Raw genomic sequence first — 230,686 nt, 5'->3', positions numbered from 1 at the left:
AGATAGAAAACAAATGAATAGAGAATAATCGCCCGCCATAATAAAAACGTCCCATATTTACGATACTCTCGAATCACCAAAACAAATGAAATGGCAAAAGCTAAAAAAGGAAAAACGATCATCGCGGTTTTGATCGGTACTGTATAAGCTGACATATTGGTTCACTTCCTCCTATTTAGTGTAGTAAAAAACGGTCCCGTTGTCATTCATAACAAGTTAATTTAATAAAAAATATATTTTGCAAATCAAAAAATTTGCAGTATGATTGAAATAAATAGTCAGCTACACTTACTTAGCTAATTCCATAAACTTTTATTTTAGGAGGTTATTGTATGTTAAATGCTTATTTTGCTTTTGGCGTTCCTATGTTTTTAGTCTTTTTATATATCATTTTTGCTATTATTCGGAAAAAAAGCAAGATCCATTATATTGGTTTTGTCCTTTTATTGATAGCGTCTTTCATGATGGTGTTTAGTTTTCAAGTGCTTCAAGTGCTTTGGAATTTGCAAGATACTCAGACATCAGAGCAACTTGCTAGACTAGAATACCCTTTCGAGCTCTTATGGCTGCCTCTTATCTTAGGTTGTGCCCTAGTAATTATCAATCTTTGGAGGGGTGTAAAAAGAATCCAATCTTTCCATGAACAATCCGATCATAAAAATTAAACATCTGAAGATTGGCTGATCAACTTATACCTTATAAGAAGTTCGCTTACTAATCTTCAGATGTTTTCTCTTTATAAAAATTGGCTATTTAATCATTTAAATTTTTAATGTAAAAAATAAATATTTGGATATTCATTTTCTAACGATGAGCTATATCCTGGGCGTAAATACACTCCTCTAGAATCTGCAAATAAATCCAATACTTGCTCTTCCTCAAGAATACAATATCCATAATTGAAATATTTCAGATTCTTCATAAGACGAAGCGTATCAATATCATTGAAGCCTGTAAATTCAAGATTCAATCTTTCTAATTCCGTTAAACTCCGCAAAAAGCTACTATCCTGGGGTCTTTCTTCATCATAGAAGTAAATACCATGTAAATCTAGTTCCTTAAGCTGTTTAAGTTTACCTAATGCAGATAAATCTGATTTATATTCAGAACTGTCTATTTTTAAAGAAAGTTGTTTTAATTTTTTTAACTCTCCCACTTCTGAATAATTATCTACATCATCTACACGATCAATCACTAATTTTTCTAAATTTCCCATAGTTTGTAAAAAAGTAAGACTATTAATGTTAGAACCACTATTTTCAATTGTCAGTTTCGTAAGACCAGGTAATTTTGAAAGTGTTTCCCATTGTGCATCTGCAGCAGCAATACTTAGTTCTTTAAGGTTGTCTAATTCAGATAATACCGAAAAATCAATTTTCATATTTGATGAATCAAATGACAGCGCATATAGATTTTTCATGTTTTTGAAACTGTCTAAAGAATCAGTTTTATCCAAAGAAATCTCTTTGACCGATAATTTTTCTATTTTAGACAATTGTTGCAAATAATTTAGATTTTCTTCATTGAATTCCACTCCTGAAACGACAAGTTCTTTTAAGTTAGGAATTGTTTGCACTAGTTGAAGTGCTTTAGTTTCAGAAAAATAGAAACTATCGATTTTTTCTAAATTTTTATTTTTTGCTAACGCAGTAACAACTGGAGTATCAATCCAACCATACCCGCTATGATCACGACCGTCTGAAGCATAGTAATTAATTGACTTCAGGTTTGTCATTTTTTCAAGATAAGATATATCACTCTCACCAAGTGATTCAACATACAAGGTTGTTATTTTAGCTAAATCGAAATTCACTTTTGATAAAGCACTTGACACTTCATTGACTCCTATGGTGTTTATCTTGTGTAATTGTTCAATCAAATTGATGTTTTCAATCGCTTCATATGAGAAATAATAGGGTATAATAAGCTCTTCCAAATCATTAAATACTTCAAATCCCTTTAAATTCTGTATATCTTTCCCATACCCCATTGGAAAATAAAGAAGATTATCGTATCTTGAAGCTGAGTCGCTAATAGCAGAAATAGCTCGCTCAGAACGCAGATCCAATTTTTTCACTTGTGATAAACGTTTTTCAGTAACTTTATCTGTAAGTATCAAATCTAAGTTGTATCCAATCATAGTAGCTAGATTCTGATCTTCAAACCATTCTGAAAGCTTCTTTTCAATAGTAACGTCTATCGTACAATCGGCTTTTTTTGAGCCATCTTCTGTTTCAACATTAATGGTAACAGAACCTTTGGCTTTAGCTGTAACAATCCCATTTTCATCAACTACTGCTATCTTTTCATCAGAAGAACGCCACATTACCTTCTTATTCGTTGCGTTAGCAGGTACAACCTGAGCTTTTAACGGCTGTGATTCTCCCACGACTAGAACTTTATCAACAGGATCAATCGTTACACCTGTTACAGAAACTGGATCATCTACAAAAGAAACACGCATATTTAAACTTGATTTGGATTCAACAATCATATTATATTTTGCATAATCTCCACTCGTTGTTTTTGTCGACGGAACCGTTGTTTTGTATAGTGTGTTTTGTTGTGGTTTATCGTGCCCTCCTTGCCCTATATAGTAAAAGCCATCATAGTTATTCGTTGCATAATATCTAGGTTCCTTTAATTTTGAATAGCCTAAAATTCCTTCATCAGCCTCTTTCATAGTCACTAGTTGAGAGGTAGGTGATGTGTTGGTCGAGAATGCTTCGTTTATATGGTAAACTCCGATTCCACCAGAAGCAACGATTGGCTTGGTTCCATGTTCTTCAGAATAAATAGTACTTTTCAACGATGCATCAAAGCCTACTAATTGCCGATTTTCAATTAAAAAATATTCTTGAGGATTCGCTGTATTTATTCGATAAACATTAAAGTCCGGACTGCTTATATGATTGACGCTAACGGTTTGCTCTTTGTTGACAACTTGAGGTTCAACCACTCCAAGCATCACTTTAGAATATGCATCCAGATGCGTCGGTGTCGCTCCAGCTTCTTCACCTTCAAGGTAAGTCCAAGAGCCACCTGCCATCAAACTATATTTCCCTAAACCGTCTCCATTGGATACCTCTACATATTTCCCTTCATGTTCAATGATCATTCTCTCAGAATTGTATAAATCTGGTAATTTTAGATCGTGACCAAATTCGTGTGCGACTAACCCTAATTCTGACTGATACTCATATTGCTTAGTAGGATCACTATTTTTTTTGACCATAGTTTCACCAAATAATGTATAGTTGTTTAACTTGATACCATCAACGACTGGATAACCGATCGGTCTTCCTTGAAAACTTCCTTTGTGTCCCCAAACACTATCAGTCATTTTAATACTTGACGCTTCATACCCAGCGAAGATTGCCATTATATGCATTTCATTTTGTTCAATGATCCCATTTTTATTTTGATCATATTCTGTTATATCTACATAATCTTGTAGCTTTTCTAGCGCCTCTTTTAAAGCTGGTCGTGCTAAATCAAATTGATTTCCAGCTTTTGGATGTTCTCTTTCTAATTGTATTCGAACTATACCATCTTGTTTCCCGTCTTTCTTTTTCACGGGTTTTAGATCAATCATTTCTTTTGTTGCTTCCTTGTAGTAACTAGATAAGCTTTTTTCTGTTTGTGAAAATACTCGTTTCTCCCAGTCAGCATCTGAATAGTTAAGTTTTACGTCACTAAATTCAACCAAAACAACTAAAAGAGACTGTTCTTTATTCCACTTTGGGACTGATTTTAAACTTCTTACTGCCACTTCTTCTGATCTTTTTGGCTTTAATTTCCCGATATCTTTACTAGATAAAGCAGAAGAAGGTCGATCGTCAATCAAGTATTTATTTTTTGAGGCTATTGTTTGCTTTGTTTCATCATCAAAGAGACTATAATACCAGTATCCATCTTTTGATAATTCAATCAAATCTCCTGTCTCATTCGCTAGAGTATAGCTGAGATACTCATCACCAATAATCTGCGCTTCAAATTGTTGTCCAGTAGGTTGCTGATAACTTCCAATTTCAGTATCAGCTGGAGCTGCATTTGAATGAATACTGCATGCTAAAAAGCTCCCTATCATACCTACCCCCAATAAAAACCTGCTTCCCCATTTCATGTTGTCCCACTCCTTTATCATTTTTCAAAGCTAAAAACTTTGTCTTTATAACTTGAACAAGTAGCAAATTTGAAAGAGTAATTTATCACTTGATCCACTTAATTTTAACTTAGAAAAACAGATAAATCTACAAAAAATATGTTATTTATTTTATTTAGAATATAATTCATATATATTTATTAACATTTTCCAAATATATTGTTCCATTTATTTTCCTAATACCTAATTCGATTGTATGGAGAATTAAAAAAATATGCCCTTCTTAAGAGTTAGTTCTTTCAGTACTATCAAACATATTGCTTGATAGTAAACGTCAATCATAAATTTTGAAATTTGTTTTGTTAGATCAACGATTATTGCAATACTATTCACTATATGAAGTATCCACATTTGTGGCAAATAATCGGAAAGCTCATCAAAACACATAAAAATAATATTATTGAACTTTTAATAGGGTATCTTGCAGATATATATTCTGTTGGCAATGATACTGTTAACTCTATTTAAAGATTTTTTTTATTAGCGGAAATCCGCAAACGTACTTCTATCTGCGCTATTCTTGATAAGCTTTCTCCTATTTTTTTACTGATTACATCTACTTACTAATTAAAACCAGTAAATTCTGTATTTTGGCAAGTTTATAATTGCTTTGATCAACAAAATGTAGAATGAGTTAAAAAAAATAACCAGAAGCTTATTCAAGCAACGGTTATTCTTCAATAAAGGTTTATTCTGGTTATTGTCTCATAAAAGTAGCGTCAAACTTTGTTCCAAATAAATGTTGATATTACCTACAAATAAATAGGACAACCTAATTCTTCTTCACAAATTCCGATTTCAACTTCATCGGACCAAAGCCTTCCACTTTACAATCAATATTATGTCCGTCGGCTGCATCCGCAACTAAACGAATTCCTTTGACCTTCGTTCCCTGTTTGATTGCACCACTGGCACCTTTGACTTTCAGATCTTTGATGACTGTGACATTATCACCATCTGCTAGTACATTCCCATTAGCATCTTTGATTACGGCTGCGGTATCTTCAGCCGTCTCTTCTGTCGACCATTCATGCCCACATTCTGGACAAATCATCATGCCGCGATCCTCGTAAGTATAAGTAGAGCCGCATTCAGGGCAACTTGGTAAATTTTCCATTTCATTTCTCCTTTAACTAATCAGTCAGAAAGCAATCTGTTAGCATCACCGATTGCTTTCAATCTACTTCATTCTATCGCACTTTCTAGTGAAAAGAAAGCCCTGCTAGAAGGAGGATGGACATACACCTTATTTTGTTTCTTGGCCTTTTTCTACATATGAAAGATCATTCACGCTGTCGACTGTATATTTGCCATCTTTATAGGTGACTTTTGATACACTTGCATTTTTCAAACCGCCATCCGGCAAGTCAGCATTCGAATCCAGTTCACCCAATAATGTGATGATACTCATCCCGTGAGAAACGACTAAAACATTATTCGCTCCTTCTTTTTGAGCATCTTTGACTAGATCATCCAACGCATCGGTCAGGCGAGTAATGATCGTTTGGCTATCTTCTGCCGGCCAGTTGACACCTTCTTCAACATTTTTCTTATCTAACTCAGATAATACATCTGCAAAGTCAAGAATTCCTTTATAAAAACCAACTTCCTTCATCCATTCATTGTATTCTTCAAAAGTTTTTCCTTGCTCTTTTGCAACAGCTGTCAGCATTTCCTCATTCATTAACCCTTCATAGGTACCAAAATTATATTCTCTCAAACGTTTGTCTTTCGTCATCTCTTTGATCATATCTTCTTGTCCATTATTCTGCAGAACTAACTCAGCCGTTTCGATCGCACGCCCACTATCACTGGTTACGACTTTATCAAAGCTTACATCCGATAATCCTTTACCTAAATGCTCTGCTACTTCAACTCCTGCTGGCGTCAATGGGGCATCGATCCAGCCTTGGGAACGGTCGACCGTATTCAACATCGTTTTTCCATGACGAGCAAGATAGATCACGACCTCAGAATTTTCATCTTTTTTTGTATCCGCTTTCTTCTCTTCTGTTGCTGTTCCATTACTACAACCTGCTAAAACCATCGCTACTAATGCTGCTCCAACAAACAATTTTCTCAATTTCATTTTCCTGTCTCCTTTATCCTAAGCATTATTTTTTGTTGAATAGAAATAATAGTAATCCTCCCTTTAAAAAAAGAAAAAACCTAACTATGCCAAATAAAAACACTTGGTATAATCAGGTTTAGCTTGTCTACGACAATCACTATCCACTCTTCAACTAGCTTTAGTATAATGGAATAGCATCAAATTGTAAATGCTTTCATACGTTATTTTTTGAATTCTTTGCACAATTGTTGGATTTCTTCATAAATAACTGTCACTTCTGCTTTATCTTTAGCATTAGCACCGCTAGCTAAAGGATGCCCACCACCATGATGTTTTTTCGCTAACTCATTGATCACAGGTCCTTTTGATCTTAAACGTACACGATAATAGCCTTCCGGCTGTTGTACAAAAATCCCCCAGGCTAGCACTTCATCGATCATCCCTGGTAAAGAGACGATAGCGGCTGTTTCTGAATCAACGATGCCATATTCATCCAGCAAACTTTGCGGTAGAATGATCTTTCCAGCACCATTTTCGTCAACCTCAATATTTTGATATACATAACCTGCTAATTTCGCCACTTTCATTGGCATCTGCTCCAGTTCACGATTTAAATCAACTGGTTCAAAATCATAGGTCATTAATTCCGCTGCTACCTCTAAGGTATGAGAGGTAGTCGCAGGATATAAAAAACGGCCAGTATCGCCAATGATTCCTGCATATAGTAGTCTTGCTGCTTCGTCATTCATCGTTAGCTCTGATTGATTATGATGATAGAAATCAACAATGATTTCACTACAGCTGCTCGCATTAGTATTGACCCAAACCAAATCACCATAAGGCTCGTCATTAGGATGATGGTCGATTTTGATCAATTGTTTTCCCAGCTTATAACGATCATCACTGATTCTAGGAGAATTGGCTGTATCCGTGACGATCACAAGTGCATCTTCATAATATTCGTCAGGAACTTCGTCCATTGTCGCTAAAAAATCTAGCCCTTCAACAGGTCCGCCGACTTGATAGATCTTTTTTTCCGGAAAACTGGTACGTAAAAGTTCAGCCAACCCAACTTGTGAACCAATTGCATCTGGATCAGGTCGCTGGTGGCGATGTATAATAATTGTTTCATATGCTTTGATTGTTGTTAAAATGTCTTTTAAAACATCCATCATCATTCCTCCTATGTCCGTTCCATGACTTGGCAAACCACGATTGCTTTGGCCACTAATGCGTTTTCTAAATACACCTCGATATCAAGTTTTGCTGAACGTCGTCCAATTTCCAGTACACGTGGTCTTATATCAAGTTCACTTTCCAGTTGGATCAGACGTAGATAGTGCAGACTCATTTGTTCAATCAAAACATTTCTTCTTTGATTGGTGATCATGGTTCGCTGTGTCACATTCGAAATGATCTCGCTTAGAACACCAAAGGAAATCGTTCCTACGCTATTAACCATTTGCGGTGTCACTGTAAATCTAAATTGGCCCTCTTCATTCCTGTCAGTATCATCGACCGGCATCACTTCTCCTGAAATTTGATCTGAGATCGTGTCTGCGATTTGAGGCTGTCTTTGAACAAGCTGCATGGCTTTCATCACGTCTTGTCTGGAAACGAATCCAACCAGTGATAGGTCATCTTCAACAACCGGCATCACCTCTAGTCCATCCCAAATCATTTGATGACTAACACTTGCAACACTCATCATTTTTTTGACGATGATTGGATCTTTAGTCATCACCTTGTCCATTGTCAAAGTCTCCGCTTTTCCAAGAACATCTTTAGCTGTGACTATTCCCACTAAGCGCAGGCTCTTATTCACGACAGGAAAGCGTGAATGATGTGTTTTTTCAGATAGTTTTTGATAATCTGCGATCGTATTTGTTGAAAACAAATAATTCGTTTTTTCCAGACTTGTATAGATATCACTGACCAGCATGATATCTTTTTTGATGAGTTGATCACTCAACGCTCGATTGATCATGGTAGCCACCGTAAATGTATCATACGTCGTTCTGAGTACAGGCATTTCCAGTTCATCTGCCAGTTCAGCAATTTCTTTTTCTGTATCAAAGCCACCCGTGATCAACACTGCTGCGCCATTTTCCAACGCCAGTTTTTGCACTCCCTGGCGGTTCCCCACGATCATCAGTGAACCAGGCGTGATATAACGAGTCATCGCCTTTTCTGTCATCGCACCGATGACAAATTTATTCAGAACTTTGTCTAAGCCGGAAGATCCGCCCAGCACATCTCCTTCAATGATTCGAACTACTTCACCAAAGGTCAATTTTTCAATATGCTTTTTTAATTTCCGTTCGATCCGAATCGTTCCAACACGCTGAATGGTCGAAACTAATCCAATGTTTTCAGCATCTTTGATAGCACGATACGCGGTTCCTTCACTAACACCAAGATTTTTTGCGATACTTCGGACTGAGATTCGATCGCCGATCGGCAATCCTTCAATATATTTTAATATTTGATCGTGTTTTGTCGCCATAATATCCTCCTAAAAATCTATGTTCTTAAGCATCTATCTACTTTTCTATTTCTTCAACTCCACTTGATTGGTTCTGATAAAAAGATCCTGTTTTATTTCTTCCAAGCTCTATACTAAAACAGTCCCGACTCCTTATTTATCGACTTCTTAAAAAAAGTATAACAAAAAATGAGACTTTTTAGTACAGTTTTTCCTCATTTATTATAACAGATAACATAAATAGATAGACAAAGTGCGATCGAGCAAGTGATTTTCTTCGTTCTAATTTAAGATAGATGTTTTTTTGTTTCTCATACTTATTTATTTTTTCATTTTTACTGACATTTTTCTGAAAAAAGGAGTACTATAGTAACGGACTGTTTACAGTGTTGTTTAAGGAGATGAAGAAATGGAATCAGTGAATAGTTTTCAAGAAAATCCGATCGTTCAAAAAAATCGGTGGTGGATTTTGGTTTCGGTTGCCATGTTTACTTTCATGTCGACTTTAGACGCCAGTATTGTGAATATTGCTTTGCCTACAATATCCAAGGACATGGGCGTACCGATGAACCAGTCCGAATGGATCGTTTCGATCTATTTAATCATCGTCTGTGCTTGCTTACTGCTATTTGGCAAGATAGGCGACAGTTTCGGTAAAATCAAAGTCTACCGCATTGGAACGATCGTCTTTACAATCGGTTCTTTGTTGTGTGGATTTAATCATTCACTAGGCTTTCTTTTATTTGCTCGAATGGTTCAGGGGATCGGATCAAGTATGACGATGGCGACAAATTCAGGGATCATCACAGAAGTGTTCCCTTTGAAAGAGCGCGGCCGAGCGCTGGGTTCGATCGGTGCATTCGTTTCATTAGGTTCAATTGCAGGGCCGGGAATCGGCGGTCTGATTTTATCACAGTTTTCTTGGCCGTATATTTTTTGGATCAATGTTCCAGTAGGAATCATCACTATTTTGATTTGTGAAAAATTCTTACCAAAAGATATTACAAAAAGCGGAAAGAAAGTGGATATGCCAGGTTTTGGTTTATTCGCTGCATTTATCATGACTTTTTTTGGCGCAATCTTTATTGGGCAAGAACTTGGGTTCACCGCTATCTTGCCGATCGTCTTATTTATATTAGCATTAGTTGCTTTCATAGCTTTTTTGCGTATTGAAAAAAGAATCGAACAGCCGCTTATTTCATTTACGATTTTTCAAAATAAAGTGTTTACTATGAGTTTGATCACAGCTGTTTTGATTTTTTCTTCAAACTTCTTTGTGAATGTCGTCATTCCTTTTTATCTACAGAATGCACGAGGATTACCCGCCAGTAAAGCAGGACTTTTGATGATGGTCTTTCCTTTATTGATGGTCGTCGGCTCTCCGATCAGCGGTTATTTGACCGATAAAATCGGAACGAAATTATTGACCTTCGCCGGATTGGTCTTATTGTCCATTACTTCTTTGATGTACATGTTCCTAAATCAAGGGACACCGCTCTGGTACTATATTTTAGCAACAGGAATCATGGGTCTAGGGAACGCCTTATTTCAATCACCAAACAATACTACTGTGATGAGCAGCGTTGCTAAAGAAGATCTTGGGGTAGCCGGAAGTATGAATTCATTTGCTCGAAATCTAGGAATGGTGTTGGGGATCGCTTTAGCAACAACTATTTTGTATCATTCGATGAGCGTTGCCTACGGCTCTCGAGTCACAACTTATATCAATGAACGACCTGATATTTTTATTTTCGGTATGCGGATAACCTTTTTAGGTTCATTTATCCTCTGCTTATCAGCACTTGGATTAACATTCTATCGATCATTAAAACTAGAAAAAGGAAACTGATTGCAGAAGTTCTGCTTCAGTTTCCTTTTTTTAGTTTGTTCTCGATCATTTTTCATCTTTATCATCTTTGAAATTTTTAAGAAACTCTTCAAATAGTTCTGTACCAATCCCCATTTTTTTGTAGTTTTCCAAAATGGACTTCAATTCCATCAACAGATAGCCGATATATAACACATAGATCAAGCCTACACCTGTTCCACCTGGAATCAAGGGTGCCAACGGAACAAAAAACATGAGTAGTACCATACTCGCAATTTTCCTTAAAATTCCATTGATCCCCACTTTGCTTAAAAAATGAATATCTGGATTGATTTTTGCTGCTAAACTACCGCTTAAAAAATCAATGATCATTGCAACACAAATCAAAGCCAATACGTAAATTGCTTTGTGATCAGCATCTACTAGAAAACGATCTAAATACTCAAACATTTTCATAATTACCACCTTTTCTTTATTTTATAGGAGTACCCAATAGTCTAACGAATGTCTTATTTTTAGTCTCTTTGTCTTCATTTACTAATGAGTATCATTAGTTTACCTGTTTTTCATTTACTTCAGCTGCCGTTTTTCTCCCAAAATCATGTCACTTTTCTATCAATAATTCACCACTTTCATAAGACTCTGCAAAACGAATCATTGCTTTATCCAATTCACGATAAAACTTACTTTCGCTCATATGGTAGTTCATATATAATGCAATATTAGTGGTAAAATGGCGGTCCATATATTTGTCATAAAGTAATTGCCGATCATATCGATCTAATTGATTCATCGCATTGATGATTTTGGTCAACTCATTTGCTGCCAATTTCTTACGATCAATGATCGTTTCCGTTCGTTGTCCTGTTTTGTTCGTGCTTGGATGCACTTCAAAAACGTATGCTGCGGTGATTTTAGGAACATGCTTATCTCCAGCAATTCTCAATAAAGAGCGATAGGTGCTCAATAGCTCATGAACCTTTTTTTTCGTTTTCTTTCGATCGATTTCGGGAAACAATATCATTATTTATCCTCTCCTTTATAATTAGTCTTCAATTGCTTGTTGACTCGCTAAACTTTTCTCTGTCAGTTTTACTTCCTGCTCTTCTTTAAAAATTTCTTTTGCCAATTCTTTTGCCTGAGCTTCTGCCTGTCTATCACCTGATTCTGCCAAATTTAAAAAATGAACAAGCAACTTGCTTTTTGCTTTACGTCTTTTCATATCGTTCCTCCTCCTCTTAAAGCTTCTTAATACTTCCCTTCTTAGTAAATTTGCTAATATAAAGTAATAAATTGACAAATAATAGCTTTTACGCTATTATATAGATATAGTTAAACAAGCTTCTCTCTACTTTGATCACTGCTTTCATTATGTTGATCGCGTAAAGAAATTGCTTGAGTAGCTGTTTACTTATAAATTAGCTTATAAGAATAGTATAATAGCTTAAAAGCTAATTGTCAATTAAAAATAGCTTAAAAGCTAATTTATTTTTCATTTAAGCTTATGAAAGGTTGAAAAACATGAGTTTAACTTACAGAATCAAAGAGCTGGCTGATCAAAAGAAAGTTACTTTTGCTGAGATTGAACGAAATACAGGAATTTCTAATGGCCAAATCCGCCGTTGGGACACTTCTTCTCCTAAAATAGAAAACATTCAAAAAGTCGCTGATTATTTTGATGTTTCTACAGACTATCTGTTGGGGAGAACAAATACTCCGGCACGGGAAGAAAATCTTCCTGAAGAAGCTCTTTCTTCACAAATCATGTTTCGAATGAATACTGAAGGGCTCTCAGAAGCTGAAGTAGATGAATTGAAAGATGAAGTGGACCGTTTTCTTCGATTCAGAAGATCTGAAATCGAGCGTGAACGCGAACTAAAACAAGACGACAAGGCGTGATTGGATGACAGAGCAAATTGATGAATACCTTAGTTTTTCAGATCAAATCAACGATTATATCTCCGCTGTAATGGTTGCTAATAATATCGGCTATGAACACTATAACTGTTCCTATCTTTGGGATTATGTTAAATCAAAAGGGGTCTTCATGCGAGGATTTCCTTTCGATGGTGTAGCAAAAGACCGCATTTCCGGCATGATCGTCCAAGATGCTTTAGAGACAACTATTGGGTATAATCAAAATATGAGTGAGAAGAGAAAGAATTTTACGATCAGTCATGAAATCACTCATTATTTATTTCATATGAGTGATGGTAAAACGATTTTTACAGATACTGAACGTAGTTTACACTATTCTTATAACGAAGAGCTTCATGAATTTCAAGCAAATATAGGTGCTTCAGCCATTCTTATTCCTGATGTGGTCTTATTTCGCTTTTTAAAAGAAGGCTGGAATTTAGTTCAGTTGTCACAGCATTTCGGCATTTCTGAGAGTGCTTTATATGTCCGCTTGATCCAAACCATGCAAGCAAATTTCGGGGTCTCTTTTGTAGCGGCAAAAATGAACGCTGATACGATCCGTTATAAATTTAGTGGAAAAGGGCAACGGGCAGCAATAGAACTTGGCACCAATCTGGAAACAAGACTATTCAAAACAAATCGGTTTATTGAGGCTTTATAACTAAAAACAAGGAAACCTTTAAAATGGCTTCCTTGTTTTTTAATTCAACTAAAAATTTTTCATCCAGAATATGAACTTTAACTCCTTTATCTTGATAAAAATATCTTCCACTGTATCCTCTTTTATCTATTATCCAAGTGTAAGTCAATTTCTTTTCTCTTTTCATTCAAAACAAAAAAACCACCACGACCGTCGTCTGTGGTGGAAATGAAGGTTGTTATTTACTCTTGGTAGGAGTAAGTATGAAAAACCAATTCGGGATAATTGGCATGAAGGTATATTAACATCTTCACCTAAAAAAATTATGAATAGCTATTTTGTATTTCATAAAAAAACTATTAGTAAATACTCATATAAAGCATTTCTTAACTTTTGCTTTCATTTATGTTTGACAAACCATATTAGTTCCAACATTTTTAAGGCTGTGCTACACTTTTAATAGAAGTAGTTACGGGTTTCAATGTCACCAGCTCCATGAACCAGTTTTGCTGAAAATGTAAATGATTACGCGGAGATCCGCTTTTTATTTTACTTTTAAGCCAGCTTAAACTGAACTAGCTCATTCAGCTTTTAAATTTTAGGAGGAATGTATTATGGTAGATCAAGAAAAAGACACACTTTCTGTTTTATTCTCTGATGATGTTCACGGTCCCTTTGTAACGTTTATTTTAAACACACACGTTGCACATCAAGATGTTGAAAAAGATTCTTTAGCGTTCAAAAACTTTGGAAAAGCTGCAAAAGTCCGCTTTGAAAAAAAATACAAGACACTTTCATGGGCACCGTTCCAAGATAAGATCGATGCTTTACTTGCGGATGCCTCATTTTGGCGTAACGCAACGAAAAGTGTCTCAATCATTTTCACTGAAAATGATGTTTTTATCCATCGTTTAGATGTTCCTGTTAACGACCAATATTATGTTGACGATCGCCCTTATCTTTTAGGGATCATCAAAAACAATCAATTCAATTATCGTTATTATTTAATGGCGCTAAATCGTGATTCGATGCAGCTTTACCTAGTTGAAAATAGTCGTGTGACAAAAGTTGATTTGCCTGACGATGCTCCGACAGACTTGGTTGGCACATTAGGTGATGAATTGACAGGTGGAAATTTAAATTATTCAACAAAAGCAGGCTCAGGTTATAATGGCTCTTCTAAAGAAGGAGTTGCTTATCACGGTGTCAACACAAAAGATCAAGAGGTGCAGATCGACTGGACAAACTATTATCAAGCAATCGATAATTACTTAAAAGATACCTTTGTTAACCCTGATCAGCTGCCGATTCGTTTATATGCGTTGCCTGAAAATCAAACATTATTCAAAAAAATTGCAAAAAATACTTATTTAAAAACAGATACAGCTGTCTCTTCTTCTCCAGCCCAAGTTTCAATCAATGACATTGAAAAAGCAGCGGAAAAAATCAATCAAGAATTGGAGAAAAATGAAACAGCGACCTATAATCTTTTATTGGATAAAAAATACGTAGATCAGCTTGCTGACATCGCTCCTGCTGCAGAAGAGGGAAAAATCTCACACTTCTTTATCTCAACAGCAAATCTCGTTGATGAAACGACAGAAATGTCCAATGAAGAATTTGACCGTAGAAAAGTCTTGAATCAAGTGACAAATAAAATTCTAAACACCGGCGGTAAAGTGTTCATCCTAGATCAACAAGCTTCACCCGATGAAAAATCCTTAGTCGCCATTTTACGCTATTAACGGATAAATGGACAAGAGCCGCTCAACTAATCAGTTGAGCGGCTCTTTAATTAAGTTGATTAAATACTTTGTTAGCTATAAACCAAGTGAAACTATCTATTAGTAAGGATAACCTTATTCTCATCTAAACAATTTGAACCCTTCCTACTTTCAAATCTATGCAGTTCCAAGACTGCGCCTTCGGAATAGATTTCTGCGATATAACTCTATCATTACTTTCATATTTAACGCTTAATACCTCTATACTATAACAGAACTAAGTTTTTTTTGACAATTAATCTTTATTTCTTAACAAATTTTTACAATTTAAAAGAGATATCACTAGTCAAGAACAAGGAAATATGCTATGATAAGAGTGTAGTTTTTGGTCGGTAATATATGTGTAGCTGTTTCAAATAAACATCTTCCACATTTTCACCTTTCAAGTAATTGCAAAATACGTGTATACACACATAGGAGGATTTTTTATTATGGAAACAGGTACAGTAAAATGGTTTAACTCAGACAAAGGTTTTGGATTTATCACTGCAGAAAACGGTAACGATGTATTCGTACATTTCTCAGCTATCCAAGGCGACGGATTCAAAACTTTAGAAGAAGGTCAAGCAGTGACTTTCGACGTTGAAGAAGGCCAACGTGGACCTCAAGCTACTAACGTTAACAAAGCATAATTAACCTTAGTAAACTCAAAAGCTGACGATTACTCGTCAGCTTTTTTTATGTTGTCTGAATGATCCGAACCAATTCTTCGCCAAATGCGGAGCAGCTCAACAGCGTTGCTTGATCCATTTGATCAGCGAAATCTTTTGTTACAGTTTTGTTCACTAGTGCCTGTTCAATGCTTTCAGTGATCAATCGACTGACCTCATCCCAGCCAAGATATTCAAACATCAACGCACCTGATAATAGTAACGAAGAAGGATTTAACTGATTCAAACCAGCAAATTCAGGTGCTGTCCCATGGGTTGCTTCGAAAATGCCATGACCCGTCTGCAAGTTTAAGTTTGCACCAGGTGCGATCCCAATTCCGCCAACCTGAGCAGCCAAAGCATCTGAGATGTAATCTCCGTTTAAATTCAAGGTAGCGATCACGTCATATTTATCTGGATGCAATAAAATATCTTGTAAGAAAATATCTGCGATCCGATCTTTAATAATCAATTTCCCTGCCTTTTCAGCTTCTAACAATTGATGGTCAGCTTCTGTCTTTCCCAGTTCTTTTTTGACTTTTTCATATGTCTGCCAAGTAAAAACTTGATTGCCGAACTCCTCTTCAGCTAACGTATAACCCCATTTTTTAAATCCACCCTCAGTAAATTTCATGATGTTGCCTTTATGCACAAGTGTTACTGATTTGCGTTGATGTTTCAACGCGTGCTCAATGGCTCCCCGAACCAAACGTTCTGTTCCTTCTTTAGAAACAGGTTTGATTCCAATCGCTGATGTTTTAGGGAAACGAATCTTTTCGACTCCAAATTCTGTTCTTAAATAGCTAATCAATTTTTCCGCATCTGAACTTTCAGCAGGAAATTCAATTCCTGCATAAATATCCTCCGTATTTTCTCTAAAAATCATCATATCTGTAAGTTCTGGATGCTTTAGCGGAGAAGGCACACCAGTAAAGTAACGTACAGGCCTGTAGCATATATACAGATCCAATTCTTGTCTTAGTGTGACATTCAAAGAACGAAAACCACCGCCAATCGGTGTTGTAAGTGGACCTTTGATCGCAACTAAATGTGTTTTGATCGTCTCTAACGTTTCTTCCGGCAGCCAATCTCCCGTCTGATCAAACGCTTTTTCTCCAGCCAATACCTCTTGCCAAACAACTTTCCTTTTCCCTTGATATGCCTTTTCTACTGCGGCGTCAAAGACAGTTTTAGCCGCCTGCCAGATTTCAGGTCCAATGCCGTCCCCTTCTATAAATGGAATGATTGGATAATCTGAAACGACAAGTTGGCCGTTACTGAAAACAAGTTTTTCTCCTTTGGTCATGCTTCAATTCCTCCTGAACGTAATTCTTCATCAAATGCCCGATAAGTCAAATGCTTTGGTCCTACATAGTGAGAGCGCGGACGGATTAAACAATCCTCTTGCTTTTGCTCGTAAATATGACCTAACCAACCAGATACTCGGCTCATCGCAAAAATCAATGTGAACAGATCACTTTCAATATCTAAACAATGATAAACGGTTGCTGAGTAAAAATCGACATTAGGGATCAACCCCTTTGTTTCTTTTAAATAGCGCTCAACCTGACAAGATAAAAAGTACCACTGTTCTTTTTGCGTCAATGCCGTTAGTTCTTTTGCGAGTTTTTTTAAATGTTTTTTTCTTGGATCTTCTGTTTTGTAGACACGGTGCCCAAAGCCCATCACTTTTTCTTTACGATCTAATTTTTGATTCAAATACTCTTTAACACTCAAACTACCAGAATCAATTTCCATCAACATATCAAATACTCGTTCATTTGCTCCGCCATGAAGCGGTCCTTTTAAAGAACCGATCGCAGCCGTAATACAGGAGTATACGTCGGATAATGTCGATGCACAGACTCGCGCGGTAAAAGTGCTAGCATTCAAATCATGATCTGCATGCAACACCAATGCTTGATTCATTGCGGTTACCTGTACAGCATTCGCTTCTTCGCCAGTGAGCATATAAAGAAAATTCGCTGCGATCGATAAGTCACTTCTAGGCGCGATTGGATCCAAGCCTTTTCTTAACCGGGCATACGCCGCAATGATCGTTGGCATTTTAGCCTGCAAAGCGATACTTTGTTGATAAGATGAAGATTCATCTGTTTCTTCTGCATTTGGGTCAAACACCCCTAAAAGTGAAATAGTCGATCTAAGAACACTCATCGGATGAAGATTTTGCCGTGTCTGGATTTTCAAACATGTCACTATTGTGTCTGAGATCGGCATGGCAGCAGCTAAATCCTGTTTAAACTTGAACAGTTCTTGAGCATTTGGCATCTTAAGATACCATAAAAGATAAATCACTTCTTCAAACTGAACATTTTCAGCAACCAGATCATCGATATTAAAACCAGCAAACAACAACTGATTTTCGACGATCGAACTAATCTTTGTTTCAGAAACCACGACACCATCTAAACCTCTATGGATCTCCATCCAAATCCCTCCTTATTTTAAAGCGGAATAAATCGCTTAATCCTGTAGAAAATTAGGAAATTGACTTTGAGGCGCTTTTCGTCTCACTGACAATTTATCTATTTTCCTAAGGATTGATTTATGTAGCTGGATAACAGTAAAAGCGAAACAAATCGTCTAATCCTGTAGAAAATTAGGAAATTGACTTTGAGGCGTTTTTTGCCTCACTGACAATTTGTCTATTTTCCTAAGGATTGATTTGTGCAGCTGGATAACGATAAAAGCGGAATAGGCTCGTCAAGCTCTGACAGAAAAATAGGAAAAATCGATTGAGACGCTTTTTGTCTCACTCTATTTTTATCTTTTTTCCGAAGAGCTAGCCTATGCAGCTGGATACAATAAATGATCAACACTTTCTTACAAAAATCTTGTACTGTTCATCATCAAATCAAATTCATTCTTTTACCACAGAACTAGCTATATATTTTTCAAGCCATTTGTTCCAACTTTTTACGAATGACCATCGGTAATATACCACCATGCTGATAGTACGTGATATCAACTGCAGAATCGAAACGCAATAACGTCTCAAATTCAATCGTTTCACCCGAATTTTTTTTCGCTGTGACCTTTACTGTATCTAAAATCCCTTTGGTTTCATCGATCTCGATATCGAATTGTTCAGTTCCTGTTAAACCTAAACTCTCCGCATCTTGACCTTTTAAAAATTGTAGCGGCAACACACCCATCATCACTAAATTCGAACGATGGATTCGCTCATAGCTTTTGGCGATCACAGCCTCTACACCCAATAACTGCACACCTTTTGCTGCCCAGTCTCTAGAAGAGCCCATTCCGTAATCATCTCCAGCTAAGATCACGAGCTTGGTTCCTTCCTGCTGATATTTCATCGCTGCATCATAAATCGGCATTGTCTCTCTTGTGGGATGGAATATGGTGTATCCGCCTTCTATCTCTGGTACTAACTGATTACGAATTCGAATATTGGCTAACGTTCCCCGCATCATTACTTCGTGATGACCTCTTCTTGCGCCATAAGAATTAAATGCGCGGATGTCAACACCTTGTTCAGTCAAATACTGTCCTGCCGGGCTATTTTTTTGAATACTTCCAGCTGGTGAAATGTGATCAGTTGTCACCGAGTCTCCAAATTTAGCTAAAACTGCTAGATTCTTTAATGGTTCTCGTACGGTTCTTTCCTGAGACATTCCTTCAAAATAAGGAGGATTCGCTATATATGTTGACGCTTGATCCCAAGCATACAAGGGCTCTGCAGTCGTTTGAATTTTATTCCATTCTTCATTGTCATTGAATACTCCTGCATATTCTTGTTTATATAATTCAGGAGTGACACACTGATCGATCAAATGCTGAACTTCTTCTCTAGAAGGCCATAAATCATTGAAATAGATTGGTATGCCATTTTTATCGATCCCTATTGGTTCATTAAACACATCAATAGCTACAGTTCCTGCTAATGCATATAGTACAACAAGCGGTGGTGATGCAAGATAGTTTGCTTTGACTAAAGGATGGATCCGTCCTTCAAAGTTACGATTCCCGCTTAATACTCCAGCAGTCAATAAGTCATTTTCTTTGATTACTTCTTCCACTTCTGGTTTTAATGCTCCTGAATTCCCTATACAGGTAGTACAGCCATAGCCGACAAGATGAAATCCTAATGTCTCTAAATAAGGGAGCAGCCCAGCTTTTTCAAGGTAAGCAGTCACAACTTTAGACCCTGGCGCCAATGACGTTTTTACATAATTAGGCACTGTCAATCCCAGTTCAGCAGCCTTTTTAGCAACCAAACCAGCGCTTAACATCACAAAAGGGTTAGATGTATTCGTACAGGAAGTAATCGCTGCAATCGCCAGCGCACCTGGTTTTAATTCGTGGTGTTCTCCTTCTAGATCTAAAGGAATAGATTGTTCTTGCTGCTCCTTGGACAGACCAAATCCTTGAAGTCCACTTGGTGCATTGATTGCTTCTTCAAAACTGTTTTTCATTTCTGTTAAGGGAATCAGATCTTGTGGTCGTTTTGGACCAGCTAAATTTGCTACTATCTTACTTAAGTCGATTTCGATCACTTTAGTGTAACTGGGCTCTTGATCAGTTGATGGCTCGTAAAATAGCTGATTTTCTTTTAAATAATGTTCTGCGACTTTTACGGCATGCTCTTCTCTTCCTGTCAAACGTAAATAACGAATCGTCTCGTCATCTACAGGAAAAAAGCCACAAGTAGCACCATATTCAGGTGCCATATTCGCAACAGTTGCTCGGTCTGCTAAACTCAAATTTACCAATCCGGGACCAAAGAATTCTACAAATTTACCAACGACTTTTTGTTCACGTAACACCTGTGTTACTTTTAAAGCTAAATCTGTCGCAGTCGCTCCTTGAGAAAGCTCATTGACAAACCGTACGCCGATAACCTCTGGAATCGGAAAATAAGAAGGTTCGCCTAACATACTCGCTTCGGCTTCGATACCGCCAACTCCCCAGCCTAAAACACCTAAAGCATTGACCATCGTCGTATGTGAATCTGTCCCAACAAGTGTATCAGGATATAAAAGAGTGGATCGATCCTCCATTTTCTTTTGAATCACGACAGAAGCAAGATACTCCACATTGACTTGATGAACGATCCCTGTTGCTGGTGGTACGACACGGTAGTTATCAAAAACTTTTTGCGCCCAGCTCAAAAAGCGATAACGCTCCTGATTGCGTTGAAATTCCATGCTCATATTAAGCTGCAAAGCTTGTTTTACACCTGCCACATCTACCTGGACAGAATGATCGATCACTAGATCAACAGGTACTTCTGGATTGATCGTAGTCGGATCACCGCCAAAATCTGCAATTGTTTTTCTTAATGAAGCAAGATCGACAACTGCTGGAACGCCAGTGAAATCTTGAAGAATCACACGTGCAGGTTTAAAAGGAACCTCTCCTACATTTTTTTCTTTTGCAGACCAATTTGCCAATTGATCGATATGTTGCTGAGTGATGCCTGTCCCATTTTTCTGCCGCAGTAAAGATTCTAATAATACCCGAATACTAAAAGGTAACTTTGAAACAAAAAGATTTTGTTCTGTTTCAAGTGACGCTAACTCATAGTAATGATATTTTTGGTTGTCATAGTAAAAAAATGTTTCTGCCGATCGTTGTTTAGAAATCAAAACCATCCCTCCTAAATTTGAGCGTTGCACAATACCTCTACTTTTAAACAAAGTAAAAACTCACACTTTTTATTAATCTTTGATTAGAAGTATTTATGCATTATCTAATTTTAGCTATTATAACGGCATTATAACGGAATGTAAACCCTTAAACAAATGAGAAAAGTTAGGTTAATTAACTTTATCATGTCAGATTTACGTAATATAAAAAGATGTGTAAAACCGCTAAAAATAGATGATCTCCTTTTATTACCCCTTTTAAAAATTAGCTATTTTACATGTTTTTCACATTTAATTTTAACCTTATATACATTTTATGTATCTCAGACATTTGTTTGGTTTAGTTTACATCATTTGGAATGTATTTCAGTAAGTCTTATGTATTTTTATCAATTTCATGTAAGATGAATTTTTTTTATTTTTGCAGTAAAAATAAGAGTGCATGACAAAACTAATGATCAGTTTTGTTTCGCACTCTAAAGCTTAATAAACGGCAGAAACAGAAGCAACTCCGAGAAATAACCAGGAGTTGCTTCTGTTTCAACTTCTAAATACAAGTATCCGTTCCATATATCAAAACCAAGCACTTCTGAGTCTTGCTGGATTTTTTAAATATCCAATGTCACAGTGACTTCTTGAATCGGAATATCATAAAAACGATCTTCTCTTCTACCTAAAAAGTCTTTTCCTTGTTGCGGGAATAAAGCATACATCAAGACATCTTCTGTTGATTTTGCATACTCCTTGATTTCTGCTTCATACGTCGACATCTCAGGTGTTAGTAAATCCGCAGGACGAACAGTAATAACTTCCTCGTCTCCAATGATCAATTTAGTCATTTCTTCAGAGATAGCTACAGGTGGTTTCCCATATAATCCTTTGACATAGTCTTTGATTTCTTTTGGTACTATTTTATAGCGTTCCCCACTAATAACATTCATCACCGCTTGCGTTCCCACCATTTGTGACAATGGCGTTACCAGTGGCGGATATCCAAGATCAGCTCGGACTTTCGGTACTTCTTTCAATACTTCCTCATATTTATCAACAAGTCCTTGCTCCGTTAACTGGCTCAACAAATTAGACAACATACCACCAGGTACTTTATAAAGTAATGTTTTAGGTTCCGTATCTTTGACCTTCGGATTTAAAAGACCTTCTTCTCTAAAGCTATCACGAATCGGATTAAAGTAATCTGCGATTTCTGCAACTTTATTCATATTTAAGTGTGTATCATAGCCTAGATTTTCTAAAGCCAAAGCCATAGATTCTGTTGCAGGTTGGCTAGTCCCTCCTGAGAAAGAGGAAATTGCTGTATCGATAATGTCTGCACCCGCTTCAACTGCTTTCAAGTACGTCATTTCAGCGATCCCGCTTGTCGCGTGTGTATGGACTTCTAAAGGCACTTGAATGTTGCTTTTGATTTCCGTCACTAAACGGTACGCATCATTTGGTGTTAGGATTCCTGCCATGTCTTTGATGCAAATTGAGTCCGCACCCATTTTTTCAAGTTCCGTCGTTAAATTCACAAAATAATCGATTGTATGAAACTCACTTGTCGTATAAGAAATTGCAGGTTGACAATGACCACCGTATTTCTTTGTGGCTTCAATCGATGTTTGCAGATTTCTAGTATCATTCAACGCGTCAAAAACGCGAATGATATCAATACCGTTCTCGATCGATTTTTGTACGAAAGCTTCAACGACATCATCTGCATAGTTTTTATAACCTAATAAATTTTGTCCTCTTAACAACATTTGTAATTTGGTATGTTTTACGGCCTTTCTAATTGCTCGTAATCGTTCCCACGGATCTTCGTTCAAGAAGCGGATACACGCATCAAAAGTCGCGCCGCCCCACATCTCTAGTGCATGAAAACCAGCCTCATCCAAAGTTTGGATAATTGGCAACATATCACTTGTTGGCATACGTGTAGCGATTTGACTTTGTTGTCCGTCACGCAGAACGGTTTCTGTAAAAAGTACTTCTTTTGTCATTTCATCTTTCCTTTCTCAATGAGTTGACTAATTGCTTGCTGCATTTCTTCTATACTATGACGTCGTTGGCGCCCGCAAATCTTTGCTTCATCCTCACAGATAAAACAACGACGCACGGGATACCCCAACTCTGTCCGACTAATAGAAAGTAGTTGTTGCTCTTTTGGATAAAGAACATCTAAGTCCAGCAAGCGACCATAAGGATGGCTCTCTTCCAAATCGATCAGTTGTTTTTTTATTACTTCAGGTGTCTCTCTAATGACTAAATAATATTCAGGTCCTGTTTTTACGTCACGGTATTTACGTGCAACTCTTTTTTCAGGAGGAATCAGCCGATCGATTGCTTCAATGACAGTTAAAAAAGTGGCTTTGAGTTGCTCATTCGTTTTTACAGGACCAGGAATATTCATGGTTGCGCTCAACAATGTTTCATGCGGATGCTTCCCTAAAAGTTCACGCTGAATCGATACACGTTTTTCCCTTGCATTCATCATATCGATCAGTTCAACTTCTTCACCTTGAAAATAGGCTCTACACATTTCTGACCACATCGATGATCGAACCGTCACGGTATTCAATCAAAGCAACGACTTTTTCTCCATATTGAATAGCTTCTGGACGATCAACGATACTGTATGCTTTTTCCTGCAGTTCTTTTATTGTAAATTTAGGCACATCAAGTCCTTCAAAATGCTTCATTAAATCTTCCCGTTCCGGATTGATAGCAATACCGATCTCTGTTACAACAACATCAATACTGCTGCCTGGTGTAACAACCGTGTTGACTTCCTCAACAATTGTTGGGATTCTGCCGCGGATCAACGGAGCAATGACTAAGCTCATTTTACAAGCAGCACTTGTATCTGAGTGTCCGCCAGATGCCCCGCGAATCACACCGTCAGAGCCGGTGATGACATTGACATTAAAATTCGTATCGATTTCAAGCGCTGAAAGAATCGCTGTATCAAGTTGATTGATCACAGATCCTTTACTTAATGGTGATGCGTACATGTTCGCATCGATCTCATAATGATTGTCATTAGCACCCAATGAGACTGCTGATGGATGATCGAAATCTTGGACATCAATGATTTTTTCTACTAATCCGTCTTCTAACAACTCGACCATCGCATTCGTGATACCGCCTAAAGCAAAGCTTGCAGTGATCCCATCTTTGATCATCGCTTCTTTTAAAAATCTAGATACGGCCAAAGCCGCTCCACCTGTTCCTGTTTGGAATGAAAAACCATTTTTATAATAAGGTGAGTGAGTGATCACTTTAGCTGCATACTCTGCAATCAAAAGTTCTTTAGGATTCTTAGTAAAACGAGTAGCTCCTTTAGCGATCCCAGCTGGATCACCGATCGCATCAACTTCAACAACAAAATCGACATCTGTTTGCGGAATACTGATCGGTGTATTCGGATATGGCATCAAGCTATCTGTAATAATCACTACTTGATCAGCATACTTCGCATCGATCATTGCGTAGCCTAAAGAACCACAAGTTGCTTTTCCTTTTGTTCCATTGACATTGCCATAAGCATCCGAGCTTGGTGCTCCTAAAAAAGCAACATCGATGTGAATGTCTCCTGTAGCAATTGCGCGGGCTCTGCCACCATGAGAGCGAATAACAACTGGATTTTCCATAATACCTTCTGAAATCGCTGCTCCGACTTTATCACGTAGACCGCTTGAGGTGATATTTGTAACGACTCCATTTTTAATATGCTCGATCAATGGTTCATGAACATTGGCGATAGAGCTTGGGGCGATCGATAAGTTCTTGATTCCCATTGCTGCGATTTCCTCTAAAACCATATTCATGACAAAATCACCTTCGCGGAAATGGTGATGGAATGAGATCGTCATTCCGTCTTTTAGTCCTGTTTTTTCAATCGCTTCTCTTAAGCTCCCCAATAATTTTGTATCACGTGGTCTAACCGGCTGGATCGTTCGGCTTGATTCTTTATATTCATGGATATTCGTGAACTCACCGGAAAACACGCCATAATTTTCAGCATAATTATCTGGAATTTCTTTGCCTACATTATTTTTCATTCTAGACTTCCTCCTCAGAAATCAATTTTGCTGCGATCGCTAAAGCAATGACACGTTCTGCTCGTTCAACGATCGGTTTGTCGACCATTTTTCCGTTGACTGAGATAACGCCAGAACCTTTTGCTTCGGCTTCGCGGATTCCCCAGATCACTTCTTTTGCTTGTTGAATCTCTTTAGCAGTTGGCTCATAAACACTATTTACTAAAGGAATTTGACGAGGATTGATCACTGATTTTCCATCAAAGCCTAGTTGTTTGATCTGCTCAACCTCAGCTAAGAAGCCTTCTGTATTATCGACATCTGAGTAAACCGTATCGATTGCAGCGATTCCTGCAGCTCTAGCCGAATGTAAAATAAAGCTGCGGGCAAAAAAGAGCTCTTGTCCATTAGGATAGCGGTGTGTTTTCATATTCGTCACATAATCTTCTGCACCTAATGCGATACCGATCAGCCGTTCGCTAGCCTTAGCTATTTCACGCGCATTCAGCACACCTTCCGCTGATTCGATCGCTGCCATCATTTTCGTCGTACCCACTTCGATCGTATATTTCTTTTCCATTTCAGTGATAACGTTATCTACATCTACGATATCTTGAGCCGTTTCTGTTTTAGGTAAACGAATGACATCTACGCCAGCTAAAACCATCGCCTCGATATCCTGATGCCCAACTGTATCTAATCCATTGATTCGAACCACTGTTTCCACCATTGAATAATCAAATGTTCGTAAAGCATTGTAGACAAGCAGGCGTGCACTGTCTTTTTCTTTTAACGAAACAGCATCTTCCAAATCAAACATCACAGAGTCTGCGCCGTATAATGTTGCATCCCGCAACATCGATGCGTTCGCCCCAGGTACAAACATCATTGTTCTTCTTAAGCGTTCCATGAGTGAATCACCTGCCAATCAATCGTTTCTTCATTAGCAGCTCGGTATACGGCTGCGACTGTTCTTGCTTGAATCGTACAGTCCAATGCACCTTTATCAATTGCTTGAACCTTTGCGTCAGTGACGGATAAATTAGTCAAGGTTTCCTGTATTTTTTCACGAATTTGACGGCCAAATTGTTTTTCGACACTGCTGTCCAGTTCAATTAGAATTCCGTTTCCACTATTTTTTCCAATTGTAATCATGATATCGCTTGATTCAGTTGTTCCAGCAGATGCGTTTTGTTTGATTTCCAAAGTGTACACCTCATTACTTATTATTTTGTTTGGTTATTGCTTCAAAAGTTGTAGGCGGAACAAGTGCCTTGATCGCTGCATAATTTTTCTCATCCATTAAAGCACGAACTCTAGAGGCACTGATCACTTCTTCACCACTTTTTTTTCTTGGTAAAATAACTAGCTTTAGTGCAGATCCGAAGGTCTTTTTCATCGCCTGATTATAAATTTCTGTTACTTCAGAAAATGGCTCTTCTCCAACAAATCTAGTAGAAATCGACAGAGCAGAAGCAATTTTTTCTTTAAATAGCGTGGCATCCAAAACAGCCTGTACTTGTGCAATACTAGCTTTTGCCTGATCCTTCAAAAAATAAGATGGAAAGGTCGCACTGGATACCATGTACTCTCGCGTCGGTAAAACAACAACATTTTCTAAATGCTTCGTTCCTTTTTTTACAAGTTCAAAACGTGTTTTTGCATCAAACAGCGAACGTTCCTCAGACAAAACAAACAGATAAACCGTTTCTACACTTTTAGCAGCTTCTGTAACTAAATATAAATGACCATTTGTAAATGGATTGGCATTCATTACGATTGCTGCATTATTCTTTGTCTTTCGTTGCTGCTTTTTGAGCTCCGTCAAATAGTCATTAAAATCTGGAAAGCCTTGCTCCATAAAAACTAGATCTGACGTTGCCGCGATTTCAGTAAATCCTAAAGAATGAAACAATTGACTCGTTTTTGGCTTTGTATATAAAAAATAATGTTGATAGCCGATATCCCGCAGTCGCTCTCGTAACGCCTGAACAATCTGAGTAAGCAGGTTTTCATTTTGATAAGAAGCGTCAATCGCCACACATTTTAAAATATTCCTAAAAATCGATCCTGTTCCAATCAGTTTTTCCTGATCGTAGATACCAATCGTATAATCCAACTGCTCATCAGGAAATAGTCCGGCAGTTATCAAAAAATCTGACCACTGCTGTTTGCCTAATGGATCTCGATCAAGCCAAATTCTTCTGATAGTCATTATTCATCACTTCCTACTTTTTTGGCGGAAATAATTTATTCAACATCGAAGACGCAAAGTAAATCACAAAAATGACAACAAACACGCCGCCCCAACCAAAAATCAGTAGCTCTAATGATTTTAGTAAATCAGCTGACATAAACAAACTCCTCTCCCTTTTTTCTATAAACCACTACGCAAGCAATGCTAATAATAAGCCGCCAGCGATAACAGACGCAATTTGCCCAGATACATTTGCACCTGCTGCATGCATTAAAATAAAGTTCTGAGGATCTTCATCTGTTGCCATTTTTTGAATCACACGACTTGACATTGGAAATGCTGAAATACCAGCGGCACCGATCATTGGATTGATTTTTTCTTTTCTAAACAGATTCAATAATTTTGCAAATAAAACACCGCCAACTGAATCCATCACAAAGGCCACTAAGCCAAGACCAATAACCATCAAGGTATCAACTTGTAAGAATTCCTCGTACTGCATTTTCACTGAAATCGCCAGTCCCAATACAATACTGATGATATTTACCAGCTCATTTTGCGCTGTAACAGATAAACGATCTAAAACGCCACATTCACGTAGTAAATTACCGAACATCAAGAACCCAACTAGTGGTAGAGAAACTGGTGCTACTAAACCAGCGACGATCGTAATCACGATTGGGAATAAAATTTTCGCTGTCTGCGATACTTCACCAGCACGGTAAGTCATACGAATTTTACGTTCCTTTTTCGTTGTAACAGCTTTAATCGCTACAGGTTGAATGATTGGAACCAAGGCCATATATGAATAAGCAGCTACCATGATCGCGCCCATATATTTTGAATTCAATGTATTCGCAACAAAGATAGATGTTGGCCCATCTGCTGCTCCGATGATTCCAATAGAAGCGGCATCATTTAAATCAAACCCTAATAGTACTGCAGCAATGATTGTAAAGAAAATCCCAAATTGAGCGGCTGCACCGAACAATAATAAAAATGGATTTTGTAATAATGGTCCGAAATCGATCATAGCGCCTATTCCGATAAATAGTAACAATGGAAATAATTCCGTTGAAATCCCCATATCAAACAACACTTGAAATGGACCAGCTTCGCCACCAGCACTTAATACCCCTGTGTTGGGAAAGTTAACTAACATCGTTCCTAATCCCATTGGTACTAGCAAGGTAGGTTCGTACTCTTTTTTGATCCCTAAGTACATCAAGATGCCTCCGATCAGCATCATGACAATACGACCAGGTTCCTGTCCCATCCCTACTACACCTTCAATTAATGTTTCCACAAACGTCACTTCCTCTTTTAAAATTAAACTCTTTTTTCTCTATTTATTTGATTGTAATCAATGGCTCTCCTGGGTTGACCATATCGCCTTGTTGAACGTGGATACCTGTGACTGTACCAGCTTTTCCAGCAACGATTTCGTTTTCCATTTTCATTGCTTCAAGAATCATCAGCGGTTGATTTTCCTGTACAGTATCTCCAACATTCACCAAAATTTTTAAGATCGTTCCCGGCATAGGTGATGGCATTGCATCACTGCCAGCTGGTGAACTTGTTGTTGGTGCAGTTTGCTCAGCAGGTGCGGGTGCAGGTGTTGGTGTTGCTTCTGCTACAGGCGCAGCAGCCGGAGCTGTTGGTGCAGCAACTGGCGCTTGTGGCACTCCACCAATTTCTTCCATTTCAACTAAATACTCTTTTCCATCAATAGAAATTTTAAACTTACGTAACATGTAAACTCCTCCTAATTAAATAAATGATCAACACTTTCTAACGAAAGTCTTGTACTGTTCATCATCAGCTCAATTTCTTTCGCTGTGATTCCCAGCAAAAGTGGAACAGGCTCGTTCAGCCTTGAATATAAACCTATTTTTCAAACATCCACATCAGCACAACTATTTTTTCTCTTGAATCGATCGAACAACAAATTGACTCTCTGGTTGGTCTGCTGAGGCAATACTAGAAGCAATCACTGAAACAAGTTCTGCCTCCGGATTTCTTTTCATGATGCGTTTGATCGTAAAACTACTATCTGGCTGATCACCAGCTGCAATAGCAGTAGCGATGACTGAAATGCGTTCATATTCTTCACGTTCAACAGGAATATACCCCGCTATTTTTTTCCATTCAGAATCTTCTTCAATCGGTTGAATCTGATTATGCTCTGTTTTTATTTCCTCACTTTCTTTAGTAAAAAGACGGCTAAATAACCCCATGGATTCACATCCTTTCTGCTTATGATTTCATTATAGGTAAAATCTTCGACAAAAAAACAATATCAGTGTTTTCAAATTGTTCTTTTGTTGTTTCTTAGTAGACATTTCCGTACAAACTTACAGGAAACATTGATATATAAGCGTTTCCAAGCATTTAATATTTTATTAACATCTTATTAACATCTCTTTAAGAAACCGTTATCATTCCTGTTTTTTTGGTGTTCTTTTTCTCCTTGCCAACTATTTATCTCAACAGACTTGCTTTACACTAAGCTTGTTAAACGAAACAAGAAAGGGTTTTCATAATCAGTTATATTGTTATCTTATTTCAATTGCTATTCTAATTCTCTGATTGTTTCAGACAACAATTTTATTATCAAAGGAGAGAGAAAAAATGTTACTTACTGTTTTGTCTTACGTCATGATCATCGTCTTTATGTTTGTGATCATGAAAAAGAAAATGTCACCGTTTACAGCACTAGTTTTGATTCCACTGATCTTTGCACTGATCGCCATCTTCACTGGTGTTTCAAACAAGGGATCCATCGGAGACTTTGTAATGGAAGGAATCAAGACAACTTCTACTACAGGTATTATGCTCTTGTTCGCGATTCTTTATTTTTCAATCATGCTGGATGCCGGTCTATTTGATCCGATCACCAAAAAGATGATCCACATTGCCAAAGGTGATCCAATGAAAGTATTGATCGCAACCGCGGTTGTTGCTGCTGCTGTTTCTCTTAACGGAGACGGAACAACGACTACATTGATTTGCTGTTCAGCTTTTATTCCTATTTATAAAAAACTGGACATGAAATTGATGAATTTGGGTGTTTTGGTTATTTTACAAAATACGATCATGAATTTACTACCATGGGGCGGACCTACTGCTCGTGCAATGAGTGTTTTAAATGTTGGAGCAGAAATTTTAGCTTATCTGATTCCTGGTATGATCATTGCTCTTTTATATGTCATCTTCATCGTTGCTCCTTCAATGGGTCGAAAAGAACGTGCCCGCTTAGGTGTCAAACAGCTAACAGATGCTGAAATCGATGAAATGACAACTGTAACAGATGAAGAAACATTAGCGATTCGTCGTCCAAAAAATTGGCTATTCAATGCTATTATGACAATTGGCTTGATTGCTTTATTAGTAACAGATTCATTTGTTGGACTTGGTTTACCACCGTTATTCTTATTCTTGACCGGTACGGTTATTGCTTTGATGGTCAACTATCCTGTTTTAAAAGATCAGTCATCACGGATCGGTGCTAACGGCGGAGATGCTGTTCAAGTAGTTATATTAGTCTTTGCAGCTGGCGTCTTCATGGGCTTGTTCCAAGGAACTGGTATGGCAGATGCTTTAGCTCAAAGTTTCACAAAAATTATTCCGGATCAATTAGCTGGCTTCTGGGGCTTAGTGATCGCTTTGATTTCAGCACCAGGTACATTCTTTATTTCAAATGATGGTTTTTACTTCGGCGTACTGCCTGTGTTAGCAGAAGCTGGACGTGCGTACGGATTTACAGATATGCAAATGGCATTAGCATCATTGATGGGACAAGCGTTCCACTTATTGAGTCCATTGGTTGCCTTCATTTACTTGTTGCTTCGTTTAACTGGTTTAGATATGGGACAATGGCAAAAAGAAGCAGCGAAATGGGCATTGGGAATTTTCATTATCTTTGTTGTAACAATTGTTCTAACTGGACATATGCCGTTATACATTCCTCAGTAAGGACACTGCATGCACAAAACTTTCTTAGATTTCTTAGCACTTTTTAAGGAATCTAAAGGAAAAGAAGTGTATATTTTTCCTACTATATCAGCAAAAGGAGTACTGGAAAATGAGTACAATATCAGAGGCTGTCGGAAAAAATCTAGATTTAAGTCTTAATGAGCCGCTAAAAGAGTTGGTTTACAAAGCATTTCGCAAAACAATCATTTTAGGAGAAATTCAAGCTGGACAGCGGATCAACGAAAAAGAATTTTCAGAAGTCATGAATATCAGCCGCACACCGATCCGCTATGCTCTGCAAAAACTGGTTGAAGAAGATTTAGTCGATCATGTTCCCGGTGTTGGTATCATCGTTAAAGGAATATCTATCAATGATGCACATGAAATTTATGCCATCAGAAAATCATTAGATGTATTAGCTACCTTGACTGCGATGAACGAAATGAATGAAGCGGACTTTGAAGAGCTGAGAGAATTGTTAGAGGAAACTGAACGGTTGAATGAAGCAAATGAAATCGATCAAGTGCTGCAAAAATTTTCAGACTTCAATGAATTGATCTATGAAAAAAGCCAAATGCGCCGACTCAAATCGATCGTAATGAAACTTAGAGAATATTTGATCTATTTCCGCGACATCTCTATTCGCTCAAAAGAACGTCGGGATAAAGCTTTGAAAGAACATTGGCTGATTTACTATTGTATGCTGAATCAAGAAAAAGAGCAGTTGGAATTGCTGATCACGGAGCACCTAACCTATTCACAGTCCTTTATCATCAAAGAAATGGAAAAACATTTAAATGACTCAGATAACTAATCAGGAACTCCTCAAAAAAATTAGTAATTTCGCTTTACAGTCTTTGCTTTTTGAAGCTGCTTTATATCCTAAGCCTGGCCTAGTTGATCCTATCAGTTCTGGGGCTCATAAGGATATGGATTACGGAACTTTTCTTGACAGCAGCCGAGCTCTGGCACCCTTTTTCACTGATTATCTTGAACTAGGTCTAACACATCATGGAACACCTGAAGCTTTGTTTCAAAAGGTTCGTTCCACCGGTCAGTTGGCCGAAAAAGAGATGCTCAAAAAAACCGAAGGAGTCAATACTCATAAAGGAGCTAATTTTTCTTTCGCATTGATTTTAGCCAGTATTGGAAAGCTGCTTCAAAAGGAACAACTGTCGCTCCCTTTTTCCGAAGCTGATACCAAAGCTATTTTTGACTATACGAAACAAATGACAAATAAACTTGTTGCTCAAGATTTTTCAAACCTAACAAAGAAAAAGGAACTGACGAATGGTGAAAAATTATACCTCGATCATGGTTTTACCGGTATAAGAGGCGAAGCGGCTGCTGGCTATCCTTCACTTCAGGAAACTGCTTTGCCCTTCTTGAGACAAAGGCAGTCGCTAAATGATAGAAAAACATTTCTGCTTTTACTCTTGTCTTTAATGGCAAGTGTCGAGGATTCTAACTTGATCAACCGCGGAGGGATCGATGCCTGGCAGCAGGTCAAAAAAATGGCCGCACAACAGGCACGATCTCTTTCAGAAGACTCTTCTATTGGTGAATTGGAGCGTAAGCTGGTCGTCTTTGATCAAGCATTGATCCGTGATCATCTGAGTCCGGGAGGCTCTGCTGATTTACTTGCATTAAGCTACTTTTTTGGTCAGATGGAAGGACTTGTTTAAGCGTTAATTAGAGGCTAAGAAAAAAAGCAGACACTAAAAAAATAAAGCAGCATTCACAAAAATGAACGAATCACTTTTGTGAATGCTGCTTTATTCTCAAGAGTCAAAAGCTTTTGTCTCAGCCTCTTTTCCTTCTGGATTGAATAGATAACCGATACCCCACACAGTTTGGAGATACTTCGGCTTTTTAGGATCATCTTCAATTTTATTGCGTAAATAGTTAATATACACCGTGATCAAGTTCTTATCGATTTCACCATCATTCCATACATTAGCATAGATCTGCTCCTTACTGAACACTTGCTGGGGATTTTCCATAAAGAACAAAATCATCATGATCTCCTTAGAGGTCATATTGACTACTTCACCATTTTTACTAAACTGATATTGATGTTTATTGAAGGAAAAAATACCTTCCGTCAACGTTGCTTCTTCACTATGTTCTCTTAGCGTCAGTAATTGCTCCGTTCGATTCAATGTGCTAATAACTTGAGCTCTCAACACATTTGGTGCAAACGGCTTTGAAAGGTAGACATCGCCTCCAGATTCTAAGCCGCTGATAATATCTTGTTCGCTTTTCTTCCCGCTGACAAAAATGATCGGTGTCAACGGTTGATGCTCTCGAATCAATTGAGCTAAATGATAACCATCATTTTCGTGCTCCAAACTAACATCTAAAAGAAACAACTGGAAATCGACCCGCTTCATGATCTCGATAGTTTTTTCGATCGTATCACTTTGATAAACCAGTAATCCCGTCGACTGTAGTGATTTCCAGATCAAACGGCGAATTGCCGAATCATCATCGACCACTAAGATTTTTTCGTTTCGCACGATATACACCCCATTGTTCATTTTACATACCTATACAATAGCCGAATTGTCTTCAAATTTCAACTTGAACTTGTTATGATATGAACATACTATGAAAGGAGTTATCCAAATGAAACGTACAAATAAGATCGTGAACCTTATGATCATAGCAATGACGCTTTTTATCATCGTCTCCGTATTCTTTGCGATCCGCGGCTTCTCAGTCATTCGTAAAACAACGACTGCCAGCGGCCAAGATTTTCTTTTACAATCAACTGAGTATGTCGGCAAAGTGATCCAGCTCTCTATGAAAAACCGTCATCAAGCATTGAACTATTTGGCTATTGACGGAAATTTAAAAAATAGTGATGATCCTGCCGCCTATTTAAAAAGCAGCCAATCCACCCTCACGACGTTTTTTGATTCATTGAACGGAGAAGCCGATGCTCTTTTTTACATTGATCCTAACGGAACACCGATTTACGCCTTTCATTGGGACTCAGAAAAAAAGACTGTAACGATCGCAGATACTCAAACTATTCAACCTTATATCAATCATGATTTATCTCTGAGACAGTTGTTAGATAAGCCAACAGCGCAAAATAGTGCTTCTTATTTTATTGATAAAAAAGCGTATCTTAATTTTTATCAGGAAATTAAAACGGCAGATGACAAAATCGACGGTTATCTGATTTTACCGCTGCATTTACAAACATTCTATCAGAATTTTCTACAAGATTTTGAACTAGATTACAAAGGTTATCCGATGATCAAAGATCAGTCGATGACAGTCGTTATGCATCCTGTTGCCGAGCAGGTTGGTTTGGATATCGTCACAGACCGTGAAAAAATTTATCCTGATCTTGACTACTCTGACTTAAAAAAATTAGAAAAATACCAACTAAGTCATTCTTCTGGAAAATTGACCTATAAATCTTATTGGTGGGATGAAGACGTTCCTAAAGAAGTTTTGAAAATCAGCGCATTTGAGTGGATCGATGTCGGCTTAGCTCATTGGGTCGTCGCAATCAATGCTGATTATAATGAACGAAACGATGATATCATCAATTTTGTCATCATGCTCTCCTTGCTTTTAGTCGTCCTGCTTTTACTTGTGGGTATCTTTTCTCTATTTATTCATAATTTTAGAAAAAAAGAACGCATCGAAGAAGAAAACAAACAGCTGATCGAAAAGCAGCAGCAGCAAAAATTACAGCATCAATTAGAATTAGAGCTTTATCAGCGGAATAAGATGGAAACAGTCGGTTTACTGACGACTTCTATTGTTCATGACATGAATAATTTCTTGACACCGATCATTGGAAATACGCAACTACTTTTAGAAGAATATTCAGATGATCCGGTACTAGAAGAAGATTTAGAAGATATTCTCCATTCTGCACAAAAAGGCCAACAATTGTCGGCCAATGTCCTGCGCTTTTCTAAAACACAACAAAGCGTACAAGAGTGGCTGGATGTTTCTGCTGCGATCGGTGTTGCGACACATTTGATCAAAGAGATCATCCCTAAAAATGTTCAATTATCGATCTCGATCCAAGAAAATCTTGGTACAGCTAAATTTGAAGAAATCGATGTCCAAAATCTGATCTATAACTTGATCACAAATGCATACCAAGCGACCAAAGAGCAGTCAACGATCCCTAAAATCCAGGTCACTGTTGCTCCAACGCCTAAAAAAGTTGCAGAAGAAATCAAGAAAGACAATATACGAATTCAATCAGAAGAACATTTCGTCACTCTGGAAATTACTGATAATGGTCCAGGAATTCCTTCTGACATTAGAGAAAAAATCTTCGAACCGTTCTTCACGACAAAATCTGCTGATGAAGGAACAGGTCTTGGTTTATTCGCAGTAGCTTCTATCATCGCCAAATATGAATGGTACTTGGATGTTCAGTCAGAAACAAATCAAGGAACAACTTTTTTGATCATTCTTCCTGTCCGTCCACCACAATAAAAACTATTTTTATCGCTAAAACGTTGGATCAGTTTCTTTATGCAGCTGATTCAACGTTTTTTAGTATTGTTTTTACCTGATTTTCGTTATACTAAAGAAGATATCAGTTATTAAAGGAGTTTTTATTATGGGGACTTATTTTACGATCATACTTGGCCTGATTTATTTGATTGGCGTATTCATTATTCCAAAATGGCGCAAAAACAAAGTAGACAAAGACTGGAAGTTTTTTGAAGTCCTTTGGTTTTCAATTTGTTTCATTTGTTACGTCATCTTTTTAGAGGCCCAACTACATTCTTTTTATTTTTTGATTCCATCGCTCTTTCTTACGATCTTTCTATTTAGTTACTTCAAAGAAAAGCGACGTTTGGTCAATGGATTGTTGTTCAATTTATTTTTAGTCGTTGGGATGAGCTACTTAGGGTTCTTAGTTCTCCGAACAATTAATCCACTACTAGTTGTCATGGCGGTAGTTACCTGGGTCTTTCTATTTTTACTATTGTTGATCGGGCTGTACGCATTGCTTGTCTTTTTATATTGGAATGCGATCATAGTCATGAAAAAAGAGGGTCGGTCGCTGGCAAATCTGCTGACTTTACTACTAGCTATCGGCCTGACTGTTTTCTTGATCTTTAGTTACTTCTCTACAAGTATTTTACCGCAATGGGCAGTCACCTTATTTGGTATTTTACCAGCTATATTGCTCTATTTTTCAGTTGTTTTTTACAACTTTTTAACGATTTCGGTCATCTATCAATTTAATCAACCTAGGTATAATCAAGATTTTATCATCGTACTTGGTTCTGGCTTGATCGATGGGAAAACAGTGCCTCCTCTTTTAGGAAATCGGATCAATAAAGCGATTCAATTTTACCAAGCTCAAAAGGCAGCAACACAACGGGCACCTAAAATCATCATGTCTGGTGGAAAAGGAGATGATGAGCATTTGGCTGAAGGAGCTGCCATGAAGGCTTATGCTTTAGAAAAAGGAATACCAGAACAAGACATTCTCGTTGAAGCAAATTCTAAAAATACTTTGGAAAATATGAAATTTTCTAAAGAAATCATCGAGCAGTCTGTCGGTTCGGCCGCCTATCAAGCGATTTTTACAACGAATAATTTTCATTTATTCCGTGCAGGTATGTTTGCTAAAATGGCTAACCTAAAGGCGAATGGTGTCGGTGCTAAAACAGCCTTCTATTTTTTACCTAATGCCTTTTTACGAGAATTTATCGCAATCGTTGTCATGAGAAAACGTCGGCATATGATTATTTGCGGATTGATTGTATTGGCGATGATCGCATTGACTCTATTTGATTATTTTTATGTAGGCCCTGTTTCTTAAAACTAGACTAAAACAAGGCTAAAGAAAAAAGCAGCTCCGAGAATCCGAAGGAGCTGCTTTTTTCTTGTGTTTATTCGCTCGCGTTTTCAACTGATCTCTACATGTCTGATTTCATCGTATCCAACTTTTTGATCAGAAATGTAGATGCCCAGTTCATCATGTCCTTTTATCAACCCTTTAATGTCTTCACCATAGTTTCCTTCACTGTCTAATTCTTCTTTTTGAATAGCTACAAGAAGCTGCTCTTGAAAAGCTTTAGCTAATATAGCATCAATTTCGATCCAGCTCATTTGTACTTTTTGTTCGGGTGGTCGTTTGTTTTGTTCTTTAGCAATAATTGCTGTGTGCTCAGATAAATAAAAGCCTGCCCACTTCTTCATTTTTCGATCTTGGTATTGTTCAAAATAATAATCTCTTTCCTTGCTCATTCTAATCCCTCCAATCCTCCAGCGTGACCGCCAACCAATGACGCTCTAGAAATTGCTGTACCACCTTTTGTCATTGAACTTGCATGAACTAAAGAAACATAGCCAAAGCGTTGACGGATATCATCGATCACATGATCCAGCTCCAACTCTTTTAACTGCTCTGTTGGTTCGTGAAATAAATCCAGTTGAACATAAGTATTGTAGTTTAGTTTGGAATAAGTGATTCCAATATGTCGTATTTCCTCGCCTCTCCAATGCTGTCTGAAAAGCATCAAACAGTATTCAGTCAAAAGCTTACTACTATTGGTCAATGGTACTTTCATTTGTCTAGAGAATCCAGTATGAGGCTGCCTGGTTCCTCTAGAGGCACCGACAGATAGATGGACACATTCAGTTTGGCAATGTGCTTTTCTAAGCCTCGCTGCAACTTGATCGGCCATTTCACGAATCACCACCTCGATTTCTTCCTGTTTCAAGTAATCCCGCATCAAAATTTGAGAATTATTAAATGATCGTTCTTCTGGTATGTATTTTTCAGAGAGGCGGCTGCGGTCGATTCCATGCGCATGCGCGTAAAGCTGTTCACCAATGATCCCCAAATGCCTTTTTAGCTTATTGATATCTGTGTGAGCAAGCTCATAGACTGAACGAATACCCAAATTATTCAAGCGTTTTTCCAGCCGATGACCTATTCCCCACATTTCTGTCATTGGCTCGATCGTCCAAACTTTCTTACGAACATCTTCATAATGCCATTCAGCTAACCGCTCATTAGTATGTTTCGCTTCGATATCCATGGCCAATTTGGCCAACAACGGATTATCTCCAATTCCAATCGTGATGTAAAGCCCGGTTTCTTTTTTGACTCGTTTTTGAATGGCTCTTGCTAATTCGACCGGCGATTGGCCAAATAATTTCCAACTAGCAGTTACATCTAAAAAAGATTCGTCGATCGAGTAGATATGCAAATCTTCATCTGCTACATATTCAGAATAAATCTCATTGATTTTCATATTTTCCTTGATGTATTCATTCATTCTAGGAGGAACAATTTCAAGCGCAGGATGATTGGGAACATCGTATTTTCTCGTTACGTTTGTAATTCCTAAGACCTCTTTCGCTTTTGGAGAAGAAGCTAGTACTAAGCCCCCAGAATTTTCAGCATGACTCATCACTACGAGCATTTTTTCAAGAGGATCATACCCACGCGCAACACATTCCACAGAAGCATAAAATGACTTGACATCTATACAAAAAATCGTTCTTCGAGGTTCTTTTTCATACTCAAAAAACATTATGATCCACTCCTTGTTTCAGCTCATCCTCTTTAGTTGACAGATTCCTTTTAGTAAATAATCGGCTGCAATTTTGTCTTTCCTTTACCTTTTTTCTATAAGTCAGTGTCAGAATAGTCTTTAAAATAATTCAATTGCCATTTTTGTGTACTCTGAGCTGCTCGATTTAATCCTGAACACCAAGGCGGATAAAACCGCATAGCCATCTTTCCAACCTGATCTTTCGTTGATAAAATTTGCTTTTCAACTGCCGCATCTTTAGGGATGATAAATAGTCCTTTTTTATTAGAATCGCGTATGACGATCACTAATTTTTCTGGGCTATTTTTAGCTTGAAAAGGTCTGTTTTTTTGTGTTTCATCCTTTTCCCAAAAGGCAACAAAATACCCAGATTTCTTAGGTGTCTTTTTTCCTAATCTACTTCTGATCCTGATATTTGGCTCACTAATAGTAAATACTGCTCCTTCATATTCCTCATTCTGTTCTTCGTGATCACATCGTTCAAAATGGGCAAATTCTCTTTTTAAAATATCCATTGACTGCATGACGGCATCTTTCTCCTATTTAAATTGTACTACCAAACCAATTATACGAACGTACGTTCTTTTTGTAAAGGGGAACGATTCTTTAAATTTACTAACCTTATTATTTTTTTCAAATTATCGATAAAATTGCTATCTTAAAAAGAAAAAAAGCTTTATAGTTATCTTACAAAGTAGTTGCTTAAGGAGTGAAGTGTGTGTCTTTTTATGAAAAATTTGTTCAAAATATCCGTTTAAGACGTTTTTTTGTTTTAGCAGTCGTTATTTTTATTTTATTTTTAGCTAGAAGTATGATCACAATGATTTTGTTGACATTTATTTTTACTTTTTTAGCGCTTCACCTAGTGAAATGTATACAGCATTTTCTTAAAATACCATCGCTTATTCTGGTTTTGATCATCTATTCTTTGATTGTTTTTTTCGTTTATCTGATAATAACCAACTATGTGCCAATCTTAGCGAAACAAACGGTTCAAATGTACAATTCTGTTGTTCATTTTTATCAAAATCCTGATAATAATGATAATCAGTTGCTTATGATCATCGATGATTATCTGGAAAAGTCAAACCTTACTGCACAGATCCAAAATGGTGCTAGTATGCTCTTACGTTATGTTCAGGATATTGGTTCACTTGGACTGTCCGTCGTTCTTTCTTTTATCTTGAGTTTCTTTTTCATGATCGAAAAAAAACAGATGGCTGATTTTTCTAAATTATTTCTTAAAAGTGATTTTGATTGGTTCTTTCAGGACATTTACTATTTTGCAGATAAGTTCGTCAATACCTTTGGTGTGGTAATGGAAGCTCAATTCTTTATTGCCGTCGTCAATACTGTCATTACGACGATTTGTTTGGCACTGATCGGATTTTCTCAGCTTCCTAGTTTGGCGATCATGATCTTTATTTTAAGTCTGATTCCTGTAGCAGGTGTGATCGTTTCTTGTATTCCCTTGAGCTTTATCGCCTATTCTCAAGGCGGGATCAATGATGTGATTTATATTTTAGCAGTCATTCTTATCGTCCATCTATTTGAATCTTATGTCTTAAATCCAAAATTCATGTCCAGTAAAACTGATTTGCCGATTTTTTATACATTTGTCATCTTATTGATCAGTGAACGGCTTTTTGGTGTTTGGGGACTGATTGTTGGTATTCCGATTTTTACTTTCTTTTTAGATATCTTAAAGGTCAAATCGATCCATTCAGCGAACGAACAACTAGACGATTCTATATAAAAAGGGTCTGGGACAAAACTCTGTGAGTCAAATCCTAGACACCTGGAATCCGGATAAACGGTGAGATCAGAAGCAATCCCACTACGTTGCACTCCGATCTCATCAAATGCTAAGGGCTAAAGCCCTAAGCTTTGAAGGTCGGAAATAAGAAAGAATTCACAAAAATTTGGAAAATAATTTTCGTGAATTCTTTCTTATTTCTCGGGATTAGACACTTCTGTCTCAACCTCTTTTGTGGCTTTAGCAGGTTTTTGTACTTGGAAAATCAGTCAGGAAGCAAAGACTAATTGATTTCGGACTAAATAACTAGCTTGTTTCAGCTACCTGTCCAATATCCCAATACACTGCCATATATAAGGAAAATCGATCCCTTTGCTTCCTCTGAAGCGAAAACTAGACTGTTCCTTTTCAAGAACGCTAGCTGAACCACCCTTTTTATTGTAAAATAAACTCTTTAGACAACTTTTCTTTATTACTGAATAATTTCGTTGCCTCTACAGAAACAGGCGCACTTAAATCACTTAACTTATAAGGTACTTTTAAATTCAATGTTGCTCCCGGCTGAATTTCTGTCATGGAATCTACATATCCCTCTTCAGCCATGATTGCCAATTGCAATGCCGCGCCATTTTGGAAAGCTTTCGTCGTGATCGAGGTTAAAAACATTGCATTTGTATCGCTATTATTCGTAAATTCATACTCCACGACACCAACATCTGCGCCACTGTAATCTTTAGCAAAAGTAAATTCCTTGATTGCTACGTGATAATCACCTAAATCACCAGCATCCGTCACTGCAGGAGCTTCTGACTCTTTGTTTTTGACAACCGTACTTGTCGTTTCTTCTTTTTTTGCAGGCGTCTCTTTTTTTTCATCAGAGCCCATATTGACTAACACTCCACCCACAACTAATACACCAATACCTATCAAAACGATTTTCTTCATGCTCATGCTTTTTGTCTCCTTTGTTATTTAGTCCGTTGATACATCTTGTATCATACGGAATAACCAAAAGAAAATCTTATGCATCGAGCATAGTTAAAAAATAATTTATTGTGTTTTCAGCATATTTACAGCGACTACACACAAGAAAATCCATACAAACGAAAGCAAAACATAACCTAAAATTCTAGATGTGAGTTTCTCTGATTTGAGTAAAGGAAGTTTCGCATGGAAATTCATAAAATTAGTAAATAAAAAAATTGGCAGAATAAAAACTATAATGTCTTCAAGCGTTACTGCTAATTGAGCATTAAAGCTCTGCTTTTCACTAATATCCTGTGGTACAAAAATCACAATAAATAGATAATACACCACCGCAATCACTTTTTTCCATACAATATCCGTTCGAAATCCCGGCACATATTTTCTTACTATAGAAGAAGGATATGTTTTGGCAACTTTCTGTGGGATATTTTGTTGCTGCTCTTTGTTCGCCGCATTTTTTGCAAGGATTTCTCTTATGCGGTCTTCCTGACTCACTTTATTTTCTACTTTTTCATCCGATAACTGATTGAATTTCAGTTTTTTCCACTGTTCTTCAACTTCCCGCTTCATTTCTAAGGCTGATTGATAGCGATCGTTAGGATCTAGTTTAGTTGCTTTTAGAATCAATGGGCGTAAAAATTTATTCGTGCTTAGCTGCTCTTTCGGATATTTTTTCGTAGCGCAAACATTCATCACAACCCCTACAGAATATAGATCACTGCGCCTATCTGATTCGGCAAAACCGAACTGCTCTGGAGAGGCGAAGCCAACTGTTCCCAACTGGACAGTATCCGTTTCTTTTCCGCCGTCAAAAGTCCGAACCGCATCGAAGTCGATCAATTTCAGTACACCATCATTCGTCATCATGATATTTCCAGGCTTGACATCACGATGGATGATCCCTTTGCTATGTAAGGCAATTAGCGCATCCAGCAATTCCAATGTCATTTTTAAGAGTGCTTCTATTTCGATCATTTCAGACCGCTGGATGATTTGCGTCAACGTCTTGCCATGAATAAATTCTTCATATAAAAAAAGCTTCCCATCTTCAATCAATACTTCTTGGATTTTTGGTAAATGGGTATGATCAAGTGCCTGAAGGGTGAGCAAATTTTCTTTTAGAAACAGCGGATAGCATTTTTTGACAAAGAATTCTTTTGTTTCCCTATTTCTGACCAGAACAGGACCATTGGGCTTGTCTGTCAAAGGCTCGATTTCTTTATATAGACTAACTGGTTCTTCTGTTACATTTTCCATCATCATTCTCCATTATTTGTTTGCTTGTTTCATTATAGCAAAGAAATCTTCTAAATGCGTTCTCACTTTGCCGAAATCGAGGTATAATAAAGAAAAAGATTTTAAGAACTGGGAGACTCACATCATGCAGGAAATAGATACAGAAAAACTGCTTCATTCGTTAAAGCAAGCAGAAAATTTTCAAACGGCTCTTGCAAAAACATCACCGCACACGATCGATCAAACAGCTAAAAAATTCCTAAACCAATGGCTTGAGATCAAACAAACGACAAAAAGTGCCGTCTTAAAAAAAGCAGGGATCACTGAAGCTACAGGCTACCAGTACTTTGATGGCAAACGAAATCCTTCTAGAGAAAAAATGATTGCTTTAGCGATCGGTTTCTCCTTAACACTAGAAGAAACCAATGAATTATTGAAAAAAACTGGTCATGCTCAGCTCTACCCAAAACATCCTTGGGATGCTGTAGTCATCTACGGGCTCTCCCATCGACTGACGATTTTAGAAATCGATGATTATTTATATGAGGCCGGACTTAAAACATTTGGTGAATAACTGATAAAAAGCACTTAGGTTTAAGTAATGATCGACGTAAAAGAGACCAAAACAAAACTAAAAATCCGTTTTGTTTGGTCTCTTTATAATTACTTTTCCTGACTCTTACTGTTTAACGCAATAAAGCAGGATAAAATTGGAAGTAAATAACAGAAAACAGCATAAGGTAAATACTCGATCGTCGAAATGCCTAATGTTCCTGAAATAAAAACACCACTTACTCCCCATGGAATCAACGGATTTACTACAGAGCCAGCATCATTCAAACCTCTTGATAGCGATGTAAGAGGAACCTTCTTTTCTTTAAATTTATTGATAAACGACTTTCCTGGTAAAATGATCGATAGATACTGCTCACCGATCAATACATTGATGCCAATAGAACCCAACATTGTAATCAATATCAATTTTTGGCGAGAATCGATGGCTTTTTCAAACCGCTGCAGCAAACAATCGATGATTTCCATTTTCACTAATAATCCACCTAGTGATAATGCTAAAATGATCAGTGAAACCGACCACATCATGCTCTGGATCCCCCCTCGGGTCAACAATTCATCCACCTGAATATTTCCCGTCTCAGAAACAAAACCATTTTGCAGCATCATAGCTGTTTCAACTAAAGATACATGCGGCGTTGTAAAAAACATCAGCAATAATGATGTTCCGATACTTGCTAATAAGGTAGGAATCGCTGGAATTTTTTTCCAGGCACAAATAAAGAGCAAAGCTAATGGAATCAGTGAAACAAAAGAAATGTTGAAATGCTCATTCAATGTACTGACGATTTCATGAATACTATGACTATCCAGAGCACCATCGTAGCGTAAACCTGTCACAAAAAAATAAATGGCAGATATCACAGCCGCTGGTAGTGCTGTTTTGTATGTATTTTTTAAATGATCAAATAAATCTACTTCAGCGATAGCTGCCGCTAGATTCACCGTATCTGAAAGTGGTGAAATCGAATTCCCTAAAAAAGCACCCGAAACAATCGCCCCTGCTGTCAACGCTGGATCAACACCGATCAAACTGCCCATCCCTAAAAAAGCAATGCCGATCGTTGAAACCGTCGTGAACGAACTGCCCACAGCTCCACCTACGATACCGCAAACGAAAAAGACCGTCGGCACAAAATACTTCACAGACAGAAAAGAAAAACCTAAAACCATGATCGTTGGAATCGTTCCTCCTGCGATCCACACACTGATCAAAGCGCCGATCAAAATAAAAATCACGATTGGAATAATACCAGATGATACTCCTTCAACAAGCGCCTCATGAATAAAATCCCAAGAAAATTTCTTATAAACAGCAAACACCATCAAATAACCAATTGCAAGCAACAAAGCGACATGGGCAGGGATATTAAAACCAATAATACTAACTCCGATCATTACAACCAGTGTGATCAAAAGAAACGCTGCTTCATTAAAATTTACCCGATATTTTTTCATATACATTCCTCACATCTTATAAAGTCCTTCCAGCTGACAAAACAAGAAATGCCTGCGGCAAAAATTCGCCGCAGACTTTCTTTGATAAACGACTATTCTGCGTAGATCGCTTCTAATTTTTCTTGGATCGCTTGTTTGATTTTTACTGCATATTCATCAAACGTTTCTTTATCGTTCATATATGGTGACATTGCAGCGGCGCGTAAAATCGTTACTTTATCTGCGCGTTCCCATTCAGCACGAGAGAAGCCTAAGCCGTTCACAAATTCAAACGGGCTGTTGCCATATTCTTCGATCGCAAAATCAGTATGTGACGTAATAAATTCATTATTGTATAATCCGCCTTTAGCATAAGAAGCGTAATCATAGAAATCGTGGTTCAATTTATTCATTTTCACAAGATCTGTATTGCCTTTTTCATTGAAGACATAATCCACCATATTGAAGTCTGGTTTTGTTAGGGCATGGATCTCAATTGTTTTATCGCCAACTTGGAACTCTAAGCCATCGATAAAATGATAGAAATGATATGCACCTTCAATACTTGCACCCATCAATTTACCGTAACCCGTTACGTTTAACGGCAATACTTTATGTGCAGTCCAAACAGCAGCAGCAGTTGCACCAGCTTTTGATCCTTCTAAAATATAAGCACCAAGCAACGCTGGAATATCTGCTCCTTTTTCAAAGACATATGTGGCAAAGTAAGAAATCACGTCACGCATGCGGATATCTTTGATCACAACACCACCAGCTGAATAAGGAATATAGCCCATTTTATGCGGATCGATCGTTACAGACTCTGCTTGTTCGATCGCTTTGAAAGAATCATAGATATCTTGTGTCAACCAATCATTCTTTTCTTGGAAGATATTATGTTTGGCGTACACTTCATCAATTTTGTCCCATTCGATAAATTGATCATTTTCATCTAAGAAAATCGAACGACCATAACCGCCATAAGCTGCATCTACGTGGACATAGAAGTAGATTCCTTCTTGGGCTAACTTCTCACGTAACGCAATGATTTGATCGATACGGTCAACTTGTCCTTCTTCTGTGGAACCAACTACACCTACTACGCCTAATGTTGGGATTCCTTGCGCTGCTAGATCACGAATTTGCGCTTCTAGTTTTTCGATGTCCATACGATATTCACTGTTCACTTCTCCAGCAATTACTTGATCTAAACCAATACCGATGATGTCAGCTGCTTTCAACCAAGAATAGTGTTTCGTTTGAGGGACGATCCATTTTCCTAATTTGTCTAAATTTTTACCGCTACGAGCTGAATGAGCTTTGATGTCATCCATTTTGTCTTGGAGTTTATCTAAGATATCCAGTACTTCAGCCGTTGGCATATTCAATAATTCCCAATCTGTTTTTCCAGCGACCATTTCTGGTGCCACAGCTTGGATCGCAAATGGCAATGATTTCATATTGCGGGCATACCATAAACCCTCTAAGTTTGCGATCGAACCATCTGCTGCGATATGTCCCCAGCCGTTTTGATAGCTCATCAAGCTGGCAAATTCCATCCCAACTTCTTCTTCCATTTGTGAAGTTGCTGGTGAAGATTCATACGCTACATTATTTCCATTCCAAAGCATCGCTGCTGAATAAGCGATGATCGAAGGCATCAATGTTTCAGCGTTCATATGCCCCCAGAAACGACCTGCTGAATGCCATGGTAATGATTCTGTACGTAAACGTGAAGACAAGGTATTGAAGACAGTCCGCATATTGTCTGCTGTTTCTTGGAAGCTTTTAGAGCTTCTATCTTGGGGAGTGATGACAGGCATATCTTGCGGCATGTAGTTTTGTCTCCAGCCGATGTGCTCATCGATCATTTTATTCAATAATTCTTTGAATAGATCAACGTTTTCACCTTTGTCACCGATAAATAGTGCTTTTAAATTTGTATCATCTGTATTGAAATTTTTCATGAATATTTCCTCCAATAGTTTCAAAATAAGTCAGACTAATCAGCCTCTTGATAAACTGTTTGTGCTGTTTACTTCGTTTTTTTCCATTCTGGTTTTTTTCTTTTATAAATGAGTAAAGCGATGCCGATCATGATCAATGTGGCAGCAACTTGGAAAATCACGTATGCAACATGACCGCTTTGGGGAACAGAGGTTGGTGGTATCAAACTGACCAACATTGTAACGATCACACTTACGACTGCCAATGAAGCCACAGCCCACATCAAACCATTGCCTTTACTTCCTAATCTAAACGGACGCTCAACAGACGGCATGCTGTAACGCAGTTTAACTGCGGATAAAGAAATCAATAGATACACGACGCAATATAAAATCGTTGTGGTAATTGTAATAATCAAAAATGCTTCACTTATATCAGGTACGACAACATATAAGAATGAAACAAGAGAAATAACGATCGCTTGGATCATCACGAAAGTGATTGGAATTCCTTTTGCGTTACGTTTTTGGAAAAATGGCGGTAAGTTTCCTTCATCGGCTACTTTGATCATTGATTTACTTGGACCTAACACCCAGGCACTCAATTGAACTAACACACCGATCAAAATCATCAATGAAACAATATTATTAAAAATGGCAGGAATTCCCAGATCTTCTGTCATGATCACGAATGGTTGTGTAATATTGGCTAATTCCATTTGACCAGCTGGTACGCTGTCAGCAACACTTAAGCCAGCAACTAAATTAAACACCACAAGCAATAAAACAGATGCAATAACTGCGATAGGATAATTCCGTTTAGGGTTATCGATATTGTTAGCATGAACTGATGAAATCTCAACACCAGCAAAAATAAAAATGATCCCTGTCAATGTTGGCAGACTTCCTAAATCACTAAAATCCGGTAATAGTTTTGCAGCTTCGAAATGACCTAAATAGCTGTCTTGATTGATTCCATGTTTTGCCATGTACATCATTCCTAAAACAACTAAGGCTACGAATGGAATATAAACACCGATCACAGCACCCCAGTCACCAGCGATTTTGACCATATCAAATTTTAAATTCAATAATGTAATGCCCCAATAGGAAAGCAAAATCATAATGAAGATAAATAGATTGTTATGTCCTAAATCTGGACGATCGATGACATAGCCAAGCAATACACCGACGGTCGAAGCAACCATGACCATCCCAAAGAACATTTGAACCCATAATAGCCATGATGTAACAAAGCCCCATTTTTCACCGAATGCGTTGCGCACCCATACTTGAGGACCGCCTTCTTCCGGCCAGCCGGTTGACAATTCAGCTGAAATCAATGCGATCGGTAATGCAAAACAACAAGCCGCGATCAGCATATAAAAAATCTGTGCCCAGCCTGTTGAAGCTAATGTTGGAACACTACGAACCGTTCCAAAAAAGGCCATGGTAATTCCAATCAATCCAAATAATGACAATTTCTTATTCATGTTTGACCTCCTGATTAAATTTATTTGTTTGTTCCCACATGTGAAATCACATTCAAAGTATAGGTACCATAGAGACCCAAGTCAAAAAGAGCAGAATTAAAAAAAAAGCTCGTTATTTAACATTTTTATTTTCTGTTCGGCGCGTCAGCGCTTTACTACGTTAAAGTATTTCTGCTTAAAAAAAGCAATTAGTCACCTCGTTTATTAAATTTGTCACAAATGATTTTTGCTTTAGTTCTTTTAAAAAAATCTAAATTAAAGTAATTTATACCAATATGAGAATCCTTTCATTTAAAAATAATAAAAGGAAACAAGTTGGATTTGACAAGTCGACCGATTTGTCGTAGAATTACCACAAAATAACATATCAAACTTTGATAAAGCGAAGTAGCAAAGATGTCCCTATTTCAGAGAGTCAGCATTTAGTGAGAGTTGGCATATACATTTTTTGTGAATTACACTTTTAGTTTCCTACCGTAAGTGGGCGTCTATCTACGATACAGATTTGAGAGGTATATGTTTTTACATATACAATTTGGGTGGTAACACGGCGAAGTTCGTCCCATAGGCTAATAGCCTATGGGGCGTTTTTTATTTATATAGGAAAGGATGAAGAAACATGACAAACATTATTGATGAATTAGAATGGCGCGGCGCCATCAACCAACAAACAGATAGCGAAGGTTTACGTGAGTACGTTGAAACCAACAGCATTTCACTATATTGCGGTGTGGACCCTACAGGAGACAGTATGCATATCGGACATTTGATCCCATTTATGATGCTAAAAAGATTCCAAGCTTTTGGACATCACCCTTTTATTTTGATCGGTGGAGCTACTGGTACGATCGGAGATCCAAGCGGTCGAACAACAGAACGTCAATTACAAACAATGGAAACTGTTCAGCACAACGTCGATTCTTTGACACGCCAAATGGAAAAACTGTTTGCCGTTGATACAGACAACACATTGACTTTGGTAAACAACTACGACTGGACGCACAATTTAACACTTTTAGATTTCTTGAGAGATTTTGGTAAGTTTTTCAATATCAACACTATGCTTGCTAAAGATATCGTAGCAAGTCGTTTAGAAACTGGAATCTCATTTACAGAGTTCACATACCAAATCCTACAATCAATGGACTTTTTACACTTATTCCAAAATAATAATGTACGCATGCAAATCGGTGGTGCCGATCAATGGGGCAATATCACTGCTGGATTAGACTTGATTCGTAAAAAAGAAGGTGCAGATGCGAAAGCCTTTGGTTTAACGATTCCATTGATGCTAAAAGCAGACGGTACAAAATTCGGGAAAACGGCTGGCGGTGCGGTTTGGCTCGATCCAGAAAAGACAACGCCTTACGAATTCTACCAATTCTGGGTCAATCAAGATGACCGTGATGTCATCAAATACCTAAAATTCTTTACCTTCTTAACAAAAGAAGAGATCGATGCTTTAGAAGTAAAAGTAGAAACAGAACCGCATTTACGTGAAGCACAACGTGTATTAGCAGCGGAAATGACAAAATTTGTGCATAGTGAAGAAGATTTGAACGATGCATTAGCTATTTCAGAAGCCTTATTCTCTGGTAATGTTAAAAACTTAACATCAAAACAAATCGAAGAAGGATTCAAAAATATGCCGACAGTCGAAACCGATGCTATCAATCAAAATATTGTTGATTGGCTGATCGAATTGGGGATCGAACCTTCAAAACGCCAAGCACGTGAAGATGTAACAAATGGCGCTATTTCAATCAACGGCGACCGTATTCGCGAAGTAGACTTTGAAGTAACAGCTGATCAATCATTCGATGGTAAATTCATCATTGTTAGAAAAGGGAAAAAACAATACACATTAGTTAAATTAGGTGCAAAATAATCACTGCAACAACTCAAAAAAGCACGAAACAAGAGTTCTTTAGTCTTGTTTCGTGCTTTTTTCTCTTGGTACTGGACAAAAGAAAAAAAAGTTTTATAATAGGAAAATGGTTGCGATATTTATAACGCATGATTTATGAATATGAAGTTTAATAGTCAATTTGTTCCGCTTTTGCTGAGAATCACAGTGAATGAAATGAACTGATGTTGAACAGTACAAGACTTTCATTAGAAAGTGTTGATCATTTATGTTATCTAGCTACACGAGCCAGTCTCTCGAGAAAAAGATAAAACCTGAATGAGGCAAAAAACGCCTCAGTCATGTTTTCCTATTTTCTAGTCGAGACTAAATGGGCTCATTCCGCTTTTAGTGTTATCCAGCTGCACAAATCAATCCTTAGCAAAATAGATAAATTGTCAGTGAGACAAAAAACGTCTCAATGTCAATTTCCTAATTTTCTACAGGATTAAACGATTTGTTCCGCTTTTAAATTTAGGAGGGACTTATGAAAATCGATAAAATTCAAGACGGTCATGGTGATGAGTTTTTCCGTTCTCTACTTGCGTTAGAAACTTTAGAGGATTGTTATAATTATTTTGATGATTTGATGACATTGAAAGAACTTGATTCAATGATCCAGCGTTTTGAAGTGGCGAAGCTGCTTCTATTGAATAAAACGTATACCGATATCGCAGAAGCAACCGGCAGCAGTACCACGACGATTTCTAGAGTAAAACGGATTTTAGATGAAGGAAACGGTGGCTTGCTGGAGATGGTTCATAGAATCGATGAAGAGGACGATAGCGAGCTTCATCACTAGATCAGATAATCTTTCCCCTGAAACGTAATGATACGCTTAAATTACTTTTTAGGGTCTTTTATTTAAAAGCAAAACAAAAGACCGAGCCTGGCCAGCTCGGTCTTTCTTTGTGTGACAATCTATGCTAAATATGAATTGGCAAACCTAAAGCCAACTCAGAAGCATCCATAGTAATTTCCCCTAAAGATGGGTGTGGATGGATCGTTAATGCGATATCTTCTGCATTCATGCCAGATTCAACAGCTAATGATAATTCAGAAATCATATCACTTGCGCCAACTCCGCCAATTTGTGCTCCGATAATTACATTATCTTCATTTGTCGTAACTAAACGAACAAATCCTTCTGTTTTACCTAAAGAAATCGCACGTCCATTACCAGCAAATGGGAATTTGTAAGCAGTTGCTTCTAAGCCCGCTTCTTTTGCTTCAGCAATCGTCATACCAACGCTTGCTAATTCAGGATCAGTAAAGGCTACAGCAGGCATTGCTTTGTAGTCAACTTCTACTTTTTTACCAGAGATCGCTTCAGCAGCAATTTTCGCTTCATAGCTTGCTTTATGGGCAAGAGCAGCGCCTGGTACGATATCTCCGATCGCAAAAATGTTTGAGACATTTGTTCTGCCTTGTTTGTCTACAGGAACTAAACCGCGTTCGCCAACTTCAACGCCCGCTTGTTCAAGACCAAGATCATCTGTATTTGGACGACGTCCAACTGTTACCATTACATAATCAGCAGTTACAGATTCTTCTTTACCGTCTACTTCATATTTAACAGTCACGCTGTCGCCGTTGTCGATCGCTTCTTTAGCCATCGCTTTTGTGACAACTGTAACGTTTTTCTTCTTGAAGTCATCCGTCACAAGTTTAACCATATCTTTTTCATAGGTTGGTAAAATCGAAGGACTGCCTTCTAAGATCGTTACTTCAGAACCTAGGTTAGCATATGCTCCGCCAAGTTCTGCACCGATGACACCGCCGCCGATGATCACGAATTTTTTAGGAACTTCTTTCAAGTTCAATCCGCCAGTAGAATCTAAGACACGTCCGCCAAATTTAAATCCTGGGATTTCGATTGGACGAGAACCTGTTGCCACGATCGCATTGTTGAAAGAATAAGTTTGCGCTGAATCTGGATGGATCACACGTAAAGTGTTTTCATCAACGAAAAATGCTTCTCCTTCAATGATCTCTACTTTATGTTTTTTAAGCAGCATGCCTACGCCGCCAGTAAGTGTTTTAACGACTTTGTTGTCTTTCCACTCTTGTGTTTTTGTAAAGTCTAGTTCAACATCTTTCGTTGTTACACCAAACATTGTTGAATCTAATGATTCTTGATAGTGATGTCCTGCTGCGATCAATGCTTTAGAAGGAATACATCCAACGTTCAAACATACACCGCCGATAAACTCACGTTCAATGATCGCAACTTTTTGACCCATTTCAGCAGCACGAATCGCTGCAACATATCCTCCAGGGCCTGAACCAATTACGACTGTATCTAATTCAATGGCGAAATCTCCTACTACCATCTGATAATCATCCTTCCATTAATAGTAATTCTGGATCAGCTAATAAACGCTTGATGTTGTTCATTGCTTTTTGAGCAGTTGCTCCGTCAACAATACGGTGGTCAAAGCTTAATGAAAGTTTCATTACACGACCAACTACGATTTCTCCATCTGCATTTACAACTGGTTGTTGTGCGATCGTACCTACACCTAAAATAGCTACTTCAGGGTAGTTGATAACTGGTGTGAACCAGCCGCCGCCAACAGAACCAATATTACTGATTGTGATAGAACCATCACGCATATCTTGAGCTGTTAATTTACCGTCGATCGCTAATGCAGCTTTTTCATTGATTTCATCTGCGATTGCAAACATGCTCTTCGTATTCGCATTTTTAACGTTTGGTACATATAAACCATGATCAGTATCTGTTGCGATACCGATGTTATAGTAGTTTTTATAAACGATTTCTTGTGCTGCATCGTCAATAGATGCATTCAAGATCGGGAATTTTTGAACAGTCGCTGTCAATGCTTTTACAACGTATGGTAAGAATGTTAATTTCGTACCGTTAGCTGCTGCCACATCTTTGAATTTCTTACGGTGATCCCATAATTTAGACACTTCAACTTCATCATGTAAAGTAACGTGTGGTGCAGTGTGTTTGCTGTTTACCATCGCTTTTGCAATTGCTTTACGTGTTGGAGTCATTTTTTCGCGTGTTTCAGCTTCACCTAAATCAGAAACAAACGGTTTAGCCGGTGCTTTTGGAGCTGCTGTTTCAGTTGCTGCTGGTGCTGATACAGTTTGTTCAGCTTGTGCAGGTGCTGCTGCTTGTCCGCCGCCTGAAATGAAGGCTTCGATATCTGCTTTTGTTACACGACCGCCTTTTCCAGTTGGTGCAACTTGTGTGATATCAACATCTTTTTCACGAGCAAACTGACGTACAGATGGCATAGCCAAGACGCGTTTATTAGGATCAGCTGCTGCCACAACACCTGTTGATGCTGCTGGTGCAGGTGCTGCTTGTTCTGTTTGAGCAGGTGCACTTGCTACAGGAGCAGATGCACTTGGTGCTGAATTATGTCCTGGTGCATCGATTTCGATCAAGACATCTCCAACGTTTGCTACAGTTCCTTCTGGTACAACGATATTTTTAACTGTACCAGTCACAGGTGATGGGATTTCTTCTACTGATTTGTCATTTTGAACTTCCAATAAAGTATCATCTTCATTGATTGTATCACCTGATTTAACGAACCATTTTACGATTTCGCCTTCTGCGATACCTTCACCGATATCCGGTAATTTAAATTGGAATACGCCGCCGCCATTGTCAGCTGCAGATGCTTCTGGAGTCGCTGCTGGTTGTGCAGGAGTTTGTTCTTGAGCTGGAGCTGGAGCTGCTGCAGGTGCTGCATCATTTTCTGGATGTCCTGGTGCATCGATTTCGATCAAAACATCTCCAACATTTGCTACAGTTCCTTCTGGTACAACGATTGCTTTTACTGTTCCTGTTACTGGTGATGGAATTTCTTCTACTGATTTATCGTTTTGAACTTCTAATAGTGTATCGTCTTCATTGATGGTATCTCCTGCTTTAACGAACCATTTTACGATTTCGCCTTCTGCAATACCTTCACCAATATCTGGTAATTTAAATTGATAAGCCATTTTTTAAGCCTTCCCTTCCTTTGATCGTATAAATTGAGAAAAACAACGCTGAATTTTCACATAATGAAGCCATCACGTGAAAATTCAGGTTTGCCGCTTAGAGCAGCTTTATACAGTTTCTAATTAAAATTCTGCGATTTCTCTCGCTTTCGCTTCGATATCTTTAGCATTTGGCAACCAAATGTTTTCAGCTTGTCCAAATGGGAAGATTGTATCTGGTGCAGATACACGGCCAATTGGCGCTTCCAATGATAAGACTGCACGTTCAGAAATTTCAGAAACAACCATAGCGCCAACGCCAGCTTGTTTTTGTGCTTCTTGAACAACAACTACGCGACCAGTTTTTTCAACTGATTTGATGATTGTTTCAACATCTAAAGGAGCCACAGTACGCAAGTCAATGATTTCAGCAGAAATATTGTCTTTTGCTAAGTTGTCAGCTGCTTTGATCGCTTCACGAACCATTGCACCGTAAGTGATGATCGATACGTCTGTACCTTCACGAGTGACAGCCGCTTTATCTAAAGGAACTTCATATGCTTCATCCGGCACTTCCTCACGGAATGAACGGTAAAGTTTCATGTGTTCTAAATAAACAACTGGATCGTTACTTCTAATAGAAGAAATCAATAATCCTTTTGCATCGTATGGATTTGATGGAATAACGACACGGATACCTGGAGATTGAGCGATCAATCCTTCTAAGTTATCTGAGTGAAGTTCTGGTGTATGAACACCTCCACCAAATGGTGCACGGACAGTGATAGGCATGTTACGAGTACCACCCATACGGTAACGTGTACGAGCCATTTGACCAACGATTTCGTCAAATACTTCAAATACGAATCCAAAGAATTGGATTTCAGGAACTGGACGATAGCCTTCTAAAGCTAAACCAAATGCTAAACCGCCGATTCCAGATTCTGCTAAAGGAGTATCGAAAACACGGTCTTCGCCAAATTTTTCTTGTAATCCTTCAGTTGCACGGAAAACTCCGCCGTTTTTACCAACGTCTTCACCAAAGATCAGAACGTTTTCGTCTTTCTCTAATTCAAGAGCTAAGGCATCTGTAATTGCTTGGATCATTGTTTTTTGTGCCATGATTATTTCGACTCCTTCGCTTCGTAAAATGCAATTTGTTCTTTAATGTTTTGTGGTTGAACTTCAAACATATTTTTCAAGAAATCAGATACTTTTTGTTTTGGAACTTTATCTGCTTCTGCAATCGCTACTTTGATTTCTTCTTTTGTTTTTTCGATTACTTCGTTTTCTTTTTCTTCAGACCATAGACCTTTGTCTTCTAGATATTTACGGAAACGGATCAATGGATCTTTTTGTACCCATTCGTCATCCATGTCTTTTGAACGGTAACGTGTTGGATCGTCTCCTGATAATGTATGTGGACCATAACGGTAAGTTAATGTTTCGATCAGAACAGGACCATTACCTGCTGCAGACCATTCACGAGCCTCTTTAGCGATCGCATAAACTGCTAATGGATCCATTCCGTCTACTTGAATACCAGGAATTCCTGCTGCAACTGCTTTTTGCGCTAATGTTTTAGCTGCTGTTTGTTTTTCACGCGGTGTTGAAATCGCAAAACCATTGTTTTGGATGATGAAAACGCCGTTTGCGTGATAAGCACCTGCAAAGTTGATTGCTTCATAGAAGTCACCTTGAGAAGAACCGCCGTCACCAGTATAAGTGAAGACAACGTTTTTCTTGCCGCGTTTTTTCATACCTAAAGCCACACCAGCTGCTTGGATGTATTGTGCGCCGATGATGATTTGCGGTGGTAAAGCGTTCAATTCAGGAGCGTAGTGGTTACCTGCTACGTGTCCACGAGACCAAAGGAAAGCTTCTGCCAATGGTAATCCATGTTGAACCAATTGAGGTACATCACGGTAACCTGGTAATAGGTAATCTTCTTTTTCCATTGCAAATTGACTTGCCAACTGACTTGCTTCTTGTCCAGCAGTTGGAGCGAAGAATCCTAAACGTCCTTGACGGTTCAATGCAGTTGAACGTTGGTCTAATACACGTGACCAAACCATGCGAGTCATTAATTCTACTAGTTCGTCATCTGATAAATCCGGTACAGCATCTTTGTTTACGATTTTCCCATCTTTATCTAAAACTTGAAATGTTGGGAAATCTGCGTCGACTTTTTCCATTAGTGCGTTAAAGTCAATAGGTTTTTGTTTCTTTGCCTTTGCCATTTTGTCACACAATCCTCTCTGTTACGTTTCTTTTTTTCGATCAAAAATAAAACAGCATCTGAAACTGTATTACTTTTTATCGACTACACTTACAAATTATCACTAATCGATCAAAAGCGCAAGTAAAAAGTTAGTATTTGTCAAAATTTCACAAAAATACCGAAAACCTTTCATATCAAAGGTTAGTGAGAAAAATCACAAACAAGAAACCGTTTTACAAAAAGCTCTTAGAATCATATCTTTTGACAAAGTGCTGTTATAGTCAGCGGATAGATTGTTATGCTACAGATAAAATACACGTCAGAAATTATTCACAAAAATTTCCTTAAACGGAAAAAAAAGAAGCTTGGAGAAACAAAATCTGTTTCTCCGAGCTTCTTCAAAAAACGAATATTTTATATTTTTAACTCTTAATTCTGGAAATTTCACGAATATCTGGAATATCCTTCTTGAAATCCTTCGTTATTAGAGCACAAAATTTATTTATGAGCAACTTTCTACTTTGGGTGAGTCCTTGTGTAAAATGTTCCACTCAAAAATAGAAACAAGGGCATTTATTTTTTAGATCCACTCTTTTGTCAAATGAATATAGATACGTTTGGCAATTTCTACAGTGATCAAATATAGTACAATGATCAAAATAAACCAGCCCCAGTAATTAGCTGGAAGTTTCACAAAGTCAAAAACGTCCCGAATCGGTGTCAAAACGATCACAAAGCCCATAAGAACTGCGCCTAAGCTTGAAAGGATCACAGCAGGTGATGCCATACTTTGAATAAATGGTAACTTTCTTGTCCGGACCATTTGAACGACAAGTGTTTGACTGACTAATCCAACAACAAACCATCCTGTTTGGAACAAGTGCTGTGTGCCAATGCTATTAGCACTAAAGACAAACCACATAACTACATACGTCATTATATCGAAAATACTGCTGACAGGGCCTATGCATAAGGTGAATTTCATCAAACCGTTTGTTTCCCATTTAACAGGTTTCAATAAATCTTCTTCATCTACGTTGTCCCATGGGATCGCCAGTTGCGCAATGTCATAGATCAAATTTTGAATCAATAGTTGAATAGATACCATTGGTAAAAATGGTAAAAAGGCGCTAGCGATCAAAATAGAAAAGACATTCCCAAAATTGGAACTGATCGTAATTTTGATATACTTCATCATATTACTGAAAACTTTCCGGCCTTCAATGACTCCATTTTCTAATACATTTAAACTTTTTTCTAGTAAAATGATCGAACTTGCATCTTTGGTAATATCCGCAGCTGTATCAACAGAAATACCTACATCGGCTTTACGTAATGCTGGGGCATCATTGATGCCGTCTCCCATAAATCCTACCGTATGACCATTTCCTTGCAGAGTTTCGATGATTCTTGATTTTTGCATCGGATTTAATTTAGCAAACAAATTCGTTTTTTCTACTTCTTCTTTCATTTGCTCATCAGACATATTGTCGATTTCAGAGCCAAGCACAACGTGAGAGACTTCGATCCCAACGTCCCGACAGACCTTTTTTGCAACGATATCATTGTCACCAGTCAATACTTTTACATTGACACCATGCTCATGTAAAGACTTGATGGCTGTGATCGCAGATTCTTTGGCAGGATCTAAAAAGCCCATGAATCCAATCAAAGTCATTCCTTGCTCATCCTCTACACTATAAACTGCTTCACTGTGAACATCCATTTTCACAGCAACGGCTAATGCACGCATCCCCTGTTCATTCATGCGGATATTTACTTCACGCATTCTCTCTTGCAGTTCTGGTGTCAATGGAACGATTTCTCCGTTGATTTCAGCGTGTGTACAAACAGATTCCATTTCTTCCACAGCGCCTTTAGTGATCATAAATTGATGCCCATCTGCATTTACTACAACAGTCAAACGACGGCGAGAAAAATCAAACGGAATCTCATCTAACTTCGTCACTTTTTTATAAGGACTTTCTACTTTATTTTCTTCGTAAAAATTGATTACCGCAATATCCATTAAATTTTTCCAGCCAGTTTGATAGTGAGAATTCAAAAAAGCCATATCCAACACTTGATTATTGATCTCGCCCAGCGGATCTAAATGCTGAACCAACACGACACGATCTTCTGTGATCGTCCCTGTCTTATCTGTACATAAAACATCCATGCTGCCTAGGTTTTGAATAGACGGTAGTTCTTTTACGATGACTTTATGTTTTGATAAGCTTAATGCACCTTTGGCTAAATTACTGGTAACGATCATCGGCAGCATTTCAGGAGTTAACCCCACAGCAACTGCGATAGCAAAGAAGAACGCATCTCCCCATTCGCCTTTAGTTAAACCATTGATCAAAAATACTACTGGAAATAAGACCATGACCATTCGTAATAAAAACTTGCTGACTTTTGTCAATCCAATATCAAAAGATGTTTTACCACGTTGTGTGGTCGCATTCTTAGCAATATCCCCAAAAAAAGTATTTTGGCCTGTTTTTAAAATAATTGCTTTTCCTTGTCCGCTCAATACATCGGTTCCCATAAATATCAAGTCCTGCATATCCAGCGCGGAGACAGTATCAGAGTTTTTATCGATTCCTGCATCAACAAATTTTTCCACCGGCATCGACTCACCTGTCAATGAGGATTGATTGATAAATAGATCCTTTGTCCAAATCAACACAGCATCTGCCGGAATCATATCACCTGTTGCTAACGTCACGATATCTCCTGGTACTACTTCATCCATCGGAATTTCTTTCGTTTGTCCTTCACGTGTTACAGCGGTTGTATTCTCTATTAGTTCTTTTAAATTCAAGCTAGCTTTTTGAGAACGATATTCTTGAATAAATGCAATAATCACACTGGCTAAGATCATGATCCCCATAACGATTGCCGCTTCAAAATCCTTTGTTGCGGTTGAAACCACCATCAACAATGCCAATACATAAACAAATGGATCCTTAAACGCTTCTAAAAACATGATAATTGCCGGCGTTGGCTTTTGAGCAGAGACTTCATTTGGTCCGTATTCTTCTAATCGATTTTTAGCATCTTCTTCAGATAAACCATTTTGTGATGTACGAAGCTCCATCATCAATTCCCGCTCGGATAACATAGCTAATTTTCTTAGTTCTTGATCTTTGGTTACTTTTTTCATTTCTGCTAATTTTTTGTTCATCATTTCCTTTTTCCTCCTCTAACGTAAGGGGTACTCTTTCTATTATTCTAAAATAGAAAATTTTGCCCGCTTCACCTTTTTAGAAAGTGGAAGGAATAGTTCTGCTTGATTCCATCGTTTCTAAGATGAAGGCTACACTTATTTTATTGCTCGAATGACTGGGGTCTTCCATGTGACTCTTCCTCTCTTTTAAGTTTTTTTAGATAAAACGATGGAACTTTTTAAATAATTGTTGAGGTGATTGATCAGTTCTGATTTTCTATTAGCTCGATTGGTTCTTTTTTGATGGAACCTTTTTGCTTTTATTTTCATCATCTGCTCTGTGTGTTTGGCAGGCAATCGTAGGGATTCAATCGATTACTTGCTGGTTTCTCTTTGCGGAACTTCGCTCCCTTTGCACGCCAAGTATTTTTCATCATCTATTCTGTCTGCTCTGCAGCCAATCATAGTGATTCAAAACAAAACGCACACTCAACAATAGAGTGTGCGTAAAAATAACAACTTTAATAAAAGTATCTCTATCGTTGAGCTTTAGCACTATAGGGCGTAGATAATTTCTTATCAGCTACGTTATGAATGACCTTCACGATCATTCCTGTTCAACCAACTAAGAGTCTCTCGATTCTTTCGCGGCAGCAGCCTGTGTCCATATAGGAGCCTCACCTAACAATTATTCAGTTTTTTTATCCGTAACTATCATAGTTCATATTTACGATATTGTCAAAAGAAAACAAAAATAAATTTTCAGAAAAAAATTATAGATCTAAAGACTTCAACTTCAAGCCTAAAATAACCGAACAAGGAACCAAGGTCACAACATTTGTCAGTAATACTGCTAAATCCCATTTCAATGCTCCATACACAACCCATGAAGAAACACCTATGAAAAATAGAATGTACGTAATCAATGAAATTCCTTCGGTATTCTTTGTCTTTATCGTTTGAATTGCTTGCGGAATAAACGATATACTCGTGCAGATTCCTGCGATCATACCTAACAGCGTGATCATTTCTTCTCTAACTCTTCAACTTTTTGCTTCAATTCATAAAAGCTCTTATTCATTTCCAACAATTCATTTGCCAGATCTCTTAACACAACGGTCGTCATCAACTGATCCTCAGCATGGATAAAAAGTAACGTTAGTTCACTTGTTTTATACTTTGCTTCTTTTGTGATCACAGTGAAATGCTCCTTTTCTCCAGCCTGTAAAGCTTCATTTGCTTCATTGATCAATGTTTCAGCTTCGGCAAACTGACCGTTTCTAGAACAAGACATGCTTTCCATCAATTTTGACTTCGCTGTTCCAACTGTACTGATAATATTAAATGCGACTAATTCTAATCCATCCATTCCACTCACTTCTTTCTATTCATAATTCATCGTGATCACTTCATAGCCATCAATTTTTGGCACCGTGAAGATCACTTTGTCTTCTACTATTTCAAAAGATAAAGTCTGATCTGATTTTACTTGATTCACTTGTTTGATGATCAGATTATCTAGATTTGTTTTATTTCGAATTACACATAGATCCAATTCGATTTGTTGGTTATATAGCGGGATTTTATCTTCGATCGTATCTAAGGTCAGCGCCCGACGTTCTGGAATATAATGCAGCAAATTCAAAATCAATCTTTTTTGTGATTCTTGATGATTCAAAATCACATCAGCTGATGTTGGTAAATCACTAGTGATCATTTTTTTACTATTCAATAAATGATCGATCCCAGCTAAAATCAATTCTTTATACGCTTTTACTCCTTGAGTTTTATACATTTCAAATAACGGAAATGTGTAGTACATCGCTTGGTCATTCACTGTCACAACAGGATTCCCCGTTTTTTCTCCAACAGGGGCCTGAAAATGAGAATAGTAATGCTGATACTTTCGTTCTATTAAAGGTGCCACTTCTTCTCCTTTAATAGCAGCGTCGATCGACTGAACGATCGTTCCTTGACCGTGCATAACAAGTTCACCTTGAGGCAATTTAGAAAATAGATCTGAATCAAAATAGCCATACATCGGTGCTGTTTCATGTTCTCCTGTAAAAATAAGTCCCAAGCTTTGAGTAAATCGTTCTCCTTTGATCAATCCGCTATGATAGCTTGCTAAAATTTTTCCGCCTTGTTCAACATATCCCTCGATCATTTCAGCTAAATCCTGTGTTAAAACAAGCTTGTCCGGTAAGATCAACAGATCATATCCAGTCCAATCCATCCACTGATCCACAATGTCAAATTGATAATGGGCTTCATTCAGCATATTGACTGCTCCAGCCAAAGACAAGTCCACTTTCTCCTTGCTGGCAGCAACAATTCCAGGATGTAGGATAGCTATTTCAGTGATTGCCTGACTATTTAAAGAGTAGCTCTCCAATTCTTTGACTTGATTGTAAACAGTTCCGATCAACGTGTAGGTTGCTTCTTGTAATGTGCCATCTGGATACATCTGATCCCCAATAGAGCACTTTGCACCATGAGCAAGAGCCAAAAATGTTTCATATTCTAACGCGGCTTGATTCTTATAGCTGCCAAAGTCAGCCCAAACTTTATGAAACTTCCCGGTCATCCCTAAATATTCTTTCCCCAAATTTTTAGCATAGCGGACAACCGTTGGAAAATGCTGATAGCCCCACTCTCCACTAGGTAATGACTCAATCTCTAAATGACTGTACTGCTCAAGATTGGGACGAATACTCGGTAAAATATTTCCCTCATTAAAAAAGATCGGACAATCAGGAGCTGAATTTCTGATCGTGCGGTGAATTTCTTTCTTTAAATACTGTTCAGTTTCTTTCGCAAAAGCTAGACGATCGGATTCACTTTCCGGATCATAGCCTTGAGCCGACATTTTTTTGATACAGTCATTACAACAGCAATCATCCTGCCAAACAATATCAAAGAATAACCCATCTAATTTTTCACCAAAATGCTCTATCGTATCTCTGATTTGCTCTTTTAAATAGTCGAGGTATGGTGTATTAAAACATAGCGTTTTCCAACCTGGTTTTAACTGTCCATATTCTTCAAAACCATACATACGCCCATCAGGTTTTCTTTCCAGCCATTCAGGATGATGATCTGCAGCGTACGCATCCCATCCTACACTTAAATAAATAGGGGCATTGATCCCGATCTCATGACAAGCATCGACTTGTTCCATCAAAAAATCCTTTTTCATTTGAGGGTGTTGTGCTGGAAGCTTCGTTTGATAATAAATATGCCCATGATGACATCTCCCCGTCAACGTAACGGAATTTACTTCTGCTTTTAATAACGTCTGCTGAAATTGCTTTTTATCAAAATTCTTTCCTAGTTCAAAAGGCAAGACAGGTGTATGAAAATCTAAATGAATTTGCCGTGAAGCTAACTTACTCATTTTGACCTGCCTCCCTAAACTGAAATTTTGACCACGGCTTGATATAAGATAGTAAAAAGAGTTCTTCGGGAACGATTTTAGCCACAACGTTTTTCTCTCCACCATGATTTGGCATTGCCTGTTTTACAATATTTAGTTCTCCTTTATACTGTCCAAACGAATTATTACCGATCGTAATATCTCCTTTGATTACATTTTCCTTCAAATTATTTCTTGGAATATCTGCTGTTTGATACTCAAGCTTTACAAAAGTTGAACGGATACTGTAACTATTGATATCGCCACGATTAAAATGCTGATGATTTAAAACAACTTCTTTTTCTAATTCCGTTGTTCCTTCAGCGAAAATCACATCAAATTGTACTTGATTCGTTAACAGCTGACTCAAAGCTTTTAGTTCTGCTTCTGAAGCAAACGCATTCGCTACGATGACATCATCGATCAAGCCTGTTGCGATCAAATGTTTTGCCTGCAGCGTAATCGCCAGATCACGATGCGATTCAAGTGTGCATAAGCCATCCGTATACGGATGCGGTCCGTGTTTTGCCTCATGAGAATTAACAAAGGCCGCCGTTCTCAAGCCTAAAGCTTTATATTTTTCAGAACATTTGATGAAGTAATCATAATCTAACCCTGTAAAACGCTGCGGATAAAAATTGTGGCAGCCGATGATCCTTTTTTTATTTGGCTGATAAGAAAGAACATTTTCTAAATAGTAAGTATCATTACTGATATTGATTTCTAGATCCAAGTCCGTCTGATCGAACGTGATCAATGATTCTACCAAACCATCAAACGTTGAATCCAAGCGAATGCCGGTTGCTCCCATTTCCTTGAAGAAAGAAAGATCATGATAACTAATATTCAACTGATCGAATACCGCTGGATTTAAATCTAAAATCACTTCCATTTGCTGGCTTCGTGCATGCTGTATCGCTTTTTTCAATGATTGGAGGACCATTTCTTCCTGTCCTTTTTCAATCATCAAAAGGTTGGTAAATACACGACCAAAACCATATTTTGCTGCCAAGTCGATATAGGCAAGTGTCTCTTCCTGTTTTTCTTTATATGGATAAATTGAAATTCCTAACATGATCATTCCCGCTTTCTTTACTATGCTTGTACGGCTGCTGTTTCCTTACTTGCCGCTTCATCTTGAGCTTTTGCTTCGATTTCTTTTTCCATCATGCTTTTATCAAAGGCTTTAAAGAATGGCAAATAAATGAATCCTGCAACTACGATATTGACGATTGCTAAAACGGCTGCTCGCCAATCCAGGCCTGTCGCCATCATTGCGCCGATCGGTGCCGGCAACGTCCAAGGAGCAATCGCTATTGGATAATTCACTAGATGAAAAACGCCCATCGCTAAATAAGTGATGATTCCCATAACAACTGGTGCTGCAATAAAAGGAATGGCAAAGAAGGGATTCATCACGATCGGCACACCGAAGATCAATGGTTCATTGATGTTGAAAATTCCAGGAACTAACGTGAATTTACCCATTTTTTTACAAAACTCAGATTTCCCGAAAAAGGCCATCAAAAAGGCTAACGATAACGTTGCTCCTGCTCCGCCGATCCAGATAAACCACTGGAAGAACTGCTCTGTCATAAAATGCGGAACCGCGGTACCAGCTGCTGCTGCATTGATATTGGCATTCAAATTTTCATACCAGAAAGGATACAAGATCGGCGTCGCAATGATCATTCCATGGATCCCGAAGATCCAAACGATCGTGATCAACAAAATCGGTACGATCACAGAAAGAACATTGTCTCCTGCAAAGTAACGAATCGGTGAAAAGACCCACTGAAGCGCACTATTGATATCAAAATTCAAGCCGACTTTGATCACCCAAGCAGTGACGATCACGATCGCACCTGGAATCAATGCTGCAAAAGAGTTGATCACAGATGTGGGTACACCATGAGGCATTTTGATGACCATGTTTCTTTTCACACAAAAACGTACGACCTCTACGGTAAATATCGAAATAATAATTGCTGTAAATAATCCCCCTGCGCCAAAATTTCCCATCGGCAATACCGTTCCACTGATTGTCAAACCAGCTTTTTCAGCTACGTCAGCATCGATCGTGCCCGGTGTGATCGCCGCAATCAAAAAGGCTAGAACAGCTAAAACACTAGTAGAAACTTTATCCAGCTTGTAATCTTCACACAAACTAGATGCAATCCCGATACACACATAGACAGACATGAAATCCATCGTAAAGACCATTGGGATCTTTAGCTGCTCTGCAAATGGGGCAATAAACTCTTTCCAAGCATCGATCGGTAAATTCAGCATAATGATAAAAACTGATCCGATGATCGTAACAGGAATGATTACGCTCATCCCATTTCTGACTGCTGTTAAATACCGATTATTTGCAATATTCCCCATCACTTCAACAACTTTGTTAAAGTTGAACTTACTTGCTTTTGTATTCATTTTGTTCTCCCTTCTTTTTTGAACCGTTTCAATTTTAGTGTAGGAAAATAAAAGATCTTGCTTCTTTTATTTTCCTACAGATTCTTTTACTAAACGATATAAATCCGGAATCCCCATTGGTGTATATAGAACGCCTTCAATTGGGATCAATGGGATTCCTTTCGCGTCTGCTTCCTTTTGTAGGTGAGCTTTTCTGAAACTGACTTGAGGTGCTAAAAGCAGCGCATCCCAGTCTTCCTGCTGCATTTTAAGTCCAACTGCTTCTGTTCCTGTTGCCTCCATGTAAAAATCCTCATCACCATTTTTCTTGGCTTCTGCTACTAAATTTTCTGCTAAGATCGAAGAACTCATCCCGCCGCCGCATGCTAATAATACTTTCATAAAATTTCCTCCCTATTATTTTTGAACCGTTTCAATTTTACGATGTAATTATAATATGCAAACGCTTAATTTTCAAGTCCTTTTTTTATTTTTTTTGTTGAGTCACGCCAAAGAAGGCTTGTAGGAAGCTCTATAACTGCATTTTGAGTACGATCAGAATCTTTTATTTTTTGAATAAGTAAAGCGCCGATCGTTTCACCGATTTGTTGAACAGGTTGCTCAATTACTGTTAATTTTGGCTGTAAAATATCGCTCAGTTCAAAATGATCAAATCCCACAACAGAAACATCTTCTGGAATAATCAATTGCTGCTCATAAATTGCTTGTACAGCTCCAAGCGTCATATAGTAATTCGTGCTGTATAAAGCAGTGATCTCACCTTCAGCCAATAGCTCTCCAGCTTTTACATAACCAGATTCTTTTTTATAATCACCGATTTTGACAAGTGAAGAATCATATAATTCCAATTTTTTCATTGCATCTACATAGCCATTCAAACGTTCTCTACCAATAAAACGATCTTGGCTTCCTGCTATGATACCAATTTTCTTGTGACCTAACTTAGCCAATTTCTCAACTACAGTGTAAGAAGCGTGATAATTATCCACCAAAACTGTGTCTGTTTGAAAATCAGCGATCGGTGCATCTACTGCGATGATCGGCGTTCCTTCATTTTTAAATTTGTCCAATACAGCTAGCTTTTCTTCCAGATGAAAAATGACCACACCATCAACCGAACGGGAACGTAAAAATTCTAATTTTTTCTCTAACTTCTGTAGATCATTTTGGTAGTCACAAAGAATCAGACTATAATTATTTTCTTCTAAATAAGATTCCAGATAGGTAACGATCGACGTTGCAAATACGTCTGTCAGCGTATTGATGACCACACCAATAGAAAGGCTCTTATTATTTTTAAGTCCTTTGGCAATAATATTTTCTTCATAACCAAGCTTTTCGATTGCCACACGAATATTATCCATATTCGTCTTTTTTAGCTGGTGTCCATTTAAATACCTAGAAACTGTGCCTAAAGAAACACCCGCTTCTTTTGCGACTTCTCTGATCGTTGCCACGTTATCCCATTCCTCCTCTTTACAACTTACTATCTACATACTAACGAAGGTTCAAAATTATTTCAATCATAAATAGCGTATTGTTAGATATTTTTATTCATTTACAGCTTAGAGAGCGGCTCACTCAAAAAAACATTTACTGTGTTCAATAGATTCCATTTTCATCAGCAGGAAGCCTTAACATTTTTTATCATTGACAAAAATAGACCTAAGTCAAAATCAAACTTTTGACTCAGGTCCTCGTTGAAGCAACAGTAAAGCTGGATCAACAACTTATTTTACTTCCTCAACTTCTGCCATATCTTCAATATATTTGTATACTTGTTGCCCTGCGATTCCGCCTTCACCAACAGCAGTGGTGATTTGACGTAAAGTTTTCTCACGAACATCTCCGATTGCGTAAACCCCCGGCATACTTGTCTTCATATCTTGATCTGTTTCTATCCAGCCTTCCGCATTCGTAAGACCAGCTTTTTTGAATGGTTCAGTCAATGGGTCAAGTCCAACATAAATGAACACACCGTCCGCGTCGATCGATTTTACTTCATCAGTAACGACATTTCTCAATTGTCCGCCAGTTACGACCATATCATTGCCGGTAATTTCTTCTAAAACGGTATTCCACTCAAATGAAATTTTTTCGTTGGCAAATGCGCGGTCTTGAATGATTTTTTGAGCACGTAGTTCGTCACGACGATGAACAATAACCACTTCTGAAGCAAACTGTGTTAAATAAATTGCTTCTTCTACAGCTGAATCTCCGCCGCCGATCACCAATAATTTTTTATTGCGGAAAAAAGCACCATCACAGACAGCACAGTATGAAACACCGCGCCCAGCAAATTCTTCTTCGCCTTTCACACCTAATTTACGGTGCTCACAGCCCGTCGCAATAATGACTGTTTTTGCTTGATAGGTTTTATCATCACAGATCACTTCTTTATAAGTTCCCTGATCTTTGATATCCATCACGATTCCATAAGCATTTTCTGTACCGAATTTTTCTACATTCTCATACATTTTATAGGCTAGTTCAGGTCCCATAATAGAATCAAAGCCTGGATAGTTTTCTACCTCTGCCGTATTATTCATTTGTCCACCTGGTGCTCCACGTTCAATCATCAATACAGAAAGATTAGAACGAGACGCATATAAAGCAGCAGTCATCCCCGCAGGACCTGCGCCGATTACGATCACATCATACATAAGTCTTTCAACCTCCGAATTTTCAAGTACATTTACTTTACTACTTAGATAGACGATTGTCTATCTTTCTGCCCAGATCAAAATATAAGTAAAACTTCTTCTGATCAACATCTCCCATTATATCATTATTTTTCTAGAAAAACGCAGCTTTTTTATGCTCAGAAAATTTTTAGTTGCTAAAAAATAGAAAGAAAAGCAGCTGATTTTTAGCCTGCCTTTCTTTCTATACATCACGACATCTTTATTAAATGATGACCCAAACATTGGACGTTCCTGGTTGTTCTCCTTTTGTCCAGTGTTTCGCCTGATACGTTTTTCCTTTGAAGGTCACTTTCGCTCCGCCATCATATCCTTTTTTTGCGTTCCATTCTACAGCTTGGTCTGAAAGAAGCAGCCAAACATCAGACTCATCTGGTCGAGTTCCTCTTGTCCACCATTTCGCTTCATACTCCAATCCTTCATAGAATACACGATCTCCAGTGTCATAGGTTTTGTCTATTTCCCAAGTTGTCTCATTTTCTGAAGGTTCTCCTGGCTTATCTTCTAATGTTTTGACTGTTATAGGCTTCGATGCTACCGAGCGATTGCCAGCCGCATCCACTGCTACAATCGAAAAATCATAGGACGTATTTGCTGCTAAATTGGTGACAGTTTGACTGGTTGTTCTGCTTTCTGAAATTTTACTCCCATTGCGATAAATTTCATATCTATCAACACCAATATTATCTGTTGCAGTGTCCCAAGATAGTTTCACTGAATTTTTTGTCACTTCTGATGCTTTCACTCCTGTTACTTGAGAAGGAGCTTGTGTATCAGGATTTCCTTTGTCTAGATGTTTCTCAACAAGCTCGTAGTTGGATCCTGTCAGCTTCGTTGCACTATTACTTGTGCTGCTGCCTGTTGTATGAACACCAAGCAGGTCAAAATTCTCATTAAAAACAGGTCCTCCTGAATTTCCGCCAACAGTATCTGTATCATAATGAAAACGCAAGCTCGACTGTGAAAGGATCTTTCCTCTTCCTTCCCACAACTCGCCTTTCTTATCTCCACCGTACCCCGGCAAAACACTTGTACTCCCTATTGAAACAGTTGGAACATTGTTTACAGGAACAACTGGAACCACATCACCAATAGTTTGATTTTCACTATTTGGTTTTACAGTGATCACGGCGATATCGTTCTCTCTCTTACGACTTGCTGCATATATTGGGTGAATTTCAGCAGATTCAACATCAAAAGAACCATATGGTTTGATTTTTCCATTCCTTGCCGGTGTTACATAAGACTTACTGATAACTTCACTTGATGTCAAGTCCTCTGCTACATGCGCCGCTGTTAAAATCTTGTTTTTCCCGATAACAGTACCGCTCCCTGTAGAATTACCTACTCTAACGTATACAATACTTGAATAAGGCGTTTGTGTCGTATCGTTGATTTTTACCCTGTCATCCGTTCCAATTATTTTTCTTGAACTTGGCTGATTTTCTTCTGCATGACTAACTGTTGTTAAACTAGTTGTCGATAAAATCATTCCGCATAGCAATAACATAGATAGTTTTTTCAATTTCATGTGTATCTCCTCCTAAGGATTGTTATGCCCTTCAGTTTAAAGGAAATCATGAGCCCTAATGACTCAAAGTTCGCACAAAAAAAGAAAAAAATGAGCATAAGAAAGCTTTACACTGCGAAGTTTATATTTGATTTTAAAGCGACATCACCAATTATTCACTTTGAAATCCTCTTCATTTATAGCATTCTCCGTGAAAACTCAAAAAAAATAGGCTCATTTAAATTCAACTCACCTAGCTTATAATTTGTGTAGCCATACACAAAGTTCATTTTTTTCCAAAACTTAAACCTATTTTTCTTACTGCCAATTATTTTTTACGTTCCTTCAAAATCAAGCTCTCATCATGTAATCAAAAAATTCTAAATATATCCAAATATGCTTATTTAAATAATTAGCTCGCAGTAGACAAAAAAGTGGAACAAAACTATACTTTCGTTTTGTTCCACTTTAGTAAACAAGGAAATAAAATTACTTTTTTTCAAATACTTCCTTATCCTTCACCATTTTGCAGTTGATACATATCTGCATACAATCCATTCTTTTCTAGTAACTTAGTATGATTCCCACGTTCTACAATTCGACCTTTATCTAAAACCAAAATGAGATCAGCATCCCGAATCGTCGACAAACGGTGAGCAATCGCGATCGTCGTTCTTCCTTGTCTCATATTAGCCAATCCTTCTTGGATCAAACCTTCAGTTTCTGTATCGATATTCGCCGTTGCTTCATCCAGTACAAGAATTTTCGGATCTGTAACCATCGTTCGCGCAAATGAAATCAATTGACGTTGGCCACTAGAATAACTTGCACCACGTTCAATCACTTTCGCATGATATTTCCCAGGCAACGTCTCAATAAATTTATCAGCTTGAACAAACGTTGCGGCATCCTTTATTTGTTCATCTGTAATATCAGGATTCAGCATCCGAATATTCCCAGCGATATCTCCGTAAAACATAAACGCATCCTGTAAAACCAAGCCCAATTTTTTACGCAATTCAGGCAATGGATACTCACGAATATCCCGATCATCGATCAAGATTTCACCTTCGTAAAATTCATAAAAGCGCATCAACACATTGATGATCGAACTTTTTCCACTACCAGTATGTCCGATCAAAGCTACTGTCTCTCCTGGGTAGGCAATAAAACTGATATGATCCAATACATTATTTTTCCCATCATAAGAAAAACTAACGTTTCGAAACTCGATCTTGCCCTCTGTGATCGTGGCATCAGCACTTGGGTTTTGCTGCGGTGTAACTTCCTGATTATCAAAGATTTTAAGAATCCGACTTCCCGCCACCATACCATCTGTAAAAACACTCAAAAAATCCATCATTTGCGTCATCGGATTAAAGAATGCCTGAACATAAGTCACAAAAGCATAAATCATCCCAACTTCTACTGGTGAATGCAGCGCATCATACCCAAATAAGGTCAAAGACAAAGCAATTGCCAGCGTATACAGAAAATTGATGATCGGTCCTAGTAACAATGAATTCGTGCGAATCATCGAAAAACGAGTTCGTAAGTATTCATCATTTGTTTCTTCAAACTCTTTTTCCAAACGTGTTTCTTGTCTAAACTGCTGAATGATCTGCATTCCTGAAATATATTCGTTTAATTTTGTATTCAGTTGACTCAATTTTTCCCGCATGCTTCGGTAAATTCTAGAACTAAATTTTTGATAATACCAAATAACGATCAATAAAATCGGTAAAAAGATCAAATTATATAAAGCAATTTTCCCATTGATCTGAAACATTGCGATAAACGAAGAAACGACTGCAAAAATGCCCGTCAAAACCATCAAAAAGACATACCAAAATTCAAACAACGTTTCTGTGTCATTTGTCACACGGGAAACGATCGACCCCGCCGGTGTTTGGTCAAAGTAGCGCATCCCCAGGGTCTGAAGCTTTTCAAACAACTTCACTCGAATATATTGATAGGTTTTTAAGGACGCCATCGAATATAAAAACCATTGGAAAAACCAAATAATACTTTTCACGATGATCCCAAATAAATACAGTCCGGCAAAAAAGAAAATCACTTGATTCGTCGCTGTTTTGGGTGTTAAATAATCATCCATGAACAATTGAATGATTCTGGGCAAAATAATATTGATGACAGCAAGAACCAGTGCAAAGAAAATAGCTGATAAAAAGGTTCGGCGAAAAGGCTTAGCAAATTTAAGCAGCCGTTTTACGATCGTCACTTGTTCTTTTAGCGGTATCGATTTTGTCCATTCTGATTCATATTTTTCTTCCATTAGACGTCACTCCCTTCGATTTTAGCTTCCAGTTGCTGTTTGTCCCACATCCGTTTGTACCAGCCTGCTAAATGTAATAGCTCTTGATGCGTTCCCCGTTCAATGATCTTTCCTTCATCTAAGACGATGATTTCCTTCGCATGCATCACACTACTTAATCGGTGAGCTGCAATGATCGTTGTTTTTTCTTTACGTGCTTCTTTTAAATTAGACAAAATCGCTTCTTCCGTTTTCGCATCCACAGCAGATAAAGCATCATCAAGAATCAGTAATTCAGGATCGACAATCAATGCTCTAGCAATCGAGATCCGTTGTTTTTGTCCACCAGATAATGACACACCACGTTCCCCAACTAAGGTATCATATCCTTTTGGAAACGCTTTGATCTCATTATTGATAAACGCCATTTCTGCTGCTAGTTCTACTTGCTCTTCAGTAAAATCAGGGTTAGCAAAACGAATATTTTCCCGAATCGTCATTGAAAATAGAAAATGATCTTGCGGCACATAACCAATGGAATGCATCAAAGCATCCAATGAATAATCTTTGATGTTGCGTCCGCCAAAGGACACATGGCCTTGGTAATTATCATATTCTCGCATCAATAATTTTAAGATCGTTGTCTTACCTGCTCCTGTTTTCCCAACGATCCCTAAAGTTTCCCCTTCATTTAAGACAAACTTGATTTGCTCTAACGTTGTTTCTTTATCCTTTGGATACTTAAATTCCGCAACTTCGATCGACAATTCTCCTTTAGCCGGTGTCTGAATCGCATCTTTTTGCTCGACAAAATGGGATTTGGCATGAAGCAATTCATTGACACGATCATAACTTGCATTTCCACGCTCCAATACATTGAACAAACGTCCGATCGCAAACATTGGCCAAATCAGCATACCGATATAACTAATAAAAGAGATCAATTGACCGATCGTAATTGTACCATCCATGATAAAGCGTCCGCCAATGATGATCGTCAGCACATATGAAATGCCAATAATCAGTGTGATGAACGGATCGAATAATGCATCTAAAAAGTTTACCCGTTTATTTTTGATGATCGCATCATCGATTTTTTCAGTAAAATCAGCAATGTCTTCCTTTTCTTGACCAAACGTTTTGATAACTTTCATTCCGGTGATGCTTTCCTGTGTTTTATCGTTGATCGTTGAAAAAGCGGCTTGTGAATCACGGAATGCATCGTGCAGTTTAGATCCTAGAATTCTCGAAGTCACTGCTAATAATGGCAATGGAATCAAGGCAATCAGCGTCAACCGCCAATCAACAAACAAAATCATCGCAATGATCGTGGCTCCTCCTGTGATCAATGAATCCGCAAAAGTTAAAATACCAGCACCCGCAACATTTTGAATTGCATTCAAATCATTCGTTGCATGCGCCATCAAGTCCCCCGTACGATAATTTTGATAAAAAACAGCATCCATTTTTGTAAAATGATGAAATAATTGCCGTCTTAAATTTTTCTCAAGTCGGGCAGCGCTTCCCCAAATATGCAAACGCCAAATATAACGAAAAATATATTGTGCTAAAGCCGCTGCTAATAATACACCTACCCAAAACAAAATCGACTGAATCGCTATATTTTTAGCAGCGATTTCATCAACAACGATCCCAATGACCTTCGGCGGAACTAGCTGTACAAGGGCAACCATGATCAATGAAAAAACCCCAATAACATAACTTTTCTTTTCCTGCCTAAAAAACCAACCTAATTTTTTAAATATAGACATGTACATTCTCCTCTTCTAAACTTGCTACTTACCACTCACATCATTTCTCTGTTGTTTTCCCATTATCTATACAACTCCTTTCATTTACTAAAAATAAGTGCAAAAAAACGGGCTAAAAAATCAGCCCGTTGTGCTCTTGAAATCTGAATAGCTTCAAAAGAACCTATTTGTCTCCCTGGTTCTTCATTTGCTGCATCATTTGACGTATCTTCTTCTCAGAAGGTTTTTGTCCCATTGACATCATCATCATTCGTAACATATCCTCATTAACGGGAGGATTCTTTTTGAAATAATCTTGCATATATTTGCGCGCAAGGAAAAATCCGCCTGCTGCACCTGCTAATAAAGCGATAATCGCGATTAACACTACTAAACCTGTTGACATATAAATCTCTCCTTTCTCATAGAAAAGTCAAACAAAAGTTTCTGCACTTTAAACCATTTACGCAGTCAATGCTCTTGTTAGACTCATTATCTCTAATTTTATTGAGGACTTTATCCTCTCTTTAATGAAATTGCTCTCAAGAAATCATTTTACTAGAAAGCAGGTGAAAAGAAAAGCTATTTTACTATATTATTCACAAGAAATTTATGAATAGCCTTTTCTCATATTTGTTGCAGATAAAAAGCCTGCAGCATTTTTATTTTTGTGCTTCTATTTTCTCTAATAAATCTGGATCGAATGTTTGCGATTTTAACATAGCAATCTCATAACCATAAGGTGCTTTGCTTGTTTTTTTATCTGCACCAACATAAGGCGTTTCTAAAATTTTCGGTAGTTCTGTCAATGTTTCATGATGAACGACTTTGTTCAATGCATCAAACCCGATCGTTCCAAAACCAATATTTGCATGACGATCTTTATGGGAACCCATCGGATTTTTAGAATCATTCACATGAACGACTTTCAAGCGGTCTAATCCGATGATCTTGTCAAATTCTTCCAAGACACCATCAAAATCTTCTTTTACATTATAACCAGCATCATTGATATGGCATGTATCCATCGTTACCGATAATTTTTCATTTAATGTAACGCCTTCGATGATCGTCGCTAATTCTTCAAACGTCCGTCCTAGCTCAGTCCCTTTACCAGCCATTGTTTCTAATGCGATCTGCGGAATTTGCTCTTTCCAAAGCACTTCATCCAAACCTTTGATGATTTGCTTTAGACCAGCATCGACACCAGCTCCAACGTGAGCTCCCGGATGCAAAGTAATTTGTGTGGCACCTAAAGCTTGTGCTCGTTCAATTTCCTGACGTAAAAATTCCGTCGCAAAACCAAAATTCTCTACTTTGATCGTATTACCTAAATTAATGATATATGGTGCATGAACAACGATATTGCTCAAATGATGCTCAGCCATAAATTTTTGACCGGTCTCAATATTCATCTCTTCGATCGGTTTACGGCGCGTATTTTGAGGCGCACCTGTATAGATCATAAAGGTTGTAGCATCATAACTAGCCGCTTCCTCAGCAGCTCCTAATAACATTTTTTTACCACTCATACTCACATGCGAACCTAATAACATAAAAATCCTCCTTAAAATAAAAGCGGAATGAGCCTGTTTAGTCTCGACTAGAAAATAGGAAAACATGACTGAGGTGCTTTTTGCCTCATTCAGGCTTTATCTTTTTCTCGAGAGACTGGCTCATGCAGCTAGATAACGATAAAAGTGGAACAAATCGCTTAGTCCTGTAGAAAATTAGGAAATTGGCATTGAAACGCTTTTTGTTTCACTGACAATTTATCTATTTTCCTAAGGATTGATTTGTGCAGCTGGATAACAATAAAAGCGAAACAAATCGCCTAATCCTGTAGAAAATTAGGAAATTGGCATTGAAACGCTTTTTGTTTCACTGACAATTTATCTATTTTCCTAAGGATTGATTTGTGCAGCTGGATAATATAAATGATCAACACTTTCTTACGAAAGTCTTGTACTGTTCATCATCAACTCAATTTCTTTCGCTGTGATTCTCAGCAAATAATCAACACTTTATTACAAATGTCTTGTACTGCCCTACATCAGCTCATCTCTTTCACAGTAAGACCATCCTCTAAAAGAGTACGTGAATCACTTAGAAAAGACAATCTTTTTGCTTCTTAATCTCTATCCTTTTTTGCTTTGTATAGGTTATAACTGGCAATCCATTCATCCATTGAGATTTTACTCACCAATTCTCCAATCAACGCATAAGGAATCGTCTTCGTGTTTGTAAATCGAATACAACTTTTTCCCATATTCAGTTTAGTAGGAACAACTTTTTTATACTCTTCTTGAAACCATTGCAGCAATTCTTTATTCCCCATGATCCCCATATGATAAAGAGCGAGGTGCTTTTTCTGTGCTCCAAGACTGATGAAAGGTAATGGTTCATCTTTACGATTCAAATATCCTTCAGGAAAAATACTCAGCGGCACCACATAAGTCGGCATACCATACTGCATCTGTAAGACAAACCCCTCTGGTATATTTTCAGCAATAGTTTGAGCCAACGCTTTATATGCTGCCTGCCATTTCTCCTCTATCTCTACAATATATTCTTCTATTTGCTCCATAAACGCTCTCCACTTTTTATTTTGACAAAGATTGACGATATAACTCTTTTGATTTAAACCCTTTTTCTAAAATATCGATCATCTCTGCTTTTCTCTTATCCTGTGTCGTTTGCTGTTTTGCACTAAAAATATATCTTGCCCAATCTCTTTTGTATCCTGGCGTCAAATTATCAAATAGTACTTTTGCTTTTGAATGTTTTTCTAGAAGTTTTTCTACTTGAGGGATAAACTGAACATAATCTTCCACCCTCGCACTAGTAGCCTTTTTATTAGGTGCTTTTCTTTCAGTATTTTTCAAACCAGTTACTGTAAACACTTCATCCAAACTGACCATCCGATTAAATTTCAATGTGCTTTTCCCTACGTACCCGTCACTATCGTCTACATCTAAGGCTGGAAAAATTTCATCCCGATGAACAAATGTTGGATACATTTTATTTCCTTTTTTTGGATAGGCAACAAAAAGGACGCCATCTTTATTCAACAATTCTTTTTCTATCGTTACGTGTACAATTTTTTTAAAGTCATCCATCGTCTTCACAAAAACAAACAAAAGATCTACAGGCTTAGTAGGAAAACCTAATTGTGCATCCTTTAATTCAGTCAGATAACTTTCATTGGGTCGATCGACGATTGCTTTTGTTGGATATGCCATTAATTTCAATTTTTCAGCGACCGATTTTGCCATGCTCTCACCCTTTTATTTCATTTGATCGTTATTGCTAGTGTAACATAAATGTGTAAAGCTTTTACAACTAAAAACAAACGATAACTGATTATTACGTGATATACTAAAAGAAACAAATTAGAAAGTAGGAAATAACGATGACCATCATTGAAACCTATATCTCTGAATGTCCACCAGAACGTCAAGAAAAGCTACAACAATTATACGATCAAATCAAGGAGCTAGTTCCCCAAGCAACAGAAAAAATAGCTTACGGTATGCCTACCTTCTATTTAGATGGAAATTTAGTTCACTTCGCTAATGCTAAAAACCACATTGGTTTCTACCCTGCTCCTTCTGCAATTAAAGCATTTAAAGAAGAATTATCAGCGTATAAGACAAGTAAAGGAGCAATCCAGTTTCCTTTAGATTCCCCTTTACCAATGGACTTGATCAAAAAAATCGTTTTGTTCCGTGTCGGTGAGAATACACAATCTTGATGCCAAAATGGACGAATACTACTCGTCCATTTTATTCTTTTTTTGAACTATGTGTAAAAATTTTGCGATGTCTACTCTTAAGTTTTTATGTTTAAATCGATAGAAACATTTGAACAACTGTTCATTATAGAATTTTTTTGCTATAATATCACGGAATGTAACATTTTATTGAGGTGAAGCTTTTGGATAATCAGAATAATTCCAATCAAACGGAACGACATTCTTATACAATACCTGAAAAGAAAAAGATCATCATGGGCTTTAACGTGGTTATTCGAGTTTTACAGTCCTTATTTGTCTTTTTAGTTGTCATGTTGTTATTAGGCGGTGCATTAGGTTTAGGAATCGGTATGGGCTATTTTGCCTTTCTTGTAGAAGACACTGAACCACCAACCAAAGAAGAGCTTCAAACAGATATCAGTGATATCACTGAAGTCTCTAAGATGACCTATGCTGAAGGCACAAACATTGCCATGATCAAATCTGATTTGGTTCGAACAAGAGTTGACAGCGAGCATATTTCTCCTCTATTGAAAAAAGCGATCATCTCTACTGAGGATGAATATTTTGAAGAACACAAAGGAGTCGTACCGAAAGCTGTGATTCGTGCCCTTGTTTCTGATGCCACAGGTATCGGTGGTTCTTCCGGCGGTTCTACTTTGACACAGCAGTTAGTCAAACAGCAGATTTTAACTGACGAAACGACTTTCAAACGAAAAGCAAATGAAATCCTGTTGGCTTATCGTATTGAAAACTATTTTTCAAAAGATGAAATCGTCACAACTTATTTGAACGTTTCTCCTTTTGGGCGTAATAATAAAGGTGAAAACATCGCAGGTGTCGAAGAAGCAGCGAAGGGGCTTTTCGGAAAAAGTGCAAATGATCTCACGTTAGCCCAAGCAGCCTTTATTGCAGGTCTTCCGCAAAGCCCGATCATCTACACGCCTTACACAAACACAGGTGAGCTTAAAGATGATGAAAATCTTTCCTATGGTATGAAACGAAAAGATTTTGTATTGTTCAGCATGTATCGAGAAAAAGCGATCACTAAAGAAGAATACGAAGCAGCTAAAAGTTATGACCTGAAACAAGACTTCCAGCCACAACAAGCAGCGAATCAAAATACAGAAGGCTATCTGTATTATGCCGTTTTAGACAAAGCCGTTGAAGCGATCATGGACATCAATATCGAAAAAGCGGGTGTCAAAAAAGAAGACTTAGATGAAATAGGTCTCTCTCAATATGAAGAGCAAGCACGCAGAGAAATCCAAAATCGCGGCTACACGATTCAATCGACTATTGATCAAACGGTTTATGATACGATGCAAAATGCTGTTGCTGCCTATGGATATATGCTTGACGACGGTTACGGCGCTGGTCTTGTTGAGACAGGAAATGTACTGATGGATAACCAAACTGGTAAGATCATCGGCTTTGTTGCTGGTCGTGATTATAATGTCAGTCAAAGTAATCATGCGCTGGACACTGTTCGACAAGTTGGTTCGACGATCAAGCCGATTTCAGTTTACGGTCCGGCAATCGACCAGGGAATGATCGGTTCTGAGAGCCGTTTAGCTAACTATCCCACTTCTTACAGCGATGGTCGCGAATTGACGAATGCTACAAATTCCGGCACAAATACTTTTGATACTGTTCGATATTCACTAGAATGGTCATACAACATTCCAGTCTATCACCTAAATGAAGCGATGAAACAACAAATGGGTGATGATAATTTTTCTTATAATCATTATCTAAGCAAGATGAATTATCCTGCATCTGAAGCTTGGGCTTATGAGTCTGCACCATTAGGAGCTGTGGAAGCAACCGTACTTACTCAAACAAATGGATTCCAAACCTTAGCAAACAAAGGACAGTACCAAAAAGGCTATATGATCGAAAAAATCACTGACAATAACGGTAAAGTTATTTATGAACATAAGAATGAACCTGTTCAGGTCTATTCTCCAGCAACGGCATCCATCATGAATGACATGATGCGCTCTGTCCTTGATTCAAAAATCACTACACCATTTAAACCTGTTGTTTCCGGACTTAATCCTGATCTAGCAAATGTTGACTGGATCGGTAAAACAGGAACCACTGATCTTTACAAAGATTCTTGGCTAGTCGTTTCTACGCCAACGATCACACTAGGTTCTTGGACAGGCTATGATATTCCTACAGCAATGAGCCCAAATAGCGGGGATCAAAATAGTAATTATCTTGCTAACCTAATCAATGCTGTTTATTCTGTTAGGCCAGATTTATTCGGAGTAGGGCAAAAATTCACCCTTTCAGACGATGTCATTAAATCGACGGTCTCTAGTTTTACTGGTGAAAAACCTGGAACATTCACTTATAATGGTGGTACTTATACTGCTCCCGGACCAAATACAGTCTCTCTTTATGCCAAAGACGGCGCGCCAAAAAGCCAATATAAATTTGGTTATGGCGGCTCAGATGCTAATTATAGTGCTTACTGGGGACGTTATGCTACATCAGGTTCTAATAATTCTAGAACAACAACACCATCATCTTCAAACTCGAATAACACAACGCCTTCTTCTTCCGAGAAAAAAGAAGACGATAAAAAAGAGGATGACAAAAAGGATAATAATTAAAAAATACCGCCAACTGATTGCTCAGTTGGCGGTATTTTTATCAGATAAATTCTATTATTTAGTCGATCCTTTTTGATCCATACCGTAAGGTAAGATAACAGTTTTATCTTCGATTTCTTCTTTATTCATCAATTTTGTCAATAGACGCATAGAAACCGCACCGATATCATATAAAGGCTGTGTCACGCTTGAAAGACGCGGACGAGATACTTCTGTCAGTAGTGAATTATTGCTTGTGATGATTTCAAAATCTTCTGGTACTTTGATCCCAGCATCGATCATACCATCTAATAAACCGATCGCTAATTCATCATCTGTCACATAAGCAGCAGTTGCGCCGCTATTGCGAACGCGCTCAGCTAAGGCGATTCCATCTTTAAATTTATATTCAGATTCAAAAATAAGCCCTTCACTATACGTTAACCCATTATCTGCTAAAGCTTGTTTGTATCCTTTCATACGGTTTTGTCCGTTGATTGGATCGATCAGTGCACCACTGACAAATGCGATTTTTTTGTTGCCATTTTTTGCCAACATCGTTGTCGCATCTTTGGTCGCTTCTGTATAATCGATATTCACACTACCAACTTGCTCATCAGGATCGATCGAACCTGCCAAAACAACTGGTGTTTTAGAACGTGAAAATTCTCCACGGATCTCATCTGTGATATGATGTCCCATAAAAATGATTCCGTCGACTTGTTTCGCTAAAAGATTATTCAATACATTGACTTCTTTTTGATCGTTGCCGTCAGAATTTGCTAAAATAATGTTGTACTTGTACATCGTCGCTACGTCATCGATTCCTCGTGCTAACGAAGCAAAAAAGATATTACTCACATCTGGAATAATAACGCCAACAGTTGTCGTCTTTTTACTTGCTAAACCACGAGCAACTGCATTAGGACGATAGTCTAAACGGTCGATAACTTCCAAGACTTTTTTCCGAGTAGCTGGTTTCACATTCGGATTACCATTCACTACACGCGATACGGTTGCCATAGATACATTTGCTTCACGAGCAACATCATAAATCGTAATTGTTTGTTTTTCCATGATTATTCTCCTAAATAATTATAATTTTTCTATTTTCTGAAAACGCTGTTTACATTTCTCACTAAGAATAGCAGACTTTTTTTGTTTTTGCAACCGTTTTAATCTCATTTTCATGAAAATTTACTATATATTTCAAAAAGCGCTTTACGTGTTTTCGTGGTATGATAAAGATACAATTTTCTTATTATCAGTTTTGTAGAAAGAAGGAGAGTTATGAATCAAGAAAAAATCAATGACTTAAAAAAATGGATGGAAAAAGAACAGATCGATCTGACCTATATCAGTGATCCTGGCCACATTGCATATTTTTCCGGCTATCACAGTGACCCTCACGAAAGAGTTTTAGCTTTATTTATTTCATTGAATAGCGGATCATTCTTATTCACCCCAGCATTAGAAGTTGAGGATGCTGAAAATAGTTCTTGGAGTGAACCAGTCTATGGCTACCTAGATAGCGAGGATCCATGGGAAAAAATCACTCAGCTGATCAAGAAAAATGGCAATCCACTTAAAATAGCAACAGAAAAAGAAGCGTTGAGTGTTTCTCGTTTTGAACGTTTAAACCAAGCATTTCCTTCAAGTGATTTTTCAATCAGCGTCACTCCCGTCATCGAAAAACTACAGCTTTTAAAAACACCTGCTGAAGTGAACAAACTTATGGAAGCTGGAAATTGGGCCGATGTAGCATTAGAAATTGGATTCAAAGCAATTGCCGAAGGTGCTAAAGAACAGGAGATCCTTGCTGAAATTGAATATCAATTAAAACGTCAGGGTATCCGTTCTATGAGTTTTGATACGTTAGTCTTAACTGGAAAAAATGCTGCAAGCCCACATGGAAACCCTGGAAATACAGCTGTTGCAAAACAGGATCTTGTTTTGTTTGATTTAGGTGTTGTTTATAATGGCTATTGTAGTGATGTAACCAGAACGGTCGCTTATAGGGAACCAACAGATTTCCAAAAGGAAATTTATTCCATTGTTTTAGAAGCCCAGTTAAAAGCTATGGATGCTGTAAAACCTGGTGTGACAGCTGGTGAATTAGACGATGTCGCTCGGGGCGTGATCAGCGGTTACGGTTATGGAGAATATTTTAATCATCGACTAGGACATGGAATTGGAACAACCGTTCATGAATACCCTTCTCTAGTTACAGGGAATGATTTAGTAATTGAAGAAGGCATGTGTTTTTCTATTGAACCTGGTATTTACATCCCAGGCAAAGTCGGCGTACGGATCGAAGATTGTCTTCATGTGACTAAAACAGGCTGTGAAGCCTTCACAAAAACAACAAAAGAATTACAAATCATCGATTAGTAAAAAGAGTGCGAAACAAAACTAAAAATAGTCTTGTTTCGCACTCTAAAATTTAATAAACGATGGAAATAAAAGCCACTGTTACGCTTCGATCCCATTCTATTTTCTTATGATTTAATATTGTCAGCCGTTTCTTTGGCAATTTTTTTCGTATCTTGTTTTGCTTCCTCTACTTTTTCAGGAACATCTTTTGTGACTTCTTTCGCTTCAGATACACCTTCTGACACCGTTTCTTTTGCTTTTTTCGCTGATTCTTTCACATCGATAAAAATATCATCTGAAGCATCTTCAGCGATATCACCTAATTCATCCACTGAATCATTCACATCTTTTGCTGTCTTTTTAAAACGATCAGATAGCTCTCCAGTTTGTTTTTTGAATGATTCTAAAACGTTATCTGATACTCCTTGTGCTTTATCGAAAGAACCTTTTGTTTTATCTTTGACATTGCCAGCTAGATCACCTGCTTGTTCTCCTAAAGCACTTGCTTTTTCTTTCGCAATCGAAGAAAGCTCAGCCCCTTTTTGAGCAGCATAGTCTGTGTAATCTGTTGCTTTGTCTTTTAAATCATCTGCTTGATTTGCCAAGTCCTCACGTAATTCTTTACCAGATTTCGGTGCTAATAATAGTGCTGCCACTGCTGCTGCAGTTCCACCGATGATTGCTCCTAAGAAAAATCCACCTTTTTTTGCCATAGTTATTCCTCCATTATTTTTTTATTTTGTTGGTTCAATTTTTGTTTTCTTTTTCGGGCGAAATGCTTTGAATGCCGCTCCGCCTACTTTACTTACTACGCCAGCTTTCGCCGTTGTTTTGCCTACGGAGCCTACTTTCCCCAGTAAATTTCTACTAGAGTAATTCAAATCAGATACACTTTCACTCAATTCTGCCACTGCTGCAAATAATGGATCGATCGTTGCAACTTTCTTGTTGACATCTTCGATCAGCTCATTACTTTTTACTAAAAGTCCCTCTACTTGCCTAGATAAAATATCCACATCTTTCGTTACGATTTCGATTGTTTTATTTGCTTCATCAACTGTTGTTGAAACCTTTTCTACAGTTTTTCCGATTTTTATCAGTACTAAAATAATAAAGACCACTAATACAGCAAATGCTACTGCTGCGATAACTGCTGCTACCTCTCCACCTGTCATATTTCTGCTCCTCTCTGCAATTGTTATACACTTTTAGAATAACATCAACTAGCATTTTTCTCAAATTATTCAGTTGCTTTACTTCTTCAATTATAACAATTTAACCTAAAACTCTCTATCTTCCTTTGTGATTTTTCGTAAAATAATAAAAAAGACAGAACAATCGTCCTGTCTTTCATCATAATATTAATTTACTCTATTTCTCTTTTGATGCTTGTTCTTTCGAAAGCTCTTCACCTAGCTCAATAATATAATTACGAAGATTATCCTTCACTTCTGGGTGAACTAGACCATACTCGATACTGGTTTTCATAAAACCAAATTTATCTCCCACATCATAACGTTTGCCTGTGAATTCACGTGCGAATACACGCTGTGTTTTATTTAACGTATCGATTGCATCTGTTAGTTGAATTTCTCCACCTGCGCCAGGTTCTTGCGTTTCAAGAACATGGAAAATCTCTGGTGTTAGCAAGTAACGTCCAATAATCGCTAAATCACTCGGCGCTTCTTCTGGCGTTGGTTTTTCAACGAAGCTGTTAACGTTATATAAACCACTTGAAACTTCTGCTTCCGGATTGATAATACCATATTTTGATGTTTCTTCATGAGGTACTTTCATCACTGCTATCGTTGATGCATGAGTCGAATCATAATCGTTCATCAATTGCTTAGATAGAGGAATCTTATCTTCCATAATGTCATCGCCCAACATGACAACAAATGGTTCATTTCCAACAAAAGCCTTTGCTTGTAATACCGCATGACCTAATCCTTTTGGATGAGATTGGCGAATAAAATGAAGATTGACATCCGTCGTTTCTTCTACTAATTTTAATAATTCTGTTTTATTTTTCTCACGAAGATTGCTCTCTAATTCAAAGTTTGCATCAAAGTGGTCCTCGATTGGACGTTTTGCCTTGCCTGTAACGATCAAGATATCTTCGATACCAGAAGCCAATGCTTCTTCCACAATAAATTGAATCGTTGGCTTATCAACGATTGGCAACATCTCTTTTGCCATAGCTTTGGTCGCTGGTAAAAATCTTGTACCCAGCCCAGCTGCCGGGATAACCGCTTTTCTTACTTTCATTTTATCTTTCCTCCTATTTATACAAAAAACTCATTTTCTGTTTTACCATCACGCAACATGATCTCTTTTGCTGCTTGTTTCACGTCTTTACCTTCATAAAGTACACTATAAATGGCCGCTGTTATCGGCATTTCAACATTTAATTGTTGTGACAGTTCATAAGCCGCTTTCGTTGTCGAAACTCCTTCAACGATCATGCCCATGTTTTCAAGAACTTCATCTAAACTATGACCTTTTCCAAGCAGATTTCCTGCTCGCCAGTTACGAGAGTGAACACTTGTACATGTCACGATCAAATCACCCACACCGCTCAAGCCGATAAACGTCAACGGGTTCGCTCCCATCGCCACACCCAAACGGCTGATTTCTGCCAAACCACGAGTCATGATCGCAGCTTTTGCATTATCACCGAAGCCTAATCCATGGATCGCTCCCGCTCCTAAAGCAATGATATTCTTTAGTGCAGCACCTGTTTCGACACCGATCACATCATCATTTGTATAAATTCTAAAATAGTCGTTCATGAATAATTGCTGAACATAGCAAGCCTGTTCTAAATCTTCACATGCAGCAGTAATTGTCGTGATATCGTGTACAGCAACTTCTTCTGCATGACTTGGTCCAGATAAAACAACAACACCACGGCGCTTTTCAGCTGGTATCTCTTCCATCAATACCTCTGAAATTCGTTTATGGCTGCCTTGCTCCAATCCTTTACTAGCATGAATGATCAATGGTTGATTTTTACATTTCGCTGTAAATTCCTGTGCAACAGAGCGAATTGCTTTAGTTGGAACCACGAATAAAACAGCATCTACGTTGTCGATACATTCTTCCAATGATAGCGTTCCTTGAATAGATTCTGGAATCACTAGATCTGGAAGATAGTGTTGATTGGTATGATGCCTATTGATTTCATCAATTTGTGCTTTATTATTGCCCCAAATGCGAACCTCATGGCCATCCTCTGCTAAAACTTGTGCCAATGCTGTTCCCCATGAACCGGGACCTAAGACAGCAACTTTTTGTTTCATTGGTGAAAATCTCCTTTACAGAAAAGCCGAACTAAATTTCATCAGCTTTTATTTATAATAACTTACTAAATTTACTACTTTTATTACTTTCATACCCAATCTATATTTTACCATAGCACAGACATAATAGGCAGTTCTATTCTGCTTTTTTTATCGTTCCTTTTTCTCTGTCATAAAACTTGATCGCACCTTTTTTACGACGGAAAATCATTAAACCGATCGCACCGAAAAACAGCACAAGTGACACTAATTGGGAAACTCTGATACTGCCAAATGCATATAGACTATCTGTCCGCATACCTTCAATAAAGAAGCGACCGAATGAATACCAGATGATGTATCCTAAAAATACTTCTCCTTCTTTCAAGAAATTTTTCTTTCTTCTCAAAAGAACTAGAACAATAAAACCTAAAACATTCCAAACAGACTCATACAAGAATGTCGGCTGATGATAGGTACCGTCAATATTCATATTGTCGATGATAAATTTAGGCAAATGCAGTCCTTCCAAAAAGCTGCGTGTTGTTGCTGGGCCATATGCTTCATGATTCATGAAATTTCCCCAACGTCCGATAGCCTGAGCTAAAATCACACTAGGTGCTGCGATATCCAAAAATGTCCATGTTGAGATGAACCGATGTCTTGCAAAGAAGAATAACGCCAGACCTCCTCCGATCAAGCCACCGTAAATTGCTAAACCACCATTTCTAGTCAAAATGATTTCTATCGGATTATCTACATAATCCTGCCATTGAAAAATAACATAGTACAAACGAGCACCGACAATTGCACTCGGTAAGCCCCACAACATAAAATCGATCACATCATCTTCTTTTAAACCGACACGAACTGCTTCTCTACTACTTAGCCAAACAGCTAGTACTATTCCTGATACAATAATGATTGCATACCAGTAAACTGCTATTCCAAAAAGATTGAATGCAACTGGATTTACCTGACCTAACATTTGGCTGCCTCCTTAAATTAAAAGCTGAACAGGCTGGTCAGCTCTGACTGAAAAATAGGAAAATAAATTTGTGGCGCTCTTTGACACACATTTATTTTATCTTTTTTCCGAAGAGCTAGCCTGTGAAGCTAGATAGAATTAAAAGCTGAAAGAGCTCTTTATACCTCGAATGGAAAATAGGAAAAAATGATTGCGGCGTTCTTTGCCTCACTCACTTTTTTATCTTTTTCCCGAGAGGTTAGCTCTTGAAGCTAGATAGAATTAAAAGCTGAACAGGCTGGTCAGCTCTGACTGAAAAATAGGAAAATAAGCTTGTGACGCTCTTTGGCACACACTTATTTTATCTTTTTTCCGAAGAGCTAGCCTGTGAAGCTAGATAGAATTAAAAGCTGAAAGAGCTCTTTATACCTCGAATGGAAAATAGGAAAAAATGATTGCGGCGTTCTTTGTCTCACTCACTTTTTTATCTTTTTCCCGAGAGGTTAGCTCTTGAAGCTAGATAGAATTAAAAGCTGAACAGGCCCGTATAGCTCTGACTGAAAAATAGGAAAATAAGTTTGTAATGCTTTTTGACACACACTTATCTTATCTTTTTCCCGAAGAGCTGGCCTGTGAAGCTAATCTATTTCTAAAATCCGAATATTTTTATCCGTTAAACGTTTCCTGAATTTTCTTCAATCAAGCGTGTCAATCGTTCTTCAAATGCTTTTGTCGCATCATATCCCATTGTTTTCGCACGGAAATTCATCGCAGCTACTTCAATGATGATCGCAACATTTCGACCTGTTTTTACAGGGATACGAATCTGCGGTACATCTACATTAGCGATCTCGATCATTGCATCATCTGAACCTAAGCGATCATATTTTTTATCCTTCTCCCACGCTTCAAGATACACGACCAGTTGAACCTGCATAAAGCCACGAACAGCACTGGCACCGAATAAGTTCATTACATCAATGATCCCAATACCGCGGATCTCGATCAGATGCTGCAGTATTTTTGGCGGCTCACCGATCACTGTCAGCTCATCCTGCTGATAAACGTCGACCCGATCATCTGCGATCAAGCGATGACCTCGTTTAATCAATTCTAAGGCCGTTTCGCTCTTACCAATACCGCTATCGCCTTGGATCAATACACCTAAACCATACACATCGACTAATACACCATGGATGCTGCTTCTCACAGCCAAGCGCCCATCCAGATAGCTGGAAATCTCGCCTAATAATCGTGAAGTTGAAATCGGTGAACGTAATACAGCTAATCCTTTTTCTTTCGCTGCCTGCACCATTTCCTCCGGAGCTTCTAATCCTCTGGAAATAATGAATGCCGGCGTATCTTTCTCACATAAACGACGCATGACCATTAAGCGTTCTTCCGGTATCATCCGCTCAGCAAAGGTGATTTCTTTACTGCCGAATAACTGTAAGCGATTATGGGGATAATAATTAAAATAACCAGTCAATTCTAAACCAGGACGTGAAATATCTCCTGTTGTGATCTCTCTATTTAAACTTTCTTCATCGCCATAAACGACTTCTAAAGAAAGCTTTTCTACCAGTTGATGAATTTTTACAACTTCTTCCATATTCGTCATCCCTTCTTGTTCTCTACTCGTTTCATTTTATCATTTCAAGCAGGAAGTTACTAGCCATTAACAAGATTGTCCCTATTTGTTTTACACCATAAAGCAGCTTAGAACTGCTCATTGACTATCAACGATTAATTTGTATACTTAACTTGTATACCATCCATCAGCCAAAAAAATATGGGATGTGAGCCAGTATGAACGATACTTTGAAGAATCAGGCAAAGGAATTGCCACTTACACCTGGTGTCTATTTAATGCAAGATAAACATGGAGACATCATCTATGTTGGCAAAGCAAAAAAATTACGTGAACGAGTCAGCAGTTACTTTATCAAAAATAAACAGCATTCTAAAAAAACATTGCGGATGATCCAACAATTGACAAGCTTTTATACGATCGATGTTCCAACTGAACTTGATGCTCTCTTATTAGAATGCGAACTGATTCAAACCCATCGCCCCATTTATAACCGTCAAATGAACACATTCGAAAAATATAAATATTTTGAGATCAATATAGAAGATAAGGAGATCAAACTCAATATCTTACCTGCTCCAACAGAAAAAAATTGCTTTGGTCCTTTCTCTATCCACAGAAAGCTTGATCAGGTGAAACAAATTTTAGAAGAACTATACGGATTAAATAAAAATAATTACTGGCATCAAACTTTTTCAGATCAGTCAACGATTACTTTAGATAGAGACGTGATCATTAAAGAGCTATTTGAAGCCTTTACTTTGAGCGGCGAACAACCACAAAAGAGACTGGAAACAAACATGCTTTTAGCTTCTGAAAATTTCTCATTTGAACGCGCTGGAAAACTGCGTGAAGAATGGCAGTTTCTTACTCACTTTTTCAACCAAAACAAAAAGCTGATCCTTGCCAGCCAAACAGACTGGCAGCTGCTTTGGCTGCCTTATGATTCAAAAATAAAATATTATTTGATCTATCAAGGCTTGGTCATCAATAGTCGGATTTATACAAAACAAACTTTCCATAAATATACTGCGGCAGAACTAGCTCAAAAAATACTGCCTAAATCAAAACCGACACACTTCAAACGATTTTCAAAAGACCAAGTTGATTTTATCAATATTTTATATAGCTACATCAATCAGCACGAAGAGTGCCGATTCGTTGATTTGGATGATCCATTTATATAAAAAAGGATAAAACCAAACGAAAGTCGTCTGAGTTTTATCCTTTTCTACTATATTTATCTAAGTTGCGTTCACTAACGATTGCATTGACTAATGACATGATTACCGCCATTAAAATCGCTGCACCAAAACTTGAAAAACCAAAGTTCATTTCTCCTACAAAAGAAGAGGTCATTTTTAACATCGCTGCATTTACAACAAAACTGAATAACCCAAAGGTGAGCAGTGTAAACGGCAATGATAAAATCGTCAGAACTGGTTTTACGAGCATATTCAAAACAGAAAGTACGAATGCGGCTACGATTGCCATACCAATGCTTCTTACAAAAATCATATTAGGAAACATCACTGAGAGTGACACAAAGGTCAACGTGTTAACAACTAAACGTTGAAAATATGTCATTAGAAGTCACTCCAGTCATCATCATCCACTTTTTCAGCATTTTTTCTTGGTTTTTGTCCGTTTGCATATGGATTTGGATTACGAGTATTACGATTATAAGGGTTTTGATGCCCATATCCGCCTTGATTATTGCGTCTTCCAGAAGGAAGTAAGACAGCTAATGCAATATAAAGTAAAAAGCCAGGGAATCCTGCCGAGAATATCGCAAGAATCACATAAATCACACGAACGATCGTTGGATCTACACCGATCCATTCTGCAATCCCCGCCAAGCTTCCTGTTAATACTACGTTATTAGAAGATTTCGTCAATGGTCTTTTCATTATTTTCACCTCTCATCTTTATGATTTTACAATAGAATGGATGAAGAATCATCCTTTTTTTCTTTTTATTTGAATAATGGTCGAGAAGCAGCTAAGTTCTTTTGGCTTATCATCTCAACCATTACCCAAACCTATGGATTACTCACACTGGTCAATGATTCTACTATTTATTTATCTGTATCTTTTAAATAAATATTTCCTGTTGTTGTAGAAGCATTGATTTGTGCCATATTTTCATCGTTTAAGCGTCTGAATTGTAACAATTGATTGGTTCTTTCTTTTTTCTCACGAATAACGTCATATTCACTTAATCGGCTATTGATGCTGCCTAAGCTTGTTTTGACCGTTCCTTCGATACCAAGTTCTTTTGGTAAAGCAATTTTTACGTTTCCGTTGACAGAGCTTGCTTCAACTTTTCTTAATGTGTTTTCTTTTGCAGTAATGCGCACATCTCCGTTGATCAATGAAACACCCACCGTTTGCGGAGTTGCAGCAATTGTTACTGTTCCGTTAACTGTTTCGATGATATTGTCTAGGATTTCTCCATCTAAGACCTTGATATCTCCGTTTACCCCTTCGATTTCAAGCATTGTCGCATCAATTTTGTTGAATGTGATCGAGCCATTTGTTGATTTGGCATAAACATCTTTTGCTTTCAACGATTCAACAAGAACGTTCCCATTCAATAATTTGATCGATACGTGATCAAAGGTGCGTTCTGGTAAGTAGAAAACTAAGTCTGCACGAACACGTTTATTCGGGATTTGGAAGGAAATGACTTCATCATCTACATCGATTTGGCTTCTTTCTAGGAATGCTTCTAATGGTGTTTCTGCATCCATTTTGCCATATAATTTGATTTTTCCTTCTACTTTGACATCTGGTTGATCCCAAGTTTTGAAAACGATATTTCCATTAGCTACTTTGACATCGATCAAGCTTGCAAGTGGTGATGGATAATTGAATTCATGTTCAAATTTTGTCGTTGCGACACCTGGAACTTTGAAGCTCACGTCTTTCCATTCCACGTTGTCATTCATCGTTTCACTAAAAGAAGTGAATGTCTTTTTAAGAAATGATCCTAATTGGGAGCCTGCTTCACTCATTTTTTCGCCAACTTGATTGATCGTGTCTGTGGCTTGCTCTTTCCAATCATCCGGAATATCAAATTTAGAAGCAACACGGTCTTTTGTTTCTGACCATTGTTCTTTGCGAATATTCTTTAATTCTGCTTCTAATCTAATTTTTTCTTGGTTTCTTTCATCTAATGAATCTTCAAGTTCTTTGATCTCAGTTTCTAATGACGTTCTTAATTCTAAATCTTCATTTGTTAATTCGCTAAGCTCTTCCTTAGTATTCAATTCCATCAATTTTTCTTGCGCTTCTTTGATTTCCTCTTTCACACCAGCGATTTCAGCGTTGATTTCGTCTAATTCTACAGAAGCACGATTAGCTTCTGTTGCAAGATCATCAAGAATTTTTTCTAAACGTTCACGATCTTCCGCTTCTTTTGCTTCTACATCTTCATCTGAAACTTCAGGTTCGATGCTTTCTTCTGCATTTTGTTCCAACTTATCTACTAAATCTACGACTTTATCATTTTCTTTTGAATCGACAGTTGCACCAGTTACGTTTACTTGATCGGCAGCTTTTTTGATTTGTTTCTCATCTTTTTCAGTTGCCATATTTTCTAATAAGACTAAAGCTTCTTCAGAAGACAGGATGCCTTTTTTAACTAAGTCTAATACTCTTTCTCTTTCTTTCATGGAAATTGCCTCCTTAGCAAATTTTTCACCCAAGGGTGTTTTCCTTATGTACCTATTATGCCCTCTTTTTAATTATTTGTCATAGGACTTAAGAATGAATTTTCGATAGTCCTCAAGTGCAACCATTTCTTTCTATTATTTATACGTGCCTTACTTATAAGTATATTATAGGTAGAAATTGACCGATAGGCATAAAAGAAAGCCTGAATCAATGTTGTATTGATTCAGACTTTCTTTTTATAAACATGCGCGTTTTATTTGATCCCCTATAGACTAGGAATGGATCTCTCTATAAATCAATTTACTTTCTGGAATGTTATTACCGATGCGGATATTTTCTTTGATCATCATTTCAACATCCCTGACCTCTTTTTGATTGGCGAAAATAGTAACTAAAGATTCTCCTTTTTTAACTGGATCTCCTACTTTTTTACGTAAAACCAATCCAACAGCTAAATCAATATCATCCTCTTTTGTTTCTCTCCCGGCACCTAGCTTCATTGCTGCAACTCCAATATTGTCCGCCACGATTTCAGAAACAAAACCTTCTGTATCAGAGAGAACTTCTATTTCGTACTCCGCTTGCGGTAATAACTCTGGATTTTCGATCCAATTAGGATCTCCGCCTTGGTTTTTAATGAATTGTTTGAATTTAGTAAGTGCTGAGCCATCTTCGATGACTCCTTTCAGCATTTCTCTTGCTTCTGCTAAGGAATCTGTTTTGCCGGCAAGCACGACCATCTGACTACCTAAGGTCAATACTAGTTCTGTTAAATCCTCTGGGCCATGGCCTTCAAGTGTATCAATCGCTTCTTTAACTTCTAGTGAATTGCCGATCGCATTGCCTAAAGGTTGTGACATATCTGAAATGATCGCCATTGTATTTCGTCCAACGAGATTCCCGATACGAACCATTGCTGAGGCAAGTTCTGCCGCTTCTTCTTCTGTCTTCATGAAAGCACCTGCGCCAGTCTTTACATCCAAAACGATTGCATCTGCTCCTGCAGCGATTTTTTTACTCATGATTGAACTGGCGATCAAAGGGATTGAACTAACTGTTGCTGTAACATCTCTTAGAGCATATAGCTTTTTGTCTGCAGGTGTCAGATTTCCAGATTGTCCGATCACAGAAATCTTATCACGATTGACCATTTCAGTAAATTCTTCATCAGTCAATTCCACATGAAAACCAGTGAAGGCTTCTAATTTATCGATCGTACCACCTGTATGTCCCAGCCCGCGACCTGACATTTTAGCAAAAGGAATATCTAAAGCAGCGACTAATGGTGCTAAGACCAAAGTTGTTGTGTCGCCAACACCACCAGTGGAATGCTTATCTACTTTGATTCCATCAATATTCGATAAATCGATCACATCACCTGAAGCGACCATCGCCAAGGTCAAATTGGCCCGTTCTTCGTCTGACATGTCCTGGAAATAGATTGCCATCATAAAAGCACTTGCCTGATAATCAGGAATCGTACCATTCGTATAGCCATTAACAAAAAACTCGATTTCTTGCTTACTCAGTTCTTTGCCATTTCTTTTCTTTTCAATAATATCTACCATTCTCATAGTTGGCTGCCTCACTTTCATATTTATTTTCTTATCTTAATATCCGTCTGTTGTATTTTCGCTTGTTGCATCAACGATTGCAACACTGGAGCTAGCACCGATTCTTGACGCGCCAGCATGGATCATAGCTTTTGTATCTTCAGCTGTTCTAACTCCGCCGGAAGCTTTGACTCCAATATCAGGTCCTACAGTTTTACGCATTAAGGCAATATCTTTTACTGTTGCTCCGCCTGTTGAAAAACCAGTAGAAGTCTTGACAAAATCAGCGCCTGCCTGAACTGACAAGTTCGAAGCAGTAACGATTTCTCTATCAGTCAAAAGGCATGTTTCTAAGATAACTTTAACAAGTGCTCTTCCTTTAGCTGCTTCAACAACACCTTGAATATCTTTCAAAACTGTCTCTTCATCACCTGATTTCAATGCACCTACATTGATCACCATATCAACTTCTGTCGCACCGTTTTTGATTGCATCCTCTGTTTCAAAAACTTTGACACTAGTCGTATTCGCACCCAATGGAAATCCAATCACTGTACATACCTCAACTGATGTTTCAGCTAATTCTTTACTTGCTAACGCCACCCAATATGGATTAACACAGACAGAAGCAAATTCATATTTCTTTGCTTCTTCAATAATAGTACGTAAGGCTGCTTCATTTGCCTCAGGTTTCAATAATGTGTGGTCGATCATTTTGTTTACGTTCATCGTCTTCTCCTTCTTAGAAATTCCGTTCCTAAATAGCGAAATTTCGTTCATACATAAAATTTATAAAAGAGTAGAAAAAATACTTCTACTCACCTATCTCACTTAATAATTCAATAATTTCAGAGCCGTGAATTTATCGATCAAAAGAACATTTGCATATCCGCCAACTAATGCCCCATGGATCGCTTTGACTTTTCGATCGCCGCCAGCAATCAAAATCGATTTTTCCTTTTTCTTCAGCTCTTCAAGTTCGATACCGATCGTTCTGCTATCGATCTCTTCATCGCTAATCTTACCATTTTCATCAAAAAATCTAGAGCAAATATCCCCTACAGCATTTTCCTTCAACGCTTTTTCTTCAGATTCAGTAAAGTAACCTAAACGAAAATGGAGCGATTCACTTTGAACTGTTCCAACTGTAAATACAGCAATATTCGCCTGCTTTCCTAAGTTGATGACCTTACTGATGTGTCGATCTTCGACAACTAAATCTTTCGCTATCTTACTATCTAAAATAACTGGTAAAGGAAAGGTCTTTGCTTTGGTATTCAGCTTTTCTGCAAATAATGTCAATGTCTCAAATGCATAGTTATTGACATCAAAATAGGCGATACCACCTTTTAATTGGACAACCTCAACACCTTTGATATCTAAATGATTCATCTTAGATACTGTCTTGTGCATCGTTGTTCCCCAACTGATGCCAATAATATCTCCACTTTTGATGATCCCTTCTAAATACTCTGCAGCATAAGAAGTTAAATATTCAGAAATAGAGTTATATTCTGGATCTGGAGAGAATGCGACCTGAACATCAGTTAGATGATATTTCTCTTTTAGTTTTTGTTCAATCTCAAATAAATCTGAAAAAGGATCAAAAATCGTGATTTGAACATATCCTTTTTCCTTCGCGTAATTCAATAACCTTGAAATCGTGGGACGCGATACATTCAATTTTTCTGCAATCTCCTGCTGACTAAGCGAAGATTGATAGTAAAGCCTTGCAACTTCGATACTTAGCTGTTGTTTTTCTTTATCCATACCCATTGTCCGTTCTTTTTTATTTGTTTTATTATATCAAGAACAAACTGGGAAAACAAATACCTACTTAATCTGTCAAATACATCGCTCTTAATTCATTTAGTTTTTCTTGATCGATATTTAGACATTCTGCCGCATATTTTTCAGCTGTACCAAAGTTTTTCTCAATCAAATTGAATGCGTGATCCAGATATTCTTCTTTGACATACAGCGCTGTTGCTAGCGATGCCAACTGTTCTTCGTCAAAGCCTTGTTCTCTAAACTGTTGGATCAGCTGATCATTTGCTTGCTTTCTTTCTGTGTTGGTGATCAAAAAGTCTTTGTAGATTTCTTCTTTTTCTACATCTAAAAGTAATAATAATAATGCAGAGGCATATCCTGTCCGATCTTTACCAGCAAAACAATGGAAAATCGTTGCTCCTGTTTTATTCGCTAAAATATAGTCCATAAATTCGGTAAAGCCTTCCTGCGCTCCCGGGTTTAAAATCAGATCTTCATAAACCCCTAACATATGCTGATCAACAGCGTCGATCGATTTCAATTTAGCAAAATCTGCCAAACTCGAACTTTTAGCGTTCATTTTACCTAATAAATCTAAATTGATATACTCAACATCTTCGATCGGTGTATCTGGCGACTCACTGATTTCAAAATCTCGTCTGAAATCGATGATCCTTGTCAAATTGAACGTATCAACAAGTAAGTCTTGTGTTGCTTGATCTAAATTCACCAGATGACCCGAACGCAATAATTTTCTTCGTTTTACTTTTTTCCCGTTTTTATTTATGATACCGCCTAAATCTCTAAAATTTGTGATTTGTACATTCATTCATTTATTCCACCTTTATACGTTTACTTGTTTTCTTTTTCTTTCTTCTGCAAATGCAACGATCCCTAAAAGAACTGCGATGATCACGATTGAAATGTAAAATATGATAAACGTATCATTCCAGCCATGCAGAACATGTCCAAAGAAGTTTACTCCATTTTTGGATGGATCCGAGATCTTAGCCAATAAAATTTTTGCCATCGAATCACCAAACAAGTAGGCAAATGCGCCAAGCAATCCGCCAGATACAACTGTCGCCTTTTTAGGTACGAAGCCCAACATCGAAAGGTTGATCAACAACTGTGGGCCAAAGATCATCATACCTAGAATAAATAATGCACTATTGATCACTACTTCTGTCGTACCGATCTGATACGCAATGATTCCGATCGGTAACAAAATAGTACTGATCGTTGCAACTAAAGCAGGTCTACCTTTTAATAAATCTGAGATGTAGCCCCAGCCAAGACAGCCGATCAAAGCACCCATTTCAAAGTAGAAAATAGTTTGAGCTGCAGCTTCTTGAGAAAAATTCAGATGCTCTGTTACATATAGTGGTGCCCAGTTATCGATACCAATACGAACAATATAAACAAATACATTGGCCACACACAGCACCCAAATGTATGGATTCGTTAAAAGATATTTCTTGAAAATCTGCCATTTCGTTAAGTTCTCAGCATCTACATTCGCTTCTTCCACTGGTTCACCAAAGATTTCTTCGCTTGAATTCCAGCCAAGATCTTCTGGTCTGTTTTTACCGATAAAGAATGTTACGATCGCAATGACTGCTGCAACTAATGCTGGAATGATAAACATCCCTGCAACCTGACCCTTAAAAAAGGTTTGAGCACACCATACAGCAAAAATCCCTGCAAAACCGCCACCAATATTATGTGAAGCATTCCATAAGCCAATGTATCTGCCACGATTGCTTCTAGTTGTCCATTGCGTGATGACAGAAGCACAACTTGGTCCGCCTACACACTGGAAAAGTCCGTTCAACGACCACAAAACAACGATCCAGCCCATTGGGACATTATTCATTGTAAAAAGAATTCCCATACACAAAACGGTGATCGATGATAATAGCAGCAATATAGATAAGATTTTCTTTGTATTTTTTCCATCGACGATATAACCAACGATAAATTTACCAAAACCATAAACGATGGAAAAGACAAAACCAATATAACCTAGATCTGTTGTAGTCAGCCCTAACTGACTTTTTAACAACGGTTGTGCTGCTTTAAAATTATTTCGGATCATATACATCGTAATGTAAATGACAACAACGACCAAAAACGGTTTCATAAATTCTTTGAACCATTGTTTTCTTTGTTCAGTCAAGGTCAACTGATCTTGTTTACCAACAACTTTACTCGTTTCTTCCAAATTATCTCACCTCGAAAAAATTGATTATAATGGTTAGCGCTTTCCAATATAGTTGTATCATACACGACGAAAGAACAAATGTAAACACTTGTTGAAATTTTGTTCAAATTATTTTTTTAGAAAAAAGTATCTCAACTATGTCATTTTAGCTGAGATACTTTTGTTTTTATTCAAATAAATTTTTTTCTGTTGTTTGTCATAACTTATTCATCGTGATTACTATTTAGTTCAGTGATTTTCCCAGTCGCCAGATAAACGATCCATTCACAAATGTTTGTTACATAATCACCGATACGTTCTAAATAAGTCGCTACATGAAGATAGTCCGTTCCACTCACTACTGTTTCCGGATTAGACTGCATTGCTTCAATACAGTGGCTGTAGATACTATCAAAATATTCATTTACTCGAGTATCCATTTTAGCGATCATTCGAGCATCTTTTTGATCTGTTTTCACGTATGCGATCAACACATTATCGACCATTTTTTTAACATAATCGGACATGTCTGAGATTTCTTTTTCGATTTCAGGAATACGCGTTTCCCCTTTTAGACGAATCGTTGACTTAGCGATAGACACCGCATGATCTGCCATTCTTTCAAGGTCAGAGCTGGCTTTCATGACCGTGATGATCATTCTCAAGTCTGTAGTTACTGGTTGTTGTAACGCGATCATTTCAAAACTTTTCTTTTCAAGCTTTACTTCCATATCATTGATTTCAACATCATAATCGATGACTTCATTAGCGATTTTTTTATCATGGTTGATGTAAGAACGTACCGATTTATGTACAACATTACTCACCATCATTCCCATTTCATAAAACTGATTATGCAGATTTAATAATTCTTCTTCAAACTGACTACGCAACATGTGGTTTCCTCCTTTTTTATCCAAATTTCCCAGAAATATAGTCTTCTGTTTGTTGTTCCTTTGGATTTAAGAATATTTTCTTTGTGTCATTAAATTCTATCAATTCCCCTTGTAAAAAGAAAGCAGTTTTATCAGAAATTCGAGAAGCTTGTGACATATTGTGTGTCACCATGATCATCGTATATTTCTCTTTTAAGGTCAACAACATATTTTCGATCTTCCCGCTTGAGACAGGATCGAGCGCACTCGTCGGTTCATCCAATAAAATAATTTCCGGATCTACCGCTAAAACGCGAGCAATACAAACCCGTTGTTGCTGTCCACCAGATAAGGACAACGCACTTTTATGCAGTTTATCTTTCACATCGTCCCATACTGCAGCGGCTTTTAAACTGGTTTCAACCGCTTCATCCAATACCTGCTTATCCTTTTCACCTTTTAAACGCAGCCCGTAAATAACATTCTCATAAACCGAAAATGGAAAAGGATTCGGCTGTTGGAAGACCATCCCGATTTCTTTACGTAAATCAACCGTATCTGTCTTTGGTCCATAAATATCTTTTCCTTTATAAACCACACTTCCAGTGATCGTCACCCCTGGAATCAAATCATTCATTCGGTTCAATGAACGAAGATACGTCGATTTACCACAGCCGGAAGGACCGATCATTGCAGTGATTTCACCCTGATTGATACTTAGATCGATCCCTTTGAGTGCTTCTTTTTTACCATAATATAGATGTAGATCCTTTGATGAAATAATCTCTTTTGTCATCTTGTTCCTCCTAACCAAAATGTCCAGAAACATAATCTTCTGTGGCTTGAATTTTTGGTCGTGTAAAGATTTTTCTGGTTTCATCGTACTCGATCACTTTACCAAGATAGAAAAAGGCAGTGTAATCACTGATACGGGCAGCCTGTTGCATATTATGTGTCACGATAATAATCGTATAATCATCTTTCAAATTGACTAAAGTTTCTTCAACTTTACCAGTTGAGATTGGATCTAAAGCACTTGCCGGCTCATCCAGCAATAAAATATCCGGTTTCATCGCGATTGCTCTGGCAATACACAAACGCTGCTGTTGTCCGCCGGATAATGCCAATGCACTCTTATCAAGATTATCTTTGACTTGATCCCAAAGAGCAGCTTGCTTTAAACTGGTTTCAACAATTTCGTCCAATTTTTTCTTATTTTTTTCACCGTGTTGTTTTAAAGCAAATGTGATATTTTCATAAATCGATTTACTGAATGGATTTGGTCGTTGAAATACCATACCGATCCGTTTACGCATTTCATAGACATCCACTTCTTTGGTATTGACATTCACACCTTTGTACATAATGTTTCCTGTTACTCTTGTATTAGCGATCCCGTCATTCATTCGATTCAACGAACGCAGGTAAGTTGATTTTCCGCAACCGGAAGGTCCGATAAGTGCAGTGATTTTATTTTTTTCAAAGGCTAAGTCGACACCTTTGATCGCTTCATTATCTCCATACCAGACATGTAGGTCATCTGTATGTAAAGCGACCGGCTCCGGCACCTTGATAATATTGGTTTCATTCAAATTATATTCTTTCATTCTGATTCCCCTAACCTTAGGCTGATGTCATTTTCTTATACAATCTGTTTCCAATAAAACGAGCTCCGAAGTTGAATAATAAAACAACTAAAATCAAGACTGCAGAAGCTCCAGCAGAAACAGCCGCACCATCAGGCATTGTTCCTTCTGTGTTGATTTTCCAAATATGAACAGCTAGCGTTTCAGCTTGTCGGAAAATACTGATTGGGCTAGATACGCTTAATGGGTTCCAGTTTGTGAAATCAAGTGCTGGTGCACTTTGACCCGCTGTATAGATCAATGCTGCCGCTTCACCAAAAATCCTTCCAGAGCTTAAGATCACTCCAGTCAAAATCCCAGGTAAAGCCTCTGGAACAACCACCTTAGTAACGGTTTCCCAACGAGATAGACCTAAAGACAACCCAGCCTCACGCTGTGTATAGTGCACTGCTTTTAATGATTCTTCAACGTTTCTAGTTAAGAGCGGTAAATTAAAGAATGTTAGAGCTAGGGCACCTGAAATAATTGAAAATCCATATCCCATTTGCACAACAAAAATCAAGAAACCAAATAAACCAACTACAACTGAAGGTAATGAACTTAAGATTTCAATAGATGTCCGAATGACATCTGTTACCCAGTTTTTCTTAGCATACTCAGACAAATAGATGCCTGCGCCTAAAGAAATCGGAAAGCTGATCAACATTGTGATCAATAATAAATAAAGAGAGTTAAAAAGCTGGATACCAATACCCCCGCCAGCCTGATAGGCTTTAGAAGGTTTTGTCAGAAAGTCCCACGAGATATGAGGAATTCCTCGGACTAAAATATACAGGAGCAGCGCTGCCAAAATCAAAACGATCACGCCTGAAATAAAATACAGGACACCTGTTGCAAATTTATCTGCTTTTTTTGCATTCATTATTTCAAGGCTCCTTTCCTACCAATGATTCGGATAATAATATTGAAGAACAGTGACATCAGTAATAAGATCAATGCTAATGACCATAAGACATTGTTTTCGACTGTGCCCATGATCGTATTTCCAATCCCCATTGTTAAGATACTTGTCAAAGTTGATGCTGGTGTCGTTAAACTTGATGGCATGATAGCCGCATTTCCGATGACCATTTGAATTGCCAGTGCTTCACCAAATGCACGTGCCATCCCAAAAACAACAGCGGTCAAAATCCCAGGCACAGCAGCACGTAACACAACTTTATAAATCGTTTGCCAACGTGTGGCACCTAGAGCTAGTGAAGCTTCACGATAATGACGCGGTACTGATTTCAATGCATCGACCGTCATTGTTGTAACTGTTGGTAGGATCATAACAAAAAGTACAAATGTACCGGCTAAAATCCCGAAGCCGGTCCCACCAAAAATTGAACGAATAAACGGTACGATCACTGATAGTCCAATAAAACCATAGACAACAGAGGGAATCCCAACTAATAATTCAATTACAGGCTGTAAAATTTTCGAACCTTTTTTAGGAGAAATTTCTGTCATGAAAACCGCTGCTCCAATTGCAAACGGCGTCGCAATGATTGCAGACAAAAATGTAACGATAAATGACCCCGTGATCATTGGCAAAGCGCCAACCATTGGCTTTCCATCTGTTCCTGTCTCACTAGGATTCCAATTCTTTCCAAATAGAAAGTCTGAAACACCGATTTTATTTGTAAAGAAGGTTGCCAAGCCTTTACTCGCCACAAAATAAAAGATCGATAATACTACTAAAACAATCAAAGCGATGCAAAGGAAGCTAATGAACTTTCCTCGTTGTTCCATCTTGGCACGTTTTGATTTAGTTAACAATTTTTTCTGCACATCTTCCAAGAAAATTCCTCCTTATTTTAAAAGCGTGATGAGCTTGGCCCACTCTGACAGAAAACTAGACAAAATCAAATGCGTCACTTTTATCTTTTTCCTAAAGACCATCCTTTATAGCTAAAAAGACCAAAATCTGAATAACCTTGCTCCGTCTTCAAAGATCATTAGACAATAATAATTCCTCTCATATCCAGCTCTTTTTTCAGTCAGCTTCTTCAGCGCTTTTCAAAACATTTTCCATAACAAAACAAGTGTATCTTTTCAACATAAATTTGCGTTTAATAACATGTAAAGCTTGTGTTAAGTTTGTAAATTTTGTGTAAAGGTCACTTATTTAACTAAATTACCTTGCCAATCACGTTCAACTTCCATTCTGGAAACTGGAATATATCCTAATGGACCAATGATTTTTTCTTGTACTTCGTCTGATAGCATAAAGGCCAAAAATTCTTTTGTTAGCTCTTTAGGCTCACCCAATGTATACATATGTTCATAGGACCAAACAATCCACTGATTCGTTGTTACATTTTCATCTGTCGGCTTCACACCGTCGATGCTTAACGTGCTTACTTCATCATTCACGTATGAAAATGCAGTATAACTGATCGCTCCAGGTGTATCTGCAACGATTGAGCGAACCATACCGCTTGAGTCTTGCTCTTGTGCCTGAATCGCTGTTTTACCATCAAGCACCCACTTTTCGAACGTTGCTCTTGTTCCACTTCCAGCGGCTCTATTAAGCATAACGATCGGAAGGTCTTTTCCGCCAACTTCTTTCCAGTTTTTGATTTCTCCTAAAAATATCTTTCTCAGATTTTCTAATGAAATATCTGATACACCAACATTTTTGTTAACAATCGGAGTAATACCAACTACGGCTACTCGATGATCTGTTAGTTTAGCAGCATCGATCCCATTCTTTTCTTCAGCAAATAAATCGGAATTCCCGATATCAACTGCTCCTGATTGAACTTGGCTCAATCCCGTTCCGCTTCCTCCACCCTGAACATTGATAAAGCGACCTGGGTTTTGGCTTTGGAATTCTTCCGCAGCAGTTTCTACTAGAGGCTGCAGTGCCGATGAGCCAACAGCTGTGATCGATTCTCCTCGGTCGATCCATTTTGCGCATCCTGATAATGTAACTAATCCAATTAAACTAAAAAATAATAGCATTTTCTTTTTCATTTAGCTTATATTCCTCCAAACTCAATTCATCAATTTATTTTAACATTAACTTTTTAACTTGAAAATTATAAGTTTCCAAATTAACTTATTTCAAGAATTAAATAACACTTCACATAAAAAAGACTGTACATAGCAACTCAATAAGTGCTCTGTCAGTCTCTTCAATAGATTCTTATAATAATGGCGAAATCAAGCGTGCTAACCCTTCTTTGAGCTTAACAATGACCCCTCGATTACGATATTTCTCCTCTGTTAACAATTCCGATACTTTAGAATCTTCGTAAAATGCTGATCGAACTTCTTCTGCAAAAGATTGATCATAAATAATTGTATTTACTTCAAAATCTAAACGAAAAGAGCGTACATCGATATTAGCCGAGCCTACAGAAACAATACCGCCATCGATGATCATTGTCTTCGCATGAATAAACCCATGTTCATACGTTTCAATAATTGCCCCATATTCCAATAGTTCTGCAGAAAATGAATACGTTGCCCAATACACCAACATATGATCTGGCTTATTAGGGATCTGGATACGTACTTTCACACCGGATAGCAATGCCAGCTTCAGTGCTTCATGAATCGAAGCATCTGGAATATAGTACGGTGTCTGGATCAGAATCTCTTTTTTGGCAATCGAAATCATTTTTAAATAAGTCATTTTGATTTGTTCATGCTCTGAATCCGGCCCGCTTGTTACGATCTGAGCTGCTTTTTTTCCTTCAGAATGAATTGGCGGAAAAAATGCTGAATCATAGCTTAATTCTTTTCTATGCTGTGAGTTCCAATCCATTAAAAAGCGATTTTGCAAACTGTAAACAGCTTCACCGTGAATTCTCAAATGATTGTCACGCCAATAACCGAATTTCTTTACATTGCCTAAATATTCATCACCAACATTAAAGCCGCCAGTATAACCAATTTTTCCATCGATCACAACGATTTTTCTATGATTCCGGTAATTGATTCTAGGATTTAAATAAGGGACAAATAATGGAAAGAAAAAGGCAACTTCTCCTCCTAAATGGCGCAACTCTTCAAAAAATTTCATATTTACTTGAGTTGATCCCCAGGCATCCAATAGTAACCTGACTTTAACGCCTCGTTTCAGCGCATCAACTAATTCCTGCCGCAGTTCTTTCCCTAAATTATCTCCTCGATAAATATAATATTCCATGTGGATGTGATGCTCTGCTTCTCGAATATCTTTAATTAAGCCGTCAAACTTTTCCCGTCCATCCGTATAAAGAAGAAGTTCATTATTTGTTGTATACAATGAACTTTCAAATACTGTCAGCATATAGATCAACTGCTTTGGATCGACATCACCTGTTGCCGGATGCGGAAACAGCCCTCTCAACAATGATTGTTTTTCCGATTCTATTTCAGCGTTCATCCCGATTTTAGGCTGCATTTTCATATCAAAGATCTTATCTTTGGAGATTCCTCGACCTAAGAATATATATAAAATAAAACCTAACACAGGAATAAACATCAACACTAACAGCCAAGACCATGTTTGTGCTGTTTGTTTTCTTTCACGAAATACAATAATCAAAGATAAAAGCATATTCGCAATAAAAATAATAACAAATAAATTTTCATATAAAAACTTCATCTATTCCCCCAATCCGCAAACCCATTGATCCCCCTTGTAAAGCATAACGAACTTATGAAAATAAGTAAAGAAAAAGCAGACAAAATTCGTCTGCTTTTTTTCTATTAAATTTTTAAGAAACGTCTCATTGAAATGATCGAACCTAATGAACCAATCGTCATCCCGATCACGACCATCAATAAATCTAATTGCCAAACAAATGATTCTGGTTTTAATAGTGAATAATTTGAGCGCAATAGTTGAGGGTTGAATAAATTGTAAAATTGTTGATATCCAAATGTTAATAACAGAATCGGGATGATTGCCCCGATCAATCCGATCCAAGCCCCTTCAATAAAGAATGGCCAGCGGATATATCCGTTTTTTGCACCAACTAATCGCATGATTTGGATTTCTCTTTGACGAGAAAGAATCGTAATACGAATCGTGTTAGAAATCAAGAACACAGCGACAAACAATAGTAGTATTGCTGCACCTAATCCCCATGTTCTAACCTTGCCGGCAATACTGAAGATCTTATCAGATGATACGCCACCGTAATCTGCTTTAAAGACATTTGGCAGTTTTGCTGCTTTTTGCGAAATTTTCTTCGTATCTGATGGCTCTTTCGCACTTACGTAGTAAACATCATATAATGGATTGCTGTCCCCTTCAAATAGGTTCCATGCTTCACCCATTTGTTGTTGGATTTTTTTCAATTGTTGATCTTTATTTGAATAAGAAATCGTTTCAACATTATCGATTTTATTTAATTCTTTTTCTAATTTTTGCATTTCTTCTGGTGTCGTACCAATATCAACAAAAACTGAAACTGTTACGTTTTCTTCGATATCTTTTGCTAACTTGGTCGCATTGAAGATCACTGCCATAAAAATCCCAACAAGAACTAAAGTAATCGTAACTGCACTGGCAGAAGCAATCGTCATCCAGCCGTTACGTTTTAAACTTTTAATACTTTCTAGGACGTGAGTAAAGAACGTTCTAATCATCGTAGCCATACTCTCCTTCCGCTTGGTCTCGAATAATACGACCATTTTCAATGGCAATAACGCGATGACGAATCGTGTTTACAATCGTACTATTATGTGTCGCCATTACGACTGTTGTCCCTTGTGCATTGATCCGATCCAATAATTTCATGATCTCCCATGAATTTTCAGGGTCAAGGTTTCCTGTCGGTTCATCTGCAATTAGAACTTTAGGCGTATTTACAATTGCTCGAGCAATTGATACACGCTGTTGTTCCCCACCAGATAATTCACTTGGGAAAACACGAACTTTATGTTTTAGTCCAACTAAATCAAGAACTTCCATTACTCGTTTTTTGATATCTCTTGGCTTACGGCCAATAACCTGCATTGCATAGGCTACATTTTCATAAACTGTTTTTTTCGTCAATAGTTTATAATCCTGAAAGACAATCCCGATTTCTCTTCTAAGGTATGGGACTTCCGCATTTTTTATTTTCATTAAATCATGGCCGGCAACTTTCAAGCGCCCTTTTGTTGCTTTTTCTTCGCGGTACATCAATTTGATAAATGTTGATTTACCTGCACCTGAAGGACCAACCACATAAACGAATTCACCTTGGTTAATTTCTATTGAAATATTACGGATAGCTGTTGTACCATTCGAATATTTCTTCATTACATCTTTCATTTCAATCATGGCGTATTCTCTCCATCTCTGTTTTCTAGACTATCAATCATTATAACATGTCTTTGTTTCAAGGCTCTTTCAAGAGTTTACAATTTTGTTTCATTTATGTAAACTGCTCAATTTAATTGATGTTTTAAATAAGCATCGATAAAGCCATCTAAATCTCCATCCATTACAGCCTGTACATTTCCTGTTTCGAAATTGGTTCGGTGGTCTTTGACCATTGAATAAGGATGAAAAACATACGAACGGATTTGTGAACCCCAACCGATTTCTAATTGCTCTCCACGTAAAGCAGCAGCTTCCTGTGCTTTTTTATCCATTTCCAGTTGATAAAGCTTTGCTTTCAACATGCCCATTGCTTGTTCCCGGTTTTTTAATTGCGAACGCTGAGCTTGGCTGGCAACGACTGTGCCAGTAGGAATATGAGTGATTCGAACAGCTGACTCTGTTTTATTGATATGCTGCCCTCCAGCTCCACTCGCACGATAGGTATCGATTTTCAAGTCATCCGAATTGATATCAATTTCAACATTCTCATCTAATTCAGGCATAATATCAACAGAACAAAATGAAGTATGGCGGCGTTTAGCAGAATCAAAAGGAGAAATTCGAACTAAACGATGGACGCCCTTCTCGGATTTCAAATAGCCATAAGCATTATATCCTTTGATCAAAAGCGTCACACTTTTGATACCTGCTTCATCTCCAGCTTGATAATCAAGAGTTTCGACTTGGAAACCATGACTTTCCGCCCATCGAGTGTACATCCTAAGTAACATGCTTCCCCAATCCTGCGACTCTGTACCACCGGCTCCCGGATGCAATTCCATAATGACATTATTTTTATCATAAGGTTCGTTTAATAAAAGAGAAAGTTCATAAATACTGAGCTTTTCTTTCAACGCCAGTAACCGTTCTTCTAATTCTGTCTGAGTCTCAGCATCGAATTCTTCCTGCTGCATCTCGCTCATCAATTCTAGTTCTTCCAGTTCATCTGCAAATTGATGAAATTGCTGGAATTTTTCTTTATGGATATTTGTTTCATTGATTAACTGCTGAGCTGTTTCTGTGTCATCCCAAAATCCAGGTTCTGCCATTCTATTTTCAGCTTCTGCAATATCTTCTTCCAACTGATCTAAGTCAAAGAGACCCCCTGAAGCTTGTGATTGATTGGTTCATTTCATCTAAAAGTGTTCGAATTTCAGCATTTTCCATGATCATTTCTTCCTTTCGATTATGCTCATTAACATAATTAATGAAGGTGAGGGGCCACCTCACCTTCATTGATTATTACATATCTTTGCCGTGGCAATTTTTGTATTTTTTACCGCTGCCGCAAGGACATGGATCGTTTCTTCCAATTTTTTCATCAACATGTACTGGTTTTTTCTTCGCACTTGTATTGCTTTGCGGTTCTTCACCGTCACCTTGATGACTAGCTTCGCCTTGTGCTACTTGTTCACGTTGAACATTTTGACGAATTTCTGATTTCATAAATAGACGAGTCACTTCGTATTCGATCGCACCGATCATTTCTTCAAACATGTTATAACCTTCTGTTTGATACTCAACTAATGGATTATTTTGTCCATACGCACGTAACCCAACAGATTGACGTAATTGATCCATTGCATCGATATGATCTGTCCATTTTGTATCTACGACTCTTAAAATAACGACTTTTTGGAATTCAAGCAGTTGTTCCGTGCCGTTTAATTGTTCAGCTTTCGTATCGTAAACTTCCTGAGCACGTTTCATCAAATATTCTTTGATTTCTTCTGGTGATTTTCCTTCAATGTCTGCTTTTGAAATAGAATCTTCATGGACAAGTGTTGAAGAAGCAAAGTCAACGATTCCTTCTAAGTTCCAATTTTCTTTTTCAAGCTGTGTATGACTTTCTACAACACGTGAAATTGTACGTTTCACCATGTTCAATAATGTTTCAGTCAATTCATTTTCTTCCATGATCACTTCTAAACGCTGAGCATAAATAACTTCACGCTGTTCACGCATAACGTCGTCGTATTGTAAAACATTTTTACGTGTATCATAGTTGTTTCCTTCTACACGTTTTTGCGCTGATTCTACTTGCTTACTTAACATTTTACTTTGGATCACAGCATCAGATTCTTCAATATTCATTCGATCTAAGAACGCTTTGATCCGTTCAGAACCGAAACGTTTCATCAAATCATCTTCAAGAGATAAGTAAAATTGTGAAACCCCAGGATCTCCTTGACGACCTGCACGTCCACGCAATTGATTATCGATACGACGTGATTCGTGGCGTTCTGTACCAATAACAGCTAAACCGCCAAGTTCAACGACACCTAAGCCAAGCTTGATATCTGTTCCACGTCCGGCCATATTGGTTGCGATCGTTACTGCGCCTTTTTGACCAGCATTCATAATGATCTCTGCTTCTTTGAAGTGATTTTTCGCATTCAGAACTTCATGCGGTACTTTTTCTTTATTCAGCAATTCTGATAGTAATTCGGATGTTTCGACCGCAACTGTACCAACCAATACTGGCTGACCATTGTGGTAACGTTCTTTGATATCTTGAACGACTGCTTTAAATTTACTATCCAATGTTGGGTAAAGTAAATCAGCACGGTCGTCACGGATGATCGGACGGTTTGTTGGAATTTGGAATACTTGGATATTATAGATTTCACGGAACTCTTCTTCTTCCGTTTTCGCTGTCCCTGTCATCCCCGCAAGTTTTTTGTACATACGGAAATAGTTTTGGAATGTGATTGTTGCCATTGTTTTTGTTTCATCTTCGATCTCTACGCCTTCTTTGGCTTCGATCGCTTGGTGCAGACCATCAGAATAACGACGACCATCCATGATACGTCCTGTGAATTGGTCAACGATCAGAACTTTACCTTCCTGTACCACATAATCAATGTCACGCAACATGATGTAATTGGCACGTAAAGCTTGATCCATATGGTGAGTCAAAGCTGTATTTTCAATGTCATATAAGTTGTCTAAGCCAAAGTTTTCTTCTGCTTTTTCAATCCCTGCTTCTGTTAAACCTATTGTTTTAGACTGTACATCGATTTTATAATCTTCTTCTTCTTTCAGACGTTTTACAAAATTGTCCGTACGAGTATATAGGGCAGTCGATTTTTCTGCTTGTCCTGAAATGATCAATGGTGTACGTGCTTCATCGATCAAAATTGAATCCACTTCATCCACGATTGCATAGTTTAACGGACGTTGTACCATTTGATTGCGATATACGACCATGTTATCACGTAAATAGTCAAAGCCTAATTCATTATTCGTACTGTAAGTGATGTCACAGTTATAAGCATCACGTTTTTCTTCTGATGTTTTTGAATTGATGTTTAGACCTACTGTCAGACCTAAGAAATTGTAAAGCTCACCCATCTCGTCTGAGTCACGTGTTGCCAAGTATTCATTGACAGTTACAACGTGTACGCCTTCACCAGTTAAAGCATTCAAGTAAACCGGCATTGTCGCAGTCAAGGTTTTCCCTTCACCTGTTCTCATCTCAGGGATATTTCCATCATGCAATACGATCCCACCCATTAGCTGAACAGGGTATGGATATAAACCTAATACACGTTTAGCTGCTTCACGAACAACAGCAAAAGCTTCTGGCAACAACTGATCCAACGTTTCACCTTTTTGGTAACGTGCTTTGAATTCATCAGTTTTTGCTTTTAATTCTTCATCACTCAATGCTTCAGTGGAAGATGCAAAGCTTTCTATTTTAGCCGCAATGCCTTCCAAGCGCTTCAATTCTTTTTTATCATTTTCGATCATCTTTTTCAAAAAATTTGCCATGTTTTTAAGTGTTCCTTTCAATAAACTCTATTTATTTTTGCACCAAATGCACAATCATCCTTTCCATTTTATCATTAGTTGACCAGAAAGGAAATAACTTCTATCAATATTAACGATTTATTATAGCATTTTTATTATGTAAATAGTACTAAAATGAGCAAAGAGACTGCGGCAAAACGTCTGCCGTCTTGCTTCAGTCTCTTCAATATCTCAAAATTATCATCGATCAACGTTACTCTAATCGATCAGTCTGTTTCGATCAAGCCATACTTGCCATCTTTACGACGGTAAACTATGCTTGTTCCGTTTGTTTCTGAATCTTCAAAGATGAAAAAGTTATGTCCTAGCATGTTCATTTGTAAAACAGCTTCTTCGCTATCCATCGGTTTCAATGAAAGACGTTTTGTCCGAACAATATCTAGTTCTGGTGCTTCTTCTTGTGTTTCTTCACCATTAAGGAAAATCGCTGCTTTTGCAGTGTTTATTCCTGTTTCACGAGATTTACGATTGATTTTTGTTTTGAACTTACGGATTTGCCGTTCTAATTTATCTACAACCAAATCAACACTTGCATATAAATCTGGTGATGTTTCTTCGGCACGTAAAACTAAATAAGGTAGAGGGATCGTAACCTCAACTTTTGCAGTTTTTTCTGTATATACTTTTAAGTTTACATGAACAGTTGCTTCAGGTGAATCACTGAAGTAGCGTTCCAATTTCCCTACTTTTTTCTCTACATAGTCTCGGATAGCTTCAGTAACTTCGATGTTTTCTCCACGCACATTGTATCTAAACATAACAATTACCCCTTTCATCTGACACTAAAGAAGGAATAAAAGGACCACTCTGTTATCCTTCTTCTTAATTCTATTATAACGAACTATCCTTCTTTTGCCAACAAAATTGCGGTCGATTTTTGATTTTAATTTTACTGTCACCTCGCAAGAGAAAACGTATGCAGTTTTGCGGGTCTCTTTTCTAAAATGACTTCTGCGGCATGGAAAATCGTCCGACCTGTTGTATAGATATCATCAACAAGAAGGATCTCCTTGTTATTGATATTCTGTTCAGCTATTTCAGTCAATTTGAAAGGCTGCTCTAAGCTCATACGCTCTTGCCTATTTTTTTGAACTTGAGATAAACCATTTGAAAAGCGCACTAGGTATGGTTCATGTGCGATTCCTGCGGCATCTAACAAACCAGCAACTTGATTGAAGCCTCTTGAAGCCATACGTTTTTTTGATACAGGCACAGCAACCACAATCATATTAGATTTTCTTTTGAAATAGGCTTTTATATCTAAAGCAAAGCTATGACGAAGTTGATAATTTCCTTTAAATTTGTATTCTTCCATCCACTCTTGCATTGCTTGATCGTAGGAAAAGAGGGCTTCATGGTGAAACTCATAATTTGGAAATAACTTTTGCCATTTAATGCAGTCTGTACATAATTCTTTGGTCTGTTGTTTTTGACAGCCTTTGCAACTGTCTTTTTGAGTTAAACGTCGGAATTTTTTACTGCATTGTGAGCATAACTGCTCAGTGATTATCCGCTTAGGCAAAAAAATTTCGGCCAATGTTAAATTTCTAGTGATATGTTGACGACAATAATTACAATTCATCGATCAACCCCCGCTCTCTTCCAATTCTATTCATTTTTTTGATTTGTTGAACAGCTTCCTTGATCGTTTGCGTACAGCTATCATGTAAAAACCAAACTTCTCCAGCAGTGTAGATCATTTTCCGGTCAACACGCCCAGCAATCTGAACCAGAGCAGCCACAGTAAATACTGGATGATTTGCACCCAATACAATGACAGAAACTCCATCAAAAGTTACGCCCCTTTCTAAAATCGTAGATGTGATCAGAATACGATACGCTTTTTGTCTCATATTCAATACCTTTTTGATCCTGTCTGTATCTTGAGAATGAACGCATGTTAGTGGTATATCTGAAAAAATCCCATTCAGAATTTTTTCTAATTGCTCCATCTGTACAATGCTGGGACAAAAAATCAATAGGTCATTGTCAACCAGCAGCTGGCGAATCAACGTGATCAATCCTTTGGGGGCTTTTCCATGTGTAATTTTCTTTTGCCAGTGATTGCTCCATTTTATTTTAGGTACAGGCAGACATCTGCGATGATAACGTGCCGGTAAAATACTTAATTTAAGCTGATTTTGGCTCGTCTTTTTCATTAATTCTTGGGTTGGGGTGGCTGTTAAATAAATAAGCGAACTATCTTTTTTGATTGCTTGTGCTACACCATACTGTAATAACGGATTGCCAACAAAAGGAAAAGCATCCACTTCATCAATGATCAGTAAATCGAATGCTTGAAAAAATCGTAATAATTGATGCGTCGTACATACTAAAAGCTTAGTATATCGATAGTCTTCTTCCATTTTTCCGTGAAGTAGGATCATCTCTTCATTAGGGAAAACAGCTTGTATTCTAGGAAATAGTTCCAAACAAACATCCACTCGCGGCGAAGCGATCGCCACTCGTTTTCCTTTACCCAAACAATCATGGATCGTATTAAACAGCATTTCGGTCTTCCCTGCACCTGTGACAGCCCAAACCATTTTAGATTCTCCTTTATCTGCAGAAGTCAGTAAGCTATCAGAAACTTCCTGTTGCCCTTTAGTAAGTTCACCCTCCCAAGAAAAATCAACACTTCTTGGTATCAGTTCAGGTTCGGGAAGATGATAAAAACACTGTCCCGTATCCACACGTCCCAATTGAATGCACGCAGGGCAAAAATAAACGCCATTAAAAAGCTTTACCGTTTGTTTTTCATGAAGTTGTCCGCAACGTAAACATTGGATCGATCTACTCGTCCGTTCTTTCATCGTTGGCAAACATTGATAGTGATTGGTTAGCTGCTTGATTTCTTTGAGTAAAACTTTTCTTCCCCATAATTCTTGCATATTCTACCTCCCCTAGTAAAATACGCATTTTTTCATTATTATTTTTCAAAAAAAAAGATCTTAAACATAGCTCAAAGAGTTATGCTTAAGATCTTAAAATCTAGAGAAATAATTTTTTTCTGACTCTAGTTTAACCTATTTATTTTCAATCAAATTCAATGCTTGTTGTAATACCTTTTCTCCGTTCATCATGCCGTAATCCGCCATATTGATGATATCTAGCGGAATGCCTTTTGGTTCAAGACGTTTTTCAAAATCACCTTTCATAAAACGGACTTGAGGTCCTAACAGTAGAACATCCACTGGTTTACTTTCTAAATTATTGTCTGCTTCAGATGCGGATACAGCGAAAATATCTGCTTCTAATCCTTGAGCATCTGCTGCTTTTTGCATTTTCGTTACAAGTAGGCTTGTACTCATTCCTGCTGAACAAACCAACATAATTGTTTTTTTAGCCATCTTCATTCATCCCTTCTTGTCTCTGTTAATATAACACAATCTACTCGATTCTTTACATCTATTATAGTAAAACCAGCTATTTTGTCAACGCTTACTACTTATACACGATCACACACTATTATTCAAAAAGCCAGTTGGACTTTAGTAGTTTATTAAAAACAACATACTCCTTTAAAATGTTTACCTGCACCACCTGATATCCCGCATTCAGCCAGCCATATGCACCTTTTTCAGGATGTTTGTGGTCATTGGCCCACCAATCAATTTCTGTTCGAGCTGTTTTAGGAAGACCAGAATGAGGAAATAGCAACTCATCAAATTGAGTAAACGTTAAAGTAACCTGAGATCCGCCGTTGTTCATTAAATAATGGGTAACGCTGTCGTATTTCTTCTGCCGCTCTTTTGCCAAATTTTCCACTCCTTTATCTTCCAGTATTCTTTTCATTATTATCTCATAAATACCTTCAGAAGCAAACGAAGCTCATTTATTTTCACCTTTTTTTATAGATGGTTGCTTCTCTTTCTTATTTTTTTTATACTTAGGATACTATTTAAGTAAAGGAATGAGAAAATGCTTGAACGTTATTTTACCATTCACTCTGATGGCGAAAGTGAAATCGAGATCAAAAAATCGCGCTTTATTTGCGCGCTTAAGCGAGTTTACTCCGAAGAAGAGGCGAAAGCATTTATTGCCGAAAAGAAAAAAGAGCATTGGAAGGCGAACCATAATTGCAGCGCATTCATAATCGGTGATAATAGTGATATCCAAAGAAGCAGTGATGATGGCGAACCTAGCGGAACAGCTGGCGTTCCGATGCTTGAAGTCTTAAAGAAAAAGGAATTGATCAATGTAGTTGCTGTCGTTACTCGTTACTTTGGCGGAACGAAACTTGGCACTGGCGGCTTGATTCGCGCTTATAGTCACGCAGTTTCTCAGGCGCTGACTGATATTGGATTAGTTGAGGGGAAACTACAGCAAGAAATACGTCTACAGATCAGCTATCCTAATCTAGGCAAAGTTCAAAACTTTATGGAGCATAGCCTTTACACACTAAAAGAAACACTCTACGCAGAAAAAGTTGAAGTGATTTGTCTAATAGATGAAGCAAAAATAGAACAGTTTGAAGCAGAAATCACTGAACAGGTGAATGGCCAAGTCACCTTTGTCAGAGGTGACTGTTCTTACCACGAAATACCTATTACGAAAACGGAGGAAACAGATGACATTTGAAGAAGTATTACCACAGATTAAAAAAGGCGCAAAAGCGGTCAGAACAGGTTGGAGCGGGTTTGAATTATATATTGAGCTGAGGGATGAAATCGGTACCTCTGATGGTTCATTTCTCCAGGTCACTCCCTATTTTTTGATCAAAACATCTGACGAGGGATACAGTATGTTTTCACCGACACCTTGTGATGTATTGGCTGATGATTGGAAGATCGTAACAGCAGAATAAATATGATGACTATGCTAGGAAACTTTAGAGAAGTTGCCTAGCTTTTTATACTGAGTAGAAAAGAGGATGAATCATGCACTTCGACGAATATACAGGAAAAACTATTTTTGTGACAGGGGCTGCTTCCGGGATCGGTCAAGCGCAAGCTGTAGCATTTACCGCTCAAGGTGCAAATGTCCTAGGCTTTGATCTTGATCCAACAGGATTAACTGAAACCGAAAAAAAGAGTGCCAAAGCAACAGGTGCCTTTATCAGCTATATTGGCGATGTTACACAAAAGGATGAGATTCTTGCTGCAGTCAAATATGCGAATGAATGCTTTGGTTCTATCGATATTCTGCTAAATACAGCTGGTATCCTTGACGATTATACGCCTAGTCTGGATACGACGGAGGAAATGTGGGATCGCGTGTTAGACATCAACCTAAAAGGCATGTTTCTTGTTACTAACCTCATATTGCCTCAGATGATCGAGCAACAGCGTGGCGTTATCATCAATATGGCATCTATTGCTGGGATGGTCGCTGGCGGAGGCGGCGCAGCATATACAGCTTCCAAACATGCCATCATCGGTTATACAAAACAATTGGACTATGACTATGTCAAAAAAGGAATCCGTACAAATGCGATTGCTCCAGGTGCGATTAAAACACCAATGAATGCAGCAGACTTTGCAGGTGATGGTCAAATGGCTGAATGGGTTGCTAGCGAAACGCCTGCTGGACGCTGGGCCAAACCTGAGGAAGTTGCTTCATTGAGTCTATTCTTAGCTAGCCATCAAGCAGATTATATTCACGGAACGGTGATGACGATCGACGGTGGTTGGCTTGTCAAATAAATAGATCATCTATTTCAATGCGTTATCTATTTACAAATATCCCTAGATTCGGTAACATGAATAACAGTGAAAAGATTCACACTATGACACTTCAGTTGGCAGAATATCCTGTCACTTCCTTTGGTCATAGTTATTACTAAAACGGGCCTGCCTGTTTTACAAAGGAGAATACATATGAATCAGTCAAACACCCAGACTAAGCCATGGTCTGCCGTTTCTATCGCAAAAATGGCATTAGTGACAGCACTTTATGTTGCTGTGACCGTTTTTCTAGCACCTTTTAGCTTCGGAGTAGTTCAGCTTAGGTTTTCTGAACTGTTTAATTACTTGCCTCTATTTAATAAACGTTACATCTGGGCAGTCACTTTAGGTGTTGCTATCGCTAATCTCGCGTCGCCTTTAGGATTAGTGGATGTTGCGATCGGGAGTGTATCCACACTATTGATTTTACAGCTCTCCTATTATCTGACACGACGTGTTAAAAATCTGCGCAAAAAAATGATCATTACCGCCTTACTTTGTTCTTTATCGATGTTCACTGTTGCTGGTCAGCTTGCCTTTTTCTACCAGTTACCTTTTTTCTATACTTGGCTGACTGTCGCTTTAGGTGAACTTTTGTCGATGTCGATCGGTGGTATATTGATATACTGGATCAATGAAAAAATGGATTTAACAAAATAAAAAGCGGGATAGAAATCTCTGATACTTTCTTTTTGAAAGATCAACGATTCCTATCTCGCTTATTTTTCTAAATAAAATTCAAAACGGTTACCAACATATTGTGTACGAACATATTCAAATGGCGTACCATCTTCAAAGTAAGAAATCTGACGCAAGCGTAAAATAGCGTCGCCGCGCTTGATTTTTAAGTAGTCGGCAATTTGTTCAGAGGCCAGCATAGCAGAGATCGTTTGATTTGCATGACCGATTTTATTGCCGCCTTTTTCCTCTAATGTTTTATAAAAGGAATTCGTGATCTCTGTTTTGCTGTAACGATCTACTAGAGAGTATGGGACACTGGCGACTTCAAAGCAAATAGGCAGGTCATCAGCAAAACGAATCCGCTCCATACGAACGATTTGCTCATTTTCTGTCAGATTCAGTTTTTCCATTTCGCTAGAACTTGGCTTGGCTACGTAATAAGAAACGGTGCGGCTGGAAGGTACTCGGTTTTGCGAAAGCATGATATCAGTAAAACTGGTTGTTCCAGTCATTTTTTCCTGTACTTTTTTTCGGGCTACATAGGTCCCTGAACCGATTTTCCTTTCTAAGATCCCTTCATCTGCCAACGTTTGAATCGCTTGTCTCAAGGTCATTCTGCTCACGCCAAATTGCGTGGCAAGTTCACGTTCTGATGGAAGCCTGTCCCCAATCTTCCAAACTCCGTGTTCTATGTCATTTTTGATTTTATCATGGATTTGTATATAAACTGGTAAACTCGACACCATCTGATTTCCTCCTCGTTATTCTCTTCCTTTCTATTATAACTGGTATATACCTTAGAAACAACTAAAAGTTCTAAAATCAAGGTATCTTGAGGTTTTATCAGGCAATTTGGTATGCTTCTTCCGTTTCATTCGTTGCGAAAAGAAAGAAATCTTTTGGCTGCTTATAACTATCGGTCAATACAGGCAAAAAAAGGCAAAACTATTTCTTTTTTAGCATTTTTTTCAAAATTGATAGGGAACCTAACTTACAGCTACCTTATATTAAGAATTAAAGAGAGCAAAACAAAACTGACTTTAGTTTTGCTCCGCTCTCTTTACTATCTTTTTGCTAGGAATGGATTTTTTCTTCATCCATCATTTTGTGTGCAGTAGCCATCATTAAACGAATACGATTTAATTGATTGACTAAAGATACTCCTGGATCATAATCGATTGGTGCAATATTCGCTTTAGGATACTGCCGTCTTAATTCTTTCGTAACCCCTTTACCTACCACATGATTCGGCAGACAACCAAATGGCTGCATACAGACTATATTGTTTACATCTGATTTCAAAAGCTCGATCATTTCCCCAGTCAAGAACCAGCCTTCTCCTGTATGGTTTCCAATCGATAAAATTTTCCCAGCATCTTCAGCCAGCTCATGAATAGAGCTGATTCCATCAAAACGCTTCGAATTTCTCAATGCTTTGTCCATCGGTTTTTCAACATATTCAATCATTCGGATCGCAAATTTTGCTAAATTTTTGCTTTGCTTCGACATCCCAAGATTTTCGTATTTAAAAATTTGGTTGTATAAAGAATAGTTCATGAAACCAACGATATCCGGAACAACTGCTTCAGCACCTTCTGCTTCCAACAAACGGACGATATCATTATTTGCCGTTGGAGAATATTTGACTAGGATTTCCCCTACTACACCTACTTTTGGCTTTTGAATATCCAGCAGCGGGATTTCATCAAATTCTTTGATGATTTTTTTCATATTACGGTTAAATAAAGTTAAAGAACCATTGCGAACATTTTTTTCTACTTGCTTCAACCATTTTTCATGAAGTGCATCGATCATGCCTGTTTCAGTCTCGTAAGGGCGGGTCCGATAAACAACTCGTTCAAATAAATCACCATATAAGAAAGCGACTGCCAGACGCTTCAACATAGGTAAAGTAAATTTGAAGCCTGGGGTCGATTCTACCCCTTTATTGCCCATTGAAACAGAAACAACAGGTACTTGCGGGAATCCAGCATCATTCAATGCTTTTCTAAGCAGTGGGATATAATTCGTTGCTCGGCATCCTCCACCGGTTTGTGTCATCATCACACTCACATGATCTAAATCATATTCACCGCTCTCAAGTGCTTCAACAAGCTGCCCAATTGAAATGATCGCAGGATAACAAGCGTCATTGTTTACATATTTCAATCCAACATTGACTGCTTCACGGTCATCAGCGGGCAAACAAACCACATTATACCCTGATGCTTTTAGCGCTTCATCAACTAGTCCTGATTGGTGGATCGGACTTAACATTGGTAAAAGTAATGTATGCGTTCGTTTCATTTCTTTTGTAAATACGATTTTTTCCGGTTCTTCATGTTGCAATTTTGGCTCAAAATTCATTTTTTCTCTTTCACCAACTGCAGCTTTGAGTGAACGTAAACGAATTCGGATCGCCCCCAGGTTTGATCCTTCATCGATTTTCAAGACTGTATAGATTTTGCCATATTGTTCCATGATTTCTTCTACTTGATCCGTTGTCACTGCATCCAGCCCGCAGCCAAATGAATTCAACTGAACAAGTTCTAGATTTTTAGACTTAGCAACGACACGAGCAGCAGCATATAGACGAGAATGATAGACCCACTGATTGACGACACGTAAATTGCCTACATCACCTAAATGAGAAATGCTATCTTCCGTCAGTACATGAAATCCTTCTTGTGTGATCACATCTGCGATCCCATGATTGATTTCTGGGTCTAAATGATAAGGTCTACCAGATAGAACGATTCCTTTTTCACCTTTTTGGTTCAGCATCACAAGGGTTTCTTCCCCTTTATTGCGAATCGCTTCTTTAAAAGCATCCAACTCTTCATAACCATGACGTAAAGCATCAGTCACCTGATCCAACGAAATCCCTAGATCGGCAAAAGTATCACTCAGCACTTTAGCAACAGACGCTTCATCAGCCAAATTGATATATGGATTACGGTAGTCGACCTTGCCATCTCTAATATCATCAACATTGTTTCGGATCACATCTGGATAGCTTTGAACGATCGGACAGTTGAAATGATTGTCCGCTTCTGCCGATTCTTGACGTTCAAACACAACACCCGGATAAAAAATCATCGGGATCTCTGCATCGATCAACGCTTGAATATGTCCATGAGTAATTTTTGCTGGGTAACAAGCAGTATCGCTAGGAATGGTTTCCATCCCTTGTTCATATAGCTCTTTATTTGAACGAGGGGATAATTCTACCCTAAAGCCCAAATCAGTAAAGAACGTATGCCATAGCGGATAATTTTCATACATATTCAATACACGAGGAATCCCGATCCGGCCATATTTCGCATCCTTTTCTTTTAATGGACGGTATTTAAAGAGCTTACGGTATTTGTAGTCGATCATATTGACTTTCCGGTCTTCTCTTTTGACTTTGATCCTAGCGCCTCTTTCACAACGATTCCCCGTTACAAACTGACGACCGTCTGAAAAAATAGTTACAGTCATCATGCAGTTGTTCTCACAAAGACCACAGTGAGTAAATTCTTTCTCTGCAGTAAATGTGTCCAATTCTTCTAAAGTAAGAGTCGTTGTCTCTTGCCCTAATTCATAGTTTTCCAAAGCGATCAATGCAGCACCATAAGCGCCCATCAACCCAGCAATAGACGGACGGACCACTTCACGCTCACTGATCATTTCAAATGCCCGTAAAACAGCTTCATTATAAAAAGTACCACCCTGACAAACGATTTTCTTTCCTAATTCCTCTGGTCGACGGACCTTGATTACTTTGTAGATCGCATTTTTTATAACTGAATAGGATAGTCCTGCTGAAATATCTCCAACGGAAGCTCCTTCTTTTTGAACTTGTTTTACTTTAGAATTCATGAATACGGTACAACGTGAACCCAAATCCACCGGTGCTTTTGAACTCAACGCTTCAATGGCGAAATCTTTCACATCATAATTCAACGATTTAGCAAACGTTTCGATAAATGAACCACACCCCGATGAACAAGCTTCATTCAGTTGAATCGAGGATAAAACGCCATCTTTGATCGTCATTGCTTTCATATCCTGACCGCCAATGTCTAAAATAAAATCTACACCCGGTTGAAAATGATCCGCCGCTTTATAATGCGCCATCGTTTCTACTTCACCGATATCGACCTTCAAAGCATTTTTGATCAAATGCTCGCCATAACCTGTCACTGCTGCCTTACCGATAAAGACATCCTTTGGCATTTGCTGATACAAGTCTTTCAAAACTTCCATCGTTGTTTCTAAAGGCTGTCCTTGGTTATTTCCATAGAATGAGAACAATAAATTACCATCTTCATCGATCAACGTGACTTTAGTTGTTGTAGACCCTGCATCGATCCCTAAAAATGCGACACCTTGATGTTCAGATAAAGGCTTTTCTTGTGCTTTAGCCTGATCGTGGCGGGCTCTAAAAACCTTTAACTCCTCTTCATTTTGGAATAACGGTTCCAAGGTATCGGTTGGCTTCAATTGTTCCTGATCTCCCTGAGTCAAGCGCTGGATCAGCTCTTCTAAGGTAGTCGAATTCGCACCTTCAGAATAAATAGCTGCTCCCATCGCAACAAATAACTGAGGGTTTTCCGGGAATATGACATCTTCCGGCTGAACATCCAACGTTTCAATAAATCGTTTTCTAAGCTCTGACATAAAGAAAAGCGGTCCACCTAAAAAGGCGATCTTTCCTTTGATTTTTCTTCCTGCAGCTAACCCTGCAATCGTTTGATTGACAACTGCTTGAAAAATACTCGCAGCAATATCTTCTTTTGCTGCACCTTCATTGATCAAGGGCTGAACATCAGTTTTAGCAAATACTCCGCATCTTGAAGCGATCGGGTAAATCGTTTCATAGTTTTTCGCCAGTTCATTGACCCCGTTTGCATCTGTTTTTAATAAGACGGCCATTTGATCGATAAAAGCTCCCGTCCCACCAGCACAGCTGCCATTCATCCGTTGCTCTAACGCACCATCGAAAAAGGTAATCTTTGCATCTTCTCCGCCTAGTTCAATCGCAACATCGGTTTCGGGAATAATTTCTTCTACTGTTCTTGTACAGGCGATCACTTCTTGAACAAAAGAAATGTTTAGGACATCTGCGAGACCCATTCCTCCGGAACCCGTAATGGTCATCGTAAGAGGTGTTTTTTCACCAAGAACATTCATTGCTTCTATCAAAACTTTTTCTGTGGCTGCTTTCACATCTGAGTAATGTCGTTCATATTTTGCGAATTTGGTATGATTTTCTTCATCGATAATTACCAATTTCACAGTTGTCGAACCGACATCTATTCCTGCTCTTATTGTCATTTGTTTTATCTCCTTATTGTCCATACCTTTTTATTTCCCAACACTTTGTTGATTATCCTACAAGGTGTCTGATATAATACTTATGTATATTTTAGAAAGATTCTAATTTATTTGCAACAAGCAAAACACCCAAATTTGTGAGATAAGCAACAAACTTATCAAATCTGTTGATTATTTTGAAAGGAATTTTTATATGTCGAAGAAAACAGACCTGCGGGTAAAGCGAACACACAAAATGATCATCGAAGCTTTCTTTCATTTAGTTGAGGAAAAAGGATATGATTGTATCACGATCCAAGACATTGCAGATGAAGCGATGATCAATCGCGCGACTTTTTATGCTCATTTTAAAGATAAACAGGATCTTTATGAACAAATTTTTGATTTTGCCGTCAATGCCTTTACTTCTGTCATCGATACGGAACAAATCATTGTAAAAAATCGAATCAAAGTCAAACAAATTGAATTTCTTCTCACACATATTTATATCAATATCCAAAAAAATAAAAACTTTTTCTTAACGATCATGGATGGTAGTTCTAATGAATTGCTGCGAAAGAAATTAGCTGAGATCATTTATGATAAATATGCAGATATTTTCTCCAAGCTAAAAATCACCGAAAACGAGATCGAAGTTCCAATCGATTTCATTATTGAATACATGACATCGATTTTTACAGGAACGCTCCATTGGTGGATTACAAGTAACACAGACATGTCGCCAAATCATTTGGCCAGACTTGTTATTAAATTGGTTGGAAACGGACACCTGACCGTTCTAGGGATCGAAATCGATAAATAGCATAAAAAAAGTGTCTGAAACAAAACTTTTTTAGTTTTGTTTCAGACACTAACTTTTAATAAATATGACCAAAAATCAGGTTACTCGGCCATTTCACAGCGAACAAGCGATACAAAAGCATGTTGCTCGTTCGTTACTATAATCGATCGAATCTAAGCAACCTTTATCTCATCTCGTGTTTCTAGCGGTTTTTAGCACGCCATTTTTTAGTATGTGCTGTATCTCTGGAAGAGATGACTTTCACGCCAGAAGCTTTCTCTCCATTTTTCTTTTTTGAAAAAAGATTTACCTTCACATCGTATTTTCCTTCGTTTGCTAAATCATATAATCTTTCAGCTGTTTCAGTTATTTTCTCTTTGATGTTCATTGATCTCACTCCTCATATGTTTCTTTCACTTTATCATATATTTTTGAAAAAGAGAACAAAAGCCTCTGTCCTTCGTAAATAAAAAAACAACTCCAATGAGTTGTTTTGCTAAGACTGGGGTAGCTGGATTCGAACCAACGCATGACAGAGTCAAAGTCTGTTGCCTTACCGCTTGGCGATACCCCAAAAATAAAATGGAGGAAAGTGGATTCGAACCACTGAACCCTAAGGAACGGATTTACAGTCCGTCGCGTTTAGCCACTTCGCTATTCCTCCAAAAGGTTTTAGTAAAAAACCTGACTTAGTTATAATACAAAATTTCTGAGTAAATTGCAAGCACTTTTCGAAAAAAAGTTGTTATTTATTTTAGTCGTTCAAATTCCATTGACGAATCACGTATTCGATCGCTTCATCCAGCGTTTTGACTGTCGCTTCATTTCGTCCGTCGATCAATACTGCGAATTTTTTTTCAGCTTGTGTAACAACTTGACCAATTTCTTTTTTGCCGATCATTAAAGTATTGATAGTCAACTGTTCACCATTGATCTTTTTTTGACTCTCTTCTATTCGTACTTCAATATCTTTATTCTTTTTAGACATTCTCATCCCTCCAAGCCTCTATGTTATCACGTTATACAAAAAAAAGCACCTACCATTTAAAGTAGATGCCAGATATTTTACATTTAGGTACTAAATAACTGTTTTCGTTTGATTTCACTCAGTAGTGCAAAGACAATACCCGCTATGATCGACACAATCCCAATAATGATAAACAGCCATAAAAAGCTTGATAAATAGGTTTGTATAAAATCATACATCGCTTTTGATTGGATCCCTAATTTTTTCAGAAATCCTTGTATCAAAATAGCAGCAGGCACAACAACCATCATCAATCCGCTGCCGATGGTGATATACGACCAATATCTCAATAAACGATGAAAATAGCCTCGCAGTGATGAATAAAGAGAAAGACTCAGCAATCCCCATAGAACGCCACAGATGACCATAAAAATGACTATTTTTGATTTATAATTCATTACTTTTCGTCCATAAGAAACTAAAAAGGGCAATTCGATATAGCCTTTATATATCGTAACAGCATTATCTCCTAAGTCATTGACCGCTTTTTCTGATTCTGGCGTTATCTCTATATTCTTCTCTTTCATGTACGACGTAATTGCCTCAGAAACAGAAGCCTGAATTTGCTTTTCATTAGAAATGGAATACTTGCTTCCTGTGTGATACATTGCCTTGAAATATGCATCCACATCTTTTTGAACAAATGATTTACTGACGGTTTGATTCAGCACACCTTCTGGGATGTTGCTTCCTAATGCACTATTTTCAATCTGTCGATTGATCTCCCCTGCTAGTTTGGTATAATAATCCGCATGAGAGGCCTGTTTTGTAATATAGTTTTCACTAAAAAGAGTCAATCTCAATGCAAGTAAAATCAAAAAAGCAAATAAGAAAACAGATGACAAAAACGCAATAAAAAAGCGCGAAAGCACCTTCAACAGATGACCCCGATTTCTCATTTCACTGTTTCTCCTTTTTTATGATTTTTCATCAATAATCGGTCCAGACACATAATCTGCAGAAACAAATACACGTTCTGGTGTTAAGCCAATCGCATCCAATGGATAGCAGGTGTATAAAATCAGTGAACGTTTCGTACGGTCACCTAGCTTCGTATTAATTGATGGATCTTTATAATTCGCAATTTTGACTTCCGTTACTTGATATGTATAATCCCCATAATGAGTATGAACCTTGACTTCATCTCCTGGCTCTAAATAATAGATTTTCCCGAAAGAAGGCATATTATGCCCGCCGATCAATGTTGTTCCTAAATCTCCTGGAATCATACTGCCAATATATTGACCTGCGCCTAAACGCAAAATTTCTTCACTATCTCCATAATATAGTGGTTCATTAATCCCAACTTTATCAATAACAACTTCTCCAAACTGATCTCCGCCTGTCGGATAGACGACGGTCGTGGATGCTAAAGCTTCTGTTCCAGAGGCTTGAGTCGTTCCTGTTTGGTCAGTTGCTTTTCCTGTTTCGGTCTGTGCAGAATCTGTCGACTGGTTGTTTGATGCTTGTTTTTTTTCTTGACTTCTTTCGGCAAACAGGTTGTTTCCTTTTTGTTCAAAAGAAGGGGCATCATTCAACGAAATCAATTCGACAGCAGAAGAAGCAAAATTAATGACAGGTGCACCAATGATATATATGGTTAAATAGCCAAAAAACATAAAGAGAAGAGGCACATAAATAAATGCCCCTACTCTTTTTAATTTTTTCATATTAAGCTAGTTTATTCTTTCTGCTCACAAATACTGCACCTGCTGCAGCAACGATTAGTGAACCAAAAGTAATACCGCTAAGTACGTAATTTGAGCCTGTATTTTTTACTGGTGTTCCAGTGCTATATACAGGTGCTCCTTTAGTGTCAGTGATAGTCACTGCTGAATAGCTTCCGCCAGCACCAAAAGTGATTTTCACACCTACTGCATTTCCAGCCGCAACAACATAGCTCTGCAACTGAGAAATCACGTTTGCTGGTAATAATCTAAGCGCATCTCCAAGTGTATTTGCACCAGAAGCATCTACAGAAACACCTTCGACTAGCGCACGCGCAGCTTGAATGTTTTTGATTGCTTCATCTGCTTGAGCTTGTGTCAAATCAACACGTTTCAAGTGGTTTTCTGCTGCATTGATCTCAGCTGCACCAAAAGCAAATTTCTTACCGCCGATTGTAGCGCCAGCATTCAATTCATTAAGTATTGGTTGTTCAACTGCTGAAATTGCACCATCAGCCAACGCAGGAGTTGCAAAACCCAATACGATCACTAAAGCAACGACAAATCCGATAACTTTTTTCATTTTCATTCCTCCTTATCTTATATATTTATAATCAATTGCAGTAAAACTGCAACAATTATACCTTCAACAACACCTTATTTTTAAGGTCATAGAAGATCATATGTATCAGAAATAGTGCAACCACACACACCATTTCTTCAAAAATACAAAAGTCTTCACTATTAAAATTATCATATGCATTTGCAATAGTCAAACGGTTTTCTTAGAAAAAAAACGTTACCATCACTTGACTTTACTACTTTTTTATGTCTTTTTCGATACTAAAACTGCTTCAAAAACGTCATAGCCAGCGGTCTTTAGGATTTGTTCAATTTTAGTTGTTTCACGGCTTTCTATCTGAAGCTCAATGATCGTTTCTAATTCTTTTCGGTTGACCACAACTGTTAATATACTAAAATCGTTTTCCGCCAATAATTTAGTGATATCTGCTAAGATCCCTTTATGATCTTCAGGGATTCGAAGCTGAATTCTTGTCCCGCCATCATTGTAGCCAGTGATTTTTAAGAAAGCATCAAAGATATCATTATTTGTAATGATTCCAACTAGCTGTTCATTTGCATCAACTACTGGTAAAACACCAATATTGTTTTGACGCATTTGATAGATACCATCTTCCAAAGAAGCTTCTGGTTTGATCGTCTGAACTTCCTTTACCATCACATCAGCAACTGTTGTTTTGTTCAGTAGATAGTTTACTTCGTAAACACTTAAACTCGTTGCTTTAGACGGCATCGCAGATTGAATAGTTCCTTCTGTGATCAGCCCTACGATCCGTTCTTTTTCAACAACTGGTAAACGATGGATATTGTTTTTTTTCATTAGATCGACCGCATCAAAAATCTTCATTTCCGGCTGTGCTACAATTAATGTTTTGGTCATAAAATCACTAACGCTCATGTTTTTACCCTCCCAAATATGCTTTTTTGACTTCTTCACTTTCTAATAGCTCTTTACCTGGTCCACTCAACACTACTTCTCCCGTTTCCAATACATAGCCTCTATCAGCAATTGACAGCGCCATTTTTGCATTTTGTTCGATCAGCAGAACGGTCGTTCCTTGTTTATTGATTTCCTGAATAATATTGAATATCTCCTGAATAAAAATGGGTGCCAGCCCCATGGAAGGTTCATCTAATAATAATAATTTTGGCTTAGACATCAATGCTCTGCCCATCGCCAGCATTTGCTGTTCCCCACCCGATAAGGTAGAGGCATCTTGATTTTTACGTTCTTTCAAAATAGGAAACCTTTCAAAAATCATCTCATAATCTTCTTTCAATTGCTTATCTTTTCTAAGAAAAGCACCCATTTCCAAATTTTCCTGAACAGTTAGTCCTGAGAAGACATGCCGACCTTCCGGCACTTGACAAAGGCCAGATGCGACGATTTTTTGAGGAACTACTTTTTGGATTTCTTGCCCAACAAATGTGATCGTTCCGCTTGATGGACGATTCAAGCCTGAAATAGTTCTTAAAATCGTGGTCTTACCTGCGCCGTTCGCTCCGATCAACGAAACGATTTCCCCTTCTTCTACTTTAAAATTTACATCGCGTACCGCTTGGATCACACCATAATGCACGGATAGATTTTCAACAGTTAACATTATAGTTCACCTCCAAGATAAGCTTCGATCACTCGAGGATCATTTTTGATTGCTTCTGGATCCCCTTCAGCAATGATTCTTCCATACTCCAGCACATAGATTCTTTGACAAACTTCCATGACCAAACTCATATCATGCTCGATCAGGACGATCGTGATCTGAAATTCTTTTTGGATTTTCCTGATCAGTTCAGTTAGGTCAGCAGTTTCTTGCGGATTCATTCCTGCAGCCGGTTCATCCAAAAACAATACCTTTGGCTGCGTAGCCAATGCACGAACGATTTCTAAGCGTCGCTGTTCGCCATAAGGTAAATTTTTTGCCAATGTATCGACTTTGTCTTCCAAACCGAAAATAGCCAGCAGCTCGTGTACTTTATCCGCCATCGCTTCTTCTTTTTTATAGAAAGTCGGTAAACGTAAAATACTGGATAGAATCCCTTCTTTATTTTTACTATTCATTGCGATCAGCACATTATCCATTACTGTTAAATCTTTGAAAAGACGAATATTTTGAAACGTTCTACTCAATCCCATATCAGCGATTTTATATGGTTTCATCCCATTCAATCGATGTTCTTTTCCAAGTACATCAAGAGTGACCGTTCCTTCACTAGGTTCATAAACACCTGTCAAAAGATTAAACAACGTTGTTTTACCTGCGCCATTTGGCCCAATCAGACCAATTAATTCGTTACTTTCTAAGGTCAAATTTACATTTGATACTGCTGCAAGACCGCCAAAATTTTTCGTTAAATTACTAACGTTCAGTAGAGGCATGTGATTTCTCCTCCTTTTGTTTGAATAATTTTTTAACAGAGAATTCCCACGTTCCTAAGAGTCCGCCTGGTTTAAAAATCATGATGATAATCAAAGCTAATGCGTAAATGATCATTCTTAATGCACCGGCGTCTTGTAAGAACATATTCAAGATCCCTAAAACGATCGCTGAAATAAAAGTACCCGTCACACTACCGATGCCACCGAATACAACAATAATCAAAATATCGATCGATTTCATAAAACCGAAATCTTTTGGCGCAATCGTTTGAACATAGCTTGAATAAATAGCACCCGCAACGCTTGCTGTAATAGCACCAATGATGAAAGCTGCCACTTTATATTTTGTCGTATTGACCCCCATGGATTCAGCAGCGATCTCATCTTCTCTGATCGCCATTGTCGCACGTCCTGGACCACTGTGGATGAAGTTGACAACAACTAATGTCACAACTACAACAAAGCCAAACACCATCGGCCAGCTGACCATTGGAGGAATCCCAAAGATCCCCGCTGGACCATTCGTCAACTCTTTCATGTTGATAATAATGATTCGGATGATCTCAGAAATCCCCAGTGTTGCGATCGCTAAGTAGTCTCCTTTTAATCTCAATGTAGGAATCCCAACAAGTAAAGCAACGATCCCGGAAAGCACGATCCCTACTAAAATACCGCTGAAAAAACCACCCATCGTCGGATATTTCACTGTCATGATCGCAGCACTATACGCACCGATCGCCATGAACCCCGCATGACCTAAGGAAAACTGTCCAGAAAAACCGATGATCAAGTTCAATCCTAACGCCAACATAATATTGATCCCGATCGTAATTAAAGTATACTCCGTAAACGGTGTAATCACACCCGTGATGTACAACACATAAATAAAAGCATACGCACCAGCGGCAATTAAAAGCCAGATAAGATTATATTTTAAGTTCTTTTTCATGCACGCTCACCTACACTTTCTCTTTGATGTTCTTGCCTAAAATACCAGCAGGACGAATCAGTAAAATAATAATCAATAATGCATACACAACTGCATCTTTGTAATCAGAAAAACCAAGTGCAATGGTAATCGTTTCTAATAGACCGATCACAAATCCGCCTAAAGCCGCTCCTGGAATAATACCAATACCACCTAAAACAGCTGCAACAAATGATTTAAGTCCTGGTACGACTCCCATCATCGGATCGATCGAATTATAATATAAACCGATCAGCATACCAGCTGCAGCTGCTAGCGCTGAGCCTAAAGCAAATGTGAATGAAATCGTACGATTGACATTGATTCCCATTAATTGTGCGGCGTCTGCATCAACAGAAACTGCCCGCATTGCTTTCCCCATTTTTGTCTTTTTGACGATCAACTGCAAGGCAATCATCAAGACTAAAGCAATCACTAAAATAAGTACTTGAATGTTTGAAATCTGAATAAAGCCTAGTTGATAGTTTTTAAATTCGATCGCTTGAGGAAATGATTTTTTTTCTGGGCCTAACCAATAGATCATCCCGTTTTGCAGTAAAAAGGAAACACCGATCGCTGTGATCAAGGCTGCGATCCTTGTTGATTTTCTCAAAGGACGATAAGCTAAAAATTCAATCACGACACCGATCACAGCAGCACCAGCCATTGATAATATCAATGCTGGGAAAAAGCCTAAGTTTAATTTGTTGATAAAGAAATACCCCATAAAACCGCCCAACATATAGATTTCTCCATGGGCAAAGTTGATCAATTTTATAATACCGTAAACCATTGTATACCCTAACGCTAATAGAGCATAGATACTGCCTAGAAAAAGCCCATTTACTAATTGCTGGATCACGACTTCCATAGTTTTCACTTCCAATGTTTTAGAATAATTGTTTGTTTAAAGAAAAAAGAGGATGGACAAAACGTAAAAACTTGTCTCACCCTCTTTAAATTTGCTATTGATATTTTACTAAGGATTTACTGCTTCAGCAGACGTTTCTTTTCCTTCTGTCAATCCTAATACAACAACTGATTTTTCTGGATTGTGGTCTTTATCCATCGACATTTTACCAGTTACCCCAACGAAATCTTTTAATGAAGCCAAGCCTTCTGTAATATCTTTTGAATCAGCAGAATCTTTGTCTTCCATTGCTTGTTTCAACATGTAAACTGAATCATAGCCTAATGCATTGAACGCAGATGGCTGTTTGCTGTATTTTTCTTTGAACGCTTTTACGAATGGTTCTACTTTATCCGTTGCAGGTGCTTTCTCTGAGAAGTGTCCTGTGTAATACACATCAGAAACATTTTTAGCTCCGGCGATCTCAACTAATTTTTCATCACCAAAACCATCTGCACCTAGGATCGGTTTATCGATGCCCATTTCACGCGCTTGCTTGATGATCAAGCCCGCTTCTGCATAGTAACCTGGGATATAAATCGCATCGTAATCAAGATCTTTGATCTTCGTCAAGATTGCTTGGAAGTCTTTGTCACCTGCAGTGAATGTTTCTTCTTTAGCGATTTTTCCTTTGTACGTATCTTTGAAGGATTTGGTCAATCCAATCGCATAATCACTTGAATTGTCCCCAATGATCACAACATTTTTGGCATCCAAATTATCTTGAGCAAATTTTGCTAAGATGACCCCTTGGAATGTATCTTGGAAGCAGGCTCTAAAGATATACTCCTGCACCTTGTCATTTGCAACTGTGATACTGTCATCTGTTCCTGATGGAGTAATGACTGGCACTGCTGCTTTTGTCATATTCGGAATCGTTGCTTTTGTCGCACCAGAAGTCGCTGGTCCCACAACAGCTACTACTTTATCTTTTGCAGTTAGGTTGGCTGCAACTGATGTTGCTTCACCATTTTCAGACTTGTTGTCCTTTTCGATCAATTCTAATTTTTTACCAAGTACACCGCCTGATTCGTTGATTTCTTCAACTGCAAGCTTGATACCTTCTTTTTCAGCATTCCCGTATGCTGAAACATCGCCAGACAGCTCCATATTCATCCCGATTTTGATCGTATCGCCTTCAACCTTATTTCCACCGCCGCTTGAGCCTCCGCCAGCTGCTGGTCCACATGCTGCTAGTAAAAATAGACTGGCAAATAAAAAACTAAATTTTTTCATCTTGTTTCCCCCTTGAGTTTAAAAGTTGAACGCGCGTTTTTATCATTGAAAAAAACAACACTCGTACGACTTGAGTCTGTATTTCCTCTGAATAATTCTCCGTGCATATATAATTATTAAAGAGTATGTATACAAATATAATCAAAAACGAAAGAAATGTCAATGAATTTTCAGAAAATTTCTATAATTCAAATTATTGGAAAAAACTTCTTGTTTTAGTCTTAACTGATTTGACAATACGTCCATCAAAAAAAGGCAAAACGAGAAATCTGCTTTGCCCTTTTTGAGTGATCAACGTCTATTGATTTTCATTTTTTTGATGCATCGTTTGGAAATTTGCCGCTGCTCCAATCAAGTTTGCGTCATTATTGTATTGACAAGTCACGATATGCGGAACAAAATCATTCAAACCAAACTGAGCAAGTTTTTTCTTCATTCGACGGTCGATTTCATCCAGCAATCCCTCTTTAGCTGAAACACCGCCACCTAGAACGATCATTTCCGGATCAAGTGAAAATTGAATACTAAACAACCCTTGTGTTAAATACTCATAAAAGTTATTGACCTCTTCGATCGCCAACTCATCTCCTGCTTTTGCAAACGCAAATACTTCTTCACCCGAAAAAGTTTCTTTCGCTACACCTTTTCGTTTACAGTAACGCCAAGCCATCTGAACTGCTGTTCCTAAGTGACTGAATGTTTTTCCCTGATCTAAGTACATCAGTCCAAACTCACCGCCATAAAGATGCGCTCCTTTGGCGATCTGACCTTTATGGAAAATCGCACCACCGATCCCTGTCCCGATCACAACGAAAGCAACTTCCTGTTTTCCCTTCGCAGCGCCCTCATAAATTTCCGCCATTCCTGCACAGTTGGCATCATTTTCGATCGCTACAGGTAGTTTGAATAGCGCTTCCAATTCTTTAAAAATATTGAAGCCATGAATGTACGGTATCGCAGATATTCCGTTGATCATCTGTTTTTCTACATCCACTACACCTGGTGCACTCAACGCAACGCCTTCAACCGTAGTCTTTGTCTATGTAAAAACAGTTAATAAAGACGCTTTCATTTCTTCCCATGTTTTCGGTGTAGTAAACTTTCCTTTATCGATGATCTCCTGACCATTCCATACACCATGTTTTACTGCTGATCCGCCAAAGTCAAATGTCAAAATCGCCATCCTAAACACCCATCCTTATCTTTTTTTCTTATTCCTTCTATAATTATACGGACCATGATATTCCTGATCCGGATTTCTTTTTAAACTAAATTTTAATGGGACATAGTCGATACCGCCTTTAGTCAACGGGTGGCAACGTAAAAATCTGGCTGTCCCCATCGTCACACCCTTGATCGTTCCGTGTGTTTGAATCGCATCGATCATATATTGGGAACAAGTTGGATGATAACGGCAGCTGGCTGGTAGTCCTGGTGAAATAAAACGTTGGTAAAAACGCACCGTTCCAACAAAAATATTTTTTGCCATTTCTTCCCTCTTTTCTCTATCCGCAAAAACTATACCCTGTTTTAACGCCGAATGCAAGTTTGCTGGAACAAAATAAAAACATTTTTAGATTCCTTTTTGACTCTGAAAAAGAAAACTATTCAAATCTCTAAAAGGGTGCTAAAATAGGGACAAGTAACTTTATTACATATCACTAATCAATGGAACGGAGAGAAGCAACGATGGGTTTAAAATTCGAACGAAAAGACGATTTAGATAAATTATTCGACGCTTTTGCGGTAGATCCTAAAAAAGTCGAAATGCCTAAAGAAGAACTAGAAAAGCAAGCAGCTAAAGCTGAGCAAAAAGAAGAACAGAAAAAAGAGCAATAAAAAGAAAGCTTTGACAACTCTTTCGAGAAGTCAAAGCTTTTTTTATAAATATTTTTCAATCGCCTGCCAAGCTTCTTCCTTGCCTTCTTTCGTTTGGGAAGAAAAAAGAATGAAGTCGTCAGACTTATCGAAATTCAATGCTTTCTTGATGATACTTTCGTGTTTGTTCCATTTTCCACGAGGAATCTTGTCTTTTTTAGTTGCAACCACAATCACTGGAATTTCATAGTATTTTAAAAATTCATACATTTGAATATCTTCCTGCGTCGGTGCGTGACGTAGATCGACTAGTGAAACAACAGCTTTTAATTGTTTCCTTGTTGTCATATACGTCTCGATCATCTCACCCCATTTGGCCCGCTCAGTCTTTGAAACTTTCGCATAGCCGTATCCGGGAACATCGACAAAATGCAATGCATCTTCAATCAAATAAAAATTAAGCGTTTGTGTTTTCCCCGGTTTACCGGAAGTTCTGGCTAAATTCTTTCGATTGATCAACGTATTGATGAATGAAGATTTGCCAACATTTGAACGGCCAGCTAGAGCAATCTCCGGCAATTCTGTTTCTGGATATTGTTTTGGTGAAACTGCGCTAATAATAATTTCAGCATTATGAACTTGCATGTATTGACCTCCTAACATAAAAGACTAAAACGGAAGTTCAGCTCCGTGTCTATCCGAATAAGCTGAACTTCCGTCTCATCATGTACATAACAATCAATGGTTTGTCTTGTAAATGATTAGCCTGCTTTTTTATCTGTTTTATCGTAGATGATCGCAGGTTTTCCGGTCCCGTCTGCTGCCATTTCTGTAATGATCACTTTTTCGATCGTATCATCTGAAGGCACGTCAAACATGACATCCATCATAATCTCTTCAATGATCGAACGAAGTCCACGGGCACCAGTGTTTCGTTCAATTGCTTTATTAGCGATCGCACGAAGAGCATCCTCTTCAAATTCCAATTCTGTATCATCTAATGATAATAATTTTTGGTATTGTTTCACTAATGCATTCTTAGGCTCAGTTAAAATACGAACCAAGTCATCTGTTGTTAATTTTTCTAATGCCGCAGTTACTGGTAAACGTCCAATAAATTCAGGGATCAAACCAAATTTCAATAAATCCTCTGGAATGATTTGCTGCATGATACTTTCATCTTCATTGACTTTACTATTATTTGTACCAAAACCGATCGTTTTTTCACCTAAACGATTTTTTACGATTCCTTCGATACCGTCAAAAGCTCCGCCAACAATGAATAGTACATTCGTTGTATCGATTTGGATAAATTCTTGATGCGGGTGTTTACGTCCACCTTGAGGCGGCACACTTGCAACAGTTCCTTCCAAAATTTTAAGTAAGGCTTGTTGAACGCCTTCACCAGAAACATCACGTGTGATCGAAACATTCTCACTCTTACGAGCGATTTTATCGATTTCATCGATGTAGATGATTCCTTTTTCTGCACGCTCTACATTGAAATCAGCAGATTGTAATAACTTCAAGAGAATATTCTCTACATCTTCCCCTACATAACCTGCTTCTGTTAAACTCGTCGCGTCAGCAATCGCAAATGGTACATTCAATGTTTTAGCTAATGTTTGAGCCAAAAATGTTTTCCCAGAACCTGTTGGGCCAATTAAACAAATATTGCTCTTTTGTAGTTCGACATCCTCAGAGCTTGACTTTTCTGATTGATTTACACGTTTATAGTGATTATAGACAGCTACTGCCAATGAGCGCTTTGCCTGATCTTGTCCAATAACATATTCGTTTAAGACATCCAAAATTTCTTGAGGTTTTGGGACATCTGTTAGTTCACGTACGGCTTCATCGTAAAATTCTTCATCAATAATCTCTTTACATAAGTCGATACATTCATTACAAATATAGACACCTGGTCCAGCAACGATTTTCTTCACTTCTTCTTGTGTTTTACCACAGAATGAACAGCGGACTGCACCATTGTTATTTGTATTATCGTACATGCATGTCACCTCTCTAAATTAAAAATGACTGTCCATACAGTCTTAAAACATAATAGCACAAAACAAGTGAAAATGCGAACATTGGATTTGTAAAGTTTTTATAAATAAAGCAATACTTATGTTATACTAAAATAGAAAAAATGATTTGCTGTAGCTTTACTAGACAGCAGTAAAAATGGAGGGAATTTCATGCTGGAACAGATTTTATTAGGAACATATACTCGTCGAGTAAGTAAAGGGATCTATCAAATTGCACTTGATACAGATCAAGCAAAACTTTCGGAAGCTTCTTTATTAGTAGAAGAAACTAGTCCTACTTACTTAACCATAGATCAAAAGGGTGCTCTTTTCAACGTGACATCTGTTGATGGAGAAGGCGGCATGGCAGCCTACAAAGCAAAAGACGATCATTTTGACTTGATCAACAAAGTAACGGAAGCTGGTGCTCCCCCATGTTACGTTTCAGTTGATGAAGAAAAGCAATTGGTTTTCGGTGCCAATTATCATCAAGGAATCATTCACGTTTATCGTATTTTAGCTGACGGCAGCTTGGAAGATGCGGATAAGATCATCCATGATGAACCTACTGGCCCGCATGAAAATCAAGACAATGCTCACGTACATTATACGGATTTAACGCCAGATGGCCGCTTGGCTGTTTGTGATCTAGGAACAGATCGTGTCTATACGTATGACGTTAGTGCTGAAGGTAAATTATCAGAAGTTGCACAATACATTGCAGAACCCGGCACTGGTCCTCGTCACTTGGTTTTCCATCCAACGAATCAAATCGCTTATCTTTTTGGTGAATTGGACAGTACAGTGACTGTTTTAGCCTACAATGCAGCAGACGGTTCATTTGAACAAGTACAAAAAGTATCTACTTTGCCTGAAGGGTTTAACGAATTTAACGGCGGTGCTGCGATTCGTATTTCTGCTGATGGACGTTTTGTTTATGCGTCAAACCGTGGACATGATTCGATTGCTGTTTTTGCTACTTCAGAAGATGGTCAAAAGATCGACCGTATTCAGCTAATTTCAACAGAAGGTGAAATTCCAAGAGATTTTGACTTAGATCCTTCTGGTAAATTTGTTGTGGCAGCAAATCAAAATACGGACAATTTAACTCTTTATCGTCGTGATGAAGAAACTGGACTTCTAGAAATGATCCAAAAAGATGTTTATGCACCTGAGTGTGTTTGTGTCTATTTTAAATAAGAAATAAAAAAGCAGCAGAATCACGAAACGATCGATTCTGCTGCTTTTTTATTTTTCATAAGTTCGTACTTCGGCTTTTGACTCTTGGATCATCTCCAACGTTCGGTCAAAATTACGAGAAGCATAAGCATAGAACAACACATCTACAACAATAAATTGATCATGTAACGAGGTTGTTGCCGCACTTCTAAGGACGGCTTCGTTTGAACGTACCGTCTGAAGTGAATAGGCCACCTTGTTGGTCAACGTGTTGTTGCCAAATTGAGAGAGCCCGATCGTTTTCAGCTGATGTTTTTTCGCTACATCAACTAAGCGCAGCACTTCCTTCGTTTCCCCCGAATGAGAAACACAGAAAAAGACTGCATCTTTTGGAGCTGAAACTAGAATCGTCACTAAAACATGAGAGTCTTGTACACAAACGACCGTTTTACCGATCCGATTCCATTTTTGAGCAATGTTTTCCGCCACTAAATAAGAAGCCCCTATGCCAAAAACATAAATGATCGGTGCAGCGACTAACAGATCGACGATCGTTTCTACTCGTTCTTCATTTAATAACGCGACTGTTTCCTGCATCGATTGATAGGCATTTCCCAATAATTTTGTCTTGATTTCATCGACCGATTCATTTGCTGTGATATCTGAATACCCTTCATACACAGGTGTTTCGATTTCAGCAGATAAACGAACTTTCAACTGAGTAAAACTAGACACATCGATTTTCTTACAAAAACGAATAACGGTTGCTGGACTCGTCCCTGCATAGTTGGCTAATTCTGCCGCTGTCATATCGATCACTTTTGCAGGATCTTCTAAAATCGCGTTTCCTATTTTTTGTTCAGATTTTGGCAGCACATCCAACAGACTGATAATTCTACCTTGAATATTTTCACCACTCATTTACTGCTCTCCTTTTTATGTACATTAGGGCGAATCATAGAAATTCGCCCCTGCATTCAATAATAAGTTATACTTCCCAATGGTACTGCTCGTTTTGCTCCAGTCGCATTTGGGACATTTCCGCTTCTATGCTGCAGTGTTTGATTTGCTAAAATAGCCATTGCAACAGCCTCTTTGGCTTCAGAAGAAAAACCGATCTCTTCTTGGATCAATACGCTAGCTTCCGGTAATTCTTCTTTGATCATCGTAACCAGTGTGGGATTATAACTTCCCCCGCCCCCGATAATAAGCTCTGTTTTACCCTTTATGAAAGGTCGAACCGCTTCAGTGATCGACTGTGCAGTGAACATCGTTGCCGTTGCTATCAAATCTACTGGATCTAATGGCCATTTCTCGATCAAAGCCATAGTGAACTGTTTACCAAAGTCTTCCCGTCCAGTTGTTTTTGGATATGCCTTTTGAATATAAGGATGTGCCATCAATTCATCTAATAAAGCTTGATTTACTGCTCCTTGTTTTGCATAAAAACCATCGTTGTCGTACTCTTGACCGAAAAAGTGGACGCATAATTCATTCATGATCACATTCCCAGGTCCTGTATCAAATGCAATCATATCCGTCAATTTCCCAGATTCTGGCAGTACGGTAACATTTCCGATCCCGCCAATATTTTGTAAAAGTCTTGTGGTGCCTCTTTTTTGGTACAATACATATTCTGAATACGGAACGATCGGTGCTCCTTGTCCGCCAACTGCCATATCTCTTTCTCTAAAGTTTGAAACGACTGTCGTCTTTGTTCGCTCACAAATAACAGCGGGATCTCCGATTTGCAAGGTAGATGCAACAAAATCATCTCTCTCAAATGGAATGTGAAACAAGGTTTGTCCATGACTGCCGATAAATTCTAGCTCTTCACTTGAGATTCCTGCTTTTTCACACACCAATAGAGTCGCTTGTGCAAATCGTTCTCCTAATTCAACATTCAGTGAGCAGATCTTTTCAACATCAGAAGACTCTAACGATAGGGCCTCCCGAATTCTTTTCAATGTAGTTCTTTCAAACGGCAATGTGGAGAATGCTAGAAGCTCGACCATCGTCTCTTCATCTTTGCCGCTAATGTCAACTAAGGCTGCATCGATTCCGTCTAAAGAAGTTCCTGACATCAAACCAACTGCATATACCATTCTTTACACCTCTATTATACTGTTTTTAGTTTTAAATGTCTCCATTGCTTTAGTGACTCGTGACTTCGTGAAAAGCAAATTTCTGCCAAGGTCTAATATACGGCAGCAGAACTTGATCAGCAGTGGTCACTTTGCCAACAACGTTTGATTTACCCGAATTTTCCATAGGTAATAACGCTAATTGCAGTTCGCCTGCATAGTGCGCATACAACGATGTCTCTATGATGATATCACCAGTTTGCATATCCACCGTGTGAAACGGCGTAAAATCATGACCTTTGTACTTCACACGACTCTGTGTCGAACGAATAACATAGTCGGAAACATCTCCGCGATTAAAATGGAACTCGTTCAATATAATATTTCTTTCCGTCTCAGGTGTTCTATTATCGATCTCACAATCAAACGTTAAACGATAGGGATCAAGCTCACTCAATGCTTTTAATTCGGCTTCTGAAGCAAAGGCATTAGCAATAATTACATCATCGATCAACTCTGTTGCCCACAAATGTTTAGCTTGTGTTGTGATCGGCCAGTTTCGATGCAGCTCCAAAGTACATAACCCCTCCTCAACTGGCCAAGGACCCACTTTGGCGGTAGGAGAATTGATAAAAGCAGCAGTTCGGATGCCTTGTTCTTTATAAACCTTTGTTGTTTCCAAAAAATGCTCATAACTTAAACCAGTATAACGATGAGGATAAAAATTATGGCAACCTAATAACTTATCTGCATTTGCTTGATAGCTTAAAATATTTTCTACATAACGCGTGCCTGAGCTAATATTCAATTCGATCGATAGATCTTGCGGATTAAAACTCATAATCGATTCTTCGCTTCCAGTGAAGCCCATATCTAAACGAATCCCATCTGCTCCAAGTTCTTTAAAAAAAGATAAGTCATTATAACTGATCCCAAGTTCATTGAATACTTTTGGACTAACATCTGCAATAACTTCCATGCCTAGATCTTTAGCATAAAAAATCGTTTCTTTAAATGCTGCAACAATTTTTTCTTTCCCTTCATCAACAGATAATAAACAAGTAAACACCCGTTTGAAATTATACGTTGCTGCTAATGATAAATAGCTTTTGATTTCTTCTACGCTGCTATGATTTGGATAAATCGATAAGCCAAGTTTTCTCATTATTTTTGCTCCATTTCGTAAGTAACTCTCTTTTGTTCTGCTATTAGTCGACTGCTTTCAAAAAAAACTACTGCCAATATCCCGCTTACACCATAAATGATTTGCCGAAGTCCATCTGACATATTCGGAAACAGTAAACTAGGAACCAAGGCGATCAAAAAAACGAGACAGCCAGTCAACCAACGATTCGGTAGCCAATTTTTCTTCTTTAAATAATGAGTCAGGAATAAACCAACGATAATAAAAACAACACTTGCTGTTAAAAATATGATCTTTGTCATTCTAATTTCCTCTCTTCTAAAACCAACTAAAATAAGAAACTGGAAATCCACCTAAGTCTATTTCCAGTATATCTATCTTAATTTGTTTCTCCCAAAGCATGCTCTTTTTCAAGTTCATTGTTATCATAGATCATCACAAATGGGTAATAAATCACCACAGAAATAACGATCAAAATAACATTCAATACAGCTGCCCGCCAGTCACCGCCTGTCGCCAAGTATGCACCGATCGGACCAGGCAGCGTCCATGGTGCAGTGAAAATCACGCGATTCACTAAGCCTAGCTGTGTAGCAAACCAAGCAATCGTTGCTGTGACCATCGGTGTTAAGATAAATGGAATGATCAAAATAGGATTCAAAACGATCGGTGTTCCAAAAATCAACGGCTCATTGATATTGAAAATCGCTGGTGCTAAAGTAGCTTTACCCAATTTTGAAGCAAATTGCGATTTTGTCTTAAAAGCAAGTAATAAGGCTAACCCAATTGTACAGCCAGAACCGCCGATCCAAATGAACCATTGGTAAAAAGGTTCAGCTGCAATACTTGGCAGCTCTTTTCCAGCAGCCATCGCAGCAGTATTGCCATCTAATAACTGTAGCCACAATGGTCTAGCCAAGGAACCAACGATCGATACGCCATGAATCCCAAAAGACCAGAAAAAAGTGATCAAGAAAATCAAAAGTAACACACTAGGTAAGCTGTCAGCAGCACTCACTAAAGGGCTTACAATCTTTGAAATCGTTGAATGCCAGTCAAAGCCGATAAAGTAAGTCAATGTAGAAATTCCTAAAATTACGATCAAGGTCGGTGTCAATGTTTCAAATGATCTGGCAACTGCTGGAGGTACTTGTTCCGGCATCGTGATTTTAAATTTTGATTTATCTGTTAAACGATAAATTTCTACAGCTAAGATCGATGTAATGATCCCGACAAACATACCGCCGCCGCCTAAATTAGCCATTGGCAATACAAAACCAGCAGTTCCTGCCGCATCCAGCGCCTCAGCTGGAATATTAACTGGAACAAATGTCAATAAAAATGCAATCGTAGATAAGATCCCGCCGGATATCACATCCAAATTATAAGTCTTAGATAAACTTGCACCAATACCAAAGGTAGCATACAACGTCATGATATACATCGTCATTCGATACGGTAACAGAATCGTTGCGGCATTAGCAGTTAAAAACTGTGTTACACCCCAACTGGCCGGTAGTGGCGGAAAGGCAATGATCAAGAAGAACGATCCGATAATGATCAAAGGTAATGTAGCAATGATTCCATCTCTTATCGCACGTAAATGACGTTGATTTGCCAGCTTAGCCATCGGTCCAGCTAAATGAACTTCAATAAACTCAGTAAACTTTTTCACTAAACTCATCTCCTAATTTACACTCATTTTATTTATAAAACCCTTACATAAAGCCCTTACAAAAAATCATAAAAAAACATAATTGCACAACCACTAATCATTTCCTGTCGTACGAAGAAATATAACCTTTTCTGTAAAACATGAACAAGTGCCTCTCTCTAATTCTCTGTTTTCTCCCTTCATTACTTTCGTTTTCCAGTTTTCGCTATACATTCATGTTCTGTCAATCAATGCTTATTCCTCTCATCGACAAACCTATCATACAGCTAAAGAACTTTTTTTTCAATATTTTTGTATAAAAAAAGAAATAAAATTTCTTTATGATCAAAAAAAGAAAAAGAATAGTCTTTAATAGCTATCATCTTCTCTCCTAAAAACTTCGTTTCAATACACTATATTAATCAGCAAATAACGAGGCTAACATAAAAAAGACTCCTTTTAAGACATAAGCCAGCAATTGAACATCACTTTTTTATCGAGAAAATAAATGATTCCTCTGCTTATTACTTAGCACTAGCTCCTTTTTTATTTAGCCTCGTTTGCACTTTATCTCTTCAAATCATAAAAAAATCAAATCCATCTTCTGGTTCTCCAACTTCAAACCCTAGTATAGCTGTTGCTTGTTCTTTAAACAGCGTAAATCAAGCATTCCAGTCATCATCGGATAATCTAGCATAAAATTGCAGCCCGCTTGGTTCTACAGACACCTCAATGATCTCTTCATTTTCATCATTGGCAAACCAAGTTGGAATCCCCTCATAGTATCCTTTCCACTGCGGCATTTCTGCATAAAGGAGTTGAAGACGTGTCCAGTAGATATCAGGCAATGTATAGTGAATATTCAAGTTATGATTGTGTACTTTCATTGATTAGCGGTTCCTTTTTCATAGATTTGGTACTGTTCTTCATTTAAAAAGTTATCGTAGATAAAATCTACTGGATAGAGGGCTTTGCTAGACAAACAAATTTCTCCAATTTTCGGACCGATTTCAGGTACAATCTCTTTTGCTCTTTCACTATCAATAAAAACAGCGTAGCTAAATTCATCTTGTCTATTCATCAATCCCAAATAAATAGCACTGATCGAAGTATCATTTTTGGCATAAGCAACTAAAAAATCAATGATTGCCTCAGGTCGTTCAGCAGGTAAACCAATATGAATCTTAGTATCTTGTTTAATGACATGATGAGAAGAAAAAACAGATCGATTCAACTGTACGCTATCTGTGTTTGGATTAATCCATAAAAAATCAATTCCTAGATTCTCCTCAAAAAGCTTAACGATACCGTCAAAATCCAAAGTGATAAAGCGATCATTTTTTTTATAGGCCGGAACATGTTGACTGACATCTGTGTACGCATATAAAAATGTTTTCCCGTCCGGCATACTACCAACACTGATATGTCCATCCTCATTTATATCAAGGATCACATTTGAAGCTGTTTTGAGCCAAGCGATCACCTGCTTTATTCCATCTTCATTTCTAGGATAATTAAATGCGTTTGGCGGCGTAACCTTTTGCTTTTTTTTAAATAAGTTAAAAATAGTCATTTTCATTCTCCTTTTTCATTTACTTAGACTTAATAACAGCTAAAACGAGCGTCACTAGATTTTCTGAATAGTGCATATGATTCTTATTTAGCAAATAAGCCAGTTCAACTTTGTCTTTTAAACTGAATCGAAAAAAGAAACGTTGGTTCCAGCCTGTACACCAGTCTTTCAGTTGTTTTTCAATTTGATTTTTTACTTGCTGATCAGCAGCCTCTTTGTAAAGTAGCATTAAATCGAAGAAATAATCCCTTCTATTTTCAGCTGCTAAGATTTTAATGATCGACAATTGCGTAGATAGCTCTTTTCTTTCTTGAAACATCGGCAACAGTTGCTCTTTGATTGCCAGCGAATAATTTTGGATCAGTCGCTCTATTGCTTTTTTACGTACTTCTCTAGAAGAATCAGAGACATAGTCGACAGCTAAAGACAACTGTTCTTCTAATGGTAAACAGTTGGACCAGTTCAACACTGACAACCTAATTTTCTTTTGCTTAGCATGGCGTAAAGACAACATCTGCTCTTGATCTCTGCAATCTTGTAAAAGGGCCAAGCCATGGACCGCACTGTTTAACTGGGTGTCCATTTTCGTAAGATAATAAGCTCTGCAGTCGATTTCTGGGAAATGCTTCCTCACGTATGCTAATGCCAATTCTTTGATTGCGGTTGTTCGATCTAAAAGTCTCGCTATCATGCGTCGATCCTTCAAGCGATTATTATAGCACCATTCACAAGCTAACTTACGAATGATCATACTGTGATGGTTCAATAGTTCGTCTAGGTATTGTTCCTCCCATATCCTTTCTTTTTGAATTTCTCGAAATGTCCAGACTAAAATAACTCGATCTTTACTGACTAACCCATTTCTCATCGTTTGTTTTCGATCGTTCTCCTCTAGTAAAAAGCTCCATTTAAAAGCTGTTCTGGCGCAATCATTATCGAAATTTCGTTGCCCGTTCAATAATAGCTGCGGGCGTTCTAAAACTGATTTCTGCAGTTGATTATAGATGATCCTATTTTCTTCATATGTCAGCTGCTTCAGCTGATCGATCAACGGTAAACAAAAAATCAATTCTTGTTCTGAAATGAATCGATTCTTTTCAGTGATCTTTTTGGACGCTCGTTCCCGCAAGATCTTAAGATGGTCATTCAACATCACTAATAAAAAACGAAGCGGTACTTCTTCGCTCTCTTCAATCAATTTTGACAAAGCAAATTCTCTGATATACCCATTAGGATGGCAGGTCAATCCACCCCAAAAGAATACGGCATGTTTAAATGATAACTGCTGAAGATCGTCTTCGCTGATCTCCAGCCAGCACCAATTGCTCCGACCATATGAAAAAGCGCGTAATTGTTTAAATGTATTCAAAAAATGTTTCGGTGTTTCTTCCTCGAATAGACGACTCAGATCCTCTAAATATCGTTCTCGACACTCTTGATCAATAATAATTTTTTGATAGCAATACTTGATTGCATCTGCCGTATTCTTTATTTCCTCATGTTCTGCTTGTAATACCAACAACTGACTCATTTGATTTCCTCATAATTCATTTTATTTTCTTTATTGAAGATAGTTTCATTTTACCATATTAGAATTCTTAATATTTTTATAATCCAAGACATTGTACATGACCTGCAGAAATAGTTTCCCTATACTTGAGATAACACTTGTAATCAATCTATGTTTTATCAAGGAGGAAAAGAATGAATATTTTAGTCGTCGGTGGTGCCGGTTATATTGGTTCCCACGTGGTTAAGCAGTTAGCGGATACAGAGAATCAAATCGTAGTTTTAGATAATCTTCAAACAGGTCACGAAAAAGCAGTCACAAAGCCAGCGATATTTATTCATGGTGATGTAAGAGACAAATCCTTACTTAAAAAATTGTTTGCTGAATATTCATTTGATGTTGTGTTTCATTTTGCAGCAAATTCTTCTGTTGAAGAATCAATGAAGGATCCTTTACTTTATTTCAACAACAATGTGTCTGGTCTTATTACACTTTTAGAAGTTATGAACGAATTCGCAGTGAAAACAATCATCTTCTCTTCAACAGCAGCTGTTTATGGTGATACTTCCGAATCTGTGATTACGGAAAATTCTGAGATCACACCAAAAAATCCTTATGGGGAAAGCAAATATATGATGGAAAAAATAATTCAATGGTGTCATACAGCATATGGTATAAACTATGTTGTCTTAAGATATTTCAATGTTGCTGGAGCGGACCTAACCGGGCTGATTGGGGAAGACCATCGTCCAGAAACACATTTGATCCCTATTGTCTTAGAAGTCCCGATGGGCAAAAGAGAGGCCATCACGATTTTCGGAAACGATTATGACACGAACGATGGAACAACAGTCAGAGATTATGTCCATGTGGTCGATTTAGCAGATGCACACTTATCAGCAATGACTTATTTGCTTGAGGGAAATGAAAGTACGATTTTTAATGTGGGTAGTTCTGTTGGTTTTTCTACACTGGAAATCATTCATAAAATTGAAGAGCAGACAGAAAAGATGATTCCAATCAAGTATGGCGAACGCCGAGAAGGTGATCCACATTCATTGATTGCTTCCAGTAAAAAAATCAAAGATGTCTTAGGCTGGACTCCTCTTCATACTGACTTAGATTCAATTATTGAGAGTGCTTGGTCTTGGCATTTAAATCATCCAAATGGCTACGAGGAATAAAAAAATAAATATCCATGTAACGCATCAAACCGCGTTACATGGATGTTTATTTTACTAGCTATGTCTATTTCCTCAAAATCTTTTCCATTGCTTTTCCTTTTGCTAATTCGTCTACTAATTTATCCAGATAACGGATTTTTTGCATCAATTCATCTTCAATGTCTTCCACTCGATACCCGCAAATAACCCCTTTGATCAGAGATACATTTGGATTCAGCTGCGGTGCTTCTTCGAAAAATGTTTCAAAATCATTCATTGAATCTATTTGACCTTGCAGCTCTTTTTCATCATAGCCTGTCAACCAAAAAATAATTTCATCAACTTCTGCTTTCGTCCGTCCTTTTTTCTCTGCTTTTTGTACATAAAGCGGGTAAACACTCGCAAAGGACATCCCAAAAATCCTCGGTTTCTTTTCAGTCATTTCTTCTCCAACCTTTCATTGATCAGATTTTTACTTTAGTATTCAGTCTTCAAAATCGTCTTTGTCCTTTTCTTGACGGAGTTGATTCATCACTGATAATAGTTCTTGAGTTTTTCTTTGTTCAACTTTCTTCAGACACCCTGCAATACGACTTAGATAATCTTTTTTCTCCAGCTCAAGTTTTTCATCCAAAGATATTTTTTGAGCCTTTTTTTGAATACTCGTATTGATAGAACGTTTATGTTCTTTCTCTTTACTCTTGCTTATTATAATTAACAGCAAGACAAAAATCAAAAATAGAATGAGCCACAACCCCATGATTTTTCACTACCTATCCTTTTTTATCACTAATAGCCGACTCTTTCAATTTTGCCGTTTTTTTTGAAAAAGTTCCAAAAAAAGAGCGAGAAAAAGAAGTCTGCTCTAAGATTTAAGACAAAACTACTTGCTTCTCGCTTTTTTTCGATTTAGTGTTTAAAATAAACCGAATGTTATCCCGATTCTCTCGATTTATTATTGACCTAAAATATCTAAGATGATTTGAGTATGCATTGCTGCACCTGTTTTGAAGCATTCTTCCATGATTTTAAATTTTGGATGGTGATTCATATAGCCGCAGCCTTCAGCTGCTGTTCCTCCACCTAGAATAAAGAAAGATCCTGGCTTGACATCTGTATAAGCAGAAAAATCTTCACCGCCCATCATTTTAGGCGCTTCAAACATTTGCGCCTTTCCAACAACTTTTTCTGCCGCTGCCAGCACTAAATCTGTTGCAGCACTATCATTGTTGACCTCACTGTACCCTAAAAGATAATCCAGATCATACGTTGCATCGTACATCTTACAAACATGATCGATGATCGCTTCGATCCGTTGTTTGACATATTGGCGAATTTCTTTGTCATTCGTACGAACCGTTCCTTGAATCTGTGCAGTATCCGGAATGACATTTGCTGTTTTACCCGCATTGAATTCACCGATCGAAATCACTGCATTTGAAAACGGACTGATGTTACGTGAAACAATATTGTTCAAATTATTGATGATTTCAACACCGATCATGATCGGATCAACTGAAAGTTCTGGTGTCGAACCATGTGATCCTTTTCCTTGAATCTTCAATGTAAAGACATCAGAAGCGGCACTAGCAGCTCCTTTTCTTGTACCGATCATGCCCACAGGAATGTTTGGAGCAATATGCAGACCAAACACTAGATCCACATCATCCATTACTCCTGCTTCAACTAATAGCTTCGCGCCACCTGGTGGTTCTTCTTCTGCCGGTTGAAAAATGAATTTCACAGTCCCAGCAATTTTATCCTGCATCTCTGTCAGTGTTTTCACCGCGCCTAAAAGCATCGCTGTATGTGTATCGTGCCCGCAAGCATGCATCACACCAGGATTTTCAGATGGAAATTCAACATCTGCCTCCTCAACAATAGGTAATGCATCGATATCCGCTCTTAATGCGATCGTCTTGCCTGGCTTGCTACCTTTTAAAATTGCGATCACACTATTTTCTGTCAACGAGCTGACTTCCAAATTAGGAAATTCAGCTAAGACCGATTGAATGTATTTAGCTGTCTCAACTTCGTGAAAGGATAACTCGGGGTGACGATGTAAATGTCTTCTCCATTTCACCATTTCTGCCTGCGGCATTTTCTCTTGGATATTTGTCATTCTGCTTCCTCCTTCAGAGTGTATCTATCATAGTATTTATTTTTGCTTCACAAATAAAATCGTAACTGCAGTCAATAATCCTGCTACTAAAAAGAAATAAAAAGTCGAAATATATTGCCCTCCAGATAATTCTACTAATTGACCGATCAATGTCGGCGCAACAAACCCGCCAAGAATTCCTCCTGTAGCAAGTGTACTATAACTCGGGGCAAATTTTGCTCCTTCAAATATTTTTAAAGGAATACTCATCATCGAAACAAAGGAAATGATCAAAAAGAAATTAGCTAATCCCATAACTAATGACAATAACACAAGATTTCCGATGAAGTATGATGAAAAGGTGGCTAAAGTTCCTAAAACAGCTGTAACAGCTACGACCGTTTTTTCCATATTCTGAAAGAAACGACCGACGATATAGCTGCCGCCAATAGAGCCGATCAACATAAATAGACCACCCACACTGCTAACGATCGCTGCACCATTTAGATCCAATCCACGCTCTCCCGTTAAAAAGCTCGGCAACCAATTTGACAATCCATATAAAATACAATTAAGGAAAAACGCACTGAAGAATATGATCCAAACACGGATATCCGACCAGATTTGCCAAATCGATAGCTTATCTGTCTTAGTAGCAACAGCGATTTCCTGTTCTTCTATTTTCTCTTTTCTTGGGATCACCAAAATAAGGAATATCGCAATCAAAACAGCGACTACAGTCAAAATCAGGTAAGCATTTTTCCAACCAGCTTTGGTAATGATCGGTGATAAAACTAACGGACCAATGAACCCGGCGACTCCAGCAGAAGACAGCAGTATCCCTTGTGCAAAGGTCCGCTTTTCGGGTGCAAAATTCACCGTAACTTCCTTACTTGCCGAAGAGGCGTAACCGGAATGCGCAAGAAATCCTGTTAAAAAGCGAAGAGACATAAACATGATCAAGGATGTCCCAAAACCAAATAGTAAAGAAAACAAGCCCATCCCCAATACAGAACCGATCAAAACAATTCTTGAACCAGCCTTATTGATTACTAGTCCCATTGGGATTTGCATTAACGCATAGCCCAGGAAAAAGGCGCTCATGATCATTCCTTTCGCCGCAGGCTCAAGTCCAAATTCTTCTGAAATCGGGATCAAAGAATACCCTACTGACATTTTATCGATATAGACCATCGTATACCCTAAAAATAGTGCAATTAATAACAACCCTGTCCTTTTTGATTCTTTTTTCTCCATAAAGACCTCCTCAAACGATAAAAACTGTGAGCTTATTCTCTAAATGAAAAAATAAATGTCGTTTTTGATGAACTTGATCGACAAATGTTTTTCTTCCCCACAATAATTGCTCATTCTTATAGTATAATCTATTACTTAACGAAAAAAAAGAATAACATGGCATTATTATTAAAAAAAAGTGAACGAAACATTATTTTAAGCTAAGTATACACACCATTTATTCTGATTTAAAATCAAGTAACAATTTAAGCTACCATAAAAAAAGTTCGAAAGTCAAGATATCCCCCAAAATGGGGATTTGACTTTCAAACTTTTTATATAACACGTTGATTTATTGTTATTGTTTTAGTAACTCTTTTTTGTGCAGGTATTCTTCTTCTGAGATCGTTCCTTTTACAAACTCTTCATCTAATAGATCAAGAGCAGATGAATGAGCACTAGCAGGGGCTGAATTTGAAGTATTTTTGATCATAGCCTCATGACTTTGACCCCTTTGATTCTTCAAAAAGTAAATCACCGCAACAATCAGCACAGCGATCACTAACCACCAAATAAAGCCCATTCCTAATATATTTCCCCGCATCATCCCGCGGCTGCCATTAAAGTAAGTTGAACAATAGCCCATTTCGACACTCTCCTATCTTGTTTTTACTTAGTATAAAGACAAAATATGGCAAAAGTGTGTCGAAATCATTCCTCATCTCAGATTCTCAAAGAGAAATATGCTGGATCAATTTTTCATAAGAAGCAAAGGATGGATGCTTTGTGATTTCTCCTTCAGTGATCACCAATGACTGCTGATCAACGATCGCTTTTGTGAGGCGATCAGAAAACTCGGTAAAATCATTCGCTGTGTCTTCATTATAAGTCAATGAATAATACTTTGATTGACGATAGTACTTTTTCAATTGCTCAGATTTGATTGCTTGCGGCTGATCTGCAAAATATTCATCATAACGCGCTGAATCGATTTTCCCTTCTGTTACAGTCAATTGAAGTCTGCCGATCAGCCCATCACCAAAATCTTCTGCATAACCAATATATTTTGTGTCCGACGGCTGACGAATTTGGTCCGCCAACTCAGCAGCGATCACCATTAGCCCTTCTCTAGCACTTGTAGATGAGCCTTTGACTGTATTAAAATGACCATCGACTCGATTTTCTTCACGCATTTGCTTTTCAACAAACGTAATACCATTCACTACTGTAACTAACGTTTCGTCTGTTCTTGGATTTTGTGCCTGAAAAAATGCATAGTCGGACAATCGTTTGTTTGCTCCCGCGTATTTTGATTCATAATAGTTCTCAGCCCCATATTCATTGAATTCTACATTTACGATCGTATTTGCATCATCTGTGACAATTTCAACAATTCCTTTATTTCCGACATCAAAGTAACCTTCATTCGTGAAGTAATTTCCTTCCAATAATCCCAACGGCGGCTGATTTGACCAAAACATTTTTTTCAGCTTCTCTTCATAAGTATAGATAGGGTTAGGATTTGAGCCGAATGTTGTTTGTGTTGCTCCCGTCACGACATCATAATTATAAGACGTGTCTTCAAAGCTCAACTTATTGACAATCTGCTCATTTGTTTCCGTCTGACTGGATGATGCTGGTTCTTTTTCCGTCGAGTTGAATATGGCTTTCTTTTCTATCGTAGTTGATCTTTGTGTCTCTTTCCTTTGATCCGGCTTACAACCGACAAGGACGGTCAGAACGCATACAACCAAACCAGCCAGTACGTAATTTTTTCTCATTTAAACTTCCTTTCTATCGATCATGTATTGAAGCGATAACCGCTGCCCCAAATAGTTTCTATCGGTATTTCTGATAAATTCGCTTTCTTCAATTTTTCTCTGATACGTCCAACATGTACTACCACAGTATATATATCGCTGTCCAGATCATCCATAGCCCAAACCTGACGAAAAAGCTGTTCTTTCATCCAAACCCGATTCGGATGTGTCATGAAGAAAAGTAATAAATCAAATTCTTTCGTTGTAAAAATGACCTCTTTCCCTAAAACATGGACTCTACGGGCACTTTTATCAATTACGATTTGGTTGCTTTCAATCGTTTCATTCGCTGAATCTGAACCTGTTAGTAGTTGGTAACGTTTGATATGCGCCTGTACTCTGGCTACTAATTCGCTTGGACTAAATGGTTTGGTAAGATAATCGTCCGCACCTAGACCTAATCCTCTGATTTTGTCGATATCCTCTTTTTTAGCAGAAACGATCATCAAGGGAATATTCTTTTTTTCTCTGATCCTTCTGCAAATTTCAAATCCATCCATCGATGGCAGCATGATATCTACGACGATCAAGTCAAAAGGCTCATTCAGTGCTCTGGTCAAGCCAACTTTTCCATCACTAGAGATTTCAGCTTCCATTTGATTGATTTCAAGATAATCTTTTTGTAATTCTGCAATGCTTGCATCATCTTCAATTAGTAATATCCTTGATTTTTTATCAGGCATTCGACGATCCTCCATCAACTTTCTTCAATAAAATACTGACTGTTGTCCCTTTGTCCAGTTCACTTTCGATCATTACTTTTCCTTCATGCATATCGACGATTTGTTTAACGATCGCAAGTCCTAGCCCGCTACCGCCTGTCTGTGTCGGTCTAGCTTCCTCACCTCGATAAAAATGATCAAAAACGAAAGGCAGCTGCTCTTTAGCAATTCCTTGACCATTATCTGTCACACGAATTTCTACGAACTGATTTTGATCAGAAATGTTGATATCCACCGTTAGAGGACGTTCATTTTGCTTGAATTTCAGACTATTTTCAATTAAATTCGTAAAGACTCGATTTAACTGCATGCGATCACCGTATACCTTACTTGAAGAAGCTGCTTGATCAATAAGCTCCAGTGAAACCTGCTGCTTCCGTAACTGAAATTCTTCGATCAAATGTTTTAGGAACTCACTGATATTGATTGCTTCAAAATGAAAGGCTATGGCATCAGCATCTAATTTTGAATAAAGAAATAATTCTTCGATCAACTCATTCAAAGCAATAGCTTTCGTATGGATCGTCCGTAAATATTTGTCTTGTTTTTCAGGTGAATCTGCTACACCATCAAGTAAGCCTTCCACATAACCGATGATCGATGTGATCGGTGTTTTTAAATCATGAGAGATACTGGCAACCAGCTCTTTCCGATTGATCTCAAGCTTTTCTTGTTCGTTCGTAGAGCTGATCAAAGCCGTCCGCATTTTTTCAAAATCATCTGTCAATTGCTTGACTTCCAAAGCAGTCTTTTCCGGCTGTTTGGTCATTGGCGCTTGTAAATGTCCCGTTCCTATCTCAGACATACCACTGCCTAAATTTTCCAAAGGTTGAATGATCGTTTTCTTTAATAGTTGGTTTAAAAACAGCACTCCGCCAATAGACAGTAATAAGATAAAAACGATGATCCAAATCCCCCACTTAGTCATAAAATCAAGGATGTTGTTTTCTTTTTTTAATACTAATAGTGTTCCTGGAACCTGATTTTTAAAGTAGAAATCAAATTTCATGTATCGGTACAAACGTCCAGCATTGTCGATCGTTCCTCTGGTTTCAATATTATTGGCATCAAATTTAGGAAAATGGACGATCAATGATTTTTCTACCAGTTCTTGTGAATAGTAATTGATTTCTTCATTTTGACGTACAACGACGCCTAGAGATTCTCCTTCAAACTGCTGGATCATCTTTTTTACATCCTCTTTCGGATACAATAATTGTTCCGGTTCTGTTTTTGCGATCCCTCGAAGTTTGACATACGCTAGTTCTTCCTCCGGGCTTAATGAACGCTGCTGCGTAAAGGTTCGGTATAACGTTCCTGGGCTAGGAATACGCCCAGTCGTAACATACAAAACGATGCAAATAATAGATACCAATGATAAACAAGCAATCGTTATTCCGCCAATATATGAAATGAGAAAACGCCTTTTGATCGTCATTTTTTTCTCCCTTTTCGCTATAAACCGGACCTTTACTAGGCTTTACTCAAGGATCAGAAACTAATTTCAGGAGCATAGTCTCCAGTATAAGGTTCATGCTCTACAAAAACAGTGATATCACTGCCGTTTTGATCTTTTCCAGTCCGTTTATAGGTGAATTTTTTATTGTTCAATTCCGTTAATTCCAGTGCTGCCCCATATTTATTTTGTCCGATTGAGACATGTGCCCGGATTTTATTGTTGTTCAATACATCAAAGTAACCAAAATCACCGCGACTGATCCCAGTTTCCAAATTGAAAAATTCATACTTATTCGTATCAGCATCAAATTTTGCCAAACTAATGAAATTTTTATTGTAGGCTGTAACATCATTTCCTGCTTCATCAAGAACTTTAGTGCCATTCCATAGTTGTTCCCCTAAAATTGCCGCACCGTTTCGTTTCGTCTCGATCGTGCCAGTCGTTGTGTTGAGTATTTTAGCTGGTTCTGTAAATGTCAGCTTTCCTTTATTATACGGGATATGTTCTACAAATACATCTACTTCATTTCCAGCCTGATCTTTGCCTTTTCGTGTATACGTAAATTTTTTATTCGTTAGCTCTGTAATACCAACAACTGCTTGATAGTTCATCGATTCTGAGATCAAGATTCTTTTCGTTCCATCATTAGTGATAAAGAAAATACCGCGGTCTCCCCGACTTTCTCCTGTGTTTGCATCAAAAAATTCATATTGACCTGTTTTGCGATCATATTTTGCTAGACCAATAAAATTCGCATTTTCTTTTGTTAAATCGTTATGGTCTTTATCATAGACTTTAGTTCCCTGCCAGTTCGTTTGTCCTAAAATTTTTGTCATTTTGTCGCCTTTGGTTTTATCCTTTGTTTGATTCAATTTTTCAACTGTGGGCTGATCACTGCTTTTGACACCTAAGGATTCTTGTGTCCCCACACTGCAACCTGCTAACAATATAGCCAAACTTGATACCCCAGCGATTATTTTTTTGCTATTTTTATTCATGATTCTTGCTCCTTCCAAAAATAAGATATTTTTATTTCCTACTCTTATTCTAGCGGGCGATTCTAAACTAGCTCTATCGAAAAAATAAACAAATTATAAACAATCACAGATATAAAAAAAACAGTCTAAACGATCATTCGTTTTAGACTGGTTTTTTAAGGGGTTAAAGCATCTTTCCTGAGTAAAATGAAGCTGGTAATAAATCAAAATCATACGTTGCCAGCTCATCGAGAGTGATCGAAGCATGAGCTCCTTCATGCACCATCAAATTACTCAAGCCATTCGGATCGATATGAACCAAAATCACCGGTTTATCTGTGGCATAAGCATAACCTAATTCCCATGCTGTTCCACTATCAGAATAATTTCCATGATAGATTGCAACGACGATTTCTGCCCATTTTATATGTTTGATGTCATCTGTAAAGGTTTCGATCGACCATTGTCGTGAACCCACTTCGGCTCCATTATCTAGAGGATGACGCATCGGTGAAAAGACGGATAAGTTTTTTTGAGCTAAAATTTTTTCTACCTGCTCTACATACGCAATTTCTTCCTCATTAAAAAATGGACTAGCTAAATAAACTCGTTTCATTTTTATACTCCTTTTATTGATTTAATGAATTTAGTTGTTCTCACTTGTTAGTGTATCAAAGTTTAAATAAAACGCAAAGAACATTTGGGTCCTACAAAAAAAGCGACTGACACATAACTCATCGAGCTACATTTCAGTCACTTACAGTTCAAATAAATATTAAAGAAAAAACAAATCATTCGAAGTTAAATGCTTCTATTCAGTTTATTTAGGTAAGTTTTCATAAAAAGCTGCTTTGGTAGCTGTTATATAAGGCGTCAACCATAAATAACCAATTCCAGCTGTAAGAATTGCCAAAATATGCCAGCCTAAGAAACTTAAATCTAATAGGAACAATTGCCCTTTATACCCTTTCATCAGCTTACGGCTGCGTGTGATACACTCTAAAAAGCCAGAACGTTCTCCTGTCTCTTCATACGTATCATAATAGACAAAATAAGCTTGTGAATAAGCATAGCCTTTAATGATCCCTGGGATGATAAATAATAACGACCATAAGAAAATGAAGATCGTCATTAATAGATAAACACAGATCACACCTAAAATCACTGGACCGGAAAAACCACGGAAGGCATCAGAAAATGGTCGGATTTCTTGTCTTTTTCCACGTAACAAATCAAGATACGTCCATGAAATCCCAGCACTAAATAATGCTGCCAATAAACCACCTACGAGTCCTCCTCCGCCGCCTCCACCGGAATTTCCATCATAGCTTGCTGTACCGCTTACGATATCCGGGTTGTTCTGGACGAATAAGATCACTGGTAAAACCAGTAAAATAAACAAAATAAGACCGATTGCAATTGAAATCAAGGTAGGGACCAATGACATCAACACACTATCCTTCCAGCGTCCACGAAGAACTGCTTTTGCTTCTGTTTTTAATTCAGCTCTTGTTTTCATAAAACTTCACTCCTTTCTTACATTAGTACAATTAGTATAACAAATATTTAGATTTTACAAAAAATATACGCCTTTTGAAGATGATCATTTTCATAAAAAAACACTCTTTTCTCCATTTAGCCAGAGAAAAGAGTGCTTTTACTTATCATAACTATAAAGACTCTTTAGTAAAGATGTCTTATTTGTTTTTTAAGTTGTAGAAAGATTTCAAACCTTTGTATTCTGCAACTTCGCCTAATTGGTCTTCGATACGTAATAATTGGTTGTATTTCGCAATACGGTCAGTACGTGATAGAGAACCAGTTTTGATTTGTCCAGCATTTGTTGCTACAGCGATATCAGAGATTGTTGAATCTTCTGTTTCACCAGAACGGTGAGAAACAACTGCAGTATAGCCAGCTTCTTTCGCCATTTCGATTGCTTCAAATGTTTCAGTTAAAGTACCGATTTGGTTTACTTTGATCAGGATTGAGTTAGCGATACCTTTTTCGATACCTTCAGCTAATTTAGTTGTGTTTGTTACGAATAGATCGTCACCAACTAATTGAACTTTGTCGCCTAAAGCAACAGTTAATTTTTTGAAACCATCCCAGTCATTTTCATCTAAACCATCTTCGATCGAGATGATTGGGTATTTCGCACATAATTCTTCGTAGAATGCGATCATTTCTTCAGTTGTTTTTTCGCCTTCGCCTGAATCAGCTAAAACGTAAACACCTTTTTCTTTGTCGTAGAATTCAGAAGAAGCAGCATCCATAGCAAGAACGATATCTTTACCAGGTACATAGCCAGCTTTTTCGATCGCTTCGATGATTACTTCGAAACCTTCTTCATTTGAACCAAGGTTAGGAGCGAAACCACCTTCGTCACCTACAGAAGTAGCTAAACCGCGAGCTTTTAAGATTCCTGCTAATGCATGGAATACTTCAGCACCATAACGTAACGCTTCTTTAAATGTAGGAGCGCCTACAGGCATGATCATGAACTCTTGGAAGTCGATACTGTTATCAGCATGAGATCCGCCGTTGATGATGTTCATCATTGGAGTTGGCAATACTTTTGTATTGAATCCGCCTAAGTAGTGGTATAAAGGCACTTCTAGGTAATCAGCAGCAGCACGAGCTACAGCGATAGAAACACCAAGAATAGCGTTAGCACCTAATTTACCTTTGTTAGGAGTTCCATCTAATTCGATCATTGCTTTATCAATTGCCATTTGGTCACGAACATCGTAGCCAATGATTGCTTCAGCGATGATGTTATTAACGTTGTCAACTGCTTTAACAACCCCTTTACCTAGGTAACGAGATTTGTCGCCATCACGTAATTCAACCGCTTCGTATTCACCAGTTGAAGCTCCAGATGGAACCATTCCACGGCCAAAAGCTCCGCTTTCAGTGTATACTTCTACTTCGATTGTTGGGTTACCGCGTGAGTCTAAGACTTCGCGTGCGTAAACATCAGTAATAATTGACATGTTTTGTCTCTCCTTTGAGTTTGTTTTATACTAAGGGGATTCGAGCTCCCTTAATTATGATTGTAGTGAATAATCCTAAGCTATGCAAACATTTTTTGCGTATTTCATAAATTATTCGATGAATCTTCGATTTATTGCGTATCTTAATTATAAGTCTGTTTTATTTAACAGCCTCTAACAATGCTAAGAATGAATCAGCTTCAAGACTTGCTCCGCCGACTAAAGCACCGTCAACGTTTTCTTTTGCCATATATTCAGCAATGTTTTCTGGTTTTACAGAGCCGCCGTATTGGATACGAACTGCTTCTGATACTTCTTTACCGTATAATTTTTCTACAGTTGAACGAACAACACCACAGATTTCATCCGCAATGTTGGCATCTGCAGATTTACCAGTACCGATTGCCCAGATTGGTTCATAAGCAATGACCATAGATGATACTTGATCGTTTGTTAAGCCAACTAAGCCATTAGTGATTTGTCCTTCGATCCATTCAGCTGTTTTGCCAGCTTCATAGGTTTCTAAAGACTCACCACAACAGAAGATCGGTGTCATGTTATTTGCAAAGATTGCTTTGGCTTTTTTATTGATGTCTTCATCTGTTTCGTGGAAATACTCACGACGTTCTGAGTGACCGATGATCACATATTGAACACCTAGATCTGCGATTGCAGCTGGAGAATTTTCACCAGTGAACGCACCAGCATTTTCCCAATAGCAGTTTTGCGCAGATAATTGCACTTGTGAATCTTTAAGATTCCATGCTAATGGCGCTAAGAACAGTGCAGGAGATCCGATTACTGAATCGACAACATCACTTGATGGAACAGCATTTTTTACTGCTTCAGCAAAGCTTTGTGCTTCTGCTAAAGTTTTATTCATTTTCCAGTTACCAGCGATAATTGGTTTACGCATGAAAAAACACTTCCTTTAATTTTATGGTGTAGATTGTTTAAACGGTGTTCAAAAGGCAAACGTTCAGTAATTTCCCTCACCTACTAAACTCCAATACTTGAAGTTCAGCAGGTTCAGTCCAACTACTCAAGCTTAAATGCCTTTTTATAACCTCTTTATTTATCGTTGATCGCTGCTAATCCAGGTAATTCTTTACCTTCTAATAATTCTAAGCTTGCGCCGCCACCTGTTGAGATGTGCGTGAATTTATCAGCAAAGCCTAATTGAATTGCTGCAGCGGCAGAGTCTCCTCCACCAATAATCGTTGTTGCATCAGCTAAATTAGCGATTGCTTCACAAACACCGATCGTTCCTTTAGCAAAGTTGCTCATTTCGAATACGCCCATAGGACCGTTCCAAACAACTGTTTTCGCACCATCTAAAGCTTGCGCGAATAAAGCAATTGTTTCAGGACCAACGTCAAGACCCATTTGACCTTCAGGAACATCACCAGTGTGCTCTTCTGTTGGTACATCATTTGAGAATTCAGCTGCTGTGATCGAATCGATCGGCAAGATCAATTTGTCACCTGCTTTTTCGATTAATTCTTTCGCTAAAGCTACTTTATCTTCTTCTACTAAAGATTTACCGATATTCATCCCTTTAGCTTTGTAGAATGTATAAGTCATTCCGCCGCCGATCAGGATCTTATCTGCTTTTTCGATCAAGTTTTCGATAACACCGATCTTGTCAGAAACTTTTGCTCCGCCTAAAATCGCAACAAATGGACGTTTTGGTGCAGTAACAGCTTCACCAACGAATTTGATTTCTTTTTCCATTAAGAAGCCGGCAACTGTTGGGATACCAGTTGATGCAATACCAACGTTAGAAGCGTGCGCACGGTGAGCCGTACCAAATGCATCATTTACAAATACATCGCCTAAAGAAGCCCAATATTTACCTAATTCAGCATCATTGCCGCTTTCTTTTTTACCGTCGATGTCTTCAAAACGAGTGTTTTCAAAGACTAAAACGTCGCCGTCTTTCATATTATTGACAGCCGTTTCTAATTCAGTCCCGCGTGTTTCAGGAACGAATGTTACTGGTTTGCCTAATAGCTCACCTAAACGTTCTGCAACTGGTTTTAAAGATTTACCTGCTTTATCTTCTTCTGTTTTTACACGACCTAAGTGAGAGAAAAGAATCGCTTTTCCGCCATTGTCGATAACATATTGAATTGTTGGCAAAGCTGCAACTATACGGTTGTCGTTAGTGATCACGCCATCTTTCAATGGTACATTGAAGTCAACACGGACAAGGACTTTTTTGTCTTTTAAATCAACATCTTTGATTGTTTTTTTAGCCATTATGGAGTACTCCTGTCTATAAAATTTTTAAACGAAACAATATAAGCGGAGAAGCGCGTTGCTTCCCCGCTTATTATTTCACAGTTCTTTAAATTTCACTAATAATAAGTATAGATCTTATAAGTTAGCGAAGTACTCTAAAGTACGAACTAATTGTGCAGTATAAGACATTTCGTTGTCATACCAAGCAACAGTTTTCACTAATTGTTTGTCGCCAACTGTCATTACTTTAGTTTGTGTAGCATCGAATAATGAACCGAAAGTCATACCTACGATATCAGAAGATACAAGTTGATCTTCAGTATATCCGTAAGATTCGTTAGCTGCTTTAGCCATTACTTCGTTTACTTCTTCAACAGTTACGTTTTTGTCAAGAACTGTTACTAATTCAGTTAATGAACCAGTAGCTACAGGAACACGTTGAGCAGCTCCGTCTAATTTACCGTTTAATTCAGGGATAACTAGACCGATTGCTTTAGCAGCACCAGTTGTGTTAGGAACGATGTTTTCTGCTGCAGCACGTGCACGACGGAAGTCTCCACCTGGGTGAGGTCCATCAAGAGTCATTTGGTCACCTGTATAAGCGTGGATTGTAGTCATAAGACCTTCAACAACACCAAAGTTGTCTTGTAAAGCTTTCGCCATAGGAGCTAAACAGTTAGTTGTACATGAAGCACCTGAGATAACTGTTTCTTTACCTGTTAAGATATCGTGGTTAGTGTTGTAAACGATTGTTGGTACGTCATTTCCACCAGGAGCAGAGATAACAACACGTTTAGCACCAGCTTTTAAGTGTAATTCAGCTTTTTCTTTTGAAGTGAAGAATCCTGTACATTCAAGAACGATGTCTACGCCTAATTCGCCCCATGGTAATTCTTCTGGGTTACGGTTAGCAAGAACTTTAACTTCTTTACCGTTTACGTTGAAAGAACCTTCGTGAACTTCAACAGTTCCGTTGAAACGTCCTTGAGTTGTGTCATATTTTAACAAGTGAGCCAACATTTTAGCATCTGTTAAGTCGTTGATTGCTACTACTTCGATTCCTGCTACATCTTGGATACGACGGAATGCTAAGCGTCCGATACGTCCAAATCCATTAATACCTACTTTAACTGTCATTAAAGATTTCCTCCTTATGAAAATCAAAAATTTTTTTATTTTAAAGGGTTGCCCCTTTTAAAATCTCATTTGCAGCAGCTTCATCTGTGATGAGCCACGTTTGTTTTGGTGCATTTTTCATATAAGCGCGGATTGCTTTGGCTTTTGTCTTTCCGCCTGCGATCGCCACGACATGTTGAATTCTTTGAAGATCTTTCAATTGAAGTCCGATACGGGGAATTTTATAAACGACTTCCCCTTCTTCATCGAAGAAGTAACCAAATGATTCTGCTACTGCATTATTTTGCTTTAACATGACCATTTCATCATCTGACATTTTGCGTCTGGCCGCCATATGCAGTGCACGACCAATACTATGCACGACACAGTTGCTCTGTTCGATCAATGTCAATACTTCTTGGATCGATGGTTCTTGTAATAAAGATTTGTATGTTTCAGGACTTAATTGTTCCGGGACATATAATGCCCGATGATGACCACCAGTTTTGTTAGCCATAACTGCACTAACCGAATTCGCTTGAACACTCATTGCTTCACCAATTCCGCCTCTAGCTGGAACAAACAAATTGTGACGTTTTTCTGTTTCCAAAGAGCCCATATGTTCAGCCGTTAGAGCCATCGTTGTTCCGCCCATCACTGCAATCGTGTTATTGCCGTCAGGTAAAAGTAAATCAAGTGCATCAGTTAAGATATCACCGAATTCATACAAGACTTTTTCTTGATTGTCACTATTGCCAGCAACAACTATACACCGCTTGATGCCAAAATACTGACTGATCTCTTTTTCGATTTGATGCATGCCAAGAAGCTGATTCATCACTGTCTCTAACCCTTGATAAACGTCTAATCCTTTTTCAGTCAATGTCATTCCACTTTTTGAAGTCTCGATCAGCTGCAGGTTCTTTAAAAAATCTGTCTCAGTTCTCAAGACTCGTTCTGTGATCCCCATACTATCCGATAGACTTCGACGTCCAATAGGCTGCATCCAGTATATATTACGAAGAATATGAAACCTTTCCTGCATTACATCGAGCAAATCTGGAGCAACAGCTTCAATCATTTTCAATTCATCCAGCATGATGCGCTCCTTCGTTGGTCTTAAAACGTCCAAGTAAGACTTAAAACGACCTATGAACTTTAAAAAAATAGGATTGATGTTCTTCTTTCTCATTGTTAAATTCTATCTAACAGTCTTAAAAGCGTCCCTCAATCTTACATACATAGTTTAACAGTTTTCATTTGGCTTTTCAAGAAAAAGCGATTATTTTTTTGAAATGTTCACAAACTTCTTTTTTCTATAGAAAGTAATTCCTACGAAAAAGAATGAACGGAAAAAAGAACCCACTTTCTTTTAAAAAGAAATTTAGGTTCTTCGTTTCGTTTTCTATAGGTCCTCTTCATAAAATCGTCCAAGGATTTTGACATTATCTGAAATACTTACAAAAGCAGAGGGATCCGAGTCTTTCATTGCTGCTTCCAGCGCCGGCAATTCAAATCGTGTCACAACTGTTAACAGCAAGGTTTGTTTATCATGACGATACGCCCCTTCTGCTTCATGGATGATCGTGATACCTCTTCTCATTTTTTGCTGGATCCCTTCGATCACTGCATCAGGATTTTTAGTGATGATCATGACTTGCATTTTCTTTTGCTTCGTATAAACAGCATCCGTCACTTTACCACTGACAAAAATCGATAAGGCACTGTAAAACATATACTGCCAGCCAAACAAATAGCCAGCGACAAAAATGATCAATCCATTGAAATACATGGAAATCGAGCCAACTGAGCGCCCAGTTTTTTTACGGATCGTAATACTAAAAATGTCTAATCCACCGGAAGACAAGCCATTTTTTAGTGCAAAACCAATGCCAGAACCCATCACAGCTCCACCAAAGATCGCACAGATGATCGGATCATTAGAAAGGATCGTCTGCGGGACGATTTGCATAAATATGGAGGTCAAAGTAACCGTCAATACTGTAAAAATCGTAAATTTCTTTCCTATTTTGAGCCATGCTACAAAAAATAATGGGATATTCAATGCATACAGCGTGATTGAAACAGGAACATTAAATCCTATGACACGCGTCGATAGTGTAGTCAAAATTTGAGCTAAACCGGTGATCCCACTAGAATAAATATTGCCCGGCTGATAAAAGAAGTTCATCGCCACAGATGCTAAAATCGCATAAACGATCGATACGGACAGTTTTGTTGTATAATCATGGACCGGCAAGCTGTCAAAGAATTTTTTCATGAAAAGGGCCTCTCTTTTTCTGATTGTTAGCTCTCATTATACGTGCTTTGCAATCAGAAAAAAAGCATAATTATTCAAATGAAAGAAAAGAAATTTCTGTTTCCATTTTAATTTGCATTTAAGATAGACAACATTTCTGAGTAGCCTAAGCTTTTCGCGTAGTCCTCTGCCGTACGCCCAGTATTGTCTCTCAACGTTTTATCTGCTCCTGCCTCCACTAAAACTTGAACGATTTGCTGATAAATTTCGGAACCGTCTCTTAACGCAACAGCTTCAATTAGGGCAGTATAGCCATAATTATTTTGATGATCGATGTTTGAACGACCATCTTTCAATAGTAGCTTAACATTTTCCAGATGTCCTTTTTCTGCCGCTGGAATCAACGCGTTTCCGCCAAAACGATTGACTTTTTGTTGATCAGGGGTTGCTTTTTCCAGCATGTAAGCCAAGATTTCCGTTTTCCCCTGAGCGCCTGCATAGAGATAAGGACTATCAGAAATTTGATCTTGTTGATTGATATCAGCACCGGCATCGATCAGTTGTTTGGCGATCTCAATAAAATTTTGATGTGTCGCAATTAAAAGCGGGCTTTCTCCTTTTTCATTTACTTCGTTGATCCTATAATCCGTTGCAAGAACCTCTTGAACTGTTTTCATATCATTATCGCTCACTGCTTGAAGCAATGTTCCTTGTGGAAATGTTTGTTTACTTGATTCAGCAGCTTCATTACTTGAAGGTTTTGTTATTTCTTTTTTTGACATGATCGTCGACTCCTCTTCTATTTTTTGTTGAGTACTTACTTTTTGCTGGCAACCAGAAAAAATAAGCAGTCCTAAACTGGTTGATATCAATAAAGCTACTCTTGTTCTTTCCATGATTTTTTCCTCCTGCTAAATCATTGTAAATTCAGTATAAAGGATAAATATAAACAAATTATAAACGGAGTCGATCTAGTTTAAAAAGAAAAAGAGCTGAACACGATCTCGGCTAGTTTTCGCCTGAACCATGTTCAACTCATTTATTTTTTATTCGTCGATTGCAGTTACATCAATATTCAATTCAAATAGTTGTAACGGTGATACAACACTTGGCGCACTTGTCATTGGATCGGCAGCTTTTCCGTTTTTAGGGAAAGCGATCACTTCACGAATATTGTTTTCACCAGCTAAAAGCATGACTAAACGATCTAACCCTAAAGCGATCCCGCCGTGTGGAGGGAAACCATAGTCTAGTGCATCCAGCAAGAAACCAAATTGTTCTTGTGCTGATTCTTTCGTGAAACCAAGCGTTTCGAACATTTTTTCTTGTAATTCACGTTTATGGATACGTAGAGAACCGCCACCTAGTTCATAGCCATTCAGCACGATATCGTAAGCTTCTGCATAGACTTTCGCAGGATCTGTTGCAAGCAGCTCTACATCAGATTCTTTTGGCTGGGTAAACGGATGGTGAGCAGATACATAGCGACCAGCCTCTTCATCATATTCAAATAATGGCCAGTCAACGACCCACAAAAAGTTAAATTTAGACTCGTCGATCAAGCCCAACTCTTTGCCTAAACGAGAACGAATCGCTCCAAGAGCAGCAGCGACTACTTCTGGCTTATCTGCACCAAACATTAATATGTCGCCAACCTCAGCATTAGTCGCTTTGATCAAGTCATCAGAAACGTCTGTCAAGAATTTAGCAATCGGTCCTTTTAGTCCATCTTCTTCTACTTTTAGCCAAGCCAAGCCTTTTGCTCCAAATTGACTCACATACGTGCCTAAGTTATCCATATCTTTTCTTGAGTATTTATCTGCGGCACCTTTGGCATTTAGCGCTTTGACTTGTCCGCCGTTTTCTAAAGCCATTTGGAACACTTTAAAATCAACATCTTTCACAACATCTGCAATGTCGATCAACTCCATGTCAAAACGGGTATCTGGTTTATCGCTACCGTAACGTGCCATTGCTTCATCATAGCTGATACGTGGGAATGGTAAAGTAACTTCGATTCCTTTTGTTTCACGCATTACTTTTGCCAGCATTTCTTCCGTCATCGTCTGGATCTCTTCTGGAGTCAGAAACGTCGTTTCAATATCCACTTGTGTAAATTCAGGCTGACGATCACCACGTAAATCTTCGTCACGGAAGCAACGGACGATTTGATAATAGCGGTCAAAACCAGCATTCATCAATAATTGTTTAAAAATTTGCGGTGATTGTGGTAAAGCGTAAAAATGTCCAGCGTGAACACGTGAAGGAACTAAGTAATCACGAGCGCCTTCTGGTGTAGATTTCCCTAAGTAAGGTGTTTCGATATCCATAAAATCAGTATCATCTAAATAATGGCGAATCGTTTTAGTCACTTGATGACGTAATTTTAGGTTTGCTGTCATTTGTGGACGGCGCAAGTCTAAATAACGGTATTTCAAGCGTAATTCATCCCCAACGTTATTTTCATCTTCGATCAAAAATGGTGGTGTTTTAGCTGTATTTAAAATCGTGATATCTGTTGCCATGATTTCAAATTCGCCTGTTTTCATTTTTGGGTTGATCGCTTCTTTATCTCGATAAGTTAATTCTCCAGTAATTTCAATCACATATTCGCTACGGCATTTGTCAGCCTTTTCCCACGCTTCTTTTGAATGTGCTGGATTGAAAACAACTTGTGCAATGCCTTCGCGGTCACGTAGGTCGATAAAGATAACTCCACCTAAATCGCGGCGTTTTTGCACCCAGCCTTTTAATGTGATGATCTGTCCTACTAAATCTGCGGAAACTTCTCCGCAATATACTGTTCTTTTTGTCATTCGTTTTTGCTCCTCTTCATTTTTTACACGTTATTCATCAAACATTTTTGTCATCATTTCATCATAGACTTCATCAAATTTTTCATAAATATCTGATAAAGGAAATGCTTTTTCTTTCCGGCTTTCCATTGATTTAACATTGACAACACCTTCAGCTAATTCTGTTTCACCCAATGTCAATGCTAATTTGGCATTTAGCTTAGCCGCTGTTTTAAATTGTGCTTTTGCTTTACGATCCATAAAATCACGATCTGCTGAAAAACCAAAATTGCGGATCGCTTGAACTAATTTTAGTGTTTCGACATTCGTTTGTTCTCCGATGCCGACAACATAAGCGTCGATTTCGTTGATCACAGGAACAACTACCTGCTCTGCTTCCATTGTGATCAATACACGTTCGATTCCTAAAGCAAAACCAAAACCTGGTGTTGCAGGTCCGCCTAAATCCTCTACTAATCCGTCATAACGTCCACCCGCACAAATTGTCGATTGGGCGCCCATTCCTGGTGCTTCACTCATGATTTCAAAAATCGTGTTGGTGTAATAATCAAGTCCCCGAACCATATTACTATCAACTTCAAAAGGAATATTCAATTCCGTTAACATCGTTTTAACTGTTTCAAAATGTTGTTTAGACGATTCACTCAGATAATCTAAAATCGACGGCGCCTCTGCAACGATCACTTTATCTTTCTTATCTTTACTATCAAGGACACGCAGCGGATTTTCATGTAGGCGGCGTTTTGAATCTTCACTTAGTTCAGCAGACTTAGGTTCTAAATAATCGATCAACGCCTGACGGTACGCTGCTCTGGTTTCCTTATCGCCTAATGAATTGATCACTAATTTGATTTGTTGAATCCCTAATTGCTTGAAAAAGTCTAATGCCATCGCCATACTTTCTACATCTACAGCTGGGTTCTCACTGCCAAATGCTTCAGCCCCGATTTGGTGAAATTGTCTTAAGCGACCTGCCTGCGGACGCTCATAGCGAAACATCGGTCCCATATAATAGGTCTTATAAGGCTTAGGAAACTCAGGACCAAATAGTTTATTTTCCACGAACGACCGAACGATCGGTGCAGTTCCTTCTGGACGCAATGTAATGTGACGTTCCCCTTTATCGTAAAAATCATACATTTCCTTGGAAACGATATCTGTCGTATCTCCCACACTACGAGAAATCACTTCATAATGTTCAAAGATCGGCGTGCGGATTTCTTCATATTGATAATCACGAAAAATCAAGCGTGCTGTTTCTTCAACGAACTGCCACTTCTCGGAAGTTCCTGGTAATAGATCATTCGTTCCTTTTGGTTTTTGATAACTCATTCTTTCATCTCCAATTTATTATTCATCTTTTACCTCTAATGGTAAATGTGTGCTGCTGTAAAAAAGTTTACGCTAACGATCTCTTTTGAATCTTTACTAGAATACCCAGTGATACTTTATTGTTTTTACATTTTAGAAAATCTTGATCGTTCTATTTAGGTATTACTTAGTGAGCTTAACATGCTTGTCTTATCGTTATTCGTCGTCAGTTTGATTGGAACCAGTTGCACACTTTCAATCCTTAAAGCTTTAACTATTTATTGTTTATCAACTGCTCTGGTAGAGACGATTGTGGGCCTTCAATTCTTAGTACTTTAGTCCTTTGTGCTTGATCAAAGCTAGTATGCTTAAGCGTGATTCCTAGTATGGACACTTCGCTCACTTTGTTCGCCAAGTATTGTTCATCATCTACTCTGGCGGAGCCAGTCGTAGTGATTCACAACAAAAACTCGCCCTTGTATATATACAAGGGCGAGTGAATAGACACACGCGGTACCACCTAAGTTCGAAAGATTGCTCTTTCCTCTAACGATTAACGCTCGCGACGGAACGGCTTTTCTTCCGTTCTTCTCTAGAATGTCTTTCAATTTCGCTGATGAAGCTGCTTTCAGCCTAGGCAACTTTCTCTTATACAGTCAGAATGAAATTTACTCGTTCTTTCATCGAATTTTGATATTACATATAAACTACTAAAATTCTCTACTAAAGTCAAGGGGATTCAGTAAAAAATAGCCCGCTCATTTCACAAAGTCTATTTGTCGTTTGTATCAATAATAATAGTCACAGGTCCGTCATTGGTCAGTTTTACTTTCATATCTGCACCAAACTCTCCTGTTTCAGTCGAAATGCCGATTTCTTTCAGCTGTTTATTGAACATCTCATATAAAGGAATCGCTGTTTCAGGTCGAGCCGCTTCAATGAAACTTGGACGGTTGCCTTTTTTTGTATCTGCATACAATGTAAATTGTGAAATACTTAAAATACTGCCACCAATCTCCTGCAAACTAAGATTCATCTTACCTTGATCGTCTTCAAATACACGTAATTTGCTGATTTTCCGAACAAGATAGTCTACATCTTCTTTCGTATCCTTTGCATGAATCCCTAGTAAAATCATAAACCCTTGATCGATTTTACCAACAACCTTGCCTTCTATTTGCACCTGCGCCTCTGTTACTCGCTGAATGACTGCTTTCATCTGCTCGCCTCCTAGCCATTGGTTCGACGGACGTTGTACACATCCGGTATATTTTTGATTTTATCAACGATCGTTTTTAAATGAGACAAGTTTTGGATTTTAACTGTCACATGGATCATCGCCATTTTATTTTTGGTTGGTTTTGCCTCAACGCTAACAAGATTTTTAGTCATCGAACTGATTACCTGTAACACATCATTCAGTAACCCGCTGCGGTTGTACCCGTATATTTCTAAATCGGCATCATATTCTTTATTTAGATTTTCAGTATCTTCCCATTCTACTTCAATCAAACGTTGTGCCAATTCTTCTTGATGCTGTACGTTTGGACAGTCTGCACGATGGATAGAAACCCCACGACCTTTGGTAATATAGCCAACGATTTCATCTCCTGGAACGGGATTACAACAGCGGCTGATCCTGATCAACAGATTTTCTACCCCTTGGATCACGATGCCGCCTTCATGACGGACTTTCATTTTATCCGATTCTTTTTTGACAGGCTGGGTCATCAATTCTTCTGCTTCTTGCTTTTGGCGCTCCATTTCCTGCTCTTTACGTTCTTTTTCTGTTAGTCGGTTGAAAACGACTTGAGCACTGATTTCACCATAGCCGACAGCAGCATATAAATCATCTTCTGTTTGAAAGTTAAAACGCTCCAAGGCTTCAGCCAGCTTCGTCTTACTCAAAAATTCTTTTGGAGCAAAGCCATGTTCTGCCAAATATTTACTAATCGCATCATGTCCTTTGATAATATTGACTTCTCTGTCTTGGACTTTGAAAAATCGTTTGATTTTATTTCGCGCCTTACTTGTCGCTACCATTTTGAGCCAGTCACGGCTTGGTCCAAATGAATTTGGCGAGGTCAAAACTTCAATGATGTCACCGTTTTTCAAGGTATAGTCCAGCTGAACCATTTTGCCATTGACCTTAGCACCTGTCGTTTTATTTCCGATTTCGGTATGCACGCTATACGCAAAATCAAGCGGTCCTGAGCCTTTTGGCAGCTCTGTCACTTCTCCGGTCGGTGTAAATACATAGACCTTGTCACTGAAAATATCTCCTTTGACACTTTCCATAAACTCAGATGCATCATAGCTTTCATCTTGAAGCTCCAAGATTTCACGGAACCAGCTCAATTGTTTTGAATCAGAATCTTCATCAACTTTTTCAGTTTTTCCTTCTTTATAAGCCCAGTGAGCAGCAACCCCGAATTCAGCGATTTGATGCATTTCGTGTGTTCTGATCTGCACCTCGACTGGATTACCTTTAGGTCCGATCACTGTTGTATGGATCGATTGATACATATTCGCTTTCGGCATAGCAATATAATCTTTAAAACGTCCCGGCATCGGTGTCCATTTGGTATGGATCGCTCCTAAAACAGCATAACAATCCTTGATCGAATCCACGATCACACGAATCGCCAATAGATCATAAATCTCATTAAATTGTTTCTTTTGATCTTTCATTTTGCGATAGATCGAATAAATGTGTTTTGGACGTCCATAAATTTCTGCGTAAATATCTAGATCCTCAGTGGCAAGACGGATATCTTCAACTGCCTCTTCAACATAAGCTTCCCGTTCTTCCCGCTTGCTTTGCATCAAATTGACGATTCGATAATATTGATTTGGGTTGATATAACGTAACGCAGTGTCTTCTAATTCCCATTTGATCCTGCTGATCCCTAAGCGGTGAGCAAGTGGTGCATAGATTTCAATCGTTTCCTGAGCGATCCGGCGCTGCTTATCTTCTCTTAAATGTTTAAGTGTCCGCATGTTATGCAGGCGGTCAGCTAATTTCACCATGATCACGCGTAGATCCTGAGCCATCGCCAAAAGCATCTTTCGATGGTTTTCAGCTAATTGTTCTTCGTGAGATTTGTATTTTATTTTCCCAAGTTTCGTCACGCCGTCGACTAACATCGCTACATCTGCACCGAATTCATCTTGTAAATCTTCTAGTGTTACGTCTGTATCTTCCACAACATCATGTAAAAAACCAGTAGCAACTGTATGTGGATCCATTCTAAGTTCAGCTAAAATACCTGCAACCTGAATTGGATGGATAAAGTAAGGTTCACCAGATTGCCTTACTTGACCTTCGTGCGCTTTTTCTGCATAGTCATGTGCTTTTTGCACAAACGCGACATGCTTTGGCGCCATATATTTTGATACAAGTTTGATGACTCCTGGTCCTGTCATAATTTCTTCTTTTGGCATGATTCTCACTCCTTGGGCTCTTACAGCCGTCTATTCCAGTACTTTATTTATGTAAATGACTAGCGATTAAAAAAAGAAAAGTACCACTTGAAACAGTAGCACTTCCAACACTTATTATTATACTAAAATTCTCTAAATTTTCAATTCCTCATATTCTAATCCCACTTAGAGATCAGCGGTAAAATCTCTCGACCATTACTAAGACCTATTCGAGAAGCTCCTGCTTGGAACAATAACTCCATTTCCAGCAATGTTGGTGCCTTTACATTGACTTGAAACACTCTTTGACTTTTGACTCCTGATCTGAAAATACTCATATCGTATAAAGCCTCTTTCATAGATAAATCCAGCCCAATAGACATAAATTTTACATCCTCCATTTTAGCAAGATCTATCGTCAATTGTTGTTTCTGGTACTCATTCAACTGACTGCTATCGATAAAAAAGCCTAAACCATCATGTCCAAATGCTAAAGGTGCCAATGTTTGGTAGCTTTGATGTCCGCCAAAAGTCAGTTGATCAGGTGTCATCGCCACAAAAACTTCGGAAGCACCTTCTCGATAAAGCTTTCCAGTTTCAAATGCCTTTTTAGCTAATGTTCCTCCGCCTAAAGGAAAATCAGTAAAACTTCCGATCCGAATCCTTGTTCCTGTCAATAACTGCTTTGCGCGAGCAACATTGCATGGTAACACAAATATCGAATGAATCGAAAAATCTTTTAGAAAAAGAAGTTCATCTGTTAGTTGCTGATCCGTAAGTGCAGGGTCAAGCAACATGATTGATAGTTTTTCCAGTTCTAACTCCATAAATACCCCCTCAGACCTTACACTAATTCGAATTGATAACTGATTGCACTCAAAGCATATAAAGGCGCTGTTTCTGCGCGTAAAATCCGCGGACCCAATCCGCATAAGATTCCGCCATTTTTTTCAAACGCTTCGATTTCTTCCGGAGCAAAACCGCCTTCCGGCCCGAAAACAAGCAAAATCGAATCCCCGATTTTCGTTTCAGCCAATGCTTGAGCGAAACGACTTTTTTCCCCTGTCTTTGCGGATTCTTCATAGGCGATCAAAATCTTATCATAGGCAGAAAAAGAGTCGATCAATTCTAGCTTATTTTCTAATAATACAATATCCGGCGCAAACTGGCGATGAGATTGCTCGGCAGCTTCTGTTGCGATCTTTTTAAATCGTTCAGCTTTTTTGACTAATTTTTTATGATCCCATTTGACAACAGAGGTTTTTGCGGGAAACGCTACGAATTTATGAACACCCAATTCTGTCGTCTTTTGGACAACCAAATCTAATTTATCTCCTTTAGGAAAACCACAAGCAATCGTCACATTGACAGGTAATTCTTTTTCACCTTGCTCTTTACTGACTTCTTTTAAACGAACAGCCTCATCCGTCACCCCTGTAATTTCTGCAATAAGTGCAATTCGATCACTGAACACAAGATAAACTTGCTGTGTCGGCTCCATACGCATCACTCGGATCATATGATGATAATTTTCCCCAGTGATTTCATAGTGTTCTCTTGCTTCATAAGGCTCTGTCATGAAATAACGCTGCATTTTATTCTTCCTCTGTTTTCTTTAAAATAATCGCATACCAGTCACCTTGTTGGAATATCTGATCCACTAGAAAACCGACAGCTGTCATTCGTTCGATCACCATCGCTTTTTTATCTTGAATGATTCCTGAAACAATCAATGTTCCGTCATTTTTCAATAAACGAAAAGCATCTTCCACCATTAAAACAATAATATCCGCTAAAATATTTGCAACGATCACGTCTGCTTCGATCGTTACATTATTGAGTAAATCATTCGCTGAGACGTAAACATCATCAGCAACTGGATTAAGCGCCATATTTTCTTTAGCTGCAGTCACTGCAACATCATCTAAGTCAAATGCATGGACTTCTTTTGCACCTAAATACTTACTAGCAATACTTAATACTCCAGAGCCTGTACCTACATCAAGCACTGTCTCTCCACCACGCAAAACTGTTTCCAATGCTTGCAAAGTCAAACGAGTGGTTGGATGGGTCCCAGTTCCAAATGCCATTCCTGGATCTAACGTGATGATCTTTTCTGCAGTATCAGTTGTCTCGTATTTTTCCCAACTTGGGACGATCGTTAGAAAACGAGTCACACGTACAGGATGATAATATTTTTTCCACGCTGTAGCCCAGTCGCTTTCTGCTACCTCGCTGATCAGCATTTCATTCTTGCCGATACTCAAGCCAAATTCCGGTAAGCGTGCGATACTTTCTTTGATAAAGGGCAAAATTTCTGGTAAAAAAGTTGTTTCAGGAAAGTAAGCCATTACTAAAGCACCCTCTTTGATATGCGTAAACTGTTCTTTATCTAAAAGTTCACCATACAAATCGCTTTGAAAGTTTTCAACATCCAATGCATCTTCGATCGCTACGCCGCTTGCACCAGCTTCCATCATGATATTTGAGATTGCCTCTACTGCTTCACTAGCTGTTTCTACTTTTACTTCCGTCCATTTCATAAACACACCTCTTTAATAGCTTGGATAAGCGATATATGTATCGCCATCAGCTGTTTGATAGTTTTGTACTGCTTCATTAAATGCTGTATCAGACCATTTCAATTCAAAAATCTCTTGTTCTTCATCTGTCAAAAAATCTAATAAGTCACTTTGACCTTCGTTTAAGACTTCATTTAAGTAATCAACAAGACCATCTAAAATAGATTGCTTGATTCCTTTTTTTCCTTCATATGGAATCACAGCTAGATAATCTTCTTCATCCACTACGCTCTTTTCAGGATTGAATAATAAAATACCATCTTCAAATTCAATGATCTCCTCTTCTGACAAGGTTCCTGAAGCATCATCGATTTGTTCATGTGCACTATTTTCAGCAAATAAACGGAAAACGACTTCGATTGAATGATTTTTAGTATTCCAGTCAAGAGCTACATCGTATTCTGTGATTTTCTTTGTTAATTGTTGATCCAAATAAGTCAATATTGTTGGTTTTTTCATTCTATTTCTTCCTTCCAGCCAAACGTTTTTTGATCGATATCACTTCTTTTTTGTTTAGAGATATAAGGATTTCCAGAAACTACATATCTCAAAGGTAATTCTGTCCAAATTCCTTTATTGGGAATGCCGATTCTAGGAAGGGCCATAATTTTTTTCGGCTGTTTTCTTTTTTCAGGAACGATCCGAAGTGTACTGTCAAAGATCGATTGTCCATATGAATCTTTGGTAATACCTAAGGCACTGACTAATTTTCCTGGACCGTTTGATAACTCCGCACCTTTTCTACCATTACGATTCGCTTCCATTAGTTCAAGCCCTTCGACAGGTTCGATCGCCCGAATCATGACTCCTTGCGGTATGCCTTTATCTTTTGTGACCATATTCAAGATCAAATGGGTGTGCATCGTATATAAATAGATTGTTCCTGGTTTCTCATACATCGCCCTTAATCTAGGTGTTTTTCGTAGCCCAAAGCTGTGGGCCGCTTCGTCATCAGGCCCCAAATAAGCCTCTGTATCCACAATATAGCCGGCTAGTGTACCTGCTTCTGTTTTATGCTCTAAATACATGCCCAATAAAAACTGAGCGATCTCTTCTGTTGTTTTTGTATTAAAAAAATGGATCGTTTCATTCATTATTTTTCACCACTTTCTATCATACACGAAATAGCTGTCATTATCCATTGAACAACGAACAATTCGTGTGATAAATCAATAATTTCTCTCTATAAATCATCTGAATTCCAGCCGGTAACAAACATACGTTCTTTATGGTATAATAGTAAGCATAGAACGAAAAAGGAGGTTCAACGATGCAGCAGCCTTTAGCTTATCGTATGCGTCCGCGCAACTTAGATGAAGTTGTAGGACAAGAACATCTTGTCGGTCCTGGAAAAATCATTCGTAGAATGGTTGAAGCAAAAATGCTATCATCAATGATTTTGTATGGTCCTCCTGGAACCGGAAAAACAAGTATCGCTAGTGCTATCGCCGGCTCTACAAACTATGCATTCCGCATGTTGAATGCCGCAACAGATACAAAAAAAGACTTGCAGATCGTCGCAGAAGAAGCAAAAATGAGTGGCACTGTGATTTTACTTTTAGATGAAGTACATCGCTTAGATAAAACAAAACAAGATTTCTTATTGCCCCATTTAGAAAACGGCCGTATCATCATGATCGGCGCAACAACTGAAAATCCTTATATTACGATCAATCCGGCGATCAGAAGCAGGACACAAATTTTTGAAGTCAAGCCTTTAGACGAAACAGATATTCAAAAGGCAATCAACGATGCTTTAGCTGATAAAGAGCGCGGTTTAGGAGATTATCCTGTATTGTTGGAAGACAAAGCCCTTCAGCATCTATCTCGTGCTACTAACGGCGACCTGCGCAGTGCTTTAAATGGCTTAGAGCTTGCTGTAAAATCGACACCTGAAACAAAGGACAAAAAAATCGATATCACTCTTTCGATCATAGAAGAATGTGTTCAAAGAAAAGCTTTGACTCATGATAAAGATGGTGACGCACATTATGATGTTATTTCCGCTTTTCAAAAATCGATTCGCGGCAGTGATGTCGATGCTGCTCTCCATTATTTGGCCCGCTTAGTTGAGGCTGGTGACTTACCGATCATCTGCAGGCGTTTAATGGTCATCGCTTATGAAGACATCGGTCTTGGTAACCCGGCCGCGGCGGCACGAACAGTCACTGCAGTTCAAGCAGCTGAAAAGCTAGGCTTTCCGGAAGCACGGATCCCTTTGGCAAGTGTCGTTATCGATCTTTGTTTATCTCCTAAATCAAATTCAGGGATCAATGCGATCGATGCCGCACTGGCAGATATACGAGATGGAAAAGCAGGAGAGGTTCCTGACCATCTGCGGGATAGTCACTATTCTGGTGCAAAAGATTTACAACGCGGCCTTGGCTACAAATACCCACACAATTTTGAACATGCTTGGGTCGATCAGCAATATTTGCCTGACAAAATAAAAAATGCTCATTATTATGAACCAATAGATACAGGAAAGTACGAACAGGCTTTACACCAGCAGTACCAACGGATCTTGGACTGGAAAAAAGCCGGTAAAAAAACAAAATAAAACAGGCTGAAATTCAAGCTCTCTCGTTGCTGTTTAAATCATGTTGTGCTATTATAAAGATGGTAAATCTGTGATGTGCGCGTTGTCTTTTTTGTGTGTTGACCGAACATTTTATTGATATCTTGGGATCCTTCTGGTACCTAAGCTGGTAACATGCCTTATCATTTGGTAGTTCGAAGCTGTCAGTCGTGGAACCCACCTGCTTTGTTTGCGGGTTCAATACTATAGGACGAATAACGGCATCGACGGATTTTCCTTTTTTATTAGCTAGTTGAACAATTTGCTCTAGTGCAAATTGTTTTTTCTTTGATGGAGGTTATATAGTGATTCGCCTACTTATCTTTGCATCTGTTGTTTTACTCGTAGTCATCAGTGTTTTCTTATTAAAGAAATCCTCTGTATTTTTGCCCTTGATGCCAAACGATGATCCTGACGAAAATAGACAGTTTCTACACCAATTTGGCGTATTCTATTTGATACTGGCCGCCATTGGTCTTTTAGTAGGAATCGTCAATTTGACATTTTTTTCTTTATTTTACATATTCGGATTACTTGTTATTTCGACTGTATTCAGTGTGATGCTTGCCAAGAAGATTCTTTGATGATTCTTCTTTTTTTGTTTTCTTTTTTAACGATTTTGCTTTACAATTAAACTATAGAGACCGATAAATACATTTTTTAGTTTCACTACTACTGTCTACTATGAGAAGTATACAGCGTGCTTGTTGCTTGCTCATAAAAATATTCGCTGTTTTTTACAGCACCGCTTATCTGCAGTAATTAAATGCAGGAGCGAAAGGAGTGGTCAAAATGTTACAAAATTATCGTAAAATCATGGTCGCCGTAGATGGATCGACAGAAGCAGAACTTGCTTTTCAAAAGGCTATGAACGTCGCAATGAGAAATGATGCAGAATTACTACTTGCTCATGTGATCGATACACGTGCTTTTCAATCTGTTTCATCTTTTGATGGTGTTTTAGCTGAGCAGGCAACTGAAATGGCAAAACAAACACTCGAAGGATATAAAAAACAAGCGAAAGAGCATGGCTGCGAAAAAGTTTCTAGTATTATCGAATATGGCTCACCAAAACCTTGGATCGCAAAACAAATTCCTGAAGACCAAGGCGTAGATTTAATCATGCTGGGTGCTACTGGACTTAATGCTGTGGAACGATTATTTATAGGTTCTGTTTCAGAATACGTTATACGTCATGCAGCATGCGATGTCTTAGTCGTAAGAACAGATTTAGAAAATAAAGTTCCTGTGGATCAGGATGACAAATAGTTTCTTCATACAAAGAAAACCACCATTCGGCAAGCGAGTGGTGGTTTTTTATTTTTACTTATTTTATTATCTTAAACGTTCAACATCACGTGCGATCATCAATTCTTCATCCGTTGGAATCAATAGTACTTTCACTTTAGAATCGTCTGTTGAGATCACTGATTCTTTTCCACGAACGTTGTTCTTATCAGCATCTAACTCACAACCGAACCAAGTCATGCCTTTGATGACTTCACTACGGACATGTGCGTCATTTTCACCAATACCAGCAGTAAAGACAATCGCATCAACACCATTTAATACTGTGACATAGCTTCCGATATACTTACGGATGCGGTCAGTAAAGATATCATAAGCTACTTGAACTGCTTCTTTATCCATATTTGCTTCTAGATCACGCATGTCACTAGAGATACCTGTCAATCCTAAAAGTCCTGATTGTTTATTTAAAATATTGATCATATCTTTGATATCAGTCAATTCCAGTTTTTCCATCAAGTAAGCTAGTAATGAAGGATCGATATCTCCAGAACGAGTACCCATCGTTACTCCTGCAAGTGGTGTAAAGCCCATTGATGTATCAACAGATTTTCCGCCATCGACCGCTGTGATCGAAGCACCATTTCCTAAATGGCAAGTGATGATCTTTAGTTCTTCAATCGGACGACCAAGCATTTCGGCAGCACGGTGAGCAACATATTTGTGGCTTGTTCCATGCGCACCATATTTACGTGCTGAGAATTTTTCATAGTATTCAGTTGGAATACTATATAAGAAATTGTGTTTAGGCATCGTTGTATGGAAAGCTGTATCAAAAACCGCTACACTGATGATATCAGGTAAGATTTTTTTGAATGCTTTGATTCCCATAGCATTTGCAGGATTGTGTAATGGAGCAAGATCAGCTAATTTTTCGATTTTTGCTAAAACATCATCATCGATCACAACTGAATCTTTGAAGTCTTCTCCACCAGCAACCACACGGTGTCCAACACCAGTGATTTCATCATAAGAAGATAGAATGTTCAATTCAATCAATTTGTCCAATAACATTTTTACGGCAACATCATGATCATTGATATCCACGATTTCTTCATATTTTTCATCGTTTCCATATTTGATTGTAAAGATCGAATCATTCAAACCAATTCGTTCAACGATCCCTTTAGCAACGACTTCTTCCGTTGGCATTTGGTATAATTGCCATTTTAAACTTGAGCTTCCTGCATTGATTGCAATTGTTTTAGACATAATACTCTCCTCTTTTATCGGTTGTTTTATTTTAAATTTGAAGACTTCCAAGCCTCAAATTGTTGAAAAAATTGTGTCACTTTTGCTGGATCTTTCAATGAGCCTAATTTTGCTATCAGAACTTCTTTTGCCTGTTCACTATGCTCACCTTTATTTTGGACAACTAAGATACTTTTTCTAGACTGAGCAGATTTAAATAATTCATCTGGTAATTGAATCATTCCCTGCAGATAGACATTCTTTTGAATCCAGTTCTTAAAGAACACACTTTGTTCCGTTTCTAAAATATTCGTAGGAATCAAAAATAATCCGTATCCATGCGGCTTGACATATTTCATCGCTTGCTCCATCAATAGATGATGTGCATAGCTATGTCCTTCTTCTGCTGCGGAATCAAAACCAGCTGCTTTTTCATCATTCGGGTAAAAGCCAACGGGTAGATCACTCAAAGCAACATCAACTGGATCGATCAATAAATCCTGCAGTCCATCTTGGTGAAATAACTGGATCGCAGCTTGTGTCCACTCGTTATTTGTTGCAGAAACTGCCAACAATGTATCATCGATATCTACACCAAAACCGCTGACATCATACTTAGCCAGTGACAAATTAAGGACAACTGTCAATAAAAGATTCCCCATACCTGCGGCGATGTCCAGAGCCTTCAATGATTGATCCTGATCGTACAATTGTTCGATCAAGTAGACGAATAAAAAGCCAATACCATCTGGTGTCAATTGATGATTTGCTTGTAAGGACTCTGTTTTATTCCCTTTTAGTAAAATCAACTGGGATAATCGTCTAATTTCTTCTGGAGTTAAATCGATCGCTTTTAATTGTTGATAAATGGTTTTTAGTTGTTGGACTGTCTGCTCATCCGGTACTCCATCGAGAATACGCACTTGGTAATCATCGATGATATTCTCACCATTTTCAATATACGCATCTAAAAAAGAAGTGTCTAAGGATCGTTGAAGTAATTGAATCGATTGTTCCATTAATTCGAAAGCCTTTTCTATTTTCTCAGAGAACAAAAATAACACCTCTATTTCCATCTATAGTATAACAATTTTCATACCTGTTCTATTTTAACGAAAAAAGATCTAATAATCAATCAATTTCCCAACAATATTTGTAAAAGCTTGTTTTATAACTGTTCTTTTTGTGTCGCTCTTGATTGGCTTTTTAAAATTGAAACTAAAGAACCTTTCTGTATCAGTCGATTTACACATAGTTTGATACACATTTCACAAAAAACATTCATTCACTGATATCTGTTTTTTCCTTCGACACTTGAGGTTGATATACTTCATTAAACGTATAAGTCGTATGATTCATCTTAACAACGATAGTAAGTGTTTGCTGAGCGTAACTGTATGTTAAATGACCGGCTGAAAATTCCTGAGTTCCTTTTGGGTCAAGGGGGTCGCTTTTTTGTTTTACTTCGGCGAGAAACATACTGACCATTGTTTTAGCAATATAATAGTCTTTAGTTTTTTGCGAAAATTGCTGTGCCAGTTTAAATTCTTCTAGTACTAGTAAAAATAGAGAACTGGATAAAAAAACCAAAAGCAATGACGTCAGTAATATCCCACCTTTATAGCCCTTTTTCATTTGCCTTGATCATTGACCATCTTGCACTATATTGCTGTCCATTTTTAAATACTGTACGAATAACCACAAAATCATCCTCCTCTTTGAAATCAGCCTCATGAATATCGATCAACAATGGCTGATAACCACCATTATCAACTTTGACGATTTTTCCTAATTTATATTCGATCCAAATGTCTCTTTCTTTTTTTGGATTTTCATAAATCATCTTATTCCCTTGAATTGCTTTGAACGCACAGCCGGCTAGCTCATTTTCCAACTGAATGACAAAAATATGCCATTCTTTTTCTTTCTCACTTTTTAAGATTTCAGATACAACTTTCGCATGTTTTATTGCAGCAGAAAAAAGCAAACAGATAATAGATAATAAAAACAACGCTAGCAAACATTCAATTAAGGTGAAGCCCGCGTGTTCTTTATTTCTGTTCAAGGGAAAACTGTTCTTTAGCATCTGTAATCACCACTTTGTCTATTTTGTTCTTCGTCTTATATATATAAAACGAGTATGTTCGACCATTAAGTTGAACTTTTTTTTGCATACCTCCGCCATGATTTTCATAGTTCTTCATTTCTTCATAGAGTATTCGATGTAACGTTAGCTCATCGGTTGCTTTTGCTTTCTTAGATAATAAAAAGGTACTTGATGACATAAAAATCCCGACAATAATTCCCATGATTCCAAACGAAACTAGTCCTTCCAATAAGATGTATCCTTTATAATCGATTGATTTTTTTGACATAGCGACCACTTCCTAACTGAAATTGAAACTCGATCGATTGCTTTTTTTCTGGCCAATCATAAGTGAATTTTGCCAATTTCCCATTGTTTCCAGATATCGCTTTAAAGACAATTTTATTTGGACCAGAAGCGTTTAAATCTGTTGGAACAGATAAATGTATTTGTTCGTTTTCTGAAACGATAAAGTATAGCTGTTGTTGTTCTTCTTCAAAGATGATCTGTGTGTCCGTCATCTTAATAATTGCCATTTGCTGTGTAAACAGTAACTGTTTTTCAAAGGTCGATAGAAATTGTTCTATTTCTATCATATGCTGCCAGCGCTCAATTGAAAGTGTTGGCAGCAACATAAAAAATGTGCACACAAATACTACTACAAGTGATTCGATCAATGTAAATCCCTTTAACGTTTTCTTTTTCATTTTTCACTTGTTTGGTATTTTTCATACTGTTCTTGAGTAATATATTCCTCTTTCAATAGTTGCTCGACAGTCGGTGTCTGATTCTTCTCCATCACATAAAGATCTATCTGTGTTTCAACGATTTTGACGATTGCTTCATTGCCTTTTTTATCCACACCTTCTTTATGTTTTGAAAGATTTGGAACAAATAGCAAAATTAAAACAGAAATAATCAACAGAACAACCAGCATCTCTAATAAGGTAAAACCACTGTAGTTGATTCGTTTCTTTTTTTTGGTCATAAATATTCCTCCATTCCACCGTAAATCGGTAATAGCATTGCAGCATAAATACCCACTACTATCAAAGCAACAAGTAAAAAAATCACAGGTTGGATCAATTGGATCATTTTTTCAACTCGTCTAAAAAATTGCTGCCAACATAACTCACTGTATACGATCAATTCTTTACCTAAATTTCCTTTTACCTCTCCTTGTTGGATGATCAAAGCTAATTCAGATGAAAAAAACGGAAATGCTCTTAACTGATCGTAAAAAGTAGTACCAGCCAAAGCTTTTGTCTCAATTTCTTCTGCAAGCTCATACATCAGAGATCGCTGGCTTGTCGTTTTCATCAATCGAAGAACATTCTTGATCTCTAAACCTTGTGCGAATAATTTTCCCCACTCAAGTGCAAAGAAAGCTGAACAGTATTTTTTATACAAGCTTCCTATAAAAGGCAGTCTGGAAAAAAATAGCGCCTTTTCCAAAAATGTTTTCTTTCTAAAGTGAAGATAATATGTGCCTATTACAAAAAAGCTACATAACAGCAATCCAATGACATAATAGGGGCTTTGCTGAATGAATTGAATCCCTGGATTTTTAGCTTGAACCGTCCCGTTGACTAATAGTTGCGGCAGTAAAATTTGTCTGATACTGATCAAGACTACAGATAGAAAAACTAAAAGAAGAACAGGATAACTCAATACCTTAAATAAATGTTGCTGCTGTTTATCTGCAACAAGAGTATGATCTTTGATTTTATCTAATGTTCCTGATAGATCTCCATGAGCTTGAGCAAATTCTATTTGAGTTATGATCGTCGTTTTGAATCCTAGATAAGCTAAGCCTGAATAAAATTGATCTCCTCGTTCCATCGTAGCAGTCAAATAATTGAGTGCTTCTTCTGGAATAGAACGTGACTTCTTCATAAAAAGTAAACTCTCTTGTATAGTAAATCCATTTCTTAATAAATCTGCTAAAAGCTGAATAAAAAAATTTTGCTGTCTTTTCGACAACTTATTGCTCTTTTTCTTCTTCAAATGTTTGATCATCAATAAAGCCATACGCCCAAACCTTTCTAAGTTGTTTTTCCCAATTAGAAACATTTCTTTTAGAAAAATCATAATCTAACAATAGTCCGCTGATATCTTGTTGTTTCATTCCTTGAACAAACAACAAGCGTTGATAGATGATTCCTGTGATACATTCAGCTGCTTCTTTTTCCTTTACACCAAGCTCTTTTAATCGTTCATAAACACCCGTAGTACTTCTTGCATGGATCGTCGCAAAAACAGTATGTCCCGTCAGCGCAGCTCTGATCGCTGCTTGCGCCGTAGAACGATCCCTGATTTCGCCAATGATCAAAATATCCGGCCGATGGCGCAAACAAGCTTTGATCAGCGCATCATAGGTTAGATCGATCTTATCGTTCGTCTGCAATTGAAGAAATGTTTGCTCCTCCAGTTCTACCGGATCCTCGATTGTGATGACTTGCTGAAAGTGATCCGTTTCTTTTGCTAATTTGTACATCAACGTAGTTTTACCTGAACCAACAGGACCACAAAAAAGATGCAGACCGCGTCTGTGGACCTGTTTACGAATATCCGATAATTGCCTAGGTAAAAAATAATTCTCCTGACTATTACCAAATTGATGCAAAAAACGAATGACCAAACTTTCTCTTTGACAAAAATCTCCCACTGTCGATAAACGTAAACGCACAACTTTATCATTACTGATCCTGTATGTAACAGCTCCGACCTGAGCTTTACGTTTCTCCCCAACATCCATACTTCCAATAAATTTAAAGTGAAAAATCAATTTTTCCCCTTCTTGTTCATCAAGCTCTTCAAACACCAGTTTGTTGTAGCCTTTTCTGGCAAATACATGTATCTTCTGCTCAACTGGTAAAATATAAATATCCTGTAAATGCTCTGATACGCCCCATTCAATTAATTTTAGAGAAAGCTCCTTAATATCCATTTTTTCCCTCCTTACAGTAATATACGCAAAAAAGATAAATAGTATCGAAAAAAAAAACGAGTGCGGGACAAAACTAAAAATCAGTTTTGCTCGCACTCTAAAACATAATAAACGCTGAAAAATGAAGAAATTACTCCACTTTGTTCCGATCATACTAATCCCTAAAAGAATTGAAGGATTTGGTTCTCAGAGCTTGACACTTCTGTCCCTTCCTCCCCTCATCTTCATATCTCTATAATCACTAGTCATTATAAAGCAAAAAAAAACTGCAAATGTCGAAAATCAACATTTACAGCTTATCAAGAGTTCTGATGCACTATCTTCCCCAAAATAGTTTATCGTTTTGATATACTCATTATACTAAAAAAAATGGTCGAATAACTTTCAGAAATTATGAATTTTATTAAAATTTTTGAGAAAAATAAGCTCCTGCTTAAAAGGGATAAGCAGGAGCCATGCTTTATCATTTAAAATAAAGACTTAGATCATATCTATTATACCTGATAATCTTTGATATTTCTCTCGAATTTTTGATATAAAGAACTAAATTTTTGACAAAACTAGTGTTTTAATCCATTTTTCTAGATATTTTCTTATTAAAATAGTAAACGGGAATGCCTAACAATGTAATACCGATCCCAATACTTGCTAAAATCGTTTGGGTGAATAAAGTTGTAATCAAAATGAATAACCCACCGAGGATCGCAATCATTGGAATGATTGGATACAACGGTACTTTGTAGGGTCTCAACAGCTCTGGTTCTCTTTTTCTTAAGATCAAAACAGCAGCAAAAATCAAAATACTAAATAGCCACATAACAAAAACCAGCATGTCTGTCAGTAGATCGAAGCTTCCCAAAAACATCATAACAGCAGCAATACTAAATTGAAATAGACCTGCGACATAAGGAACCACAAACTGTTTAGATAACTTTTTAAAGTGTTTACTGAAAGGGATCAGCCCTTCCAACGCTAAGGCGTAAGGAACACGAATCCCTGTCATTGTATACCCATTCAATGCTCCATATACTGAAATCAAAATACCGATCGTAACTATTTTTCCGCCAACAGAACCAAAAATTTGATTCGCTGCATCAGACGCCGCGTTCAAATTACCTGAAATTTGTTGAATTGGCAGTGTTTTTAAGAAAACAAAATTGATCAGGACATAAACAATCGTAATAAAGGTCAGCCCTAAAAAGATTGCTTTAGGTAAATCTTTTTCTGGTCTTTTCATTTCTCCTGCAACTGCACCAACACCTAACCATCCATCGTAGGCAAACATTGTGGCTAATAAAGCGCCGCTTAAAGCTTGAATAAACCCAGTATTGCCACCCGAACGAATAGGAAATAGCGACACTTCAGTGACTGCCGGCATAAATAATCCAACGAGTACGATTAATGCGATGGGAACCATCTTGATTATTAATGTGAATGATTGCAAGTTTGATGCTATTTTAGTTCCTAACAAATTGACGATCGTCACACTTAATCCTGTACCAATCGCTATTGGTAATAGTAGATTATTGGATAAATGAAATAAGTGAAGAAATTGTGTACTAAAAATAATCGAGAGTGCTGCTATATTGGCAGGAAAATAAATCACACTTTGTGCCCAGCCCAATAAAAAACCTGGTAATTTTCCATATGTATATTCAATATATTTAACTGCTCCACCGGTTTTAGGAATAGCTGTTGCTAGTTCTGCACTAGTCAATCCAGCACAAAGTGTCAAGAAGCCTCCTAATATCCAAGCAAAAATCGTCAAGCTTGACGATTGGGCAAAGCTTACCACGCTAGCTGTTTTAAAAAAAACACCCGCACCGATAACTGTTCCCATAACCGTTGAAAAAGCTCCAAATAATGAAATTTCCCGCTTTAATTGATTTTCTTCCATAACCATCCTCTTTCCATCTTGTATATTATCCTTTAGTATAGCTTTTCTTCATTTAATTTCAAGTATTTTAAAAAACAAAAAAGAGAGTGAAACAAAACTAAAAATCAGTTTTATTTCGCTCTCTAGTCCCAAATAATCGATGAGAAAAAAGCAGCCCTCCGGAGATAAACGTTTTTATCTCAGTCTAAACAAAAGATAGAGTATTTATCCTTGACCATAATATGCGTTCACACCATGTTTTCTAAAGTAGTGTTTATCCAGTAAATATTGCGGAATCGGAAGAATGTTTTTATTTACGATTTCTGTGACTTCCGCCATTTCTGCTATTTCATCTAAAACAATACTATTTTCGACAGCTTTTTGAGGTGTTTTTCCCCAAGTAAACGGCCCGTGTCCATAAACTAAAACACCAGGTACTGCCATTGGATCGATTTTTTCTTTTGTGAATGTTTCAATGATCACTTTACCTGTCTCGAGTTCATATGCGGATTCTACTTCTTTTGAAGTCAATTGCCGCGTGCAGGGAACAACACCATAAAATGTATCTGCGTGTGTCGTCCCATAGGCTGGTATTCCTCGCCCTGCCTGCGCCCACATAACCGCATTTTTTGAATGCGTATGTACAACTGAATTGATCTCTTTAAAGGCCTTATATAATTCAAGATGTGTCTCTAAATCTGAGGACGGCTTCAACGCACCTGCTAATACATGTCCTTCTAAATCTGTGACTACCATATCATCAGCTTTCATTTGTCCATATGGTACGCCACTAGGTTTGATGACAACGATACCTGTTTCTCGATCGATCTCACTGACATTGCCCCAAGTCAGCTTAACTAATCCTGCATCTGGTAAAGCCAAATTTGCTGCAAATACTCGTTCTTTCATTTCCTTGATCAATTGTTCGTTCATCTTAATACCCTGCCTCCTTCAAATGAGGAATAAGAAAATTTTTCGCCTGCTCAATCTCTTTTTCAGGCGTTTCGCTTGTTTCACTCCACATTTCGATCAAAAATGGACCATTATAGTCTAATTGCTTCAGTGTTTTTAAACAGCCTAAGAAATCGACACATCCGCTGCCAAAAGGAACTTCTTTAAATTTACCTGAAAATGTTTCTGTCACAGCAAGTGTGTCCTTTAAATGGATACAAGTAATTTGGTCGATACCAAGCGCCAATTCATACCCAACATCATTTTCCGACCAAGCTGACAGATTACCTAAATCTGGATACACTTGCAGATACGGCGAGCGAATTTGCTCCTTGATCTTTAGAAACTTAGTAATTGAATTGATAAACGGATCATCCATGATCTCAATAGACAAGACAACTTCTTTTGCAGCGGCGATCGCTACTGCTTTTTTTAAATTTTCAATAAAAAAAGCTCTTGAAGTTACTGTTTTTTCTTCATAGTAAACATCGTAGCCCGCTAATTGAATGGTACGGATCCCTAAGTCAGATGCCAACTCAACTGCTTTTTCCATCAAAATAAGTGCCTGTGAACGTTTTTCCTTATCCTGAGAACCAAAAGGAAAGCGTCGATGACCGCTTAAGCAAATCGAAAGAATCTGAATACCAGTTTCTTCAATAGCTACTCTGATTTCTTGTCGCTCCTCTTTCGTCCAGTCCAATCGTTTCAGGCGTTCATCCGTCTCATCGATCGACATTTCAACAAAATCAAAACCTAATTTTTTAGCGAGCTGTAATCGTTCTAACCAGCTGATATTTTTGGGAAGTGCTTTTTCATAAATACCTAGCGTCGTCATTCGTTCACCCCCAAATACGTTCGATTTCAGCTTGAAAATCTTGAGCCGCCTGCTTCGGTTTTTCAGCTCCTGTAATTCCTCGTCCTGTAATAAAAGTATATACATCAAGTCCTTCAAATAATTGCAGTGTTTCGACAGTTAAGCCTCCTGTCACGGAAACACGAAATCCCATTTCAATTAATCGTTTGACTTTTACTAAGTCTTTTTCACCCCAAGTTTCGCCCGCTAAAAGAGCGTCTCGACTTTGGTGATAAATTGCTTGTGAAATGCCCGCGTCAAGCCATTTTTGTGCTTGTTCATATGTCCAATCACCATACAGCTCAACCTGAACTTCCTCTATCTCTTTTGCAGCAGCTGACATGGTAGGCACTGTAGCACAACAAATCACTGTCATCCAGTTTGCACCAGCAGTGCGACAGTTCGCCGCAACAGTTCCACCAGCATCGGCACATTTGGTATCTGCCACAACTTTTTTATCCGGATATAATGCACGAATACAACGAATGGCTTCTTCTCCTGCCTGTAGACATAGAATCGTTCCTACCTCTAAGATATCTACAATATCTCCTACTTCTTTTACATCTTTTAATGCATTTGGTAAATCAGAATGATCCAAAGCAATTTGCAAATTTGGTCTCGTCATATCGTTTCTCCTTACTTCGTAATAGTTGGAGCAACATCAAATATTCATGTTACATTTTCAGTTGCTCCAACTTCTTATGTCAAAATTTTTTATCTTAATCAGTTAATTGAATTTAGCTGCCAAATCTGTTTCCTGAACACGTTCACTGATTTCTTTTGCTGACATTACATTTTTTACTCCTACAACAGTGATTCCTTTTTTCTTAGCATCTTCAAACATATTTAAAAAATTCATTGGACAAAATACGACATCATATTGACCAGCAGTACTTTTCCCTTCTGAGATTGCACAGTGATGAATGTTTGTGATCGTAAATCCTAGCTCTTTTAATGCTTTTTCCACGCTTTTTTTCATCATCAAACTTGTTCCAGATCCATTTGCACACGATACTAATACTCTCATTATTATTTCCTCCTCATGTTGTTACGCATTTTTTGTACCCATTTCTTTTACATATTCGTCATAATCTTCCGCAATCAAGAAATAGCCTTTGGGATTTGCCCGATATTGGAGCTGCGGGATAGCTAGCAGTGCAACAACGACTAAAGCAATACCAAAATAGCCGAGATACTTCATTACGACCGTCATGATCGGCCAAACTGTTGCCCAGTCAAACATGCCAATATATCCGCCATATTGGGAAAGCCCAATAAATGTAGCGATCAGTGCAGATCCCAGAACTTGGATCACGCCTGAGATAAACGGAAACAGGCAAGCTGCTTTAAACCCACCGCGATTATTTGCATAAACTGCAATTACCGCATTATCAAAGAACAGTGGAATAAAACCGGCAATAACAACAGTCGGTGACTTGAATAAAATCAATAGACCGATCGTGATAAACTGACCTAAGGCGCCAAATAAAAAGCCAATCGTTACTGCATTCGGCGAACCAAATCCAAATGTTGCTGCAACATCGATCCCTGGAACCGCGCCCGGAAGTAATGTGTTGGAAATGCCTTGGAAAGATTCTGTCAGTTCCGAAACAAACGTCCGCACACCTAATTGCAAGATAGCTAAATAAACAGCAAAGTACAGTGCAGTTTGTAAAATATAGAAAAGAAAACTTTGTCCTTCAACCATAAAACCAGCTTCTATCAAATAGGCAGGTCCCAAAACAATCAAAATGATTCCGAAGAAAAATAGCATCAAAATAGATGTTGCAACCATGTTTTCATTGAAAATAGACAAGAAGCCCGGTAATTGGACATCTTCCAACTTACGATTATTTTTATCCTTTTTCATTTTTTCAGCAAGTCGAGCAAAAATATAAACACCAAACATCTGTTGATGCGCGATCGCAAAACCTGCTCCTTCTGTTAGATCTTGTGTGATATCTACTGTCAAATTAGAACCGACTGCCCAATAACAGCCTAATATAAGACCCATGATCAATAGAATCGGCAGTTGTCCTAAACTCGGAAAACAGAATAATAAAATCCAAAATGCGGTAGCTGCTTGTTGAATCTGAACATTTCCAGTCGTAAAAACGGCACGTAATTTGGTATACTTTTTAAAGCGGACTAATAAAATATTCATGACAAAAGCAATCAGCAGCAAAATCATCGTATCACTAAAGGTTCGCCCGAATGTTTCTTCAATCCCAGCAGTCACTGCGTTTTGTCCAAAGTAAGGATCGATGACCATGGCATCTAGATCAAAACGTTCCTTTAAACCTACAAGGATCGGGCGGAAGTTATTCACGAGCCCTCCAGAACCGACAGTTAGAATCAGGTATCCTACGGTGGCTTTTAAAAACCCTGCAATACTTTCATAGATCGGTTTTTTCAATAAGATATAGCCTAAAAGAACAATAAATCCAATCAAAAAGGCTGGCTGAGTCAAAATATTCGCTGCAAAATAGTCCCAAATCCCTAATAGAAAATCCAACACCTGTTTCATTCATTTCCCTTCTTTCTACATATCGAACGTCATCATTACCTTCTCATAATCTGCAATCGTCTCAATCTCCATCAGTGCTTCAATCAATCCATCCGTCATCAACATCTCAGAAAGATTAGAGATATTTTCTACATGCTCTTCACTATTTTTAGCAGCTAATGTAAAAAATAGAGACGCATTTTTTTCTGGATTTCCCTCTTCAAACACAACTTCATCTTTCATTTTTGTAAATGATATTGCTGTTCCCAAAACACCTTGACTATCTTCTGAAGAATGAGGCATCGCCACTCCTGGAACAATGACAATATATGGACCATATTTTTTCACGCAATCCACGATTTCATCTACATATTGCTGAGTGATCATCTTTTTTTCTAGCAGTGTCTGACAGCTAAGGACGACCGCTTCCTCCCAATTTGAAGGGCTTTCTTCGCAAAAACGAATGAGGTCATTATCATAAAAATACTTTAACATTTAGATTCTCCTTTCTTATTTTTATAAAAATGATGGAAACGGAGTATCATTCTCTGTCGTAAATACATCATCAAAGCCACGATAGAAATTGAATTCTAGTTTGTCTTTATCATTTGGATAAGTAAACTTTCCTCCAACCTGCCAAATAAATGGTTTAAACTGATAATTCAAGCGATCTTTCTTGAACTTCCATATCTCAGTGATTTCCTTTGGATCAGCCATAAAGTTTGCCCAGATATCATAATGTACTGGGATCACAACCTTTGCATTCAATGACTCAGCCATTCGTAGCATATCCACAGAAGTTACTTTATCTGTAATACCGCGGGGATTTTCTCCATACGCGCCTAAACAAACATCGATTTTATGTTCATTGCCATGTTTGGCAAATAAATTAGAATAATGAGAGTCACCGGCATGATAGATATTTCCACCGCTGGTTTCAAATAAGTAGTTAACAGCGATCAAGTCCATATCCTGCGGCATTTTTCCCTTCAATATCTCGTCAGGGCCTTCACATGTCACTAACGCTGTACGGTCAAACGCCTCCAACGCAACAATTTCTATATCATTGACTGTTACTCGGTCGCCTGGCTTTACGATCGTTGTCTTCTCTTCTGGAATGCCCCATTTCAGCCAAGTATTCACAACTTCCTGCGGTCCAATAAAACGCGCTTCAGGACAGTTTTGATGAACAGCCGCAGCGGTATTGATATCTAAATGATCTGAATGGATATGTGTCACGACTAATGCATCTACGTCTTTAACTGCAAATGGATCGATCACAAATGGTTGTGTTCTTAAGTTAGGCTGCATATTTTCACAGCCGCTCATGCGCATCATTTGATGTCCTTTCTTCATTTTTCCGTTTCCATGTGATCGTTTGCCTGTTCCACACCATAAATCACATAAAATATTTGTTCCTTCATGAGACTTTAACCAAATTCCCGTACAGCCCAGCCACCACATAGAAACACTACCGGTCGCAACTTGTTCTTGCTCGATCTCCTCATTCAAATATGTGCCCCATTCTGGGAACGTACTCAAAATCCAGCTTTCTTTTGTTACATCATGAATTGTTGCCATAAAATCCCTCCACCTTATCTCAATCTCGATTACACTTTTTATTCTACAATATTTTAAACCGTTTTCAATCTATTTTTAAGACCGTTTTTTATTTTTAAGATCGTTTATACATAAAAACAAGAAATTACTTCTTTTTTTATGTTCATATATTCTTTTATATGATATAGTGACGTAGAGGTGATGGAGATGAAATATTTCGTTTGGAAAAGTTTTTATTATGGAAAAAAGATGTTTGTTTGGTCTATTTATCTGCTATTTGCATTCTATATTTATTCTTTGATCTATTCTTCTGAAACACTCGGAGCTCAACTTTTCTTCGGTTGTATCGGTTTTGTTGCGTTGTGTATCGTTGGACTCTTCGAACATCTAAAGATCGTATATGAAAAAATGATTTATGCATTGAATGTTCACTGTGATCTGGAAGAAGCAGCCCGCTTAAAAGAGCAATTAAAGAGAAAAGATTTGTTTAATGGTTTCAAACAGTCTATTATTATTTTTGACAGCCTACTCTTATTAGATGCGGGAAAATATACAGATTGCTTGGCGCATTTGAATAAACATCAAAAGTTTTTTCATGGAACGTTAGATTACCTCTTCATTTATTATCATACGCAAATGTACTGCTATTCTTTTTTGAAAGATGAAAAAAATTTGACGATCGCTTTTGAAAAGCTTTTTCAATTGAAAGACAAACAAAAAAAGAAAATGCGCGGATTATTTTCATGGCATGAAATTTCGGGTCTTCAGTATTTTCATCAGCAAAGAAATCAAAAGTGTTTGCAAGAGCTGGCACTGATCGATACCGCACGTTTAAATAATCGTGAACTAAGCTATCTTTTGTATCTTCAAGGTCACTGTCTTCTAAAATTAAATAAACCAAGTGAAGGCAATCATTTATTAAAAAAGGCAAGAACAATCGGAAATACGTTAGCGATTGTTCAAGTGATATAGAATGGAGGAATTTGAATGAAAAGCTCACATACAATGATCAAAGAGCGTCGCGATGCATTACTCGATCTACTACATAAACATACTAGCTTACAAGTGAAAGAAATCAGTCAGTCCCTTGACGTATCAGAAATCACTGTCCGCCGTGATCTTACCGCCCTAGAAAAAATGGGCCTTGTAAAACGAGCGCATGGAAAAGCTGAAATTGTTAACAAAATCGGAACAGAGGATCATAATGAAGAGATCGAAATTTTAAAAAATGCGATCGCTAAAAAGGCAGCTGAATTTGTAGCTGAGGGCAATACATTGTTCATAAACACTGGTTCCACTGCTTTATCCGCTTTAAAACATTTGGAAGATAAACGCGTGACGATCGTTAGTAATAATGTCAAGGTAGCAAACCTTGATCACAATCCAAATTCAACTGTGATTTTATCCGGTGGTGAAATCCGATTTCCTAAAGAAGCTTTAGTTGGAGACATCGCGATCGAGTCGTTTTCAAAAATGTCCTCTGATATTTCGATCATTGGCTGTTCTGGTTTAAGCATCGAAAATGGTATCACTACTCCTGTCTTACATGAAGCTAAAATCAATTCTTTGATCATCGAACGCACGAATGGTTTAGTCATCGTTGTTGCAGATTATCGAAAAATCGGTGTTTCCTCAAACTTTACCAGTGGACACATCAAAGATATCAATTATTTGATCACAGATACCTTTGCCTCCCCAGCAGTCATTCGTGAAATCGAAAAGCAAGGGGTACAAGTCATTCAGGTCGAAGTCTGAGACTATTTACTTTTTCCTAAACATCGACATCCATCCATGCTATAATCTAGTTAGAAATAAATGACTGTTGTTGTTTCTTTATTCTTACTTTGGAGGGATGCTCATGCGGATCAAACAATTAGATTACATCGTCAAAATCGTTGAGTTAGGCTCAGTCAATGAAGCAGCAAAACATCTCTTCATTACGCAACCCAGCCTATCAAATGCCGTCAAGGAATTAGAACAGGAAATGGGCATCCAAATTTTTCAGCGAACACAAAAAGGCATGGTGCTTACAACAGAAGGTACAGAGTTTCTAGCTTACGCTAGACAAATTCTAGAACAGGTAGACCTTCTCGAAGAAAAATACAAAGGAACAGACAAACGGCGACGATTATTTTCTGTTTCTGCCCAGCATTACGCTTTTGCAGTTCATGCATTCGTTCAATTGATCCGCTCCTATGAAGAAAACGAATATGAATTTACATTTAGAGAGACACAGACGAATAACATTATTGAAGATGTCAGTACATTCCATAGCGAACTGGGCATTTTGTATCTCAATGCATTCAATGAAAAAGTAATTCGTAAACTTTTAAAAGAAAAGCAATTGGTTTTTCATCCATTATTTATTGCAGCACCTCATGTTTTCGTTAGTAAGAAGAATCCCTTGGTAGGAAAAAAATCAGTGACTTTAGCTGATTTAGAAGATTTTCCTTACTTGTCTTTTGAACAAGGCCGTGTCAATTCATTCCATTTTTCTGAAGAGATATTAAGTACGTTGTACCATAAAAAAAGTATACGAGTCAGTGATCGAGCAACCTTATTCAATTTTTTGATCGGACTTGATGGCTATACGATCAGCTCTGGTGTTCTAAGTCGAGAATTGAATGATGAGAACATTGTCGCATTACCTTTAGAGGTAAATGAAACAATGGAACTCGGATGGATACATCCGATCCAAAAACCTTTGTCCCCGATGGCTGAAGAATATCTACGCTATTTGAAAGAGCATATCATCGATTATGGTTTTACGATTATTGAATAAAAATAGAAAAGCTCAAAAAAATCAAGTTGATTTTTTTGAGCTTTTCTATTTCTTTCATGCATTTAGACGCTTTTCTCAGCTTTTTTAGGCTAGCTTTTAAAAGCAGCTCTTGGTAAAGTAGACAATTCCAAACATGAAACAAGTTGCATTTCATGTTGGAATTCCTAACTTTCTGCAGAGCTAAACGCTTTTCTCAGCTTTTTTTATTTGCTTGCTTCTTAATTGTCCACAGGCAGCATCAATATCTGTCCCATGTTCTTTTCTGATCACACAGTTGATACCATTTTTCTTAAGGACATCGTAAAACTTCAGCACATCTGCTTTGTCACTTCTACTATATTGATCATGTTCACTAACTGGATTATATGGAATCAGATTCACATATGTTAGTTTCTTTTTGTTTTTCAGTAAGTCAGCTAATTGTTGGGCATGCTCTGGTCGATCATTGACATGACTTAACATAATATATTCAAACGTGATTCGCCGATTTGTCTTCTCGATATATTCGTCAACTGCTTCCATCAATTTTTCGATCGGGAAGCTACGATTGATTCGCATGATCGATGTCCGAACATCATTATTTGGTGCATGTAAAGAAATCGCCAGATTGACTTGTAGTCCATTATCTGCAAATTCCTTGATCTTCGGTACTAGACCACTTGTTGAAACAGTGATATGGCGTGCACCTATCGCTAATCCTTTCGCATCATTGATCGTATGTAAAAAGTTCATCAAATTATCGTAATTATCAAATGGCTCACCGATTCCCATAACCACAACATGACTTACTCGCTCACCTTGTCCACGTTGGTCAAAATAGTGCTGAACCAGCATGATTTGTGCAACGATTTCTCCTGCTGTTAAATCCCGCTGTTTCTTTAATAACCCACTTGCACAAAATGTACAGCCAATATTGCAGCCAACTTGAGTCGTTACACAAACAGATAATCCATATTCTTGGCGCATCAAAACCGTTTCGATCATATTTTTATCTGGCAATTCAAATAGGTATTTCACCGTACCGTCTTTTGCTTCTTGGATGATCACTTGACGCAATGGATTGATGATAAAATTTTCTTCTAAAAGACCGATCAATTCTTTTGATAGATTCGTCATTTCTTTGAAAGCTGTCACGCGCTTGATATACAGCCATTCCCATACTTGAGTCGCTCGGAATTTTTTCTCGCCATGATCGATGAACCATGCAATCAATTCCTCTTTTGTTAAACCATAAATGGATGCTTTTTCCATTGATTTTCTGCCTCATTTCTTCTAAACATTCGCTTCATACTATAACTTATTGTCTATGATTTGTCTATAAGTGCTCATAACAAAAATAGGAGTTGAGACAAAGTACGCCACTTGTCTCAACTCCTGCTTATCAAGATTGAACTAGATGATAAACTTTTTTAAAATAAAAAATACGGGCAATTAAATAATACACGACCTGAATCAAAATAAAGACGCCTAAAACTTGCCAGCCCGCCATCTGCATCCCTTGATCAAATATATGATACATTGCTGTCAAGGCAACTGCTCCATGGATCACTGAAATAATGATCGGTGTGAAAAAGAGAATACCAACTTGCTGGTAAATCATCTTCTTCAATTCTTTTTTCGCTAATCCCATCTTGTAGATCATTTTGAATTTTTCTACATCTACATCCATATCACTATACAATCTAAAATATAAGAAGCTGCCAGCTGAAACGAAAAAGACGATTCCGATAAAGATACCAACAAATAGAAATGGCGCATATTGGTCAGTAATCATTTGTTTAGAATAGCTTTTAGCCATAAACGGCATGTTCTTATCTTGGAATTTTCCAATTGAAACTAATTCTTCATAACTGGTGTTTTTGGGCTGCCAAACAGTCATTGTCTGTTGTTCCAAAGCTTCCAAGTCTGTATTGTCAGGGACAACGACTTTTGTTCCATAAGCAGAAACCACAGCTGTTTTTTCTTGTCTTTCAACAGCTATTGTTGAGCCATCTGGTAAGTTTGCTTCATGTACAGCCGCATTTTCCATCCCCACAGCATTCTGCGGCAATAATTGAACAGCTTGTCCATTTGTTTCAATAGTTGGTTTCTTGACTATTTTTGCTAATTGATTATAATTTGATTCTTTGACAAAACTAACATTGTCGGCATTCACATATTCTGTTAATTCTCCTTCATCAACACTGATTCCCTTCTCTGATAGAAGTTTAGAAAAGTCTTGTTTGATGTGAGCAGTCTCTTCATCAGAACCAACAATTTGAAACTCAAAAGGCTCCTGATTCATCGCATCTAAAATCATGTTTTGAAAACCATATAATGTCCCGATTGCTGCAAAAGCAACCGTCGAAATGATCGAAACCAAGAAAAAGGAACGTGCATTGTCCTTCATTCGAAATGCTAGATCGGAAAAAACCACCATATTTGTTTTCTTCCAAAAAATAGATTGTTTCTTTTTCAATCGTTCAATGACTGACACACTCAGTTGATTGAATAAAAAACGTGTACCAGCAACCACTAAGAAAATCACTGGAATCATCACAACTGGCACCAGCATTCCTTTGACTAAAAGAGCCACGGCATAACCTGTACCGATCAATAAAACAGCCAGCAATGCTTTTATACGAGAGTTTTTGATCGTCCCCTTACCTAGATCTCCTGCTTTCAATAATTCTTGTAAGCTTAATTTTGGTAAACGGAACTGAATGAAAAATGAAATCGCTAAAAACAAAATACTAAATGAAATGATCGTCAACCCAAGCGCCTGTATCGGAAAGTAAAAACCAAAATTCAAATGCATCATTTTATTGCTCAACCACAAAATCAGTTGAGAAAAACCAATACCAGCAAGACTGCCAATGATCGTTGCAAAAAAACCGATAACGAGATTTTCAATAAAGATCATTTTCTTCAATTGTTTAGGACTCATCCCCTGAATCATCAGAAGACCAAATTCTTTTTTTCTGGATTGAATAAACACGTCCATCGAGTACAATACGAAAAAGAACGCAAATCCGTAAATAATGATAGCTGCAGATAACATGCCAATTTTGGCTTGCTTATTCAAGCCATCAGATAATGATGGATGAAAAGCAAAAACTGTAAATGTGAAAAAGACCATCACTGAAAAGAGAGTACTTAAGAAATAGGCCATGTATAAATGTTTATTTCTTACCGTATTTCGAATAACAAATTGACTAAAATTCACTATCGACACCTTCAATCTCAGCTAATTTCATCATGATTTCATCATAAAACATTTTTTGATTTCCTAGATGATGAATTTCATCGACCAATTGACCGTCTTTGATGAAAACAATTCGTTTACAATAACTAGCTGCCAGTGGATCATGGGTAACCATCAAAATCGTTGCCTGTTCATTTTCATTCAACTGCTGTAATAGCTGCATAACATCTTTCGATGATTTCGTATCAAGGTTCCCAGTGGGCTCATCTGCTAACAGTAATTGCGGCTGATGGATCATTGCTCTGGCAACTGCGACACGTTGTGCTTGTCCACCGGATATTTCTGCGATTCTTTTCTTCAGCAAGCCAGCTATTCCTAAACGATCAGCTAAAAGATTCAATTGTCTTTTCATCACAGAGATTTTTTCCCCATCTAAAGTCAATGGCAATACAATATTTTCTTCCACCGTCAATGTTGGCATCAAATTGAAACTTTGGAAAATGAATCCTAATTCTCTACGTCGAAATTTAGCAATTTGTTCTTGATTCAACTGATTTGGATTTTTACCGTTTAGTAAAATCTGTCCAGATGTCGGTTGGTCGATCGTTGCCAAAAGGTTCAAAAAGGTACTTTTTCCACTTCCGGACGGTCCCATGATTCCGATAAACTCGCCATCATTTACAGTTAAGTTCAGACCTTTTAAAGCTTCATATTTGATTTCTTCTCCATATGTTTTAGATAGATTTTCTACTTGTAACATTCTTATCGCTCCTCTATGTGTGGCTGTTCATCTCACAAATGAACCAGCTCTTACTTCTCTACTTTGCTAGTCTAATCCAATTATGACGAACACACCATAGAAAAAAATAACAGATCACTTACACTTTTGTAAGCGATCTGTTATTTGTTTATGCTTCATATTCGATCACATATGGATAAAGAGCAGTATTGTAGATAGCCTCTGAAAATTCAACGACTTTTCCAGAAGGATTCATAGACTTTCGAATTCTTTTTAGCCCATTTTTTTCTTTTGTTTCTAAAATACGCTGCTGCTCTTCTGTTAATTCAACCGTTTGAAAACTATCTTCAAATGTTAAAATCTCGATGCCATGTTGATCCATCAAACGATACAGTGACTCATTTTCAAAATCTTCCATTGGAACATCAACTAATGTGATAGGTAAATAATAATTAAAATAGATATATGGCTTTCCATCCAGCGTATATAAACGGGAAAATTTTACTACATTTGCTCCCATATTTTCATAGACTGGTGAATCCTCTGACAATTTTACTTGTTCCAAACTTAATATTTTCTTTGCCACTTTTTGTCCTGAATCATTCAAATACTCCGTAAATGTACCCGCTTTCGATAATTTGTTATACGGTCGATTGCTTAAGACCGTAGTCCCTTTGCCGCTTTTTTTCTCCACCAATTCTTCTGATGAAAGAAGCTCGATTGCTCGGCGTACAGTGATTTTGCTGACATCAAATAGTTGTTCAAGCTCTGTTTCAGTTGGTAAAAGAGAACCCACTGGATATGTACCGTTCATAATATTGGCTTTTATTTCTTCTGCGACGTCTAAGTATAGTACACTTTTTCTTCTCATTTCATCCATCCTTATTCGTTTATTGGGTTTATCCTCATGATTTATTTAGTCATAATATACGATTATCCTCATTTTAATCGCAAATATAAATTAATTCAACTTTCCTTCAATTTCATTGTCATTATTTCTTACATTGTACCAAACATTATTACTATATGAAACTCATTTAGATGAAATACTGCTGCAGTAAAAAAAGAGTGGACCACTTTGGCCACTCTTTTTGACTACTCTAATTCATGATCGGCAAGTCCTTCTTCCGGCATAGGTTCAATAAATACTTTTCTTGGTTTGCTGCCTTCTGATGGCCCGATCACCCCATGTTCTTCCAGCTCATCTACTAAACGAGCTGCACGATTATAACCGATTCTAAAGCGTCTTTGAAGCAACGATATGCTTGCTGTCTGCATTTCTACGACTAAAGCTTTCGCGTCTTCATATAATTCATCTTGTGAAGCTTCACTGCTTGTGCTAGTCGTATCTTCTTCTGTCGGCATCATACTTTCTTGATACTCTGCCTCTTGCTGTTCAGTCACAAAAGCGACAACTCGTTCAACTTCCTGATCAGATATGAAAGCACCCTGTACCCGGATCGGTTTATTTTCGCCCATTGGTAAGAACAGCATGTCGCCTCGTCCCAATAATTTTTCTGCACCATTACTATCGATGATCGTGCGAGAATCTGTTCCGCTGGAAACAGCAAATGCCATTCTTGACGGCACGTTGGCTTTGATGATTCCTGTAATGACATCCACACTTGGACGTTGTGTTGCTAAGATCATATGGATTCCAGCTGCACGAGCCATTTGTGCTAAACGGATGATTGCATCTTCGACTTCATTACTGGCAACCATCATCAAGTCAGCTAACTCATCTACGATCACAACAATAAATGGTAAAATCGGCCGGTTTTCACCATCCTCTAAATTCTTTTGAATGACCAAATCATTGTACCCGGAGATATTTCGAACACCCGTCGCCGCAAATTTTTCATAACGAAATTCCATTTCCTGAACAACTTTTTGAAGTGCTTGCGCTGCTTTTCTAGGATTTGTCACAACTGGTGTCAAGAGATGCGGAATTCCATTATAAACATTTAATTCGACCATTTTGGGGTCGATCATCATCAATTTTACTTCATGAGGTTTTGCCCGCATCAAGATACTTGAAATGATACCGTTGATTGCAACAGACTTCCCGCTCCCTGTCGATCCTGCGATCAGTAAATGGGGCATTTTGGTTAAATCTGCTGACTGGACCATCCCTGAAATATCTCTGCCTAAAGGAACCTCCAGCAGCTTGTCAGGATGACTTGGCTGTGCTTCGATGATATCTCTAAAGGAAACTGTGCTGACCGTACTATTAGGAACCTCGATCCCTATCAGTGATTTCCCTGGAATCGGTGCTTCCATCCGCACATCTTTCGCCGCTAATGCTAAAGCAATGTCATCTGTCAAACTGACAACTTTGCTCACTTTGACCCCTACAGCAGGTTGAATTTCGAATTTTGTCACCGCAGGACCCAGGCTAGCTTTCACTACTTTAGCATCGACTCCAAAGCTTTTGAAGGTCTGCTCCAATACACCAATGTTTTTTTCGATTTTTTGGTATTCACCGCTTTGATCAGCAGAAGGAATCGAGTCTAATAATGTGGATGGCGGTAGTTCGTAATCGCGGTCCTCTGCTTCTTCTGAAATTTCAAAATCCAGATCGCCGCTTTCATCGATCTCCGGCTCAGCAATTGGTTGTTCTGAATGTACAGGCTGCATTTCAGCTTGACTTTGAAAACTATCGATCGGTACTAACGTCAGCTGTTCTGGTTCTTGTACTTCTTTTTCTTCTTGTTCCCAAGATTCTTGTGCCAATTTCTCACCAGGAGTCAGCTCACGCACATCATTTTTTAAACGTTCCTGCGCTAGTCTTTCGATCTCAGCTTGTTTAGCTGCACGTTTTTCTGCGCGCTTCGCTTCTCTCTCTGACTGTTTTGCTTCGCTTTTAGCAAAGAAATGCCCGATTTTTTCGCGAATGATCTGCAGACCGCCCATTACTTGTTGTACTTCAAGCATACTTACAAGAAAAATCCCTAGCAGAATCAATAATGTAGCAACCAAATAACTGCCAAACTGTGCAATCAGGAAATAGGTCATACTGTAAAGCGCAGCACCTATCATTCCACCACCGACATTTTGAGCAACGACATTTCCTTTAAGATCGATTTTTAGAAAATCCCATGTCGTACCTAAGATATCAGGTGTCTGCGTTCCAACATTGCGAAACATATACGCATGGAAAAACAGCAATACCCCTAAATAGATCACAACGCCGCCAATGATCGGACGTGTCTTTTTGATGGGAAACTCGCGACCAAAGATCACCAAAGATAGCCCATAAAGCATCAATAAGCAAGCTGCGGCAGGAAATGTATTACCAATCGCAACACGCAAGCCATTTGCAATCAAGGTTCCTAAAAAGCCCAGTTTTAATAGGCCGAATAAGCCAAAGAAAATAAAAAAGATTCCAAGAAAAATGAAATTCAGATGCTCTTGCTGCTGTTGCTGTTTTTTCGTTTTTTTCTTTTTTGCACGTTTTCTTTTTTGTGCCATGTAACATCCCTCTTTTCACTCAGTATCCATTATACCTAAAAAGTGAGCCGAACAAAAGTACCCCCATTGTTTCTCTTACAATTTTAATTTTTTCCCTCTAAAATAGAAGTATAGGACAAAGCCGAATATCAGCTTTGTCCTATATAGACGCCGTCTACCCGGCTTTTATTTTGTTGTTTAACGATAAAAATCAAAACGTCCTTTAGCCAGCATTTCTTTGATACCGCCTGTTTCAAATAGTGAACGGTCCATGATCGCTTTTTTGATCACAGAAGCCGGATAACCTTTGACTTCCATTTTTCCAACTTCACCGAATGCATGGCTATTGCCGATAGAAGCCACAGATCCTAATGATTTGAACGTAAATTCTTTTGTTGGTTCACCTTTTAATTGCGCTTTGATGTTTTTTCCTGCATGCTCTCCCATTTTAAGAGAAATTTGTGCAGTTGTTGGGTACGGACGATTTGATTCTTTGTCCATGACAGCAGAACAGTCACCAATAATGTATACATTACTATGCTCAGCATCTGTCAAATCTGGTTGAACCATCACACGACCGCGTTTTGCCGCAAAGCCAGAATCACCGACCACATGACTGCCGCTGACACCAGTTGTCCAAATGATCGTTTTTGCTGCTAACTCTTTTAATTCATTGGTTTCCTGATCATCTAAATAAACTACTGTATCCTGTTTGATTTCTTTGATCGGTTTGCCGACTAAGAAATTGACGCCCCATTTTTTTAGATGGTCGATCCCGTATCCGCCTAGTTTTTCACTAAACATCGGTAACAGACGTGTAACTGCCTCGACACAGTATAATTGAATTTGGTCAGGTTCAACTCCAGCCACTGCCGCAAGTTTCTTTTTCCCTTCAACTAGAGAACCTAGTAGCTCGATCCCAGTAAAGCCAGCACCGCAGACAACAATCTTCAAGCAATTTTCATCTTTTGTTTCTTTATAAGCCTTCATTTGCTCTGTTAAATGTTGGTAGACTTTTTCTGAAGTAGGAATATCTACCATTTTTAATGAAAATTCTTCCACACCAGGAATTCCAAAAGACTCTGATTCGTAGCCCAATGCTACGACTAAATAATCATAAGAAAGTGGTGCTTGATCTTTTAGGTGAACCTCTTGATTTTCACTGTCGATCTTTTCTACTGTTCCTTGTACAAAAGTCGTACATGCTGATTTAACTACATCCTTAATTGGATAAGTGATCCGCTCTGAGGTTTGGATCCCAGCTGCAACTTCGTGAATATCTGTTGCCTCAAAGTGGTAATCATTTTGATCCACTAATGTGATCTTGATGTCATCGTTTCCTTTTTGTAATTCGTGCAGCGCTCTTAAGCCAGCATAGCCAGCGCCTAAAATAACAACGTGTTTGCTCATGTTAAAACTCTCCTTTTGACCTGTTTGATTTTATTATTTAAACCACAATCCTATGGCAAAAAAAACAACTTGTGAAAAAGCGCCGACAGCTAAAATTTTGACTGCGCAGATAAATGTTTTCGTTTTGATTTGTTCTTTTAAAAACAGTTTCGTTTGCTTCCAGGTAAACGGGACCGTGACGATCATCAATAGCATCGTGATCGGTGTCAGACCTAAAAACACGCTTAAAATGATCGAACTGAAAGCTACAATGATCAGGCCTACAAATAAACGAAGCGAAACCTTTTTACCTAAATAATGAACCAGAGTAAAGCGGTGATTCATCTCATCTTCTTCCAGATCACAAATATTATTGGCTAGCATCAGATTAGCGATCAAGCATGTATTTGGCAATGCTACTAAGAAGATACTCCCTAGATTCGTCAGTGTCCATTGAAACGAGTCAAAGGTATTGATGTAGACACAAATCAACATGATCATAAAGCCCATCGTAAAACCGGAAAATACTTCACCTAAAGGTAAACTAGACAGTGGCTTAGGTCCCGAAGAATAAAAAATTCCGATCAAGTAACAGTATAAGCCCAGCCACAACAAAGGCCAGCCCACGATCACAGATAAACCAATGCCCATCAATGCAGAAATGACGATCATCCAAATGATCCAACTGCGAATCATCGATAATGATAAGTTTTCCCGTCCGATGATATTGGTTTTTTCCTTATAGTCGTGTCCTTCTTTTGCATGATGATAGTCGTTATAATTATCTAAAATATCGACAGCCATATTGAAAATGAACATCGCAATAAAATAGATCAATACATAAAATAAATGCAAATTCTGATAATGATACCAACTAAAACAAATGCCTAAAAGAAAAGGTAACACACTAGCTGTTTTTGCTTTAAGTTCAACAAGTTCAAAAAATACTTCTTTATTCAAATTATACTACTCTCCTCTTTTAATATTTAGTTTTATGCTCATGAAATAATTTACTGTATTTCTTAGCCAACTTCGTATACAATCAATAGTATTGAACAATTGAACGACCGAAAGGATTATTATGCTATGAATGAGTTTTGGAAAGATTTCCCTGTGATCCAACAACAATTGAATGAAACCTGTGACCTGATCAAACACCAAGTGAAAGTACGCAACAAAGATATCGAACAAGCATTGATCGATCTGACTTGTTCCGGCGGTAAATTATTACGCCCCGCTTTCTTTTTCTTGTTTGCCCAAATTGGTGATAAACAAAAACAAGATCATCAACAACTACTCAAGATCGCCGCATCGATCGAAATTTTGCATATGGCCACTCTTGTCCATGACGACATCATTGACGACTCACCACTAAGACGTGGTGCTGCAACGATTCAATCCCGTTATGGTAAAGATATCGCCGTTTATACAGGTGATTTACTATTCACTGAATTTTTTGAATTGCTGGCAGATACAATGAATGGTTCTGATTTCTTACATACAAATGCTGCTGCAATGAAACGACTATTGCTTGGCGAATTGGATCAAATGCATACACGCTATAAAAAAAATATCACTGTCTTTGATTATCTACGTAGTGTCAACGGCAAAACTGCTGAGCTATTTTCTCTAAGCTGCTTAGAGGGGGCTCATTTCGGCTATGCCAATAAAGAAATCCAGCGTTTAGCTGCACGTATCGGCCGAAATATCGGCATCGCTTTTCAAGTTTATGATGATATTTTAGACTACTCGGCCGATAGCAAAACATTGAAAAAACCTGTTTTAGAAGATCTAGCCCAAGGCGTCTATACTTTACCTTTGATTTTTGCTATACAAAAAGCACCTGAACATTTCTATCCTTATTTAGAGAAAAAGTCAGACATTTCAATAGAAGAAGCTATCGAATTAGGTCAACTGGTCCACAAATATGATGGCGTGATAGATGCCAAAAATTTTGCAAAAAAAGTAACTGAAAAGGCGCTGATCGATATTCAAAAATTACCTGATTGTTTAGGTAAAAACCAACTAGAACAGCTAACACAACTGTTGCTTCAACGTTCATTTTAAGCAACTACAAAAAAAGAAAAGTTCGAGGCAAAGCTCAGAGAGTTTTGCCTCGTCTTTTTGTAAAAAATCAATCGGTGGTCATCCCTCGATCAATGGCATACAGTTGTTGATAATGTTGATTCGTTGCCAACAATTCTTCCGGTGTCCCACTCATTTCCAAACGCCCGTCCTCAATAAATATCACTCGATCCATCATGTGTACCCCTTGTAAGTGGTGCGTGATCCAAATGATCGTCTTATCTTTCAGGGTTTCAAAAAAGGTATTCAGCAATTGCTGTTCGGTGATTGGATCTAAACCTGTCGTTGGTTCATCCAACAAAACGATCGGTGTATCTTGTAATAAAATCCTTGCCAAAGCTAATCGATGACGCTCTCCACCTGAAAAACGCAATCCTGCTTCGTCTACCATCGTTTGTAAGCCTTCCGGCAATTCTTGAATCATTTCTTTCAGTCCCACACTATCCAGAACCTGCCAAACCTCTTCTTCAGAAGCTTCTTCTCGACCAAGGCGAATATTGTTTAAAATAGATGTTCTAAATAGATATGGTGCTTGATGGATCACACCGATCGATTGCGTGATTTGATCGCCAAAATCGGTCGTTGGAACATCTCCCAAAGTGATCGTTCCTTTACTTGGACGCAAATCTCCGCGAATCAAGCTAGCCAATGTGCTTTTTCCAGAACCGCTTCGTCCTAAAATAGCTAATTTTTCTTTTGGCTCGATCTTCAACGTTAGATGTTCTAAAACAGTATGTTCTGCTTGATTATACGAAAAAGAGATATCGTCGATGACTATTTCCGTACTTTTAACTTCTAGGTCTGTGACCTTTACTGTTTCAGTAATTTCAGGCAGATCATTCAGACGTTTGATCGAATCTTTGTAAATATTGGTCTCTTGTGCAGCATCTGGCAACGGCGCAAAGGCATCGATCAATGGAAAGACCGTCAATACAAACGCTGCGATCCAATTTGCCGCTCCGCCATGATTTCCTGGAAAACGCATGCTCGCCCATGCTAAAACAGCGATCGTGATGCCCCCAAAGATTACTTGAAGAACAAAATCACGGAACCGATTAAATCGTTTGATCTGTTCATCTAATTCACGCAGCTTTGCTTCATCTTTTTCATATGAATAAACGAATTCATGTCCTCTTTGACTGAATACCCAATCTGAGACACCCAAGATATTATCCGTCAATTTCTTATACAATTCATTTTTAGATACTTTTTGCTTTTCCTGTTTTGCTCCATTTACCAACACAGAAACCAAAGGCAGCAAGAACACAACTACGCCAAGCATCAACAGCATGCATAGCCCAAACCACCAGGAAAAAAGACCTAAACCGATAATAATAAAAATGTATAACAACCAGGCGATCACTGTGGGAAAAATCGTCCGCAAGTATAAATTTTGCAAATGATTGATATCTTCTGAAAGCAAGCCAAGAATATCTCCCGTTTGATATTTTGATTTAAAGAAAATCGCATCTTTCTCTAAAACCAAATACAGCTTCAAACGTAAATCAGACGTCATCTTTAAGACCCAGTTATGACTGACCAGACGTTCAATGTATCGAAATACTGGACGACTGATCCCGAAAGCCCGCGTCAAAACGATCGGAATATAGATCATCAAAATATTTTCAGGAAGCGAAGCCGCCCGACTGATCAAATAACCTGAATTGAACATCAAGGCACCCGCACTGAAAAATGTTAAAAAGCCTAGGAATAAAGCAAGATACAACAGTCCTTTGTACTTTTTCAAAAACGGTTTGACCCATTGATCTTTCCTATATAATTCTTTATTCGTTGGGGTATTTTCCATTATTCTGTCCCCCTCATTTGATTCATTAATCGTACATAATAGCCATTTTTTTCTGTTAATTCAGTCAATGTTCCTGCTTCTACAAGCTGCCCTTTATCCATGACCAAAATATAATCCATTTCAGCCATCCAATGTAGACGGTGAGTAGCAAAGAATACCAAATGATCTTCCATCAACGGTAACATTCTTTCTTTTAATTCAACTTCTGTTTCAATATCTAAATGAGCTGTCGGCTCGTCAAACAGCAAAACACGTCGTTCCTGATCTAAAAAGGCTCTCGCTAAGGCGATTCTTTGTGCTTGACCGCCACTTAAAACTCTGCCGCTTTCACCGATCATTGTATGAATCCCCTGAGCCAAGCTCGAAACTAGTGCTTGCAGTCCAACTAATTCAATTGCGGCTGCAACTTGCTCATCCGAAGCATCCGGAGTATAAAAGCGGACATTGTTTGCCAGCGTATCCTGAAAAATATACGGTGTTTGAGGAATATAAACCACTTGTTTTTGCCATTCTTTTTGCTGAAAATGAGGGAGTTTCTGTCCATCGATCTGAATTTCCGTTGTCGCCGTGTCAGGCTCTAAAAAACCACTTAAAACATTGATCAATGTTGATTTGCCCGAACCACTAGCACCAATGATCCCAATTTTTTGATACCCTTTTGCACTAAAATTCAGGGCTTTTAAGGCTGCTTGAGGCGCTTCTTCATAGCTATAAGTCAATTGTTCAACCGATAGTTCGCTTAACGCCGACCAGTCCTCTAAGGATAAAGTATCTGTTTCTTCGACTTCTTTTAAATCCAACACTGCCTGGATCGCTTGGAAAGAATTTTTCCCATCTAATGTTGCATGATAATCACTGGCAAAGTCACGGACAGGTAAAAAGAATTCTGGCGCTAAAATCAAGGTCGTCAAGGCAGGAAAAAGTAGAATACCGCCTTCCAACAAACTTAAACCTAAAAAAACCGCAACAACTGCAACGGACAATGTAGTGAAAAAGTCCAAAGCAAAGGTAGATAAAATGGCAATTTTAAGTGTACTCATTGTCGCACGTCTAAAACGCTCACTCGTATTGTAAATGCTGCCGGCGTATTTTTCACTCAACCCGAATAATTTTAAAGTATCAATCCCTCTCAATGAGTCGATAAAATGATTCGACAATAATTGAAAGGCTTTATACTGTTTATCAGCTTTACTTTGTGCCGCATACCCTAAAATGATCATAAAAATAATGATCATTGGAAAAACGACCAGCAAAACCACTCCAGAACGAATGTCCAGAGTAAAAATAAAAATCAAGATCAACCAGGGAATGATCATCATATTCATGATCTTCATCAAAATCAAATGAAGATAATTTTCTGCCTGACTGATCCCTTCAAGTGCCATAGTGACCATATTACCAGTCCCATTTTTTTGAACAACTGTTGGTCCTAAACGAAAGATTTTTTGCAGCAACTGTTCTCTCAATTCACGTGAACGATCATAGCTGAAATGATCCAGCATTTTTTCTCGTACATAGGTTATAACATGTCTGCCCGTATAAAATAAAAAGAAAAGAAGGATCGCGGTCAGCTGATCATGAAGCTTGCCGCCTTCCCAAAGTCCAACAACTGCTTTAGCTAAGTAAAATGCCTGCCCGATTATAAAGACTGCTTGCAGGAAAGAAAAACCTGCAAGCAAAATCATCGTCTGTTTAATTTTAGGCATCTTTAAGATGGCTTTATCGATCATCCTTCATACCCCAAAGCAGCGATTGCCGGATGTTTGATTCGTTTTCTAAAGATATAGTATGACCAAGCGGTATAAGCCAATACGAATGGTAAAATCGTCAATGACAACCAAGTCATTGTTTTTAACGTATACGGGCTGCTTGATGCGTCTTTGATCAAGATATCGTAATAACCTTCACTGCCGATCATCACACGTGGGAATAAACCGCTAAACAATAAAGCAACCAACACAACAAGTGTTAATCCGCTGGCAATAAATGCTGCCATTTCTTTTTTCTTAAAGACACTGACATTCGCAACTACTGTCAAAATAACGATTGCTAGAACAAGTACTAGCGTCACAGCAAAATGATTGTCAAAGAAATCTGTTTTGAAGTACAACAATGCTGCAAAGACGACTAGTCCAACATATAGTACCCAGTAAAAGAATGAGGCATAATTACGTGCACGTTCTCTAACCGGTCCTTCTGTTTTCAAGGTAATATAGTTTAATCCATGCAAGTAGCATAATAGTGTCAACGCAACACCACCGACTACAGAAAAGACATTGATATAGTCAGTAAAAGTTGCAGACATATTGCCATCGACATCTAAAGGCATTCCTTGGACTAAACTGATAAATAAAATCCCAAAGAAAAACGGTACTATGAAGCTTCCAATTGAAAGTGTCCAGTTCCACATTCTACGTCGTTTACCATCAGGCATCCGATGACGGAATTCAAATGACACGCCACGAATGATCAAACCAACTAAAATAATGAATAAAATCAAGTAAAAACCGCTAAATAGTGATGCATACCAGTAAGGAAATGAGGCAAACATCGCACCACCTGCTGTTAATAACCAAACTTCATTACCATCCCAAACAGGTCCAATCGTTTGGATGATTTGTTCTTTTTCTTCTTCATCATGTGCTAATGTTTGAACGGACATTCCGACACCAAAGTCAAACCCTTCAAGGAAGAAGAAGCCTGAAAATAGAATACCGATCAATACAAACCATAGTAACTGCAACGTACTCATCCTTCAAAGACCTCCTTATCGAATGGATCTACTTCAGTCGCATTCGCTTGTGCTAATTTCTTTTCTTCATAATCAGGCCCTTTTTTCAGTTCAACAGTGATCAAGTAAACCATCACAGAACCAAGACCTGCAAAAAGAATAAAGTAAATAATATTTGAAGTTAATAACGAAGCGACAGAAACGTTTGGTGAAACACTGTCTTCGATCGTGAACAATCCATAAACAGTCCAAGGATAACGACCCAACTCTGTGATCAACCAACCTGTCGTATTTGCTAAGAATGGTGCAAATGTACATAAAGCAACAATCCAAACCATCCAGCGTTTTTCATAAAGCGATGGTTTTTTCTTACGGGTAAAGAAAAGCCCTAATGCTGAAACCAAAAGCATCAATACACCGAAACCGGCCATTACTCTAAAGCTCCAAAATAGTGTATTGACTGGCGGGAAGTAATCTCTATCGCCATATTTTTCAATTAAATCTTTGTTCGCTGTTTCCATTCCATCAACAGAACCAGACAGACTATTATAAGATAAAATACTTAATACATATGGAATTTGGATTCCGAATACTTGTTTATGCTCTGCTTCGTCAGCCCAAGCAATCAACGTCCAGGCCGCAGGATCTCCAGAATCTTCATATGCACCTTCCATTGCTGCAAATTTCATTGGCTGTCCTTCGATCAAAGCTTTCATTTGTAAGTCCCCAGCTAATAATACGCCTAAAGACCCAAACAATGCGATCCACATACCGATACGCATAGATACTTTGTGGAAGCTGACATCACGTTTTTTCAAGATTTGGAATGCTGCTAAACCGGCAACGATCATTCCGCCCATTACGACAGCACCAGCCAATACGTGGCTAAATTCATACCAAACTTTCGGATTGGCGATCACCGCACCAAAATCGATCAATTCTGCCCGGCCATTGTTCAGCGTATATCCCACTGGATGCTGCATGAAACTATTTGCCGCTAAGATCCAGAATGCTGACATCATTGACCCAAATACAACCAACCAAATAAATGTCAAATGTAGTTTTGGATTTACTTTATCCCAAGTAAAGATCCACAATCCTAAGAATGTTGATTCTAAAAAGAATGCAAGCAGTGCTTCGATCGCTAAAGGAGCGCCAAAAATATCTCCTACAAATCGTGAATAATCAGACCAGTTCATACCAAACTGGAACTCTTGAATAATACCTGTGACCACACCTACTGCAAAACTCAATAGAAAAATGTTGCCCCAAAACTTCGCCATTTTACGATAACGCTCATCTTTTTTCACTACATACATCGTTTCCATCACTGCAACAACAAGTGCTAATCCTATCGAAAACGGCACGAAGAAAAAGTGAAAGACTGTGGTCATCGCAAATTGGAACCTTGCTAATGATACAATATCAAACATCAATAATCCCCCTTGTTTTTACTGTCTACACACAAAGAAAGAAGCCGATTCTACTCGAACGAAGAGTCATTTGTACAGTTGGTTGGTGCTGCAAAATGAGATTCAGACCGCGAATAAAATAAACTTACTTATTACTAAATGTGAAAACTGTTTTTATTAAATTTAGAATGATTCCAATTTAGAGTATACTCTTTTATTTAGAAAATTCAAATGTTTCCGTTCATTTCTCATCAAAAGATGTATACTTTTCTTGAAAAAATCAGAAAACGAATGAAACTTCTCATAATCGGAAAAAATATCGTGCTAAAAATGACGATTTCGACCGATAAAAAAACGAATTCAGCTGAGCTGACTGTCAAAATTATTCTCGTCTATCTTAAGATTCCTTCTCATTCCTGCTTTGGATAATCCATGTACTTATATACCTTTTTTATTTTATCTTGCTTTATTTTAGTGATTTTTTCCTCTGAGAAACACTTGATCGCTCCTTGCTTTTCCAGCTCTTCGATCATTGCAGTCAGCTGATAAAATTCAGTCAACATTTGCTCTTCGTTCGATTCATCCACTCTAGAAGGATGGTGGTCTTTAAAACCAAAACGAATTGCTTTTGATAACGCTTGTTGAACTTCGGCACATTCTTCCATTGCAACTAAAGCTAAGTACTCATTTTTTTTCATCTGCTCACCTCTTTCTTAAGTCTTGTTTCGAAAATGGTCTTGATACATCTGAACAGCTTCTTCTTTGAACACACCACTCACCACTTGTGGACGATTTGGGTTCTTTAAAAAAAGTTCTTCACTACCGATCATGATATTAAAACCTGCTATCGTCGCCAACTCATCATGAGATAAACGATATACCATCCGACCTAAACGACTCCAAACGTAACTTTTCCTACCCAATCAAAGTATAACATGTCTAACAAAAAAAGTGTGAAACAAAACGAAAAATCCGCTTTGTTTCACACTTTAAAATCAATAAACACTGGAAGCAGAGGCAAGCACTACATTAACTAACACTTACAGTTTCACTTGTTCAAGGAACAAAGTGAAGCTAGTAAAATTCTAAGTACCAAAGTGTCAAAAATTGAAGGTTTCTGTCCCAACCTCTTCAAACTGATTACTGCAATTTATGGGATGCAGAGAATCATTCCCTAAGCAAACTTAGCAGCAAATTCACTGAATTGTTTACCCACACTTGCCAAGAAATCTTTTGTTCCTTCATTATTAGGTTCAAGATTTTCATCAAATAATTTATCTGATTGACCGATGTACACTTCTGGTTGCTGCATTGTCGGCATATCTAAGAAGACCAATGATTGACGTAAAACGTGGTTAGCTAACACTCCAGAAATTCCTGAAATCGATTGTGATGCTACTAACGCTGGTTTACCACCCCAAACGCTTTGACCCCAAGGTCTTGAAGCAACATCCAGCGCATTTTTCAATGCTGCTGTAATACTTCTATTGTGTTCTGGCGTTACAAAGATAAATGCATCTTGAGCCGCTACAGCATTTCTAAATGTTGTATATGCTTCTGGAGAATTTTCATCATAATCTTGGTTGTATAATGGTAAATCTTTGATGTTCAAAAATGTTACTTCTGCATCTGCGGGAAGTCCTTTCACAATCGCTTTAGCCACTGCTTCTGAGTATGAATTCTTTCTAGTTGATCCTACAATTACACCATATTTTGTCATAAGTCTATTCCTCCAAGCACTTACTAAAAGTAAGTTTATTTTATATACTGAGTATACCCCCAGTTTCAAAAAAATTCAAGCATAAAAATTTAAATAACGAAATTATTTTTAACTTTTAGATCAAGTATACTCATTAGCAGTTTAAATAGCGTATGATCATCTATATAAATAACGATAGTTATCTTTCGATTTATATTTTTATCCATTTACTTAAGAAAAAAAAGACAACAAACATCCATTTTTGAATGTCTGTTGTCTATTCTATTACCTACCATTTAATCAGCTAAGGAATAAAGAGCCGCACTTTCAGCATGGATCTTTGTAGTATCGAATAGCTTGACCTTGGTATCTTCTTGCTTGATCAGCAAGCCTATCTCTGTGCAGCCTAAAATAACTCCTTGGGCCCCTTGCTCTGCTAACTGATCGATGATCGCCACATAACGTTCTTTAGATTCTTTTCTGATTTTTCCTAAGCATAATTCTTCATAAATAACTTGATTAACAAATTCAACATCATCCTTAGTAGGAACCATGACTTCTATCCCATGTTCGATCAATTTTTCCTTATAGAAATCCTGTGTCATCGTATATTTAGTTCCCAATAAAGCAATCTTGCTGATTTTATCCTTTTCGATCACTTTTCTTGTTTCCTCTGCAATATGTAAAAGCGGGATCGAAATGACTTGTTCGATCATTGGGGCAACTTTATGCATTGTATTCGTACAAATGACGATACAATCTGCTCCGGCATTTTCCAGCCTTTTAGCTTCACGAGCCAAAAGATTTCCACTTGTCTGCCAATCTCCTATTGCCTGAAGATGCTCGATCTCCGCAAAATCTACACTAGATATCAGACACTTTGCTGAATGCAGTCCACCTAATTTTTTTGAGATGATTTGATTGATTGCTTCATAATAGCTGACCGTACTCTCCCAGCTCATTCCACCTAATAAACCAATGATTTTCATTCTCTATTCTCCATTCTTTTTAGAATCAATCGATCCTTCCATTCATTGGATGATCTTCATTAAATTGAACTAAGTCCCATAAATTGCCATATAAATCCTTGAATACTGCCACAGTTCCATAATCTGCTTGCTTAGGTTCTCGAACAAATTCGATCCCTTTTTCAAGCATCTTTTGATAATCTCTTAAAAAATCATCCGTACCTAAAAATAGAAAAACTCTACCACCTGACTGATTTCCGATAAACTCCTTTTGAATCGGCTTTGAGGCTTTTGCTAATAAAATAGTCGTCCCTCTTGAGCCTTTTGGTGACACAACGACCCATCTTTTGTCTTGTTCGGACTGATAGGTATCTTCGATTAAAATAAAATCTAGCTGCTTTGTATAAAAATCGATCGCTGCATCATAATCCTCGACAACTAATGCAATATGTACAATCGCTTGTTTCATTTTTCTACTCCAATCTACTCTTTTGAGTCCAGCTGTTTAATAATCACCTAGCAAAAAAATCAAAAACAGACATCCAGCAAGCATTAGCGCAACTAATAAAAAATTCACTAATTGTTGTTTTGTTCCACCGACATAATCTGGTGATTCATGTTTATAGGTTGGGTTAACACTTTTGATATTGTAATCTAAGGTACTTCTAGAAAAAATATCCGATGGCAGCATGAACCAGAGCATGACTGCATATACACCACCTATGATATATAATGCGGGAACCTTTATAAAAAAACTAATAATAAAACCAATCAACACCGGTATCGCTATCAACAAAAAAGAAAACAATACTCTTTTCCTATTCATAAAAAAACCCCTTTTCATTTATGACATTCTTTCTCAACATTTTAAATCCTTTTAATAATCTATTATATCATTAAATTTTTCTCCACGTAATATTCGTTTTCTCTAATTTATAGCTATTACCGTAACAAACTGATTTTTGTATTTTACTTCTAACTTACCCTAGTTAAAAAAAACAAAATAAATTATAATTATGATATATAAAAAAAAGGATGGTTATTAAAAAATGAAAAAGTTTGTTTGTCTTCTTTTAACATGCTTCATCTTTCTTGCTGGAAGTCCTAAAGTAGAAGCCACGACAGTGGAATCAAGTGAATCTTCCAGTGAACTAAGCTTTACTGCTGAGCAGTCAACTGCAATAGAAAGTACGACGCAAGAATCAGATAAAACTGCTACTACAGAAAAAGAGGGTATCCAGTTGCATTTTTCAATGCTTTTTGGGGAAAGCTGGACGACCTCAATTGATGAACAACAGCCGCTTTTAGGAATAAAAGCAAGCCTTTCCGATCAACATTTGCAAACGATACCAAACGGAATCACTTATGCACTCGAAACGACTGATGGAAAACAACTGAAAGCAACTAATGGAGAGACACTGCATTTCAAAGAGCACACACTTAAAAATATCTCCTTCACTCTTTCCAATGAACTAGCAGAGAATTATACGATCAAGTATCGTGTTTATTCTGATGAAGAACAATGGTCAGAATGGAAAAACGACGGTCAACTGGCTGAAAAAAGCGACCAAGCAACACATATAAAAACGATCGATGCTCTTTTAGAAAAAAAACAAGAGAACCAAACTCAGACGTCCACTTCAGAAACAGAAGAAACACCGGTCGAACCAGAAAGAGTTCCTTCCGTCTTCTATGAAAGCCATATCAAAGATCTCGGCTGGCAAGCACCTGTAAAAGATGGCGCCATTTCTGGTACAACAGGAAAAAAACTACGACTAGAAGGGATAAAAATCACTCTTGAACCCTCAGAACTTTCTGGTGGAATTTCTTATAGAACACATGTAAAAGACATCGGCTGGCAAAATTATGTGACAGATGGAGTTATGGCGGGAACAACAGGAAAAAAACTGCAAATAGAAGCTATCCAAATGAAGTTAACTGGTGAGTATGCTGAAAAATTCGATGTGTACTATCAAGCTCATTCAGCTCAATTCGGTTGGCTGGACTGGGCAAAAAATGATCAAATCGCTGGAACTACAGGCTTTTCATTTGATATGCAGGCCATTCGAATCAAACTTGTTCCTAAAGATGGAACAGCTCCTGGGGCCACAGATCATCCAGTTATGGTTGCACCCAAGCTCAGTTATCAAACACATGTCCAAAAAATTGGTTGGCAAAACTATGTAAAAAATGGCACTACTTCAGGTACAACAGGTCAGAATTTGTCAATCGAAGCATTGAGAGTCAAACTTGAGCAACCTGCGTTAAGCGGCGGAGTTTCTTATAGAGCGCACGTGAAAGACATCGGCTGGCAAAGCTATGTGAATAATGGACTGACTGCAGGGACAACGGGAAAAAAATTACAAGTGGAAGCCGTTCAATTGAAACTGACTGGTGAGTATGCTGAAAAATTTGATATCTATTATCAAGTTCATGCAGCAAATTTTGGATGGCTGGATTGGGCAAAAAATGATCAAATTGCTGGCACTACAGGCTTTTCATTTGGTATCCAAGCCATTCGAATCAAACTTGTCGTCAAAGGTCAGGCAGCGCCTGGAGCAGTGAAGAAACCTGCAATCAAAACGCCTAAATTAATGACCCAAGCTCATGTAGGAGGCATTGGCTGGCAGCCTGCTGATACCAGCGGAAAAATCGTTGGTACAACAGGGAAAAAACGCCAATTGGAAGCTCTTAAGTTTAGTATCCCCAACTCCGATTTAAGCGGATCGATCCAATATAACAGTCATATTAAAAATATTGGCTGGCAAGGATTCGTTGCTAATGGTGCTCTTTCTGGAACTACAGGTAGAAACCTTCAGATCGAGGCTGTTCAACTTCGTCTAACTGGTGACTTAAAAAAATATTATGATATTTATTACCGAGCCCATGTGCAATCATTTGGTTGGCTAGGCTGGACGAAAAATGGTGAAAAAGCCGGCACTTCTGCTTACGGTTATCGCATGGAAGCACTTGAAGTGAAACTTATCCAAAAGGGAAAATACACTCCTCCACTTTCAAAAAGCTACCAGCAAAATGATTATGCAGATAAACTAAAAAAAGTACAGCATTTATTGAATACAAAATACAACAGCAGCAGCTTAGGTATTTATGTTATGCCGGCTAATGGAACAGGTTCTGCTTCCATCAATCCCAACACTGAGTTTGTTGCAGCAAGCACAGGAAAACTCCCAGGCATTTACTATACACAGAAAAAATTGAATTCTGGTGCAATGAAATTATCACAGCCGCTACTTTACACCCCACAAGTGAATTCATTCAGCGGTGCTTATTCTCCTGCCGGAGCCGGTATCATGCCTAAATATGCTGACTACCAATTCTATACTGTTCAAACAGTACTTAGAAATACAATAAAATATTCCGATAATGTTGGTGCTAATTTCTTAGGTTATTATTCAGCGAATCAATATGATAAACCTTTCCTGAACGAAATAAACGCCCTTACCGGTAGAAACTGGACTAGCTGGACATTAAGGGCTAGCGCTAAACAAAACGCGCAACTGATCCAAGCCATTTACAAACTCGGCGGGGTTGCCAACCAATATTTACAAGATACTGTCTATGATGATCAAAGAATCCCTAAATATTTACCTGTGAAAGTCGGACATAAAATTGGTGATGTAGACGACTATCGCCACGATGTTGCGATCGTCTATGCAAAGAAACCGTATATTCTTAGTGTAATGACAAAAAACTATGTCTCTTATGAAACGATCTCGATTCTCTCAAAAGACATTTATGACATCATGAAATAACTCTCAGCGATGTAAAATCAGCAACTATAAGAAGAAACTAAGACAAAAGTATTTAGACCTGAGAATCAAGTGAAGTACGCATGTGCAACATTGTTTATCTGAGATGAGTCTCTGATGAAAAAGCATCAACTCATTCCTCGTCGTATCTTATGGCACTGTCAATTTGTTTCCGAAAGAGCTATTTTCTTCTCGCTGTATATTCAGGATCAGAGCCCAACACAAAACTAATTTGTAGTTTTGTGTTGGGCTCTTCTTTTTTTATTCTACAAAACAAATGCAGCAGTTGCCTACCCTGTTACTTTTCGCTCAACGATTTGATAATATACTTTAGACGTTTGCCAGTACATCAGCAAATAAAGAAAGAAAAAGCTAAATACTGTGAGAAAGCAAACCAGCATGAAAAACTTCCAGTCAGTCAATCCAAATAGAACCAATAATTTTCGCATCAGCGGGAAAGCAAAAGCTAAGTGCAGCGCCGCTAAACCAATCGGGAAAAAGAAAACCATCAAGATCTGACTACGAATCGTCTGCTGCACCTCTTGATGACTCATCCCCACACGCTGCATGATATCATAACGACCTTGATCCTCTGTTCCTTCTGACACTTGCTTATAGTAGATGATGACTCCTGCTGCCAATGTAAAGGTTAGACCAAAAATGATTCCCATAAAAAGAAAGCCGCCAATGAACGAAAGAGAATCTTCTCTGTCTAAGTCGATTGAAGAAAAATCAAGCTCTGTTGATTGCTGATTTAATAATTCCCGTGCAGCAGTTCCGAATGCTAAACGATTTTCTTTACTTCCTTCAAGATTTGCATAAAGAGAATAGCTTACACCTTTTGCACTTTTTTCAGGTAACGTACTGATCAATGCTGCAATCTGTTCTTTGTCTTTGAAAATCATAAAAAACGTATCGACCAACCCATAATCACTTTGCTGTAAAAAATCGATCTTATCGATCTGTTTCTTGATCTTATATGTGTGATCTGCAATAGAGATCGATGCTTTTTTATAGGTTCCTGTCAACATATAGACAGCAATTTCATCATCTGATAAAGCTATTTGTTCCCCCGTTAATCGATTATATTCTTCCTCAGTGATGAAGGTGAACATGGCCGAATCAACGAATGCTGTCTCTCCCATTTCCCCTACAAACCCTTCATATTTACCTGTTGCTTTTTTAGACAATAGTACACTATTATCTACCTGCAATAATTTATTGTCATGCAATTTAACATCCTGTTCCTCTGCTAGATGGACAAGTTCATTATTGATACTTTCCATCTGTTCTTTAGTGAACTGTTGACCACTTGCCCCTATCGTCATATCAAATGGATTACGATTTTGCAGTACATTTTCCATGCCAAAATATAAGCTTGCTGTCGTCGCTATCGTCACCAGCACCATCGTACAAAGAATACAAATACTTGCTAGACCAGCCGCATTTTGTTTCATTCGGTAAATCATACTTGAGACGGAAATGAAATGATTCGGTCGATAATAGTAGCGTTTGTTTTTTTTCAAGCTTTTCAAAATTGCAATACTACTTGCCTTAAATAATGCATAAGTTCCAATAATGACAAGAACCACTGCAATAAAAAAGAGATAGATCGCGCTGATCGGAGATTGGATCGTTACAGATATATAATAACCACTTCCTACACATAGGAGTCCGATGATAGCCGTTAACACTTTCGTTTTAGGTTCTTTTTCTCCAGATTTTGAGCCTTGAAGCAGTTCAATTGGATTAGCTAAACGCAGCTGTATGACATTCCACGAGAAAAGCAGAATATAAATGATAAAAAACAACCCAATGACATAGAGGATACTTTGGAACGAAAAATCATAGATAAACTGTTCTCCGAGTTGGGTCATTTTTTTTAATGCCAAAAAACAGAATTTAGCAAATATAGACCCAATGATCGTCCCACAGACAATAGTAATAAAATAAGATAAAACCGTTTCGCAAAATAGCATATGTCGTAACTCTTTTTTGCCCATCCCTAAAATATTATACAGTCCGAGTTCTTTTTTCCGTTGCTTCAGCAAGAAACTATTCGTGTATAGAGAAAAAATGATCGTAAAAATCAAAATCACATACTGCCCAAAGCCAAAAAGCTGTTTCGCTGATTCAGCTGATGGTAAAGTATTCATCCCTTTGTTTTTTACTAAAACCTGTAAAATCACATTAATTACAACTAAAAAAACCATTGACAGTAAAAAAGGGAGATAGATTTTTCGATTTTTTTTCAAATTGGTCATCGCTAGATCAACATAGAACATCCTCAGACCTCCTTCGTTAATAATGCCGTCATCGTTTCCGAGATCATCGTTAAAAATTGATCATTCGTTTGATGCCCACGGTGCAGCTGGTTGAACACTTGACCATCTTTAATAAACAAAATTCGATTGGCATGACTTGCTGCGACAGAACTATGAGTAACCATCAAAATGGTTTGCCCATCATCATTCAGCTGCTGAAACATCGCTAATAATTGAGCGGAAGTTTTCGAATCTAGTGCGCCGGTCGGTTCATCCGCTAAAATAATATCTGGACTGGTAATGATCGCTCTAGCCGCAGCAACTCGCTGTTTTTGCCCGCCTGACAGTTCATAAGGATATTTATCCAGTAAACCAACCAGACCTAGCTTAGCTGCTAAAGGCGCTATCCGCTTTTCCATCTCGACAACCGAGACCTTTGCCAAAACTAAAGGTAAAAAGATATTGTCCCGTGCTGTAAAAGTATCCAGCAAATTGAAATCTTGAAAGACAAAACCTAGGTGATCTCTACGAAAGGCTGCTGAATCCTTCTCTTTAATAGCTGAAAGACTACTTCCATTCAATAATATTTCTCCAGAGGTCGGTTTGTCTAAGGTGGCTAAGAGATTCAAAAGCGTACTTTTCCCAGAGCCAGATTCGCCCATGATCGCTACGTATTCTCCTTTCTCAACAGAAAAGTTGATCTGCTTCAACGCTTCCACCTGATTACCGCCAAACCTTGTCTGGTAGGTCTTTTTTATATTTTTGACATCCAATAACTTCATTCGCCATTTCCTCCTGTTCATTACTTATATCTATCATAATGCAGGGCAAAAAAAGATACTACTTACAGATAAAAAACCAAACTTACGATATGGTAAGTTTGGTTTTATTATTCAACTTGAAACTGCTCCTGTGGAAAACGGATAAAAACTTTCGTTCCATTACCGATCTCAGATTCGATCGTTAAGACTAATCCAATTTTTTGAGCGATCTGTTCACTCATATAAAGTCCTAGCCCTGTCGCTTTTTGATGTTCCCGTCCATTAAATCCTGTATATCCTTGTTCAAAAACACGGGGTAGATCTTCTGCTAAGATGCCAATACCAGTGTCTTCAATCACTAAAGACTCGCCTTCAAAATAAATTCTGATTTCTCCCTGATTTGGAGTATACTTGATCGCGTTGAACAAAATTTGCTCAAGGATAAAGGTAAACCACTTTTCATCACTGATTACTTTTTTTAGGTTTGAAGCTATCGTGATCGTTAAGTTTTTTTGAATAAAAAAGCTGGCATATTTCTTTACAGTCAAATGAATCAAGTGATCTAGATCAAGTGTTTTTATAACCAAATCATTATTTACATGATTTATTCTTAAATACTGCAACATCATATTCAAATATTCTTCGATTTTAAACAGTTCAGCCTTCATTGTTGAAGAAGGTTCAGGTTGAGCCTGAACAAGAAGATCTAATGCGGCAAGCGGTGTTTTGATTTGATGGCTCCACATACTATAATAATCGATCAATTGGTTGTTTAATTCTTCACTAGTTACTTCCACTTTTTCCTTTTGCGCAACAGCGGTCAAAAAAAGGTCCCGATAATCGGCTTCAAGTAAGGACCGACTGCCTTTAGGCAATAAAGAAAGTTGACTGGAATGGAAGTTTGGATTTTTTTTCATACGTAATAATTCTCTATGCACACGACGATAACGAAAAAAACGGCCGATGGAAACAAGAACTAAACAAACAAAGGTAAACGCCGCTCCGTCAAAAAATGGTTCTAAAGGAATTTCCCAAAGATAAAACGTGCATAAAAAAATCAGACATAAGAGTAGATACCCGCCATAAAGTAAAATACGCTCTTTTAGAAAAGATCGAAACAACTGAAGCTCGTCGAAAAATTTACTCATCGGTATCCTCCAATAAATAGCCTTTGTTTTTTACCGTTTGGATCGCTTTATCCAATCCAATAGCTGATAATTTCTTTCTTAAGCGAGTCATATTGACAGCTAATGTATTGCTATCGACAAACTCATCGCCCTCCCAGAGCTTTTCCATGATGTCTTCACGAGGAACGATCTTACCGACATGCTGAAATAACAGTAATAATATTTTACTTTCGTTTGGTGTGAGCAAAACGGACTCATCACGCCGTTTGACAACATTCTCCTGTGGATTTAGTTCATATTCTGTATAGTGATACTCCTGTTGATGTTGCCCAAACTGATAGCTACGACGGAGTAAAGCCTGGATTTTCGCCACTAAAACAGAAAGGTCAAATGGCTTAGGAATAAAATCATCTCCACCAAGATTCATTGCCATGACCATATTCATATTATCATTAGCAGATGAAAGAAAAATAATTGGGACCTCTGAATCTTTACGAATTTCCTGACACCAATAAAAACCATTATAAAACGGCAATGAAATATCAAGCAAAACAAGATCTGCTTCAAACGCTTGAATCTCTTGATCGACATGCTGAAAATCCACTACACTGCAACAACTAAAGCCCCATTGAGTCAAATGTTCTTCCAGCACTTTTGTGATCACTGGATCATCTTCAACAATGAATATTTTCTGGTTCATACCTATCCTCCGTAATCCTTCTATTCATTTCTATTCCCTATTTTAGCATTATTTCCTATTAATAAAAAATCAGTCTCAGGTCGGGGGCTTTTCATTGCTCTTTCTGTCATACTTAAGATATCAAATGAAATTCAGGAGGTATATAATGAAAATAAATGGGGCTGCACTTGTTGGGTTATTATTTTTAGATTTGATTTTAGTTGGATTTGGTATTGCGTTGATTGCACTTATTTTCTCTTTGTGGGTCGTCGTCTACTCTTTTATCGCTTCACCGTTTTTAGTCATTGGTGCACATTTCCTGCAGTTACAGGAATTCACGCTTTGGCGCATCGTTTTAGGAGCAATCCTTGCAGCGCTTAGCTTTACTGTGATTTTACCCTTTGCAAAAACTGCTACCAGCAAAGTGAAAGCATTGTTTATCCAGTATTTTGCTTTTCATCAACAAAGTTTGTATAAATAAGCTTAAAAAAAATAGACCTAGAGATCGTTCTTAGAACTTTTCTCTAGGTCTATTTTTATTGGTTAATCATTATTTTGCATCGCAGCTTTTAGCGCTTGAGCTAATGCACTTTCTTCTGGTTCTTCTTTTTGAGCATATTTTTTCATTAGTTTTCGTTCTTCATGTTTGCTCAATTTTTTACTACGTTCTTTTTTGTCTTGCATTTTTTCAGTGATCGAGCAGTATTTACATTTGAAATAGGCACCATTTTTCCCTTCAATGATCTCCATTTTACGATGACATTGAGAGCAACGATGATTCGATACCTTAGGATCTTTTCTTCTGCGGTAGTTACACTCTTGATTGGTACACACATAAATTTTTCCATCTTTGGTGTTTTTCTCGCGTAAATTTGAACCACAGTCTGGACATTTCTTTTGTGTGATCGAAAAATCCTGATATTTGCTTTCACTTTGTTTGATTTCACTGACAAGCTTTTTCGTATCGTGCTCGATTTCTTTCAAGAAAGCGGTACTGCTTTGCTTGCCTTTAGCGATCGCTTCAAGTTCTTTTTCCCATTTTTCTGTTAGCTCAGGTGTTACCAACGATGGATTGACTAGCTCAAGTAATTGTTTTCCTTTTGAAGAAACCATCAAGCCGCTTGTTGTACGCTCCATCAATTCAGATTTGATCAGCTTTTCAATGATTTCAGCACGAGTCGCTGGTGTTCCCAAGCTATGCTTTTCCATCAATCCTAGTAAGGTTCCTTCTGTCAACGGTTTTGGTGGACTCGTTAATTCTTTATTGATCGTAAAATTCGGCGGAATCACCATATCTAGCTTCCAATCAACAGATGATACAGCTTCTTCTTTCTCTTGCTTCCAGCCTACTTCTTCTACTTTGTTTTGACGGAAAATAAATTGTTCTTTGCCAAAACTCACGGTTATTTTTGTTTGTTTTGTTCGGTGCGGTTCTGCGAACATTCCTAGAAAGCGTGTAACGATCATGTTGTAGATTTTTTGTTCATCGCCACTCAACTTCTCATAACGCGGCCGTTGCTCTGTCGGGATCAAAGCGTGGTGATCTGTAACTTTCTCATTTTGAAAGACTTTCGTCAATTTGACCTGAGCGCCATTTTTGATATATGTTTTCACTTCTGGTGCAAAATCGCTGACTGCCTGCAGTCGTTCTTTCATTGTCGCTTTCATATCTGTGGTCAAGTATTTACTGTCTGTTCTTGGATAAGTGACGATTTTATGAAATTCATATAGGCTTTGAACAAGGGACAATGTTTTTTTTGCTGAAAATTGATAACGTTGGTTCGCTTCTCGTTGGATTTCTGTTAAATCATAAGGCAATGGCGCTTGTTCTGTCTTACTTTTTTCTTGGATATCCGTTACTTTCCCTTTGGTTTCACTAAGCTTTTTAACAAATACTTCTACGTCATTTCGCTCTTTGAAACTGTATGGATTACTTTGTACTAATTTTGCTTTTTCTTTTTGCACATGTAGGTCTACAGAAAAATAAGCTTGTGGACGGAAACTTTCGATTTTCTTTTCTTGTTGTCGTACTAACGATAATGTTGGGGTTTGAACACGTCCTGCTGACAAGCTGTCCTGATATTTAACAGTCAATGCTCTTGTCACATTTAAACCGACTAACCAGTCTGCTTTGGCACGAGCTAGTGCAGAGTAATACAAATTGTCATACTCTTTAGCAGGCCGCAATTTCTTAAAACCGTCTTTGATCGCTTTGTCTGTCTGAGAAGAGATCCATAGTCTTTTGACTGGTTTATTGAAGTGAACATACTCCAAGATCCAGCGTGCAACAAGTTCTCCTTCACGTCCAGCATCCGTTGCGATCACGGCTTCTGATACATCTTTGCGATTCGCTAATTGTTTGATCGCTTTTAATTGATGGCCTGTTTTAGGCAAAGGCTTGATCCCTAGATTTTTTGGCACCATCGGCAAAGTTTCCATTTGCCAGCTTTGCCATTCTTTATTGATATCTTCCGGCATTTTTAATCCTAATAAATGACCTAACGCCCAAGTCACGATGACAGTCGGTCCTTCATAATAGCTTTTATTTTTTTGATTTGCTCCTAGAACTTTACTCAAATCTTTGGCAACACTAGGTTTTTCAGCAATGATCAGTTGTTTATTCGCCATTTTTTTCACTCACTTTTCTTTGACTTTTATATAGATGTCCGTTTAATTTTAAATTTCAATGCCTTCATTTTAACATATTCTTTTCCACCATTGCGATCTTCGGAAATCTTTTTATTGAAATGTTACGAATAAAGCTTTATACTTACTATTAGTAAGTATAAAAAGGAGAAACTATGATCACAATTGAATTTTTTCACGACGTTATTTGCAGTTTTTGTTTTCCCATGTCTTATCGAATGAGACAAGTTCAAAAGACCCTTCCCGATATAAAAATCATCCACCGTTCCTTTGCCCTCGCTTGGGAGCCTGAACATCTTGCTCAAATGTTTGGTTCTAGAGAGCAAGCGAAGCAGGAAATCCTCTCACATTGGGCCCATGCCAATCAAAATGACGAGCTGCACCGCTTTAATATTAAAGGAATGGAGCAAAAAGACTTTCTTTTCCCAACTTCAAAAAACGGGTTGATCGCTGCTAAAGCTGCGGGCGTGATTGCAGGTCAGGAAGGCTACTGGGAACTTTTCGATGCGTTACAACATGCGCTATTTGTTGAAAATCAAAATATTGAAGATCTGTCAGTCATTTCTGCTCTCGTTCAAGCAAGCTCTTTAGATTTTGAACAATGGCAAAAAGCATTTGATGATCCTGCCACACTCGCTTTAGTTGACGCTGATTTTCAATTAGCCGATCAGTATCAACTATCGGGTGTTCCGGCATTGATCGTTAATGGAAAGTATCTGATAAATGGTGCTCAGCCGCTTGAGCAGATCATTCAGGCGATCAAAACGATCAAAGAAAAAGAAAGTCCTATCATTGAGATCGTAGACACTGACCAGTCCGCTGGTGCTTCTTGTAATATGGAAGATGGCAAATGGGTCTGCGATTGATCAAAAAAGAGCCCAAAACAAAACTAGTTTTTAGTTTTGTTTTGGGCTCTACTTCTGAATAAAAGACGAGAGAAAGCGACTTATTTCCCAGAACTAAACGCTTTTTATCTCAGCTTCATTTTTAGACTAAACTTGTTTTACAGCACTTTGGTTTTGCACAATCATTATGACGTTCATGAAAATCATCGCCGCTTTCAAACGTAACAGCCTGATGATCTTTTAACAAAGCTAATCCTCTGTACTGTTGTAAATCTTCATCACACTCTTCACACCAACGCTCATCACCGTCATTCCAAAACGCTGCCAAATAATTTACTTTAGTATTTATGTATTCATGAGTTGATGAAAGTTCTTGCCATTTTTTTATGTAGTAACGTTCTGCGTCTTCAAGACAGTCAAAGCTTTTCTCTTCTTCAATATCTTCCTGCCAGTCTTCAAAAAACCACCACGGTTCATTATCACCGTACATGGTAATTACTTGGTACATCCGTTAATCACTCCAATTCTTTCTACAAGTGCTATTCTAGTCACTTAAAAGGAATCTTTCAACTTAAGTGCTTGTGAAATGTTTTTTGTTTAAACGCTCATTTTTCATTTTACCATAAGTCAAAGGAGAATAACGTCAAATTTTTCCTTTTTATCTAATTGCAGACGGAAAAGGCTTTTGCTAAAATAGGAATACTATGGAAAGGATCGTTTATTATGAAAAAACCTGTATTTTGGAATTCAATTGGCCTTTATCTACTTCTTTACAATAATATTTTGATCATTATTAGTCTGATCATGGCGCTGAAAGCTGTTGTTGAAGGGGATGGAACCTTTGGAGCAGATGTTTGGTATCAAATTTTAGTGTTCATCGTTTATATCATCGTGATCGCTGGTCTTTTGACTGGCGGAAAAAAAGGGTATATCTTGGCTTGCTTATTTATTCCTTTTATCTTTTTGATTTATTTTTATCCGCCGATCATGGTGCGGATTTTCCCAAAAATGGTTATGTTAGCTTTTCGTGTAGCAGAATTCGGTTCAATTGTTTATTTGATTGTATCCCCGGAATCTAGAGCCTATTTTCGTAATAGCAGCAGTCAGGATGGGACAAACTCCAAGAAATAAGCGGAAATTATTTCTGCTTCCACCGTTTATTCGTTTTAAAAAGAACTGGGTCGTAACTCTACGAGTTACGACCCAGTTTCGCTCTAAAACTTGATAAAAGTGGTCAAAAGTCTGGTTCTTCGACAATTTTTCAAAAGGCAATCATTACAAAAAACGTATTATTTTTCTTTTGCTTCAATTGCTCAAACCTTAACGACTTTTGTCTCAATCTACTATATATATTGTAGAACTTTTTCTTCTTGATAGGCTTGGTCGATCAGACCGCCACCAAGGCATTCCATACCATCATAAAAGACAACGGCTTGTCCAGGTGTGATTGCACGAACTGGCTCTGAAAAAATGACTTTCGCTGTGGTCCCATCACCAGTTAAAACAACTTTGACTGGTACGTCTTGTTGACGATAACGGAATTTCGCTGTACATTCAAATTCTTTCGGCATATCCGTATCAACGGTAAAATGAATTTCACTTGCATCTAAATGAGTCGCGTACAAGCGTTCATGATGGAAGCCTTGACCAACATACAATGTATTCGTTTCAAGATCTTTACCGATCACAAACCATGGTTCTTGTGAGCCTTTACCCCCACCGATTCCTAGTCCTTGGCGTTGACCGATCGTATAATACATCAAACCATCGTGTTGGCCTTTGATCTCACCATCTAATGTAACCATGTTTCCTTTTTTAGCTGGCAGATAGTTACTTAAAAATTGTTTGAAGTTTTTTTCTCCGATAAAGCATACACCGGTTGAATCTTTTTTCTTGGCTGTAGCAAGATCAGCTCTTTCAGCGATCGCACGGACTTCTGATTTTTCCATGCCGCCTAACGGAAACATTGTTTTAGAAAGTTGTGCTTGAGACAGTTGACTCAAGAAATAGGTTTGATCTTTATTATTATCGACACCACGAAGCATACGTACCGTGCCGTCTTCTTTACGTTCGACTTGAGCATAGTGACCTGTAGCCACATAATCTGCTCCTAATTGCATTGCATAATCCAAAAATGCTTTGAATTTGATTTCTTTATTGCACATCACATCCGGATTCGGTGTGCGGCCGCGGCGATATTCCGCTAAAAAGTATTCAAACACTCGATCCCAATATTCCTTTTCAAAGTTTACTGAATAATAAGGAATCCCAATTTGATCGGCAACTTTTGCTACATCTTTGTAGTCTTCTGTTGCTGTACATACACCATTTTCGTCTGTGTCATCCCAATTTTTCATAAAGATGCCCACGACATCATAGCCCTGCTCTTTTAAAAGCAACGCTGTAACAGATGAATCTACACCGCCGCTCATGCCTACAACAACACGAGTTTTGCTGTTATCTGTCATTTGATCACCATCATTTCAATTTAGATTCTGAAATCATCCACGATTTGAAGGTCGTAACTTTTCAGTGATACTTATTATACTAGGATTTTGAAAGATGTAAAGGTATTGAGTGATTCTTCTCATTTAATTAAGAAATCATCGGATAGCCAAAAAACAGAGCCCTGAACAAAACTGTTTTCTAGTTTTGTCCAAAACTCTGTTTTTTTAACACACGGTGACCAAAAGTCAGATTCTCCAGTAATTTCGCAACCACCAACAGAAGCTAAGCGTTTTTTGACTCATCCTCTGCTATAATCTACGCTTTTTCAAATACTCCACGACTGATCATACCATCCATCAAGAAATAGAATTTCTCCTGACTCATCGCATGAGCATCACCTTTGAAAATGTTCATTGATTTTAAGCCGTTAGCTGTTGTAACAGACATTTTCAATGTTTTTAAGTCGCTAGCGATCGTAATTTTTAATTTGAAACCTTCTTTACTTTGGGGTGTTGCATCCAATGGACGAACCAATTGAAAATTACCAGAATTTGTTTCAACAAATCCATTATCTTTTAATGTATATTTTTTTGCTTGTTCATTAACTTTGTAATAGACTTCACAGCCTTCTACTGTTGCTTTATCAGCAAATGCCATTTTTCCACCTCATTTATTCATTGTTTCTTCTATTATAATTGTTATAGTCATTTTTTTCTACCACTAATCAGCTTTTCTTTCAGCTCGCTTTAAGTCTTTGGATCGTTTGAATCAAAATATCTGTAAATTCTTCGATTTGTTCTATATTCGTACCTAAACCAAAACTGATCCTTACTGATTCTTTGATAGCCGGATGGCCCTTCCCATACATTGCTTCCAATACATGAGAAGGTTCGACCGTCCCTGCAGTACAAGCCGATCCAGTAGAAATCGCTACTCCTTGAAGGTCTAAATGCATCAATAATAAGTCACTTGACACTTCAGGAAAACGTACATTCAAAATGTGCGCTAATTTATTTTCAGGTGCACCATTGATTTGATAAGCTACAGCTGCCTGATCTAGTTTTGTTAAAATCAATTTTTGGTAGTCAACATACGCTTCATGACGCCGTTTTTTCTCGGCATCAGTCAAAAGTTCTACAGCTTTACCCAAACCAACGATTCCCGCAACATTTTCTGTCCCTGCTCTACGTTTTTCTTCTTGTTCTCCACCATGTAAAAAAGAAGGAAGGGAAAGAGCATCATTTTTATACAGAAATCCTACCCCTTTAGGTCCATTGATTTTATGTGCTGAAATACTAAGTAGATCGATCCCAAGCTCATGAGGAGCTATTTGTTCTGACCCATATGCTTGAACCGCATCTGTATGAAAAACAGCTGGATGCTCTTTCAATAGAAGACCTATTTCTTTGATTGGTAAGAGATTACCGATTTCATTGTTGCCGTACATCACAGAAACAAGCGTTGTGTCTTCTCGCAATTCTTGCTTGAGCTTTTCTACAGATAATTGCCCCGTTTCATCGACAGGAAGGTATGTCACTTCAAATCCTAGCGTTTCTAGATATTTCATTGTTTCTAATACCGCTGGATGTTCAATTGCTGTTGTGATCAGATGCATTCCCTGTTCTTTTTTAGATAAAGCTGTTTCAATGATTGCTGTATTATCGCCTTCAGTGCCGCCGCTGTTAAAAATAATTTCATGCGGTTTGACGTGAAGGCTTTCTGCAACCACTTGACGTACATTTTCAATCTTGCGGTGTGCTTGACGGCCGAATGTATGGATACTGGATGGATTGCCGAATGTGTTTGCCATTTCAGCTGCCATTACTTCAATGACACTAGGATGCATCGGAGTTGTTGCCGCATGGTCTAAATAGATCGAAGTCATTGAACTCTTCCTTTCTGAACCACTTTTTATTGGCATTAGTTTAACATAAGTGTTCTCATTCCTCAAAATTTACTGTCATATCGTTTATTTTACAAATCGTTTTTCTTTGCGGTACGTATAAATATTTCCATAAGTGAATACTGCAATGCCCAGCCAAATAAAGCCAAAAGCCATAAATTGCTCTAACGAATACGGCTCGTGGTATATGAACAATGCTGATAAAAGCATCAAGGTCGGTCCTACATATTGGATGAAGCCAAGTATGATATAGGAAATCTTTTTTGCAGCTTCCGCAAAAAGAAGTAGCGGGATCGCTGTGACCACACCTGCACCGACCAATAGCAGATTTGTTGATAGTTCATAATTCATGAAGCCTTGCTTAGAGAAAAAGATCAGATAGATCAACGCAAGCGGCAAAATAACGAAGGTCTCGATCGTCAAGCCTGTATACGAACTAACAGAAACTCCCTTTTTGATCAGCCCATAAAAACTGAATGTTACCGCCATGATCAACGGAGCCAGCGGCAGTTGACCTGTTTGGATCGTTAATAACACAACTCCAGTCAAAGCCAATCCACAAGCGATCAAGCCCGAACGGCTGAGTTTTTCTTTTAAAATCAAGGTTGCCAGCAGCACGTTGACTAAAGGGTTCATATAATACCCCAAGCTAGCCTGTGTAACATGCCCTTGACTCACCGTATAAATAAATGTAAACCAGTTTAATGAAATCAAAATAGCCGCACAAATAATAGCAAATAATTTTTTCTTCTCTTTTAAAACACTTTTGACTTCAGCTAAAAATAGTGTCCATTTTTTTGTCACAAAAATATAGATTAGCATAAATAAAAATGACCAGACAATTCGATAGCATAAGATATCAAGCGGATCGACCATCGGCATCAACTTCCAATAAATCGGAATAACGCCCCAAAATATATAAGCAATAAATCCCAATAAAACACCTTTTCTTTGTTCTTTCAATCAAACAACTCCCTTTCTTATTCAATAAAAAGAAGCTCAGTATAAACACACAGCTGAACTTCTTTCGTAAAAACAGATAATGATTATTTTTCTTCTAAACGAAACAGCGGACTCATCGGTGTATTTTCATGGATACGCTTCACTGCTTCTCCCATCAATTCCGCACAAGATACAATATTTAAACCTTCAGGACGACGATCCTCTGAGATAAAGACAGAATCTGTCACACAGATCTGTTCGATCGGTGAGTTATCTAATGTCTGTTTTGCCCCTTTTGAAAGTAATCCGTGAGAAGCACAGGCATAAATACATTTTGCTCCGTTTTCCTTTAATATCTCAGCTGCCGTTGTCAACGTTTCTCCTGTATTTAAGATATCATCAACGAGAATACAAGTTTTTCCTTTGACTTCACCGATGACATAACCTGAACGCACGCCATCGACTTCATCCTGATCGATGATCGCTAATGTTGCATCAAGATATTCAGATAAGCTTCTTGCTCGCTGAACGCCACTGTTTTTAGGAGAAACTACGACAATATCTTCACCGGTCTTCCCTTGTTTTCGATAGTTATGCGCAAATAACGGCATCGTGAAAAGATTATCTAC

Annotated in this window: 216 protein-coding genes, 2 tRNA genes, 1 other RNA gene, 2 pseudogenes, 1 riboswitch and 2 other annotated features (2 of these 224 only partly in view); of the genes and pseudogenes, 39 read left to right on the top strand and 182 right to left on the bottom strand. The window is 37.9% G+C overall.

The annotated features are described in order from the left end of the window. On the bottom strand, positions 1 to 155 hold the 5' portion of the coding sequence (locus H3T55_RS10210; protein ID WP_225534381.1) for a VanZ family protein. Its footprint begins 1,021 nt before the window's first position; the window shows 155 of its 1,176 coding nt (coding positions 1-155); the start codon lies at positions 153 to 155; the stop codon falls past the left edge of the window. Positions 156 to 332: 177 nt separating this feature from the next. On the opposite strand from H3T55_RS10210, the gene H3T55_RS10205 reads away from it, so the two are divergent. Next, the gene (locus H3T55_RS10205; protein WP_225534380.1) at positions 333 to 665 is read left to right on the top strand and encodes a hypothetical protein; all 333 of its coding nucleotides are present in this window, start codon (positions 333 to 335) and stop codon (positions 663 to 665) included. A 104-nt stretch (positions 666 to 769) separates the two neighbouring features. Here the strand turns inward: H3T55_RS10205 and H3T55_RS10200 are convergent, their stop codons facing one another. The 5 genes from H3T55_RS10200 to H3T55_RS10180 form a co-directional block, all read right to left on the bottom strand. Further along, entirely contained in the window at positions 770 to 4,126 is a 3,357-nt protein-coding gene (locus tag H3T55_RS10200) for a M6 family metalloprotease domain-containing protein (protein WP_225534379.1), read from the bottom strand. Between the two features lie 811 nt (positions 4,127 to 4,937). Continuing rightward, complete coding sequence (locus H3T55_RS10195; RefSeq protein WP_225534378.1) at positions 4,938 to 5,282, bottom strand: zinc ribbon domain-containing protein YjdM; 345 nt, start codon at positions 5,280 to 5,282, stop codon at positions 4,938 to 4,940. Between the two features lie 129 nt (positions 5,283 to 5,411). After that, on the bottom strand, positions 5,412 to 6,254 hold the full coding sequence (locus tag H3T55_RS10190; RefSeq protein ID WP_225534377.1) for a histidine phosphatase family protein: 843 nt from the start codon (positions 6,252 to 6,254) through the stop codon (positions 5,412 to 5,414). A gap of 203 nt (positions 6,255 to 6,457) precedes the next feature. Further along, complete coding sequence (locus H3T55_RS10185; protein WP_225534376.1) at positions 6,458 to 7,408, bottom strand: DHH family phosphoesterase; 951 nt, start codon at positions 7,406 to 7,408, stop codon at positions 6,458 to 6,460. An 11-nt stretch (positions 7,409 to 7,419) separates the two neighbouring features. Then, complete coding sequence (locus tag H3T55_RS10180; protein WP_087641362.1) at positions 7,420 to 8,742, bottom strand: DRTGG domain-containing protein; 1,323 nt, start codon at positions 8,740 to 8,742, stop codon at positions 7,420 to 7,422. 388 nt (positions 8,743 to 9,130) lie between these two features. On the opposite strand from H3T55_RS10180, the gene H3T55_RS10175 reads away from it, so the two are divergent. Beyond that, entirely contained in the window at positions 9,131 to 10,570 is a 1,440-nt protein-coding gene (locus H3T55_RS10175; protein ID WP_225534375.1) for an MFS transporter, read from the top strand. A gap of 45 nt (positions 10,571 to 10,615) precedes the next feature. Here H3T55_RS10175 and H3T55_RS10170 read toward each other — a convergent pair whose 3' ends face one another. From H3T55_RS10170 to H3T55_RS10160, 3 genes are all read right to left on the bottom strand, one after another. After that, positions 10,616 to 10,999 (bottom strand): phage holin family protein, encoded by a 384-nt coding sequence (locus tag H3T55_RS10170; RefSeq protein WP_087641560.1) that lies wholly within the window; start codon positions 10,997 to 10,999, stop codon positions 10,616 to 10,618. 154 nt (positions 11,000 to 11,153) lie between these two features. Beyond that, complete coding sequence (locus H3T55_RS10165) at positions 11,154 to 11,573, bottom strand: ArpU family phage packaging/lysis transcriptional regulator (protein ID WP_225534374.1); 420 nt, start codon at positions 11,571 to 11,573, stop codon at positions 11,154 to 11,156. A 21-nt stretch (positions 11,574 to 11,594) separates the two neighbouring features. Further along, the gene (locus H3T55_RS10160; RefSeq protein ID WP_225534373.1) at positions 11,595 to 11,771 is read right to left on the bottom strand and encodes a hypothetical protein; all 177 of its coding nucleotides are present in this window, start codon (positions 11,769 to 11,771) and stop codon (positions 11,595 to 11,597) included. 299 nt (positions 11,772 to 12,070) lie between these two features. Here H3T55_RS10160 and H3T55_RS10155 point away from each other — a divergent pair, with 299 nt between their 5' ends. Further along, the gene (locus H3T55_RS10155) at positions 12,071 to 12,448 is read left to right on the top strand and encodes a helix-turn-helix domain-containing protein (protein WP_087641359.1); all 378 of its coding nucleotides are present in this window, start codon (positions 12,071 to 12,073) and stop codon (positions 12,446 to 12,448) included. Between the two features lie 4 nt (positions 12,449 to 12,452). After that, positions 12,453 to 13,130: an ImmA/IrrE family metallo-endopeptidase gene (locus H3T55_RS10150; RefSeq protein ID WP_225534372.1), complete on the top strand. Its 678-nt coding sequence runs from the start codon at positions 12,453 to 12,455 to the stop codon at positions 13,128 to 13,130. On the opposite strand, the gene H3T55_RS10145 is transcribed toward H3T55_RS10150, so the two are convergent. Then, positions 13,114 to 13,296, bottom strand: a complete 183-nt coding sequence (locus H3T55_RS10145) for a hypothetical protein (RefSeq protein ID WP_225534371.1) — start codon at positions 13,294 to 13,296, stop codon at positions 13,114 to 13,116. The two genes, H3T55_RS10150 and H3T55_RS10145, sit on opposite strands and share 17 nt — an antisense overlap. 427 nt (positions 13,297 to 13,723) lie before the next feature. On the opposite strand from H3T55_RS10145, the gene H3T55_RS10140 reads away from it, so the two are divergent. Both H3T55_RS10140 and H3T55_RS10135 read left to right on the top strand, forming a co-directional pair. Further along, the gene (locus H3T55_RS10140) at positions 13,724 to 14,854 is read left to right on the top strand and encodes a hypothetical protein (protein ID WP_225534370.1); all 1,131 of its coding nucleotides are present in this window, start codon (positions 13,724 to 13,726) and stop codon (positions 14,852 to 14,854) included. 470 nt (positions 14,855 to 15,324) lie between these two features. Continuing rightward, positions 15,325 to 15,525, top strand: a complete 201-nt coding sequence (locus tag H3T55_RS10135; RefSeq protein WP_010760878.1) for a cold-shock protein — start codon at positions 15,325 to 15,327, stop codon at positions 15,523 to 15,525. 46 nt (positions 15,526 to 15,571) lie between these two features. On the opposite strand, the gene icd is transcribed toward H3T55_RS10135, so the two are convergent. The 13 genes from icd to H3T55_RS10075 form a co-directional block, all read right to left on the bottom strand. Further along, positions 15,572 to 16,849 (bottom strand): NADP-dependent isocitrate dehydrogenase, encoded by a 1,278-nt coding sequence (icd, locus tag H3T55_RS10130; protein ID WP_225534369.1) that lies wholly within the window; start codon positions 16,847 to 16,849, stop codon positions 15,572 to 15,574. After that, the gene (locus H3T55_RS10125) at positions 16,846 to 17,991 is read right to left on the bottom strand and encodes a citrate synthase (protein ID WP_225534368.1); all 1,146 of its coding nucleotides are present in this window, start codon (positions 17,989 to 17,991) and stop codon (positions 16,846 to 16,848) included. The genes icd and H3T55_RS10125 overlap by 4 nt, the downstream gene beginning before the upstream one ends. Before the next feature lie 467 nt (positions 17,992 to 18,458). After that, positions 18,459 to 21,170, bottom strand: a complete 2,712-nt coding sequence (gene acnA, locus H3T55_RS10120; RefSeq protein ID WP_412523575.1) for an aconitate hydratase AcnA — start codon at positions 21,168 to 21,170, stop codon at positions 18,459 to 18,461. 611 nt (positions 21,171 to 21,781) lie between these two features. Further along, positions 21,782 to 23,173, bottom strand: a complete 1,392-nt coding sequence (locus tag H3T55_RS10115) for an oxaloacetate decarboxylase subunit alpha (RefSeq protein ID WP_087641353.1) — start codon at positions 23,171 to 23,173, stop codon at positions 21,782 to 21,784. Continuing rightward, entirely contained in the window at positions 23,170 to 23,712 is a 543-nt protein-coding gene (gene citX / locus H3T55_RS10110) for a citrate lyase holo-[acyl-carrier protein] synthase (RefSeq protein ID WP_225534366.1), read from the bottom strand. Before citX ends, H3T55_RS10115 begins: the two co-directional genes overlap by 4 nt. Then, entirely contained in the window at positions 23,705 to 25,234 is a 1,530-nt protein-coding gene (citF, locus tag H3T55_RS10105) for a citrate lyase subunit alpha (RefSeq protein ID WP_225534365.1), read from the bottom strand. The genes citX and citF overlap by 8 nt, the downstream gene beginning before the upstream one ends. A gap of 1 nt (position 25,235) precedes the next feature. After that, a complete protein-coding gene (gene citE, locus H3T55_RS10100) occupies positions 25,236 to 26,123 on the bottom strand; it encodes a citrate (pro-3S)-lyase subunit beta (RefSeq protein WP_087641350.1) in 888 nt (295 codons plus the stop codon). Beyond that, positions 26,111 to 26,419 carry a citrate lyase acyl carrier protein gene (gene citD / locus H3T55_RS10095; protein ID WP_087641349.1) on the bottom strand — a complete coding sequence of 103 codons (309 nt, stop codon included), beginning with the start codon at positions 26,417 to 26,419 and terminating at the stop codon, positions 26,111 to 26,113. The genes citE and citD overlap by 13 nt, the downstream gene beginning before the upstream one ends. Positions 26,420 to 26,432: 13 nt before the next feature. After that, positions 26,433 to 27,428 carry a [citrate (pro-3S)-lyase] ligase gene (citC, locus tag H3T55_RS10090; RefSeq protein WP_225534364.1) on the bottom strand — a complete coding sequence of 332 codons (996 nt, stop codon included), beginning with the start codon at positions 27,426 to 27,428 and terminating at the stop codon, positions 26,433 to 26,435. A gap of 13 nt (positions 27,429 to 27,441) precedes the next feature. Beyond that, positions 27,442 to 27,567: an OadG-related small transporter subunit gene (locus H3T55_RS16635; protein ID WP_087641347.1), complete on the bottom strand. Its 126-nt coding sequence runs from the start codon at positions 27,565 to 27,567 to the stop codon at positions 27,442 to 27,444. Positions 27,568 to 27,600: 33 nt separating this feature from the next. After that, the gene (locus H3T55_RS10085) at positions 27,601 to 28,716 is read right to left on the bottom strand and encodes a sodium ion-translocating decarboxylase subunit beta (protein ID WP_087641346.1); all 1,116 of its coding nucleotides are present in this window, start codon (positions 28,714 to 28,716) and stop codon (positions 27,601 to 27,603) included. A 43-nt stretch (positions 28,717 to 28,759) separates the two neighbouring features. Beyond that, positions 28,760 to 29,164 (bottom strand): acetyl-CoA carboxylase biotin carboxyl carrier protein subunit, encoded by a 405-nt coding sequence (locus H3T55_RS10080; protein WP_087641345.1) that lies wholly within the window; start codon positions 29,162 to 29,164, stop codon positions 28,760 to 28,762. Between the two features lie 162 nt (positions 29,165 to 29,326). After that, positions 29,327 to 29,647, bottom strand: coding sequence for a hypothetical protein (locus H3T55_RS10075; protein ID WP_225534363.1), 321 nt, complete (start codon positions 29,645 to 29,647; stop codon positions 29,327 to 29,329). Between the two features lie 394 nt (positions 29,648 to 30,041). On the opposite strand from H3T55_RS10075, the gene H3T55_RS10070 reads away from it, so the two are divergent. The 3 genes from H3T55_RS10070 (at position 30,042) to citG (ending at position 33,070) form a co-directional block, all read left to right on the top strand. Beyond that, positions 30,042 to 31,385, top strand: coding sequence for a CitMHS family transporter (locus H3T55_RS10070; RefSeq protein WP_087641343.1), 1,344 nt, complete (start codon positions 30,042 to 30,044; stop codon positions 31,383 to 31,385). Between the two features lie 109 nt (positions 31,386 to 31,494). Next, entirely contained in the window at positions 31,495 to 32,199 is a 705-nt protein-coding gene (locus H3T55_RS10065) for a GntR family transcriptional regulator (RefSeq protein ID WP_087641342.1), read from the top strand. Then, a complete protein-coding gene (gene citG, locus H3T55_RS10060; protein ID WP_225534362.1) occupies positions 32,183 to 33,070 on the top strand; it encodes a triphosphoribosyl-dephospho-CoA synthase CitG in 888 nt (295 codons plus the stop codon). Before H3T55_RS10065 ends, citG begins: the two co-directional genes overlap by 17 nt. A gap of 96 nt (positions 33,071 to 33,166) precedes the next feature. On the opposite strand, the gene H3T55_RS10055 is transcribed toward citG, so the two are convergent. After that, positions 33,167 to 33,904 (bottom strand): response regulator transcription factor, encoded by a 738-nt coding sequence (locus H3T55_RS10055; protein WP_225534361.1) that lies wholly within the window; start codon positions 33,902 to 33,904, stop codon positions 33,167 to 33,169. Positions 33,905 to 34,013: 109 nt separating this feature from the next. Between H3T55_RS10055 and H3T55_RS10050 the strand changes: the two genes are divergently transcribed. Further along, positions 34,014 to 35,861: a sensor histidine kinase gene (locus H3T55_RS10050; protein ID WP_225534360.1), complete on the top strand. Its 1,848-nt coding sequence runs from the start codon at positions 34,014 to 34,016 to the stop codon at positions 35,859 to 35,861. A 127-nt stretch (positions 35,862 to 35,988) separates the two neighbouring features. Then, entirely contained in the window at positions 35,989 to 37,206 is a 1,218-nt protein-coding gene (locus H3T55_RS10045; protein ID WP_225534359.1) for a YdcF family protein, read from the top strand. 86 nt (positions 37,207 to 37,292) lie between these two features. Here H3T55_RS10045 and H3T55_RS10040 read toward each other — a convergent pair whose 3' ends face one another. From H3T55_RS10040 to H3T55_RS10030, 3 genes are all read right to left on the bottom strand, one after another. Continuing rightward, positions 37,293 to 37,634, bottom strand: coding sequence for a hypothetical protein (locus H3T55_RS10040; RefSeq protein WP_225534358.1), 342 nt, complete (start codon positions 37,632 to 37,634; stop codon positions 37,293 to 37,295). Then, positions 37,631 to 38,929 carry a Y-family DNA polymerase gene (locus tag H3T55_RS10035; RefSeq protein WP_225534357.1) on the bottom strand — a complete coding sequence of 433 codons (1,299 nt, stop codon included), beginning with the start codon at positions 38,927 to 38,929 and terminating at the stop codon, positions 37,631 to 37,633. Before H3T55_RS10035 ends, H3T55_RS10040 begins: the two co-directional genes overlap by 4 nt. Positions 38,930 to 39,024: 95 nt before the next feature. After that, entirely contained in the window at positions 39,025 to 39,474 is a 450-nt protein-coding gene (locus tag H3T55_RS10030) for a MepB family protein (RefSeq protein ID WP_225534356.1), read from the bottom strand. Between the two features lie 194 nt (positions 39,475 to 39,668). Here H3T55_RS10030 and H3T55_RS10025 point away from each other — a divergent pair, with 194 nt between their 5' ends. Continuing rightward, entirely contained in the window at positions 39,669 to 40,706 is a 1,038-nt protein-coding gene (locus H3T55_RS10025) for an AI-2E family transporter (RefSeq protein ID WP_225534355.1), read from the top strand. Between the two features lie 435 nt (positions 40,707 to 41,141). On the opposite strand, the gene H3T55_RS10020 is transcribed toward H3T55_RS10025, so the two are convergent. Beyond that, positions 41,142 to 41,657: a DUF5067 domain-containing protein gene (locus H3T55_RS10020; protein WP_225534354.1), complete on the bottom strand. Its 516-nt coding sequence runs from the start codon at positions 41,655 to 41,657 to the stop codon at positions 41,142 to 41,144. A gap of 99 nt (positions 41,658 to 41,756) precedes the next feature. After that, a complete protein-coding gene (locus H3T55_RS10015) occupies positions 41,757 to 42,950 on the bottom strand; it encodes a serine/threonine-protein kinase (RefSeq protein ID WP_225534353.1) in 1,194 nt (397 codons plus the stop codon). A gap of 124 nt (positions 42,951 to 43,074) precedes the next feature. Here H3T55_RS10015 and H3T55_RS10010 point away from each other — a divergent pair, with 124 nt between their 5' ends. Next, entirely contained in the window at positions 43,075 to 43,503 is a 429-nt protein-coding gene (locus H3T55_RS10010) for a helix-turn-helix domain-containing protein (RefSeq protein WP_225534352.1), read from the top strand. An 89-nt stretch (positions 43,504 to 43,592) separates the two neighbouring features. Here H3T55_RS10010 and nhaC read toward each other — a convergent pair whose 3' ends face one another. The 3 genes from nhaC to tyrP all read right to left on the bottom strand — a co-directional run bounded on the left by nhaC (position 43,593) and on the right by tyrP (position 48,378). Next, on the bottom strand, positions 43,593 to 44,966 hold the full coding sequence (gene nhaC, locus H3T55_RS10005) for a Na+/H+ antiporter NhaC (protein WP_412523572.1): 1,374 nt from the start codon (positions 44,964 to 44,966) through the stop codon (positions 43,593 to 43,595). Positions 44,967 to 45,052: 86 nt separating this feature from the next. Continuing rightward, positions 45,053 to 46,906 (bottom strand): tyrosine decarboxylase, encoded by a 1,854-nt coding sequence (gene tdc, locus H3T55_RS10000; RefSeq protein ID WP_225534350.1) that lies wholly within the window; start codon positions 46,904 to 46,906, stop codon positions 45,053 to 45,055. A gap of 68 nt (positions 46,907 to 46,974) precedes the next feature. After that, positions 46,975 to 48,378 carry a tyrosine-tyramine antiporter gene (gene tyrP / locus H3T55_RS09995; RefSeq protein WP_225534349.1) on the bottom strand — a complete coding sequence of 468 codons (1,404 nt, stop codon included), beginning with the start codon at positions 48,376 to 48,378 and terminating at the stop codon, positions 46,975 to 46,977. 365 nt (positions 48,379 to 48,743) lie between these two features. Further along, positions 48,744 to 48,946, top strand: a binding site (T-box leader). Positions 48,947 to 48,997: 51 nt separating this feature from the next. Between tyrP and tyrS the strand changes: the two genes are divergently transcribed. Both tyrS and H3T55_RS09985 read left to right on the top strand, forming a co-directional pair. Then, a complete protein-coding gene (tyrS, locus tag H3T55_RS09990; protein ID WP_225534348.1) occupies positions 48,998 to 50,266 on the top strand; it encodes a tyrosine--tRNA ligase in 1,269 nt (422 codons plus the stop codon). Positions 50,267 to 50,771: 505 nt separating this feature from the next. Continuing rightward, positions 50,772 to 51,086 carry a YerC/YecD family TrpR-related protein gene (locus H3T55_RS09985; protein ID WP_087641326.1) on the top strand — a complete coding sequence of 105 codons (315 nt, stop codon included), beginning with the start codon at positions 50,772 to 50,774 and terminating at the stop codon, positions 51,084 to 51,086. A gap of 124 nt (positions 51,087 to 51,210) precedes the next feature. On the opposite strand, the gene lpdA is transcribed toward H3T55_RS09985, so the two are convergent. The 20 genes from lpdA to H3T55_RS09885 all read right to left on the bottom strand — a co-directional run bounded on the left by lpdA (position 51,211) and on the right by H3T55_RS09885 (position 77,007). Further along, the gene (gene lpdA, locus H3T55_RS09980) at positions 51,211 to 52,617 is read right to left on the bottom strand and encodes a dihydrolipoyl dehydrogenase (RefSeq protein WP_087641325.1); all 1,407 of its coding nucleotides are present in this window, start codon (positions 52,615 to 52,617) and stop codon (positions 51,211 to 51,213) included. A 7-nt stretch (positions 52,618 to 52,624) separates the two neighbouring features. Continuing rightward, a complete protein-coding gene (locus tag H3T55_RS09975) occupies positions 52,625 to 54,271 on the bottom strand; it encodes a dihydrolipoyllysine-residue acetyltransferase (protein ID WP_225534347.1) in 1,647 nt (548 codons plus the stop codon). A gap of 123 nt (positions 54,272 to 54,394) precedes the next feature. Next, complete coding sequence (locus H3T55_RS09970; RefSeq protein ID WP_086313674.1) at positions 54,395 to 55,372, bottom strand: alpha-ketoacid dehydrogenase subunit beta; 978 nt, start codon at positions 55,370 to 55,372, stop codon at positions 54,395 to 54,397. Between the two features lie 2 nt (positions 55,373 to 55,374). Further along, positions 55,375 to 56,490, bottom strand: coding sequence for a pyruvate dehydrogenase (acetyl-transferring) E1 component subunit alpha (gene pdhA / locus H3T55_RS09965; protein ID WP_087641323.1), 1,116 nt, complete (start codon positions 56,488 to 56,490; stop codon positions 55,375 to 55,377). Between the two features lie 561 nt (positions 56,491 to 57,051). Then, complete coding sequence (gene mgtA / locus H3T55_RS09960; RefSeq protein ID WP_087641322.1) at positions 57,052 to 59,664, bottom strand: magnesium-translocating P-type ATPase; 2,613 nt, start codon at positions 59,662 to 59,664, stop codon at positions 57,052 to 57,054. 507 nt (positions 59,665 to 60,171) lie between these two features. After that, a riboswitch (M-box (ykoK) riboswitch) is annotated at positions 60,172 to 60,339 on the bottom strand. 77 nt (positions 60,340 to 60,416) lie between these two features. After that, positions 60,417 to 60,671, bottom strand: coding sequence for a SemiSWEET family sugar transporter (locus tag H3T55_RS09955; RefSeq protein WP_225534346.1), 255 nt, complete (start codon positions 60,669 to 60,671; stop codon positions 60,417 to 60,419). Further along, on the bottom strand, positions 60,668 to 61,012 hold the full coding sequence (locus H3T55_RS09950; RefSeq protein WP_225534345.1) for a PTS lactose/cellobiose transporter subunit IIA: 345 nt from the start codon (positions 61,010 to 61,012) through the stop codon (positions 60,668 to 60,670). Before H3T55_RS09950 ends, H3T55_RS09955 begins: the two co-directional genes overlap by 4 nt. A 15-nt stretch (positions 61,013 to 61,027) precedes the next feature. After that, positions 61,028 to 63,040 carry an alpha-amylase family protein gene (locus H3T55_RS09945; protein WP_225534344.1) on the bottom strand — a complete coding sequence of 671 codons (2,013 nt, stop codon included), beginning with the start codon at positions 63,038 to 63,040 and terminating at the stop codon, positions 61,028 to 61,030. Further along, positions 63,033 to 64,133, bottom strand: a complete 1,101-nt coding sequence (locus H3T55_RS09940; RefSeq protein WP_225534343.1) for a DUF871 domain-containing protein — start codon at positions 64,131 to 64,133, stop codon at positions 63,033 to 63,035. Before H3T55_RS09940 ends, H3T55_RS09945 begins: the two co-directional genes overlap by 8 nt. 20 nt (positions 64,134 to 64,153) lie before the next feature. Then, positions 64,154 to 65,494 (bottom strand): PTS sugar transporter subunit IIC, encoded by a 1,341-nt coding sequence (locus H3T55_RS09935; protein ID WP_225534342.1) that lies wholly within the window; start codon positions 65,492 to 65,494, stop codon positions 64,154 to 64,156. Positions 65,495 to 65,560: 66 nt separating this feature from the next. Beyond that, positions 65,561 to 65,875 (bottom strand): PTS sugar transporter subunit IIB, encoded by a 315-nt coding sequence (locus H3T55_RS09930; protein ID WP_087641317.1) that lies wholly within the window; start codon positions 65,873 to 65,875, stop codon positions 65,561 to 65,563. Between the two features lie 65 nt (positions 65,876 to 65,940). Beyond that, a complete protein-coding gene (locus tag H3T55_RS09925; protein WP_225534341.1) occupies positions 65,941 to 66,951 on the bottom strand; it encodes a LacI family DNA-binding transcriptional regulator in 1,011 nt (336 codons plus the stop codon). Between the two features lie 273 nt (positions 66,952 to 67,224). Continuing rightward, a complete protein-coding gene (trxB, locus tag H3T55_RS09920) occupies positions 67,225 to 68,157 on the bottom strand; it encodes a thioredoxin-disulfide reductase (RefSeq protein ID WP_087641315.1) in 933 nt (310 codons plus the stop codon). 244 nt (positions 68,158 to 68,401) lie between these two features. Next, positions 68,402 to 69,727: a carbohydrate-binding protein gene (locus H3T55_RS09915; RefSeq protein WP_225534340.1), complete on the bottom strand. Its 1,326-nt coding sequence runs from the start codon at positions 69,725 to 69,727 to the stop codon at positions 68,402 to 68,404. Positions 69,728 to 70,217: 490 nt separating this feature from the next. Next, a complete protein-coding gene (locus H3T55_RS09910) occupies positions 70,218 to 72,002 on the bottom strand; it encodes an ABC transporter ATP-binding protein (RefSeq protein ID WP_225534339.1) in 1,785 nt (594 codons plus the stop codon). Further along, a complete protein-coding gene (locus tag H3T55_RS09905; protein ID WP_225534338.1) occupies positions 72,002 to 73,753 on the bottom strand; it encodes an ABC transporter ATP-binding protein in 1,752 nt (583 codons plus the stop codon). The genes H3T55_RS09910 and H3T55_RS09905 overlap by 1 nt, the downstream gene beginning before the upstream one ends. A gap of 163 nt (positions 73,754 to 73,916) precedes the next feature. Further along, a complete protein-coding gene (locus tag H3T55_RS09900; RefSeq protein WP_010764461.1) occupies positions 73,917 to 74,138 on the bottom strand; it encodes a YneF family protein in 222 nt (73 codons plus the stop codon). A gap of 256 nt (positions 74,139 to 74,394) precedes the next feature. Then, complete coding sequence (locus tag H3T55_RS09895; RefSeq protein ID WP_225534337.1) at positions 74,395 to 75,288, bottom strand: deoxyribonuclease IV; 894 nt, start codon at positions 75,286 to 75,288, stop codon at positions 74,395 to 74,397. A 575-nt stretch (positions 75,289 to 75,863) separates the two neighbouring features. Further along, the gene (locus H3T55_RS09890) at positions 75,864 to 76,319 is read right to left on the bottom strand and encodes a DUF1801 domain-containing protein (RefSeq protein WP_225534336.1); all 456 of its coding nucleotides are present in this window, start codon (positions 76,317 to 76,319) and stop codon (positions 75,864 to 75,866) included. A gap of 16 nt (positions 76,320 to 76,335) precedes the next feature. Next, positions 76,336 to 77,007: a YdeI/OmpD-associated family protein gene (locus H3T55_RS09885; RefSeq protein ID WP_225534335.1), complete on the bottom strand. Its 672-nt coding sequence runs from the start codon at positions 77,005 to 77,007 to the stop codon at positions 76,336 to 76,338. A 137-nt stretch (positions 77,008 to 77,144) separates the two neighbouring features. On the opposite strand from H3T55_RS09885, the gene H3T55_RS09880 reads away from it, so the two are divergent. Both H3T55_RS09880 and H3T55_RS09875 read left to right on the top strand, forming a co-directional pair. Then, complete coding sequence (locus tag H3T55_RS09880; RefSeq protein WP_225534334.1) at positions 77,145 to 77,486, top strand: iron chaperone; 342 nt, start codon at positions 77,145 to 77,147, stop codon at positions 77,484 to 77,486. Positions 77,487 to 77,668: 182 nt separating this feature from the next. Then, positions 77,669 to 80,110 carry a penicillin-binding protein gene (locus H3T55_RS09875; protein WP_263864679.1) on the top strand — a complete coding sequence of 814 codons (2,442 nt, stop codon included), beginning with the start codon at positions 77,669 to 77,671 and terminating at the stop codon, positions 80,108 to 80,110. Positions 80,111 to 80,164: 54 nt separating this feature from the next. Here the strand turns inward: H3T55_RS09875 and ccpA are convergent, their stop codons facing one another. After that, positions 80,165 to 81,166, bottom strand: a complete 1,002-nt coding sequence (gene ccpA, locus H3T55_RS09870; RefSeq protein ID WP_087641307.1) for a catabolite control protein A — start codon at positions 81,164 to 81,166, stop codon at positions 80,165 to 80,167. A gap of 213 nt (positions 81,167 to 81,379) precedes the next feature. Here ccpA and H3T55_RS09865 point away from each other — a divergent pair, with 213 nt between their 5' ends. After that, positions 81,380 to 82,480: an aminopeptidase P family protein gene (locus H3T55_RS09865; protein WP_225534333.1), complete on the top strand. Its 1,101-nt coding sequence runs from the start codon at positions 81,380 to 81,382 to the stop codon at positions 82,478 to 82,480. A 107-nt stretch (positions 82,481 to 82,587) separates the two neighbouring features. Here H3T55_RS09865 and H3T55_RS09860 read toward each other — a convergent pair whose 3' ends face one another. The 6 genes from H3T55_RS09860 to hprK form a co-directional block, all read right to left on the bottom strand. Further along, positions 82,588 to 83,175 (bottom strand): YtxH domain-containing protein, encoded by a 588-nt coding sequence (locus H3T55_RS09860; RefSeq protein WP_225534332.1) that lies wholly within the window; start codon positions 83,173 to 83,175, stop codon positions 82,588 to 82,590. A gap of 21 nt (positions 83,176 to 83,196) precedes the next feature. Then, positions 83,197 to 83,637 (bottom strand): DUF948 domain-containing protein, encoded by a 441-nt coding sequence (locus tag H3T55_RS09855; RefSeq protein ID WP_087641304.1) that lies wholly within the window; start codon positions 83,635 to 83,637, stop codon positions 83,197 to 83,199. 196 nt (positions 83,638 to 83,833) lie between these two features. Beyond that, the gene (galU, locus tag H3T55_RS09850) at positions 83,834 to 84,730 is read right to left on the bottom strand and encodes a UTP--glucose-1-phosphate uridylyltransferase GalU (protein WP_225534331.1); all 897 of its coding nucleotides are present in this window, start codon (positions 84,728 to 84,730) and stop codon (positions 83,834 to 83,836) included. A gap of 17 nt (positions 84,731 to 84,747) precedes the next feature. Further along, complete coding sequence (locus H3T55_RS09845) at positions 84,748 to 85,764, bottom strand: NAD(P)H-dependent glycerol-3-phosphate dehydrogenase (protein ID WP_225534330.1); 1,017 nt, start codon at positions 85,762 to 85,764, stop codon at positions 84,748 to 84,750. A 136-nt stretch (positions 85,765 to 85,900) separates the two neighbouring features. Continuing rightward, positions 85,901 to 86,731, bottom strand: a complete 831-nt coding sequence (gene lgt / locus H3T55_RS09840; protein WP_225534329.1) for a prolipoprotein diacylglyceryl transferase — start codon at positions 86,729 to 86,731, stop codon at positions 85,901 to 85,903. 652 nt (positions 86,732 to 87,383) lie between these two features. Beyond that, complete coding sequence (hprK, locus tag H3T55_RS09835; RefSeq protein WP_087641300.1) at positions 87,384 to 88,322, bottom strand: HPr(Ser) kinase/phosphatase; 939 nt, start codon at positions 88,320 to 88,322, stop codon at positions 87,384 to 87,386. Positions 88,323 to 88,519: 197 nt separating this feature from the next. Here hprK and H3T55_RS09830 point away from each other — a divergent pair, with 197 nt between their 5' ends. After that, complete coding sequence (locus tag H3T55_RS09830; RefSeq protein WP_225534328.1) at positions 88,520 to 89,488, top strand: GIY-YIG nuclease family protein; 969 nt, start codon at positions 88,520 to 88,522, stop codon at positions 89,486 to 89,488. 34 nt (positions 89,489 to 89,522) lie between these two features. Here H3T55_RS09830 and H3T55_RS09825 read toward each other — a convergent pair whose 3' ends face one another. The 24 genes from H3T55_RS09825 to H3T55_RS09710 all read right to left on the bottom strand — a co-directional run bounded on the left by H3T55_RS09825 (position 89,523) and on the right by H3T55_RS09710 (position 113,925). Then, entirely contained in the window at positions 89,523 to 89,888 is a 366-nt protein-coding gene (locus H3T55_RS09825) for a phage holin family protein (RefSeq protein ID WP_087641298.1), read from the bottom strand. Next, the gene (locus tag H3T55_RS09820) at positions 89,888 to 90,211 is read right to left on the bottom strand and encodes a PspC domain-containing protein (protein ID WP_087641297.1); all 324 of its coding nucleotides are present in this window, start codon (positions 90,209 to 90,211) and stop codon (positions 89,888 to 89,890) included. The genes H3T55_RS09825 and H3T55_RS09820 overlap by 1 nt, the downstream gene beginning before the upstream one ends. Positions 90,212 to 90,378: 167 nt before the next feature. Beyond that, the gene (liaX, locus tag H3T55_RS09815; RefSeq protein ID WP_087641296.1) at positions 90,379 to 91,977 is read right to left on the bottom strand and encodes a daptomycin-sensing surface protein LiaX; all 1,599 of its coding nucleotides are present in this window, start codon (positions 91,975 to 91,977) and stop codon (positions 90,379 to 90,381) included. A gap of 273 nt (positions 91,978 to 92,250) precedes the next feature. Further along, the gene (locus H3T55_RS09810) at positions 92,251 to 93,552 is read right to left on the bottom strand and encodes a pyrimidine-nucleoside phosphorylase (RefSeq protein WP_225534327.1); all 1,302 of its coding nucleotides are present in this window, start codon (positions 93,550 to 93,552) and stop codon (positions 92,251 to 92,253) included. 36 nt (positions 93,553 to 93,588) lie between these two features. Continuing rightward, complete coding sequence (deoC, locus tag H3T55_RS09805) at positions 93,589 to 94,260, bottom strand: deoxyribose-phosphate aldolase (RefSeq protein WP_225534326.1); 672 nt, start codon at positions 94,258 to 94,260, stop codon at positions 93,589 to 93,591. 102 nt (positions 94,261 to 94,362) lie between these two features. Next, positions 94,363 to 95,307, bottom strand: a complete 945-nt coding sequence (locus H3T55_RS09800; RefSeq protein ID WP_318654257.1) for a sugar-binding transcriptional regulator — start codon at positions 95,305 to 95,307, stop codon at positions 94,363 to 94,365. Between the two features lie 61 nt (positions 95,308 to 95,368). Continuing rightward, positions 95,369 to 96,130 carry a tyrosine-protein phosphatase gene (locus tag H3T55_RS09795; protein WP_225534324.1) on the bottom strand — a complete coding sequence of 254 codons (762 nt, stop codon included), beginning with the start codon at positions 96,128 to 96,130 and terminating at the stop codon, positions 95,369 to 95,371. A gap of 15 nt (positions 96,131 to 96,145) precedes the next feature. Further along, a complete protein-coding gene (gene uhpT / locus H3T55_RS09790; protein ID WP_225534323.1) occupies positions 96,146 to 97,525 on the bottom strand; it encodes a hexose-6-phosphate:phosphate antiporter in 1,380 nt (459 codons plus the stop codon). 203 nt (positions 97,526 to 97,728) lie between these two features. After that, positions 97,729 to 98,400: a phosphate signaling complex protein PhoU gene (gene phoU / locus H3T55_RS09785; protein ID WP_087641291.1), complete on the bottom strand. Its 672-nt coding sequence runs from the start codon at positions 98,398 to 98,400 to the stop codon at positions 97,729 to 97,731. 16 nt (positions 98,401 to 98,416) lie between these two features. Further along, positions 98,417 to 99,175, bottom strand: a complete 759-nt coding sequence (pstB, locus tag H3T55_RS09780; RefSeq protein WP_069661845.1) for a phosphate ABC transporter ATP-binding protein PstB — start codon at positions 99,173 to 99,175, stop codon at positions 98,417 to 98,419. A 10-nt stretch (positions 99,176 to 99,185) separates the two neighbouring features. Then, on the bottom strand, positions 99,186 to 99,986 hold the full coding sequence (gene pstB / locus H3T55_RS09775) for a phosphate ABC transporter ATP-binding protein PstB (RefSeq protein WP_087641290.1): 801 nt from the start codon (positions 99,984 to 99,986) through the stop codon (positions 99,186 to 99,188). A gap of 16 nt (positions 99,987 to 100,002) precedes the next feature. Continuing rightward, positions 100,003 to 100,887: a phosphate ABC transporter permease PstA gene (gene pstA / locus H3T55_RS09770; protein WP_087641289.1), complete on the bottom strand. Its 885-nt coding sequence runs from the start codon at positions 100,885 to 100,887 to the stop codon at positions 100,003 to 100,005. Continuing rightward, positions 100,887 to 101,807 (bottom strand): phosphate ABC transporter permease subunit PstC, encoded by a 921-nt coding sequence (pstC, locus tag H3T55_RS09765; RefSeq protein WP_087641288.1) that lies wholly within the window; start codon positions 101,805 to 101,807, stop codon positions 100,887 to 100,889. The genes pstA and pstC overlap by 1 nt, the downstream gene beginning before the upstream one ends. 324 nt (positions 101,808 to 102,131) lie before the next feature. Continuing rightward, positions 102,132 to 102,986, bottom strand: a complete 855-nt coding sequence (locus H3T55_RS09760) for a phosphate ABC transporter substrate-binding protein PstS (protein WP_225534322.1) — start codon at positions 102,984 to 102,986, stop codon at positions 102,132 to 102,134. A gap of 172 nt (positions 102,987 to 103,158) precedes the next feature. Next, positions 103,159 to 104,607: a cardiolipin synthase gene (gene cls / locus H3T55_RS09755; protein WP_225534321.1), complete on the bottom strand. Its 1,449-nt coding sequence runs from the start codon at positions 104,605 to 104,607 to the stop codon at positions 103,159 to 103,161. 104 nt (positions 104,608 to 104,711) lie between these two features. Beyond that, positions 104,712 to 105,596, bottom strand: a complete 885-nt coding sequence (gene ftsX, locus H3T55_RS09750; protein ID WP_087641285.1) for a permease-like cell division protein FtsX — start codon at positions 105,594 to 105,596, stop codon at positions 104,712 to 104,714. Continuing rightward, positions 105,589 to 106,275, bottom strand: coding sequence for a cell division ATP-binding protein FtsE (ftsE, locus tag H3T55_RS09745; RefSeq protein WP_225534320.1), 687 nt, complete (start codon positions 106,273 to 106,275; stop codon positions 105,589 to 105,591). The genes ftsX and ftsE overlap by 8 nt, the downstream gene beginning before the upstream one ends. Positions 106,276 to 106,382: 107 nt before the next feature. After that, positions 106,383 to 107,484 (bottom strand): peptide chain release factor 2 gene (gene prfB, locus H3T55_RS09740; protein ID WP_140405338.1). Its coding sequence is split into 2 segments (ribosomal slippage): positions 106,383 to 107,411 and positions 107,413 to 107,484, totalling 1,101 coding nucleotides; the frame shifts between segments, so codons are not numbered across the junction. A 75-nt stretch (positions 107,485 to 107,559) separates the two neighbouring features. Beyond that, entirely contained in the window at positions 107,560 to 110,091 is a 2,532-nt protein-coding gene (gene secA / locus H3T55_RS09735; protein ID WP_225534319.1) for a preprotein translocase subunit SecA, read from the bottom strand. A gap of 245 nt (positions 110,092 to 110,336) precedes the next feature. Then, entirely contained in the window at positions 110,337 to 110,888 is a 552-nt protein-coding gene (gene hpf / locus H3T55_RS09730; protein WP_087641281.1) for a ribosome hibernation-promoting factor, HPF/YfiA family, read from the bottom strand. A 137-nt stretch (positions 110,889 to 111,025) separates the two neighbouring features. Then, entirely contained in the window at positions 111,026 to 111,712 is a 687-nt protein-coding gene (locus H3T55_RS09725; protein ID WP_225534318.1) for a ComF family protein, read from the bottom strand. Further along, positions 111,702 to 113,021: a DEAD/DEAH box helicase gene (locus H3T55_RS09720; RefSeq protein ID WP_225534317.1), complete on the bottom strand. Its 1,320-nt coding sequence runs from the start codon at positions 113,019 to 113,021 to the stop codon at positions 111,702 to 111,704. Before H3T55_RS09720 ends, H3T55_RS09725 begins: the two co-directional genes overlap by 11 nt. 135 nt (positions 113,022 to 113,156) lie before the next feature. Then, complete coding sequence (locus H3T55_RS09715; protein ID WP_087641556.1) at positions 113,157 to 113,480, bottom strand: PTS sugar transporter subunit IIB; 324 nt, start codon at positions 113,478 to 113,480, stop codon at positions 113,157 to 113,159. 118 nt (positions 113,481 to 113,598) lie between these two features. Continuing rightward, positions 113,599 to 113,925: a hypothetical protein gene (locus tag H3T55_RS09710; protein ID WP_225534316.1), complete on the bottom strand. Its 327-nt coding sequence runs from the start codon at positions 113,923 to 113,925 to the stop codon at positions 113,599 to 113,601. Between the two features lie 126 nt (positions 113,926 to 114,051). Between H3T55_RS09710 and H3T55_RS09705 the strand changes: the two genes are divergently transcribed. From H3T55_RS09705 to H3T55_RS09690, 4 genes are all read left to right on the top strand, one after another. After that, positions 114,052 to 114,711: a YigZ family protein gene (locus H3T55_RS09705; RefSeq protein ID WP_225534315.1), complete on the top strand. Its 660-nt coding sequence runs from the start codon at positions 114,052 to 114,054 to the stop codon at positions 114,709 to 114,711. Then, positions 114,701 to 114,937 carry a DUF2829 domain-containing protein gene (locus tag H3T55_RS09700; protein WP_225534314.1) on the top strand — a complete coding sequence of 79 codons (237 nt, stop codon included), beginning with the start codon at positions 114,701 to 114,703 and terminating at the stop codon, positions 114,935 to 114,937. The genes H3T55_RS09705 and H3T55_RS09700 overlap by 11 nt, the downstream gene beginning before the upstream one ends. A 73-nt stretch (positions 114,938 to 115,010) precedes the next feature. After that, the gene (locus H3T55_RS09695) at positions 115,011 to 115,775 is read left to right on the top strand and encodes a 3-oxoacyl-ACP reductase (RefSeq protein ID WP_225534313.1); all 765 of its coding nucleotides are present in this window, start codon (positions 115,011 to 115,013) and stop codon (positions 115,773 to 115,775) included. 174 nt (positions 115,776 to 115,949) lie between these two features. Next, positions 115,950 to 116,456, top strand: a complete 507-nt coding sequence (locus H3T55_RS09690) for a QueT transporter family protein (protein WP_225534312.1) — start codon at positions 115,950 to 115,952, stop codon at positions 116,454 to 116,456. 59 nt (positions 116,457 to 116,515) lie between these two features. Here H3T55_RS09690 and H3T55_RS09685 read toward each other — a convergent pair whose 3' ends face one another. Next, the gene (locus tag H3T55_RS09685) at positions 116,516 to 117,223 is read right to left on the bottom strand and encodes a GntR family transcriptional regulator (RefSeq protein WP_088269405.1); all 708 of its coding nucleotides are present in this window, start codon (positions 117,221 to 117,223) and stop codon (positions 116,516 to 116,518) included. 328 nt (positions 117,224 to 117,551) lie between these two features. Further along, positions 117,552 to 121,799: a 2-hydroxyacyl-CoA dehydratase gene (locus tag H3T55_RS09680; RefSeq protein ID WP_225534311.1), complete on the bottom strand. Its 4,248-nt coding sequence runs from the start codon at positions 121,797 to 121,799 to the stop codon at positions 117,552 to 117,554. A 193-nt stretch (positions 121,800 to 121,992) separates the two neighbouring features. Here H3T55_RS09680 and H3T55_RS09675 point away from each other — a divergent pair, with 193 nt between their 5' ends. Then, the gene (locus tag H3T55_RS09675) at positions 121,993 to 122,601 is read left to right on the top strand and encodes a TetR/AcrR family transcriptional regulator (RefSeq protein ID WP_087641272.1); all 609 of its coding nucleotides are present in this window, start codon (positions 121,993 to 121,995) and stop codon (positions 122,599 to 122,601) included. 181 nt (positions 122,602 to 122,782) lie between these two features. Here H3T55_RS09675 and H3T55_RS09670 read toward each other — a convergent pair whose 3' ends face one another. The 15 genes and pseudogenes from H3T55_RS09670 to yidD form a co-directional block, all read right to left on the bottom strand. After that, positions 122,783 to 122,968, bottom strand: coding sequence for a hypothetical protein (locus H3T55_RS09670; RefSeq protein WP_087641271.1), 186 nt, complete (start codon positions 122,966 to 122,968; stop codon positions 122,783 to 122,785). 114 nt (positions 122,969 to 123,082) lie between these two features. Beyond that, positions 123,083 to 123,154 (bottom strand) — tRNA-Gln (locus H3T55_RS09665). 9 nt (positions 123,155 to 123,163) lie between these two features. Then, positions 123,164 to 123,244, bottom strand: a tRNA-Tyr gene (locus H3T55_RS09660). A 90-nt stretch (positions 123,245 to 123,334) separates the two neighbouring features. After that, complete coding sequence (locus tag H3T55_RS09655) at positions 123,335 to 123,568, bottom strand: DUF2969 domain-containing protein (RefSeq protein ID WP_087641270.1); 234 nt, start codon at positions 123,566 to 123,568, stop codon at positions 123,335 to 123,337. Positions 123,569 to 123,651: 83 nt separating this feature from the next. Continuing rightward, positions 123,652 to 124,506 (bottom strand): hypothetical protein, encoded by an 855-nt coding sequence (locus H3T55_RS09650; RefSeq protein ID WP_225534310.1) that lies wholly within the window; start codon positions 124,504 to 124,506, stop codon positions 123,652 to 123,654. A gap of 18 nt (positions 124,507 to 124,524) precedes the next feature. Beyond that, positions 124,525 to 125,277, bottom strand: coding sequence for a class D sortase (locus tag H3T55_RS09645; RefSeq protein WP_225534309.1), 753 nt, complete (start codon positions 125,275 to 125,277; stop codon positions 124,525 to 124,527). 1 nt (position 125,278) lies between these two features. Next, the gene (locus H3T55_RS09640; protein ID WP_087641267.1) at positions 125,279 to 125,857 is read right to left on the bottom strand and encodes a hypothetical protein; all 579 of its coding nucleotides are present in this window, start codon (positions 125,855 to 125,857) and stop codon (positions 125,279 to 125,281) included. A gap of 243 nt (positions 125,858 to 126,100) precedes the next feature. After that, complete coding sequence (locus H3T55_RS09635) at positions 126,101 to 126,754, bottom strand: CBS domain-containing protein (protein WP_225534308.1); 654 nt, start codon at positions 126,752 to 126,754, stop codon at positions 126,101 to 126,103. A gap of 4 nt (positions 126,755 to 126,758) precedes the next feature. Beyond that, positions 126,759 to 127,460, bottom strand: coding sequence for an ABC transporter ATP-binding protein (locus tag H3T55_RS09630; RefSeq protein ID WP_225534306.1), 702 nt, complete (start codon positions 127,458 to 127,460; stop codon positions 126,759 to 126,761). Next, positions 127,460 to 128,236, bottom strand: coding sequence for an ABC transporter ATP-binding protein (locus H3T55_RS09625; protein ID WP_087641264.1), 777 nt, complete (start codon positions 128,234 to 128,236; stop codon positions 127,460 to 127,462). The genes H3T55_RS09630 and H3T55_RS09625 overlap by 1 nt, the downstream gene beginning before the upstream one ends. Continuing rightward, complete coding sequence (locus tag H3T55_RS09620) at positions 128,217 to 129,185, bottom strand: branched-chain amino acid ABC transporter permease (protein ID WP_225534305.1); 969 nt, start codon at positions 129,183 to 129,185, stop codon at positions 128,217 to 128,219. The genes H3T55_RS09625 and H3T55_RS09620 overlap by 20 nt, the downstream gene beginning before the upstream one ends. 10 nt (positions 129,186 to 129,195) lie before the next feature. Continuing rightward, entirely contained in the window at positions 129,196 to 130,074 is an 879-nt protein-coding gene (locus H3T55_RS09615) for a branched-chain amino acid ABC transporter permease (protein ID WP_087641262.1), read from the bottom strand. Between the two features lie 108 nt (positions 130,075 to 130,182). Beyond that, positions 130,183 to 131,349, bottom strand: coding sequence for an ABC transporter substrate-binding protein (locus H3T55_RS09610; RefSeq protein ID WP_225534304.1), 1,167 nt, complete (start codon positions 131,347 to 131,349; stop codon positions 130,183 to 130,185). A 298-nt stretch (positions 131,350 to 131,647) separates the two neighbouring features. Then, positions 131,648 to 132,532: pseudogene (locus H3T55_RS09605) on the bottom strand (ROK family protein). A gap of 15 nt (positions 132,533 to 132,547) precedes the next feature. Continuing rightward, the gene (yidD, locus tag H3T55_RS09600; RefSeq protein WP_225534302.1) at positions 132,548 to 132,838 is read right to left on the bottom strand and encodes a membrane protein insertion efficiency factor YidD; all 291 of its coding nucleotides are present in this window, start codon (positions 132,836 to 132,838) and stop codon (positions 132,548 to 132,550) included. Between the two features lie 200 nt (positions 132,839 to 133,038). Here yidD and H3T55_RS09595 point away from each other — a divergent pair, with 200 nt between their 5' ends. After that, complete coding sequence (locus tag H3T55_RS09595; RefSeq protein WP_225534301.1) at positions 133,039 to 133,188, top strand: SPJ_0845 family protein; 150 nt, start codon at positions 133,039 to 133,041, stop codon at positions 133,186 to 133,188. Between the two features lie 42 nt (positions 133,189 to 133,230). Here the strand turns inward: H3T55_RS09595 and yihA are convergent, their stop codons facing one another. Both yihA and clpX read right to left on the bottom strand, forming a co-directional pair. Then, entirely contained in the window at positions 133,231 to 133,812 is a 582-nt protein-coding gene (gene yihA / locus H3T55_RS09590; protein WP_225534300.1) for a ribosome biogenesis GTP-binding protein YihA/YsxC, read from the bottom strand. Positions 133,813 to 133,928: 116 nt separating this feature from the next. Next, the gene (gene clpX / locus H3T55_RS09585; RefSeq protein ID WP_087641256.1) at positions 133,929 to 135,179 is read right to left on the bottom strand and encodes an ATP-dependent Clp protease ATP-binding subunit ClpX; all 1,251 of its coding nucleotides are present in this window, start codon (positions 135,177 to 135,179) and stop codon (positions 133,929 to 133,931) included. A gap of 189 nt (positions 135,180 to 135,368) precedes the next feature. Here clpX and H3T55_RS09580 point away from each other — a divergent pair, with 189 nt between their 5' ends. Further along, positions 135,369 to 136,397, top strand: coding sequence for a lactonase family protein (locus tag H3T55_RS09580; RefSeq protein ID WP_225534299.1), 1,029 nt, complete (start codon positions 135,369 to 135,371; stop codon positions 136,395 to 136,397). Between the two features lie 48 nt (positions 136,398 to 136,445). Here H3T55_RS09580 and H3T55_RS09575 read toward each other — a convergent pair whose 3' ends face one another. From H3T55_RS09575 to H3T55_RS09540, 8 genes are all read right to left on the bottom strand, one after another. Then, positions 136,446 to 137,297, bottom strand: coding sequence for a MurR/RpiR family transcriptional regulator (locus tag H3T55_RS09575; protein WP_087641254.1), 852 nt, complete (start codon positions 137,295 to 137,297; stop codon positions 136,446 to 136,448). Positions 137,298 to 137,353: 56 nt separating this feature from the next. Then, positions 137,354 to 138,481 (bottom strand): anhydro-N-acetylmuramic acid kinase AnmK, encoded by a 1,128-nt coding sequence (anmK, locus tag H3T55_RS09570; RefSeq protein ID WP_225534297.1) that lies wholly within the window; start codon positions 138,479 to 138,481, stop codon positions 137,354 to 137,356. A 49-nt stretch (positions 138,482 to 138,530) separates the two neighbouring features. Further along, positions 138,531 to 139,625 carry a DUF871 domain-containing protein gene (locus H3T55_RS09565; protein WP_225534296.1) on the bottom strand — a complete coding sequence of 365 codons (1,095 nt, stop codon included), beginning with the start codon at positions 139,623 to 139,625 and terminating at the stop codon, positions 138,531 to 138,533. Then, complete coding sequence (locus H3T55_RS09560; protein ID WP_225534295.1) at positions 139,625 to 139,906, bottom strand: hypothetical protein; 282 nt, start codon at positions 139,904 to 139,906, stop codon at positions 139,625 to 139,627. The genes H3T55_RS09565 and H3T55_RS09560 overlap by 1 nt, the downstream gene beginning before the upstream one ends. Positions 139,907 to 139,983: 77 nt before the next feature. Beyond that, a complete protein-coding gene (locus H3T55_RS09555; protein ID WP_225534294.1) occupies positions 139,984 to 141,288 on the bottom strand; it encodes a PTS sugar transporter subunit IIC in 1,305 nt (434 codons plus the stop codon). A 632-nt stretch (positions 141,289 to 141,920) separates the two neighbouring features. After that, a complete protein-coding gene (locus tag H3T55_RS09550; protein ID WP_225534293.1) occupies positions 141,921 to 142,145 on the bottom strand; it encodes a hypothetical protein in 225 nt (74 codons plus the stop codon). Continuing rightward, positions 142,142 to 142,831 carry an enhanced serine sensitivity protein SseB C-terminal domain-containing protein gene (locus H3T55_RS09545; RefSeq protein WP_225534292.1) on the bottom strand — a complete coding sequence of 230 codons (690 nt, stop codon included), beginning with the start codon at positions 142,829 to 142,831 and terminating at the stop codon, positions 142,142 to 142,144. The genes H3T55_RS09550 and H3T55_RS09545 overlap by 4 nt, the downstream gene beginning before the upstream one ends. A 19-nt stretch (positions 142,832 to 142,850) precedes the next feature. Further along, positions 142,851 to 144,362 (bottom strand): hypothetical protein, encoded by a 1,512-nt coding sequence (locus H3T55_RS09540; RefSeq protein ID WP_225534291.1) that lies wholly within the window; start codon positions 144,360 to 144,362, stop codon positions 142,851 to 142,853. A gap of 173 nt (positions 144,363 to 144,535) precedes the next feature. On the opposite strand from H3T55_RS09540, the gene galE reads away from it, so the two are divergent. Continuing rightward, complete coding sequence (gene galE, locus H3T55_RS09535; RefSeq protein ID WP_225534290.1) at positions 144,536 to 145,525, top strand: UDP-glucose 4-epimerase GalE; 990 nt, start codon at positions 144,536 to 144,538, stop codon at positions 145,523 to 145,525. Positions 145,526 to 145,589: 64 nt separating this feature from the next. On the opposite strand, the gene H3T55_RS09530 is transcribed toward galE, so the two are convergent. The 27 genes and pseudogenes from H3T55_RS09530 to H3T55_RS09400 all read right to left on the bottom strand — a co-directional run bounded on the left by H3T55_RS09530 (position 145,590) and on the right by H3T55_RS09400 (position 173,661). Continuing rightward, the gene (locus H3T55_RS09530) at positions 145,590 to 145,946 is read right to left on the bottom strand and encodes a DUF2200 domain-containing protein (RefSeq protein ID WP_225534289.1); all 357 of its coding nucleotides are present in this window, start codon (positions 145,944 to 145,946) and stop codon (positions 145,590 to 145,592) included. Positions 145,947 to 145,988: 42 nt separating this feature from the next. Further along, positions 145,989 to 146,228 carry a hypothetical protein gene (locus H3T55_RS09525; RefSeq protein WP_225550156.1) on the bottom strand — a complete coding sequence of 80 codons (240 nt, stop codon included), beginning with the start codon at positions 146,226 to 146,228 and terminating at the stop codon, positions 145,989 to 145,991. Positions 146,229 to 146,459: 231 nt separating this feature from the next. Continuing rightward, on the bottom strand, positions 146,460 to 147,626 hold the full coding sequence (locus H3T55_RS09520) for an amidohydrolase (RefSeq protein WP_225534287.1): 1,167 nt from the start codon (positions 147,624 to 147,626) through the stop codon (positions 146,460 to 146,462). Between the two features lie 36 nt (positions 147,627 to 147,662). Continuing rightward, the gene (locus tag H3T55_RS09515; RefSeq protein WP_087641242.1) at positions 147,663 to 148,862 is read right to left on the bottom strand and encodes an MFS transporter; all 1,200 of its coding nucleotides are present in this window, start codon (positions 148,860 to 148,862) and stop codon (positions 147,663 to 147,665) included. 337 nt (positions 148,863 to 149,199) lie between these two features. Further along, entirely contained in the window at positions 149,200 to 149,487 is a 288-nt protein-coding gene (locus tag H3T55_RS09510) for a hypothetical protein (RefSeq protein ID WP_225534286.1), read from the bottom strand. Positions 149,488 to 149,572: 85 nt separating this feature from the next. Continuing rightward, complete coding sequence (locus H3T55_RS09505) at positions 149,573 to 150,622, bottom strand: hypothetical protein (RefSeq protein ID WP_225534285.1); 1,050 nt, start codon at positions 150,620 to 150,622, stop codon at positions 149,573 to 149,575. Between the two features lie 20 nt (positions 150,623 to 150,642). After that, complete coding sequence (locus H3T55_RS09500; protein ID WP_225534284.1) at positions 150,643 to 151,344, bottom strand: response regulator transcription factor; 702 nt, start codon at positions 151,342 to 151,344, stop codon at positions 150,643 to 150,645. Next, positions 151,337 to 152,821 carry a sensor histidine kinase gene (locus H3T55_RS09495; RefSeq protein WP_225534283.1) on the bottom strand — a complete coding sequence of 495 codons (1,485 nt, stop codon included), beginning with the start codon at positions 152,819 to 152,821 and terminating at the stop codon, positions 151,337 to 151,339. Before H3T55_RS09495 ends, H3T55_RS09500 begins: the two co-directional genes overlap by 8 nt. A gap of 53 nt (positions 152,822 to 152,874) precedes the next feature. Then, the gene (locus H3T55_RS09490; protein WP_225534282.1) at positions 152,875 to 153,840 is read right to left on the bottom strand and encodes a DUF4822 domain-containing protein; all 966 of its coding nucleotides are present in this window, start codon (positions 153,838 to 153,840) and stop codon (positions 152,875 to 152,877) included. Between the two features lie 163 nt (positions 153,841 to 154,003). Continuing rightward, entirely contained in the window at positions 154,004 to 154,435 is a 432-nt protein-coding gene (locus H3T55_RS09485) for a nucleoside 2-deoxyribosyltransferase (protein WP_087641236.1), read from the bottom strand. Positions 154,436 to 154,639: 204 nt separating this feature from the next. After that, the gene (locus H3T55_RS09480; RefSeq protein ID WP_087641235.1) at positions 154,640 to 155,338 is read right to left on the bottom strand and encodes a DUF975 family protein; all 699 of its coding nucleotides are present in this window, start codon (positions 155,336 to 155,338) and stop codon (positions 154,640 to 154,642) included. A 178-nt stretch (positions 155,339 to 155,516) separates the two neighbouring features. Next, complete coding sequence (gene eno / locus H3T55_RS09475; RefSeq protein WP_069661790.1) at positions 155,517 to 156,815, bottom strand: phosphopyruvate hydratase; 1,299 nt, start codon at positions 156,813 to 156,815, stop codon at positions 155,517 to 155,519. A 160-nt stretch (positions 156,816 to 156,975) separates the two neighbouring features. Beyond that, positions 156,976 to 157,731, bottom strand: a complete 756-nt coding sequence (gene tpiA, locus H3T55_RS09470) for a triose-phosphate isomerase (protein ID WP_087641229.1) — start codon at positions 157,729 to 157,731, stop codon at positions 156,976 to 156,978. A 155-nt stretch (positions 157,732 to 157,886) separates the two neighbouring features. Next, positions 157,887 to 159,077, bottom strand: coding sequence for a phosphoglycerate kinase (locus H3T55_RS09465; RefSeq protein WP_225534281.1), 1,191 nt, complete (start codon positions 159,075 to 159,077; stop codon positions 157,887 to 157,889). Positions 159,078 to 159,194: 117 nt separating this feature from the next. After that, positions 159,195 to 160,196: a type I glyceraldehyde-3-phosphate dehydrogenase gene (gene gap, locus H3T55_RS09460; protein ID WP_225534280.1), complete on the bottom strand. Its 1,002-nt coding sequence runs from the start codon at positions 160,194 to 160,196 to the stop codon at positions 159,195 to 159,197. A 40-nt stretch (positions 160,197 to 160,236) separates the two neighbouring features. Further along, complete coding sequence (locus H3T55_RS09455) at positions 160,237 to 161,274, bottom strand: sugar-binding transcriptional regulator (protein ID WP_087641227.1); 1,038 nt, start codon at positions 161,272 to 161,274, stop codon at positions 160,237 to 160,239. Between the two features lie 306 nt (positions 161,275 to 161,580). Next, positions 161,581 to 162,456: a YitT family protein gene (locus tag H3T55_RS09450; protein WP_087641226.1), complete on the bottom strand. Its 876-nt coding sequence runs from the start codon at positions 162,454 to 162,456 to the stop codon at positions 161,581 to 161,583. A 107-nt stretch (positions 162,457 to 162,563) separates the two neighbouring features. Continuing rightward, positions 162,564 to 163,331, bottom strand: coding sequence for an ankyrin repeat domain-containing protein (locus H3T55_RS09445; protein ID WP_225534279.1), 768 nt, complete (start codon positions 163,329 to 163,331; stop codon positions 162,564 to 162,566). A 150-nt stretch (positions 163,332 to 163,481) separates the two neighbouring features. Continuing rightward, positions 163,482 to 165,251, bottom strand: a complete 1,770-nt coding sequence (gene aspS, locus H3T55_RS09440) for an aspartate--tRNA ligase (RefSeq protein WP_087641224.1) — start codon at positions 165,249 to 165,251, stop codon at positions 163,482 to 163,484. Between the two features lie 30 nt (positions 165,252 to 165,281). Beyond that, positions 165,282 to 166,583 carry a histidine--tRNA ligase gene (hisS, locus tag H3T55_RS09435; protein ID WP_225534278.1) on the bottom strand — a complete coding sequence of 434 codons (1,302 nt, stop codon included), beginning with the start codon at positions 166,581 to 166,583 and terminating at the stop codon, positions 165,282 to 165,284. 464 nt (positions 166,584 to 167,047) lie between these two features. Then, positions 167,048 to 167,255 (bottom strand) — a binding site (T-box leader). Between the two features lie 79 nt (positions 167,256 to 167,334). Then, positions 167,335 to 167,781, bottom strand: coding sequence for a D-aminoacyl-tRNA deacylase (dtd, locus tag H3T55_RS09430; RefSeq protein ID WP_225534277.1), 447 nt, complete (start codon positions 167,779 to 167,781; stop codon positions 167,335 to 167,337). 11 nt (positions 167,782 to 167,792) lie between these two features. Then, positions 167,793 to 170,006 carry a RelA/SpoT family protein gene (locus H3T55_RS09425; RefSeq protein ID WP_225534276.1) on the bottom strand — a complete coding sequence of 738 codons (2,214 nt, stop codon included), beginning with the start codon at positions 170,004 to 170,006 and terminating at the stop codon, positions 167,793 to 167,795. A 155-nt stretch (positions 170,007 to 170,161) separates the two neighbouring features. After that, a complete protein-coding gene (locus H3T55_RS09420; protein ID WP_087641219.1) occupies positions 170,162 to 170,812 on the bottom strand; it encodes a deoxyribose-phosphate aldolase in 651 nt (216 codons plus the stop codon). Between the two features lie 17 nt (positions 170,813 to 170,829). After that, positions 170,830 to 171,579 (bottom strand): 16S rRNA (uracil(1498)-N(3))-methyltransferase, encoded by a 750-nt coding sequence (locus tag H3T55_RS09415; RefSeq protein ID WP_225534275.1) that lies wholly within the window; start codon positions 171,577 to 171,579, stop codon positions 170,830 to 170,832. Between the two features lies 1 nt (position 171,580). After that, complete coding sequence (gene prmA, locus H3T55_RS09410; protein WP_087641217.1) at positions 171,581 to 172,528, bottom strand: 50S ribosomal protein L11 methyltransferase; 948 nt, start codon at positions 172,526 to 172,528, stop codon at positions 171,581 to 171,583. A gap of 12 nt (positions 172,529 to 172,540) precedes the next feature. Next, on the bottom strand, positions 172,541 to 173,026 hold the full coding sequence (locus H3T55_RS09405) for a DUF3013 family protein (protein WP_225534274.1): 486 nt from the start codon (positions 173,024 to 173,026) through the stop codon (positions 172,541 to 172,543). Further along, a pseudogene (locus H3T55_RS09400) lies at positions 172,950 to 173,661 on the bottom strand (DNA-3-methyladenine glycosylase). Before H3T55_RS09400 ends, H3T55_RS09405 begins: the two are co-directional and overlap by 77 nt. A 176-nt stretch (positions 173,662 to 173,837) precedes the next feature. Here H3T55_RS09400 and H3T55_RS09395 point away from each other — a divergent pair. The 4 genes from H3T55_RS09395 (at position 173,838) to H3T55_RS09380 (ending at position 176,414) form a co-directional block, all read left to right on the top strand. After that, a complete protein-coding gene (locus H3T55_RS09395; RefSeq protein ID WP_225534273.1) occupies positions 173,838 to 175,127 on the top strand; it encodes a replication-associated recombination protein A in 1,290 nt (429 codons plus the stop codon). Between the two features lie 62 nt (positions 175,128 to 175,189). Continuing rightward, a non-coding RNA gene (gene ssrS, locus H3T55_RS09390) (6S RNA) lies at positions 175,190 to 175,383 on the top strand. Positions 175,384 to 175,450: 67 nt separating this feature from the next. Further along, on the top strand, positions 175,451 to 175,729 hold the full coding sequence (locus tag H3T55_RS09385) for a hypothetical protein (RefSeq protein ID WP_225534272.1): 279 nt from the start codon (positions 175,451 to 175,453) through the stop codon (positions 175,727 to 175,729). 208 nt (positions 175,730 to 175,937) lie between these two features. After that, positions 175,938 to 176,414, top strand: coding sequence for a universal stress protein (locus tag H3T55_RS09380; protein WP_087641213.1), 477 nt, complete (start codon positions 175,938 to 175,940; stop codon positions 176,412 to 176,414). Positions 176,415 to 176,480: 66 nt separating this feature from the next. Here the strand turns inward: H3T55_RS09380 and H3T55_RS09375 are convergent, their stop codons facing one another. The 17 genes from H3T55_RS09375 to ulaG form a co-directional block, all read right to left on the bottom strand. After that, entirely contained in the window at positions 176,481 to 177,665 is a 1,185-nt protein-coding gene (locus H3T55_RS09375) for an acetate kinase (protein WP_087641212.1), read from the bottom strand. A 26-nt stretch (positions 177,666 to 177,691) separates the two neighbouring features. After that, complete coding sequence (locus tag H3T55_RS09370) at positions 177,692 to 178,699, bottom strand: class I SAM-dependent methyltransferase (RefSeq protein ID WP_225534506.1); 1,008 nt, start codon at positions 178,697 to 178,699, stop codon at positions 177,692 to 177,694. Positions 178,700 to 178,925: 226 nt separating this feature from the next. Next, complete coding sequence (gene comGG / locus H3T55_RS09365) at positions 178,926 to 179,279, bottom strand: competence type IV pilus minor pilin ComGG (protein ID WP_225534271.1); 354 nt, start codon at positions 179,277 to 179,279, stop codon at positions 178,926 to 178,928. Continuing rightward, positions 179,263 to 179,730: a competence type IV pilus minor pilin ComGF gene (gene comGF / locus H3T55_RS09360; RefSeq protein ID WP_225534270.1), complete on the bottom strand. Its 468-nt coding sequence runs from the start codon at positions 179,728 to 179,730 to the stop codon at positions 179,263 to 179,265. Before comGF ends, comGG begins: the two co-directional genes overlap by 17 nt. After that, positions 179,696 to 180,019, bottom strand: coding sequence for a competence type IV pilus minor pilin ComGE (gene comGE / locus H3T55_RS09355; RefSeq protein ID WP_225534269.1), 324 nt, complete (start codon positions 180,017 to 180,019; stop codon positions 179,696 to 179,698). The genes comGF and comGE overlap by 35 nt, the downstream gene beginning before the upstream one ends. Continuing rightward, entirely contained in the window at positions 179,994 to 180,437 is a 444-nt protein-coding gene (gene comGD / locus H3T55_RS09350; RefSeq protein WP_225534268.1) for a competence type IV pilus minor pilin ComGD, read from the bottom strand. Before comGD ends, comGE begins: the two co-directional genes overlap by 26 nt. Beyond that, positions 180,434 to 180,718, bottom strand: a complete 285-nt coding sequence (gene comGC / locus H3T55_RS09345) for a competence type IV pilus major pilin ComGC (RefSeq protein WP_087641206.1) — start codon at positions 180,716 to 180,718, stop codon at positions 180,434 to 180,436. The genes comGD and comGC overlap by 4 nt, the downstream gene beginning before the upstream one ends. Further along, the gene (comGB, locus tag H3T55_RS09340; RefSeq protein WP_225534505.1) at positions 180,715 to 181,749 is read right to left on the bottom strand and encodes a competence type IV pilus assembly protein ComGB; all 1,035 of its coding nucleotides are present in this window, start codon (positions 181,747 to 181,749) and stop codon (positions 180,715 to 180,717) included. The genes comGC and comGB overlap by 4 nt, the downstream gene beginning before the upstream one ends. Then, entirely contained in the window at positions 181,715 to 182,680 is a 966-nt protein-coding gene (gene comGA / locus H3T55_RS09335) for a competence type IV pilus ATPase ComGA (RefSeq protein WP_225534267.1), read from the bottom strand. Before comGA ends, comGB begins: the two co-directional genes overlap by 35 nt. A 568-nt stretch (positions 182,681 to 183,248) precedes the next feature. Further along, positions 183,249 to 184,577: an APC family permease gene (locus H3T55_RS09330; RefSeq protein WP_225534266.1), complete on the bottom strand. Its 1,329-nt coding sequence runs from the start codon at positions 184,575 to 184,577 to the stop codon at positions 183,249 to 183,251. Positions 184,578 to 184,781: 204 nt separating this feature from the next. Next, complete coding sequence (locus H3T55_RS09325; RefSeq protein ID WP_087641202.1) at positions 184,782 to 185,489, bottom strand: L-ribulose-5-phosphate 4-epimerase; 708 nt, start codon at positions 185,487 to 185,489, stop codon at positions 184,782 to 184,784. A 1-nt stretch (position 185,490) separates the two neighbouring features. Further along, positions 185,491 to 186,342: an L-ribulose-5-phosphate 3-epimerase gene (locus H3T55_RS09320; RefSeq protein ID WP_225534265.1), complete on the bottom strand. Its 852-nt coding sequence runs from the start codon at positions 186,340 to 186,342 to the stop codon at positions 185,491 to 185,493. 4 nt (positions 186,343 to 186,346) lie between these two features. Then, positions 186,347 to 186,985 carry a 3-keto-L-gulonate-6-phosphate decarboxylase UlaD gene (locus H3T55_RS09315; RefSeq protein WP_225534264.1) on the bottom strand — a complete coding sequence of 213 codons (639 nt, stop codon included), beginning with the start codon at positions 186,983 to 186,985 and terminating at the stop codon, positions 186,347 to 186,349. Between the two features lie 102 nt (positions 186,986 to 187,087). Then, positions 187,088 to 187,387 carry a PTS sugar transporter subunit IIB gene (locus H3T55_RS09310; protein ID WP_225534263.1) on the bottom strand — a complete coding sequence of 100 codons (300 nt, stop codon included), beginning with the start codon at positions 187,385 to 187,387 and terminating at the stop codon, positions 187,088 to 187,090. Between the two features lie 21 nt (positions 187,388 to 187,408). After that, positions 187,409 to 188,887: a PTS ascorbate transporter subunit IIC gene (locus tag H3T55_RS09305; RefSeq protein WP_225534262.1), complete on the bottom strand. Its 1,479-nt coding sequence runs from the start codon at positions 188,885 to 188,887 to the stop codon at positions 187,409 to 187,411. Between the two features lie 15 nt (positions 188,888 to 188,902). Then, positions 188,903 to 189,361 (bottom strand): PTS sugar transporter subunit IIA, encoded by a 459-nt coding sequence (locus tag H3T55_RS09300; protein ID WP_225534261.1) that lies wholly within the window; start codon positions 189,359 to 189,361, stop codon positions 188,903 to 188,905. 21 nt (positions 189,362 to 189,382) lie between these two features. Next, positions 189,383 to 190,447 carry an L-ascorbate 6-phosphate lactonase gene (gene ulaG, locus H3T55_RS09295; RefSeq protein WP_225534260.1) on the bottom strand — a complete coding sequence of 355 codons (1,065 nt, stop codon included), beginning with the start codon at positions 190,445 to 190,447 and terminating at the stop codon, positions 189,383 to 189,385. 186 nt (positions 190,448 to 190,633) lie between these two features. Here ulaG and H3T55_RS09290 point away from each other — a divergent pair, with 186 nt between their 5' ends. The 3 genes from H3T55_RS09290 to H3T55_RS09280 all read left to right on the top strand — a co-directional run bounded on the left by H3T55_RS09290 (position 190,634) and on the right by H3T55_RS09280 (position 193,208). Further along, entirely contained in the window at positions 190,634 to 191,398 is a 765-nt protein-coding gene (locus tag H3T55_RS09290) for a hypothetical protein (RefSeq protein WP_225534259.1), read from the top strand. A 15-nt stretch (positions 191,399 to 191,413) separates the two neighbouring features. Next, a complete protein-coding gene (locus H3T55_RS09285) occupies positions 191,414 to 192,181 on the top strand; it encodes a DeoR/GlpR family DNA-binding transcription regulator (RefSeq protein ID WP_225534258.1) in 768 nt (255 codons plus the stop codon). Positions 192,182 to 192,284: 103 nt separating this feature from the next. After that, the gene (locus H3T55_RS09280; protein WP_225534257.1) at positions 192,285 to 193,208 is read left to right on the top strand and encodes a LysR family transcriptional regulator; all 924 of its coding nucleotides are present in this window, start codon (positions 192,285 to 192,287) and stop codon (positions 193,206 to 193,208) included. 180 nt (positions 193,209 to 193,388) lie between these two features. Here H3T55_RS09280 and rlmN read toward each other — a convergent pair whose 3' ends face one another. The 7 genes from rlmN to H3T55_RS09245 form a co-directional block, all read right to left on the bottom strand. Then, the gene (gene rlmN, locus H3T55_RS09275; RefSeq protein WP_225534256.1) at positions 193,389 to 194,459 is read right to left on the bottom strand and encodes a 23S rRNA (adenine(2503)-C(2))-methyltransferase RlmN; all 1,071 of its coding nucleotides are present in this window, start codon (positions 194,457 to 194,459) and stop codon (positions 193,389 to 193,391) included. A 130-nt stretch (positions 194,460 to 194,589) separates the two neighbouring features. Further along, positions 194,590 to 196,413: an ABC transporter permease gene (locus H3T55_RS09270; protein ID WP_225534255.1), complete on the bottom strand. Its 1,824-nt coding sequence runs from the start codon at positions 196,411 to 196,413 to the stop codon at positions 194,590 to 194,592. Then, positions 196,403 to 197,152 carry an ABC transporter ATP-binding protein gene (locus H3T55_RS09265; protein ID WP_225534254.1) on the bottom strand — a complete coding sequence of 250 codons (750 nt, stop codon included), beginning with the start codon at positions 197,150 to 197,152 and terminating at the stop codon, positions 196,403 to 196,405. Before H3T55_RS09265 ends, H3T55_RS09270 begins: the two co-directional genes overlap by 11 nt. A 148-nt stretch (positions 197,153 to 197,300) precedes the next feature. Next, positions 197,301 to 198,002, bottom strand: a complete 702-nt coding sequence (locus tag H3T55_RS09260; RefSeq protein WP_225534253.1) for a GntR family transcriptional regulator — start codon at positions 198,000 to 198,002, stop codon at positions 197,301 to 197,303. Positions 198,003 to 198,226: 224 nt separating this feature from the next. Beyond that, on the bottom strand, positions 198,227 to 200,602 hold the full coding sequence (locus H3T55_RS09255; RefSeq protein WP_225534252.1) for a DNA translocase FtsK: 2,376 nt from the start codon (positions 200,600 to 200,602) through the stop codon (positions 198,227 to 198,229). Between the two features lie 177 nt (positions 200,603 to 200,779). Next, positions 200,780 to 201,991 (bottom strand): NAD(P)/FAD-dependent oxidoreductase, encoded by a 1,212-nt coding sequence (locus H3T55_RS09250; RefSeq protein ID WP_225534251.1) that lies wholly within the window; start codon positions 201,989 to 201,991, stop codon positions 200,780 to 200,782. A 33-nt stretch (positions 201,992 to 202,024) separates the two neighbouring features. After that, a complete protein-coding gene (locus H3T55_RS09245; protein WP_225534250.1) occupies positions 202,025 to 202,930 on the bottom strand; it encodes a prenyltransferase in 906 nt (301 codons plus the stop codon). A 126-nt stretch (positions 202,931 to 203,056) separates the two neighbouring features. Between H3T55_RS09245 and H3T55_RS09240 the strand changes: the two genes are divergently transcribed. After that, the gene (locus H3T55_RS09240; RefSeq protein ID WP_225534249.1) at positions 203,057 to 204,037 is read left to right on the top strand and encodes a polyprenyl synthetase family protein; all 981 of its coding nucleotides are present in this window, start codon (positions 203,057 to 203,059) and stop codon (positions 204,035 to 204,037) included. 67 nt (positions 204,038 to 204,104) lie between these two features. On the opposite strand, the gene cydC is transcribed toward H3T55_RS09240, so the two are convergent. The 10 genes from cydC to H3T55_RS09190 all read right to left on the bottom strand — a co-directional run bounded on the left by cydC (position 204,105) and on the right by H3T55_RS09190 (position 213,498). Beyond that, positions 204,105 to 205,865 (bottom strand): thiol reductant ABC exporter subunit CydC, encoded by a 1,761-nt coding sequence (gene cydC, locus H3T55_RS09235; protein WP_412523574.1) that lies wholly within the window; start codon positions 205,863 to 205,865, stop codon positions 204,105 to 204,107. After that, entirely contained in the window at positions 205,862 to 207,592 is a 1,731-nt protein-coding gene (cydD, locus tag H3T55_RS09230; RefSeq protein WP_225534247.1) for a thiol reductant ABC exporter subunit CydD, read from the bottom strand. Before cydD ends, cydC begins: the two co-directional genes overlap by 4 nt. Continuing rightward, on the bottom strand, positions 207,589 to 208,614 hold the full coding sequence (gene cydB, locus H3T55_RS09225) for a cytochrome d ubiquinol oxidase subunit II (protein WP_087641183.1): 1,026 nt from the start codon (positions 208,612 to 208,614) through the stop codon (positions 207,589 to 207,591). Before cydB ends, cydD begins: the two co-directional genes overlap by 4 nt. Continuing rightward, a complete protein-coding gene (locus H3T55_RS09220) occupies positions 208,611 to 210,026 on the bottom strand; it encodes a cytochrome ubiquinol oxidase subunit I (RefSeq protein ID WP_087641182.1) in 1,416 nt (471 codons plus the stop codon). The genes cydB and H3T55_RS09220 overlap by 4 nt, the downstream gene beginning before the upstream one ends. Before the next feature lie 389 nt (positions 210,027 to 210,415). After that, positions 210,416 to 210,703 carry a hypothetical protein gene (locus H3T55_RS09215; RefSeq protein ID WP_087641180.1) on the bottom strand — a complete coding sequence of 96 codons (288 nt, stop codon included), beginning with the start codon at positions 210,701 to 210,703 and terminating at the stop codon, positions 210,416 to 210,418. Positions 210,704 to 210,718: 15 nt separating this feature from the next. Continuing rightward, the gene (locus H3T55_RS09210; protein ID WP_225550154.1) at positions 210,719 to 210,928 is read right to left on the bottom strand and encodes a hypothetical protein; all 210 of its coding nucleotides are present in this window, start codon (positions 210,926 to 210,928) and stop codon (positions 210,719 to 210,721) included. Between the two features lie 251 nt (positions 210,929 to 211,179). Then, positions 211,180 to 211,725, bottom strand: a complete 546-nt coding sequence (locus H3T55_RS09205; protein WP_087641179.1) for an NADPH-dependent FMN reductase — start codon at positions 211,723 to 211,725, stop codon at positions 211,180 to 211,182. Between the two features lie 275 nt (positions 211,726 to 212,000). Further along, positions 212,001 to 212,693, bottom strand: a complete 693-nt coding sequence (locus H3T55_RS09200) for an aspartate/glutamate racemase family protein (RefSeq protein WP_225534245.1) — start codon at positions 212,691 to 212,693, stop codon at positions 212,001 to 212,003. Between the two features lie 25 nt (positions 212,694 to 212,718). Further along, positions 212,719 to 213,141, bottom strand: coding sequence for a VOC family protein (locus H3T55_RS09195; RefSeq protein ID WP_225534244.1), 423 nt, complete (start codon positions 213,139 to 213,141; stop codon positions 212,719 to 212,721). A gap of 36 nt (positions 213,142 to 213,177) precedes the next feature. After that, positions 213,178 to 213,498 carry a hypothetical protein gene (locus tag H3T55_RS09190; RefSeq protein ID WP_225534243.1) on the bottom strand — a complete coding sequence of 107 codons (321 nt, stop codon included), beginning with the start codon at positions 213,496 to 213,498 and terminating at the stop codon, positions 213,178 to 213,180. Positions 213,499 to 213,721: 223 nt separating this feature from the next. On the opposite strand from H3T55_RS09190, the gene H3T55_RS09185 reads away from it, so the two are divergent. Next, positions 213,722 to 216,445: a serine hydrolase gene (locus H3T55_RS09185; RefSeq protein ID WP_225534242.1), complete on the top strand. Its 2,724-nt coding sequence runs from the start codon at positions 213,722 to 213,724 to the stop codon at positions 216,443 to 216,445. A 287-nt stretch (positions 216,446 to 216,732) separates the two neighbouring features. On the opposite strand, the gene H3T55_RS09180 is transcribed toward H3T55_RS09185, so the two are convergent. The 4 genes from H3T55_RS09180 to H3T55_RS09165 form a co-directional block, all read right to left on the bottom strand. Further along, positions 216,733 to 218,727: an ABC transporter permease gene (locus H3T55_RS09180; RefSeq protein ID WP_225534241.1), complete on the bottom strand. Its 1,995-nt coding sequence runs from the start codon at positions 218,725 to 218,727 to the stop codon at positions 216,733 to 216,735. 2 nt (positions 218,728 to 218,729) lie between these two features. Then, a complete protein-coding gene (locus H3T55_RS09175) occupies positions 218,730 to 219,488 on the bottom strand; it encodes an ABC transporter ATP-binding protein (protein ID WP_225534240.1) in 759 nt (252 codons plus the stop codon). Positions 219,489 to 219,595: 107 nt separating this feature from the next. Further along, a complete protein-coding gene (locus H3T55_RS09170; protein WP_225534239.1) occupies positions 219,596 to 220,615 on the bottom strand; it encodes a sensor histidine kinase in 1,020 nt (339 codons plus the stop codon). After that, positions 220,608 to 221,294 (bottom strand): response regulator transcription factor, encoded by a 687-nt coding sequence (locus tag H3T55_RS09165; protein WP_225534238.1) that lies wholly within the window; start codon positions 221,292 to 221,294, stop codon positions 220,608 to 220,610. Before H3T55_RS09165 ends, H3T55_RS09170 begins: the two co-directional genes overlap by 8 nt. A 145-nt stretch (positions 221,295 to 221,439) precedes the next feature. On the opposite strand from H3T55_RS09165, the gene H3T55_RS09160 reads away from it, so the two are divergent. Next, entirely contained in the window at positions 221,440 to 221,754 is a 315-nt protein-coding gene (locus tag H3T55_RS09160) for a hypothetical protein (RefSeq protein ID WP_087641171.1), read from the top strand. A 62-nt stretch (positions 221,755 to 221,816) separates the two neighbouring features. On the opposite strand, the gene H3T55_RS09155 is transcribed toward H3T55_RS09160, so the two are convergent. After that, complete coding sequence (locus H3T55_RS09155) at positions 221,817 to 223,901, bottom strand: DNA topoisomerase III (protein ID WP_225534237.1); 2,085 nt, start codon at positions 223,899 to 223,901, stop codon at positions 221,817 to 221,819. Positions 223,902 to 224,074: 173 nt separating this feature from the next. Between H3T55_RS09155 and H3T55_RS09150 the strand changes: the two genes are divergently transcribed. Beyond that, positions 224,075 to 224,785, top strand: a complete 711-nt coding sequence (locus H3T55_RS09150) for a DsbA family protein (RefSeq protein WP_225534236.1) — start codon at positions 224,075 to 224,077, stop codon at positions 224,783 to 224,785. Between the two features lie 121 nt (positions 224,786 to 224,906). On the opposite strand, the gene H3T55_RS09145 is transcribed toward H3T55_RS09150, so the two are convergent. Continuing rightward, positions 224,907 to 225,272 (bottom strand): DUF1033 family protein, encoded by a 366-nt coding sequence (locus tag H3T55_RS09145; protein WP_087641168.1) that lies wholly within the window; start codon positions 225,270 to 225,272, stop codon positions 224,907 to 224,909. A 215-nt stretch (positions 225,273 to 225,487) separates the two neighbouring features. Between H3T55_RS09145 and H3T55_RS09140 the strand changes: the two genes are divergently transcribed. Beyond that, positions 225,488 to 225,895 carry a hypothetical protein gene (locus tag H3T55_RS09140; RefSeq protein ID WP_225534235.1) on the top strand — a complete coding sequence of 136 codons (408 nt, stop codon included), beginning with the start codon at positions 225,488 to 225,490 and terminating at the stop codon, positions 225,893 to 225,895. A 212-nt stretch (positions 225,896 to 226,107) separates the two neighbouring features. Here the strand turns inward: H3T55_RS09140 and mnmA are convergent, their stop codons facing one another. The 5 genes from mnmA to H3T55_RS09115 form a co-directional block, all read right to left on the bottom strand. Continuing rightward, positions 226,108 to 227,232 carry a tRNA 2-thiouridine(34) synthase MnmA gene (gene mnmA / locus H3T55_RS09135; RefSeq protein WP_225534234.1) on the bottom strand — a complete coding sequence of 375 codons (1,125 nt, stop codon included), beginning with the start codon at positions 227,230 to 227,232 and terminating at the stop codon, positions 226,108 to 226,110. Positions 227,233 to 227,527: 295 nt separating this feature from the next. Further along, a complete protein-coding gene (locus H3T55_RS09130) occupies positions 227,528 to 227,869 on the bottom strand; it encodes a DUF1831 domain-containing protein (RefSeq protein WP_087641165.1) in 342 nt (113 codons plus the stop codon). Between the two features lie 79 nt (positions 227,870 to 227,948). Next, positions 227,949 to 229,097: a cysteine desulfurase family protein gene (locus H3T55_RS09125; protein ID WP_225534233.1), complete on the bottom strand. Its 1,149-nt coding sequence runs from the start codon at positions 229,095 to 229,097 to the stop codon at positions 227,949 to 227,951. Positions 229,098 to 229,181: 84 nt separating this feature from the next. After that, complete coding sequence (gene rarD / locus H3T55_RS09120) at positions 229,182 to 230,078, bottom strand: EamA family transporter RarD (RefSeq protein ID WP_087641163.1); 897 nt, start codon at positions 230,076 to 230,078, stop codon at positions 229,182 to 229,184. Positions 230,079 to 230,161: 83 nt separating this feature from the next. Continuing rightward, on the bottom strand, positions 230,162 to 230,686 hold the 3' portion of the coding sequence (locus H3T55_RS09115) for a ribose-phosphate diphosphokinase (RefSeq protein WP_087641162.1). 441 nt of this gene lie beyond the right edge of the window; only the last 525 of its 966 coding nucleotides appear in the window; its start codon lies off the right edge, out of view — the gene reads right to left on this strand; the stop codon is at positions 230,162 to 230,164.

Origin of the sequence: Enterococcus sp. S22(2020) (genome assembly GCF_020295385.1) — a bacterium.
GTDB classification, from domain to species: Bacteria; Bacillota; Bacilli; order Lactobacillales; family Enterococcaceae; genus Enterococcus_L; species Enterococcus_L dunnyi.
This window is presented reverse-complemented; position numbering and strand designations above follow the sequence as displayed.

What these genes read in the sequence shown, in the direction of transcription:
- H3T55_RS09915 (WP_225534340.1), bottom strand. Translation starts at nt 69,727, where the DNA reads ATGAAATTGAAAAAACTATCTATGTTATTGCTATGCGGAATGATTTTA.
- H3T55_RS09130 (WP_087641165.1), bottom strand. Translation starts at nt 227,869, where the DNA reads ATGGCATTTGCTGATAAAGCAACAGTAGAAGGCTGTGAAGTCTATTAC.
- H3T55_RS10010 (WP_225534352.1), top strand. Translation starts at nt 43,075, where the DNA reads ATGCAGGAAATAGATACAGAAAAACTGCTTCATTCGTTAAAGCAAGCA.
- H3T55_RS09125 (WP_225534233.1), bottom strand. Translation starts at nt 229,097, where the DNA reads ATGACTTCGATCTATTTAGACCATGCGGCAACAACTCCGATGCATCCT.
- H3T55_RS09550 (WP_225534293.1), bottom strand. Translation starts at nt 142,145, where the DNA reads ATGAAAGTACACAATCATAACTTGAATATTCACTATACATTGCCTGAT.
- H3T55_RS09825 (WP_087641298.1), bottom strand. Translation starts at nt 89,888, where the DNA reads ATGACATATTTTCAACGTTTAGTTGTTAACACGTTGACCTTTGTGTCA.
- lgt (WP_225534329.1), bottom strand. Translation starts at nt 86,731, where the DNA reads ATGTTAGGTCAGGTAAATCCAGTTGCATTCAATCTTTTTGGAATAGCA.
- H3T55_RS09480 (WP_087641235.1), bottom strand. Translation starts at nt 155,338, where the DNA reads ATGAAAACAAGAGCTGAATTAAAAACAGAAGCAAAAGCAGTTCTTCGT.
- aspS (WP_087641224.1), bottom strand. Translation starts at nt 165,251, where the DNA reads ATGACAAAAAGAACAGTATATTGCGGAGAAGTTTCCGCAGATTTAGTA.
- H3T55_RS09375 (WP_087641212.1), bottom strand. Translation starts at nt 177,665, where the DNA reads ATGTCTAAAACAATTGCAATCAATGCAGGAAGCTCAAGTTTAAAATGG.
- eno (WP_069661790.1), bottom strand. Translation starts at nt 156,815, where the DNA reads ATGTCAATTATTACTGATGTTTACGCACGCGAAGTCTTAGACTCACGC.
- H3T55_RS09560 (WP_225534295.1), bottom strand. Translation starts at nt 139,906, where the DNA reads ATGACAAAGATCATATTTTTAACAGCAAGTGTTGTTTTTATTATCGTT.
- H3T55_RS09905 (WP_225534338.1), bottom strand. Translation starts at nt 73,753, where the DNA reads ATGTCTATATTTAAAAAATTAGGTTGGTTTTTTAGGCAGGAAAAGAAA.
- H3T55_RS09820 (WP_087641297.1), bottom strand. Translation starts at nt 90,211, where the DNA reads ATGAAAAGACCATTGACGAAATCTTCTAATAACGTAGTATTAACAGGA.
- yihA (WP_225534300.1), bottom strand. Translation starts at nt 133,812, where the DNA reads ATGCAAGTTCATAATGCTGAAATTATTATTAGCGCAGTTTCACCAAAA.
- H3T55_RS09700 (WP_225534314.1), top strand. Translation starts at nt 114,701, where the DNA reads ATGACATTTGAAGAAGTATTACCACAGATTAAAAAAGGCGCAAAAGCG.
- pstB (WP_069661845.1), bottom strand. Translation starts at nt 99,175, where the DNA reads ATGACAAAAGAGATTATTTCATCAAAGGATCTACATCTATATTATGGT.
- H3T55_RS10150 (WP_225534372.1), top strand. Translation starts at nt 12,453, where the DNA reads ATGACAGAGCAAATTGATGAATACCTTAGTTTTTCAGATCAAATCAAC.
- H3T55_RS09645 (WP_225534309.1), bottom strand. Translation starts at nt 125,277, where the DNA reads ATGAAAAAATTAAAAAGAGTAGGGGCATTTATTTATGTGCCTCTTCTC.
- H3T55_RS09895 (WP_225534337.1), bottom strand. Translation starts at nt 75,288, where the DNA reads ATGTTATTAGGTTCGCATGTGAGTATGAGTGGTAAAAAAATGTTATTA.
- H3T55_RS09445 (WP_225534279.1), bottom strand. Translation starts at nt 163,331, where the DNA reads ATGGAAAGAACAAGAGTAGCTTTATTGATATCAACCAGTTTAGGACTG.
- H3T55_RS09215 (WP_087641180.1), bottom strand. Translation starts at nt 210,703, where the DNA reads ATGAAAAAAAATGAGTACTTAGCTTTAGTTGCAATGGAAGAATGTGCC.
- ftsE (WP_225534320.1), bottom strand. Translation starts at nt 106,275, where the DNA reads ATGATTGAAATGAAAGATGTAATGAAGAAATATTCGAATGGTACAACA.
- H3T55_RS09520 (WP_225534287.1), bottom strand. Translation starts at nt 147,626, where the DNA reads ATGACAAATATCCAAGAGAAAATGCCGCAGGCAGAAATGGTGAAATGG.
- H3T55_RS09955 (WP_225534346.1), bottom strand. Translation starts at nt 60,671, where the DNA reads ATGATCACGCTGTTAGGTATGATCGCAGGAATCTGCACGAGTATATCG.
- H3T55_RS09670 (WP_087641271.1), bottom strand. Translation starts at nt 122,968, where the DNA reads ATGAACATCAAAGAGAAAATAACTGAAACAGCTGAAAGATTATATGAT.
- H3T55_RS10135 (WP_010760878.1), top strand. Translation starts at nt 15,325, where the DNA reads ATGGAAACAGGTACAGTAAAATGGTTTAACTCAGACAAAGGTTTTGGA.
- H3T55_RS09395 (WP_225534273.1), top strand. Translation starts at nt 173,838, where the DNA reads ATGCAGCAGCCTTTAGCTTATCGTATGCGTCCGCGCAACTTAGATGAA.
- H3T55_RS09655 (WP_087641270.1), bottom strand. Translation starts at nt 123,568, where the DNA reads ATGTCTAAAAAGAATAAAGATATTGAAGTACGAATAGAAGAGAGTCAA.
- ftsX (WP_087641285.1), bottom strand. Translation starts at nt 105,596, where the DNA reads ATGATTAGAACGTTCTTTACTCACGTCCTAGAAAGTATTAAAAGTTTA.
- citF (WP_225534365.1), bottom strand. Translation starts at nt 25,234, where the DNA reads ATGAAAAATAATGTAGGCAAAGAAATTCCAGATAATTATGCTGAAAAT.
- H3T55_RS09760 (WP_225534322.1), bottom strand. Translation starts at nt 102,986, where the DNA reads ATGAAAAAGAAAATGCTATTATTTTTTAGTTTAATTGGATTAGTTACA.
- H3T55_RS09265 (WP_225534254.1), bottom strand. Translation starts at nt 197,152, where the DNA reads ATGTTACAAGTAGAAAATCTATCTAAAACATATGGAGAAGAAATCAAA.
- H3T55_RS10115 (WP_087641353.1), bottom strand. Translation starts at nt 23,173, where the DNA reads ATGACAAAAGAAGTACTTTTTACAGAAACCGTTCTGCGTGACGGACAA.
- H3T55_RS09310 (WP_225534263.1), bottom strand. Translation starts at nt 187,387, where the DNA reads ATGAGAGTATTAGTATCGTGTGCAAATGGATCTGGAACAAGTTTGATG.
- H3T55_RS09285 (WP_225534258.1), top strand. Translation starts at nt 191,414, where the DNA reads ATGAAAAGCTCACATACAATGATCAAAGAGCGTCGCGATGCATTACTC.
- H3T55_RS09315 (WP_225534264.1), bottom strand. Translation starts at nt 186,985, where the DNA reads ATGACGAGACCAAATTTGCAAATTGCTTTGGATCATTCTGATTTACCA.
- H3T55_RS10200 (WP_225534379.1), bottom strand. Translation starts at nt 4,126, where the DNA reads ATGAAATGGGGAAGCAGGTTTTTATTGGGGGTAGGTATGATAGGGAGC.
- citX (WP_225534366.1), bottom strand. Translation starts at nt 23,712, where the DNA reads ATGTGTAGAGCCTATTTTCAAGGTGAAGAAGTTGAACTGATCGATATG.
- H3T55_RS09615 (WP_087641262.1), bottom strand. Translation starts at nt 130,074, where the DNA reads ATGGAAGTCGTGATCCAGCAATTAGTAAATGGGCTTTTTCTAGGCAGT.
- H3T55_RS09630 (WP_225534306.1), bottom strand. Translation starts at nt 127,460, where the DNA reads ATGTTAACTGTTGAAAATCTATCCGTGCATTATGGTGTGATCCAAGCG.
- H3T55_RS10040 (WP_225534358.1), bottom strand. Translation starts at nt 37,634, where the DNA reads ATGAGCAAGGAAAGAGATTATTATTTTGAACAATACCAAGATCGAAAA.
- H3T55_RS09160 (WP_087641171.1), top strand. Translation starts at nt 221,440, where the DNA reads ATGAAAATAAATGGGGCTGCACTTGTTGGGTTATTATTTTTAGATTTG.
- H3T55_RS09970 (WP_086313674.1), bottom strand. Translation starts at nt 55,372, where the DNA reads ATGGCACAAAAAACAATGATCCAAGCAATTACAGATGCCTTAGCTCTT.
- H3T55_RS09320 (WP_225534265.1), bottom strand. Translation starts at nt 186,342, where the DNA reads ATGACGACGCTAGGTATTTATGAAAAAGCACTTCCCAAAAATATCAGC.
- H3T55_RS09930 (WP_087641317.1), bottom strand. Translation starts at nt 65,875, where the DNA reads ATGAAAGTATTATTAGCATGCGGCGGCGGGATGAGTTCTTCGATCTTA.
- H3T55_RS09705 (WP_225534315.1), top strand. Translation starts at nt 114,052, where the DNA reads ATGCTTGAACGTTATTTTACCATTCACTCTGATGGCGAAAGTGAAATC.
- H3T55_RS09720 (WP_225534317.1), bottom strand. Translation starts at nt 113,021, where the DNA reads ATGCAAGAATTATGGGGAAGAAAAGTTTTACTCAAAGAAATCAAGCAG.
- H3T55_RS09255 (WP_225534252.1), bottom strand. Translation starts at nt 200,602, where the DNA reads ATGGCACAAAAAAGAAAACGTGCAAAAAAGAAAAAAACGAAAAAACAG.
- H3T55_RS09165 (WP_225534238.1), bottom strand. Translation starts at nt 221,294, where the DNA reads ATGAACCAGAAAATATTCATTGTTGAAGATGATCCAGTGATCACAAAA.
- H3T55_RS09515 (WP_087641242.1), bottom strand. Translation starts at nt 148,862, where the DNA reads ATGGAGAAAAAAGAATCAAAAAGGACAGGGTTGTTATTAATTGCACTA.
- lpdA (WP_087641325.1), bottom strand. Translation starts at nt 52,617, where the DNA reads ATGGTAGTAGGAGATTTCGCCATTGAATTAGATACAGTCGTAATTGGT.
- H3T55_RS09985 (WP_087641326.1), top strand. Translation starts at nt 50,772, where the DNA reads ATGAAAATCGATAAAATTCAAGACGGTCATGGTGATGAGTTTTTCCGT.
- citG (WP_225534362.1), top strand. Translation starts at nt 32,183, where the DNA reads ATGACTCAGATAACTAATCAGGAACTCCTCAAAAAAATTAGTAATTTC.
- H3T55_RS10030 (WP_225534356.1), bottom strand. Translation starts at nt 39,474, where the DNA reads ATGCAGTCAATGGATATTTTAAAAAGAGAATTTGCCCATTTTGAACGA.
- H3T55_RS09690 (WP_225534312.1), top strand. Translation starts at nt 115,950, where the DNA reads ATGAATCAGTCAAACACCCAGACTAAGCCATGGTCTGCCGTTTCTATC.
- mgtA (WP_087641322.1), bottom strand. Translation starts at nt 59,664, where the DNA reads ATGATGAACAAAAAATTAGCAGAAATGAAAAAAGTAACCAAAGATCAA.
- H3T55_RS09940 (WP_225534343.1), bottom strand. Translation starts at nt 64,133, where the DNA reads ATGTTAGGAATTTCAATTTATCCATATAAAGAAAAACAGGAAGAGACA.
- H3T55_RS09885 (WP_225534335.1), bottom strand. Translation starts at nt 77,007, where the DNA reads ATGGCAAAATCGGTCGCTGAAAAATTGAAATTAATGGCATATCCAACA.
- pdhA (WP_087641323.1), bottom strand. Translation starts at nt 56,490, where the DNA reads ATGGCAAAGGCAAAGAAACAAAAACCTATTGACTTTAACGCACTAATG.
- H3T55_RS09140 (WP_225534235.1), top strand. Translation starts at nt 225,488, where the DNA reads ATGAAAAAACCTGTATTTTGGAATTCAATTGGCCTTTATCTACTTCTT.
- prmA (WP_087641217.1), bottom strand. Translation starts at nt 172,528, where the DNA reads ATGAAATGGACGGAAGTAAAAGTAGAAACAGCTAGTGAAGCAGTAGAG.
- yidD (WP_225534302.1), bottom strand. Translation starts at nt 132,838, where the DNA reads ATGGCAAAAAATATTTTTGTTGGAACGGTGCGTTTTTACCAACGTTTT.
- H3T55_RS09860 (WP_225534332.1), bottom strand. Translation starts at nt 83,175, where the DNA reads ATGGCAAAAAAAGGTGGATTTTTCTTAGGAGCAATCATCGGTGGAACT.
- H3T55_RS09580 (WP_225534299.1), top strand. Translation starts at nt 135,369, where the DNA reads ATGCTGGAACAGATTTTATTAGGAACATATACTCGTCGAGTAAGTAAA.
- H3T55_RS09540 (WP_225534291.1), bottom strand. Translation starts at nt 144,362, where the DNA reads ATGAGTCAGTTGTTGGTATTACAAGCAGAACATGAGGAAATAAAGAAT.
- H3T55_RS09485 (WP_087641236.1), bottom strand. Translation starts at nt 154,435, where the DNA reads ATGAAACGAGTTTATTTAGCTAGTCCATTTTTTAATGAGGAAGAAATT.
- H3T55_RS09495 (WP_225534283.1), bottom strand. Translation starts at nt 152,821, where the DNA reads ATGACGATCAAAAGGCGTTTTCTCATTTCATATATTGGCGGAATAACG.
- comGA (WP_225534267.1), bottom strand. Translation starts at nt 182,680, where the DNA reads ATGGATATTAAGGAGCTTTCTCTAAAATTAATTGAATGGGGCGTATCA.
- H3T55_RS10035 (WP_225534357.1), bottom strand. Translation starts at nt 38,929, where the DNA reads ATGTTTTTTGAGTATGAAAAAGAACCTCGAAGAACGATTTTTTGTATA.
- H3T55_RS09300 (WP_225534261.1), bottom strand. Translation starts at nt 189,361, where the DNA reads ATGTTAAAGTATTTTTATGATAATGACCTCATTCGTTTTTGCGAAGAA.
- cydB (WP_087641183.1), bottom strand. Translation starts at nt 208,614, where the DNA reads ATGAGTACGTTGCAGTTACTATGGTTTGTATTGATCGGTATTCTATTT.
- H3T55_RS09180 (WP_225534241.1), bottom strand. Translation starts at nt 218,727, where the DNA reads ATGTTCTATGTTGATCTAGCGATGACCAATTTGAAAAAAAATCGAAAA.
- H3T55_RS09685 (WP_088269405.1), bottom strand. Translation starts at nt 117,223, where the DNA reads ATGGTGTCGAGTTTACCAGTTTATATACAAATCCATGATAAAATCAAA.
- H3T55_RS09595 (WP_225534301.1), top strand. Translation starts at nt 133,039, where the DNA reads ATGGGTTTAAAATTCGAACGAAAAGACGATTTAGATAAATTATTCGAC.
- H3T55_RS09855 (WP_087641304.1), bottom strand. Translation starts at nt 83,637, where the DNA reads ATGACAGGTGGAGAGGTAGCAGCAGTTATCGCAGCAGTAGCATTTGCT.
- hpf (WP_087641281.1), bottom strand. Translation starts at nt 110,888, where the DNA reads ATGTTTAGATACAATGTGCGTGGAGAAAACATCGAAGTTACTGAAGCT.
- H3T55_RS09305 (WP_225534262.1), bottom strand. Translation starts at nt 188,887, where the DNA reads ATGAAACAGGTGTTGGATTTTCTATTAGGGATTTGGGACTATTTTGCA.
- H3T55_RS09695 (WP_225534313.1), top strand. Translation starts at nt 115,011, where the DNA reads ATGCACTTCGACGAATATACAGGAAAAACTATTTTTGTGACAGGGGCT.
- cls (WP_225534321.1), bottom strand. Translation starts at nt 104,607, where the DNA reads ATGAAGTTTTTATATGAAAATTTATTTGTTATTATTTTTATTGCGAAT.
- H3T55_RS09565 (WP_225534296.1), bottom strand. Translation starts at nt 139,625, where the DNA reads ATGAGAAAACTTGGCTTATCGATTTATCCAAATCATAGCAGCGTAGAA.
- H3T55_RS09280 (WP_225534257.1), top strand. Translation starts at nt 192,285, where the DNA reads ATGCGGATCAAACAATTAGATTACATCGTCAAAATCGTTGAGTTAGGC.
- H3T55_RS10155 (WP_087641359.1), top strand. Translation starts at nt 12,071, where the DNA reads ATGAGTTTAACTTACAGAATCAAAGAGCTGGCTGATCAAAAGAAAGTT.
- H3T55_RS10050 (WP_225534360.1), top strand. Translation starts at nt 34,014, where the DNA reads ATGAAACGTACAAATAAGATCGTGAACCTTATGATCATAGCAATGACG.
- H3T55_RS16635 (WP_087641347.1), bottom strand. Translation starts at nt 27,567, where the DNA reads ATGTCAGCTGATTTACTAAAATCATTAGAGCTACTGATTTTTGGTTGG.
- H3T55_RS10185 (WP_225534376.1), bottom strand. Translation starts at nt 7,408, where the DNA reads ATGGATGTTTTAAAAGACATTTTAACAACAATCAAAGCATATGAAACA.
- cydD (WP_225534247.1), bottom strand. Translation starts at nt 207,592, where the DNA reads ATGATCGATAAAGCCATCTTAAAGATGCCTAAAATTAAACAGACGATG.
- citC (WP_225534364.1), bottom strand. Translation starts at nt 27,428, where the DNA reads ATGACTATCAGAAGAATTTGGCTTGATCGAGATCCATTAGGCAAACAG.
- H3T55_RS09830 (WP_225534328.1), top strand. Translation starts at nt 88,520, where the DNA reads ATGAACGATACTTTGAAGAATCAGGCAAAGGAATTGCCACTTACACCT.
- nhaC (WP_412523572.1), bottom strand. Translation starts at nt 44,966, where the DNA reads ATGTATATGAAAAAATATCGGGTAAATTTTAATGAAGCAGCGTTTCTT.
- H3T55_RS09620 (WP_225534305.1), bottom strand. Translation starts at nt 129,185, where the DNA reads ATGAAAAAGAACTTAAAATATAATCTTATCTGGCTTTTAATTGCCGCT.
- H3T55_RS09975 (WP_225534347.1), bottom strand. Translation starts at nt 54,271, where the DNA reads ATGGCTTATCAATTTAAATTACCAGATATTGGTGAAGGTATTGCAGAA.
- H3T55_RS09610 (WP_225534304.1), bottom strand. Translation starts at nt 131,349, where the DNA reads ATGAAAAAATTTAGTTTTTTATTTGCCAGTCTATTTTTACTAGCAGCA.
- H3T55_RS09325 (WP_087641202.1), bottom strand. Translation starts at nt 185,489, where the DNA reads ATGAACGAACAATTGATCAAGGAAATGAAAGAACGAGTATTTGCAGCA.
- H3T55_RS09465 (WP_225534281.1), bottom strand. Translation starts at nt 159,077, where the DNA reads ATGGCTAAAAAAACAATCAAAGATGTTGATTTAAAAGACAAAAAAGTC.
- H3T55_RS09190 (WP_225534243.1), bottom strand. Translation starts at nt 213,498, where the DNA reads ATGAATAGGAAAAGAGTATTGTTTTCTTTTTTGTTGATAGCGATACCG.
- H3T55_RS10145 (WP_225534371.1), bottom strand. Translation starts at nt 13,296, where the DNA reads ATGAAAAGAGAAAAGAAATTGACTTACACTTGGATAATAGATAAAAGA.
- H3T55_RS09810 (WP_225534327.1), bottom strand. Translation starts at nt 93,552, where the DNA reads ATGAGAATGGTAGATATTATTGAAAAGAAAAGAAATGGCAAAGAACTG.
- H3T55_RS09505 (WP_225534285.1), bottom strand. Translation starts at nt 150,622, where the DNA reads ATGAGAAAAAATTACGTACTGGCTGGTTTGGTTGTATGCGTTCTGACC.
- dtd (WP_225534277.1), bottom strand. Translation starts at nt 167,781, where the DNA reads ATGAAAGCAGTCATTCAGCGAGTAACAGAGGCGCAGGTGCAAATAGAA.
- H3T55_RS09635 (WP_225534308.1), bottom strand. Translation starts at nt 126,754, where the DNA reads ATGAGCGTTAGTGATTTTATGACCAAAACATTAATTGTAGCACAGCCG.
- H3T55_RS10020 (WP_225534354.1), bottom strand. Translation starts at nt 41,657, where the DNA reads ATGAGCATGAAGAAAATCGTTTTGATAGGTATTGGTGTATTAGTTGTG.
- tyrS (WP_225534348.1), top strand. Translation starts at nt 48,998, where the DNA reads ATGACAAACATTATTGATGAATTAGAATGGCGCGGCGCCATCAACCAA.
- H3T55_RS10125 (WP_225534368.1), bottom strand. Translation starts at nt 17,991, where the DNA reads ATGGAGATCCATAGAGGTTTAGATGGTGTCGTGGTTTCTGAAACAAAG.
- H3T55_RS09880 (WP_225534334.1), top strand. Translation starts at nt 77,145, where the DNA reads ATGACCATCATTGAAACCTATATCTCTGAATGTCCACCAGAACGTCAA.
- tyrP (WP_225534349.1), bottom strand. Translation starts at nt 48,378, where the DNA reads ATGAATAAGAAATTGTCATTATTTGGATTGATTGGAATTACCATGGCC.
- H3T55_RS09205 (WP_087641179.1), bottom strand. Translation starts at nt 211,725, where the DNA reads ATGACAAAATATGGTGTAATTGTAGGATCAACTAGAAAGAATTCATAC.
- H3T55_RS09425 (WP_225534276.1), bottom strand. Translation starts at nt 170,006, where the DNA reads ATGCCAAAAGAAGAAATTATGACAGGACCAGGAGTCATCAAACTTGTA.
- deoC (WP_225534326.1), bottom strand. Translation starts at nt 94,260, where the DNA reads ATGAACGTAAACAAAATGATCGACCACACATTATTGAAACCTGAGGCA.
- citE (WP_087641350.1), bottom strand. Translation starts at nt 26,123, where the DNA reads ATGGAACGCTTAAGAAGAACAATGATGTTTGTACCTGGGGCGAACGCA.
- comGC (WP_087641206.1), bottom strand. Translation starts at nt 180,718, where the DNA reads ATGACCAAAAAAAAGAAACGAATCAACTACAGTGGTTTTACCTTATTA.
- H3T55_RS10160 (WP_225534373.1), bottom strand. Translation starts at nt 11,771, where the DNA reads ATGAAAAGACGTAAAGCAAAAAGCAAGTTGCTTGTTCATTTTTTAAAT.
- hprK (WP_087641300.1), bottom strand. Translation starts at nt 88,322, where the DNA reads ATGGAAGAAGTTGTAAAAATTCATCAACTGGTAGAAAAGCTTTCTTTA.
- H3T55_RS09640 (WP_087641267.1), bottom strand. Translation starts at nt 125,857, where the DNA reads ATGAAAAAAGTTATCGGATTTGTCGTTGCTTTAGTGATCGTATTGGGT.
- comGG (WP_225534271.1), bottom strand. Translation starts at nt 179,279, where the DNA reads ATGAAAAAGGGCTATAAAGGTGGGATATTACTGACGTCATTGCTTTTG.
- H3T55_RS09405 (WP_225534274.1), bottom strand. Translation starts at nt 173,026, where the DNA reads ATGAAAAAACCAACAATATTGACTTATTTGGATCAACAATTAACAAAG.
- galE (WP_225534290.1), top strand. Translation starts at nt 144,536, where the DNA reads ATGAATATTTTAGTCGTCGGTGGTGCCGGTTATATTGGTTCCCACGTG.
- comGB (WP_225534505.1), bottom strand. Translation starts at nt 181,749, where the DNA reads ATGATCAAACATTTGAAGAAGAAAAAGAGCAATAAGTTGTCGAAAAGA.
- H3T55_RS09155 (WP_225534237.1), bottom strand. Translation starts at nt 223,901, where the DNA reads ATGGCGAATAAACAACTGATCATTGCTGAAAAACCTAGTGTTGCCAAA.
- H3T55_RS09545 (WP_225534292.1), bottom strand. Translation starts at nt 142,831, where the DNA reads ATGACTATTTTTAACTTATTTAAAAAAAAGCAAAAGGTTACGCCGCCA.
- H3T55_RS09145 (WP_087641168.1), bottom strand. Translation starts at nt 225,272, where the DNA reads ATGTACCAAGTAATTACCATGTACGGTGATAATGAACCGTGGTGGTTT.
- H3T55_RS09220 (WP_087641182.1), bottom strand. Translation starts at nt 210,026, where the DNA reads ATGTTTGATATTGTATCATTAGCAAGGTTCCAATTTGCGATGACCACA.
- H3T55_RS09250 (WP_225534251.1), bottom strand. Translation starts at nt 201,991, where the DNA reads ATGAGCAAACACGTTGTTATTTTAGGCGCTGGCTATGCTGGCTTAAGA.
- H3T55_RS09910 (WP_225534339.1), bottom strand. Translation starts at nt 72,002, where the DNA reads ATGGAAGAAAAATATGAATCAGAATGGACAAAATCGATACCGCTAAAA.
- H3T55_RS09715 (WP_087641556.1), bottom strand. Translation starts at nt 113,480, where the DNA reads ATGGCTAAAAAAACAATTATGTTGGTTTGTTCAGCAGGAATGAGTACA.
- H3T55_RS10165 (WP_225534374.1), bottom strand. Translation starts at nt 11,573, where the DNA reads ATGATATTGTTTCCCGAAATCGATCGAAAGAAAACGAAAAAAAAGGTT.
- icd (WP_225534369.1), bottom strand. Translation starts at nt 16,849, where the DNA reads ATGACCAAAGGAGAAAAACTTGTTTTCAGTAACGGCCAACTTGTCGTT.
- H3T55_RS09555 (WP_225534294.1), bottom strand. Translation starts at nt 141,288, where the DNA reads ATGAGTTTAGTGAAAAAGTTTACTGAGTTTATTGAAGTTCATTTAGCT.
- H3T55_RS09945 (WP_225534344.1), bottom strand. Translation starts at nt 63,040, where the DNA reads ATGAGTAAGTTAGCTTCACGGCAAATTCATTTAGATTTTCATACACCT.
- H3T55_RS09455 (WP_087641227.1), bottom strand. Translation starts at nt 161,274, where the DNA reads ATGCTGGATGAATTGAAAATGATTGAAGCTGTTGCTCCAGATTTGCTC.
- H3T55_RS09900 (WP_010764461.1), bottom strand. Translation starts at nt 74,138, where the DNA reads ATGTCAACAGGTTTAGTAGTGTTAATCGCGATTATCGCTTTATTAGCA.
- H3T55_RS10180 (WP_087641362.1), bottom strand. Translation starts at nt 8,742, where the DNA reads ATGGCGACAAAACACGATCAAATATTAAAATATATTGAAGGATTGCCG.
- H3T55_RS09500 (WP_225534284.1), bottom strand. Translation starts at nt 151,344, where the DNA reads ATGCCTGATAAAAAATCAAGGATATTACTAATTGAAGATGATGCAAGC.
- H3T55_RS09450 (WP_087641226.1), bottom strand. Translation starts at nt 162,456, where the DNA reads ATGAAAAAATTCTTTGACAGCTTGCCGGTCCATGATTATACAACAAAA.
- rlmN (WP_225534256.1), bottom strand. Translation starts at nt 194,459, where the DNA reads ATGGAAAAAGCATCCATTTATGGTTTAACAAAAGAGGAATTGATTGCA.
- anmK (WP_225534297.1), bottom strand. Translation starts at nt 138,481, where the DNA reads ATGGTATATGCAGTTGGTTTGATGTCAGGAACTTCTTTAGACGGAATC.
- H3T55_RS09490 (WP_225534282.1), bottom strand. Translation starts at nt 153,840, where the DNA reads ATGAATAAAAATAGCAAAAAAATAATCGCTGGGGTATCAAGTTTGGCT.
- H3T55_RS09890 (WP_225534336.1), bottom strand. Translation starts at nt 76,319, where the DNA reads ATGGAGCAAATAGAAGAATATATTGTAGAGATAGAGGAGAAATGGCAG.
- H3T55_RS09415 (WP_225534275.1), bottom strand. Translation starts at nt 171,579, where the DNA reads ATGCAGCGTTATTTCATGACAGAGCCTTATGAAGCAAGAGAACACTAT.
- H3T55_RS10045 (WP_225534359.1), top strand. Translation starts at nt 35,989, where the DNA reads ATGGGGACTTATTTTACGATCATACTTGGCCTGATTTATTTGATTGGC.
- H3T55_RS09680 (WP_225534311.1), bottom strand. Translation starts at nt 121,799, where the DNA reads ATGACAATAAGAGCAGGAATAGATGTCGGTTCGACAACTGTGAAATTG.
- H3T55_RS09710 (WP_225534316.1), bottom strand. Translation starts at nt 113,925, where the DNA reads ATGAAAAGAATACTGGAAGATAAAGGAGTGGAAAATTTGGCAAAAGAG.
- H3T55_RS09240 (WP_225534249.1), top strand. Translation starts at nt 203,057, where the DNA reads ATGAATGAGTTTTGGAAAGATTTCCCTGTGATCCAACAACAATTGAAT.
- H3T55_RS09380 (WP_087641213.1), top strand. Translation starts at nt 175,938, where the DNA reads ATGTTACAAAATTATCGTAAAATCATGGTCGCCGTAGATGGATCGACA.
- ulaG (WP_225534260.1), bottom strand. Translation starts at nt 190,447, where the DNA reads ATGGCAACAATTCATGATGTAACAAAAGAAAGCTGGATTTTGAGTACG.
- hisS (WP_225534278.1), bottom strand. Translation starts at nt 166,583, where the DNA reads ATGAGTTATCAAAAACCAAAAGGAACGAATGATCTATTACCAGGAACT.
- H3T55_RS09170 (WP_225534239.1), bottom strand. Translation starts at nt 220,615, where the DNA reads ATGAGTAAATTTTTCGACGAGCTTCAGTTGTTTCGATCTTTTCTAAAA.
- phoU (WP_087641291.1), bottom strand. Translation starts at nt 98,400, where the DNA reads ATGTTGCGTAGTCAGTTTGAAGAAGAATTATTAAATCTGCATAATCAG.
- galU (WP_225534331.1), bottom strand. Translation starts at nt 84,730, where the DNA reads ATGAAAGTAAGAAAAGCGGTTATCCCGGCAGCTGGGCTGGGTACAAGA.
- H3T55_RS09725 (WP_225534318.1), bottom strand. Translation starts at nt 111,712, where the DNA reads ATGAATTGTAATTATTGTCGTCAACATATCACTAGAAATTTAACATTG.
- H3T55_RS10205 (WP_225534380.1), top strand. Translation starts at nt 333, where the DNA reads ATGTTAAATGCTTATTTTGCTTTTGGCGTTCCTATGTTTTTAGTCTTT.
- mnmA (WP_225534234.1), bottom strand. Translation starts at nt 227,232, where the DNA reads ATGACAGATAACAGCAAAACTCGTGTTGTTGTAGGCATGAGCGGCGGT.
- comGD (WP_225534268.1), bottom strand. Translation starts at nt 180,437, where the DNA reads ATGAAAAAGAAAACGTTAAAGGGATTTACATTGATCGAATCACTTGTA.
- H3T55_RS09290 (WP_225534259.1), top strand. Translation starts at nt 190,634, where the DNA reads ATGAAATATTTCGTTTGGAAAAGTTTTTATTATGGAAAAAAGATGTTT.
- H3T55_RS10190 (WP_225534377.1), bottom strand. Translation starts at nt 6,254, where the DNA reads ATGAAATTGAGAAAATTGTTTGTTGGAGCAGCATTAGTAGCGATGGTT.
- H3T55_RS09420 (WP_087641219.1), bottom strand. Translation starts at nt 170,812, where the DNA reads ATGGAGTTAGAACTGGAAAAACTATCAATCATGTTGCTTGACCCTGCA.
- pstB (WP_087641290.1), bottom strand. Translation starts at nt 99,986, where the DNA reads ATGAAAGAATATAATTTGAATGAAACCAATATTATCAAGGTGCCGGAG.
- H3T55_RS09795 (WP_225534324.1), bottom strand. Translation starts at nt 96,130, where the DNA reads ATGAATGTACAAATCACAAATTTTAGAGATTTAGGCGGTATCATAAAT.
- H3T55_RS10015 (WP_225534353.1), bottom strand. Translation starts at nt 42,950, where the DNA reads ATGGAAAATGTAACAGAAGAACCAGTTAGTCTATATAAAGAAATCGAG.
- H3T55_RS09675 (WP_087641272.1), top strand. Translation starts at nt 121,993, where the DNA reads ATGTCGAAGAAAACAGACCTGCGGGTAAAGCGAACACACAAAATGATC.
- H3T55_RS09150 (WP_225534236.1), top strand. Translation starts at nt 224,075, where the DNA reads ATGATCACAATTGAATTTTTTCACGACGTTATTTGCAGTTTTTGTTTT.
- secA (WP_225534319.1), bottom strand. Translation starts at nt 110,091, where the DNA reads ATGGCAAATTTTTTGAAAAAGATGATCGAAAATGATAAAAAAGAATTG.
- liaX (WP_087641296.1), bottom strand. Translation starts at nt 91,977, where the DNA reads ATGAAAGAAAGAGAAAGAGTATTAGACTTAGTTAAAAAAGGCATCCTG.
- clpX (WP_087641256.1), bottom strand. Translation starts at nt 135,179, where the DNA reads ATGTACGATAATACAAATAACAATGGTGCAGTCCGCTGTTCATTCTGT.
- H3T55_RS10075 (WP_225534363.1), bottom strand. Translation starts at nt 29,647, where the DNA reads ATGGGGTTATTTAGCCGTCTTTTTACTAAAGAAAGTGAGGAAATAAAA.
- H3T55_RS09185 (WP_225534242.1), top strand. Translation starts at nt 213,722, where the DNA reads ATGAAAAAGTTTGTTTGTCTTCTTTTAACATGCTTCATCTTTCTTGCT.
- H3T55_RS09175 (WP_225534240.1), bottom strand. Translation starts at nt 219,488, where the DNA reads ATGAAGTTATTGGATGTCAAAAATATAAAAAAGACCTACCAGACAAGG.
- H3T55_RS10140 (WP_225534370.1), top strand. Translation starts at nt 13,724, where the DNA reads ATGGTAGATCAAGAAAAAGACACACTTTCTGTTTTATTCTCTGATGAT.
- H3T55_RS10175 (WP_225534375.1), top strand. Translation starts at nt 9,131, where the DNA reads ATGGAATCAGTGAATAGTTTTCAAGAAAATCCGATCGTTCAAAAAAAT.
- ccpA (WP_087641307.1), bottom strand. Translation starts at nt 81,166, where the DNA reads ATGGAAAAACAAACAATTACGATTTATGATGTTGCTCGTGAAGCAAAT.
- comGE (WP_225534269.1), bottom strand. Translation starts at nt 180,019, where the DNA reads ATGTCAAAAAAATCAATCGATTATAAAGGATACATCTTATTGGAAGGA.
- H3T55_RS09510 (WP_225534286.1), bottom strand. Translation starts at nt 149,487, where the DNA reads ATGGGCTATTGTTCAACTTACTTTAATGGCAGCCGCGGGATGATGCGG.
- H3T55_RS09200 (WP_225534245.1), bottom strand. Translation starts at nt 212,693, where the DNA reads ATGAAAATCATTGGTTTATTAGGTGGAATGAGCTGGGAGAGTACGGTC.
- pstA (WP_087641289.1), bottom strand. Translation starts at nt 100,887, where the DNA reads ATGAATGCAAAAAAAGCAGATAAATTTGCAACAGGTGTCCTGTATTTT.
- H3T55_RS09865 (WP_225534333.1), top strand. Translation starts at nt 81,380, where the DNA reads ATGAATCAAGAAAAAATCAATGACTTAAAAAAATGGATGGAAAAAGAA.
- H3T55_RS09625 (WP_087641264.1), bottom strand. Translation starts at nt 128,236, where the DNA reads ATGCCTCTACTGAACGTTAGTAATTTAACGAAAAATTTTGGCGGTCTT.
- H3T55_RS10080 (WP_087641345.1), bottom strand. Translation starts at nt 29,164, where the DNA reads ATGTTACGTAAGTTTAAAATTTCTATTGATGGAAAAGAGTATTTAGTT.
- H3T55_RS09330 (WP_225534266.1), bottom strand. Translation starts at nt 184,577, where the DNA reads ATGGAAGAAAATCAATTAAAGCGGGAAATTTCATTATTTGGAGCTTTT.
- H3T55_RS09935 (WP_225534342.1), bottom strand. Translation starts at nt 65,494, where the DNA reads ATGAATACAAAAGCAAGTAAGTTCAACTTTAACAAAGTTGTTGAAGTG.
- H3T55_RS09845 (WP_225534330.1), bottom strand. Translation starts at nt 85,764, where the DNA reads ATGAAACAAAAAGTTGCTGTCTTAGGTCCCGGTTCATGGGGAACAGCA.
- H3T55_RS10070 (WP_087641343.1), top strand. Translation starts at nt 30,042, where the DNA reads ATGTTACTTACTGTTTTGTCTTACGTCATGATCATCGTCTTTATGTTT.
- trxB (WP_087641315.1), bottom strand. Translation starts at nt 68,157, where the DNA reads ATGTATGATGTGATCGTAATCGGCGCAGGTCCTGCGGGGATGACTGCT.
- H3T55_RS09260 (WP_225534253.1), bottom strand. Translation starts at nt 198,002, where the DNA reads ATGAGAAGAAAAAGTGTACTATACTTAGACGTCGCAGAAGAAATAAAA.
- H3T55_RS09575 (WP_087641254.1), bottom strand. Translation starts at nt 137,297, where the DNA reads ATGAGTGGTGAAAATATTCAAGGTAGAATTATCAGTCTGTTGGATGTG.
- H3T55_RS10195 (WP_225534378.1), bottom strand. Translation starts at nt 5,282, where the DNA reads ATGGAAAATTTACCAAGTTGCCCTGAATGCGGCTCTACTTATACTTAC.
- tdc (WP_225534350.1), bottom strand. Translation starts at nt 46,906, where the DNA reads ATGAAAAATTTCAATACAGATGATACAAATTTAAAAGCACTATTTATC.
- H3T55_RS09650 (WP_225534310.1), bottom strand. Translation starts at nt 124,506, where the DNA reads ATGAGAAATCGGGGTCATCTGTTGAAGGTGCTTTCGCGCTTTTTTATT.
- H3T55_RS09950 (WP_225534345.1), bottom strand. Translation starts at nt 61,012, where the DNA reads ATGGATGGATTAGAATTAGTCGCATTTAATATTATCAGTACAGTTGGA.
- gap (WP_225534280.1), bottom strand. Translation starts at nt 160,196, where the DNA reads ATGACAGTTAAAGTAGGTATTAATGGATTTGGACGTATCGGACGCTTA.
- tpiA (WP_087641229.1), bottom strand. Translation starts at nt 157,731, where the DNA reads ATGCGTAAACCAATTATCGCTGGTAACTGGAAAATGAATAAAACTTTA.
- comGF (WP_225534270.1), bottom strand. Translation starts at nt 179,730, where the DNA reads ATGCTAAAGAACAGTTTTCCCTTGAACAGAAATAAAGAACACGCGGGC.
- H3T55_RS10065 (WP_087641342.1), top strand. Translation starts at nt 31,495, where the DNA reads ATGAGTACAATATCAGAGGCTGTCGGAAAAAATCTAGATTTAAGTCTT.
- H3T55_RS09800 (WP_318654257.1), bottom strand. Translation starts at nt 95,307, where the DNA reads ATGGGTATGGATAAAGAAAAACAACAGCTAAGTATCGAAGTTGCAAGG.
- H3T55_RS09195 (WP_225534244.1), bottom strand. Translation starts at nt 213,141, where the DNA reads ATGAAACAAGCGATTGTACATATTGCATTAGTTGTCGAGGATTATGAT.
- H3T55_RS10170 (WP_087641560.1), bottom strand. Translation starts at nt 10,999, where the DNA reads ATGTTTGAGTATTTAGATCGTTTTCTAGTAGATGCTGATCACAAAGCA.
- H3T55_RS09530 (WP_225534289.1), bottom strand. Translation starts at nt 145,946, where the DNA reads ATGACTGAAAAGAAACCGAGGATTTTTGGGATGTCCTTTGCGAGTGTT.